At 61.8% G+C, this 184,770-nt stretch carries 169 protein-coding genes, 1 tRNA gene and 1 other RNA gene (1 of these 171 cut by a window edge); 90 read left to right on the top strand and 81 right to left on the bottom strand.

Going from position 1 to position 184,770, the window contains the following annotated elements:
- Positions 1-389 precede the first annotated feature (389 nt).
- The 6 genes from Q9Q94_RS16115 (at position 390) to recG (ending at position 6,401) form a co-directional block, all read left to right on the top strand.
- Positions 390-1,667, top strand: a complete 1,278-nt coding sequence (locus Q9Q94_RS16115) for an OmpP1/FadL family transporter (protein WP_305981143.1) — start codon at positions 390-392, stop codon at positions 1,665-1,667.
- 170 nt (positions 1,668-1,837) lie between these two features.
- On the top strand, positions 1,838-2,419 hold the full coding sequence (locus tag Q9Q94_RS16110; RefSeq protein ID WP_305981142.1) for a DUF2802 domain-containing protein: 582 nt from the start codon (positions 1,838-1,840) through the stop codon (positions 2,417-2,419).
- Positions 2,406-3,158, top strand: a complete 753-nt coding sequence (locus Q9Q94_RS16105; RefSeq protein ID WP_305981141.1) for an SPOR domain-containing protein — start codon at positions 2,406-2,408, stop codon at positions 3,156-3,158. Before Q9Q94_RS16110 ends, Q9Q94_RS16105 begins: the two co-directional genes overlap by 14 nt.
- 96 nt (positions 3,159-3,254) lie before the next feature.
- The gene (fliW, locus tag Q9Q94_RS16100) at positions 3,255-3,704 is read left to right on the top strand and encodes a flagellar assembly protein FliW (protein ID WP_305981140.1); all 450 of its coding nucleotides are present in this window, start codon (positions 3,255-3,257) and stop codon (positions 3,702-3,704) included.
- Between the two features lie 258 nt (positions 3,705-3,962).
- Positions 3,963-4,343: a Rid family detoxifying hydrolase gene (locus Q9Q94_RS16095; RefSeq protein WP_305981139.1), complete on the top strand. Its 381-nt coding sequence runs from the start codon at positions 3,963-3,965 to the stop codon at positions 4,341-4,343.
- Positions 4,344-4,349: 6 nt separating this feature from the next.
- The gene (gene recG / locus Q9Q94_RS16090) at positions 4,350-6,401 is read left to right on the top strand and encodes an ATP-dependent DNA helicase RecG (protein ID WP_305981138.1); all 2,052 of its coding nucleotides are present in this window, start codon (positions 4,350-4,352) and stop codon (positions 6,399-6,401) included.
- A gap of 8 nt (positions 6,402-6,409) precedes the next feature.
- Here recG and Q9Q94_RS16085 read toward each other — a convergent pair whose 3' ends face one another.
- Positions 6,410-8,026 carry a methyl-accepting chemotaxis protein gene (locus tag Q9Q94_RS16085; protein WP_305981137.1) on the bottom strand — a complete coding sequence of 539 codons (1,617 nt, stop codon included), beginning with the start codon at positions 8,024-8,026 and terminating at the stop codon, positions 6,410-6,412.
- Between the two features lie 116 nt (positions 8,027-8,142).
- On the opposite strand from Q9Q94_RS16085, the gene ubiA reads away from it, so the two are divergent.
- The 3 genes from ubiA to Q9Q94_RS16070 all read left to right on the top strand — a co-directional run bounded on the left by ubiA (position 8,143) and on the right by Q9Q94_RS16070 (position 11,030).
- Positions 8,143-9,009 (top strand): 4-hydroxybenzoate octaprenyltransferase, encoded by an 867-nt coding sequence (gene ubiA / locus Q9Q94_RS16080; protein WP_305981136.1) that lies wholly within the window; start codon positions 8,143-8,145, stop codon positions 9,007-9,009.
- A gap of 93 nt (positions 9,010-9,102) precedes the next feature.
- Positions 9,103-10,596: a 4-hydroxy-3-polyprenylbenzoate decarboxylase gene (ubiD, locus tag Q9Q94_RS16075; protein ID WP_305981135.1), complete on the top strand. Its 1,494-nt coding sequence runs from the start codon at positions 9,103-9,105 to the stop codon at positions 10,594-10,596.
- Positions 10,597-10,607: 11 nt separating this feature from the next.
- On the top strand, positions 10,608-11,030 hold the full coding sequence (locus Q9Q94_RS16070) for a hypothetical protein (protein WP_305981134.1): 423 nt from the start codon (positions 10,608-10,610) through the stop codon (positions 11,028-11,030).
- A gap of 120 nt (positions 11,031-11,150) precedes the next feature.
- Here the strand turns inward: Q9Q94_RS16070 and Q9Q94_RS16065 are convergent, their stop codons facing one another.
- From Q9Q94_RS16065 to Q9Q94_RS16030, 8 genes are all read right to left on the bottom strand, one after another.
- Positions 11,151-12,140, bottom strand: coding sequence for a peptide ABC transporter ATP-binding protein (locus Q9Q94_RS16065; protein WP_305981133.1), 990 nt, complete (start codon positions 12,138-12,140; stop codon positions 11,151-11,153).
- Entirely contained in the window at positions 12,137-13,102 is a 966-nt protein-coding gene (locus Q9Q94_RS16060; RefSeq protein ID WP_305981132.1) for an ABC transporter ATP-binding protein, read from the bottom strand. Before Q9Q94_RS16060 ends, Q9Q94_RS16065 begins: the two co-directional genes overlap by 4 nt.
- Positions 13,103-13,107: 5 nt before the next feature.
- Positions 13,108-14,022 (bottom strand): ABC transporter permease subunit, encoded by a 915-nt coding sequence (locus tag Q9Q94_RS16055; protein WP_305981131.1) that lies wholly within the window; start codon positions 14,020-14,022, stop codon positions 13,108-13,110.
- Between the two features lie 7 nt (positions 14,023-14,029).
- A complete protein-coding gene (locus Q9Q94_RS16050; RefSeq protein ID WP_305981130.1) occupies positions 14,030-15,040 on the bottom strand; it encodes an ABC transporter permease subunit in 1,011 nt (336 codons plus the stop codon).
- A 188-nt stretch (positions 15,041-15,228) separates the two neighbouring features.
- A complete protein-coding gene (locus tag Q9Q94_RS16045; protein ID WP_305981129.1) occupies positions 15,229-16,833 on the bottom strand; it encodes an ABC transporter substrate-binding protein in 1,605 nt (534 codons plus the stop codon).
- A 259-nt stretch (positions 16,834-17,092) separates the two neighbouring features.
- Positions 17,093-18,094: a GTP-binding protein gene (locus Q9Q94_RS16040; protein ID WP_305981128.1), complete on the bottom strand. Its 1,002-nt coding sequence runs from the start codon at positions 18,092-18,094 to the stop codon at positions 17,093-17,095.
- Positions 18,095-18,151: 57 nt separating this feature from the next.
- On the bottom strand, positions 18,152-18,346 hold the full coding sequence (locus Q9Q94_RS16035; protein ID WP_305981127.1) for a YbdD/YjiX family protein: 195 nt from the start codon (positions 18,344-18,346) through the stop codon (positions 18,152-18,154).
- Between the two features lie 116 nt (positions 18,347-18,462).
- Positions 18,463-20,526, bottom strand: a complete 2,064-nt coding sequence (locus Q9Q94_RS16030) for a carbon starvation CstA family protein (RefSeq protein WP_305981126.1) — start codon at positions 20,524-20,526, stop codon at positions 18,463-18,465.
- 274 nt (positions 20,527-20,800) lie between these two features.
- Between Q9Q94_RS16030 and Q9Q94_RS16025 the strand changes: the two genes are divergently transcribed.
- From Q9Q94_RS16025 to nhaD, 3 genes are all read left to right on the top strand, one after another.
- Positions 20,801-22,165: a cache domain-containing protein gene (locus tag Q9Q94_RS16025; RefSeq protein ID WP_305981125.1), complete on the top strand. Its 1,365-nt coding sequence runs from the start codon at positions 20,801-20,803 to the stop codon at positions 22,163-22,165.
- A gap of 16 nt (positions 22,166-22,181) precedes the next feature.
- The gene (locus Q9Q94_RS16020) at positions 22,182-22,808 is read left to right on the top strand and encodes a response regulator transcription factor (protein ID WP_305981124.1); all 627 of its coding nucleotides are present in this window, start codon (positions 22,182-22,184) and stop codon (positions 22,806-22,808) included.
- Positions 22,809-23,179: 371 nt separating this feature from the next.
- Positions 23,180-24,463 carry a sodium:proton antiporter NhaD gene (nhaD, locus tag Q9Q94_RS16015; protein WP_305981123.1) on the top strand — a complete coding sequence of 428 codons (1,284 nt, stop codon included), beginning with the start codon at positions 23,180-23,182 and terminating at the stop codon, positions 24,461-24,463.
- 322 nt (positions 24,464-24,785) lie between these two features.
- Here nhaD and Q9Q94_RS16010 read toward each other — a convergent pair whose 3' ends face one another.
- The 7 genes from Q9Q94_RS16010 to manD form a co-directional block, all read right to left on the bottom strand.
- Positions 24,786-26,735, bottom strand: a complete 1,950-nt coding sequence (locus tag Q9Q94_RS16010) for a GGDEF domain-containing protein (RefSeq protein WP_305981122.1) — start codon at positions 26,733-26,735, stop codon at positions 24,786-24,788.
- Between the two features lies 1 nt (position 26,736).
- Positions 26,737-27,531, bottom strand: coding sequence for an ABC transporter substrate-binding protein (locus Q9Q94_RS16005; protein WP_305981121.1), 795 nt, complete (start codon positions 27,529-27,531; stop codon positions 26,737-26,739).
- A 331-nt stretch (positions 27,532-27,862) separates the two neighbouring features.
- A complete protein-coding gene (locus tag Q9Q94_RS16000) occupies positions 27,863-28,555 on the bottom strand; it encodes a GntR family transcriptional regulator (protein WP_305981120.1) in 693 nt (230 codons plus the stop codon).
- Between the two features lie 132 nt (positions 28,556-28,687).
- Positions 28,688-29,983: a TRAP transporter large permease gene (locus tag Q9Q94_RS15995; protein ID WP_305981119.1), complete on the bottom strand. Its 1,296-nt coding sequence runs from the start codon at positions 29,981-29,983 to the stop codon at positions 28,688-28,690.
- A complete protein-coding gene (locus Q9Q94_RS15990; RefSeq protein ID WP_305981118.1) occupies positions 29,974-30,462 on the bottom strand; it encodes a TRAP transporter small permease in 489 nt (162 codons plus the stop codon). Before Q9Q94_RS15990 ends, Q9Q94_RS15995 begins: the two co-directional genes overlap by 10 nt.
- Positions 30,463-30,526: 64 nt before the next feature.
- Positions 30,527-31,507, bottom strand: a complete 981-nt coding sequence (locus Q9Q94_RS15985; RefSeq protein WP_305981117.1) for a TRAP transporter substrate-binding protein — start codon at positions 31,505-31,507, stop codon at positions 30,527-30,529.
- A 142-nt stretch (positions 31,508-31,649) separates the two neighbouring features.
- On the bottom strand, positions 31,650-32,855 hold the full coding sequence (gene manD / locus Q9Q94_RS15980; RefSeq protein ID WP_305981116.1) for a D-mannonate dehydratase ManD: 1,206 nt from the start codon (positions 32,853-32,855) through the stop codon (positions 31,650-31,652).
- A gap of 181 nt (positions 32,856-33,036) precedes the next feature.
- Between manD and Q9Q94_RS15975 the strand changes: the two genes are divergently transcribed.
- On the top strand, positions 33,037-34,509 hold the full coding sequence (locus Q9Q94_RS15975) for a mannitol dehydrogenase family protein (RefSeq protein WP_305981115.1): 1,473 nt from the start codon (positions 33,037-33,039) through the stop codon (positions 34,507-34,509).
- 188 nt (positions 34,510-34,697) lie between these two features.
- Here the strand turns inward: Q9Q94_RS15975 and Q9Q94_RS15970 are convergent, their stop codons facing one another.
- Together Q9Q94_RS15970 and apaG are read right to left on the bottom strand one after the other, a co-directional pair.
- Positions 34,698-36,533 (bottom strand): heparinase II/III family protein, encoded by a 1,836-nt coding sequence (locus tag Q9Q94_RS15970; protein WP_305981114.1) that lies wholly within the window; start codon positions 36,531-36,533, stop codon positions 34,698-34,700.
- A 4-nt stretch (positions 36,534-36,537) separates the two neighbouring features.
- Positions 36,538-36,924, bottom strand: coding sequence for a Co2+/Mg2+ efflux protein ApaG (apaG, locus tag Q9Q94_RS15965; protein ID WP_305981113.1), 387 nt, complete (start codon positions 36,922-36,924; stop codon positions 36,538-36,540).
- 69 nt (positions 36,925-36,993) lie between these two features.
- On the opposite strand from apaG, the gene rpe reads away from it, so the two are divergent.
- The 7 genes from rpe to Q9Q94_RS15930 all read left to right on the top strand — a co-directional run bounded on the left by rpe (position 36,994) and on the right by Q9Q94_RS15930 (position 43,743).
- Positions 36,994-37,707 carry a ribulose-phosphate 3-epimerase gene (gene rpe / locus Q9Q94_RS15960; RefSeq protein WP_305981112.1) on the top strand — a complete coding sequence of 238 codons (714 nt, stop codon included), beginning with the start codon at positions 36,994-36,996 and terminating at the stop codon, positions 37,705-37,707.
- Complete coding sequence (locus Q9Q94_RS15955) at positions 37,704-38,228, top strand: TonB family protein (protein WP_305981111.1); 525 nt, start codon at positions 37,704-37,706, stop codon at positions 38,226-38,228. Before rpe ends, Q9Q94_RS15955 begins: the two co-directional genes overlap by 4 nt.
- A gap of 193 nt (positions 38,229-38,421) precedes the next feature.
- Entirely contained in the window at positions 38,422-39,174 is a 753-nt protein-coding gene (locus Q9Q94_RS15950) for a tetratricopeptide repeat protein (RefSeq protein WP_305981110.1), read from the top strand.
- A gap of 12 nt (positions 39,175-39,186) precedes the next feature.
- Positions 39,187-39,858, top strand: a complete 672-nt coding sequence (locus tag Q9Q94_RS15945) for a phosphoglycolate phosphatase (RefSeq protein WP_305981109.1) — start codon at positions 39,187-39,189, stop codon at positions 39,856-39,858.
- A 190-nt stretch (positions 39,859-40,048) separates the two neighbouring features.
- On the top strand, positions 40,049-41,548 hold the full coding sequence (gene trpE / locus Q9Q94_RS15940; RefSeq protein WP_305981156.1) for an anthranilate synthase component I: 1,500 nt from the start codon (positions 40,049-40,051) through the stop codon (positions 41,546-41,548).
- Between the two features lie 95 nt (positions 41,549-41,643).
- Positions 41,644-42,555, top strand: a complete 912-nt coding sequence (locus Q9Q94_RS15935) for a dihydrodipicolinate synthase family protein (protein ID WP_305981108.1) — start codon at positions 41,644-41,646, stop codon at positions 42,553-42,555.
- 24 nt (positions 42,556-42,579) lie between these two features.
- Positions 42,580-43,743 carry an iron-containing alcohol dehydrogenase gene (locus tag Q9Q94_RS15930; protein WP_305981107.1) on the top strand — a complete coding sequence of 388 codons (1,164 nt, stop codon included), beginning with the start codon at positions 42,580-42,582 and terminating at the stop codon, positions 43,741-43,743.
- A 60-nt stretch (positions 43,744-43,803) separates the two neighbouring features.
- Here Q9Q94_RS15930 and Q9Q94_RS15925 read toward each other — a convergent pair whose 3' ends face one another.
- Positions 43,804-44,460 carry a hypothetical protein gene (locus Q9Q94_RS15925; protein ID WP_305981106.1) on the bottom strand — a complete coding sequence of 219 codons (657 nt, stop codon included), beginning with the start codon at positions 44,458-44,460 and terminating at the stop codon, positions 43,804-43,806.
- Positions 44,461-45,040: 580 nt separating this feature from the next.
- Between Q9Q94_RS15925 and Q9Q94_RS15920 the strand changes: the two genes are divergently transcribed.
- From Q9Q94_RS15920 to trpC, 3 genes are all read left to right on the top strand, one after another.
- Positions 45,041-45,604 carry an aminodeoxychorismate/anthranilate synthase component II gene (locus Q9Q94_RS15920; RefSeq protein WP_305981105.1) on the top strand — a complete coding sequence of 188 codons (564 nt, stop codon included), beginning with the start codon at positions 45,041-45,043 and terminating at the stop codon, positions 45,602-45,604.
- Positions 45,605-45,607: 3 nt separating this feature from the next.
- On the top strand, positions 45,608-46,633 hold the full coding sequence (gene trpD / locus Q9Q94_RS15915) for an anthranilate phosphoribosyltransferase (protein WP_305981104.1): 1,026 nt from the start codon (positions 45,608-45,610) through the stop codon (positions 46,631-46,633).
- A gap of 202 nt (positions 46,634-46,835) precedes the next feature.
- The gene (gene trpC, locus Q9Q94_RS15910) at positions 46,836-47,666 is read left to right on the top strand and encodes an indole-3-glycerol phosphate synthase TrpC (protein WP_305981103.1); all 831 of its coding nucleotides are present in this window, start codon (positions 46,836-46,838) and stop codon (positions 47,664-47,666) included.
- A 68-nt stretch (positions 47,667-47,734) separates the two neighbouring features.
- Here trpC and Q9Q94_RS15905 read toward each other — a convergent pair whose 3' ends face one another.
- Both Q9Q94_RS15905 and Q9Q94_RS15900 read right to left on the bottom strand, forming a co-directional pair.
- Positions 47,735-48,367, bottom strand: a complete 633-nt coding sequence (locus tag Q9Q94_RS15905) for a response regulator transcription factor (protein WP_305981155.1) — start codon at positions 48,365-48,367, stop codon at positions 47,735-47,737.
- The gene (locus Q9Q94_RS15900; RefSeq protein ID WP_305981102.1) at positions 48,357-50,441 is read right to left on the bottom strand and encodes a PAS domain S-box protein; all 2,085 of its coding nucleotides are present in this window, start codon (positions 50,439-50,441) and stop codon (positions 48,357-48,359) included. Before Q9Q94_RS15900 ends, Q9Q94_RS15905 begins: the two co-directional genes overlap by 11 nt.
- 575 nt (positions 50,442-51,016) lie before the next feature.
- Between Q9Q94_RS15900 and aceE the strand changes: the two genes are divergently transcribed.
- The 4 genes from aceE to Q9Q94_RS15880 all read left to right on the top strand — a co-directional run bounded on the left by aceE (position 51,017) and on the right by Q9Q94_RS15880 (position 58,639).
- A complete protein-coding gene (gene aceE, locus Q9Q94_RS15895; RefSeq protein WP_305981101.1) occupies positions 51,017-53,689 on the top strand; it encodes a pyruvate dehydrogenase (acetyl-transferring), homodimeric type in 2,673 nt (890 codons plus the stop codon).
- Between the two features lie 83 nt (positions 53,690-53,772).
- On the top strand, positions 53,773-55,428 hold the full coding sequence (aceF, locus tag Q9Q94_RS15890; protein ID WP_305981100.1) for a dihydrolipoyllysine-residue acetyltransferase: 1,656 nt from the start codon (positions 53,773-53,775) through the stop codon (positions 55,426-55,428).
- Positions 55,429-55,443: 15 nt separating this feature from the next.
- Entirely contained in the window at positions 55,444-57,222 is a 1,779-nt protein-coding gene (gene lpdA / locus Q9Q94_RS15885; RefSeq protein ID WP_305981099.1) for a dihydrolipoyl dehydrogenase, read from the top strand.
- A gap of 241 nt (positions 57,223-57,463) precedes the next feature.
- Positions 57,464-58,639, top strand: a complete 1,176-nt coding sequence (locus Q9Q94_RS15880; RefSeq protein ID WP_371929871.1) for an acetyl-CoA C-acetyltransferase — start codon at positions 57,464-57,466, stop codon at positions 58,637-58,639.
- A 53-nt stretch (positions 58,640-58,692) separates the two neighbouring features.
- Here the strand turns inward: Q9Q94_RS15880 and Q9Q94_RS15875 are convergent, their stop codons facing one another.
- On the bottom strand, positions 58,693-59,028 hold the full coding sequence (locus Q9Q94_RS15875; protein WP_371929868.1) for a YidB family protein: 336 nt from the start codon (positions 59,026-59,028) through the stop codon (positions 58,693-58,695).
- Positions 59,029-59,211: 183 nt separating this feature from the next.
- Between Q9Q94_RS15875 and rpiA the strand changes: the two genes are divergently transcribed.
- Both rpiA and phoU read left to right on the top strand, forming a co-directional pair.
- Complete coding sequence (gene rpiA, locus Q9Q94_RS15870; protein WP_305981096.1) at positions 59,212-59,874, top strand: ribose-5-phosphate isomerase RpiA; 663 nt, start codon at positions 59,212-59,214, stop codon at positions 59,872-59,874.
- Between the two features lie 63 nt (positions 59,875-59,937).
- Positions 59,938-60,645 carry a phosphate signaling complex protein PhoU gene (gene phoU, locus Q9Q94_RS15865; protein WP_305981095.1) on the top strand — a complete coding sequence of 236 codons (708 nt, stop codon included), beginning with the start codon at positions 59,938-59,940 and terminating at the stop codon, positions 60,643-60,645.
- A 160-nt stretch (positions 60,646-60,805) separates the two neighbouring features.
- Here phoU and Q9Q94_RS15860 read toward each other — a convergent pair whose 3' ends face one another.
- Positions 60,806-61,303: a dihydrofolate reductase gene (locus tag Q9Q94_RS15860; RefSeq protein WP_305981094.1), complete on the bottom strand. Its 498-nt coding sequence runs from the start codon at positions 61,301-61,303 to the stop codon at positions 60,806-60,808.
- Positions 61,303-62,097: a thymidylate synthase gene (locus Q9Q94_RS15855; protein ID WP_305981093.1), complete on the bottom strand. Its 795-nt coding sequence runs from the start codon at positions 62,095-62,097 to the stop codon at positions 61,303-61,305. The genes Q9Q94_RS15860 and Q9Q94_RS15855 overlap by 1 nt, the downstream gene beginning before the upstream one ends.
- A 141-nt stretch (positions 62,098-62,238) precedes the next feature.
- On the opposite strand from Q9Q94_RS15855, the gene Q9Q94_RS15850 reads away from it, so the two are divergent.
- The 3 genes from Q9Q94_RS15850 to tilS all read left to right on the top strand — a co-directional run bounded on the left by Q9Q94_RS15850 (position 62,239) and on the right by tilS (position 66,209).
- A complete protein-coding gene (locus Q9Q94_RS15850; protein ID WP_305981092.1) occupies positions 62,239-63,711 on the top strand; it encodes a hypothetical protein in 1,473 nt (490 codons plus the stop codon).
- A gap of 128 nt (positions 63,712-63,839) precedes the next feature.
- Positions 63,840-64,805, top strand: a complete 966-nt coding sequence (locus Q9Q94_RS15845; protein ID WP_305981091.1) for an acetyl-CoA carboxylase carboxyltransferase subunit alpha — start codon at positions 63,840-63,842, stop codon at positions 64,803-64,805.
- A gap of 99 nt (positions 64,806-64,904) precedes the next feature.
- On the top strand, positions 64,905-66,209 hold the full coding sequence (gene tilS, locus Q9Q94_RS15840; RefSeq protein WP_305981090.1) for a tRNA lysidine(34) synthetase TilS: 1,305 nt from the start codon (positions 64,905-64,907) through the stop codon (positions 66,207-66,209).
- On the opposite strand, the gene Q9Q94_RS15835 is transcribed toward tilS, so the two are convergent.
- Positions 66,199-68,169 (bottom strand): PAS domain-containing sensor histidine kinase, encoded by a 1,971-nt coding sequence (locus Q9Q94_RS15835; protein WP_305981089.1) that lies wholly within the window; start codon positions 68,167-68,169, stop codon positions 66,199-66,201. The two genes, tilS and Q9Q94_RS15835, sit on opposite strands and share 11 nt — an antisense overlap.
- Before the next feature lie 135 nt (positions 68,170-68,304).
- Here Q9Q94_RS15835 and ndk point away from each other — a divergent pair, with 135 nt between their 5' ends.
- The 16 genes from ndk to Q9Q94_RS15755 all read left to right on the top strand — a co-directional run bounded on the left by ndk (position 68,305) and on the right by Q9Q94_RS15755 (position 83,843).
- On the top strand, positions 68,305-68,730 hold the full coding sequence (gene ndk, locus Q9Q94_RS15830) for a nucleoside-diphosphate kinase (RefSeq protein WP_305981088.1): 426 nt from the start codon (positions 68,305-68,307) through the stop codon (positions 68,728-68,730).
- 48 nt (positions 68,731-68,778) lie between these two features.
- Positions 68,779-69,870 (top strand): 23S rRNA (adenine(2503)-C(2))-methyltransferase RlmN, encoded by a 1,092-nt coding sequence (gene rlmN, locus Q9Q94_RS15825; protein WP_305981087.1) that lies wholly within the window; start codon positions 68,779-68,781, stop codon positions 69,868-69,870.
- A 38-nt stretch (positions 69,871-69,908) separates the two neighbouring features.
- Complete coding sequence (gene pilW / locus Q9Q94_RS15820) at positions 69,909-70,679, top strand: type IV pilus biogenesis/stability protein PilW (protein WP_305981086.1); 771 nt, start codon at positions 69,909-69,911, stop codon at positions 70,677-70,679.
- Positions 70,676-71,692, top strand: coding sequence for a RodZ domain-containing protein (locus Q9Q94_RS15815; protein WP_305981085.1), 1,017 nt, complete (start codon positions 70,676-70,678; stop codon positions 71,690-71,692). Before pilW ends, Q9Q94_RS15815 begins: the two co-directional genes overlap by 4 nt.
- 10 nt (positions 71,693-71,702) lie before the next feature.
- A complete protein-coding gene (gene ispG, locus Q9Q94_RS15810; protein ID WP_305981084.1) occupies positions 71,703-72,947 on the top strand; it encodes a flavodoxin-dependent (E)-4-hydroxy-3-methylbut-2-enyl-diphosphate synthase in 1,245 nt (414 codons plus the stop codon).
- Between the two features lie 3 nt (positions 72,948-72,950).
- Complete coding sequence (gene hisS / locus Q9Q94_RS15805) at positions 72,951-74,237, top strand: histidine--tRNA ligase (RefSeq protein WP_305981083.1); 1,287 nt, start codon at positions 72,951-72,953, stop codon at positions 74,235-74,237.
- Positions 74,238-74,262: 25 nt separating this feature from the next.
- On the top strand, positions 74,263-74,913 hold the full coding sequence (locus Q9Q94_RS15800; protein WP_305981082.1) for a tetratricopeptide repeat protein: 651 nt from the start codon (positions 74,263-74,265) through the stop codon (positions 74,911-74,913).
- Positions 74,913-76,049 carry an outer membrane protein assembly factor BamB gene (bamB, locus tag Q9Q94_RS15795; RefSeq protein ID WP_305981081.1) on the top strand — a complete coding sequence of 379 codons (1,137 nt, stop codon included), beginning with the start codon at positions 74,913-74,915 and terminating at the stop codon, positions 76,047-76,049. Before Q9Q94_RS15800 ends, bamB begins: the two co-directional genes overlap by 1 nt.
- 18 nt (positions 76,050-76,067) lie before the next feature.
- Complete coding sequence (der, locus tag Q9Q94_RS15790; protein WP_305981080.1) at positions 76,068-77,396, top strand: ribosome biogenesis GTPase Der; 1,329 nt, start codon at positions 76,068-76,070, stop codon at positions 77,394-77,396.
- Positions 77,397-77,483: 87 nt separating this feature from the next.
- Positions 77,484-77,747, top strand: a complete 264-nt coding sequence (gene hfq / locus Q9Q94_RS15785; protein WP_305981079.1) for an RNA chaperone Hfq — start codon at positions 77,484-77,486, stop codon at positions 77,745-77,747.
- A 113-nt stretch (positions 77,748-77,860) separates the two neighbouring features.
- On the top strand, positions 77,861-79,027 hold the full coding sequence (gene hflX, locus Q9Q94_RS15780) for a GTPase HflX (protein ID WP_305981154.1): 1,167 nt from the start codon (positions 77,861-77,863) through the stop codon (positions 79,025-79,027).
- A 14-nt stretch (positions 79,028-79,041) separates the two neighbouring features.
- Positions 79,042-80,280, top strand: coding sequence for an FtsH protease activity modulator HflK (gene hflK / locus Q9Q94_RS15775; protein WP_305981078.1), 1,239 nt, complete (start codon positions 79,042-79,044; stop codon positions 80,278-80,280).
- Entirely contained in the window at positions 80,280-81,164 is an 885-nt protein-coding gene (gene hflC, locus Q9Q94_RS15770; RefSeq protein WP_305981077.1) for a protease modulator HflC, read from the top strand. The genes hflK and hflC overlap by 1 nt, the downstream gene beginning before the upstream one ends.
- A gap of 2 nt (positions 81,165-81,166) precedes the next feature.
- Positions 81,167-81,352, top strand: coding sequence for a DUF2065 domain-containing protein (locus Q9Q94_RS15765; protein WP_305981076.1), 186 nt, complete (start codon positions 81,167-81,169; stop codon positions 81,350-81,352).
- A gap of 8 nt (positions 81,353-81,360) precedes the next feature.
- Positions 81,361-82,521, top strand: a complete 1,161-nt coding sequence (locus Q9Q94_RS15760) for an ATP phosphoribosyltransferase regulatory subunit (RefSeq protein WP_305981075.1) — start codon at positions 81,361-81,363, stop codon at positions 82,519-82,521.
- An 11-nt stretch (positions 82,522-82,532) separates the two neighbouring features.
- Complete coding sequence (locus tag Q9Q94_RS15755; protein WP_371929867.1) at positions 82,533-83,843, top strand: adenylosuccinate synthase; 1,311 nt, start codon at positions 82,533-82,535, stop codon at positions 83,841-83,843.
- Between the two features lie 132 nt (positions 83,844-83,975).
- Here Q9Q94_RS15755 and Q9Q94_RS15750 read toward each other — a convergent pair.
- Positions 83,976-84,060: transfer RNA gene (locus tag Q9Q94_RS15750), tRNA-Leu, on the bottom strand.
- Positions 84,061-84,138: 78 nt separating this feature from the next.
- Between Q9Q94_RS15750 and rnr the strand changes: the two genes are divergently transcribed.
- The 3 genes from rnr to Q9Q94_RS15735 all read left to right on the top strand — a co-directional run bounded on the left by rnr (position 84,139) and on the right by Q9Q94_RS15735 (position 88,121).
- Entirely contained in the window at positions 84,139-86,889 is a 2,751-nt protein-coding gene (rnr, locus tag Q9Q94_RS15745) for a ribonuclease R (protein WP_305981074.1), read from the top strand.
- On the top strand, positions 86,882-87,619 hold the full coding sequence (gene rlmB / locus Q9Q94_RS15740) for a 23S rRNA (guanosine(2251)-2'-O)-methyltransferase RlmB (protein WP_305981073.1): 738 nt from the start codon (positions 86,882-86,884) through the stop codon (positions 87,617-87,619). Before rnr ends, rlmB begins: the two co-directional genes overlap by 8 nt.
- Before the next feature lie 151 nt (positions 87,620-87,770).
- Positions 87,771-88,121 (top strand): hypothetical protein, encoded by a 351-nt coding sequence (locus Q9Q94_RS15735; RefSeq protein ID WP_305981072.1) that lies wholly within the window; start codon positions 87,771-87,773, stop codon positions 88,119-88,121.
- 155 nt (positions 88,122-88,276) lie between these two features.
- On the opposite strand, the gene Q9Q94_RS15730 is transcribed toward Q9Q94_RS15735, so the two are convergent.
- Positions 88,277-89,479: a PLP-dependent aminotransferase family protein gene (locus Q9Q94_RS15730; protein ID WP_305981071.1), complete on the bottom strand. Its 1,203-nt coding sequence runs from the start codon at positions 89,477-89,479 to the stop codon at positions 88,277-88,279.
- A gap of 62 nt (positions 89,480-89,541) precedes the next feature.
- On the opposite strand from Q9Q94_RS15730, the gene Q9Q94_RS15725 reads away from it, so the two are divergent.
- The 5 genes from Q9Q94_RS15725 (at position 89,542) to Q9Q94_RS15700 (ending at position 92,432) form a co-directional block, all read left to right on the top strand.
- Positions 89,542-90,000 (top strand): MarR family winged helix-turn-helix transcriptional regulator, encoded by a 459-nt coding sequence (locus Q9Q94_RS15725; RefSeq protein WP_305981070.1) that lies wholly within the window; start codon positions 89,542-89,544, stop codon positions 89,998-90,000.
- A 43-nt stretch (positions 90,001-90,043) separates the two neighbouring features.
- Positions 90,044-90,676: a uracil phosphoribosyltransferase gene (gene upp, locus Q9Q94_RS15720; RefSeq protein WP_305981069.1), complete on the top strand. Its 633-nt coding sequence runs from the start codon at positions 90,044-90,046 to the stop codon at positions 90,674-90,676.
- Positions 90,677-90,692: 16 nt separating this feature from the next.
- On the top strand, positions 90,693-91,403 hold the full coding sequence (locus Q9Q94_RS18050) for an FKBP-type peptidyl-prolyl cis-trans isomerase (RefSeq protein ID WP_371929866.1): 711 nt from the start codon (positions 90,693-90,695) through the stop codon (positions 91,401-91,403).
- Positions 91,404-91,512: 109 nt separating this feature from the next.
- Positions 91,513-91,995: a Cys-tRNA(Pro) deacylase gene (ybaK, locus tag Q9Q94_RS15705; protein ID WP_305981068.1), complete on the top strand. Its 483-nt coding sequence runs from the start codon at positions 91,513-91,515 to the stop codon at positions 91,993-91,995.
- 8 nt (positions 91,996-92,003) lie between these two features.
- Complete coding sequence (locus Q9Q94_RS15700) at positions 92,004-92,432, top strand: YqaA family protein (RefSeq protein ID WP_305981067.1); 429 nt, start codon at positions 92,004-92,006, stop codon at positions 92,430-92,432.
- A 158-nt stretch (positions 92,433-92,590) separates the two neighbouring features.
- On the opposite strand, the gene Q9Q94_RS15695 is transcribed toward Q9Q94_RS15700, so the two are convergent.
- From Q9Q94_RS15695 to zwf, 7 genes are all read right to left on the bottom strand, one after another.
- Positions 92,591-92,932: a hypothetical protein gene (locus Q9Q94_RS15695; RefSeq protein ID WP_305981066.1), complete on the bottom strand. Its 342-nt coding sequence runs from the start codon at positions 92,930-92,932 to the stop codon at positions 92,591-92,593.
- Between the two features lie 37 nt (positions 92,933-92,969).
- On the bottom strand, positions 92,970-93,281 hold the full coding sequence (locus Q9Q94_RS15690; protein WP_305981065.1) for a hypothetical protein: 312 nt from the start codon (positions 93,279-93,281) through the stop codon (positions 92,970-92,972).
- 304 nt (positions 93,282-93,585) lie between these two features.
- Complete coding sequence (locus tag Q9Q94_RS15685; RefSeq protein WP_305981064.1) at positions 93,586-94,680, bottom strand: DUF748 domain-containing protein; 1,095 nt, start codon at positions 94,678-94,680, stop codon at positions 93,586-93,588.
- Positions 94,677-95,765 carry a hypothetical protein gene (locus Q9Q94_RS15680; RefSeq protein ID WP_305981063.1) on the bottom strand — a complete coding sequence of 363 codons (1,089 nt, stop codon included), beginning with the start codon at positions 95,763-95,765 and terminating at the stop codon, positions 94,677-94,679. The genes Q9Q94_RS15685 and Q9Q94_RS15680 overlap by 4 nt, the downstream gene beginning before the upstream one ends.
- Before the next feature lie 202 nt (positions 95,766-95,967).
- A complete protein-coding gene (locus Q9Q94_RS15675; protein WP_305981062.1) occupies positions 95,968-96,390 on the bottom strand; it encodes a DUF4395 family protein in 423 nt (140 codons plus the stop codon).
- A gap of 189 nt (positions 96,391-96,579) precedes the next feature.
- The gene (locus Q9Q94_RS15670; protein ID WP_305981061.1) at positions 96,580-98,025 is read right to left on the bottom strand and encodes a cellulase family glycosylhydrolase; all 1,446 of its coding nucleotides are present in this window, start codon (positions 98,023-98,025) and stop codon (positions 96,580-96,582) included.
- 383 nt (positions 98,026-98,408) lie between these two features.
- Positions 98,409-99,887 carry a glucose-6-phosphate dehydrogenase gene (gene zwf / locus Q9Q94_RS15665; protein WP_305981060.1) on the bottom strand — a complete coding sequence of 493 codons (1,479 nt, stop codon included), beginning with the start codon at positions 99,885-99,887 and terminating at the stop codon, positions 98,409-98,411.
- A gap of 250 nt (positions 99,888-100,137) precedes the next feature.
- Between zwf and Q9Q94_RS15660 the strand changes: the two genes are divergently transcribed.
- Complete coding sequence (locus tag Q9Q94_RS15660) at positions 100,138-101,082, top strand: AEC family transporter (protein WP_305981059.1); 945 nt, start codon at positions 100,138-100,140, stop codon at positions 101,080-101,082.
- Positions 101,083-101,112: 30 nt separating this feature from the next.
- Positions 101,113-101,685, top strand: coding sequence for a 3'-5' exonuclease (locus Q9Q94_RS15655; RefSeq protein WP_305981058.1), 573 nt, complete (start codon positions 101,113-101,115; stop codon positions 101,683-101,685).
- 35 nt (positions 101,686-101,720) lie between these two features.
- Here the strand turns inward: Q9Q94_RS15655 and Q9Q94_RS15650 are convergent, their stop codons facing one another.
- From Q9Q94_RS15650 to Q9Q94_RS15625, 6 genes are all read right to left on the bottom strand, one after another.
- On the bottom strand, positions 101,721-102,410 hold the full coding sequence (locus Q9Q94_RS15650; protein ID WP_305981057.1) for a DUF4197 domain-containing protein: 690 nt from the start codon (positions 102,408-102,410) through the stop codon (positions 101,721-101,723).
- A 29-nt stretch (positions 102,411-102,439) separates the two neighbouring features.
- Positions 102,440-102,943: a GNAT family N-acetyltransferase gene (locus tag Q9Q94_RS15645; RefSeq protein ID WP_305981056.1), complete on the bottom strand. Its 504-nt coding sequence runs from the start codon at positions 102,941-102,943 to the stop codon at positions 102,440-102,442.
- Between the two features lie 3 nt (positions 102,944-102,946).
- A complete protein-coding gene (gene purT, locus Q9Q94_RS15640; RefSeq protein WP_305981055.1) occupies positions 102,947-104,143 on the bottom strand; it encodes a formate-dependent phosphoribosylglycinamide formyltransferase in 1,197 nt (398 codons plus the stop codon).
- 242 nt (positions 104,144-104,385) lie between these two features.
- Positions 104,386-105,996, bottom strand: coding sequence for a DEAD/DEAH box helicase (locus Q9Q94_RS15635; protein ID WP_305981054.1), 1,611 nt, complete (start codon positions 105,994-105,996; stop codon positions 104,386-104,388).
- Between the two features lie 351 nt (positions 105,997-106,347).
- On the bottom strand, positions 106,348-107,889 hold the full coding sequence (locus Q9Q94_RS15630) for a methyl-accepting chemotaxis protein (RefSeq protein WP_305981053.1): 1,542 nt from the start codon (positions 107,887-107,889) through the stop codon (positions 106,348-106,350).
- Positions 107,890-107,917: 28 nt separating this feature from the next.
- Positions 107,918-108,811: a hypothetical protein gene (locus tag Q9Q94_RS15625; protein ID WP_305981052.1), complete on the bottom strand. Its 894-nt coding sequence runs from the start codon at positions 108,809-108,811 to the stop codon at positions 107,918-107,920.
- A gap of 245 nt (positions 108,812-109,056) precedes the next feature.
- On the opposite strand from Q9Q94_RS15625, the gene ffs reads away from it, so the two are divergent.
- Positions 109,057-109,154: signal recognition particle sRNA small type (gene ffs, locus Q9Q94_RS15620), an RNA gene on the top strand.
- Between the two features lie 56 nt (positions 109,155-109,210).
- On the opposite strand, the gene Q9Q94_RS15615 is transcribed toward ffs, so the two are convergent.
- Positions 109,211-109,411 (bottom strand): hypothetical protein, encoded by a 201-nt coding sequence (locus Q9Q94_RS15615; RefSeq protein ID WP_305981051.1) that lies wholly within the window; start codon positions 109,409-109,411, stop codon positions 109,211-109,213.
- A gap of 165 nt (positions 109,412-109,576) precedes the next feature.
- Here Q9Q94_RS15615 and dnaX point away from each other — a divergent pair, with 165 nt between their 5' ends.
- The 4 genes from dnaX to Q9Q94_RS15595 are packed head-to-tail and all read left to right on the top strand — an operon-like array spanning position 109,577 to position 112,883.
- Positions 109,577-111,271, top strand: coding sequence for a DNA polymerase III subunit gamma/tau (gene dnaX / locus Q9Q94_RS15610; protein WP_305981050.1), 1,695 nt, complete (start codon positions 109,577-109,579; stop codon positions 111,269-111,271).
- Positions 111,268-111,591: a YbaB/EbfC family nucleoid-associated protein gene (locus Q9Q94_RS15605; protein ID WP_305981049.1), complete on the top strand. Its 324-nt coding sequence runs from the start codon at positions 111,268-111,270 to the stop codon at positions 111,589-111,591. The genes dnaX and Q9Q94_RS15605 overlap by 4 nt, the downstream gene beginning before the upstream one ends.
- 16 nt (positions 111,592-111,607) lie before the next feature.
- A complete protein-coding gene (gene recR / locus Q9Q94_RS15600; RefSeq protein ID WP_305981048.1) occupies positions 111,608-112,246 on the top strand; it encodes a recombination mediator RecR in 639 nt (212 codons plus the stop codon).
- A gap of 19 nt (positions 112,247-112,265) precedes the next feature.
- Complete coding sequence (locus tag Q9Q94_RS15595; RefSeq protein WP_305981047.1) at positions 112,266-112,883, top strand: DUF2059 domain-containing protein; 618 nt, start codon at positions 112,266-112,268, stop codon at positions 112,881-112,883.
- Between the two features lie 67 nt (positions 112,884-112,950).
- On the opposite strand, the gene Q9Q94_RS15590 is transcribed toward Q9Q94_RS15595, so the two are convergent.
- From Q9Q94_RS15590 to Q9Q94_RS15580, 3 genes are all read right to left on the bottom strand, one after another.
- Positions 112,951-113,451, bottom strand: coding sequence for a MaoC/PaaZ C-terminal domain-containing protein (locus Q9Q94_RS15590; RefSeq protein WP_305981046.1), 501 nt, complete (start codon positions 113,449-113,451; stop codon positions 112,951-112,953).
- Between the two features lie 12 nt (positions 113,452-113,463).
- Positions 113,464-114,228: an enoyl-ACP reductase FabI gene (gene fabI, locus Q9Q94_RS15585; protein WP_305981045.1), complete on the bottom strand. Its 765-nt coding sequence runs from the start codon at positions 114,226-114,228 to the stop codon at positions 113,464-113,466.
- A gap of 189 nt (positions 114,229-114,417) precedes the next feature.
- The gene (locus Q9Q94_RS15580; protein ID WP_305981044.1) at positions 114,418-115,194 is read right to left on the bottom strand and encodes an HAD-IIA family hydrolase; all 777 of its coding nucleotides are present in this window, start codon (positions 115,192-115,194) and stop codon (positions 114,418-114,420) included.
- 270 nt (positions 115,195-115,464) lie between these two features.
- On the opposite strand from Q9Q94_RS15580, the gene petA reads away from it, so the two are divergent.
- From petA to Q9Q94_RS15555, 5 genes are all read left to right on the top strand, one after another.
- Entirely contained in the window at positions 115,465-116,094 is a 630-nt protein-coding gene (gene petA, locus Q9Q94_RS15575; RefSeq protein WP_371929865.1) for a ubiquinol-cytochrome c reductase iron-sulfur subunit, read from the top strand.
- Positions 116,095-116,097: 3 nt separating this feature from the next.
- A complete protein-coding gene (locus Q9Q94_RS15570; protein WP_371929864.1) occupies positions 116,098-117,588 on the top strand; it encodes a cytochrome bc complex cytochrome b subunit in 1,491 nt (496 codons plus the stop codon).
- The gene (locus Q9Q94_RS15565) at positions 117,585-118,355 is read left to right on the top strand and encodes a cytochrome c1 (RefSeq protein ID WP_305981043.1); all 771 of its coding nucleotides are present in this window, start codon (positions 117,585-117,587) and stop codon (positions 118,353-118,355) included. The genes Q9Q94_RS15570 and Q9Q94_RS15565 overlap by 4 nt, the downstream gene beginning before the upstream one ends.
- Positions 118,356-118,457: 102 nt before the next feature.
- The gene (locus Q9Q94_RS15560; RefSeq protein ID WP_305981149.1) at positions 118,458-119,057 is read left to right on the top strand and encodes a glutathione S-transferase N-terminal domain-containing protein; all 600 of its coding nucleotides are present in this window, start codon (positions 118,458-118,460) and stop codon (positions 119,055-119,057) included.
- Between the two features lie 199 nt (positions 119,058-119,256).
- Complete coding sequence (locus tag Q9Q94_RS15555) at positions 119,257-119,718, top strand: ClpXP protease specificity-enhancing factor (protein ID WP_305981042.1); 462 nt, start codon at positions 119,257-119,259, stop codon at positions 119,716-119,718.
- 29 nt (positions 119,719-119,747) lie between these two features.
- Here Q9Q94_RS15555 and Q9Q94_RS15550 read toward each other — a convergent pair whose 3' ends face one another.
- Positions 119,748-120,962 carry a glycosyltransferase gene (locus Q9Q94_RS15550; protein ID WP_305981041.1) on the bottom strand — a complete coding sequence of 405 codons (1,215 nt, stop codon included), beginning with the start codon at positions 120,960-120,962 and terminating at the stop codon, positions 119,748-119,750.
- 234 nt (positions 120,963-121,196) lie between these two features.
- Between Q9Q94_RS15550 and Q9Q94_RS15545 the strand changes: the two genes are divergently transcribed.
- On the top strand, positions 121,197-124,313 hold the full coding sequence (locus tag Q9Q94_RS15545; RefSeq protein WP_305981040.1) for an EAL domain-containing protein: 3,117 nt from the start codon (positions 121,197-121,199) through the stop codon (positions 124,311-124,313).
- Between the two features lie 137 nt (positions 124,314-124,450).
- On the opposite strand, the gene Q9Q94_RS15540 is transcribed toward Q9Q94_RS15545, so the two are convergent.
- The 15 genes from Q9Q94_RS15540 to dnaE form a co-directional block, all read right to left on the bottom strand.
- Positions 124,451-126,178 (bottom strand): beta-ketoacyl synthase N-terminal-like domain-containing protein, encoded by a 1,728-nt coding sequence (locus Q9Q94_RS15540; RefSeq protein ID WP_305981039.1) that lies wholly within the window; start codon positions 126,176-126,178, stop codon positions 124,451-124,453.
- Positions 126,179-126,772, bottom strand: a complete 594-nt coding sequence (locus Q9Q94_RS15535; protein ID WP_305981038.1) for a hypothetical protein — start codon at positions 126,770-126,772, stop codon at positions 126,179-126,181.
- A gap of 23 nt (positions 126,773-126,795) precedes the next feature.
- Positions 126,796-127,053 carry a phosphopantetheine-binding protein gene (locus Q9Q94_RS15530; protein ID WP_305981037.1) on the bottom strand — a complete coding sequence of 86 codons (258 nt, stop codon included), beginning with the start codon at positions 127,051-127,053 and terminating at the stop codon, positions 126,796-126,798.
- A gap of 30 nt (positions 127,054-127,083) precedes the next feature.
- On the bottom strand, positions 127,084-127,362 hold the full coding sequence (locus Q9Q94_RS15525) for a hypothetical protein (RefSeq protein ID WP_305981036.1): 279 nt from the start codon (positions 127,360-127,362) through the stop codon (positions 127,084-127,086).
- Entirely contained in the window at positions 127,359-128,516 is a 1,158-nt protein-coding gene (locus Q9Q94_RS15520; protein WP_305981035.1) for an ABC transporter permease, read from the bottom strand. The genes Q9Q94_RS15525 and Q9Q94_RS15520 overlap by 4 nt, the downstream gene beginning before the upstream one ends.
- A complete protein-coding gene (locus Q9Q94_RS15515) occupies positions 128,513-129,436 on the bottom strand; it encodes an ABC transporter ATP-binding protein (protein ID WP_305981034.1) in 924 nt (307 codons plus the stop codon). The genes Q9Q94_RS15520 and Q9Q94_RS15515 overlap by 4 nt, the downstream gene beginning before the upstream one ends.
- Positions 129,437-129,471: 35 nt before the next feature.
- On the bottom strand, positions 129,472-129,924 hold the full coding sequence (locus Q9Q94_RS15510) for a hypothetical protein (protein ID WP_305981033.1): 453 nt from the start codon (positions 129,922-129,924) through the stop codon (positions 129,472-129,474).
- Between the two features lie 3 nt (positions 129,925-129,927).
- Positions 129,928-130,968 carry a BtrH N-terminal domain-containing protein gene (locus Q9Q94_RS15505; RefSeq protein WP_305981032.1) on the bottom strand — a complete coding sequence of 347 codons (1,041 nt, stop codon included), beginning with the start codon at positions 130,966-130,968 and terminating at the stop codon, positions 129,928-129,930.
- On the bottom strand, positions 130,955-131,377 hold the full coding sequence (locus Q9Q94_RS15500; protein WP_305981031.1) for a hypothetical protein: 423 nt from the start codon (positions 131,375-131,377) through the stop codon (positions 130,955-130,957). The genes Q9Q94_RS15505 and Q9Q94_RS15500 overlap by 14 nt, the downstream gene beginning before the upstream one ends.
- 42 nt (positions 131,378-131,419) lie before the next feature.
- Positions 131,420-131,824 carry a hypothetical protein gene (locus tag Q9Q94_RS15495; RefSeq protein ID WP_305981030.1) on the bottom strand — a complete coding sequence of 135 codons (405 nt, stop codon included), beginning with the start codon at positions 131,822-131,824 and terminating at the stop codon, positions 131,420-131,422.
- A complete protein-coding gene (locus tag Q9Q94_RS15490; RefSeq protein WP_305981029.1) occupies positions 131,824-133,002 on the bottom strand; it encodes a beta-ketoacyl-ACP synthase III in 1,179 nt (392 codons plus the stop codon). The genes Q9Q94_RS15495 and Q9Q94_RS15490 overlap by 1 nt, the downstream gene beginning before the upstream one ends.
- Positions 132,950-133,936: a dialkylrecorsinol condensing enzyme gene (locus Q9Q94_RS15485; protein WP_305981028.1), complete on the bottom strand. Its 987-nt coding sequence runs from the start codon at positions 133,934-133,936 to the stop codon at positions 132,950-132,952. Before Q9Q94_RS15485 ends, Q9Q94_RS15490 begins: the two co-directional genes overlap by 53 nt.
- Before the next feature lie 219 nt (positions 133,937-134,155).
- Positions 134,156-134,626: a WbuC family cupin fold metalloprotein gene (locus Q9Q94_RS15480; protein ID WP_305981027.1), complete on the bottom strand. Its 471-nt coding sequence runs from the start codon at positions 134,624-134,626 to the stop codon at positions 134,156-134,158.
- The gene (locus tag Q9Q94_RS15475) at positions 134,626-135,168 is read right to left on the bottom strand and encodes a hypothetical protein (RefSeq protein ID WP_305981026.1); all 543 of its coding nucleotides are present in this window, start codon (positions 135,166-135,168) and stop codon (positions 134,626-134,628) included. Before Q9Q94_RS15475 ends, Q9Q94_RS15480 begins: the two co-directional genes overlap by 1 nt.
- A gap of 14 nt (positions 135,169-135,182) precedes the next feature.
- The gene (gene dnaE / locus Q9Q94_RS15470) at positions 135,183-138,701 is read right to left on the bottom strand and encodes a DNA polymerase III subunit alpha (RefSeq protein ID WP_305981025.1); all 3,519 of its coding nucleotides are present in this window, start codon (positions 138,699-138,701) and stop codon (positions 135,183-135,185) included.
- Positions 138,702-138,821: 120 nt separating this feature from the next.
- On the opposite strand from dnaE, the gene cheB reads away from it, so the two are divergent.
- Positions 138,822-139,871, top strand: coding sequence for a chemotaxis-specific protein-glutamate methyltransferase CheB (gene cheB / locus Q9Q94_RS15465; RefSeq protein WP_305981024.1), 1,050 nt, complete (start codon positions 138,822-138,824; stop codon positions 139,869-139,871).
- Positions 139,872-140,013: 142 nt separating this feature from the next.
- Here cheB and Q9Q94_RS15460 read toward each other — a convergent pair whose 3' ends face one another.
- The 3 genes from Q9Q94_RS15460 to Q9Q94_RS15450 are packed head-to-tail and all read right to left on the bottom strand — an operon-like array spanning position 140,014 to position 142,070.
- Complete coding sequence (locus Q9Q94_RS15460) at positions 140,014-140,631, bottom strand: transglycosylase SLT domain-containing protein (protein WP_305981023.1); 618 nt, start codon at positions 140,629-140,631, stop codon at positions 140,014-140,016.
- Positions 140,632-140,641: 10 nt separating this feature from the next.
- Positions 140,642-141,001, bottom strand: a complete 360-nt coding sequence (locus tag Q9Q94_RS15455) for an Hpt domain-containing protein (protein ID WP_305981022.1) — start codon at positions 140,999-141,001, stop codon at positions 140,642-140,644.
- 37 nt (positions 141,002-141,038) lie between these two features.
- Positions 141,039-142,070, bottom strand: coding sequence for an HD domain-containing phosphohydrolase (locus Q9Q94_RS15450; RefSeq protein ID WP_305981021.1), 1,032 nt, complete (start codon positions 142,068-142,070; stop codon positions 141,039-141,041).
- Between the two features lie 441 nt (positions 142,071-142,511).
- Between Q9Q94_RS15450 and Q9Q94_RS15445 the strand changes: the two genes are divergently transcribed.
- From Q9Q94_RS15445 to Q9Q94_RS15410, 8 genes are all read left to right on the top strand, one after another.
- The gene (locus Q9Q94_RS15445) at positions 142,512-144,416 is read left to right on the top strand and encodes an ABC transporter substrate-binding protein (RefSeq protein WP_305981020.1); all 1,905 of its coding nucleotides are present in this window, start codon (positions 142,512-142,514) and stop codon (positions 144,414-144,416) included.
- A gap of 70 nt (positions 144,417-144,486) precedes the next feature.
- Positions 144,487-145,473 (top strand): ABC transporter permease, encoded by a 987-nt coding sequence (locus Q9Q94_RS15440; RefSeq protein WP_305981019.1) that lies wholly within the window; start codon positions 144,487-144,489, stop codon positions 145,471-145,473.
- Positions 145,470-146,591, top strand: coding sequence for an ABC transporter permease (locus Q9Q94_RS15435; protein ID WP_305981018.1), 1,122 nt, complete (start codon positions 145,470-145,472; stop codon positions 146,589-146,591). Before Q9Q94_RS15440 ends, Q9Q94_RS15435 begins: the two co-directional genes overlap by 4 nt.
- Positions 146,592-146,611: 20 nt before the next feature.
- On the top strand, positions 146,612-148,363 hold the full coding sequence (locus Q9Q94_RS15430) for an ABC transporter ATP-binding protein (protein WP_305981017.1): 1,752 nt from the start codon (positions 146,612-146,614) through the stop codon (positions 148,361-148,363).
- 738 nt (positions 148,364-149,101) lie between these two features.
- Positions 149,102-149,965, top strand: a complete 864-nt coding sequence (locus tag Q9Q94_RS15425; protein WP_305981016.1) for a c-type cytochrome — start codon at positions 149,102-149,104, stop codon at positions 149,963-149,965.
- Between the two features lie 55 nt (positions 149,966-150,020).
- Positions 150,021-151,415, top strand: coding sequence for a cbb3-type cytochrome c oxidase subunit I (locus Q9Q94_RS15420; protein WP_305981015.1), 1,395 nt, complete (start codon positions 150,021-150,023; stop codon positions 151,413-151,415).
- A complete protein-coding gene (locus Q9Q94_RS15415) occupies positions 151,408-152,238 on the top strand; it encodes a CbbQ/NirQ/NorQ/GpvN family protein (protein ID WP_305981014.1) in 831 nt (276 codons plus the stop codon). Before Q9Q94_RS15420 ends, Q9Q94_RS15415 begins: the two co-directional genes overlap by 8 nt.
- A 111-nt stretch (positions 152,239-152,349) precedes the next feature.
- Positions 152,350-154,311, top strand: coding sequence for a nitric oxide reductase activation protein NorD (locus Q9Q94_RS15410; protein WP_305981013.1), 1,962 nt, complete (start codon positions 152,350-152,352; stop codon positions 154,309-154,311).
- Positions 154,312-154,575: 264 nt separating this feature from the next.
- On the opposite strand, the gene gspE is transcribed toward Q9Q94_RS15410, so the two are convergent.
- From gspE to Q9Q94_RS15345, 13 genes are all read right to left on the bottom strand, one after another.
- Entirely contained in the window at positions 154,576-156,051 is a 1,476-nt protein-coding gene (gene gspE, locus Q9Q94_RS15405; protein WP_305981012.1) for a type II secretion system ATPase GspE, read from the bottom strand.
- Complete coding sequence (gene gspD / locus Q9Q94_RS15400) at positions 156,048-158,147, bottom strand: type II secretion system secretin GspD (RefSeq protein WP_305981011.1); 2,100 nt, start codon at positions 158,145-158,147, stop codon at positions 156,048-156,050. The genes gspE and gspD overlap by 4 nt, the downstream gene beginning before the upstream one ends.
- The gene (locus tag Q9Q94_RS15395) at positions 158,144-159,010 is read right to left on the bottom strand and encodes a type II secretion system protein N (protein WP_305981010.1); all 867 of its coding nucleotides are present in this window, start codon (positions 159,008-159,010) and stop codon (positions 158,144-158,146) included. The genes gspD and Q9Q94_RS15395 overlap by 4 nt, the downstream gene beginning before the upstream one ends.
- A 56-nt stretch (positions 159,011-159,066) precedes the next feature.
- The gene (gspK, locus tag Q9Q94_RS15390; protein ID WP_305981009.1) at positions 159,067-159,966 is read right to left on the bottom strand and encodes a type II secretion system minor pseudopilin GspK; all 900 of its coding nucleotides are present in this window, start codon (positions 159,964-159,966) and stop codon (positions 159,067-159,069) included.
- Positions 159,963-160,589 (bottom strand): type II secretion system protein GspJ, encoded by a 627-nt coding sequence (locus tag Q9Q94_RS15385; protein ID WP_305981008.1) that lies wholly within the window; start codon positions 160,587-160,589, stop codon positions 159,963-159,965. Before Q9Q94_RS15385 ends, gspK begins: the two co-directional genes overlap by 4 nt.
- Complete coding sequence (gene gspI / locus Q9Q94_RS15380) at positions 160,567-161,022, bottom strand: type II secretion system minor pseudopilin GspI (RefSeq protein WP_305981007.1); 456 nt, start codon at positions 161,020-161,022, stop codon at positions 160,567-160,569. The genes Q9Q94_RS15385 and gspI overlap by 23 nt, the downstream gene beginning before the upstream one ends.
- Complete coding sequence (locus Q9Q94_RS15375) at positions 161,012-161,545, bottom strand: GspH/FimT family pseudopilin (protein WP_305981006.1); 534 nt, start codon at positions 161,543-161,545, stop codon at positions 161,012-161,014. Before Q9Q94_RS15375 ends, gspI begins: the two co-directional genes overlap by 11 nt.
- A gap of 26 nt (positions 161,546-161,571) precedes the next feature.
- Positions 161,572-161,997 (bottom strand): type II secretion system major pseudopilin GspG, encoded by a 426-nt coding sequence (gene gspG, locus Q9Q94_RS15370; RefSeq protein ID WP_305981005.1) that lies wholly within the window; start codon positions 161,995-161,997, stop codon positions 161,572-161,574.
- 8 nt (positions 161,998-162,005) lie between these two features.
- Positions 162,006-163,214 carry a type II secretion system inner membrane protein GspF gene (gene gspF, locus Q9Q94_RS15365; protein ID WP_305981004.1) on the bottom strand — a complete coding sequence of 403 codons (1,209 nt, stop codon included), beginning with the start codon at positions 163,212-163,214 and terminating at the stop codon, positions 162,006-162,008.
- Positions 163,215-163,224: 10 nt separating this feature from the next.
- Positions 163,225-163,953, bottom strand: coding sequence for a type II secretion system protein N (gene gspN, locus Q9Q94_RS15360; RefSeq protein ID WP_305981003.1), 729 nt, complete (start codon positions 163,951-163,953; stop codon positions 163,225-163,227).
- Positions 163,950-164,429 (bottom strand): type II secretion system protein GspM, encoded by a 480-nt coding sequence (gspM, locus tag Q9Q94_RS15355; protein ID WP_305981002.1) that lies wholly within the window; start codon positions 164,427-164,429, stop codon positions 163,950-163,952. The genes gspN and gspM overlap by 4 nt, the downstream gene beginning before the upstream one ends.
- Positions 164,426-165,463 (bottom strand): type II secretion system protein GspL, encoded by a 1,038-nt coding sequence (gene gspL, locus Q9Q94_RS15350; RefSeq protein ID WP_305981001.1) that lies wholly within the window; start codon positions 165,461-165,463, stop codon positions 164,426-164,428. Before gspL ends, gspM begins: the two co-directional genes overlap by 4 nt.
- Before the next feature lie 155 nt (positions 165,464-165,618).
- Complete coding sequence (locus Q9Q94_RS15345; RefSeq protein WP_305981000.1) at positions 165,619-166,980, bottom strand: polysaccharide lyase family 1 protein; 1,362 nt, start codon at positions 166,978-166,980, stop codon at positions 165,619-165,621.
- 10 nt (positions 166,981-166,990) lie between these two features.
- On the opposite strand from Q9Q94_RS15345, the gene Q9Q94_RS15340 reads away from it, so the two are divergent.
- On the top strand, positions 166,991-167,452 hold the full coding sequence (locus tag Q9Q94_RS15340) for a hypothetical protein (protein ID WP_305980999.1): 462 nt from the start codon (positions 166,991-166,993) through the stop codon (positions 167,450-167,452).
- A gap of 280 nt (positions 167,453-167,732) precedes the next feature.
- Here the strand turns inward: Q9Q94_RS15340 and fdhD are convergent, their stop codons facing one another.
- The 5 genes from fdhD to Q9Q94_RS15315 form a co-directional block, all read right to left on the bottom strand.
- Positions 167,733-168,569, bottom strand: a complete 837-nt coding sequence (fdhD, locus tag Q9Q94_RS15335; protein ID WP_305980998.1) for a formate dehydrogenase accessory sulfurtransferase FdhD — start codon at positions 168,567-168,569, stop codon at positions 167,733-167,735.
- Between the two features lie 165 nt (positions 168,570-168,734).
- A complete protein-coding gene (locus Q9Q94_RS15330; protein WP_305980997.1) occupies positions 168,735-169,232 on the bottom strand; it encodes a hypothetical protein in 498 nt (165 codons plus the stop codon).
- 2 nt (positions 169,233-169,234) lie between these two features.
- Complete coding sequence (locus tag Q9Q94_RS15325) at positions 169,235-169,546, bottom strand: hypothetical protein (protein WP_305980996.1); 312 nt, start codon at positions 169,544-169,546, stop codon at positions 169,235-169,237.
- A 310-nt stretch (positions 169,547-169,856) separates the two neighbouring features.
- On the bottom strand, positions 169,857-172,007 hold the full coding sequence (gene fdhF, locus Q9Q94_RS15320) for a formate dehydrogenase subunit alpha (RefSeq protein ID WP_305980995.1): 2,151 nt from the start codon (positions 172,005-172,007) through the stop codon (positions 169,857-169,859).
- A gap of 31 nt (positions 172,008-172,038) precedes the next feature.
- Positions 172,039-172,584 (bottom strand): 4Fe-4S dicluster domain-containing protein, encoded by a 546-nt coding sequence (locus Q9Q94_RS15315; RefSeq protein ID WP_305980994.1) that lies wholly within the window; start codon positions 172,582-172,584, stop codon positions 172,039-172,041.
- Between the two features lie 290 nt (positions 172,585-172,874).
- On the opposite strand from Q9Q94_RS15315, the gene hypA reads away from it, so the two are divergent.
- From hypA to Q9Q94_RS15260, 11 genes are all read left to right on the top strand, one after another.
- Positions 172,875-173,216: a hydrogenase maturation nickel metallochaperone HypA gene (gene hypA / locus Q9Q94_RS15310; protein WP_305980993.1), complete on the top strand. Its 342-nt coding sequence runs from the start codon at positions 172,875-172,877 to the stop codon at positions 173,214-173,216.
- Between the two features lie 92 nt (positions 173,217-173,308).
- Complete coding sequence (gene hypB / locus Q9Q94_RS15305; protein ID WP_305980992.1) at positions 173,309-174,166, top strand: hydrogenase nickel incorporation protein HypB; 858 nt, start codon at positions 173,309-173,311, stop codon at positions 174,164-174,166.
- A complete protein-coding gene (locus Q9Q94_RS15300; RefSeq protein WP_305980991.1) occupies positions 174,163-176,607 on the top strand; it encodes a carbamoyltransferase HypF in 2,445 nt (814 codons plus the stop codon). Before hypB ends, Q9Q94_RS15300 begins: the two co-directional genes overlap by 4 nt.
- A gap of 64 nt (positions 176,608-176,671) precedes the next feature.
- Positions 176,672-177,073: a hypothetical protein gene (locus Q9Q94_RS15295; protein WP_305980990.1), complete on the top strand. Its 402-nt coding sequence runs from the start codon at positions 176,672-176,674 to the stop codon at positions 177,071-177,073.
- Complete coding sequence (locus Q9Q94_RS15290; RefSeq protein ID WP_305981148.1) at positions 177,030-177,284, top strand: HypC/HybG/HupF family hydrogenase formation chaperone; 255 nt, start codon at positions 177,030-177,032, stop codon at positions 177,282-177,284. Before Q9Q94_RS15295 ends, Q9Q94_RS15290 begins: the two co-directional genes overlap by 44 nt.
- Before the next feature lie 2 nt (positions 177,285-177,286).
- On the top strand, positions 177,287-178,429 hold the full coding sequence (gene hypD, locus Q9Q94_RS15285; protein ID WP_305980989.1) for a hydrogenase formation protein HypD: 1,143 nt from the start codon (positions 177,287-177,289) through the stop codon (positions 178,427-178,429).
- Complete coding sequence (gene hypE, locus Q9Q94_RS15280; RefSeq protein WP_305980988.1) at positions 178,426-179,466, top strand: hydrogenase expression/formation protein HypE; 1,041 nt, start codon at positions 178,426-178,428, stop codon at positions 179,464-179,466. Before hypD ends, hypE begins: the two co-directional genes overlap by 4 nt.
- A gap of 473 nt (positions 179,467-179,939) precedes the next feature.
- Entirely contained in the window at positions 179,940-180,518 is a 579-nt protein-coding gene (locus Q9Q94_RS15275) for a 4Fe-4S dicluster domain-containing protein (protein ID WP_371929863.1), read from the top strand.
- Entirely contained in the window at positions 180,515-182,536 is a 2,022-nt protein-coding gene (gene hyfB / locus Q9Q94_RS15270; RefSeq protein WP_305980986.1) for a hydrogenase 4 subunit B, read from the top strand. The genes Q9Q94_RS15275 and hyfB overlap by 4 nt, the downstream gene beginning before the upstream one ends.
- Positions 182,537-182,545: 9 nt before the next feature.
- Positions 182,546-183,484, top strand: coding sequence for a respiratory chain complex I subunit 1 family protein (locus Q9Q94_RS15265; RefSeq protein WP_305980985.1), 939 nt, complete (start codon positions 182,546-182,548; stop codon positions 183,482-183,484).
- A 7-nt stretch (positions 183,485-183,491) separates the two neighbouring features.
- Positions 183,492-184,770, top strand: partial view of a hydrogenase 4 subunit D gene (locus Q9Q94_RS15260; RefSeq protein WP_305980984.1) — the 5' portion only. It continues 161 nt past the right edge of the window; only the first 1,279 of its 1,440 coding nucleotides appear in the window; it begins with the start codon at positions 183,492-183,494; its stop codon lies beyond the right edge, outside the window.

The following is a 184,770-nucleotide window of genomic DNA, read 5'->3' as shown; positions in this document are numbered from 1 at the left end:
CAGGACCGTGAAACGAAACCGCGCCGATGATAGTGTGGATTGCCCATGCGAAAGTAGGTCATCGTCAGACTATCTATGCAAACCCGCTACAGGTCTCCTGTAGCGGGTTTTTGCTTTCTAACTCGAAATGAATTCGATTGTGCAATGCGGATTGACATACCTACCCTTACGGGTAGGATCAAAACGTTTGTTTGAGTTTCACGCTTTCGCATTTCTTTGTGTCTGGCGTTGATCAATCCGGCACAACCCAAGCCTGCATGCAAGAGCGGCTGATCCGTTTTTCTGAGGGATTCCGTTGCCAGCTACCAATGCTGGAAACGGACTGTGTCTCGAGCCCAAATAACCGTGGGATACCACACTCGCTGAGTGATTCAAAAGAGGAGAGTTGTATGCAGGGAAGAGTCATCGTTCAAGCTGCTGCTTTGGCGGTAGGGCTTGGTTTTATCGGCGGAGCGAGTGCATCCGGGTTTCAATTGCTGGAGCAAAATGCCAGTGGCTTGGGTAATGCCTATGCTGGCTCCGCTGTTGTCGGAGAAAATGCCAGCGTAGTGTTTTATAACCCGGCAGCCATGACCAAACTGAATGGCGGCAATATTTCTGCAGGTTTGACTCTCATAAAGCCCAGCTACAAGTTCAAGAATGACGGAAGCAGTAATGGATCTGCTGCAACCGGAGGTGACGGTGGAGATGCTGGGGGTATTGCTGGATTGCCCAACCTCTATGCAAGCTGGCAGTTGAGCGACAAATGGTTTGCCGGGATCGGAGTAGGCAGCCCGTTTGGATTGAAAACCGAATACAACCATGACTGGGCAGGACGGTTTCAGTCGCAGACCTTCGATATCAAAACGTACAACGTAAACCCGTCCTTGGCGGTCAAGGCGACAGATTCCATTTCGCTCGGTTTTGGTGCCAATTATCAGCGCATGGAAGCGTTGTACCAGCGGAATGCCGCAACGCTTAATGGCGTGACACAGGCCGCTATCGTTACTCTGGAAGCTACAAGCGAGGCCTATGGCTGGAATGCCGGCGCGACGATCAAATTGAGCCCGAGTACCGAGTTGGGTTTTTCATATCGGTCCAAGATGTTCCACAATCTGGAAGGTACGCTGAGTTCGAACAATCAGGCCGTATCCCAGAATGCGTTCGCAAAGGCAGACATCACTCTGCCTGATACATATACCTTCAGTGTCGCCCAACAGATTAGTGAGCGTTGGGAGATGCTGGGTGATGTTTCCCGTACGAATTGGAGTACGGTTGATAAGGTGGATATTGTGCGCACCTCGGATGCCGGGGCGGGTAAACCGGCCGGCAGTGTTGCACAGCAGCTGGATGCGAATTTCCGCGACACATGGCGGATTGCTCTGGGTGGCAATTACAAGATCGACGATAACTGGAAGTGGAAATACGGTATCGCCTACGATCAGTCTCCCGTCCGTGGTGTCGAGGAGCGCCTGGTTTCATTGCCCGACAACAATCGTTACTGGCTTTCCACCGGGATTCAATGGAAATTTGATAAATCAACGCTTGTTGATGTAGGGGTCGCATACCTGTACATCCCGGAAGACAAGGTGGACGCGAATCAGAGCAGCGCCTATCGTGGTCGCGTTGCCGGCAGTTACGACGGGAGCATCATAATTCTGGGTGCGCAGATGACCCGCACATTCTGATTGTCGAGTCGAAACTGCTTGTGGAATGCCCGGTTTGCTGACCGGGCATTTTTTTATCTGTTCAAGCGACAGAAGGGGATGACCTTCCATATGAAGGTCGTCTGCAAGTATGATCATCAGGATCGAATCAACGACCTGCGACAGTTCAGGTCAAACGGCAAGGGGCAAAATTGACGCCGCATGACATCGTCTATGGCTTGGTAGGGCTTTTGCTGGCGTATATCGCGTGGTTGTTGTTGCGGTATTTCGCGACGCCGTCCCGCAGGCCTGAGAAGGCTGATCCGCTGGAGTTCTCTGACACGTCTTCCGAAACCATCCATTCCCAGATTCTGGGCGGGCTGCCGGGCAAATCATTTTCAAGCGTTTTCTATGATGGGACCCCGCCGGCAATGGCGGCAGAGGTTGATGAACGGCCCGAGCCTAAATTGATGCGCCCTGTCGAGCCGGACGCCAGTGCGTTCGGGTTTGATGCCTTGCTCGAAATGCGACAGACCCGGGTTTTGCTGGACGAATTGCGGGCAGACCATGACGCTCTTCAGGCCGAGCTGGCTGACCTCAAGGAGCAGATATCCGATCTTCGTGCTGCGGCGCAGGTTTCTCCTTTGTATGGTGAGGCAATGGCACTCGCACGACGCGGCTACGATGTACAGGCAATTGCCGAGCGATGTGATATTTCAGTGGCAGAGGCTGAGCTGGTTCGATCACTGAGTGGCGACTCGGCAGACGGGGAGACGAAACATGCTGGATCATGATGTGAAGAGTCGTGGCGGTGACGAAGCACAGGAACGCCGTAAGGTTGTGATTCGCGTAGCGGTGGCTGCCGGTTTGATCGTGACGCTGCTTGCGACGCTTCTGATTCTTGAGCAGCAGAAGGAAACGAGCGAGCCATCGGCGATGCCGGTGGTGAGCAAGCCCGATATCGGTGTGGCGGTGACCAGTTCCGCCAGCGGTCTTTCCGAAGAGGTGCAGGAGGCAATCAAGGGCGCTCCGGATACAGCGCAGGCCGAGTTGGCGTCCATGTCTGCTCCCCGCGCGGAAGATCCAGGCCCCTTGCCTGCTGCCGCACCTGTCGTGCCGGAAGGCAGCCTGGATCCTTCCGTCAAACCCATCCTTGGAGCCCCAGCCCCAGCCCCAGCCCCGATACGGCCAGCTCCGCGGACTGGCAAGCCGGTCAATGGCGATCGCTTGTTTGTTGAGGCTCCCAGAGCCGCCGCGGCTCCAGCGCCTGCAAGCGTTTCACCCGCTCCGGTAGCGACACCTGCGGCGCCATTGGCCAATGGCAACTTCGTGGTTCAACTGGGTGTGTTCAACAGTGTTTCAAATGCGGAGGATCTGCGCAGCAAGCTCAAGCAGGCTGGAATTCCCTCACAACTGGAAACCCGGGTCCAGGTAGGCCCCTTTGCCAGCAAGGAAGAGGCGGTCAAAGCTCAGGAGAAGTTACGGACACTGGGGTTGGGCAACGGGATGCTGGTCGCAGCAAAAAAGCCCTGATTTACAGGGGATTACAACTGCATCTTCGGGCTTTTTCTGGCCGGGTCTGGCGTAGATTGGCTAGTCTGTATTTCCTGTGATCGAGAGGAGAGGAAAATGAAAATCGATAGTCCGCGTTTCGGCAGTCTTGAAGTTGCCGCCAACAAGGTGATCGAGTTTCCGGCCGGGCTGCCCGGTTTTGAGAACTGCAAGCGGTTCACGCTGATTGAAGTTGCGAGCCATGTGCAAGAGGTCGCCGTGCTGCAGAGCGTCGAGATGCCGGAACTGGCCTTCTCGGTCACGACTCCGGATCTGCTCGGACTGCATTACGAATTCGCTCTCACCGAAGATGAGGAAAAGCTGCTGGGGGCCGGAAGCGCTGAGGATATGGCCGTCATGCTGATACTGCGGCATGAGGACAGGGAGGAGCTTCACCGCAGAGCGGGAGACGGGCCTGTCAGAGCCAATCTGATGGCGCCACTGGTGATCAATGGAGCAACCATGCGCGGCCTGCAGAAAGTCATTGCCAAACTCGGCTGTGACGTTACTCTGCGCTCTGCCGACTGAGCCTGCTCTTGAGTGTCTGTCTGTAAACCCGCAACTGGCCTGCGTCTTGAGCAAGGCATGCTGAAGATCCGCGCGGATTATGGATTTTCGGTGTGACGCGCTGAAGACCCAAGCTGCAGGCGCGTTTTCGGCATGCTCGGGGGGCTTTTCGTTCCGGCGCATGTGCTTCCTGCGGCCTGATCGTGCTGGTTCGCCGCGACAGCCGTCAGCCCCTGTTAGACTTCGAGCCTTGTCTGATCCTGTGTTCCGGAGTCCGCCATGTCACGCCACGTCGTAGTCACTGCCAATGCCCCGGCCGCCATCGGCCCCTATTCCCAAGCCATTCGCGCCGGCAATACGGTTTATCTTTCGGGTCAGATCGGGCTGGACCCCATCAGTGCTCAGCTTGTCGAAGGCTTCGAGGCGCAAGCCGTGCAGGTTTTTGCCAATCTCAAAGCAGTGGCGGAGGCCGCCGGTGGAACACTGGGTAACGCGGTGAAGCTCAATATTTATCTGACCGATCTGGCAAATTTCGCCCGCATCAATGAACTGATGCAGCAGAACTTCGAGGCGCCTTATCCGGCGCGTGCCACGCTGGGGGTAGCGACGCTGCCGCGCGGCGCACTGGTCGAAATCGACGCCATTCTCCAGCTCGATTGAGCAATCTTGAAGGCCGCAACACCTTCTTCCAAACCGGCAAAACAGCCTTCTGTTCTGACCGGACGCTTGCACAAGCTCGGCATCTACAATGATGCCGACATGCTGCTGCATCTGCCGATGCGTTACGAAGACGAAACACGCATCACCCCGATCGCGGCAGCTGCGCCGGGGATGCCGGCGCAGGTCGAGGCGGAGGTCGAGCATGCCGAGGTGACGTTCCGTCCACGCCGGCAACTGGTGGTGAAACTGCGCGACGGAAGTGGCAGCCTGATTCTGCGCTTTCTCAATTTCTACCCTTCGATCCAGAAAATGCTGGAGCCCGGCCGATGGGTGCGGGCTTTCGGCGAGATCCGCAGCGGATTCTGGGGCGACGAAATGATTCATCCGCGCTTGCAGGCGGTGACCCTTGGCGAGGCTCTGCCGCAATCGCTTACTCCCATCTACCCGGCAACTGCCGGGCTGGCCCAATCTGCCTTGCGCAAGCTGGTGATTCGGGCGTTCGAGCGCGCCAGTCTCGTCGATCATCTGCCCGAGGCGCTGCGGCGCAGCCTCAAGCTGGCCGGCTGGGAACGCAGCTTGCGCTATCTGCATCAGCCTCCGCCGGATGCAAGACTTGGAGCGCTGGAAGATCGCAGCCATCCTGCCTGGCGACGTATCAAATTTGACGAACTGCTGACCCAGCAGATCCAGCTGCGCCGCGCCTACATCGAGCGTCGTGCCCATGCCGCCGCGCGCCTGCCCGCACTGGGGCTGCTGACTGCCCGGCTCATCGACGCTCTGCCGTTTGCCCTGACTGGAGCCCAGCGTCGCGCGGTTGACGAGGTGGCGCGCGACCTGGCCCAGGCTTGGCCGATGCAGCGTTTGTTGCAGGGCGATGTGGGCAGCGGTAAAACCATTGTCGCCGCACTTGCCATGTTGCAGGCCGCCGAGAACGGTTTGCAGGCAGCTTTGATGGCGCCGACCGAGATCCTCGCAGAACAGCATTACCGCAAGCTCTCAGGCTGGCTTCTGCCCTTGGGAATCGAAGTGGTGTGGCTGTCCGGGTCGCAGAAAAAACGCGAGCGCACGGCCATGCTGGAGAAGATTGCCAGTGGTGAAGCCCTCTTGGTGGTGGGAACCCATGCGCTGATTGAAGATACCGTGGTGCTGGAAAAACTGGGCCTTGCCGTGGTGGATGAACAGCACCGTTTCGGCGTGCGCCAACGCCTGGCTTTGCGCGAGAAGGTCGTCGGGCGTCTGCCGCACATGCTGATGATGAGTGCCACGCCCATTCCGCGCACGCTGGCGATGAGCTACATGGCGGATCTGGATGTCAGCGTGCTGGATGAGTTGCCACCGGGGCGCACCCCCATTGTCACGAAGCTTGTCGCGGATTCACGCCGCGACGAAGTCATCGCCCGGGTTCGCGACGCCTGTGCCGAGGGGCGCCAGGCCTACTGGGTTTGCCCGCTCATCGAAGAAAGCGAAACGCTGCAATTGCAGACCGCCGTCGAGACCTTTGAAACCCTCTCGGCGGAGCTGGCGGAACTGCAGGTCGGACTGGTGCACGGCCGTCTCAAACCAGCGGAAAAGGCCGAGGTCATGGACGCTTTTGTGCGCAATGATGTGCAGGTGCTGGTTGCTACCACGGTGATCGAGGTCGGCGTGGATGTGCCGAACGCCAGCCTGATGGTGATCGAGCATGCCGAGCGTTTTGGTCTGGCTCAGTTGCACCAGCTGCGCGGGCGGGTCGGGCGCGGCGCTGCGGCCTCCAGCTGCGTGCTGGTGTATGCTCAGCCCTTGTCACAGAACGGGCGAGAGCGTCTCAAGGCCATTTACGAGACGACCGACGGATTCGAGATAGCCCGGCGTGACCTGCATTTGCGTGGGCCCGGCGAATTCATCGGTGCACGTCAGAGTGGGGTGCCCCTGCTGCGCTACGCCGATCTGGAGCAGGATGTCGATCTCATCGAGATTGCCCGGCAGGCCGCTGAAGAGTTGCAGGCGCGCCACCCTGAAGCCGCCGATGCCTTGCTGGCTCGCTGGTACGGTGGGCGCGCAGAACTGTTGAGAGCCTGAAGCCTGCCTCAATCCAGCCGGAAGCGTGCCACGGCGCTATCGAGATCCTGCGACAAGCCTTGCAGCGCACGTGCAGAAGCGGCATTGGCATTTGCGATGACAATGGCCTCCTCGCTCATTTGAGCGACGTGCTCGACACTCTTGGCAATATCCTGCGCAGCGGTGGTCTGTTCGCGGATTGCACTGGAAATGTCCGTTACCATGCTGCTCACGCGATCTGTTCCGGTCACGATCTGACGAATCGAATTGCCGGCGGCCTCCGCCAGGCGCGTGCCTTCCTCCACTTTGACTACTCCGTCCTCCATTTCATGGATGGCCGAATCCGTTTCGCTGAGCACTTCCTCGATCACCTTGGCGATCTGCTGGGTGGATTGTCCGGTCCGTTCAGCCAGCTTGCGCACTTCATCGGCCACCACTGCGAAACCGCGCCCCTGTTCGCCGGCGCGGGCGGCCTCGATGGCGGCGTTCAGCGCCAGCAGATTGGTCTGGTCGGCGATTTCGCGGATCACATCCACAATCTGGTTGATCTGCTGTGATTTCGCTCCCAGTCCTTGCAAGGTGCTGGATGCCTTGTTCACGGTACTCGCCACACTGTGCATCTGTTCGGTGGTGCCGAGGATCACCTCCACGCCGGCACGGGCTTCCTGGCCCGATTGTTCGGTCGTCTGATGGGCTTCATTGGCATTGCTTGAAAGCACGTTGATGGACACCGTGAGTTCCTCGATGGCCGCTGCAGCGGAATTCATGGCGTCGCCTTGGGTGGTGGCCTGGGTGTGGATTTCCTGCGAGCCGTGGGTCAACGCCTGGGCCTGGTCGCTCAACTCGCCGGCGCTGCGGCGCATGGTGCGTACCGAGTCGCGCAAGCCGTTCTGCATTTGCTCCAGCGCTGCGAGCAACTGGGTGATTTCGTCGTTTCCCTTCACCACGATTTTTTCGGTCAGATTGCCTTGCGACACTTCGCTGGCCACACGCACTGCTCCCTGCAGAAGGCTGACGATGGGACGCAGAATGAAGTGTGCGGCCAGTGCTGCAGCAATGATGCTCAGCAGTACGACTCCGAGGCTGACGCCCAGCGCACGGCGCGAATCTGCTTTGGCTGCTTCAAAACTGCTGGCTGCCAGTGAGTCTTCCACCCCAAACAGATCACGTACGGCGTTGCGTGAATCACGAAATGCTTCGGTGGTGAGTTTGTCGCTCGCTACCGCTTTGGCCTTGTCGAAATCGCCAGCCTTGAGCGCGTCAATCCAGGCCGTGCGTTGTTGTACGAACTTGCCCAGCGAGGCTTCGTATTTGTCGACGAACTTGCGTTCGTCCTCTGAAGTCGCGGTGAGTTTGACCTCACCCCACAGTTTTTCTACGTTCCCCAGCAACTTGCCTACCTGTGACATTTCGCTGCTGGCGGCTTCCGGTGTTGCTGCCAGGGTGGCTCGCAGCAGGCGTACCCGGACGACATTGGAATCATCCAGCATGGCCCCAAGTTTGGCCAGATTCTGGGTCTGCTGGCTGTACATGCCTTGCAGGCGGGCGTCGGCACGGCTGTTGCTCCAGTATGCGATCAGCGCTTGCATCACGATCAGGGTGACGAGCAAGCCCATCAGGGCAAGGAATTTCTGGCGGATGCTCATGACACAACCTCCACGCGGGGGACGATAGTCAAATAACGGCGTCAGCACCGCCAGGCTTGAGCCGTAATTGTGGCGACGCGCTATCATCGGGGCAGATAACCAAGGAGGACGCCGGGATGAACGGGCTGCAAAGACTCGATGCATGGGAAAAGCTGATGCGCCTGGACAAGCCGATCGGCATCCTGCTCTTGCTGTGGCCCACCCTGTGGGGGCTGTGGTTTGCCGCGTCAGGCATTCCGGGCCTGTGGGTGTTGTGGATCTTCCTGCTGGGTACCGTGCTGATGCGCTCGGCTGGCTGCGTCATCAACGACTGGGCCGATCGGGATTTCGACGGCCACGTTGCCCGTACCCGCGAGCGCCCGTTGGTGAGCGGGCTGGTGAAGCCACGTGAAGCCCTGCTGCTGGCTGCCGGATTGGCGCTGCTGGCGTTCCTGCTGATCCTGCCCTTGAACCGACTGGTGCTGTGGCTGTCGATTCCGGCGCTGCTGCTGGCGGTCAGCTATCCGTTTACCAAGCGTTTCCTGGTGATACCGCAGGCATGGCTCGGGATCGCCTTCGGTTTTGGCATTCCCATGGCGTTTGCCGCGGTGCAGGGGATGCTCCCTGCGCTGGCCTGGTGGCTGCTGCTGGGCAACGTGTTCTGGGCCGTGGCGTATGACACGGAATACGCCATGGTCGACCGCGCGGATGACCTGAAAATCGGCATCCGTACCTCGGCCATCACCTTCGGCCGCTTCGATATCGTTGCGGTGGCGATCTGCTACGCTGCCTTTCTCGCCATCATGGCCTGGGTCGGGTTGCAGACCGGGCGGGGCGGAGCCTATTTCGTCGCGCTGGGCCTGGCGGCCCTGATCGCCATTCACCATCTGTTCCTGATCCGCGAGCGGGAGCCGGCCGCCTGTTTCAAGGCCTTCCTGCACAACAACTGGCTGGGTCTGATGATCTTTGTCGGTCTGTTTGCCGATTATGGCGTGCGCTGGTGAAATGCTCGGCGTGGTGCTTTCCGGGCCACCCATGCGAACCATGATGAGCGTTTGTTCCACGCCCATTTCACGTGAATTCCTGTGACGACCCTTATGCAATACAAAGACCTGCGCGACTTCATCCATCAGCTCGAAGCCCTTGGCGAACTCAAGCGAATTCCGGTGCCGGTGGATACCCATCTGGAAATGACCGAGATTGCCGACCGCGTGCTGCGCGCCGGCGGCCCGGCGCTGCTCTTCGAGAAGCCGCATACACAGGGCGTCGCCAAGGGCATGCCCGTGCTGGCCAATCTTTTCGGCACTCCGCAGAGGGTGGCTTTGGGAATGGGCGTCAGTCCTGATTCTTCAGGCGATTGGCAAAAACCGCTGCGCGAAGTCGGCAAGCTGCTGGCCTTTCTCAAGGAGCCGGAGCCGCCCAAAGGTTTGCGCGACGCGTGGGAGAAATGGCCGGTGCTCAAGCAGGTGCTGAACATGTCGCCCAAGGAGGTGAGTCGCGCGCCGTGCCAGGAGATCGTGTGGGAAGGCGATCAAGTTGATCTCGGCAAGCTGCCCATCCAGCATTGCTGGCCGGGCGACGTGGCGCCGCTGATTACCTGGGGTCTGGTGGTGACGCGCGGGCCGCTGAAGACGCGCCAGAATCTGGGCATCTACCGCCAGCAGGTGCTGGGAAGGAATCGCGTGATCATGCGCTGGCTGGCGCACCGCGGCGGCGCACTCGATCTGCGCGAATTCCAGCAAGCCAATCCGGGCCAGCCTTTCCCGGTGAGCGTGGTGCTGGGCTGCGACCCGGCGACGATTCTGGGTGCGGTGACGCCGGTGCCAGATTCGCTTTCCGAATACCAGTTCGCGGGCCTCTTGCGCGGTGCGAAGACCGAGCTGACGAAGTGCATTGGCAACGATCTGCAGGTGCCGGCCAGTGCCGAGATCGTGCTCGAAGGCTTCATTTATCCGGATGATCTGGCAGCGGAAGGCCCGTATGGCGATCACACCGGCTACTACAACGAGGTCTCGGAATTTCCGGTGTTCACCATCGAGCGCATCACCATGCGGAAAGATCCGATCTATCACAGCACCTACACCGGCAAGCCGCCGGACGAGCCGGCGATGCTGGGTGTGGCGTTGAACGAGGTGTTCGTACCACTGTTGCAAAAGCAGTTCCCGGAGATCACCGATTTCTACCTGCCGCCGGAAGGCTGTTCGTATCGCATGGCGGTGGTGAGCATCAAGAAGGCTTACCCCGGCCATGCCAAACGGGTGATGTTTGGCATCTGGAGTTTCCTGCGCCAGTTCATGTACACCAAGTTCATCATCGTCGTGGATGAGGATGTGGACGTGCGCTCCTGGCAGGAAGTGATCTGGGCGATCACCACGCGCATGGACGCCACGCGTGACACCACGCTGGTCGACAATACGCCGATTGACTATCTGGACTTCGCCTCGCCGGTGGCCGGACTGGGCAGCAAGATGGGCCTGGACGCCACCAACAAGTGGCCGGGCGAAACCCAGCGCGAGTGGGGCCGCACGATTGAAATGGATGCTGCGGTGAAGCAGCGCGTGGATGCGCTGTGGGGCGAACTGGGGCTATGAAAGGACACGCCATGCCTGACGACAAGACCATCGACGTGATTGACGGCAATGCCTTTACGCCGGCGCAGCCCGGGCACATCCAGCTCACGCACGTCCTCTACCTGCTGCACGCCATCGGGCTGGTGATCGGCGCGTGGTCGCAGGCGGCAACCATGATCGGGGCCTTCCTGTTTGGCTGGACTTCGATCATCGCCATCATCATCAACTACGTGAAGCGCGATGCCGTGAAAGGCACTTTCCTGCAGAGCCATTTGGCCTGGCAGGCCGACACCTTCTGGCTGTGCGCCATCGCGATGCTGATCGGCATGGTGCTTTACCTGCTGCTGGTCGGCTTCCTGATCAACTGGCTGCTGTTCGGACTGGTCGGCCTGTGGGCGGTGTACCGCATCATCAAGGGCTGGCTGGCGCTGCAGGAAGGCAAGCCGGTCGCGTAAGCAGGCTGGCTGAAGAGCCGCTTCCCGCCTGTGTCTGCAGGCAATGTGCCCGAAGACGCCCTGTGCGGGCCGCTCTTCAGGCAGGCATGGTGAAGAGTGCCGCCGGATGCGGCTCTCCCGCTAGATCTCTTCTGCGCGGTGGCAGGCCGTCCAGTGGCTGTCGACCAGACGCAGCTCCGGCACATCCGTTGCACAGGCCGCGATAGCGTGCGGGCAGCGGCGGTGGAAGGCACAGCCCGGAGGCGGATCCAGCGGCGAGGGCAATTCGCCCTTGGCCATGAAACGCACCTGGCGCTGCTCCGGATCCACCCGTGGGGTGGCTGACAGCAAGGCGCGCGTGTACGGGTGGCGCGCATGGTCAAAGATCTGGCGCTTGGTGCCGTGTTCGACGACGCGACCCAGATACATCACCAGCACCTCATCGGCAATGTGCTCCACCACCGCGAGGTTGTGCGAGATGAACAGGCAGGCGACGCGGGTTTCCTGCTGCAGGTCCATCAGCAGATTGAGCACCTGCGCCTGGATCGACACGTCCAGCGCCGACACCGGTTCGTCCGCCACCACCAGTTTCGGGTTGGTCATCAGCGCGCGGGCAATGGCGATGCGCTGGCGCTGGCCGCCGGAAAACATGTGCGGATAGCGACCGTAATGCTCGGGGCGCAGGCCGACGCGGGCCATCATGGCGCGGGCCTTGTCGCCGCGCTCGGCGGCCGTCAGCGTGGTGTGGATCTTGAGAGGCTCTTCGAGGATGCTGCCCACCCGCTTGCGCGGGTTGAGGCTGGCGTACGGGTTCTGGAACACCATCTGCACCTGGGGGCGCAGCTGCTTGCGCTCAGCCACGGTGGCGGTGGCAATGTCGATGCCATCGAGGCGCAGGTGGCCGGCGGTGGGCGTTTCGATCATGGTGATCTGGCGCGCCAGGGTGGTCTTGCCGCAGCCGGACTCGCCGACCACCGCCAGCGTCTTGCCGGCATCCAGATGGAAGCTCACGCCGTCGAGCGCCCGCACCAGTGCCTTGGGCTTCATGAAGCCGGTGGACACCGGGTAGTGCTTGGCGAGGCTGTCGACCTGCAACAGGAAATGGGTGTGATTCGTGGAGTGATCGTTCATGACTTCACCAGCGGGTAAAAGCAGCGCACGGCACCAGCCGGGGTGTGTTCGAGGGCCGGATGTTCGCTCTGGCAGCGTGCGTTGGCAAACGTGCAGCGCGGCGCGAGCAGACAGCCGACGGGGCGGTCGAAGGCGCCGGGAACCACACCGGGAATGGTCTGCAGGCGTTCGCGGCCGGCGTTGTTCTCCGGCAGGGCCGACATCAGCGCAGCCGTATAAGGGTGCTGTGGCTCCTTGAAAATGGCCGGCACACTGCCGGTTTCCATGACCTGGCCGGCATACATCACCACCACGCGCTGGGCGGTCTGGGCGACCACGCCCAGATCATGCGTGATCAGCATCAGGGCCATGCCGCGCTCGCGCTGGAGGCGCAACAGCAAATCCAGCACCTGTGCCTGCACGGTCACGTCGAGTGCCGTGGTCGGTTCGTCAGCAATCAGCAGGCGCGGGTTGCAGGCGATGGCCAGCGCGATCATCACGCGCTGGCTCATGCCACCGGAGAGCTGATGCGGATAGGCCGCGAGGCGGCTTTGCGGATCGGGGATTTCCACCTGCTGAAGCAGTTCGAGGGCCCGGGCGCGCAGTGCGCGGCGGCTGCCGCCTTCATGCACGGCCAGGGTTTCGACCAGATGGTCGCCGACCGTGTAGCAGGGGTTCAGGGTGGTGCCGGGGTCCTGGAAAATCATTGCAATGTCGCGACCGAGCATGGCGCGGCGCTCACGGGCCGGCATTTTCAGCAGGTCGCGGCCATCGAATGTCAGGCTGTCGGCAAACACGCGGCCGGGCGCGTCGATCAGGCCCATCAGGGCCAGCGAGGTGACGCTTTTGCCGGAGCCGGATTCGCCGACGATACCGACGACTTCGCCGGCTTCGATGGAAAGGTCCAGACCGTCGACGGCGCGCATCGGGCGCTCGTCTGCGCCGAAATGGACCGAAAGGTTCTTGATGTCGAGAAGTGCCATGGCGTTCAGCGTTTCAGTTTCGGGTCGAGTGCATCGCGCAGGCCGTCACCCATCAGGTTGAAGGCCAGTACGGCGAGCAGGATGGCGATGCCGGGCAGGCTGACAACCCACCAGGCGCGCTGGATGAATTCCAGGGCGCCGGCGAGCATCGAGCCCCATTCCGGTGTGGGCGGCTGGGCGCCGAGGCCGAGAAAGCCGAGTGCTGCCGCATCCAGGATCGCGGTGGAAAACCCCAGAGTGGCCTGCACGATCAGCGGTGCGAGACAGTTCGGCAGGACGGTGATGAACATCAGGCGCAGGGTGCCGGCTCCGGCGATGCGCGAGGCGATCACGTAATCCTTCTGCAGTTCGGCAATCGCCGTGGCGCGGGTCAGGCGCACGAAGGCCGGCAGGCGCACGATCGCGATGGCATACATGGCGTTGGCCAGTCCCGGTCCGAGGATGGCGATCACCGCCACCGCCAGCAGCAGGCTGGGCAGTGCGAGCAGCATGTCCATCAGGCGCATGATGGCCGTATCCACCTTGCGTCCGTAGAAGGCCGCCGCCAGACCCAGAACGACGCCCAGTGACAGTGACAGGGTCACCGAGATCAGACCGATGGCCAGTGACAGGCGTGAGCCGAAGATCAGGCGCGAGAGCATGTCGCGCCCGACTGCGTCGGTGCCGAGGAGGAATTTCACGCTGCCGCCGTCTTCCCAGGCCGGCGGGGTGAGGACGGCGTCGCGGAACTGTTCGATCGGCGAATGTGGGGCAACGAAACCGGCGAACAGTGCCAGCAGCAGATAGGTGCTGACCAGCGCGAGACCGAAAACGGCGCCCTTGTTGCGGCAGAAATCGCGCCACAGCTCGGCCATCGGTGAGGGCGGCGCGAGCACGGCAAGTTCGTCCGGCGCGGAGGATGGGGTGTGAGGCGTATTCATCGTGGGCTCAGCGGGCATGACGGATGCGGGGATTGATGACGCCGTAGAGCACGTCTACGAGCAGGTTGACGACGATGACCAGGGTGGCCGAAAGCAGGATGCCGCCCTGAACCACCGGATAGTCGCGGCGGTGGATGGCTTCAACCATCCATTTGCCGATGCCGGGCCAGGAGAAGATGGTCTCGGTGAGGATCGCGCCGGCCAGCAGCGTGCCCACCTGCAGGCCGATCACCGTGATCACCGGGATCAGCGCGTTGCGCAGGGCATGCCGCACGACCACGCGCAGCGGAGAGAGACCGCGGGCGCGGGCGGCACGCACATAGTCTTCGCCCAGAACTTCGAGCATCGCCGAGCGGGTCATGCGGGCGAGGGTTGCGAGCGGGATGGTGCCCAGCGCGATGGTCGGCAGGATCAGGTGCGACACGGCTGACAGGAAGGCGCCTTCTTCACCGGAGAGGATCGAGTCGATCAGCATCAGGCCGGTGACGCGGGCCGGGTCGAACTCGATGGCGAGCCGGCCGGAAACCGGGGTCCAGCCCAGATGTACGGAGAAGAACAGAATCAGCAGCAGAGCCCACCAGAAGATCGGCATCGAATAGCCGGTGAGCGACACGCCCATCACGCCATAGTCGATCGGTGTATTGCGCTTGAGCGCGGCGATGACGCCGGCCGGAATTCCCAGGCAGACCGCAAACAGCATCGCGCACAGCGAGAGTTCGAAGGTGGCGGGGAAGCGGTCGAGGAACTCACGCAGCACCGGTTCCTGGGTGACGATGGAATTGCCCAGGTCGCCCTTGGCCGCCTTGAATACGTAGTCGATGTATTGCACCGGCAGTGGCCGGTCCAGACCGAATTCGGTCATCAATGCCGCATAGCGCGCAGGCTCCATGCCGCGTTCGCCGGACATGGCCTCTACCGGGTCGCCGGGGATCAGATGGATCAGGGCGAACACCAGCACCGTGATGCCGAGGAAGGTCGGGATCAGGACGCCGAGGCGTCGCAGGATGAAAGAAATCATGGATTGAACACTTCGTGATCAGAAACAACAGACCGCCGCCCTTGCCATGAAAAGCCTGGCGAGGACGGCGGCGGGGCGGGCAGGCTATTTCATTCCCGGAGCAAAGATGTCGCGAAGACGAGGCGCAGATCCGTGCTGGCGCACGGCAAGCCGACGTCGGCAAACACAGGTCTGGTCCGGGAATGAAATTACTTGCCGGTTACGTCCACTTTGGAAAAGTAGTGATTGGTCGGCACGGCGGCGGTCTTGTAGCCCACCACGCTCTTGCGAACCGGCTCGAAGCGCACGGAGTGGGCGATCGGCACCCACACGGCCTCTTCCTTGACGATTTCCTGAGCCTTCTCGTAGAGCTTGCTGCGCTCAGCCTTCTGTGCTGTGCTGGCGGCCTTCTTGATGATGCCGTCGTACTCCTGGTTGCACCAGCGGGCGAAGTTGCCGCCGCCAGCCACGGCATCGCAGGAGAGCAGATTGGCGAAGAAGTTGTCGGGGTCTCCGTTGTCACCGCTCCAGCCGAACATCACGGCCTGATGCTCGCCGTTCTTGGCGCGCTTGCGGTATTCGCCCCATTCGTAGGTCACCAGCTTGGCAGTCACGCCGATCTTGGCCAGATCCGCCTGCACCAGTTCGGCCATGCGTTTGCCGTCCGGGTTGTAGGGGCGCTGCACCGGCAGATACCACAGTTCCATCTCGAAACCATCCTTCAGGCCGGCCTTGGCAAGCAGCTCCTTGGCCTTGATGACGTTGTAGGGATAGTCCTTGATCTTGTCGTTGTACGACCACATGATCGGCGGGATCGGATTCTTGGCCACCTGGCCTGCGCCCTGATAGATGGTGTCGAGAATGCCCTTCTTGTCGATGGCCATGTTGACGGCCTGACGCACCAGCTTGTTGTCGAAAGGCTTCTTCTCGACGTTCAGTGCGATGTAGCCGATGTTCAGACCTTCCTTGGTCAGCAGGTTGATCGAGGTGTCCGCCTTGATCGCGGGCAGATCGGCCGGCTTCGGGTAGGCCATCAGCTGGCATTCGCCGGCTTTTACCTTGGCCAGACGCACCGAAGCGTCCGGGGTGATCGCGAAGATCACGTTGTCCAGCTTGGGACGACCTTCGTAATACTTGTCGTGAGCCTTGTAGCGGATCACGGCATCCTTCTGGTAGGACTGCAGACGGAACGGGCCGGTGCCGACCGGCTCCCGGTCCACGACTTCCGGTGTGCCGGCGGCTTTCATCTTGCTGGCGAACTCGGCCGACTGGATCGACATGAAGTCCATCGCCATGTTGGCGAGGAAGGGGGCGACCGGCGCCTTGAGCTTGAACACCACGGTGTAATCGTCAGTCTTCTCGACCTTGTCGACGATCTTCGCCATGCCCATATCCTGGAAGTAGGCGTAGTTGGTGCCGGGGCTGTTCTTGTGGAAAGGATGGTTGGCGTCTGCCATGCGGTTCCAGGTGAACAGCACGTCGTCGGCGTTGAAATCGCGCGTCGGCGTGAACTTGTCGGTGGTGTGGAACTTCACCCCCTTGCGCAGCTTGAAGGTGTAGCTCAGGCCATCCGGGGAAATCTCCCAGGCGGTGGCCAGGCCCGGCACGATGTTGGTGGTGCCGACTTCGAATTCGACCAGCCGGTTGAAGAGCTGGGCCGAGGATGCGTCGTGGGTGGTGCCGGTGGTGTAGAACATCGGATTGAAGCCCTCCGGGCTGCCCTCCGAACAATACACCAGGGTCTTGGCTGCAAAGGCCGGGGTTGCGAGCAGGCTGAGCAGCAGGCCCGAGGCAATAGCGGTGATACGCAACATGAAGTTCCTCCTGTTGGGCGCCGGCTGGATAAGCCGGCGAAAAGCACGAGTGATGGCCCGGATGGGGCTTGAACGCCGAGGGTATTCGGCAGGGCTACGGATGCGTATGGCTAGTTTATCTACAAGCCAAACCAACTGCAGCCAAAAATTCCGCGAATTGGCAAAAATTGGTCATATGGCTTTGGTGATATGCACAAAACCCGCGTGCAGCGGCCTTTTTCGGGCAGGTATCCCGCGAGTCCGCCTTGTGCCTGCCTCTTCAGGCAAGGGTCGCGGAGAAGTCCGCCAGTAGTCGCTCGCGGGGCAGGTCGCGACCGATCAGGACGATGCGGCTTTCGCGGGCCTCGTCGGCGCCCCAATCCCGCCCGTAGTCGAAGCCGGCGATGCGGTGCACTCCCTGAAAGACCAGCCGGCGCGGCTCGCCGGCGATGGACAGGATGCCTTTGTAGCGCAGCAGATCGTTGGCATGCTCCTCGATCAGACGCTCGACGAATGCCGAGATGGCGTCGATGTTCACCGAGCCTTCGCTCTCCAGTACCAGCGACTCGATGGCGTCGTCCCAGGAACGCTTGGCGGGGGTCTGGCCGAACGCATTCGTGCCCGAACCGGCCACTTTCCAGCCGCCAGCGGGCAGCCGGCGGGCCGGCAGGCCGTGTTCGTTGAGGCTGAAACCACCGGTCTGGAGCAGGCTTGGCCAGTGCGCGTCGAGCTCCTGCACGTCGATGATGCCAGCGCGGGCATTGATGGTGCGCAGGCGCTCGGGCAGGCTGCCGGCGTCAGCCAGATCGGTCTTGGTCAGGATCAGCCAGTCCGCGTAGGCCACCTGGGCGGCGGCCACGGCCTCGCGGTCAAGCTGGCCGGTGGCGTGGCACACATCGACCAGCGTGATCACCGCATCGAGCTGGAACTTGTCGCGCAGCGCTTCTTCCCAGAAGAAGGTCTGCACCACCGGGCCGGGGTCGGCCAGGCCGGTGGTTTCGATCACCAGCCGGTTGAAATGCAGCTCGCCGCGTTCGCGTCGGGCCAGCAGATCGAGCAGGGCGGCGGACAGTTCGCCGCGCACACTGCAGCAGATGCAGCCGTTCGAAAGCTCGATGATGGTCGAGGCTTGCGGGGCGATCAGTGCTGCATCAATGCCGACGGCGCCGAATTCGTTCTCGACAATAGCGATGCGCTGATCCGGATTGGCCGCCAGCAGGCGGTTGAGCAGGGTGGTTTTGCCCGCGCCGAGAAAGCCTGTGAGGAGGGTGACAGGGATCATTTGTAGTATTCCGGGGGCTGGGGGCTGAGCTTCGTCATCAGGCCCCGGCATTGTTCTTCAGCAGCATTTCCCGACCGCACCGCCAAAGCGCGCATCTTCACGGTTGCGGAAAAATTCTGCGTAGCTCATGGGCGTGCGGTCCGGGTGCTTCAGTCGGGTGTGCTGAACATAGGCGTCGTAGTCCGGCTGGCCGACCATCAGGAGGGCTGTTTCACCGAGATATTTGCCGAGTTTTGCGAGGTCATTGAACACGCTGTTTTTCCTGTCGAGGGGCTGGTTCAAGTCTTTCCGGTCTGCCGCCTGAGGCTGCGGCAGACCGGAAAAACCTGAACGGTGGCCACTTGCGCAGCCACCGTCAGGATCATGCGTTACGCAGCGCTTTCAGGCAACGCTTCGTAAGGAGACTCTTTCGAGCTCGGCTTGTTTTCAGCATAAGCCTTCATGCAGGAGCGGATGCCGAACACCAGCACCGCGATCACGACCAGCATGAACAGGCCGCACAGCGCCGCATCCAGATACTGGTTGAAGATGATTTGCTGCATTTGCCCAACGTTCTTGGCCGGGGCGAGAAGTTCGCCACGGTCGGCGGCGGCGCTGAAGCGGGCTGCCTGGGCAAGGAATCCGACCTTGAAGCTGGGGTCGAAAATCTTCTGCCAACCGGCCGTCAGCGTGCAGGCCAGCAGCCAGATCGTCGGGGCAATGGTGACCCAGGCGTAGCGCTCGCGCTTCATCTTGAACAGCACCACCGTGCACAAGGTCAGTGCAACGGCCGCCAGCATCTGGTTGGCAACGCCGAACAGCGGCCACAAGGTGTTGATGCCACCCAGCGGATCCACCACGCCCTGATACAGGATATAGCCCCAGGCGGCGACGCACAGGCCGGTACCAATCAGGTTCGGCCCCAGCTTTTCGGTGCGCTTGAAGACCGGTACGAAGGCGCCAAGCAGATCCTGCAGCATGAAGCGGCCGGCACGGGTGCCTGCATCCACTGCGGTCAGGATGAACAGCGCCTCGAACAGGATCGCGAAGTGATACCAGAAGGCCATCATTGCCTTGCCGCCGATGGCGCCGGAAATGATGTGTGCCATGCCCACGGCAAGGGTCGGAGCGCCGCCGGCGCGCGAGATGATGGTCTTCTCGCCGACGTCGGTTGCCGTTTGCAGCAACACGTCAGGGGTGATCACGAAGCCCCATTCGGAAACCTTCGCTGCAACTTCGATGGCTTCCTTGCCGATGACGGCGGCCGGGCTGTTCATGGCGAAATACACGCCCGGGTCGATCACCGATGCTGCAACCAGCGCCATGATGGCCACGAAGGATTCCATCAGCATGCCGCCATAGCCGATGAAGGCTGCGTAGCGTTCGTTGTCCAGCATCTTCGGCGTGGTGCCGGAAGAAATCAGGGCGTGGAAGCCCGACACGGCGCCGCAGGCGATGGTGATGAACAGGAACGGGAACATGTTGCCGGACCAGACCGGACCGCTGCCGTCGATGAACTTGGTGACATGCGGCATGTGCATCATCGGGGCGACGATGACAATACCGACGGCCAGGCCGAGGATCGTGCCGATCTTCAGGAAGGTCGACAGGTAGTCACGCGGGGCCAGCAGCAGCCACACCGGCAGCGAGGCGGCGATGAAGCCATAGGCGATCAGGATCCAGGTCAGCTGGGTGCCGGTGAAGGTGAACAGCGGGGCCCAGGTCGGGCTGGCGGCTACCTGGCCGCCGACCAGAATGGCGGCGATCAGCAGGATGAAACCAACGATCGAGATTTCGCCGATCTTGCCCGGGCGGATGTAGCGCATGTAGACGCCCATGAAGATCGCGATGGGAATCGTCGCGGCGACCGTGAAGGTCCCCCAGGGCGAGTCGGCCAATGCCTTCACCACGATCATTGCCAGTACGGCGAGGATGATGATCATGATCAGGAAGGCGCCGAACAGCGCGATCATGCCCGGGATGGTCCCCAGCTCTGACTTGATCAGGTCGCCCAGCGAGCGCCCGTCGCGACGCGACGAGATGAAGAGCACGATGAAGTCCTGCACCGCGCCGGCCAGCACCACACCCGCCACGATCCATAGCAGACCGGGCAGATAGCCCATCTGCGCAGCCAGTACCGGGCCGACCAGTGGCCCTGCGCCGGCGATGGCGGCAAAGTGGTGACCAAACAGCACATTCTTGTTGGTCGGCACGTAGTCCAGACCGTCGTTGTACTTCACGGCCGGGGTCATGCGTGTCGAGTCGACGCCGAGCACGGTCTTGGCGATGTACAGACCGTAGAAACGGTAGGCCACCAGATAGATGCACACGGCAGCGGACACTACCCACAGGGCGTTGATGGTTTCGCCGCGTGAAAGTGCCACATAGGACAGGCTAATCGCGCCGAGTGCTGCCAGCGCGGCCCAGCCCAGTTTGGGCAGGATGCGATTCATTGTGTCTCCTCCTGTGTCGTCGCGCCTCGTGAGCGCGAACGCAAGGGTTATGGTGTGGGCCTGGCGCATTGCTGCGTTGCTCCCTTCGTCCCGGCCGTCGGCGTTCAAACCTTTTTCCGGGATGGGCTGAGTATGGTGTGCTGCGCCAGTGCGCACATCAGGATGACTACGCAGAGCGGGTGCGTAGCTCTACGTAGCCGGGAACCCTGAATGCGGGTGATCGCCGCGCTGAAGCCCATAGCCAGCACCCCTGTGGCGGATTAGCATGGCGGCCATGAATCTGCGCCTGAAAGTCCTCCTTCTCGCCGTCGCGCCTCTGCTGCTTGCCATTGCAGCGATTGCTTCCGTGGTGCAGATAGAGACCGAAGCCCTGGCTGACGCTGAAACCCGGGCCGTGTTGCCGGTGCTCGAAAGCGCCAGGCGCACCGAGCTCAAGCACTACGTCGACCTTGCCATGGGGGCTATCGAACACTTGCACGATGCGCCCGATCAGCAGGCGGCGCGGGCACATGCGCTGAACATCCTGCAGCAGCTGGATTTCGGCGAGGATGGCTACTTCTATGTGTATGACCAGCGTGGGCGCAATCTCATGCACCCGCGCGAGCCGCAACTGGTCGGCAAGGACCTGTGGGACATGCTCGATCCGCAGGGCGTGCCGACCATCCAGCGCCTGATTGCCCAGGCCAAGGCGGGGGGCGGCTACGTCGAATTCTTCTGGAATCGTCCCTCGACACATCGTGTTGAGCGCAAGCTGGGTTACGTAGCGCTTGAGCCGAAATGGGGCTGGATGATCGGTACCGGCATCTATCTGGACGATCTGGACGACGCCCGGATGCGGATCGAAAAAGCCGCCAGCAATGCCATTTCCGCCACCATGACGATCATTGTGGTGATTGCCGGGGCGGCGGCGCTGATCGTGGCGATTTGCGGCTTTGCGCTGAATCTGTCCACCCAGCGCAGTGCCGAGGTCCGCATGCGTGCTCTGGCGCATCAGGTCGTGTTGTCGCAGGAAACCGAGCGTGCCCGCGTGGCGCGCGAACTGCATGACGGGGTCAGCCAGTTGCTGGTATCGGTGAAATTCATTTTCGAATCCGTGCAGGAACGGGTGGCCCAGCTGCGTGGCGAGGCTCCGGCCGGGCTGGCCGAGATGACCGACAAGGGCGTTACGCGGCTCAACGAAGTGCTGCGTGAAGTGCGCCGCATCTCGCACGACCTGCGCCCCACGGCACTGGACGATCTGGGCCTCAAGGCCGCCCTGGCCCAGACCCTCAATGAATTCGGCACGCGTACTGGTTTGCAGGTCTGCCTCAAGGCCGAGGACAATCCGACCTTGCCTGGCCCGGTCGCCACAGCCCTGTTCCGTGTCGTGCAGGAAGCCCTCACCAATATCGAGCGACACGCCCATGCCAGCGAAGTAACCGTCACCCTGATGAGCCGGCCGCAGGCCCTGCGCCTGAGCATCACCGACAACGGTCGCGGTTTCGACCCGGAAGCACTTGCTGCCCTGCCACGCGGCGGCCTCGGGCTGACCAGCATGCGCGAACGCATCGAGACGCTGGGCGGCATGTTCTTCATGCGGGCCGGGCCGCAGGGCACCAGCATCGAAATCGTATTGACCGCAGCCGCGCTGCGCGCATGATCAGAGGACTCTGAAAATGAATTCCGCCGTAAAACTCATGCTCGTCGACGACCATCCGCTGGTGCGTGATGGCCTGCGCGTGCGCCTTGAAACCGTCACGGGCTTCACCGTCATTGCCGAGGCCGAAGACGCGGCCAGCGCACTTGCTGCCATGCAGCGCAGCCAGCCAGATGTGGTGCTGATGGATATCGCCATGCGCGGCACCAGCGGCATCGACCTCGTGCGCCAGTTCCACGAGCAGTATCCGCAGGTGCAGGTCATCATGCTCACCATGCATGATCAGCCCCAGTATGTGGTCGAAGCCTTCCGCCACGGAGCGCGGGGCTATGTGCTCAAGGACAGTCCGGCGCAGGAAATCGTTGCTGCCGTGCATGCTGTCATGGCCGGCCGGCGCTATTACTCTGCCGGTGTTGCCGACGCGCTGGCGGCGGGCGCTACCCCGGCGCCGCTGCTCACCCAGCGTGAACAGGAAGTCCTGAAACTGATCGCCGACGGACTTTCCAGCAAGGAGATTGCCTCCCGTCTGGATCTCTCCGTGCGTACCGTCGAAACCCATCGCCTCAACATCAAGCGCAAATGCGAGCTGGAAGGCAGTTCCGCACTCATCAAGTTCGCGGTGGAGCGCAAGCTGACCGGCGCTTGAATACGCTCTGTTCTTAGACTGCCCGGAGAGCCGCATGCAGCAAGCTTCTTCAGCATGCTGCCTGAAGAAGCCCGCCGGGCGCGGGTTTGTGGGCATGCTACGTGGTGATCGGGGACGTTTGCGGCGCCTGATGCCATAGCTGGCAGCCTGCTTGGCGATCCGATCCGGCTGTGTATAATCGCCCTCGGGTGTCTGCAAAGCGCAATTCTGCCGCGGACAGGTTTTCGTGACGGTCGGGCCGCCGCACGCTGATCGAGAGCACCCGTGAACTTTCCTTGCGCCTGCACGCCGCCAGTGTCGTTCGACCTGCGCCATCCCCGCCACTTCCTGTCTCCAGCTGCCCTGAGCACGCCCTGCCTGGGGGATCTGCCATGCTGATTACGCTGGTCTTTGTTTTCGTGATTGCCTACGCGGCCATCGCGCTGGAGCATCCTCTCGGCGTCAACAAATCAGCCTCGGCCTTGCTGGGCGCCGGCCTGTTGTGGACCGTCTACGCCATGTCGGTCGGTGACCCGCATCTGCTCAGCGAACAGCTCGGCGAATCGCTGATGGGCACCGCCCAGATCGTGTTCTTCCTGATGGGTGCGATGACGATCGTCGAGCTTGTCGATGCGCACAACGGTTTTGAAGTCATTACCCGGCGGATCAAAACCACGAAACTGTCGTCCCTGATGTGGCTGGTCGGGTTCGTCACCTTCTTTCTCAGTGCGATACTCGACAACCTGACAACCACCATTGTCATGGTCTCCCTGATGCGCAAGCTGCTGGCCGACAGGGAGGACCGCATCTTCTTTGCCGGCATCATCGTCATTGCTGCCAATGCGGGCGGCGCATGGTCGCCGATCGGCGATGTCACGACCACGATGCTGTGGATCGGCGGGCAGATCACCGCGCTGGCCATCATCAAGTCGGTTTTTCTTCCCTCTTTGGTCAGCCTGATCGTGCCGCTGACCATCACCGCGTATTCCCTGCGGGGACGCGCCGTTGTGAGCCGAGAGGCGGGCGACATCGATCACGGCCTGCGCACGACCGGGTTTGAGCGCAACCTGATGTTCTTCCTGGGACTGGGGATTCTGATTGCCGTTCCGGTGTTCAAGACCGTGACGCACCTGCCGCCCTTCATGGGTGTCCTGTTCGGCCTCGGGCTTCTCTGGCTGGTGGGGGATCTGGTGCATCGCCACAAGGAAGATGCATTCAAACAGCCTCTCACGCTGGTGCACGCCCTGAGCAGGATTGACATGAGCTCGCTGGTGTTCTTCATCGGCATCCTGCTGGCGGTTGCCACGCTGGAGCACACGCACATCCTGACGGCGCTCGCCCAGTGGCTGAATCAAACCGTCGGCAGGCTGGACATCATCGTGCTGCTGATCGGCATGGTCAGCGCCATCGTGGATAACGTGCCACTGGTGGCCGCCTCAATGGGGATGTACGACCTGACGGCCTTCCCGCCCAATCATTTCCTGTGGGAGTTCCTTGCCTACTGTGCGGGAACGGGCGGCTCCATCCTGATCATCGGCTCGGCGGCGGGCGTCGCGGCGATGGGCCTCGAAAAGATCCATTTCTTCTGGTACGTCAGGAAAATCAGCGGGCTGGCCCTGGTCGGCTACCTTGCTGGCGCAGGCGTCTATCTGCTGCAGCATCAACTGCTGCACTGACAGACAGACCCTTCCACCGGGTTCGACGCAAAGCGCTTGCGCTGGGTGTCGCACAAACGGCCGGGCTCCCTCGGGCCAGGCCGTTGCTGTTCCAGCAGAGGGGGCTTCCCACTCCCTTTGTGTCGTAAGGCAAATTGCGAAAAATTCGGGGCGGCGCTGCCGCCCTTTTTTTGCGTGCGGAATTTGTCCGGGACGATGAGCCTGCAAGATCATGCCTGCCTGAAAAGCCGCTCCGCGCCTTGATCTTCAGGTGGTGATCATGAAGATGCTTGCTGCAGGTCGCGGTGCGGGCAGGCGTGCCGAAGAAGTCCGTCCGGAGCGGCTAGCCGGCGGGCTGTATTTCAGAAGCAGTATCGGGCGTGGCGAGTTGCACGCGGTTGCCGCCGGCGCTCTTGGCCGCGTACATCGCGGTGTCGGCAGCATCCCACAGGCGGGTGTTGCTGTCGCCGTGCTCGGGATAGCAGGCGATGCCGATGCTGGCGGAGATGTGCAGGGGGAGGCCGTCGAGGAGGAAGGGCTCGGCCAGGGCATGACGAATCTTGTCGGCAACGTGCCGGGCATCGTCGACATTGTTCAGGGCGGGCAGCAGGACGACGAATTCGTCGCCGCCGATGCGGCCGACGGTATCGGATTCGCGCACACAGGCCTGCATGCGCCGGGCGGCTTCCTGTAGCAGGAGATCTCCGGCGGAGTGGCTGTGCTGGTCGTTGACGCCCTTGAACTCGTCGAGGTCGATGAAGAACAGGGCGAGGTGTGCCTGATCGCGGCGGGCGAGGTTCAGCGCCTGTTGCAGGCGGTCGGCGAACAGGGCGCGGTTGGGCAGGTTGGTCAGCGGATCGTGCTGGGCCATGTGGCGAACGTGTTCTTCGATGGCTTTGCGTTCGTCGATGTCGGAGACGGTGCCGATCAGGCGCAGGGCTTTGCCATGGCGGTCGCGGCTCATTACCCGGCCGCGGGCGAGGATCCATTTCCAGCTGCCATCCTTGCAGCGCAGGCGGTATTCGCTGGCGAAGCTGCTTTGCTGGCCGTTCATGCAGGCGGCGGTGGCGGCCAGCGCGGCGGCCTGGTCGTCGGGATGGATGCGCTCGACCCATTCGCTGCGCAGGGGGCTGATGTCACTGTCGGTGTAGCCGAAAATCTCCAGGCAGCGTTTCGAGTAGAACACGGCATTGGTGAGCAGGTCGCGATCCCATACGCCGTCGCCGGCGCCTTCGAGTGCGTATTTCCAGCGTTCCTCGCTGCTGCGCAGATCGTCGGTCATGCGGTGGGCGAGCGCCAGGGCAAGCTGGCGGGCGCTGACCAGCAGGTGGGTCAGCAGGGTCAGCAGCAGACTCAGGCACAGGCCGCTGATGGCGATGATGCGGGCATCGCTGCGACCAAAGCGGGCCATGAAGCCGGGCAGGGCGTGGGCTTCGATGGTCCAGCTGTGGCCGCCGACCTCCAGATATTCATGAGTCTGCAGGTCGGTGAAGGCTGCGCTGGGGTGTGAAGCGAACAGCAGGGTTTCCGGCCGGGTGTCCACACTGTCATGGATGTGGATGGCGATGTCGGGGTCGGGCTCGCCATACAGGCTGGCCATCAGTTCGGTCAGGCGTACCGGAGCATAGATCCAGCCGATGATGCTGGCACGCCGCGCGGCGAGCGAGTCGGTCGCCGTACCTTGCCGGAACAGCGGGGCGTACATCACAAAGGAGGGACCGTCATCCGGTTTCTGGTCGAGGATCTGGTGCAACTTGCCGGTGATGCGCGGGACGCCGGCATCCCGCGCGGCATCCATGGCGGCACGGCGTGTCGGGTCGGTGTAGGGATCGAAGCCAAGGGCGATGAGGTTGCGTCCGGTGAAGGGCTCGACCTGGGTGATCGGGGCGTAAATGCTGCGTTCGTCGCCGGGGCGGATCGTGAAGTCCGGCAAGCCCTGGCTGCGCAGTTCGGCTTGCAGGCGCTCCTTGTCCTCGCGTGCGACGAGGTGGATCCGTCCGACGCCCTGAATGCCGGCGAAATCGGCACCCAGCTGCAGGGCATTTACGTAGGCGGCAAATTCGTCGCGGCGGATATCTTCGGCGCCGGCATGAAACCCCTGCACGCCGCGCAGCATCTGCTCGTAGGCGCTCAGTCGCTGCACGATGCGGGCGGTGGTGTCGCGCAGGCTGTAGTCGAACTGCGTGTGCAGATGACGTTCGGTGATCTGCTGCTCGTGTCGCCACAGCAGGGCGGTGACGCCGAGCGAGACGGTGAAGACCAGCAGGGCGGGAAGGTGCTGGCGCAAGGGCATGTCAGTTGCCGAAACGGGTCAGGGTGCGGGCCAGTTCGGGCGGGAAGTACTTCTCGAAGATGCGTTGCGTGCTGCCGTCATCGCGCATGGCGCGGATCAGCTGGCGCCACTTCTCCTGCTCCTCGGTACTGAGGGATTTTTTCGACATGATCAGGCCGTGATGAACGGAGTCGTCGCCGAATTCGAGCGTGTTGCTGATCGCGCGGATCTTGCCGTTCTCCACCGCCGGATAGTCGAAGGGCTCGATGATCATGCCCTGGATGCGGTTGGCCTGCAGCAGCTCGTAGAGCGGCTCGAGTCCGGACGAATGGCTGACGCGCCGGGCATCGTTGAGCCGGTCGACCAGGGTGTTGGCGGTCGGGCTGTAGCGGAAGCCGCGGATCACGCCCAGCTGCAGGGCGTTGTTGCGGGCGAAGTCGTCGATGTCCTTCACCCCCGCATCGCGGCGCACCAGCAGGTAATACTTGTTGGAGAAGTACCAGGCGAAGCTGGCGAATTTGTCGCGGGCTTCGTTGGTGATGCCGGACAGGCTGAAATCCAGTGCGCCGGATTCGATCAGCTGCCAGATGCGGGCGCGCTGGATCAGGGTGACCGTGATCTTGCAGCCGCTGCGGCGGATCAGTTCGTCGGCGATGTCGCGGTCGATGCCGCTGTCGGTGGCGGAGGAATACAGCAGGCCGTGCTCATGCAGGGCGAGGGTCAGCGGCCGCGAGCAGTCCGGCCCGCCGGCGGCCATGACGGAGGCGCTGGCCTGAAGCAGACCGGCAAACAGGAGGGCGTGCAGAGGGCGCGACATGAGAGCTCCTTCGGGGCAATCCGGGCGGACGTTCCAGCTCTTTACGGCTGTGTGCCGGAAAACTTGCCTGCCCGATCGGGAGCTGCAAGCTTCATGCCTGAGAAGCCTTGTGTGGCGGCTATTTGCGGGGCATCTGTCCGCAGCGCCTTGATGCGCGCGGCTGTGCCGGCATGCATGCTGAAGATGTCCGCCCGGTGCGGGTCTTCAGGCGGGCTGTTGTTGGGGCATGCCTGGCCGACGGGCTGCCCGCAGGTGTGCATGCCCGCCCCTTGTCGGGATGCGGCACTCTTCGTCTTGACTACGCATCCTGACCAGCCCGGGGAACAGGTCCTTACTCGGCCTCGAACCAGTCCGGATTGCGCTCGCGGATCGGGCCGAAGGAGAGCTGGATTTCACGCAGATGGGCGCGCATGGCGGCTTCGGTCTGGCGCGGATCGTGTGCGCGCAGGCCTTCGAGGATTGCCGCATGCTGGGCGATCAGCATCTGCAGAGGCGTGATTTCGCCCAGGCTGAGATAGCGCACCCGGTCCATGTGGGCCTTGATGTCTTCGATCAGTTCCCAGGCTTCGATGCAGTCGATGCTGCGTGCCAGGCCGGTGTGGAATTCCTCGTCCAGGCTGAGGAAGCGGGCGATGTCGCCCTTGGCCGCGGCGAGCTTTTGCTGCTCGATGTTGCTGGTCAGCGCCAGCAACTGTTCGTCGTCGATGACCTCCGCCGCTTTCGTGACCACGGCGACTTCGACCGCTTCTCGGATGAAGCGGCCGTTGAGCACGCGTTTGGGCGAGATCTTCATGACGAAGGTGCCGCGCTGTGGCAGCACCTGGATCAGGCCGGCGCCAGCCAGCTTGATGAAGGCATCGCGTACCGGCTGACGCGAAACGCCGAAGAGTTCGGAGATTTCCTTGTCGGACACGGCGGCACCCGGCAGCAGGGTGCAGTTGACGATGGACTGACGCAGGGCACGGTAGATCTGCAGATTGACGGACTCGTTCGGATTGAGCGTGAGCAGTTCTGGCGGCAGCATTGCAGGTGTCGGTCTGGTGAGGGGCAAGAAGAGATTATCCCTTGAAAGTACAGGGGCTGTGCTGTTTGGCCGGATGACGGGGTTTGCGCCACAGGTGTGCGACGCAAACCCCCAACCCCATCAGGCACTCGTTCAGTGCGCAGCCATGGCCCGGGCCAGCTGTGGCAGCCACAACGACAGGCTCGGGATGTAGGTGATGAACAGCATGGTGGCGATCAGCGAGCCGTAGAAAGGCAGGATCGAGCGCATTACCTCACCTACCGAGATCTTCGCGATGGCGCAGCCGATGAACTGGGTCGTGCCTACTGGTGGCGTGTTCAGGCCCAGCGCACAGTTGAGCAGCATGACGATGCCGAACTGGATCGGGTCCATGCCGTACTTCATGCAGATCGGCAGGAAGATCGGCGTGCACACCAGAATGGTCGGGGCCATGTCGAGGAAGGTCCCGAGTACGAAGAGCGCCAGATTGACCAGCAGGAAGATGACCCAGGGCGAACTGGACACATGCCCCATCCAGTCGCCGACCAATGCGGGGACCGAGTAGTAGGCGAGGAAGTAGCCGAAGGTGGCCGAAATCCCGATCAGGGCCAGCACCACGCCCGTGGTTTTCACTGATTTGACGCAGGCGGTCACGAACTGGTCCCAGCTCAGACTGCGATACACCAGTGCTGTCAGGATCAGGGCGTAGAGCACGGCGACCGAGGCCGACTCGGTGGCGGTGAACATGCCCGACAGGATTCCGCCGAGGATCAGCACCACCACGAAGAGCCCGGGCAGCGCGCGGCCGAATGTGCTCAGCACGGTTCCCCAGCCCGGCCACTGCCCCTTCGGATAGCCGCGCCGGACGGCGACCCAGTAGGCGGCGATCAGGTTGCTGGCGGTGAGGAGTACCGCAGGAATGATGCCGGCGAGGATCATGTCGAACACGGAGACCTTGCCGCCTGCAGCGAGGGTGAAAATGATGATGTTCAGGCTGGTCGGGGTCAGCACGCCGACCAATGCCGCGTGAGTGGTGACGTTGACCGCGTAGTCCGCGTGGTAGCCCTCGCGTTTCATGACCGGGATCAGCACCGCACCCATGGCGGATACGTCGGCACCGGCGGAGCCGGAAATGCCGCCAAACAGGGTGCACGCCACCACGTTGGCCATGCCCAGTCCGCCCCGGACGTGGCCGACCGCGGCCTTTGCGAAATCCACGATCTTGTCGGCAATGCCACCGTAGAGCATCAGCTCGCCAGCGAAGATGAAGAAAGGAATGGCCAGGAAGGAGAAGACCTGCATTCCCCCCACCATTTTCTGGAAGACGACCTCGCCGGGCAGGCCGGCAACGAAGACCGTTACCAGGGAGCACAAGCCGATCGAGAACACGACCGGAACCCCGATAAGCAGGAAGACGATGAAGGCCAGGGTCATTGCGCTCAGTGCCATGCTGGTTCCACCTCGGTATTGTTGATGATGGCGATGAAGTGCTCGATCGAGAACAGCACGATCATGGCGCCTGAAATGCAGATGGGCAGGTAGCGGACCCCGTCCGGAACTCCCAGCGTGGGCAGCAGCTCGTTCCACTGGTCAACCGCGAGGATGCTGCCGTAATAGACCATCGCGCTGCCGAAGCAGATCAGCAGCAGGTGGATCACCAGTTCCAGCTTCTGGCGTACGGCGTCGGGAGCCAGTACCAGAAACGATTCCAGGCCGATATGGCCCGAGTCACGCACGCCGACGGACATGCCCAGCATGGTGACGTAGGAGACCAGCAGCAGTGCAAACTGCTCGGCCCAGGTGGGGGTGTCGTTCAATACATAGCGACCGAACACCTGATACAGAACGCATGCGATGATCGTCACCAGTCCGGCGGCGGCGAACATCAGGCTGGCTTTCGCCAGCCGCGCGCAGAGTTTGCTGTACATCGAAATTCCTCCAGCAGCATCTTGGAACCACCCGGACGCCTGAGGCGCCCGGGCAGGCATTGGCTTACTTGATGTCCTGGACGCGCTTGACCAGTTCCTTGAGCTTCGGGGTCGTCACGAACTTGGCGTAGACCGGGCCCATGGCGTCCTGGAAGGACTTCTTGTTGACGTCGGAAACGATCTGCGCGCCGCCATCGAGAACGATCTTCAGGGACGCGGCATCACGTTCGGCCCAGTACTGACGCTGGAACGGCACGGAGTCCTTGGCGGCCTGGCGGATGATCTTGCGGTCTTCGGGAGAAAGCTTGTCCCACATCCGCTTGGAATACATCACGACTTCGGGGGCCATCGAATGCTCGGTCTTCGAGTAGTACTTCACGACCTCGAAGTGCTTCGAGCTTTCGTAGGACGGGATGTTGTTCTCGGCGGCGTCGACCAGCCCGGTCTTGAAGGCCGTATAGACTTCACCCATCGGCATCGGCGTGGCGTTTGCACCCATTGCGCCCGCCAGCGAGACCCACAGATCGGACTGCTGCACGCGCAGCTTGACCCCCTTCATGTCGGCAATGTTGCGCACCGGTTTCTTGGTGTAGATCGAGCGGGCGCCACTGTCGTAGAACGCCAGGCCGACGTAGCCATTGGGCTCGCAGGAGGCCAGGATCTCGTCGCCGATCGCGCTGTCGAGCGCCTTGTGCATGTGATCGATCGAGTTGAACAGGAACGGCAGAGTCGGGACCAGGGTTTCCTGGCAGATGTTGTTCATCGGCGAGATGTTGACCCGCACCAGATCAAGCGCGCCGACTTTCACCTGTTCCAGGGTTTCCTTCTCGGTGCCCAGCGCGCCGCTCGAGAACACCTTCATGGTGATGCGGCCGTTGGTGCGCTGGCTCAGCAGTTCGGCGAACTTCTTCATGCCGCGAACCGTCGGGTATTCGTCATCCCAGTAGTCGGCTGCACGCAGTTCGATCTTCTGCTGGGCCAGGGCGCTATGCATGCAGCCAAGGGCGAGCAGGGCGGCGGCGATGGCTTGCGTTGCTTGTCTCATGTGAATCTCCTTTGTGTGGTGAGGTGTGTTGCGCCGGCTGCGGGCCGGCGGGGCCACGGATAGAGCGGACTTGCTGTTCTGTTTTGATGGCCTCCGCATGCGGAGGGGGGGGCAGACTCTTTGTGTGCTGCGGGGTTGGCGCCTACCAGTTCCACAGCGTGCCGTCTTCCAGCCGGGCAACCGGCAGGTAGGCGGGTTCGTAGGGGAATTTCGCGGCGAGTTTTTCGTCGATTTCCACGCCCAGACCGGGGGCGTCGCCGGGATGCATGAAGCCGTCCTTGAACGACCAGGCGCACTGGAAGACCTCCATCGTTTCGGCGTGGTAACCCATGTATTCCTGCATGCCGAAGTTCGGCGCCCACAGGTCGAAATGCAGGGCCGCGCCCATGCAGACCGGTGACAGATCCGATGGTCCGTGGCTGCCGGTACGCACCTGATACATCGCGGCGAAGTCTGCAATGCGGCGCATGTGGGTGATGCCGCCGGCGTGGGTGATGGTGGTGCGGATGTAATCGATCAGCTGTTCTTCGATCAGCTGTTTGCAGTCCCAGATGCTGTTGAAGACTTCGCCGACGGCGATCGGCGTGACCGTGTGCTGGCGGATCAGGCGGAAGGCGTCCTGGTTTTCCGCCGGGGTCGGGTCTTCCAGCCAGAACAGGCGGTAGTCCTCGATTGATTTCCCCAGGCGAGCGGCCTCGATGGGCGTCAGACGATGGTGCACGTCATGCAGCAGGTGCGGTTCGAAGCCGAAGCGGTCGCGTACGGCTTCAAACAGTTTGGGGACGAAATCGAGATATTTTTCGGTGGACCAGGATTGTTCCTCCGGCCAGCCCTTGGTGGCCGGCTCGTAGGCGCCGCCCTTGGATACGCCATACACTGATTTCATGCCCGGTACGCCGCACTGGGCGCGGATCGCCTTGAAGCCCTTGTCCTGATACCGGGCGAAGGCATCCAGGGTTTCCGGAATATCGCGGCCGGTGGCGTGGCTGTAGACCATCACGTGTTCGCGTGAGGCGCCGCCCAGCAACTGGTAGACCGGCATGTTGGCCATCTTGCCGGCGATGTCCCACAGTGCCATGTCCACCGCTGCGATGGCCGACATGGTGACCGGGCCGCGGCGCCAGTAGGCGCCTTTATAGAGATATTGCCAGGTGTCTTCGATACGGCGCGGGTCGCGGCCGATCAGCAGGGGGCAGATGTGATCGCGCAAATAGGAAGCGACCGAGAGTTCTCGCCCGTTCAGGGTGGCATCCCCCAGCCCGTGCACGCCTTGGTCGGTGACGATCTTGAGAGTGACGAAGTTTCTGCCGGGGCAGGTCACGATGACTTCGGCGTGAGTAATCTTCATTGCGGCGGGCCTTTCATCCTGTGGCGGGGTGAAGCGTTCTGCATACCGGGCAAGCTGTTTGTCCGGGGCTGAACGCTCGCAAACGTGATTTTGAAATGATACTATACTAACATATTAGTATGTTCAAGCGGATTTTGAGCCGCAGGACAAATCCGATCAATCCACTGGAAAGGCCTGTCACATGAGTACTTCACTGCCGCGTCTGGGGGCTGCACAACTGCCCGCCCTGCAAGCCCATCTGCTGGGGGGCGAGCTTGGCGAGCCGGCCATCGGCATCGTTCATCTCGGCCTGGGCAACTTCCACCGTGCGCACCAGGCCATCTATACAGAGCAGGCCATGCTGGCGGCCGGTGGCGACTGGGGCATCTGCGGTGTGACGGTGCTGGATGAGCCGGCCATGCAGCAGGTGATGGCCGAGCAGGACAATCTGTACAGCGTGCTGACCAGTGACCGCGATGGCCAGCAGGTGCAAATCGTGCGTGCGATCCGCAAGGTGCTGGTCGCGCCGCGCCAGCAGGCCGAAGTGCTGGCCCAGATGCGCGACCCGCGTGTGCGCATCGTGTCGCTGACCGTTACCGAAAAAGGCTATTGCTACGATGCCAAAACCAACGGCCTGGACTTCAATCATCCGGCCATCCAGCACGATCTGGCCCATCCGGATGCGCCCCGAAGCGTGCCGGGCTATCTCGTGGCGGCCTTGCGCAGCCGCCGCGACAATCCCTTCACGGTCCTGTCCTGCGACAATCTGGCGCACAACGGCAGGATTCTGCGCAAGGTGGTTGTCCAGTATGCGGAAGCCATCGATGCCGAACTGGGCAAGTGGGTTGCGGAGTCGGTGCGCTTTCCCTGCACCATGGTTGATCGCATCGTGCCGGCGACCACCGACGAGATCCGCGATACCGTGGCGCGCATCACGGGCTGTGTCGATGCCTGGCCGGTGCCGGGTGAATCCTTCCGCCAGTGGGTGATCGAGGACGACTTCCCGTCCGGCCGTCCGGCTTGGGAGAAGGTTGGCGCCATGCTGGTCGACGATGTGATTCCGTATGAGTTGGCCAAGCTGCGCATGCTGAATGGCACTCACTCGACGATGGCCTATCTGGGCGTGCTGGGCGGCTTTGAAACGGTGGATGAAGCGATTGCCGACCCCGCCATGTTCAAACTGATCCACGCCATGATGAGCGAGGAAATCGCACCGACGCTGAGCGTGCCGGACAGCTTCGACCGTGCGGCCTATCGTGATCAGCTGCTGATGCGCTATGCCAATCCGGCGCTCAAGCACAAGACCATGCAGATCGCCTCCGATGGCAGCCTCAAGCTGCCGCCGCGCCTGCTCGGAACGATTGCGGACCGCATCGCCGCCGGCGCTTCGTACCGCCGGCTGGCCCTCGCGGTGGCGGCCTGGATGCGTTTCCTGCAGCGGCGCTCGGATGCCGGACTGAGCTACGAGATCAACGACCCCATGGCGGCCAAGCTCGGCGAACTGGCCGCGCAGGGGGCCGGCAATGACGCGGCGCTGCTGGACGCACTGCTTGGGCTGGAGGAGATTTTCCCGCCAGCGCTGGCGACGCATGCCGGTTTCCGCACGGAGCTGATGCTGGCGTTGGCCTGCCTGGGCAAGGAAGGGGCGCGCGCGACCATCGCCCATTACGCCTGAGAACCGGATCGTGCCATATCAAGGTGGCTGAAAAGCCGCATGCAGTCTTGTTCTTCAGGCTGCATGCCTGCAGATGAAGTGCTGGCGGACTTCTCCATCATGCATGACCGGAGAGGCCCGTCAGATGCGGGTCTGCAGGCAGGTTGTTGGTGCGGCTGCTCCGCCGCCGTACCGCCTTTCCGGCAGGTTCAGTCCCGCGAGAAATGCACGTTCAGGCGCCCGCTGCCATCGGCCCCGGCGCGTGTCCGGGCGACGAGCTGGCGGGTGTTCGGGTTAGCGGCGTCGAAGTCCGCACGCGGTTTTGAAATATCGATGACTTCCAGCGTGAGGGGCGTCCCGGTAAAGCGCACATGCAGGGTTTTGCCCGCTTGTCTGAGGGTGGCGGTGCTGCCGTCCAGGGTAATCGCCGCTTCGGTATTCATGGCCCAGCGGATTTCGCTGCCGGGCCGGGCGCCGCTGATCGCATCGCTGAGGCTGACGAGGCTGCCTTCGACACGGGCGGTGCGCGTGGCCTGGCTGAGCTGGCCGGGCAGGAACAGCGGGGTCAGATCGAGCTGCGCCTCCTGAGAGCCCTGCATGCGCAGCGTGGCCATGCCGGCTGCATTGTGCAGGCTGTCGTCGATGGATAGCGTGTTGTGCGCGGCATTGCCCAGGCGGAAGACCTGCCAGCGTGGTGAGGCCTGTTTCATATTCCACAGGTCGATGCCGCGGCTTTCCAGACTGTTGTAGTCCTGCATGCCCAGGTCTTTGGCCCAGCGCACGCCATCCAGATCGAGGATGAAGCTGCCGCCATCCATGTGGGCGTGGTTGTGCGCCGCTCCGCCGCCTTTGATGGCGAAGTAGAGCGCGTTCGGGTCGGTCCAGGAGGAGCGCCAGATCGCCACCGGCTGCGGGCCCTGACCCGAGAAGTGGAGCGGCACGGGCTGGGCTTTTGCGGGGCCGGGCCACCACAGGGCGATCAGCGGCGCGTAGCGCTCACTCAGGCCTTGCTTGTTGCGGATCATCTGGCGCTTGGCGTCGATCAGGGCGGGCTGCTGCAGTTCGCGCGCCAGATAGAACAGGGGCGGGGCGATGTCCTGGCCTTCGCCTGCATCGGCGAAGTTGTGCTGTTTGCCGGTGGGGCCGACGGCGTGGGCAAAGAATTCGGCGCTGCGCTTGAGCCCCGGTGCTTCCAGCAGGTTCCAGTCGGTATTCAGGCTGCTGCGCAGGGCGGCGATCAGCAGGGTTTCGTAGGTCGTGCCATAGCTCCAGTAGCCCGGGCCTTCGGGGTAAACGCCGTCCGGCTTGTACGCGTCGAGCGCGGTGAAGGCGTTTTTCTTTGCCGCTGCGAGCAGGTCGGCTGCGAGCGCTGGCTCGTCCTCTTCGACGGCGAGTGCGCCCAGCACCATGCCGCCGATGCAGACCTGGCCCCAGTTGTGGGTCATCGTGAAAGTCTTGTGGCCCTGGCGCGCCTGAGCAATCCCCTTGTCGATGATGGCGCGACGGATCGTATGGCGGTCCTCGCTGCTCAGATCGTGATACAGCCAGTCGTAGCTGAGCGCCAGGCCGGCAGTCATTTCGGCGACATCCAGATAGTGACTCGGGTTCCAGTCCGGGAAGGCGGACATCGCAAGCATCTCGCGCCGGGCGCGGTCGAGGAAGACGCGGTCGCTGGTGACACGATACGCGAAGGACCACAGCAGGCTGCGGCGGATGAATTCGCGCGACACACCGAGCAGGCGGCGGCCTTCCAGCTTGCGTTCGACGGGGTCGCGCTTCAGATCGGTGCGGGCGCGTTCCAGCAGCAGTTCGACCAGACGGTTGAGATCGGGGTCGGTCGCGCGGCGCTGTGCCAGGGTTTGCCAGTCGGGCGTGGTGGCGATCAGGCGCGGATGGTCCGGCAGGGTGGTTGAGGTGTGGATTGTCGGGGGCGCGGCCGGGGCATGGGTCTGATGGGTGCAGGCAGTCTGCAGCCAGATGCCGCAGATGAGCGCTGCGCTGGCCAGCAGTCGTGCGAATCCGCGTCGGCCCGGATGCGTGGTCATGGCGCTAGTGCAGCGTACGTGGTCCGACGAGGAAGAACTCCGGAATCGCCGCGGTGAACTCCGTACCGTCCTCGCTGACGAAACGGTAAACGCCCTGCATGCTGCCGAAAGGCGTGGCCAGCGCGCAGCCGCTGGTGTACTGAAAGCTTTCGCCCGGGGCGAGGTCGGGTTGCTCGCCGACTACGCCTTCGCCTTCGACTTCCTCCACGCCACCCGTGGCATCCGTAATGGTCCAATGCCGGCTGAGCAGTTTGGCGCGTTTGCTGCCGGTGTTGCGGATGGTGATCTGGTAGGCGAAAACATGGCGGTTTTCGTCCGGAGCGGATTGCTCGGGCACATACCGGGCGACCGGGGTGACCTCGATGCTGCAGGGTGAGAGGGTTGATTCCATCTTTTTTTGCTGGCTTCTGTTGGGGGGCGACTGGGATAATACCGCTTTGCCGACCCTTGCGAGCCTGTCATGTCCGAGCGTTCCTTCATCATTGCCCCCAGTCTGCTGTCCGCCAATTTCGCCCGTCTGGGCGACGAGGTCGAGAAGGTCATCGCCTCCGGCGCGGACTGGCTGCACTTCGATGTGATGGACAACCACTACGTGCCGAATCTCACCATCGGCCCGCTGGTCTGCGAGGCGATCCGCCCTTGCACCACCGCGCCGATTGATGTGCACCTGATGGTCGAGCCGGTCGACGCGCTGGTGCCGATGTTCGCCAGGGCCGGGGCCAACATCATCACTTTTCACCCGGAAGCCTCGCGCCACGTGGACCGCACCCTGCAGCTGATCCGCGATCAGGGCTGTCAGGCCGGCCTGGTGTTCAATCCGGCGACGCCGCTGGACTGGCTGGATCATGTGATGGACAAGATCGACCTGATCATGCTGATGTCGGTGAACCCTGGTTACGGCGGCCAGAGTTTCATCCCCTCGACTCTGCCCAAGGCCCGCCTGGCGCGCGCCCGGCTGGATGCGTACGAGCGTGAAACCGGTCGCCACATCCGCCTGGAAATCGATGGTGGCGTGAAGCCCGCCAACATCGCCGAGATCGCCGCCGCCGGGGTGGATGCCTTCGTTGCCGGCTCGGCCGTGTTCGGTGCCGGCAAGGATTCAGATCCGAACCGTTATGACTCGGTGATCGCCGCAATGCGCGCCGAATTGCAGGGAGTGAAGCAGACATCATGAAGTTTCGCAGCTGTTTGTGGGTGATGGCCGTGACCATCGCGTTGGGGGGATGTGCCCGGCTGCCCTGGCAGCAGGAGTGTGTGTGTGCCCGGACGGATGCCGCGCCAAAGCCGGCGTCGCGTGCGGCGGTGCCCGCTGTGGTGCCGCCGGCCGGCGCAGAACCGGAGCCGACGCAGGAGGGCGTGATCGCGCTGCCGCCGGCCGTGCAGCTCGTCGAGCAATGGCAGAACGTCTCCGACGCAGTGGTGGCGCGCCAGATCTCCGACAAGTTGCGGCGCAACCTCAAGCTGCCCAAGGGCAGTTTCCCGAAAACGGCCGAAGTGACGCTCGAAGCCGTGCTGGCCCCCACCGGCTACGTACTGGGGCCGCGCATTGCCCGCACCAGCGGCTACAAGGCGCTAGATCAGGCCGTGCTCGCCGCGCTCAAGCGTGCCCAGCCCCTGCCGGTGACGGCGAGCATCAAGGAGTCGGACACGTCGCAGACCTTGCGTCTGGTGTTCCGGCCGCTGGCGGCAAGATAGGGCGACTTCCCGCATCAGGGGCCGGCAGGGCCACGGGCCGGGGCGCTCCGGTAATGCCTGAAGCCCCGCGTTTGGCGGACCTCTCCAGTCGGCCTGTTGGCACCGCCGCGCGGGCGACGGCTCTTCGGGCAGTGCGGTTTTCAGGCAGGCTTGTTATGCTGCCGGCCTTGTTTTCTGAACCGGAGAATTCTCCATGCCCTTTCTCGGCATAGGCCTGCATGTGCTGGTGGCCATCTATTTCGGCATTCACGCCATCCGTCGTGGGCGTGAGCTGTACTGGCTGTTCATCCTGTTCATGTTCCCCTTGTTCGGCAGCATTGTGTATTTCTTCGTGGCTTACCTGCCGGAGCTGCGCGAGAACCGTGGCGTGCGCAAGGCGGGCCGCGCGGTGGTGCAGGCCATCGACCCGGGCCGTGAGCTGCGCGAGGCCCGCAAGGCGTATGAGCTGACGCCGATTCTCAACAATCGTCTGCGTCTGGCCGAGGCACTGCTGGCCTCTGGCGATGTGGCTGCGGCGCTGCAGCACTTCACCGAAGCGGCGCAAGGCCCGTTTGCCACCGATGTGGTCGTGCTGCGCGGGCTGGCACGGGCCCAGCTGGCGGCCAATGCGCCACAGGATGCGGCGGCGAGCCTGGAGCGGCTGTTTGCGGATCACAAGGAGGCGCGCCGTCATCCGGACGCGGCCTTGCTCTACGCCCGTGCGCTGGCCGGGACGAATGCAGCAGGGGTGCGTGAGGCGTTCGCACTGGCGCTGGAGGTAGGTACCGATGCCGAGCCGAAGTGCCGTTACGCAGACTGGCTGCGGACCCAGGGTGGCGCTGCCGACGTTCAGCAGGCGCGCGAGCTGTATGCGCAGATCATCAAGGATTCCGGCCACTGGCATCGTCATGCCAAGAGCCATAACGCCGAATGGTTGCGCCGGGCTCAGGCTGGTGTGAGCGCCTGAGAGAGTATCCACATGAGCCGTACATTTGCGCCACAGGCCATTTTCTTTGACCTCGACGGCACGCTGGTCGATTCCGTGCCCGACCTGGCCGAGGCAGCACGTCGCATGCTCGCGGAGCTGGGCGAACCGACGTGTTCCGACTCCGAGGTTGCAACCTTTGTCGGCAAAGGCATTCCGACGATGGTCGAGCGCGCGCTGACCATCGGCCGCAGCCCGGTTTCGCCCGAACGCCTGGCACAGGCCGTTGAAGTCTTCATGCGTCACTATGAGGACACCAATGGCCGGCTCACCCGCGCCTATCCGGGCGTGGTCGAAACCCTGCCCTGGCTGAAAGCCCGTGGCCTCAAGCTCGGCGTGGTGACCAACAAGGCCGAAGCCTTCATCGGTCCGTTGCTCGAAGAACTGGGCATGGGTCAGTTCTTCGACTGCCTGATCGGCGGCGACACCCTGGCGCAGAAGAAGCCCGATCCTGAGCCGTTGTGGCATGCCTGTGAACTGGTCGGGGTAAGTCGGGAGGCGGCACTGATGGTGGGTGACTCCGGTAACGATGCGCTGTGCGCCCGCCGCGCCGGCATTCCGGTGCTGCTGATGACCTATGGTTACAACGAGGGAGTGGCCGTGGACACTGAAGATTGCGACGGGTTACTATCCAGCTTCCTTCAGTTGCCTGATCTTCTGGATTGAGCAGGCACTATCCCCGGAATTTCATCATCGTGACTTGCAAGAGCCTGTTTCTCGCAGAGGAGATCCTCCCGATGTGCGTAGCCTGTGGTTGGCGGCGCAGCGGGAGTTCATGGCGCGCGCATTGATGCTGCGTCACGAGCCAGCTAGGGCTGGTTGAGTTTTCCTGAATTGCAGAAACACCGGAGTCATGATGACCGAACAAGAATTCCAGGCGCTTGCCGCGCAGGGCTACAACCGTATCCCGCTGACCGTCGAGACGTTTGCTGATCTCGATACACCGCTTTCCATCTATCTCAAACTGGCCAACGAGTCTTATACCTACCTGCTCGAATCCGTGCAGGGCGGTGAGCGTTTCGGCCGTTATTCCGTGATCGGCCTGCGCGCCAGCACGCGGATCGAGGTGCGCGGGCGCACCGTGCTGTTGTTGTCCAATGATCGCATCGTCGAGCGCCGCGACTACGGCGATCCGCTGGCCTACGTCGGCGAGTTCATGCAGCGCATCAAGGTGCCGCCATCCGCCGGTTTGCCTCGCTACTGTGGTGGTCTGGTCGGCAGTTTCGGCTACGACACCGTACGCTACATCGAACCCAAGCTGGCCCAGCATCAGCCCAAGGATGAAATCGGCACACCGGACATCGTGCTGCTGCTCTCCGAAGAGCTGGCGATTGTCGACAATCTGTCCGGCAAGCTGACGCTCGTCGTCTATGCCGAGCCGGAAGTGCCCGGCGCGTACAAGCGTGCCCAGCGGCGGCTGGCCGAGCTGGTCGAGAAGCTGCGGGCGCCGGTGGCGATTCCCGCTGACGTGCGCGTCACGCCGCAACCCGCGGTGTCGAGCTTCGGGCAGGATGCATTCAAGGCCGCCGTGCAGCGCGCCAAGGATTACATCGTCGAAGGCGACATCATGCAGGTGGTGCTGTCCCAGCGCATGAGCAAGCCTTTCGCAGCAAGTCCCATGGCGCTGTATCGCAGCCTGCGTGCGCTGAATCCGTCGCCCTACATGTTCTACTTCAATTTCGAGGACTTCCATGTCGTCGGCACCTCGCCGGAGATCCTGGTGAAACTCGAGCATGGTGACGACCGGCAAGTCGTCACGGTGCGACCGATTGCCGGCACGCGCAAGCGTGGTGCTACGCCGGAAGAGGATCTGGCACTGGAGCGTGAACTGCTCGCCGACCAGAAGGAGCGTGCCGAGCATCTGCAACTGCTCGACCTGGGGCGCAACGACGTGGGCCGTGTGGCAGCCATCGGTTCGGTCAAGGTGACCGAACAGTTCGTGGTTGAACGCTATTCTCACGTCATGCATATCGTGTCGAATGTGGAAGGCGTGCTGCCGCCCGATCAGGATCGGCGTGCGGCGGCGCTCGCCGTTCTGCGCGCGACCTTCCCGGCGGGCACCGTGTCTGGTTCTCCCAAGGTGCGGGCGATGCAGATTATTGATGAGCTGGAGCCGGTCAAGCGCGGCGTATATGCCGGCGCGGTCGGCTGTATCAGCTTTGACGGCGATGTGGACGTGGCGATAGCGATCCGTACCGCCGTGATCAAGGACGGCACGCTGCACGTGCAGGCGGGCGCAGGCATCGTGGCCGACTCGAACCCTGAAGCCGAATGGCAGGAAACCCTGTCCAAGGCGCGCGCGGTGATCCGTGCGGCGGAAATCGCCGAAGGCGGACTGGATACCCGCATCGAGTGAGTTGCGCAGGATCAGGCTTGCGGCTTCTACGTATAGCCGCAAGCCCGTGCAGTCCGTAGGCTGCCCATTTTGTTTCTTCGTCGAAGGATCTTGAAATGGCCATGCGTCCCCTGTTCCGCGGCAACATCCCACCTGTCCCCACGATCTGGACCGCTGCTGGTCAGCTTGACCGGACAGGCATGGGCAACATGCTTGATTTCGTCATCAATGGTGGTGCCGATGTGGTTTTCTGCTGCGGTAGTGCCGGCGAATTCAGCCAGATGAGCGAAGCCCAGCGCCGCGAGGTGGCCGAGTTCGCCGTCAGTCATGTTGCCGGGCGGGTCCCGGTGCTGATCGGTATCGCCTCGTGCAGTACCCAGCAAGCCATTGAATTCGGTCTGCACGCCAAGGCCATCGGGGCCAGCGGCGTGGTGGCCGTCAATCCCTACTATGCGCTGCTGTTGCCGGACAACATCATGCTGCACTACCGGCGTCTGGCGGCGGCGGTCGATCTGCCACTGATTCTCTACAATTTTCCGCTGCTCACAGGGCAGGATCTGTCGCCGGCGATGATCCGCCAGCTGGCACTGGAGTGTCCGAATATCGTTGGTGTGAAAGACACCACCGATACCGTGCGCCATATTCGTGACGTGCTTCAGGCGGTGAAGCCGGTGCGGCCGGATTTTGGCGTGTACGCAGGCTTCGATGAGTACATGCTCGACACCCTGATCATGGGGGGCGATGGCTGTTTCCCTTCGGCGATGAACTTTGCTCCGCATATTCCGGTCGGACTATGGCGTGCGTTCCAGGAGAAGGATGGCGCGAAGCTCATCGAGATGCAGCGCCAGTTGTGTCTGTGCCCGCCGATGTTCGGGCTGGAGTCGCCGTTCTATGCCATCGTGAAGGAAGCGGCAAAGATGGTGGGCGTCGATATCTCGACCCATGTGCTGCCACCTGCCGTGCCGCTCACCGAAGCCAAGCGCGATAAAGTCCGCGATACGCTGCGCCTGCTTGGCGTGGTGTCCTGAGTCAACAAGAGAGGAACCCCTTTCATGCAGAACTTCAGCTACTACAACCCGACCCGCATCCTTTTCGGTCAGGGTCAGATTGCCGCGATTGCCGGGCAGATTCCGGCGGGGGCCAAGGTGCTGGTCACCTACGGCGGCGGCAGCATCAAGAAGAATGGTGTGTACGATCAGGTCAAGGCGGCGCTGAAAGATCATCCGTGGCTGGAGTTCGGCGGCATAGAGCCGAATCCCCGTTATGAAACACTGATGCGCGCCGTGGCGCTGGTCAAAAGCGAAGGCGTGGATTTCCTGCTGGCCGTTGGTGGTGGTTCGGTGGCGGATGGCACGAAGTTCATTGCCGCAGCCGCGCGTTTCGATGGTGCCGAGCCTTGGGACATTCTGGCGAAGCATGCCGAGGTGAAGTCCGCAGTGCCGCTGGGGGTCGTGCTGACGCTGCCGGCGACCGGTTCTGAATCGAATACCTTTGCGGTGATTTCACGCGAATCCACCGGCGACAAGCTCGCCTTCGGCAGCGAGCATTGCTATCCGCAGTTTGCCGTGCTTGATCCGCAGACCACATTCAGCCTGCCTCCGCGCCAGGTCGCCAACGGCATCGTGGATGCCTTCGTGCATACCATGGAGCAGTACATGACCTATCCGGCGGAAGCGCCGCTGCAGGATCGTCTGGCAGAGAGCATCCTCAAGACCCTGATTGAAGTCGGTCCGCAGACGCTGGCCAGTCCGCAGGATTACGCGGCGCGGGCGAGCCAGGTGTGGAGCGCAACGCTGGCGTTGAATGGCCTGATCGCCTGCGGGGTGCCACAGGACTGGGCGACCCACATGATCGGTCACGAAATCACCGCCGAGTTCGGGCTGGATCACGCCCAGACCTTGGCCGTCGTGCTGCCCGGTTTGTGGCGCAATCGTCGCGTCGAGAAGCATGCCAAGCTGCTGCAGTACGCCGAGCGGATATGGGGCATTCATGACGGCTCGGAAGAAGAGCGGATCGAGAAGGCCATTGTTGCCACGGAAGCCTTCTTCGAGTCGCTGGGCGTACACACCCATCTGGGGCTCTATGGCGTGAAGGATGCCGCCCTGGCACCGCAGAAAATTGCTGCCCGTCTGGAAGCCCATGGCTTTACCAAGCTGGGGGAGCACGGCAGCGTGATGCCCGCTGTCGTCAGGGAAATCCTTGCCAGCCGGCTGTGAGCGTGATCGAACCAAAAAAAGCCCCGGCATGCCGGGGCTTTTTTATGCATCAGTGCCGGATCAGATGGCCGCGGCGGGCGCTGAAGATGCGGGAGCGGGAGCGGGGGTTGCAGGCGTAGGCGCTGGAGCAGGGCGCGGCGCCTTGAGGAGCGCATCCAACAGTGAGTCAATGCACATGCTGCACGTGAACGGCGCATCGGCAAACAGCGGATAGGCGGCAGCAAATGCACCGCGCGCATCCGCAGCGCTCAGCGGATTCGGTTTGATGGACCAGTTGGTGTGCGTGTAGGGATAGCTGACAGTGGTCTCGGTCTTTGCCGAAAAACTGCCAAGGAAAATGATGGCGCCGGGGTCAAGCGTGAAAGGTGCCGCAATGAACTTGTTGGTGACCTCGCTCTTCTTCGAGCGCTCCTTGGTGAGGGTTGCGTAGGTCAGCCAGTGCGAAATCCGGTATTTCCCGGGAGGCACCTGAATCATGACAACCTGGTCCTTGACGTCTTTTGGCCAACTTGTGTCTTCGCCAAAAGGCATGACGTATTCAAATCCATTGTCCGCATTGGTCAGGACGAAGCCGAAGCCGCCGCTGTTGGCGCGCGTGAAGCTGCCCGCCACATAGGCGTTGATTTTTTCGGGTTTGGCGCTTGCCTGCAGGGTGGGTTGCAGGGATACGCAACCGGTTAGCAGGGTGAGGCAGAGCAGCAGAAGGTGGCGAGTCATGGTCATGTTGGCCGGCACGGGAAATCACGTCGGCCAAGCATATAGAGGCCTTCGGGAGCGTGTGCAGATGGTCGCTGGCGAAGGGGAATTCCGGTGTGGAAGTGTGGCCATTTTGCGACATGCGCGGTGGCGGGCATGGCATTCTGGCGAAGACCGCCTCGAGCCCCTTTCTGGCTGCTGCCGGGCGCGATGGCAGGCTGGCGAGCCGCTCTGGATGCGCCTCTCGCGACAGGCCGTCCCGGGAGGGGCGCTGCAAGCGGGTCTTCAGGCCATGCCGGGCTGAGCCTGTTCTGACTGGAGACGTTTGTCTGGGCGGCTCAGTATCGTGCAGACGCCGCTTTCCCCATCTGCGCCGGGTTGTTAGAATGTGATCACGATGCGGCGCAAATCTATTCTTCTTCGCAAATCCTCCTTGTTTCGCTGGTGGCGCTAGCCATACAGCCCAGACCTTGCGCGTCCCCCTGCGCGCGCCCGGCCTCAAGGGGAATTCCGGATATGTGGTGTGAACCTGGCTACGCTTGCCTGCGACGCCACCATGCCCGGTTACACGACAAGATGAATTCGAGCTTTGGAGAATGACATGCTGCTGATGATCGACAACTACGACAGCTTTACCTACAACATCGTGCAATACCTCGGCGAGCTGGGGGCCGATGTGCGCGTGTTCCGCAACGATGGCATCACCATCGAGCAGATCGAGGCGATGGCCCCCGAGCGTATCGTGATTTCGCCGGGGCCGTGTTCGCCGGCTGAAGCGGGGATTTCAGTGGCAGCCATCAAGCACTTCGCGGGCAAGCTGCCCATTCTGGGGGTGTGCTTGGGGCATCAGAGCATCGGTGCGGCTTTCGGCGGCAAGATTGTGCATGCCAAGCAACTCATGCATGGTAAGACTTCGCTGATCCAGCATGCCGACATCGGTATTTTTCATGGGTTGCCGCAGCCCTTTACGGCGACGCGTTACCACTCGTTGGCGATTGAGCGCGAGAGCTGTCCCGACTGTCTGGAAATCACGGCCTGGACCGATGACGGCGAGATCATGGGCGTGCGCCACAAGACTCTGCCAATCGAAGGCGTGCAGTTTCATCCCGAGTCGATCATGACCGAGGGTGGTCATCACCTGCTGAAGAACTTTCTGGAGAACTGAGCCATGAGTCCGCAAGAAGCCGTCCAGCGCGTCATCGAACACCGCGAGATTTTCCACGACGAGATGGTTGATCTGATGCGTCAGATCATGTCCGGGCAGGTGTCGCCAGTGCTTGTCTCGGCGATCATCATTGGTCTGCGTGTCAAGAAGGAAACCATTGGCGAGATTGCTGCGGCGGCTGTCGTGATGCGCGAGCTGGCCACCAAGGTGCCGGTTGCGTCGGATCGCTCCGGACTGGTGGATACCTGTGGTACCGGTGGCGATGGCGCCCATACGTTCAACATTTCGACCTCGGCGATGTTTGTTGCCGCGGCGGCTGGAGCGCGTGTCGCCAAGCATGGCGGGCGCGCCGTGTCTTCGCAGTCGGGCTCGGCCGACGTGCTCGAGGCACTGGGGGCGAACCTGAACCTGAACCCGGAGCAGGTTGGTCAGTGCATCGACGAAATCGGTGTGGGTTTCATGTTTGCGCCCAATCATCACAGTGCGATGAAGCATGCCGCGCCCGTGCGCCGCGAGCTGGGCGTGCGCACGATCTTCAATCTGCTGGGGCCGCTGACCAACCCGGCGAATGCGGCCAATCAGGTGATGGGCGTGTTCCACCCGGATCTGGTCGGTATCCAGGTGCGTGTCCTGCAGCAACTGGGCGCACGCAATGTGCTGATCGTGCACGGCATGGAAGGGCTGGACGAGATTTCGATTTCGGCACCGACGCTGGTGGGTGAGCTGCGCGACGGCGAGGTGCGCGAATACCGCCTGACGCCGGAAGATGTTGGCCTGCCGCTGCATGCTGCGTCGGCGATCCGGGCGACGAATGTTGAAGACTCCAGGATGATCTTGCTGGGCGCCTTGAACGGCACGCTGCCGGCTGCGCGCGACATCGTGGCGTTCAATGCGGGGGCCAGCCTGTATGTGGCAGGCGTGGCGGATTCGCTGGCCAATGGTGTGGAGCGTGCGCTGGATGTGATCGCTAGCGGAGCGGCGACGCGCAAGCTTGAGGCTTTTGTTGAGCGGACCCGGGCCTGGCTGTAAAGCCGCGCCGGTACTCGCTCCGAGAGCGGGCGTCCTGTAGAAGTACGCTGGGCGCCTGTTTTCAGGGTGCCTGCCTGTAGAGATCCGCCAGAGGCGGGTCTGCAGGCAGGGGTATTCAGGTTGGGCCCGGCTGTTACCATGTGGTTTTTACGCGCCCGCAGCCCTTGTGCGGGCCAGCAAGCATTTCATTTCAGGTCCATTCATGTCCGACATCCTGCAAAAAATCCTGGCCACCAAGCGCGTGGAAATCGAAGCTGCCGAGCGCGAAATCTCGCGTGAAGCCATTGTCGAAGAAGCCCGCGATGCTGCGCCGGTGCGTGATTTTGTCGGCGCCATCCGCGCGAAAATTGCAGCGGGCGGGGCCGGGGTGATTGCAGAGGTCAAGAAGGCAAGCCCGTCCAAAGGCGTGATCCGGGCTGATTTTCATCCGGCCGAAATCGCCGCCTCATATGAAAAGGGGGGCGCGGCCTGCCTGTCGGTGCTGACGGATCGTCAGTATTTCCAGGGCTCGCCCGCGTATCTGCAGGCCGCCCGCGGCGCTTGCCAGCTGCCGGTGCTGCGCAAGGACTTCATCATCGACGCCTATCAGGTCTTTGAAGCCCGGGCGATGGGGGCGGATGCCATCCTGCTGATCGTGGCGGCGTTCCTGCCGCCGGATGGCACGGTGAATGCCAGCACTGCGCGTGCTGCCGTGAGCCACATGCTGGAGCTGGAGCAGTTGGCCCACGACCTGGGGATGGCCGTGTTGGTGGAAGTACACAGTGCTGAAGAGCTGGATCTCGCCCTGCGGTTGACGACGCCGTTGCTGGGCATCAACAACCGCAACCTGCGCACTTTTGAAGTCTCGCTGGAAGTCACCCTGTCGCAACTGGCACGGATTCCGGCCGGGCGCATTGTCGTGACCGAAAGCGGCATCTTCGGCCCGCAGGATGTTGCGACCATGCGCGCCAACGGGGTGCATGCTTTTCTGGTGGGCGAGGCGTTCATGCGTGCTGACAACCCGGGCGAGGAACTGGCGCGCCTGTTTGCCTGAACGTCCGGTGCTGGAAAGAAAAAAGGCCCGATCTGCTTGATCGGGCCTTTTGCTTTGAGCTGGATTGCTTATTCGTGCTTCGGAGCCGAAATCATCACGTGCTGCACCAGTTCTGCCAGTGAATTCACGCCCATCTTTTCCATCACGCGGGCGCGGTGCACCTCCACCGTCTTGATGCTGATGCCCAGGTCATCAGCGATCTGCTTGTTGAGGCGGCCCGCCACAATCAGTTCCAGCACTTCGCGCTCGCGCGGGGTGAGCCCCTCGATGCGGCGCTGAGCATCCGCTTCCTGCTGGCGGGCTTCATGATTTTTCAGGTCCTCAAGCAGCGCACCACGGATCAGACTGACCATCTCCTGATCGTTGAAAGGCTTTTCGATGAAATCCACTGCGCCTTTCTTGAGGGCTGAAACGGCCATCGGGACATCGCCGTGACCTGTGATGAAAATTACTGGCAAGGTCGAGTGCATGGCATTGAGCTTTTCATGCAGTTCCAGCCCGCTCATGCCAGGCATGCGGATATCCAGTACCAGGCAGCCATTCATTTTCGGGCTGTAGGCGGTCAGGAACGCCTCTGCCGACTCGAATGCCTGCGACTTCAGGCCGGTCGATTCGAGCAGCCAGATCAACGAGTCGCGCAGGGCTTCATCGTCATCGACGATGTAGACAAGCTGCTCGGACTGGCTCGGGTTATGCGTCATATTCGGGTTCAAGACTTTTCTCCTGCGGCAAGGTGAAGCTGAAGATACTCCCTCCGGCGGGGTTGGCGTCAACCCACAACCGACCTTTGTGAAATTCGATGATGGAACGGCAGATGTTCAGGCCCATGCCCATGCCATCCTGTTTGGTGGTGAAAAAAGGAGAAAACAGGTTTTCCAGGTGCTCATCGCTGATGCCACTGCCGTTGTCTGCAACGCTGACTTCAATGGCGTCTTCGGTGAGGCTGGCGGTAATGTGCACCTGACGCTGCTCAATGGGCAAGTCCTGCATTGATTCCGCGGCGTTCTTGATCAGGTTCAGCAATACCTGCTCGATCATGATGCGGTCTGCCAGAACCATCGGCAGTCCTTCCGGGATAGTGGTGAGGATGCGGGCGCCAAGGCGACGAGCCTCGATGTCGGCTATTCCGAGAGCGTCTTCGGTGATCTGGCCGATATTGACCAGTGTGCGACGTGGTTCGCTCTTGCGCACGAAATCGCGCACCCGGCGCACGATATTGCCAGCACGCGCTGCCTGGGCGCTGGCTTTTTCCATCGCGGCAAGGATGTCCTCATGCTTGTAATTGCCGCTTTTCAGGCGATTGACGCAGCCCATGCTGTAATTGGATATTGCCGAAAGGGGCTGGTTCAGTTCGTGAGCCAGCGTGGAGGCCATTTCGCCCATCGCGATCAGGCGTGAAGTTTTGGCCAGACGCGCCTCCTGTTCGCGATTGAGTTCCTCGGCGCGCTTCAGTGCTGACACATCGGTGGCAACTGCAAGGCGCACGACGCGACCGTCAACCCAGCGCAGGGCACGTTCGCGCAAGTGGAACCACTGTCCCGTCGCCGGATGTTGCAGCTCGCCATCAAACAACTCACGCGGTACATCGCGGGTGTTGAGCTTGCGCGGATCGACCGGATAATCCCCCAGCTCCGGCTGTGGCACGCCCATGTGGCTGGCATCGCCAGCGAAGCGGGTTTGCGCCTCATAGGCCCGGTTCGAGTAGAGCAGGGCGCCACTGGCCGCCTCTGCCACGTACACTGCAGCATCCAGCCCCTCCAGCACTGTCGTGATGCGGTCGTTGGCGGCCTGCAGTTCTGCGCGCGCGCGGCGTTGCTCGGTGATGTCAGTCATGGCCGTCATCCAGCCGGTTTGTATGCCGTGGGCGTCGACCAATGGCGAGACGTGCAGACGCACATCCCGCAGCTTCCCGTTGCGTCGGCGGACGCGCAGTTCCATGCCCTCGGCGGGCGCGTCACCGGCCAGGCAGGTCTGCAGCTTGCGCCAGTTCTGGTCGTGATCCTTGTCTGGCCAATAGGGGAAAGGCGGATTCTGGCCAATAAGCTCTTCTGCGCCCCAGCCAACCAGCTCGCAGAATGCGTGATTGACGTAAATGATGCGCCCTTTCAGGTCAATGGCTCGCAGGCCGGTGAGTACCGAATCCTCCATTGCCTTACGGAAGGCGAACTCTGCCCGCAGGGCATCTTCGCCGGCTTTGCGATCTGTGACGTCATGAGCCACTGCGTAGATGCGGGATTCTTCCAGAAGGGGATTGGCGCTCCAGTTCAGCCAGCGATAGCTGCCATCACCGCAGCGGCAGCGCAGTTCGATCTGGATTGGGCGTCCGCCAGCAAGCGCAGTCAGCCCCTCCCGTGCGATCGCAACATCATCCGCGTGCACGATATCCGTCAGCGACATGCCTTCAACATTCTCTGGTTTCAGTCCCAGAATGTTGATGAGAGCAGGATTGAGGCGTTGAAAATGGCCGTCCAGGCTTAGAACGCCAAAAATATTCAGAGACAGACGGAAGAACAGGTCACGCTCTTCTTCAACCTGTCCCACGCGCAGGTTCTGTTCCTTTGCCAGCAATACGCCCCAGGCGGCGACAGCAACCAGGGCAATGATGATGATCAGGGTGAAGCGTTGCGGGTCGGTGCCGTCCTTGAAAACCTCCGGAGGCAGGGCGGCAAACCACACCAGCCCGAGCACCGCCGCCAGCATCAGGATTGACAGGGCAGAGGATTGCGGCCGCTGAGGACCTGGCTGAGGATGTTCTGAGTCGTCGCTGGGTTTCATCCCGTCAAGGCTGGGCTGGATGGTCAGGGGGGGCAGATTATCGTCTGATCCATGCTGCCGTGCAGGGGCGTGGCCCCGAGATCAGGAAAGTAACCTGCGTGCAGGTGGGTGTTCAGCAATTGTCCGGTAGGGGCGATGGCCGCTGCATCGGGGCTTCCCCCTAGGCGGGGCAATGATGCGCTGCCTTCGTGGGTAAGGCTGCGGGACTTGTGGGTATCCTGCCAGAAAAGCAAGACAGGGTGCTGTAGCTTATTGTCATAATGCTGCGCCGCAACATTATGATTGCTCAAGGTTTTTTATGGGCGGCTCATGAAATTTGATGGAGGCTTGTCATTGCGTAGAGAGGGTCGTTCTTTTATATTGTGAAATCGACGGATCTTGTGGGTTTGTCCGGTTTTCAGGCGTATTCGGGCAAGTCCATATGTGCATCCGGGGGACGGCAGACGTCCCACAAGCTCGCAGAGCAGGGGGCCTTCGGGCGCTTTTTTCGCATGCGGGCAAGTCGACAAAAAAGCTAGCTCCCCCGGTTCCTCCGATTGGGGTGAGTCCATGAACCCCTGGTGAGGAGAGAAACAATGGCAGTTGTGCCCCATGTCCTTTTGCAGTCCGATGCGGATCAGCAGGAGACGCAGGAATGGTTGGAAGCGCTCGATGCAGTCGTTGCGCACGAAGGTCCGGATCGCGCCCGTTATCTGATTGAACGCCTGATCGAGGATCTGCGCGATGGCGGCGTGGTTGTTCCTTACAGCGCCAATACTCCTTATCTCAACACCATTTCCACCTCTGATCAGCCCAACTATCCGGGCGATCCCGAGTTGGAACTGCGCATTCAGGCGTATCTTCGCTGGAATGCCATCGCCATGGTGGTGCGTGCCAACAAGCACACCAATGTGGGTGGTCACATTGCCTCCTATGCTTCCAGCGCGACCCTTTACGACGTGGGCTTCAACTGGTTCTGGAAAGCGCCGACCGATACGCAGGAAGGCGATCTGATCTTCTTCCAGGGCCACTCGATTCCCGGGATCTATGCGCGCGCCTTCCTGTTGGGGCGTCTGACTGAAGAGCAACTCGACAATTTCCGCCAGGAAACCTCGGGCAAGGGGCTTTCGTCCTATCCGCACCCCTGGCTGATGCCGAACTTCTGGCAATTCCCGACCGTGTCGATGGGCCTTGGCCCGCTGCAGGCGATCTATCAGGCCCGCTTCATGCGCTACCTGAATGATCGCGGCATCTCGGATACGACCAACCGCAAGGTATGGGCCTTCATGGGCGACGGCGAGATGGATGAGGTCGAGTCGCGTGGTGCGCTCGGCCTCGCTTCGCGCGAGAAGCTCGACAACCTGATCTTCGTGATCAACTGTAACCTGCAGCGTCTGGATGGTCCGGTGCGTGGCAACGGCAAGATCGTTCAGGAGCTTGAAGCCGAGTTCCGTGGCGCTGGCTGGAATGTCGTCAAGCTGATGTGGGGCTCCAACTGGGATGCCCTGTTTGCCCGCGACACCAAGGGCCTGCTCAAGAAGCGCATGCTCGAAGTGGTCGACGGCGAATACCAGACCTACAAGTCGAAGAATGGCACCTGGGTGCGCGAGCATTTCTTCAGCACACCGGAGCTCAAAGAGCTCGTTGCGGACTGGACTGACGACGATATCTGGAAGCTCAATCGTGGCGGCCATGACATGTTCAAGGTCTTCGCAGCGTACAAGCAAGCGGTTGAAACCGTTGGCAAGCCGACCCTGATTCTGGCGCACACCGTCAAGGGCTTCGGTATGGGTGAATCGGGCGAAGCCCAGAACACCAGCCACCAGCAGAAGAAGATGACGCTGGACTCCCTGAAGGCGTTCCGCGATCGCTTCCATATTCCGGTTGCTGACGACAAGCTTGAAGAGATGCCCTTCATCAAGTTCGAGGAAGGCTCGCCGGAACTGAACTACATGCGCCAGCGCCGCATGGATCTGGGCGGCTATCTGCCCAGCCGTCGCCGCACCGCCGCCAAGCTGGATGTGCCCGCGCTGTCGGCGTTTGAAGCCCAGCTGAAGGCTTCGGGTGAAGGTCGTGAAATTTCCACGACCATGGCCATCGTGCGCATGTTCAATACCATCCTCAAGGACAAGAACATTGGCAAGAATGTGGTGCCAATCGTTGTCGATGAGTCGCGCACTTTCGGCATGGAAGGCATGTTCCGTCAGTACGGCATCTGGAATCAGGAAGGCCAGAAATACATTCCGCAGGATCATGACCAGCTCATGTTCTACAAGGAGACCAAGGACGGTCAGGTGATGCAGGATGGCATCAACGAAGCCGGCGCCATGGCTGACTGGATTGCTTCGGCCACCGCCTATTCGGCGCATGGCGTGCAGATGATTCCGTTCTACATCTTCTATTCGATGTTCGGTCTGCAGCGCACCATGGACCTGTGCTGGGCCGCCGGCGACTCGCGCGCACGTGGCTTCCTGATCGGTGGTACGGCTGGCCGTACCACGCTGAACGGTGAAGGCCTGCAGCACGAAGATGGTCATAGCCACGTGCTGGCTCATACCATCCCGAACTGTGTGAGCTATGACCCGACTTTTGCCTACGAAGTCGCGGTGATCTTCCAGGACGGCCTGCGCCGCATGTTTGCCGAGCAGGAAGACGTGTACTACTACCTGACGGTGATGAACGAGAACTACGAGCATCCGGCCATGCCGGAAGGCGCGGAGGCCGACATCATCAAGGGCCTGTACAAGTTCCGCGATGGCGCCAAGAGCAAGGGCGCGCGCGTCCAGCTGATGGGCTCCGGCACGATCTTCCGTGAAGTGATCGCCGCCGCCGACCTGCTCAAGGCCGATTGGGGTGTCGAGGCCGACATCTGGGGCGCGCCGAGCTTCAACGAGCTGGCCCGTGATGGTCAGGACGTGACTCGCTGGAACATGCTCCATCCGCTGGATGACAAGCGCGTTTCGCACGTCGAGAAGAAACTCAAGGGCAGCGTTGGCCCGCTCGTGGTTGCGACCGACTACATCCGCCTGTATGCCGAGCAGATTCGCCCCTACGTGCCGAACAAGTACGTGGTGCTGGGGACTGATGGCTTCGGTCGTTCGGACACCCGCGAAGCCCTGCGTGACCACTTCGAAGTGGATCGTCGCTGGGTGACCGTGGCTGCCCTGGCGGCACTGGCCGACGACGGCAAGATCGAGCGTGCCAAGGTGGCCGAAGCGATTGCCAAGTACGGCATTGACGTCAATAAGCCGAATCCCCTGTTTGCCTGATGAATAGGTGAAGCGCGAGGCGGGAAGGGCGAAGCAGTTTGCCCCTTCCCTCTTCGCTTTTCCTCCTTCCCGCGGAGAAAAGAATGAGTCAACTCATTGAAGTGAAAGTCCCCGATATCGGTGACTTCAAGGATGTGCCGGTTATCGAGGTGTTCGTCAAAGTCGGCGATACGGTCAAGCTGGACGACCCGTTGCTGACCCTGGAGTCGGACAAAGCCACCATGGAAGTGCCGTCCTCGGCCGCCGGCGTGGTCAAGGAAGTCAAGGTCAAGATTGGTGAGCGTGTTGGCGAAGGCGCCGTGGTGGTTGTGCTGGAAGCCGCTGGCGTCGCCGCTGCGCCAGCGCCTGCCCCGGCAGTTGCCGCGCCGGCTCCCGTTGCTGCGCCTGTCGCAGCTGCACCGGTTGCCGCGCCCGCCGCTGTGGGGCGCATCGAACTGAAGGTGCCGGACATCGGTGACTTCAAGGACGTGCCGGTTATCGAGCTCTTCATCAAGGTCGGCGACACCATCGCCGTCGATGCGCCGGTCGCGACCCTGGAGTCCGACAAGGCCACCATGGAAGTGCCGAGTTCGGCTGCCGGCGTGGTCAAGGAAGTGCTGGTCAAGGTCGGGCAGCGCGTGGCCGAAGGTGCCGTGCTGGCGATTCTGGAGGGGGCCGCCACCGCGGCTTCGCCGGCTTCGGTCGCAGCTGCAGCCCCGGCAGCCGCGCCAGTGGCCGCTGTTACGGCAACTGCCGCGCCGACGCCCGCTGCGCCTGCGTCTACGGGCGCCCTGGCTGCAGGCCCTGTGGCGACGGCCTCCGCCGCTCAGTCCCATGCCAGCCCCGGCGTGCGCCGTTTCGCACGCGAACTGGGCGTGGATATCACCAAGGTCGCCGCAACGGGTCCGAAGGGCCGCATCCTGCAGGATGACGTGCAGAACTTCGTCAAGGGCATCCTTGCGCAGGTGTCGTCCGGCGCGTTGGCGCCGGCAGGTTCCGCGCCTGCCGCAGGCTCGGGTGTGGGCGGCCTCAATCTGCTGCCTTGGCCGAAGGTCGACTTCAGCAAGTTCGGCGGCATCGAAACCCAGCCGCTGTCGCGCATCAAGAAAATTTCCGGTGCCAACCTGCACCGCAACTGGGTGGTTATTCCGCACGTCACCAACCACGATGACGCGGACATCACCGAACTGGAAGCCTTCCGCGTGCAGATGAACAAGGAGCTGGAGAAGTCCGGCGCCAAGCTCACCATGCTGGCCTTCATGATCAAGGCAGCCGTGGCGGCGCTGAAGAAATTTCCCGAATTCAATGCCTCGCTCGACGGCGACAATCTGGTGCTGAAGAAATACTTCCACATCGGTTTCGCTGCCGATACCCCGAATGGTCTGGTCGTGCCGGTCATTCGTGATGCCGACAAGAAGGGCGTGATCGAGATTGCCAAGGAAATGGGCGATCTGGCCAAGCTCGCGCGTGACGGCAAGCTCAAACCCGATCAGATGCAGGGCGGTTGTTTCTCCATCAGCTCGCTGGGTGGCATTGGCGGCGTGTACTTCACGCCGATCATCAATGCGCCGGAAGTGGCGATCATGGGCGTGTGCAAATCACAAATCCGCCCGGTGTGGGACGGTAAGCAGTTCGCGCCGCGCCTGATGCTGCCGCTGTCGCTGTCTTGGGATCACCGCGTGATCGACGGCGCCGCCGCCGCACGTTTCAATGCTTACTTCGCCGGCGTGCTGCAAGATTTCCGCCGTGTGCTGCTCTGAGGCGAGGACTGAACGATGAGCCAATTGATTGAAGTGAAAGTCCCCGATATCGGGGATTTCAAGGACATTCCCATTATCGAGCTGTTCGTCAAACCGGGTGACACCGTCAGTGCCGAAGACAGCCTTGCAACCCTGGAGTCTGACAAGGCCACGCTCGATGTGCCTTCGCCGGCCGCTGGCGTGGTGAAGTCGGTATCGGTGAAGGTCGGTGATCGCGTTTCCGAAGGCAGCGTGCTGCTGATGCTGGATGCCATCTCTGGCGGCGCAGCGGCTGAAGCGCCGAAGCCCGCTGCTGCGGCACCCGCTCCCGCGGCCGCCTCAGCTGCTCCAGTGGCGGCTGGCAGTTTTACCGGCAAGGCGGACATCGAGTGTGAAATGCTCGTGCTTGGCGCCGGTCCTGGCGGCTATTCAGCTGCTTTCCGCTCCGCTGATCTGGGCATGCAGACCGTGCTGGTCGAACGTTATGCAACGCTGGGCGGCGTGTGTCTGAATGTCGGTTGCATTCCGTCCAAAGCTTTGTTGCACGTCGCTTCGGTGCTCGAAGAAGCCTCCCATTTCTCGGATGTGGGCGTGTCCTTCGGCGAGACCAAGGTTGACCTGAATCGTCTGCGTGCGCACAAGGAAAAGGTCATCGGCAAGCTGACCGGTGGCTTGTCCGGCATGGCCAAGGCGCGCAAGGTCGAAGTCGTGCGCGGTTATGGCAATTTCATCGACGCGAACCACGTGGAAGTCAGCGTAACGGCCGGTGAAGGCCAGGACGCGACGGGCGAGAAGAAAGTCATCAAGTTCCAGAAGTGCATCATTGCCGCCGGTTCCTCGGTGGTGAAGCTGCCCTTCATTCCGGAAGATCCGCGCATCGTGGACTCCACCGGTGCGCTGGAACTGCGCTCGGTTCCGAAGCGCATGCTGGTCATCGGTGGCGGCATCATTGGTCTGGAAATGGCGACCGTTTATTCGGCCCTCGGTGCGCGCATCGACGTGGTCGAAATGGGCGATGGCCTGATGCCGGGCGCTGACCGCGATCTCGTCAAGGTGTGGGAGAAACAGAACCTGCATCGCTTCGACAAGATCATGCTCAAGACCCGCACCGTGGGCGTGACCTGCCGTCCGGATGGCGTGCTGGTCAAGTTCGACGGTGATCAGGCGCCGGCTGACGAACAGAAGTACGACATGGTGCTGGTGGCCGTGGGGCGCAGCCCGAACGGCAAGAAAATCTCGGCCGAAAAAGCTGGCGTGCTCGTTACGGACCGTGGCTTCATCCAGGTCGACAAGCAGCAGCGCACCAACGTCTCGCACATTTTCGCCATCGGTGACATCGTGGGTCAGCCCATGTTGGCACACAAGGGCGTGCACGAGGCGCATGTGGCGGCCGAAGTTGCGGCAGGGCAGAAGTCCTACTTCGACGCCTCGGTGATTCCGGGCGTGGCCTACACCGAGCCGGAAGTAGCCTGGGTGGGCGTGACCGAAATCGAAGCCAAGGCAACCGGTCGCAAGATCGGCGTCGGCAAGTTCCCGTGGGCCGCTTCGGGCCGCGCAATTGCCAACGGCTGTGACTACGGTTTCACCAAGCTGATTTTCGATGAGGAGACCCATCGCATCATCGGTGGCGGCATCGTTGGTCCGAATGCTGGCGACATGATCGGTGAAATCACCCTGGCGATTGAAATGGGTTGCGATCCGGTGGATATCGGCAAGACCATCCACCCGCACCCGACATTGGGTGAATCGATCGGCATGGCGGCAGAGGTGTTCGAAGGCGCGTGCACGGATCTGCCTCCGCAGAAAAAGAAGTAAGCCAACCAGGCTGTTTTGCTGTCTGGAAAAGGGCTGCCTGCGGGCGGCCCTTTTTTTCGTACCTCATGCCTGGTGAACACACCCTAGGGGGTAGGTTCAGAACGGGCGCAATACTGGCGCAGTAGTATTTGCGCACAGACCGCAAGAGCAGGGATGCATGGGCCTTGTGCGTGGCAGAGAGTCGCCCGGCAAAAGAATCGGCAGCGCAACCAGATGGTTTTCAACCTTTCAGGAGTTCATGATGGACAAGATTGTGATCGTGGCGGCAGTGCGTACAGCGGTCGGTAAATTTGGCGGTTCGCTGGCGAAGGTTCCTGCGGCTGAACTCGGGGCGACGGTGATTCGTGCTTTACTGGCCAGGACGGGAGTCGCTCCGGACCAGATCAGCGATGTGATTCTTGGCCAGGTATTGACTGCCGGGCTGGGTCAGAATCCTGCGCGTCAGGCGGTGATCCGTGCCGGCCTGCCGGAAACCGTGCCCGCCATGACCATCAACAAGGTGTGTGGTTCTGGCCTGAAGGCGGTGATGCTGGCGGCACAGGCGATTCAGTGTGGTGACGCGGAAATCGTCATCGCTGGTGGACAGGAGAACATGTCGGCCAGCCCGCACGTGCTGAATGGTTCGCGCGATGGCTTTCGCATGGGCGATGCCAAACTTGTCGACACCATGGTCAATGATGGTTTGTGGGATATTTATAACAACTATCACATGGGTGTGACGGCGGAAAATCTCGCCAAAAAATACGCGATATCACGCGAAGAGCAGGATGTCTTTTCGGTCGGCTCGCAGAACAAGGCCGAGGCTGCGCAGAAATCCGGTCGTTTCAAGGATGAGATCGTGCCGGTGGTGATCCCCAGCAAGAAGGGTGATACGGTTTTCGATACTGATGAGTTCATCAAGCCCGGTGCAACTCTTGAGCAGATGGCGGCGTTGCGCCCGGCGTTTGACAAAGCCGGGACCGTAACAGCAGGGAATGCTTCCGGCATCAATGATGGTGCTGCTGCCGTGATGCTGATGAGTGAGGCCAAAGCGCGAGAAATGGGGTTGCCGGTTCTGGCGACGATCAAATCCTTTGCTTCTGCTGCGGTGGACCCCGCCATCATGGGGATTGGTCCGGCGCCCGCGACGCGCCTGGCTTTGAAAAAGGCTGGCTGGACTGCCGAGGATCTGGATCTTGTAGAAGGCAATGAGGCATTTGCCTCGCAGGCGCTCGCGGTCAACAAGGAGCTGGGTTGGGACGTCAGCAAGATCAATGTCAATGGTGGTGCAATCGCCATCGGTCATCCGATCGGTGCTTCGGGATGTCGCATTCTGGTGACGCTGTTGCACGAAATGCAGAAGCGTGATGCCAGGAAGGGGCTTGCGACTCTGTGTATTGGAGGCGGGATGGGGGTTGCGCTGACGGTTGAGCGCTGATGTGGATGTAATGAAAAGCGCGAACTTTGGTTCGCGCTTTTCATGTGTCTGCCTCAGGTCTTGTTGTTCAAAAAGCTGCCCAGAACAGAACCGAGCAAATCGCCAGCGTTTGCGGTATTGCCATTGGGCGTTAGCTGATCAATCAGTTGAGGCAGCATCTGGGCAAGACCACTGGAAGCCTGTTCATCTGAAATACCGAATTGGCTGGCCAGCTGTGTCAGGGTGCCTTGGCCCAGTGCGTCGGCGAGCTGCCCGCCATTGACCGCCTGATTATGCCCGGTGCCGACCCAGGACGCAGCTTGTTCGGCGAGCCCCCCTTGTTGCAGCTTGGCGATCAGTCCATCCAGTCCTCCCTGGCTTTCGAGCAGGTTGGCTGCGATCTGCATCAAGGGGGGGCTGCTGTTTGCCTGGCTGCTGCTGCCCAGTGAATTGAGGACTTGTCCTGCGAGTTGGTCAAAAAGGCCCATTTTTAGATCTCCATTTCCTGTTTAGGCAGGAAAACCAAGCGAGAGCGCTGCAATCCGACAGGCTCCACTACAATGCACGGCATACCGACTGCGTGTACCTGAATCATGGACCAAAACTCATTGAAACAATTGGTGGCTGACGCTGCACTGAAGTACGTACCCGAAGGAGAAATTATTGGTGTCGGCACCGGATCGACCGCAAATTTCTTCATTGATGGTCTGGCTGGCATGCGCGACCGGATCAAGGGGGCGGTGGCCAGCTCCGAAGCGAGTGCCGCCCGTCTGTTGGCGCATGGCATCCCGTTGTTCGATCTGAATGACGTTGAAAGTCTGCCCGTGTATGTGGATGGCGCTGATGAAGTGGATGCCGGTTTTGCCATGATCAAAGGGGGAGGGGCCGCCCTGACCCGTGAGAAAATCGTGGCTGCCGTGGCCCGGAAATTTGTCTGTATTGCCGATGGCTCCAAGAAGGTGGCCGTACTGGGCAAGTTTCCCTTGCCCGTAGAGGTCATTCCCTTGGCGCGTGCGCAGGTGTCGCGTGCGCTGGCTGCGCTGGGGGGGCGTCCCGTCTGGCGGGAAGGCGTGTTGACGGATAACGGCAACATCATTCTGGACGTACATGATCTGGCAATTGCAGAGCCGGTACGACTGGAGGCCGAGATCAATCAGATCGTTGGCGTTGTGACCAACGGGCTGTTTGCCAGAAGGCCGGCCGATATCCTGCTTCTGGGAACGGCTGGCGGCGTGCTGACATTTGAGCGGAATTGAAATACGGTTGTCACACGACGGCGCGATGATGCCGGGTGCTGCTTGAAAGAATCGGAGATTGACATGAGTGAACATACCGTACGCCAGTACGACGTCGAGCTGGATGACATGCGTACCCGTGTTCTGCAGATGGGTGGATATGTAGAGCAGCAGGTGGTCAAGGCGATGGAAGGGTTGCTGGAGGGGGATGCAGCCTTGATCGAGCGTGTGATTGACAATGACAAACGGGTCAACGCGCTGGAGGTCGAGCTGGATGAGGCGTGTGCCCAGATCATTGCCCGGCGTCAGCCTGCAGCCAAGGATTTGCGTTCAATCATCAGCGTCTCAAAGGCGGTGAACGATCTTGAGCGCATTGGCGACGAAGCCAAGAAGATTGCCAAGGTTGCGCGGTCGTTGCATCAGAATGAGCCTGCAGGGCGCCCGCGGGTGCAGCTCAAGCACTTGGGGAGTCTGGCGGTCGACCAGTTGCGCAAGGCTCTGGATGGGTTGGCCAGGCTGGATGTTGATGCGGCGGCTGAAGTGGTGAAGGAAGATCGCGAACTCGACAGCGAGTTCAAGGCCGTGATGCGGCAATTGATCACCTACATGATGGAAGACCCGCGGACCATTTCGCGCGGGATCGACATTCTGTTTGCCGCCAAGGCGCTGGAGCGGATTGGCGACCACGCCAAGAATATCGCCGAATACACCATCTTCCTGGTGCGCGGTCGTGATGTGCGCCACATCGGAGTGAGTGAAGTGATGAAGGAAGTCGGCTACCCGGAAAGCTGAAGCGAGGCGGGGCTCGATAAAAAGGCGGCGTTTGCCGCCTTTTTCATGCCTGTCTGCAAAGGCGCGTGCATGCTTGCTCTCCAGGCGGCATGGCTGGAGGCCCGCGTGTAGCGCCGTTCTTCAGGCAGGCTGGCTGGAGAGATACGCCCTATGCGGGTCTTCAGCGCTCTCGCCGGTACTCAACCACATCAAACGGATATTGATTGGTTTCAGATGCCGCGAAATGTTCGCGGCTGGTTTCGCGGAAACGTGTCGGGTCGAAATCCGGGAAATGCGCATCACCTGCGATTTCGGCGTTGATCTCGCTGATCCACAGCACGTCGGCGCGCTTGAGCGCCTCTGTGTAGATCTGCGCACCGCCGATGATGAAGACGCGCTCGGCGCCCTTGCAAGCGGCGAGCGCAGCATCCAGTGAAGGCACCACGGCTGCCCCCTCGGCACGGTAATCCGGCTGCCGGCTGATGACCACGTGCGGTCGGCCAGGCAGTATCCCCGGGAGAGATTCCCAGGTCTTGCGGCCCATGATGATCGGGCAGCCCAGCGTGCGCCGCTTGAATTGCAGCAGATCGTCGCGCAGGCGCCAGGGCAGGGTGTTGTCGCGACCGATCACGCCATTGCGGGCCCGGGCGACAATGATCGCTACTTCCGGAGATGTCATCAAACGGCGACCTTTGCTGCGATGTGCGGGTGCGGGTCGTAGCCTTCCAGTGTGAAGTCCTCGAAGCGGAAGGCGAACAGATCCTTCACCTCCGGGTTGATCTTCAGTGTGGGCAGAGGGCGCGGTTCGCGAGTGAGCTGCAGGCGAGCCTGGTCCAGATGGTTCGAATACAGATGTGCGTCGCCGAGGGTGTGCACGAAATCGCCGGGTTCATAGCCGCAGACCTGGGCGACCATCAGGGTAAGCAATGCGTAGCTGGCGATATTGAAAGGCACGCCGAGGAAAATGTCGGCACTGCGCTGGTAGAGCTGGCAGGAAAGTCGACCGTTCGCTACATAAAACTGGAACAAGGCATGGCACGGCGGCAGAGCCATGCGGTCCACGTCGGCAGGGTTCCACGCGCTGACCAGATGGCGACGGGAATCCGGATTTTTCCTGAGCCCCTCTACCAACTGGCTGATCTGGTCTATTACCCGTCCATCCGGGGCTTCCCAGCGGCGCCATTGTTTGCCGTATACAGGCCCCAGTTCTCCATTCTCGTCAGCCCACTCATTCCAGATTGAAACGCCGTTTTCCTTGAGATAGCCAATGTTGGTGTCGCCCTGCAGGAACCACAGCAATTCATGAATGATCGATTTTTGATGCAGTTTCTTGGTCGTCAGCATGGGAAAGCCGTCCGCCAGATTGAAGCGCATCTGCCAGCCGAAAACCGAGCGGGTGCCGGTGCCGGTGCGATCGGTCTTGTCGTGTCCGTATTCGAGCACGTGCTGCATCAGGTCTAGGTATTGGCGCATGGAACACCTTCAGGTTGGAGGTGCAATTCTAGCCTTTTACCGTGGGGTTCCGGGACCTGCTTCCGTTTGTCGAAGGGTGATTGGTTTTTTTGCTGGAGTCATTAGAATTTGATATATCTAACAAAATCGCGAGGCCTGTCCGTGCGTCCCCAAGCCGCCCAGAATCATCCCCTGTCAGAGAGGCATGCGCTGGAGCGGGTTGTTGCTGACCTGTCGCGCTGTGCTCCTGATGAGGCGATTGGCGAGATCGCGCCATGGATCGACTCACTGATCGGGAATGGCGAGCTTGATTTTGTCGAGAGGTGCCGTCTGCTGTTTGCGCTTGACGAGGCCTCACAGCGCCCTGCCCGATATTGTGTGGATCTGTACCTGAAGGCCTGCGCCTCCTCGTCACTTGAGCGGCGACGCTTGTGGGGAATTGCCCACGGGTACTGGGCGATGGTGCTGGATGCCTACGGCGAACTGCTGATCGCGCAGGCGGCTGAGCGCGAAATAGCCGATAGCGGCTTTGTTGCCCAGTTGTCCGTGCGCGCGATGCGCGCGGCCTCCAGCCGGGCGAAGTGGGATGCCTTTCGCCACGGTCCGATTGACGATGCCGTCTGGGCGCGTCTGAATCTGGCCTATCGCCTGGCGGTGCGGGCGGGTGTTGCCGAATTGCCCGTGCGTCTGCGGCCCGATCGCGAGGCGACGTCGACCGTCAAGTGCGAGTATCTGCGTGCAATTGCGTTGCATAGTGTCGGGCTGGATCAGCTGGACGCAGAGCGTCTGGAGCTTGCGTCGCGACTGGTGCACTACGTGCTGCCAAGGCTTGAGCTGAGTAATGCTCCTGCTGCGACAACCCTGTACTGGATCGATGCGGCGCATTCCCTGCCACCTGCGCGTCTGGTGCAGGCACCCCGGCATGCTGCGCTGCCCCGATTCTTCGGAGGCGTCCTGGCGGCCAAGGCCTTGCAGGAGCTCCTGGAACTGGCTTCTGTCGGGAATCTCCCGGCCGGCTTCGCGTTGCTGCACGACGCCGAGGGCAGCAATCTGGTCAGCGTGCTTTCGCACATGATCCGGTTGTGGTCAAGCGAGGCGCCGGTGCGGCGTCATCGCCGTCACCGCATGCCCGGGCGCTTGCTGGTGGTGGAGGGGATGGAGCGTCTGCTGACGCGACTGGACGGAGAGAATGGTGCTCCCATGCTGCGCGACTGGGCCGTGCGTGACGCGAGCCTGCAAGGTGTCGGTGCCGATGCCCCAAACGGCGATATCGATGGCGTGGAGGTGGGCAGCCTGATCGGTATGCATTCACCAGATGGCGACCGCTGGCGCATTGGTGCCGTGCGCCGGCTGTGGCGCTCCAGCAAGGGGGAGAGCCAGATCGGCATTGAATTGCTGGGGGATACCCCCGTGAGTGTGTTGGCCGATGATGGCGTCAGTCGCATGCGTGTTGTCCTGCTTGATCCGCTCAGGCGCGGGATGCCGGTTCGCCTGATTCTGCCCTTGTCGGCCCGGTGCAGCGATCGGCCCTTGTATCTGCTGGACCAGCACAAGGCACTCAAGCTGGTGCCTTTGCCTGGGCGTGAATTTGGTCTGGATCACGAGATCCGTACCTATCTGCTGGCCGCGGCCTGAGACGCTCCGTACGCCTGCGTATTTTCTTGTGTGCTTCAAGCGCTTGATCTGCAAGGAGTATTTCGCAGGCTTCGACTGCCCGCTGATCGGGTACAATGCTCCACCATTTTTGATTCAGCCGACTTCACGTGAAGACAACTTTTCTCGACTTCGAGCAGCCGATAGCCGATCTGGAAACCAAGATTGAGGAACTCCGCTTTGTGCAGGACGACTCCGCTGTGGATATTTCCGAAGAGATCTCGCGGCTGGAGGTCAAGCGACAAGCGCTGACCAAAGACATCTACGCCAAGCTCACGCCCTGGCAGATTGCTCAGGTGGCGCGCCATCCGCAGCGTCCCTACACCTTTGATTACGTTGAACACATGTTCACGGATTTTGAAGAGTTGCATGGCGATCGTTCCTTTGCGGATGACAAGGCAATCGTTGGCGGTCTGGCCCGTTTCAATGGGCAGAGCTGCATGGTCATCGGTCACCAGAAGGGCCGCGATACCAAGGAAAAGATCCTGCGCAATTTCGGCATGCCGCGGCCTGAAGGTTATCGCAAGGCGCTGCGCATGATGAAGCTGGCCGAGAAGTTCGGTATCCCGGTGTTCACCTTTGTGGATACGCCCGGGGCGTATCCAGGCATTGACGCCGAGGAGCGCGGTCAATCCGAAGCCATCGGACACAATCTCTATGCGATGGCGGAACTGCGTGTGCCCATCATCACGACCGTGATCGGTGAGGGCGGCTCCGGCGGCGCCTTGGCGATTGCCGTGGCGGATCAGGTCCACATGCTGCAATTTTCGACCTATTCAGTGATCTCGCCGGAAGGCTGTGCTTCCATTCTGTGGAAGAGCGCCGACAAGGCCCCCGAGGCGGCCGAGATCATGGGGATCACCGCTGCACGCCTTAAATCTCTGGGGCTGATTGACAAGGTGGTCAATGAGCCCGTGGGTGGTGCGCATCGCGACTATCGCGCCATGGCCGTGTCGCTCAAGCGCGTTCTGCAGGATTCTCTGCGCCAGTTCTCGGATCTTTCGCCGCAGGAACTGACCGAAAAACGCTTTGAGCGCCTGCTCTCCTACGGCAAGTTCAAGGAAGTTGCGGCCTGACCACGCGACCGGGTGCGCTGTGAAGCAGTGCTTTGCGGGGATGTTTTCGCTCCGTAGTGGCTGACGCCTGTCTGGCCTGTGATTGCAAGGACATTGCTCATGGTGTGCCCGGATTTGCTTGGGCGGCTTCGCCCCGCGTTTCGCGACTGCGCAAACCAGCGTCTGTGTGTTGCCTATAGCGGCGGCCTTGATTCCACGGTTCTGCTCCATCTGCTGGCCCGCCTTGCGTCCGAGGCGGGCTTTTCGCTTTCTGCAGCACACGTTCATCATGGCTTGAGTGTTCATGCCGATGCGTGGGCGGCTCACTGCGAGCAAGCCTGTGTGCAACTGGGTGTGCCGCTGCAGATCTGCCGGGTTGTGGTGAGGCTGGATGGCAAGGGGCTGGAGGCTGCAGCACGCACGGCGCGCCATGCGGCGCTGGCGCAGCTGGAGGCCGACTGGATCATGCTGGCCCACCACGCCGACGATCAGGCGGAAACCCTGTTGCACCGGCTGATTCGAGGTAGTGGAGTGGCCGGTGCGGCAGCCATGCGCGAGCAGGATGCCGCGCGCCGTTTGTGGCGTCCGCTGCTGGCGGCGACGCGTGCCGAGCTGCTGGCGTGGGCGCAGACGCACGATCTGAAGTGGGTGGAAGACGACAGCAATGTTGACGAAGGGCTGACCCGCAACTTTCTCCGTCACCGCATTCTTGCGCCGCTCACCGAGCGCTTCCCCGAGGCTTCGGCCAATCTGCGACGGGCCACGCAACACTTTGCGGAGGCTGCAGATCTGCTGCAGGAACTGGCGCTGGCGGATGCGGCAGCCGTGCGTCTGGGCGAGGCGGGGGCGCGGTGTCGGCTGAAAGCCTTGTCGGCGGCGCGGGAGCGCAATCTGCTGCGTTACTGGATTGCGCAGGCGGGGGAAATGGCGCCAGGGACTGTTCGACTGGAGTCGCTCCGTCAGGCGATGGATGGCGAAAGTGCGGTGCGCTGGCTGCACGGGGCATTGGCCGTGTGTGCTTACCGCGACCGCTTGTGGCTGGAGGCTGCGGAGTGCTCACGCCCTGAAGTCGTGGAGTGGCGTGGCGAGGCTGCACTGCCCTGGGGGGATGGTTTTTTGTTCTTTACTCCGTCGTCCGGGAGAGCGGCTCTGCGCCTTGATCCTGGCGATGCCTGCCTGCAGATCAAGTTGCGACGCGGTGGAGAGCGCATGCGCCTCGAAGAAGGCCGCCCGACGCGGCTCTTCAAGCAGTTGTGTCAGGAGAATGCGATTCCGCCCTGGTGGCGCAGTCAGCTCCCGCTGCTGTGGCAAGGCGATGAGCTGATCTGGATTGGCGGTGTTGGTGCTGCTGCCGGGCGACGTGCTGCGGCGGGCGAGACAGGCTGGCAGATCGAGTGGTGTGGTCCGGACGGACTCAGGCGCTGACTTCTTCTTCGCCAACCGGCAACTGGAGGTAGAAGGTGGTGCCGCCATGGGGGCCGGGCTCAAACCACAGGCGGCCGTTGTGCTGCTCGGCGATCGAGCGGCAGATCTTCAGGCCCATGCCCATGCCTTCGGGTTTGGTTGTGAAGAAGGAGTCGAACAGGCGGCCGGCGATTTCCGGCGAAATCCCGGCGCCGTGATCATTCACGGACAGGCGCACGCCGTCGCCATGCGCTTCGCTGGTGACGCGCAACACCCGCTGACTTTCCGGGGTGTGCTTCATGGCGTCCATGCCGTTGCGCAGCAGGTTCACCATGACCTGCTCGATCATTGTCCGGTCGCCCATGATGGCCGGCAGGTCCATGCCCAGCTCGATCTGCAGGCGGACCTTGCGGCGCAGGGTTTCCGTCTCGAGCAGGCCGGTGGCTTCAAGGACCGCTGCGTTCACATCCATGCGCTCGCGGCGCGATTCGCTGCGGCGTACGAAACCATAGATTCGATGGATGATGCGTCCGGCGCGCTGCCCCTGGTGATTGATCTTGCCGAGTACGTCGGTGAATTGTTTCTCGTCGTAGCGCCCCGCCTTGAGTGCGTTCAGGCAGCCCGCGCTGTAGCTGGTGATGGCGGAGAGCGGCTGGTTCAGCTCATGGGCCAGGGTGGAGGCCATTTCGCCCATGGTGACCAGCCGTGCAGTGGCTTCCAGCTGTTCCTGCTGATCGCGGGCCAGCGCTTCGGCCCGCTTGCGCTCGGTGATGTCGAGGACGGAGCCCATCCAGCCGGCGTGACGGCCGTCGGCATCGATCAGCGGGGCCTCATAGATCAGGACGTCGAAAATCTCCCCGCTCTTGCGCTGGTAGCGCATCTCAACCGCCGGGGTGTTGGTCAGGCCGTCTCGATCAGTCCGGGCGGGTTCTGACTCACCATCTGGCCAGAATGGCATGGGCGGGCGCAAGCCGATGAGCTCATCGCTGTTCCAGCCCACCATGCGGCAAAACGCCGCATTAACGTAGGTGATGCGCCCTTGCAAGTCACGTGCGCGCAGGCCGATGAGGGTCGAATTCTCCATGGCCAGGCGGAAGGCGTGTTCGCTGCGCAATGCGGTTTCGGTGTCCTGCAGGCGCAGGACGCGATTGCGCAGCATCCACAGGCTCCAGGTAATGATCAGGGTAAAACCCACCAGCACCATGACCACGATGGCAGGCATGACGCGGGTGGTAGCCCGATAGGCATTCACACGGATGCCAAGGCCGCCCATGCGTTCAAAAGTGACGCCAAAGGCCTGGGCGTCGTTGAGGGCCCCGGCCTGGGTGGTGCTGGCAATTTCCAGTCCGCCGGCGTCAGTGAAAGAAAGGCGGTAGCGTTCGGCAAACCACCAGGGGACATGGGAGCTGATCACGCGCGGCAAGGAGAAAACCCCCACGGCGTAGCCATTGAAGTCGTTTGCGCCAAAAACGGGCATGACGACCTCGATCGCGTATGTGCCATCCGGCTGCAGGAAGGGGTGCGTGTAGGCTGGCCGGTTCAGGGTGCGAGCACGCAGCACACCGATCGGATGGTCTTCTGCCAGTTTGACCGGCGCTGCGCTGGCAGGCAGGGTGCTGAGCATCGTGCCTTCCGAATTGAGCCAGAGCAGTGCGCTCAGGCCGGAGTTGCCTTGCAGGAGGGCTCTGACCTTGTCCTGGGCTTGCTCCGAGTGCAGTTCGCCACCGCCGCCAAATTCGTTGCCGATCTGCGCCAGCTGGTTTTCCGTGCTTTCAAACTGATAGCGCAGATTCTGCTCCATCCACAGCGAATCGCTGACCAGCGCGGCGCGACGTTCATCCCGTTCCTGGCTGAGCCCGAACCACACGAAGAAGCTGACGATGGCGATCAGGGCGGTGATCGCCAGCAAAGGCAGGCGCCAGAACCAGACGCCGGTGCGTGGGAACAGGGAAATCAGTGGGTGCGGGATGCGCTCGGCCATGTTGGCAATGGTAGCGCGAGACGGGACTCAGGGGTTTTGCAATGAAGCTGCCGGGATGCTGGCGCTACTGATAAAATAAGAAGCTTTTCACAAAAACATCATTTCAACCACCCCGTTACCAAAGAGAGAAACGAAATGGCAATTGAACGAACCCTGTCCATCATCAAGCCCGATGCTGTCGCCAAGAACGTGATCGGCAAGATCTACCAGCGCTTTGAAGAGGCTGGACTGAAGATTGCTGCCGCCCGGCTGGTACAGCTGTCCGCGCAGGAGGCAGGGCAGTTTTACGCAGTGCACAAGGAGCGCCCCTTCTACAAGGATCTGGTGAGTTTCATGATTTCAGGCCCGGTCATGATCCAGGTGCTGGAGGGTGAGAACGCCATCGCGAAAAATCGCGAGCTGATGGGGGCGACAGATCCGAAGAAGGCTGCGCCGGGCAGCATCCGCGCCGATTTTGCGGATTCGATTGATGCCAATGCCGTGCATGGTTCGGATGCGCCGGAAACTGCCGCAGTGGAAGTGGCATTCTTCTTCCCCGGTATGAATGTGTATAGCCGTTAAGCTGCAATTGCCCGGTGCCTCGTGTGCCGGGCACTGATGTGAGTATTCATGCAAAACCTTCTCGATCTTGATGCCGATGCGCTGATTGCCTGGTTCGCCGAACGTGGCGAGAAGCCCTTTCGTGCGCGCCAGATCCTCCACTGGATCCATCGTTTCGGGGAAACCGATTTTGATGCCATGACCGATGTTGCCAAGAGCTTGCGCGCCAAGCTCAAGGAAACGGCCTGCATTCAGCCGCCCGTACCGGTGCGTGATAACGTGTCCACCGACGGCACGCGCAAGTGGCTGATGGATGTAGGCAATGGCAATGCCGTCGAGACGGTGTATATCCCTGAAACCAGTCGCGGCACGCTGTGCATATCCTCGCAGGCCGGTTGTGCTCTCGACTGCGCGTTCTGCTCGACAGGCAAACAGGGCTTCAACCGCAACCTCTCGGCCGCCGAGATCATCGGTCAGCTGTGGCTGGCCAACCGCTTGCTGGGCGCAACGGCTGATGGCGAGCGCATCATCAGCAATGTCGTAATGATGGGCATGGGCGAGCCTCTGGCAAATTTCGACAGCGTGGTTTCGGCCCTCAAACTGATGCTGGATGATCATGCCTATGGTTTGTCGCGCCGTCGCGTGACTGTCTCCACCTCCGGCATTGTGCCGGCCATGGATCGTCTGCGCGAAGAATGCCCGGTGGCTCTGGCCGTTTCATTGCACGCACCGAACGATGCGTTGCGCGACAAGCTGGTGCCGATCAATCAGAAATACCCGCTCAAGGACCTGCTGGCGGCCTGTCGCCGTTATCTGGAGCGGGCGCCACGTGATTTCGTGACGTTCGAATACATCATGTTGGCCGGCGTGAATGATCAGGACGAGCATTTGCGTCAGCTCATCGATATTGGTCGTCAGGTGTCGTGCAAGTTCAATCTGATTCCCTTCAATCCTTTTCCGCAGTCGGGGTTTCGGAGATCGTCAGCGCCGGTGGTCCGTCGCTTCTCGCAACTATTGAATGAAGCCGGTATCGTCACGACCACGCGCAAGACGCGCGGTGATGATGTCGATGCAGCCTGTGGCCAGCTTGCAGGCCAGGTGAAAGACAAAACGCGCAGAACCCAGAAACGTGTAGTTCCTATCAATGAGGTGCGGTCATGATGAAAAACCAGCCGGGATACATGCTGGCGCTATGCGCCGTGTTCCTGTCCGCCTGTACGCTTGATGTTGCTGCTCCGGGACCTGGTCCTGCGGTAGAGCTTGTGCGACCAAGCTCAGAGTTGCCAAGCACTTCTCCCGCACGAACCTCGGCCAAGGCGCACGTTGAACTGGGCAATATCTATCTTCGGGCTGACCGCAATGGCGTTGCTCTGGATGAGGCCCGGATTGCGATTGCAGCAGATAGCAGCTATGCCCCTGCCCATTTGTTGATGGCGATGGTTTACGCCAATCAGGAACAGTTTTCCATGGCGCGTCCCTCCTTTGAAGAGGCTGCACGTCTTGCTCCTGGAGACCCGGTCATCAATAATGCCTATGGCTGGTTCCTGTGCTCTCAGGGGCAGGAAAACATGGGGCTGCCGCGCTTGGAGCTGGCGGCGCGCAACCCCTACTATCAGACGCCGACACGAGCCTGGACCAATGCCGGGCTGTGTCTGTTGCGCAAAAAGGATGATGCTGCGGCCGAGGAGCGGTTTCTGCGGGCGATCCAGGCAGATGCAAGCAACGTAGCTGCGCTTGTTTATCTGGCGAATATTGCTTACCGGACGGATCGCCTCATGCGTGCCAAGCAGTGGATCGATAATGCCCAGCAGCAAATCCAGCGTGCCGATGTCGAGGTGCTCTGGCTGGCCACCAGGATCGAGAAAAAGCTGGGTAACAACGATGTGGTTCAGGCGTACGGCAAAAAAATGCGCAGCGAATTCCCTGGCTCGAACGAATACCAGCTTTATCTGCAAGGGAAATTCGAGTGAGTGACGTGATGCAGGACGACAATGGCAAGGCGCAGGCTCAGCCTGAGCAAGAAGTGGATTGGCTGGATCTGCGTGCGGAACGCGAGGCTCGTGGCCTGTCTCTCGGTCAGGTTTCGGCGCAACTCAAGCTGACCCCGCGCCAGATCGAAGCCATCGAGCGAGGAGATTTGTCGGCGCTGCCCGGATCGGCTTTTTCGCGAGGGTTTGTGCGCAATTACGCGCGTTTCCTGCAGCTTGACCCTGCGCCTTTCCTCGAGTTGATTGATGCGGGTGAGGGGCGAGAGCCGGTTGGCATTTCCTCTCCGATGTATTCTCCCGGTTTGGGGCGTATGCCTAGCCCCGGCAACTCGCGGCTCTCTGCGCTGCCGGCGGTTTTGGTCGTGCTGCTTTTGGCCTGCCTGCTGGGCCTGGGGTGGTCTTTTCACTGGTTTGAAGCACGCGAGGATGTTGCACTGCTGGATGGCAGCGAACAGCTCGATCCTGACGTCGAAGTGCTGGCGAATGCGACTGGCAGTGTCCCTGCTGCTGCGGTCAGCCAGGAGCCTGTATCCGGAATTTCTCTGGTTCCCGCGCCGAGTGCGTTGCTCTCTGCTCCGGTGGCACAGGCCAGTGCTGCGCCGGTTAGCCTGTCTGACATCCCCTCCGTGGCGGTTGTCGCAGGACAGAGTGCCCCGGTGACGCGTCAGGTCACCGCATCTTCGTCGCAAAGTAATGTCTCTGCATCCCGACCATCCATGTCTGCTCCTGTCACGGCTTCGCAGCCTGCGCTTGGCGGGTTACCACGGATTGTGCTGGGATTTGAAGGCGAGTCCTGGGTCGAAGTGCGGGACGCGACGGACAAGGTTGTGTTCGCGCGCTTGAATCAGGCTGGTGTGGTGCAGGAGGTGCAGGGGAGTGCGCCCTTTGTGCTGGTGATTGGTAATGCGCCAAAGGTTAAGCTGTCCTGGAAGGGGAAGCCTGTTGATCTGGCTCCTTATACCAAGGGCGATGTAGCGCGGTTGACCGTGCAGTAACAGGACGATCATGACGCAAGACGTTCCTTTGGCCCGCGCCCGGGCGCGGCATGCCACCCGCCTGGTAAAGATCGGGCAGGTTCAGGTTGGTTCCGCTGCGCCCATCGTGGTTCAGTCAATGACCAATACCGACACGGCCGATCACGTCGCGACGGCGATTCAGATCGCCCAGCTGGCACGAGCCGGGTCCGAATTGGTCCGGATCACCGTCAATAATGACGAGTCGGCCAAAGCTGTTCCGAAAATTTGTGAGCAACTTGCAAAGATGGGTGTGGACGTCCCTTTGATTGGCGACTTCCACTATAACGGTCACAAGCTGCTGATGGACAATCCCGCCTGTGCCGAGCTTCTTGCAAAATACCGCATCAATCCTGGGAATGTCGGACAGGGGGCCAAGCATGATCTGCAATTTGCGCAGATTGTCGAGCTTGCCTGCCGGTATGAAAAGCCGGTGCGGATCGGGGTTAATTGGGGCAGTCTGGATCAGTCTGTGCTGGCTCGCATGATGGATGCCAACAGTCAGCGTGCACTTCCGTGGGACGTCAGTGCAGTAATGCGAGAGGCGCTGATCGTTTCTGCCTTGGAGTCTGCGCAGATGGCGGAGGATGTTGGTCTTCGGGGAGATCGCATCATTTTGTCATGCAAGGTTTCCAGCGTACAGGACCTGATTGCAACATACCGAGAACTGGCTGTGCGTTGTGACTACCCTCTGCACCTTGGTTTGACCGAAGCGGGCATGGGCAGTAAAGGCATTGTTGCCTCGACAGCCGCGCTAGGTGTGCTTCTGCAGGAGGGGGTTGGTGACACGATTCGCGTGTCATTGACACCCGAGCCGAACGGGGCGCGCACACAGGAAGTGATTGTGGCGCAGGAAATCCTGCAGAGCATGGGCTTGCGGGCCTTTACTCCGATGGTCACGGCATGTCCTGGCTGTGGTCGTACGACCAGCAGTTTTTTCCAGGAGCTGGCGCAGAGTGTCCAGACCTACGTGCGTGAGCAGATGCCAACCTGGCGTGAACAGTACGATGGAGTTGAAAACCTTACGCTGGCGGTGATGGGGTGTGTGGTGAATGGCCCTGGCGAAAGCAAGCATGCCAATATCGGGATTTCACTACCCGGGACGGGAGAGACTCCCGCGGCACCTGTTTTTATTGATGGCGAAAAAGCCATGACTCTGCGCGGCGACAACATCGCCAACGAGTTCCGCGCCATACTCGACAGTTATGTGGCAACAAAGTACACCAAGAAAATTTGATCCATGAGCACCAAACTGCAAGGCATTCGCGGCATGAACGATTTGCTCCCTGATGAAGCGGAGCGCTGGGAGGCTTTTGAAGCCATAGTTCGGGATTGGCTCAAGAGTTACGGTTACAGGCCGATCCGAACTCCGATCCTTGAAGCCACCAAGCTTTTTTCGCGCGGTGTTGGTGAGCACACCGATATCGTTGAAAAGGAAATGTATTCCTTTGAAGATCGGCTCAATGGCGAGCAACTGACGCTGCGTCCTGAAGGGACCGCGTCCTGCGTGCGCTCAGTCATTGAACACAACCTGATTTTCCAGAATCCGCAGCGTCTTTACTACAGTGGCCCGATGTTCCGCCATGAGCGTCCTCAGAAAGGGCGCTATCGCCAGTTTCATCAAGTCGGCGTGGAGGCGCTGGGCTTCGCCGGTCCGGATATAGACGCCGAACACATCGTGATGTGTCGTCGTTTATGGGATGATCTCGGGCTGGAAGATGTTGAGCTGCAGCTCAATTCGTTAGGCGATGCAGAAGAGCGTGCTCGCCACCGCGGCGAGTTGATTGCCTATCTTCTGCGTCACGAGACCGAACTCGATGAGGATGGCAAGCGTCGCCTGCACACCAATCCGTTGCGGGTACTGGACACCAAAAATCCTGCCATGCAAGGAATTGTCGAGGCAGCCCCGAAACTCATCGACTTTCTTGGCAAAGACTCTCTGAACCACTTCGAGGCGGTTCAGTTCCTGTTGCGAGAAGCCGCAGTGCCTTATCGGATCAATCCTCGCCTGGTACGAGGGCTGGACTACTACAACCGGACCGTGTTCGAATGGACGACTTCGCGTCTGGGGGCGCAAGCAACTTTCTGTGCGGGTGGGCGATATGATGGGCTGATTGCCCAGTTGGGCGGCAAGCAGGCGCCTGCCTGTGGATTTGCCATGGGCATGGAGCGAATCATGCTGTTGTGGCTGGAGGGGCAGGACTCATCTGTTCCGTTGAGCGCGCCTGATGTTTACATGGTGCATCAGGGGGAGATGGCGCAGCCTTTTGCTTTCCGAGTCGGGGAGCTATTGCGCAGTGCAGGGTTCTCGGTGCTGTTCCACTGTGGCGGGGGCAGTTTCAAGTCGCAAATGAAGAGAGCTGATGCCTCAGGGGCTGCCTACGCGGTCATCGTCGGCGATAACGAAGCAGCGGCGGGCGAAGTTGCGTTGAAGTCCTTGCGCGAGGAGGGCGAGCAGCAGGCCGTGTCGCCCGAAGCGTTGACTGAATTACTGGTGAGTCGCCTTTATGGCGAATCTTCAACCTGATTTTTGAATGAAGGAACGAAATTAAATGGCAGCTTACGATCTGGAAGAGCAGGAGCAGCTATCGGCCATCAAGGCCTGGTGGGAAAAAAATGGCAATCGGGTGACGGGGGCCGCTCTGGCCTTGGCACTGGTTGTTGCCGGCACGACCGGGTGGCGCGCGTATCAGGCCAGACAGGCCGCTGAGTCGGGCGCCATCTATGGTGCGGTGGCTCAGGCCGATCAGTCCAAGGATGTTGCCAAGCTGCGCGTACTGACAGATGAAATCATCAGCAAACATGGCGATACGGCGGCAGCCGAACTAGCTGCGTTGCTGAGCGCCAAAGCGGAGATTGACTCTGGTGACGGCAAGGCTGCACGCAGCAGACTAGAGTGGGCTGCCAGCAAAGGGGCAGACCCTCTCTTGCGCGATCTGGCGCGTTTGCGACTGGCCAGCGTGCAACTGGATGAGAAAGATTACGCAGCGGCCCTGAAAACCTTGGAAGCCGCGCCTGCGCAGGCCTTCACTGCACGCTTTGAAGACCTGCGTGGTGACGTGTTGTTCGCCAAAGGGGAGCAGGAGGCGGCCCGGGATGCATACAAAAAAGCCGCGGATGCTATCGCACTGCAAGGCGGACAACAGTCGGCCGGGTTCCGCTCTGCTGTGCAAACCAAGCTGGAAGCCCTTGGAGGGGCCTGATGAAACTTCGCGCATTCGTTGTTCTGGTGCTGGCGTCGTCTCTTGGCGGCTGTTTTCTCTGGTCTTCCAGCAAGGGGCCGCAGCCTTCTCCGCTGCCTGTTTTCAACCCCTCTGGTGCTTTGCGGGAGCAGTGGCACAGCGGAGTTGGGTCCATCGAGGAGTCCATGCTGCGCCCTGCCTTGGCTGGCGGGAGTGTGTATGCAGCCAGCCGTAGCGGAACGCTGATGCGTTTTGATGCCACCGGGCGCGAATTGTGGCGGGTCAAGACTGCAGCGCGCTTGACTGGCGGTGTCGGGAGTGACAGTTCAGTCGTGGTGGTGGCCAGTAGTGACGGAATGCTGTTGGCTCACGATGCGGACAAAGGCGGTTTGCGCTGGAAGGTCGCGGTCGAAGGAGAAGTATTGGCGAGTCCCCTGGTTACGGGGGATCTGGTGGTCGTGCGGGTCGGCGACAACTTGCTGGCGGCCTATGGCGTAGCTGACGGCAAGCGTCGCTGGATATATCAGCGGGCTCAGTCGCCGCTGGCCTTGCGTAATTATGCGGGGCTGCTGCAGGCGGGGGATTTGCTGGTGGCAGGTTTTCCTGGCGGAAAGCTGGTGGCAGTCAGCGCAGGAGGTGGTGTTCAGCGCTGGGAGGCAACCATTGCACAACCCAAGGGCTCAAACGAACTGGAACGCATGACCGATGTTGTTGGCACACCGGTATTGCGTGGTGACGCTGTGTGCGTGGCTGCCTTTCAGGGGCGCGTTGCTTGTGTGGATCGTGATAGCGGGGTTGTGCGCTGGACTCGTGATTTCTCCTCCGCCGTCGGAGTTGATGCAGATGCCACTGCCTTGTATGTAACTGACGCAACGGATGCTGTTTATTCTCTTGATGCAAGCAATGGAGCCACTAACTGGAAGCAGGATAAATTGCTGCACCGGCGGGTGGGACGTCCAGCCATCGTGGGCAATTCGCTGGTTGTGGCGGATGCAGAGGGATATATGCATGTACTCAGTCGTCAGGACGGGCGGTTCATTTCCCGTCTGCGGGCTGATAGTTCGGGCATCAGCGCTCCTTTGCTGCAACTACCTAACAACGCGGTGGCGGTGCAGGCTCGTGATGGCAGCCTGTATGCGTTTTCCGTACCGCAATAAGCAGGGTCTGGAGTTGCAGTGAAACCTACGCTGGTTCTGGTCGGTCGACCCAATGTCGGCAAGTCCACTCTTTTTAACCGATTGACCCGCTCCCGCGATGCGTTGGTTGCGGATATGCCGGGCCTCACGCGAGACCGGCATTACGGGCACGGACGTCTCGGGTCCCGCTCCTATCTGGTGGTTGATACAGGTGGCTTCGAGCCCAATGCCAAGGATGGTGTTGTGGCTGAAATGGCACGTCAGGCTGAATCAGCGATTGCTGAAGGTGACGCCTTGCTGTTTATCGTGGACGGCCGCCTGGGCCTGACTCCGCACGACAAGCAGATCGCTGACACTTTGCGCCGCTCGGGACGCCCGGTTTACCTTGCTGTCAATAAAGGCGAGGGGATGAATCGGGATGCTTTCAGTGCCGAATTCCACGAATTGGGTTTCGGGCAGCCGTACGTGATTTCCGGTGCGCACGGAGAAGGCGTGCGAAGCTTGATCGACCTGATCCTTGAGCGCTTTCCCGAGGGCGAGGGGGCCGAGCAGGACACAGGTAGCGGGCCCAAGGTTGCGATTGTTGGCCGCCCGAATGTGGGCAAGTCCACATTGATCAATGCGCTGCTTGGCGAAGATCGTGTTATCGCTTTCGACATGCCAGGCACGACTCGCGATGCAATCGAGATCCCGTTTGAGCGCAATGGCAAGGCATATACGCTGATTGATACGGCGGGTTTGCGACGTCGTGGCAAAGTGTTTGAGACGATCGAAAAATTTTCGGTAATCAAAACCCTGCAGGCGGTAGAAGAGTCCAACGTTGCCGTGCTTGTTCTGGACGCGAGCCAGGATATTTCGGATCAGGATGCGCATATTGCAGGCTTTGTGCTTGAGGCTGGCCGGGCGCTGGTGCTGGCCGTCAATAAATGGGATGACGTGGACGAGTATCGCCGTGAGCGGGTCAAGGCCGATATCGCACGCAAACTTCATTTTCTGGGGTTTGCGCGGCATCACTACATTTCAGCTTTGCAGGCGCAAGGCATGGGGCCGCTGCTGAAGTCTGTCGACCTGGCTTATGCGGCAGCAATGGCCAAGCTGCCAACCCCAAAATTGACCCGGACACTTGTCGAGGCCATTGCCAAGCAGCAACCTCCTCGCCAGGGGATTTTCCGGCCGAAGATGCGCTACGCTCACCAAGGCGGGCAGAATCCTCCTGTGGTGGTGATCCATGGCAATGCACTTGATCACATTCCTGAGGCCTACCGACGCTATCTGGAGCGAACCTTCATGGACGTGTTCAAATTGCAGGGGACCCCGTTGCGCATTGAATTCCGGTCTGCGCGCAACCCCTATGCCGACAAGGACTAAGCCTGCTATCCTCCCAAGCTTGCCCGGCCATGCCTGACCGGACGGCTGGCGCATTACCCCATAACAATACACATGAGGGCCACAACCATGAGCAACAAAGGCCAATTGCTGCAAGACCCCTTTTTGAATGTCCTGCGCCGGGAACACATCCCTGTTTCCATCTATCTGGTTAACGGTATCAAGCTGCAGGGCCATATTGAGTCGTTTGATCAATACGTGGTGCTGCTGAAGAACACTGTGACCCAGATGGTTTATAAGCATGCTATTTCTACCGTGGTGCCTGCGCGCGCGGTGTCAATTCCGCATGAAAACGGTGCGGCCGCATTGCCTGCCGAAGTCCCCAAGGAGTAAGTTGATCGGGCCTGGTCTGTCGGGCCGGCCCGACACGTTCTTTTGTATGCTTCGTATCCATGTTGTCCGGTTCTGGCGCCAAGCCATTGCCGGGCTTTCGCTTGTCCGCGCAGATGTTTGATCGTCCCGATTCCGCCGGTAATCGTGCTGTGCTGGTACAGCTTGATTTTGGTGTTGCAGGCCTTGCTGAGTGTCTGGCGGAGCTGCAACTGCTTGCTGATTCAGCCGGAGCGGCCACTGTTGCTGTTGTGCAAGGGCGTCGTCGGGCTCCTGACGCGGCGCTGTATGCCGGATCAGGCAAGGTTGAGGAGATCGCTGCCGCAGTTGCAGCGCATGATGCGGATATTGTTATCTTCAATCATGAGTTGAGCGCTGCCCAGCAACGAAATCTTGAGCGTGTGCTGCAGCGCCGGGTGATTGACCGAACCTCCCTGATTCTTGATATTTTTGCCCTGCGGGCCCAAAGCCATGAAGGCAAGCTGCAGGTAGAGCTGGCGCAGCTGGAACATCTGGCGACCCGGCTGGTGCGCGGATGGACCCACCTGGAGCGACAGAAAGGGGGGATTGGTCTGCGCGGCCCCGGCGAGAAGCAGCTCGAGACAGATCGGCGTCTGCTTGGCAATCGGGTCAAGTTGCTCAAGGACCGGCTCAAGCAACTGGAAAAACAGCGCAAGGTTCGGCGCCGCTCTCGGGAACGTAGTGAAGTGCCGATGGTCTCATTGGTCGGTTATACCAATGCGGGGAAATCGACCTTGTTTAATGCGCTGACCAAGGCTGGCGCCTATGCTGCCGATCAATTGTTCGCGACGCTGGATACAACGTCACGACGAATCTATCTGAGCGATGCGCAACGGCATATCGTGCTTTCAGACACCGTAGGCTTTATTCGTGACCTGCCCCATTCTGTGGTTGCAGCCTTTCATGCCACGCTCGAAGAAACAGCCAATGCTGACTTGCTCCTGCATGTGGTGGATGCTTCTTCGGAAGATCGGGAGGCACAGATTGCGGTGGTGAATCGTGTTCTGCGCGAGATAGGCGCTGGCGATGTTCCGCAGGTGCAGGTGTGGAACAAGATCGACATGACCCATGGTCTGCCGGCGGTTGAGGCAGATGGCTATGGTAAAATCGGGCGTGTTTTGCTCAGTGCCCGGACAGGTGATGGGCTGGATCTGTTGCGTCGCGTACTGACAACCCAGATGTTTCCTGCTTTATCCGCAGATCAGGCCGGTGATGCCGGGCTGATCAATTCGACCGACAATCCAGACCGAGTATCCCAATGATTACCGGACTTCTCATGTCAATTAATGACCCGCGCTGGGGCAATAAAAGCCAGGGCGACGACAAGCGTGGTAGCGAGCAGGGGCCTCCCGACCTCGAAGACATCTGGCGCGATTTCAATAGCCGTCTCGGCGGCTTGTTTGGCCGGTCTGGCGGTGGTGGTGCGGGGGGGGGCGAGAATCCGCCGCCGGTGTCTTCACGCCAACTTGGCGGCGGCGTCGGTTTGATTGTTGGCGTATTGCTGTTGCTGTGGGCCGGGAGCGGGTTTTATACGGTGGATGCCAGCCAACGCGGTGTAGTACTGCGTTTTGGAAAGTTCCAGGCCATTACCAACGAAGGTTTGCAGTGGCACATTCCCTATCCGGTCGAGTCGGTTGAGCTGGTCAATGTGACGCGCGTGCGTACCGTTGAAATCGGTTTCAGAGCCTCTGATCGAACCAAGAATCTGCATGAGTCACTGATGCTGACGGATGATGAAAACATCATCAACATCCAGTTTGCCGTTCAATACACATTGAATGATCCGGCTGAATTCCTGTTCAGCAACAAGGATCCGGATGCCGCTGTCAAACAGGTTGCTGAATCAGCAATGCGCGAGATTGTCGGTAAGAGCAAAATGGATTTTGTTCTTTATCAGGGACGCGAAGCGATAGCCAAGGATGCGCAGCTGTTGATCCAGCGAATTCTGAATGATTACAAGGTCGGTGATTACAAGAGCAGTGGCATTCAGGTCAGCAAGGTGACGATGCAGAATGCTCAGCCGCCGGAGCAGGTTCAGGATGCCTTCAATGATGCAACAAAAGCTGTCCAGGACCGAGAGCGCCTGAAGAGCGAGGGGCAGGCCTATTTCAACGATGTCGTGCCCAAGGCTGAGGGTACGGCCGCACGTTTGCGTGAAGAGGCCATGGGATATTCCGGTCGCGTGGTTGCGCAGGCAGAGGGCGATGCCAGTCGCTTCAAGCAGGTATTCGCCGAATACGCCAAAGCTCCTGAGGTAACACGGAATCGCATGTATATCGACGCGATGCAGCAGGTGTATTCGAGCACGTCCAAAGTCATGGTGGATGCAAAGGGAAATGGCAACCTGCTCTACCTGCCGCTGGACAAATTGATGCAGGCAAATGCGCCTGTGCCGCCTGACGCTGCTGTTACGCCAGCCAAGCCGGCAGTCCCGGAAACGCCGCAGACGTTACCGCGGCAGGATGTTGATAGCCGTCGCGATGCTTTGCGCAACCGTGAGCGGGGAGAACGTTGATGAATTCGCGCTTGCCTGTTGTTCTGGGTTTTGTCCTGCTTGTCGTCGTCCTGCTGGCGATGTCGGTGTTCACCGTGGATCAGCGAAACTACGCGCTGGTTTTTCAGATGGGCGAAATCAAACGCTTTGAAGTGGAGCCGGGACTCAAGTTCAAGCTGCCACTGATCCAGGATGTGAAGTATTTCGATCGGCGCATCCTCACTCTGGACTCTCCCGAATCGGAGTTGTTCCAGACGGCGGAGAAGAAAAATGTCTTGGTGGATTCTTTCGTCAAATGGCGAATCAAGGATCCGGCCGTTTTTTATCGCGCTTTCGGAGTGGAAGAGATCCGGGCCCGCAGTCGTCTGGAGCAGACGGTCAATGCGGTGTTGCGCGAGGAGTTCGGTACGCGCCAGATGCATGATGTGATTTCCGGCAAGCGGCAGAGCTTGATGGCGGCCGTGAAAACCAAAGCTGCTGCGGACTCCGTGCAGTACGGTGTGGAAATCGTGGATGTCCGTGTCAAGCGCGTAGAGTTGCCAACCGATGTCAGCGATTCCGTTTATCGCCGCATGGAAGCTGAACGCAAGCGCGTGGCCAATGAGTTGCGCTCCACCGGCGGGGCCGAAGCCGAACAGATCAAGGCCGACGCAGACAAGCGGCGTGAGGTTGTGGTGGCTGAAGCCTATCGCGACGCACAGAAGATCAAGGGCGAGGGTGATGCCAAGGCTGCAGCAATCTACGCCGAGGCTTTTGGTCGCAGCCCGGAGTTCTACCGGTTCTGGCGCAGCATGGAAGCCTACAAGCAAACCTTCCGCAGCAAGAGTGATGTGCTGGTGGTGGATCCGTCCTCCGATTTCTTCAAATACATGAAGAATGGCGCTGGCAAAGAGGGCGTGAAGTAGTCATGCTGCGTTTCGTACTGGCGGCCTTCGCATTGATGCTGATGCTTGAAGGTCTGCTCCCCCTGATTGCGCCCAAGGTCTGGCGCGAGACCTTTGCGCGCATCACTCGCATGGCAGATGGCCAGATCCGGTTCTTCGGTCTGGCATCTCTCCTGCTGGGTGCTGTCCTTTTCATCCTGATCAAGTAAGACTTCCCATGGCTTTGCCACGCTGGGCTTTGCCCGAATATTTTGAAGATGTGCTGCCGCTTGAAGCGCAGCGTGTGGAAAATCTGCGCCGGAGATTGCTCGATGAGTTCCGGCTGCATGGTTATCAACTGGTCATTCCGCCGGCTGTCGAGTATCTCGATTCATTGGTGTCCGGCACCGGGCAGGACATGGCAGACACCATGTTCAAGTTTGTCGATCAGATCTCCGGCCGCACGCTTGGCTTGCGAGCGGACACCACGCCGCAGGTGACCCGTATTGATGCTCACCTGCTCAACCGGAACGGTGTGGCGCGCATGTGCTACTGCGGCCCCGTGGTGCATGTACTGCCGCGTTCCATGAGTGCCTCGCGTGAGCCTCTGCAGATCGGCGCGGAGCTGTATGGTCACGCTGGCATCGAAGCGGATGTTGAGGTTCTTCGTCTGCTTGCGCGGACCCTGCAGCTTGCTGGCGCGCGTACCAGTCGTATCGACGTGGGGCACGTTGGCTTGTTCCGCACACTGAGCTCCCTGGCCGGACTGAATGCGGTAGCCGAGAAGACCTTGTTCGGCATTCTGCAAGCCAAGGATGTGCCTGGGCTGCGTGAGTTCGTTGCCAATATTTCCGAGCCTGCGCGTTCCGGTTTGCTGGCCTTGCCAGAGCTCTATGGCGACGTCAGTGTGCTGCTGCGTGCGCGTGATGTGTTGCCCAACGTTCCCGGCGTGCATGCTGCGCTGGATGAGCTGTTGCATCTGTCGCGGCAGCTCGGCGATTTGCCGTTGAGTTTCGATCTGGCAGATCTGCGCGGCTATCACTACCACACCGGACTGATGTTCGCAGCCTACTGTGGGGCATCGCCGACTGCGGTGGCGCTGGGCGGACGCTATAACGAAGTGGGACGTGAATTCGGGCGGGCACGTCCTGCAACGGGGTTCAGTCTGGATGTGCGCGAGCTGGCGGCTTTGGGGCCCGATGTCCGAGCTGTCGGTGCGGTGCTGGCGCCGATCGATTCAGCGCCAGAACTGGCGGCGCTGGTTGCACAATTGCGGGCTGCGGGTGAGATAGTGATGCTGGAGTTGCCTGGACACGTCGGGGATTGGCGTGAAGCAGGTTGCGACCGGCGTATCGTATCGAATGACGGCGCCTGGGGCGTCGTGGCACTGGAAGACTGAGGAAGATTCAAATGGCAAAGAACGTAGTGGTCGTCGGCACGCAGTGGGGCGATGAAGGCAAAGGCAAGATCGTCGACTGGCTGACCGATCACGCACAGGGCGTGGTGCGTTTCCAGGGGGGGCACAATGCGGGCCACACGCTGGTGGTGGGCACCAAGGAGTACAAGCTGAATCTTGTGCCTTCCGGCATCGTGCGTGAAGGCGTGCAGTGTTACATCGGCAATGGAGTGGTGCTGGATACCCACCATCTGCTGTCTGAAATCGCAATTCTTGAAAAGGATGGCATCGAGGTGCGTTCGCGTCTCAAGGTCAGCCCTGGCTGTCCTCTCATTCTGGCCTGCCATTCCGCACTCGACAAAGCGCGTGAGGCCAAGAAATGTGCGGCAGACAAGATCGGCACTACCGGCAAGGGCATTGGCCCGGCCTATGCCGACAAGGTTGCCCGGCGCGCCTTGCGTGTATACGACCTGTTCTATCCGGAGCGTTTCGCCGTCAAGCTGCGCGAAGTGCTGGAGTATCACAATTTCGTGCTGACCCAGTATCTGGACGCCGAACCGGTGGATTTCCAGACGGTGTATGACCAGGCCATGAAGGATGCCGAGGCGATCCGCCCGTTGGTCTCCGATATTTCCGCCGATCTGTATGCCGCAAACAAGGCGGATCAGAACCTGCTGTTTGAGGGCGCACAAGGCTCCCTACTGGATATCGACCACGGCACGTATCCGTTCGTGACCTCGTCCAACTGCGTCGCCGGGCAGGCCGCGGCGGGCGCGGGTGTCGGCCCTGGCATGCTGCACTACGTGCTGGGCATCACCAAGGCATACTGTACGCGTGTGGGTGGCGGCCCTTTCCCGAGTGAGCTGGATATCGAAACCAAGGGTACGCCGGGTGAGCAGATGTCGACGGTGGGCCGCGAATTTGGCACCGTAACAGGTCGCAAACGTCGCTGCGGCTGGTTTGATGCGGCAGCGCTGCGTCGTTCGGCCTGCATCAACGGCTTGACGGGCTTGTGCATTACCAAGCTGGATGTGCTGGATGGCCTGGATGAGCTGAAGATCTGCACCGGCTACATGCTGCACGGCAAGAAGGTTGATCTGCTGCCGATCGGTGCCGACGACGTGGCGGCGTGCGAGCCGATCTACGAAACCGTGCCGGGCTGGAAAGAAACGACTTTTGGCGTTAAACGCTGGGAAGATCTGCCGGCGGCGGCCCGGAACTATCTGAATCGCCTGGAAGAAGTCTGCGAAGTGCCGATCGCGATCATCTCGACCGGCCCCGAGCGCGACGAGACGATTCTCAAGCAACATCCGTTTGCTGCCTGATGCAAAAAGGCCGGCGTAAGCCGGCCTTTCACCTTTTATATCCCTGTCGCAGAATCAAAAGTTGATTGAAACGAACAGCAAAAGCAGAAAAGAAAAAAGCCAAGTCAAAAGACTTGGCTTTTCCCCCGAATTTGGTGCCCAGGAGAGGACTCGAACCTCCACACCTTGCGGCACTAGTACCTGAAACTAGCGCGTCTACCAATTTCGCCACCTGGGCAATTCACGCTGCAGTTGCGACGTGAGACCGGCATTATAAGGACTAAGAACAATGAGTCAAGTACCACAACAGAAGAAAATGAAAAAACCACGCGTGTCGAAAATCCGTCGTGCCGATCCGTTCTTTGAGCGCGAAGCAGAGAAGTATGAATTCCCCCTGCCTTCGCGCGAATACATCCAGCAGATTCTGGAAGACGCAGGCTGCCCGCTGAGTGCGGAAGAGCTGGCGGGTGAGCTGGATATTCGTGCGGAAGAAGATGAACACTTTGCGCGTCGTCTCGGCGCCATGGAGCGTGCCGGTCAGCTCATGCGCAATCGGCGCGGCAGCTACATCCTGCCGGACAAGGCTGACCTCATTGCGGGACGTGTCGAAGGCCATCCAGACGGCTTCGGCTTTCTCGTGCCGGATGATGGCTCGGAAGACCTGTTCCTCGGCCCGCGTGCGATGCGTGAAGTGCTGCACGGCGACCGTGCGCTGGTGCGCGCCGTGGGCGTCGATCAGCGCGGGCGCCGCGAAGCCAAGGTCATCGAGGTGTTGGAACGGGCGAATACCAGCGTGGTTGGTCGCGTCACGGTGGAGGCCGGCGTGGCGATGGTGCTGCCGGAGAACCGGCGCATCAGTCAGGGCATCCTGCTGGCGCCGGGAGGCAAAACCAAGCCCAAGGCCGGACAGGTCGTCACGGTCGAATTGCTGCAGCAACCCACTCAGCATAGCCAGCCGATCGGCCAGATCGTCGAGACCCTGGGTAACTACGCCGACGACGGTATGGAAATCGAGATCGCGTTGCGCAAACATGATCTGCCCTTCGAGTTCTCGGACGAAGTGAAGGCTGAAGCCAAGAAGCTGCCCGATGTGGTGCGCAAGAAAGACTGGACGCCGGGGCGCGAAGACATCCGCTCGCTGCCGCTGGTGACCATCGATGGCGAGACCGCCAAGGATTTCGATGACGCGGTGTTCTGCGAGAAGCAGGGCAAGGGCTATCGCCTGATCGTGGCGATTGCTGACGTGAGTCACTACGTAACGCCTGGTAGCGCGCTGGAGGCCGAAGGTCTCGCGCGCGGCAACTCGGTGTATTTCCCGCGCCGGGTGATTCCGATGTTGCCGGAGAAGCTCTCCAACGGCTTGTGTTCGCTGAACCCGCAGGTCGAGCGCCTGTGCATGGTCTGCGACATGTCGATCAACGTATCCGGCGAGATCAAGGCCTACCGTTTCTATCCCGGCGTGATGTTCTCGCACGCGCGCCTGACCTATAACAAGGTCGCAGCGATGCTGTACGGTAACGAAGAAGGGCAGCTCGACGACACCTTGCGCGCCGAGCACGCAGCCCTGCTGCCGCATCTGGAAAACCTCGACGTGCTGTTCCGCATCCTGCTCAAGGCGCGCGCCAAGCGCGGCGCCATCGAGTTCGAGACGGTCGAGACCAAGATGGTCTTTGGCGACGACGGCAAGATCGAGCGCATCGTGCCGGAGCGCCGCAACGACGCGCACCGCCTGATCGAGGAGTGCATGCTGGCAGCCAACGTGTGCGCCTCCGAATTCCTGCAGAAGCACAAGCAGCCTTCGCTGTACCGTGTGCATGAAGGTCCGTCCGCCGACAAGCTAGGCAAACTGCGTGAATTCCTCGCCGAGTTCGGCTTGGGGCTGGGCGGCGGTGACTCGCCGCGGGCGGCCGATTTCGCCAAGGTCGTCGACAAGATCAAGGATCGGCCGGACGCCCAGCTGATCCAGACGGTGATGCTGCGCTCCATGCAGCAGGCCGTGTACAGCCCGGAGAACGTCGGTCACTTCGGTCTGGCCTACGAGGCTTACACCCACTTCACCTCACCGATCCGGCGCTACCCTGACCTGCTGGTGCACCGGGCGATCAAGGCGGTGCTCACCAAAACGCGCTATGAGCCGAGTGCCGGGCCCGTCGAGCTGCTCAAGGATACGCGCCGACGCAAGGGCGGCGCCAAGCCCAACGAGGCCCGCGAAAAGGCTGCGCGTGAAGCCAGTGTCAAGCATGCAGCGTCTGCCGCCAAGAACGGCATCTGGGAAGACATCGGGGTGCATTGCTCGCAGACCGAGCGCCGTGCCGACGAAGCGAGCCGCGACGTGGAAACCTGGCTCAAGTGTTTCTACATGCAGGACCGCGTAGGCGATCAGTACGCCGGAATCGTCACCTCGGTCGCGTCTTTTGGTATCTTCGTGACCCTTGATGATTTGTTCGTCGAAGGCTTGGTGCATATTTCCGATCTGGGCGCGGACTATTTCCACTTCGACGAGGCTCGTCATGCGCTGGTCGGTGAGCGCACAGGTCAGCAATTCCGTCTCTCGGATCGTGTGAGCGTGCAATTGGTGCGGGTAGATCTGGAGTCGCGCAAGATCGACTTCAAGCTCGTCTCCGGCGGGGCGCGGCCGACGGAACGTGTGGGCAAGACCGCACGCGACAGTCAGCGCGAACCGCGGCGTGAGACATCGCGTGCGGGGTCTCGTGAAATACCGCGTGCCGTGGTGCGTGAAACTCCACGCGAAGTCGCAAAGCCGGCATTACGCGAAAGCAAGCGCCCGGCGCCGGCCGCCAGTTTTGGCGAAGACGAGCCGGTGAGCTGGCGCGATCTGGCCGGCGTGCCGGCCAAAGGCTCGCCGCGCGAAACCGTCAAGGCGGCTTTGCTGGGTGGTTCCGGCAAGAGCGTGCCAAAGAGTGGCGCTGCGCCTGCCTCTGCAGGTAAGGTGTCTGGAAAGCCGCGCGTAGCCTCATCGGCCAGCAAGCCTGCCCGAAAAACCAATACCGGCGCCGCTCGCGGCGCTGCCTCTGGATCGAAGAAGAAAGGAAGCCCGCGTGGCTGAGACCCGTTTCATTCATGGCTTTCATGCCGTTGCTGCCAAACTCAAGCACGACCCGGACGCCATCCTCGAACTGCACGTCGCCGCCCAGCGTGGCGATGCGCGCGCCCGTGATCTGCTGAGCAAGGCCGAGGCCGCCGGCGTGCGCATCATGCCGACCGACACGGCGCGTCTGGACGGCATGGCCGGCACTTCGCGGCATCAGGGCGTGGTCGCCAAGATCGACCCGCGCCACAAGGTGCTGCACCTGTCGGACCTCCTCGAAGACCTGACCGAAAATGCGTTGTTTCTGGTGCTTGATGGCATTCAGGACCCGCACAACCTCGGCGCCTGTCTGCGGGTGGCTGATGCGGCGGGGGTGCATGCCGTGATCGCCCCCAAGGATCGCGCCGTGGGCCTGAATGCCACGGCCATGAAGGTTGCCAGTGGTGCCGCCGATACGGTGCCTTACATCGTCGTGACCAATCTGGCGCGTACCCTGCGCGAGTTGCAGGACGCCGGCGTGTGGTGTGTTGGCGCGGCCGGTGAAGCCACCAAGACGATCTACGAGATCGACCAGAAGGTGCCGACGGCCTGGGTGCTGGGGGCCGAGGGGGATGGCCTGCGCCGCCTGACGCGCGAGACCTGCGACGAGCTGGCCAAGATTCCGATGCTGGGTTCGGTGGAGAGCCTCAATGTGTCGGTGGCTTCGGGCCTCTGTCTGTTCGAGGCGCGCCGCCAGCGCGCGGGGTGACTGACGGCGCTGGCCGTGCTGGATGGCGCGCGAGTATGATCAGTGCGCTGTCTGCAGGGTTCGGGCGCGGTGATTGCGCCTCCGTACACTGCGCCCAAAGCGCCGCCGGCGCGACCGCTGCATGTATGTCACAGACGCAAGGAGATGCAACATGAGTGATGCATTGACCGCAAAGCTGAAAGACGCACCCGCCGCCTTCTACCCACGCCAGTTGATGGCGTCCTACCCGCGGATCGTGGACCGGATCGTGCAGTTGTGGGGTTCTCCGGAGATCGAGCCGTATTTCCAGGAACTGATGCTGACCGACCGGGAGGGGCGCCAAGGCTTTCCGCAGCCGGTTCTGACCGAGATCCTGAACCTGCGCACCTGGTACCGTTCACTGTTGCCACCCCAGCCCCGCACCGTGGATACCTGGACCGACATGATCGAAGAGGATGGCGACAGCCGTCAGACCCGCTCCGCGAATGATCTGGAGTTTGATCCCGGCGCAGCGCAGAAATAGTCCGGCAAGAAACCGCCAACCAGAAAAAAGCCGATCACAGGATCGGCTTTTTTCCATCCGCGGCAGGCATGCCGGAGAGCCTTGTCTGGCGGACGTTTACAGCATGCCTGCCTGAAGATTGGCGCGCGACAAGCCTCTCCGGGCAGGTTGGCTGCTCAGGCAGGCTGGGGGCGGCTCTGCAGGTCCTGTGCAGTACGGATGCACCGTGCCAGCGTGGCCAGCCCGCTTTCCATCTCCTCCGGTGTGGCGCGGCTGTAGTTCAGGCGCAGGTACTGGTGACCTTCGGCGGGCTGGGCGAAAAAGGCTTCGCCGGGCATGAAGGCCACGCCTTGCTCCAGCGCCCGGTCGAGCATGGCACGGGTGGCCTGCAGTTCACCGCGCAGCTTCAGCCAGAAGAACAGCCCGCCGCGCGGCATCTGCCAGTCGGCAATGGCGCCGAAGTGGCGCTCCAGTGCCGCTTGCATGGCGTCGCGGCGCACGCGATAGCCGGCGCGCAATCGTTCCAGATCCCGGCCGCGCGTGTCGCTGTTGAGCCAGTGCGCCACGGCGGCCTGACCGGGGCGCTGCGTGTGCAGATCGGCCGCCTGCTTCAGGCGCACCAGATGCGGCATCAGCGCCGGGTGGGCGGCGAGGAAACCCATGCGCCAGCCCGGCCACAGGATCTTTGAAAAACTGCCCAGATAGATCCACGGCGCGCGCTTGAGCAGCGAGCAGATCGGCGTCATCGGGTGATCCACATCCAGCGCCACGCTGCGGTAGGGCTCATCTTCGATCAGGATGACGTTGTAGCGGTCGAACAGTTCGGCCACGGCGACGCGGGCGGCGGCGCTGTAGCAGGCGCCGCCCGGATTCTGGAAGCAGGGAATGAGGTAGGCGGCGCGCGGACGTTTGGTTGCCAGCAGGTGTTCGAGCGCGACCAGATCGGGGCCTTCGGCGCCGAGCGGTGCGCACACGATGTCGGCCCCGAAAAGCTGGAATACCTGCAGCGCGGCGACATAGGTCGGGCCTTCGCAGAGCAGCGGCGTGCCTTCGTCGATGAGCAGCTTGGCGGCAAAATCCAGCCCCTGCTGCGAGCCGGCCAGGGCCAGCACCTGGTCGGGTGTCACCTGCAGGCCGGTCTCCCCGATCCAGTGCGCAACCGCGGTGCGGAAGGCTGGCTCGCCTTCGCTGGTGCCGTACTGGTAAAGTGCCGGCGCTGCCGTGGCTTCCAGCGGCAGTTGCGGCATCAGGTCGGCGGCGGGCAGCCCGCCCGCGAAAGAGATCATGCCGGGGCGGGCGGCGGCGGCAAGGATGTCGCGCACCAGAGAAGACTTCAGGCGTTCGGTGCGGCGGGCAAGCTGCAAATCAGGAGAGCTCATGGCGGTGTCGATTTACGTCAAATGTGTTGACCAATATGCGCGCGTGATTTATAAAAGTCAACATGCTTGACCAAAATTCCTCCTCACGCGAAGCCTCGCTCCATGCGGCGATCGAAGTCTTCTTCTACGCTTACCGGGCCTTCACTGCGCAGCCAGACGCCATCCTTGCCGAGCGCGGGCTGGCGCGCGTGCATCACCGCATCCTGTATTTCGTGGCGCGTCGTCCCGGGCAGCGGGTCAATGAACTGCTCAGCACGTTGGGGGTCAGCAAGCAGGCCCTGCATGCGCCGCTCAAGCAGCTGGTCGAACTCGGGCTGGTGGTGGTCGCGGCAGACGCCAGCGACGGGCGCGCGCGCTGCCTGTCGCTCAGTGCCGAGGGAGCGGCGCTCGAAGCGCGGCTGTCGCAGACCCAGCGCGAGCTGCTGGCGAGCATTTTTGCCGGGCAGGGCGAGGCCGCCGAGCTTGCGTGGCGGCAAGTGATGCAGGAGTTGGCAGGCAAGCCGGGCGCCGGACAGGCATAATTCGCCCATCGCAACTTCGCCCTGGCGCACAAGGAAGCACGTCATGCCCGTCATCGCAGTCAATCACCCGCTCGTGCAACACAAAATCGGTCTCATGCGTGAGGCCGACATCTCCACCAAGAAATTCCGCGAGCTGACCGCCGAACTGGCGCGCCTGCTGGCGTATGAAGCCACCGCCGATTTCGAACTGGGTCCGGTCATGATCGATTGCTGGAGCGGCCCGACCGAAATCCAGCAGATCAAGGGCAAGAAGGTTACCGTGGTGCCCATCCTGCGCGCCGGGCTGGGCATGCTGGATGGCGTGCTGGACATGATCCCCAGCGCCAAGATCAGCGTGGTCGGTCTGTCGCGTAATGAAGAGACGCTGGAACCGATCAACTATTTCGAGAAGTTCGTCGGCAATCTCGATGAACGCTGCGCCCTGATCATCGATCCGATGCTCGCCACGGCGGGCTCGATGATCGCCACTGTCGATCTGCTCAAGCGGCGCGGCTGCAAGGACATTCGTGCGCTGGTGCTGGTCGCCGCGCCCGAAGGCATTGCCGCACTGAACAAGGCTCACCCCGATGTGCGCTGCTGGACGGCCGCCATCGACAGCCATCTGAACGAGAACGGCTATATCATCCCGGGCCTCGGCGACGCCGGGGACAAGATTTTCGGCACCACGGCCAAATAAAAAGGACATTCCCGACATGAGCAATTCCACCACCACGGCCAGCGGCCTGATCTATGAAGACCTCGTCGTCGGCAACGGCGAAGCGGCGCAGGCCGGTCGTTCCGTGCAGGTGCATTACACCGGCTGGTTGACCACCGGCGAGAAATTCGATTCCAGCGTCGATCGCGACGAGCCCTTCGGCTTTCCGCTGGGCGGTGGGCACGTGATTCCCGGCTGGGACGAAGGTGTGCAGGGCATGCTGGTCGGCGGCAAGCGCAAGCTGACGATTCCCTCGCATCTGGCCTACGGCGAAGAAGGCGCGGGCGGCGTGATTCCGCCGAATGCCACGCTGGTCTTCGAGGTCGAGCTGCTCGGCATCGAGCCGGCGCTGGACATGACGATGCGCGATCCGGTCACCACCGCCTCCGGTCTGACCTACGACGACAGCATCTTCGGCACGGGCGCGCTGGCCAAGGCAGGTCAGTACGTGTCGGTGCATTACACCGGCTGGCTCACCACCGGCGAGAAATTCGACTCCAGCAAGGATCGTGGCGAGCCCTTCAGCTTCCCGCTTGGCGGCCGTCGCGTCATCGCCGGCTGGGACGAAGGCGTGCAGGGCATGAAGGTGGGCGGCACGCGCAAGCTGATCATTCCGCCCGAGCTGGGCTACGGCGCGCGCGGCGCCGGCGGCGTGATTCCGCCGAATGCGACGCTGGTATTTGAAGTGGAACTTCTCGACGTTCAGTAAGCCGCAACCCGTTCGGCCGGAGTGCGCTCGCAGAGCGCGTATCGAGGGCAAGGTCCTGGCCTCGATACGACGCTTCGCGTCACTCGGCTCGAACGGTTTGAGCAAATCCATGAAAGACAGCAAAGCCCCCGTCACCGCCGCGATCCGTGTGCTGCGCGAGCACAAGGCCGAATGGTCCGACCATCTCTACGACTACGAGGAGAAGGGCGGCACGGCGGTGAGCAGCCGCGAGCTGGGCGTTGCTGAGCATGCCGTGATCAAGACCCTGATCATGGAAGACGAGGCGAAGCGTCCGCTGATCGTGCTGATGCATGGCGACCGCGAGGTCTCGACCAAGAACCTCGCGCGTCATCTGGGCGTGAAGCAGATCCACCCGTGTGCGCCGGAAGTGGCCAATCGCCACTCCGGCTACATGGTGGGCGGCACCAGTCCCTTCGGCACCCGGCGGGCCATGCCGGTGTATGTGCAGCAGAGCATTCTCGAATTGCCGCAGATCTATATCAATGGCGGCAAGCGCGGCTACCTGATCGGCATTGCACCACAGGTGCTGGCGGACATTCTCAAGCCAGAGCTGGTTGACGCGATGGCCTGAGCGGGCGGATGGCCTATCTCTCGCTTTTCGCTGCGGCGCTGCTGGCGGCGACCCTGATTCCGGCTCAATCCGAACTGCTGCTCGCAGGCCTTCTGCTGGCGGGCAATCAGCCCGTGTGGGCGCTGATCGCGGTGGCGACGCTTGGCAATGTACTGGGCTCGGCGATCAACTGGTGGCTGGGGCGTTCGCTGCAGCGTTTTCGTGAGCGGCGCTGGTTTCCGGTCGGGCCAGCGGCGTTGGCGCGGGCGCAGCGCTGGTATCACCGCTGGGGGCGCTGGAGCCTGCTGCTGAGCTGGCTGCCGGTGATCGGCGATCCGCTGACCCTGGTGGCGGGCGTGCTGCGCGAGCCCTTCCTGTCATTCATCGCGATCGTTGGCGTGGCCAAATTTCTGCGCTACCTCGTGCTGGCGGCGCTGACCCTGCACTGGCTGGCGTGAAGAATTTGAAAAGCGAGCTGCTTGTAAAGCCGCATCTGGCGGGCGTCTTGAGTGCGCATGCCTGAAGAGTGGTGCCAGCTGGCGATGTCCGTGGATGCGTGCTGTAGAGGCTTGTCAGGCGCGGCTTTGCAGGCAGGAGTTGCTTTACTGCCTGCGCCTTAGCGCCGTGCCGGAGCCCTTGCGGGGCTGGCCTTGCGGGAGCGGTTTGCGGAGGACAGCAGGGTGCCCATCACATGCTCCCGCTGCTCGACGCCAGCGGCGTTCAGCATGTGCATGGCGGCATCCGGCAGGGTGGTGCCGGCGCGGCGATCATGCCGCACCGGAACGACCCGCCAGCCTGACAGCAGCAGCCAGTCCCACAATTCCGGGCTGCAGGTCTGGGTGACCTTGATCTTGAAGCCGTTCCGGGTGATGGTGGTTCCCGTCGGCGGCACCGGGGTGATCGGGAGCGCCCGGCGCTTGGTCCGGATGCCGAGCAGTCGCCGGAAAAAATTCTTCATCGTCGCGTCCTGGTCTGTATCGGCTTGCGTCGGATTTTCAGGCGGCCTGCCTGCTGGCTTTTGCACTCAGCGCATCGAGTACGGCAGAGCGGCTTTCGATGCTGGCGGCTTTGAGGCGGGTGATCGTGTCGGCAGGCATCTCTTGGTAGCCGCGACGATCGTTGCGCACCGATGAAACGCGCCAGCCCATCAGCAGCAGCCAGTCCCACAGTTCGCCGTCACAGGGTTGATTCGTCTTGATCCGGTAATCCCCTTTCACGATGCTGGCGCCCGGCCTGGGGGCTGACGTGATCGGGAGTGGCTGGCGCTTGGTGCGGATACCCAACAGGGTTCTCAGGGAATTGATCATGGTTTGGCCTTCGCGTGACATCTCGGTGTGCTGCCTGAGATCAACTGTGCGACGGCTGTATTTCCGGAGCCCGCATGATCAACAGGAAGTGACGTTTTTGGGCAGTCTACCTGCACAATTCGTCACTTTCGCGTGTTGTCGGCGAGTGGTCGATTCTGGGGGTGCCGACGGCGCGACGACAGATCCGGCCCGATCAAGTTTGAGCCTTGCGTCCTGAAGCCCGTTCGTGCCGAACGGGCTTCAAACAAACTCTGGCCGGATCAATCAGGGCGGGGCATGCGTCGCGGCGCGCGCGTTCAGGCGCTCACTTGCCAAACCAGCCCTTGATCGTATCGCCCAGCCCGCTGCCGGATTTGTCGCTGCTGCCGGACGCGCTGCCGATGCCGATCAGTTTCAGCACGGCCAGGCCGCCCTGCGCATAGATGGTGTCGTTGAGCGAGAAGCGCGAATCGTCCAGATTGCCCTGCAGGGTGAAGTCCATATCCACCGGGCGGCGGGTGTCGGCATCCACGCCCTTGGCACGGGCAAACGCGGCTGCGGCTTCGCGGGCCAGGCCGGAGAGTCCGCCAAGTTCGAGCTGGTGCAGGCTCATGTGGCCCGGTGCCTTGAGCTGGCGCTTGACGACTTTCGAGTGCAGATCCAGCGCCAGGGTGCCGGACTTGATCTCGCCCGCCTTGCCCTTGAAAAGATAGGGTTCGACCAGTTTGAGCGGCACGCCGGCGAGCTTCAGCTTCAGGTTCGAATCCATGTTGGCGGGCACCAGATCGCCGTCCAGCGCCAGCGTGCCTTGCCTGGCGACGCGGGCCTGCATGCTCAGGCGGGCCTTGTCGCTCATGGCCGGCAGGAGCAGATCGTCCAGGCTGAGTTCGATCTGGTCCAGCGGAATGTGCAGAGGCTTGGCCGCGACGGTGGCGTCAAAGAAATCGATGCGGCTGTTGCTGAGCCTGAAGCGGCCGATGCGGATTTTCGGGCCGCTGGCTTCGGCGGCTGGCGCTTCATCCTTTTTTGTTTTGCGCTTGCCCGGCGCATCCAGCAGGGCGGGCAGGATCTTGATGCCGTCACGGGCGCGCAGCACGGTCAGCGCGGCGTCTTCAACCGTGATCGAGCTGACGATGATCGTGTCGGAAAGCAGGCTGCGCAGATCCGGCACGACGCTGACGCGTTCGGCACGCAGTTCGTCCGCGCCCGGCCAGCCGGCCCGGCTGGCCTTGATGCGCAGACCGTCGATCTCGATGTGGGCGAGGCTGACGCGGATTTCGCGCACTTCGCCGGTCTGGCCCAGCGCGGCGGTGATCTGCTGCTTGAGGAGGTGCAGCGCGGCGAAGTAGCCGGCGACCAGCACGACCGCCAGCAGGGGCAGGCCGATCAACAGGGTGAGGCGGAGTTTGCGGGATTTCATGGGTGCTCCTTGGTCGTGGCGAGGGCATTGAGCCACTGCGCAAAGCCGGGGTCGGAAATTTCGTACTGGCCGCGTTCGCGACGGGTGATCAGCTCGTCGCGCAACAGGCGTTCGGCGGCAGACTGTACGGCGGTCGTGCTCGGTGGCGGGCTGCCCAGGGTGATGCCGATGCGCGTGCGCGTGTCTTCGGCAAACAGCGGCGCACTGGCGAGTACGGCCTGCAGCACCAGGCGGTCGAGCAGCGGCAGGGCCTTGAGGATCTTGGCGTACTGCACCTCGTCGTGGATGTCGTGCACCTTCAGGGCGACGGCCTCGGCGAGCGTGAGCTCGGCGTTCAGTACCATCGCTTCGACCACGGCGCGCAGGCGGCCCGGCACATGGCCCATGGCTTCAAACTCTTCCCACAGCCGCCACTCGTCCAGCGGCCGGCCGGTGGAGCGCCGGTAGGCCTCGGCCAGATGCACGCAGAAGCCGCGCTCCAGCGTGGGCAATTCGATGTTGGTGCCGAAGTGGAAGAAGGGCGCGCGCGCTTCCGAGAACATGCGCCGCAGGCCCTCGCGCGACGAGCCGGTGAACAGTACCTTGAGCTGGTCCTTGTTGATGTCCAGTCCGGTGCGCAGGCCACCGAGCAGCTCTTCGTTGCGCGGCAGACGGGTGAGGATCTGGGCTTCGTCGAGCAGCAGGATGGTCTTGCCGGCGCTGGCCAGCGCCTGGACGATTTCGGTCAGCGAGTGCTGGGGGCTGGCGGGCTGGCTGGCGAATTCGGCCTTAACCCCCAGCAGTTCGGCCGAGACGCGGGCGGTCAGCGGCTTGAGCCAGCTCTTCATGCGCCCGGCCGCGAATTCGGCCAGCGACAGGCGGAAGACCTCGCCGGCCTCGTCGCCATCGGTCATGAAGGAGTGGTAGAAAACCCGCCAGCCGTGCTCCTCGGCGCGCGGCGCGATGTCCTTGAGGAGGAATTCGGTCTTGCCCATGCGGCGCGGCGCGAACATGGTCAGGGCGTGCGACAGGCCACTGTCGAAGGCCATCAGCACCGAGTCCGCCAGCGCGGTGCGCGGATAGTGCCAGTAATCCTGAGCGGCCATCGCCTCGCCTTTATGGTGAATTATGTGGGTTCATCATAATTACGCCAAAGAGCAAAAGCCAGCCTGAAGCGATGAACGCGGTATGCCCGCAGCACCGCATGGGGCGGACTTCTTCAGCATGCCTGCCGGGATGGCCGCAAAAACAAAGCCTCTCCGGGCGGTATGCCGGGAGAGGCTTGCTGGGGGCGGGTCTTCAAGGGGCCTAGTTCTGTCCGCGCAGCTGATACCACAGCGTGTAGGCCCAGCATGCGGCACAGAAGGACGCGGCGGCTTCGAGGAAGGAAAACACCAGCAGCACCGACACCGGCACAACCCACATGCCGCTGCCGGCCAGATACAGACCGGTGGCGACCGTGCTGGCAATGAACAGCAGCTTGTTGGCGAACATCTTGGCCCCTGCGTTTTCCTTCTTGCCGGCAGCGCCAAGCTTCTGCAGCAGCGCTGTGTACAGACGATGTGAAGGGCAGCGCGAGTGGCCGAAGAAACCGCGCACCAGCCCTTGCACCATCAGCACGGGCACCAGATACGGAAAGCCGAGCAGCGCGGCGGCACAGATCGCGAAAGTGGTGAGGCCGTCGAGACGGGCGGCGTTGGACCAGACCGGAGGGACATCGAAGCGCAGCATTGAAAACTCCTGAAATACTGTAGGGTGTGTGCAATATATAACCATATGGCGATATAGTCAATAAGGGCTTTTCAGCCCCTGTGGCAAAGAAAACGGGCCAAGCCCCGAAGGGCTGGCCCGTCTGTGCCGCACAGGAGTGAGGCGTGTCTCTGGCAGGAGCACTTGCCCGGCTTGCCGCCGGCCCAGGCTCTAGCGGTTGGCGCAGAACCCAATCGAAGTGTCGATGGCTTTTGCTGCCAGCGTCTTGTTCCACCCGTTGCCGCTGAGGCTGACCGTGCTGCCCGTCTGCGTATAGATTGCGTTCCACATCTGATTGACGCGGCCCGGAACCGTGATGCTGGCTGCCCAGACGACCGGGGCACTGGATGTGTTCTGAAGTTTCACGCTGGCGCAGTAGCCCGAACCCCAATCATTGTTGATGGTGAAGCTCGCCACAACGCCACTGCCACCGCCGGAACTGCTTGAGGACGAACTGCTTGAGCTGCTCGAGGAACTGCTCGAAGAACTGCTTGAGGAGCTACTCGACGAGCTGCTTGAGGAACTGCTGGACGACGAGCTACTGGACGATGAACTGCTCGATGATGAGCTGCCGCCGGCTGATGCGGCGCCCTTCATGATGGCCGTGACGACTTCCGGATAGGTCCAGGTCAGCGTGCTGCGGTTGAGCAGACCGAAGGCTTCAGCGCCAGGGTTGTAGGCGTTGTTGTCCCACACGATCACCGGAATCTTCACCTTCGCGGCTGCCTTGACGTAGTACTCGGCGTGTTTGATGCGCTCGGCGTAATTGTTCTTGTTGGTCGAGCCCCATTCGCCCATTACCACGGCCACGCCTTTGGCAACGAACATGGTGTTCAGGCGGGCGAACAGCTCATCAAGGATGGCGGTGTTGGTGAAGGACGTGGTGCCGCCAGCTTCCATCGAGAAATCGAAGGGCAGATAGGCGTGTACCGATAAGGCAACCATGCTGTCGGCAGGCATTTTTACCCGGTCGAGCTGCTGGTTGTACGCGCCGGCCACATAAGAAGGCAGCATGACCAGGCGGCTGGCGTTGTTGCCACCGGTGGCGCGGATGGTGCTCAGTGCTGCGGCGTTCAGGCGGTTTACGACGGTGGATAGCTCGTCGTTGCCCCACCAGTCATCGCCCGAGCGCGGCTCGTTCATGACTTCGAAAATCACGTGATTGTCGTAAGTCTTGAAGCGCGTGGCGATCTGTTGCCAGAGCGCAGTCAGGCGGGCCTTGGCGGCGGCTTCGTTGGCGTAGGTCGGCGCTTCCCAGCCATTGTTGTGATGCACATTCACGATCACATACATGCCATTGGCCAGACCGTAATTGACGACTTCTTCCACCCGGTTCATGCGGGCGCTGGCGATGGTGTAGCCGCTGCCGGAGGTGAAATCATCCCAGCTCACCGGCACACGCAGGGTCTTGAAGCCCGCGCTTTTGACCTTGTCGATCATCGCCTTGGTGGTGACCGGGTTGCCCCAGTTGGTTTCGCCGCCGGTGGCGTCGAGCGAGTTGCCCAGATTCCAGCCCGGCATCATCTTGCTGGTGATGTCGAAGGCAGTTGCGCCCCAGGCGGATGAGGAAAGCAGGACGCTGCCTGCCAGCAGCAAGCTGCGCAAGGTGTGGTGCATGGTGGTCTCCAGAGAACTTTCTTTTTGTTGTCCCGTCAGGTCTGACAGGGCTGCCGGGATTATCCGGATGTTCTTTTTGGATTGAAAACAGTAGTGGATCAACGGCCTTGCAGGCAGTCGTCTGCGGCAGCCGGACTGCAGAATGCAGGCGGAGGGACGCTTCTGTCGGTGCCGATCTGGCCGGAGCGGATTTCCGTCGGGGGAAAAATTTGCAGCGAGGTGTGTCTGGGAAGCCGCATCCGGCGGGCTTCTTCAGGCAGGTGTGCCGGAGAGGCCCGCTGGGTGAGGGTTTTTCAACATGTGGACTGGAAAGCCTTGCTGGTGGCGGGTCTTGCGGATGCCGTCGGGAGGGCTCCGGATTCAGCCCTCCCCGCCGCAGGCGCTTACTCGGCGTCTTCCAGCCAGGTGCGGCCGTCGCGCTCGATCAGGGCGACCGAGGCGGACGGCCCCCAGGTGCCGGCGGCGTAGTGGTGTACGCGCTGGGCGTTGTGGCTCCAGGCCGCGAGGATCGGGTCGACCCAGCGCCAGGCGGCGGCCACTTCGTCGTGGCGCATGAAGAGCGTCTGGTTGCCGCGGATCACGTCCATCAGCAGGCGCTCGTAGGCGTCCGGATTTGACACGCCGAAGGTCTCGGCGAAACTCATGTCCAGCGGGATGCTGCGCAGGCGCATGCCGCCGGGGCCGGGGTCCTTGATCATGACTTCGAGCGTCATGCCTTCGTCCGGCTGCAGGCGGATCACCAGCCGGTTCTGGCTGATGCGCCCTGCGGTGTGATCGAAGATCGAGTGCGAGATCGGGCGGAAATTCACCACGATTTCCGAGGTGCGGGCGGCCAGGCGCTTGCCTGTGCGCAGGAAGAAGGGCACGCCGGCCCAGCGCCAGTTGGCGATTTCGGCGCGGATCGCGACGAAGGTTTCGGTGTCGCTTTCTTCCTGACGGATGTCTTCGAGATAGCCCGGTGTCGGTTGCCCGGCCACCGAGCCGCTGCGGTACTGGCCGCGCACGGTGGTGTGCTCGGCATTGCGGTCATTGATGTGCTTGAGCGCCTTGAGCACCTTGAGTTTTTCGTCGCGCACAGAATCGGCTTCAAAGGCATCCGGCGGTTCCATCGCGGTCAGGCACAGCAACTGCAGGATGTGGTTCTGCACCATGTCGCGTACGGCACCCGAGGTGTCGTAATAGCCGCCACGCTCGCCTACGCCGAGGTCTTCGGCCACGGTGATCTGGATGTGGTCGATATGCGTGCTGTTCCACAGCGGCTCGAACATGCGGTTGGCAAAGCGCAGCGCCATCAGGTTCTGCACCGTTTCCTTGCCCAAGTAATGGTCGATGCGGAAGACCTGACTTTCCTCGAACACGCAGGCTACGGCGGCATTCACTTCGGCGGCGCTTTCGCCGTCCTTGCCCAGCGGTTTTTCCACCACCACCCGGCTTTGCGGGGTGACCAGACCGAATTGCTTGATGCGCTGGCTGATCGGCGCGAACAGATCGGGGGTGACCGCGAAGTAGAAGGCGCGTACATGCTCGGCGCCCGTGCTCAGCAGTGAGGCCAGCTCTGCCCAGCCGGCTTCGCCGGTGACATCGACCGAACAGAAATGGATGCGGGCGAGAAAGCGCGTCACCGCCTCGGCCTCCAGGTCTGCCGGTTTGACGTGATCACCGAGGGCCTTGCGGACAAAGGCCAGGTAACCCTCATCGCCCAGCGGCTTGCGCGACACGCCGATGATGCGTCCCTCATCCGGCAACTGGCCGGCACGGTCACGCTGGAACATGGCGGGCAGCAGCTTGCGCGCGGCCAGATCGCCAGTGCCGCCGAAGACGACAAGATCAAAGGGGCTTACCTGGATGGTGCGTGAGGACATTGCAATATCTCCTGACAGGGGGCGGGGTCTGTTGGGCAGCTGTCTGAGGCTCAGTTTAGCGCCGTTTTCTGCGTTGCAGCACACGACGGTGATGCTTTAGCCAAATTCGCAAACGGCGTTGAACGATGGACAGACCGGTCGTGGTGGTCTTCTCCGGAACCTCTTGCCGGAGCGCCTCCAGGTGGATTTCCAGGTGCAGTCCGAGGGGAGCGTAGAATGGCGGCTCTCCGTTTGACCCTCTGTCAGCATCATGCATCTTTTTCTTGACCGGCTTGCTGCCGCGTCCCCGCTGTTCGTGCTGATTTTCGCCGGTTATGCCATCGTCCGCTGGGGCGGCTGGTCCAAGGTGGTGGCGGATGCGCTGACGAAGTTTGTCTTCGGCCTGGCCCTGCCGGCCTTCCTGTTCTTCACCATGAGTGACTTCTCGAAGCTGCCGCCGGTGGATGCGCGCCTGCTGATCGCCTTCTTCGGCGGGGCAATGATCGTGTTCGGTCTCGGCCGCGTGGTCGCCGCCAGCGTGTTCCGGCTCGACGGGGTGTCCGGCTCGATCTTCGCGCTGGGCAGCATCTTTTCCAACAACGTGATGCTCGGCCTGCCACTGGCCAAGGCCACACTCGGTGATGCCGCAGTGCCCAGCGTGGCGCTGGTGCTGGTGTTCAATGCGCTGATCCTGTGGACGCTCGTCACCGTGTCCATCGAATGGGCGCGGCATGGTGAGTTGTCGGCCAGAGGATTTGCCAAGACGGCGCGCAGCGTGATCACCAACCCCATCGTTGCGGCGATTGTTTCCGGTACGCTGTATGGCCTGACCGGCTGGCCAGTGCCGCATCTCGTGGCTGAGCCGCTGGCCATGGTGGGCTCGGCCGCAACGCCGATGGCGCTGGTGGTGCTGGGCATGGGCCTGGCCGAGTACAGCGTGCGCGAAGGCATCGGACAGAGTCTCGCGGTATGCCTGATGAAGCTCATCGTGCTGCCGCTGGTCGTGTGGGGGCTGGCCTGGCTGCTGGGCTTGCCGACGATGGAGACGCAGGTCGTGGTGCTCCTTTCGTCGATGGCGATGGGCGTGAATGTCTATCTCATGTCGCGCCAGTTTGAAGCCTTCGAGGGGCCGACGGCCGCTGCAATGGTGCTCTCCACCGTGCTCGCGGCGGTGACCACGCCGGTGGTGCTGACGCTGATCGTGGCGGTGGGTTGATTGGCACAAAACAATGCGCAAGGTGTGTTCATGAACAAAAAGATGCTTGTAGTCGATATCGAGAGCATTCGCGCGGATGAGCGTCATGAGGCTGCTTCGTCACCGGAAATCATCGAAATCGGTGCTGCCTGGATCACGCTGGAAGGGCAGATTCTCGCCACCTTCCGCTCCTTCGTGCGGCCGCTTGAGCAGCCACGCCTGAGCGCCGCCACCCTTCGCGAAACCGGCATCAGCCAGGCCGAAGTGGATGCGGCGCCACTCTTTCCGACGGTTTCTGCCCAGCTGGGGGTTTTTGTAAACCGGCATGCTGCGTCCGCATCGCACTGGGTCACCTGGGGGATGACCGGGCCGCGCCGCTTGGCGCAGGAGTGTTTGCGTCACAAGGTTGGCACGCCGCTCGGGTTGCCGCATCTGAATGCCAAGCAAAGATTCGCCAGGTCGCAGCAGCTGGCGCAGGAAGTCGGCCTGCGCCAAGCCTGCGCACTCGCCCGACTTGGCGAAGTGCCCGGCGCCCATCACCGTGCGCTCAATGATGCGGTGGCGATATCGTGGTTGCTGCCCTGGGTGTTCGGGGCGCGGCAACTGGCGGCGGCGAAGAGCTAGTTATCCAGTTCGCTCTCTGCTGGCGATCTGTTAGCTCAATTTCCCAGCGCCCCGAAAATCTTTTTCGCCAGTGAGCCGGCCGCCTGTGCCGGGTTCTGGCGGATCTCGCGTTCCTGTTCGGCAATCATCAGATAGAGACCATCCAGCGCGCGCTTGGTCACGTATTGCTCCACGCTGGCATCCTCCGCCTTGAGCAGGCCGAAGCCGGCAGCCTTGCCGGCGATCTGGTTGTATTGCTGGGCAACGGCCAGGCGGCCGGTGACCTTGCTGACAATCGGCAGGAAGCGCGTGGAGAGTTGCGCGCTGGTTTTTTCACGGAAATATTGCGTGGCGGCATCTTCGCCGCCGGTCAGCACGTTCTTCACGTCCTGCACGCTCATCTGTTTCACCGCGGCGACCAGCAGCGCGCGGGCTTCCGGCACGGCCTGTTCGGCGGCGCGGTTCATGTTGGTCTTGAGTTCATCGATGGCCTTGCCCTGGCCCATCATGCGCAGCGCGGATTCGGCTTGCTGCAGCCTGCCCGGCAGCTCGATGCGCACCTTGGGGTTGCCGAGGAAGCCGTCCTCCTTGCCAAGCATCTTCACGGCCTGCTCGGCGCCTTGCGAAAGTGCTTCGCGCATGCCTCCCGCGGCATCCTTGTCGGAGAACGAGTCCAGCAGCCCTGCCTGGGCAAGGGTGGCTGAAAAGGCAAGCAGGGCGCTGCAGAGAAGGCGGGGGAGTGTCATGCTGTGCTCCTTTCGGGGGCGAAGGGTGATCAGCCGCAGAGGGCAAAGGCCGGGTGAAAGCTTACGCTGCCCTGCGGACAGGGATCGGTGACCGTATGGGCCATGAAGTATTCGGCGGGGACCTGATCGAGGAACAGGCCCGCACGCGGGCGGAAACCGAAGCGCGCATAGTACGCCGGGTCGCCGAGCACCACACAGCCCTGGGCGCCGAGCGTATCGAGCTGACCCAGCCCGGCGGCGATCAGTTTCTTGCCGACGCCCTGGCGCTGGTGTGACGGGCTGACGGCCAGCGGGGCGAGGCCGAACCAGCCGCAGTCACGGCCATTGATCTGCACGGCAGAAAACGCGATGTGGCCGATGATTTCGCCAGCCTGTTCGGCGACCAGCGAGGCACTCAAGGCGCCAGCTGTGCGCAGCGCGTCGACGAGCTGATGCTCGGTCTGATTGCTGTGTGTCTGGCCGGCGAAGGCCCTTTCGATGATCCGGCGGATGGCGTCGACATCCTCCGCGCGTTCCGGCCGGATCCGCAGCATGGCTCAGGCCTCGCAGGGCTTGACCTTGTTGGCGCAGGCGGTGGCGCGCGCCCGCGCGGTTTCCACGTCATCGGCGCTGGCGACCGCCACGCCCATCCGGCGGCGTTCGAAGGATTCCGGTTTGCCGAACAGGCGCAGGTCGGATTCGGGGACCTGCAGGGCCTCGTCGATGTCTTCGAAGACGATGCCGCTGGCGTTCATGTTGCCGTAAATCACCGCACTCGCGGCCGGACGGCGCAGACCGGTGTCGACCGGCAGACCGAGGATGGCGCGGGCGTGCAGGTCGAATTCCGAGAAGCGTTGCGAGGCGATCGTCACGAGTCCTGTGTCATGCGGGCGCGGGCTGACTTCGGAGAACCAGACCTGCTCGCCTTTGACGAACAGCTCCACGCCGAACAGGCCGCGGCCACCGAGCGCAGTAGTGACCTTGTCGGCGATTTCGCGCGAGCGGGCGAGGGCTAGCGGCGCCATGGCTTGCGGCTGCCAGCTCTCCACATAGTCGCCGCGCACCTGCACGTGGCCGACTGGCGCACAGAAGCTGGTAACGATCTCGCCTGCCGTGTTGTTGGCGCGTACGGTGAGGAGCGTGATTTCATAGTCGAAGTCGATGAAGCCTTCGACGATGATGCGGTTCTGTTTCACGCGGCCGCCGGTGGCCGCGTAGTTCCACGCGGCGCTGATGTCCGCTTCGCTGCGGATGACTGACTGGCCCTTGCCGGAGGACGACATCACCGGTTTGATCACGCAGGGATAGCCGATCTGGCCGATGGCGGTGCGCAATTCCTCCTCGCTGTCGGCAAAGGCATAGGGTGAAGTCGGCAGCCCCAGCTCTTCAGCTGCCAGGCGGCGGATGCCTTCACGGTGCATGGTCAGCTGGGTGGCGCGCGCGGTGGGTACCACGATGGCCAGACCATCGGCTTCGATGCGCGCCAGCTCGTCGGTGGCGATGGCTTCGATCTCCGGCACGATGAAGTGCGGGCGCTCCAGTTCCACCAGAGCACGCAGGGCTTGCGCATCCGTCATGTCGATGCTGTGCCAGCGATGTGCCACTTGATGCCCTGGTGCGTGCGGGTAGCGGTCCACCGCAATCACCTCGCAGCCGAAGCGCTGCAAGGCGATGATCACTTCCTTGCCGAGTTCGCCTGAGCCCAGCAGCATGACGCGGGTGGCGGAGGGGGAGAGCGGGGTTCCGATGTGCATGGCGGCGGGCAGGGGAAGGAAAGGGCGCCATTTTACCGCCGCAGCGCTCTGGACGCTCTGATCTGCCGCAGAGGGCAGGTGGCCGGAGAGCCGCGTGTGGTGGCTCTGTGCAGGCAAGGGGGCTTGAGAGCAAGGCAGGAAGCGGCACTTCGGGAGGGTATGGGTGAGGCTGTTTCTACGCGGCTGAAACGCAGCAAGGGCCTCCGGAGAGGCCCTTGCTGGTACGGCGGAGCGGCTGGCGATCAGAAATCGTAGCGGTTACGGCTGGACGTGCTGCGGCCTTCGCTGCTGCGACGCTCGTCCTGACGCGGCGCTGCGTCACGCGAGAAGGTGCGCGGCTGGCTGTCGCGGTCGGCAAAGCTGCGCGGGCGGTCGCCCATCTTGCGCTCGGCATTCGAGCGCGGACGATCGCTGAAACTGCGGGGGCGATCCTCGAATGAACGCGGACGCTCGTTGAAGCTCGGGCGGTCGTCAAAACGCGGACGTTCCTCGGCGCTGCGCGGGGCGGCGCCTTCCGTGCGTGGACGGTCGCTGAAGCTGCGCGGGCGATCTTCAAAAGAACGCGGGCGATCACCCTGCGGACGATCACCGAAGGAACGGGGGCGATCGCCAAAGCTGCGCGGCTTGTCACCGAAAGAACGCGGGCGGTCGCCACCACCACGGTTTGGCCGGTCACCGAAGCCGCCACGGCTGTTGGAACGCTGTTCGGGTTTGAAGCGCGGCTCCAGCCCTTCGATCACCGAGGCCGGAATCTGCTGGGTGGTGAAACGCTCGATGGCGCGCACCTTGAAGCGCTCGGCCGGCACCGCGAGGGTGATGGCCACGCCACTGCGGCCGGCGCGACCGGTACGGCCGATGCGGTGCACATAATCTTCCGGCTTCATCGGCATGCCGTAGTTGATCACGTGGCTGATCGCTGGCACGTCGATGCCGCGTGCGGCCACGTCGGTGGCGATCAGTACCTTGATGTCGCCGCGGCGCAGGCCGGTGAGGGTGCGGTTGCGCTTGGCCTGCGGCATGTCTCCATGCAGGGAGGCTGCGGCAAAGCCTTTGTCTGCCAGGGTTTCAGTCAGCCAGTCGGCGTCGCGCTTGGTGGCGGTGAATACGATGGCCTGCGTCATGTCCGGCTGGGCCAGCAGGTGGTCAAGAATGCGGTTCTTGTGACCGGCATCGTCGGCCCAGTGCACGCGCTGTTCGATGTCGGCATGCTTGTCGGTGGAGTTGGCCAGTTCGATGCGCTGCGGCTTGTTGAGCATGCTGGCGGCAAGGCGACCGACTTCACCGCCGAAGGTGGCGGAGAACATCACGGTCTGGCGGCCAGCGGGCAGGGCGGCGACGATCTGTTCGATGTCTTCCATGAAGCCCATGTCGAGCATGCGGTCAGCTTCGTCGAGGACCAGCATTTCCATGCGCGAGAAATCGATGCGGCCGCTCTTGATGTAATCAAGCAGGCGACCCGGGGTGGCGACCAGCACATCCACCGGCTGGCGCAGCAGCTTGAGCTGGGCCGGGTAGGGCATGCCGCCGACGACGGTGACGACCGACAGGCGCTGCAGCGAGCGGCCGTAGGTGACGCCAGCCTTGGCGACCTGCTGGGCGAGTTCGCGGGTGGGGCACAGCACCATGATGCGCGGGCCGATGCTCTTGGCGGCCGGGGCCTTGGTCAGGCGCTCCAGTGCGGGCAGCATGAAGGCGGCAGTCTTGCCGCTGCCGGTGGCGGCAGAGACCATCATGTCGGCGCCAGTCAGCGCGACGGGAATGGCTTCAGCCTGAACGGAAGTGGGAGTGGTGTAGCCGGCGCGGGTTACTGCGGCGACGAGAGCCTCGTTGAGGCCAAGTGAAGCAAACGACATTTCAATCCAATCGAAAAAGCGCAAAGCGTCTGCCTCCGCATGGCGGGGCAGGAAGTTGGCGCAAAACGGCGCAGCCAATCAGTGCTGCGCAAACAACATCGGCGCCAACCGGTACGACAAACGCGCTGGATTTTCCGAAGAATGCGGAAATGCGTGAGAAGGGGGGTCAGGGACGATGAAACGGGGTACTGCGGGGTAAAAACCTTTTGCAGCGCACAAACAACGCTGCAAGGGCGCGCACTCTACAGCATCAAGGCTTTGATTGCACGTGGTTTTTGTAAAAATTGATTTGCCGGGGGGGGGGCAATAAAGAAACAGGCCGCCTGCTGGCGGCCTGATGGAAACGAAGTTTCAGACGGTGAAGCGGCGTACCGTGGCATCCAGTCTTGAGGCGATCTCTGACAGACGCACGGAAAGCCGGTTGGTGGTCTCCGCCACTTCCTGATTCTCTTCGCTGCTGTGGGCGATGCGTTCGATATGGCGGGCGATGTCCTGGCTGGCACTGCTCTGCTCGGAAACCGAGGACGAAATCGAAGAAATATGGCCGACAGTTTCGGTCGACTGTTCTTCGATAGTTTGCAGGGCTTCCGCTACGTCGCTGGTGCTCCTGACTCCGGCCTCTACCTTGCGATTGGCGTCGTTGATCCCGACCACCGCATCTGACGTGTCGCGCTGCACGGCTTCGATCTTGGTGTTGATTTCCTGGGTGGCCACGGTGGTCCGTTCGGCCAGTTTGCGTACTTCGTCTGCAACCACGGCGAAGCCGCGCCCCTGCTCGCCGGCGCGGGCCGCTTCGATGGCGGCATTTAGGGCTAGCAGGTTGGTTTGATCGGCGATTTCCTTGATCACATTGACGATGCTGCCGATTTCGTCGGAGCGCTTGGCCAGCACACTGACAGTTTCGCTGACCTGGGTGATGGTCTGGGCAATCTGGCGGATCTCGCCAGCGGCCTGGCGGGCCGTCTGGGCGCCGCCACTGGCGGTGCTGGCGGCGCTGCGGGTTTCGCTTTCGACGTTATGGGTGTTCTCGGCGATGTGACTGACGCTGACGGACATTTCCTCAATAGCGGCGGCGGTGGATTGCACGGCTTCGGATTGATGGCGGGAGGTGGCGCTGACCTTGTCTGCCGCAGCTGTCAGCTCGCGGGAGGCCGAGATCTGCTCGGCCACGCTCTCGCCGACTTCGCGGATCACGCCCTGGATACGCCCGACAAAAACGTTGAACCAGTGGGCGACCTCGGAAAATTCGTTGCTGGATGAGGTGTCCAGGCGATGGGTCAGATTGGCCTCGCCCTCGGCGATGTTCCGAAGCGCATCTCGAATGCCATGCAGCGGGGCAATCACGATCAGGCGCAGTGCCAGAGACAGCGTAACGATCAGGGCGATGTCGAGGATCACGATCTCCAGCAGGACCGAGCCGAGGGTTCCGCGCAATGCCGTATCAACACCCGCACGCGAATACTGCAGGGTGATGTTGCCGATGGTCTGGGATTTGTCTCCCTCCTTGTAGATCACCTCGGCATCCTTGCTGAGCATGTCGCCAGTGGCCGCAGGCGTCTCTTTCAGTTCGTCCGGCTTGCCTTCCTTGTCGCGACCGATGATCAGCGTCCAGTTCTTGGGCGTTTTCAGACTCACGCTCTGGATGAATTCGGCATCCAGTTCTGCCTTGAGGGTTGCCGCCATGACGGGTTGGTCGAAATTCCACAGCGGCATCGACAGGTTTGTCTGGATCCGGGCAACTGCATTGCTGGCATCCTCTTCCAGGGCGCTCTCCAGCGAGTGTTTGGTGGAGAGATAGCTGATGCTGCCGGAGATGGCCAGCAGGGTGGTGATGATCACCACGAACAGGAGGATCAGTCGAGTGCTGATGCTGTTGAGATTGAGTTTTGGCATGTCGGTTCTCCGTCAGGGGCGGATCTGATCAGGGCTTGGAGGATGGCTTGGTGGTCGGCGCATCGACCGAGAACCACAGACTCTTGTCATCCAGCGGGGTGTCCGGTGAGAGCAGTTTGTTGTCTACGCGGAAAATCTTGCGCTCACGCAGCTGGGTGGATTCGATGGCCGGGCCAAAGAAGTCGTTGAACGCCTTGTCGAAGCTGCCGTCCTTGATCATCAGGCGTAGCCCCCTTTCTATGCGGGCCGCGAGTGCCGGGCCATCCCCTTTCCGGCTGACCATGAAAATGCGTGGATACGGGTAGAACACGGCCAGACTGGGTTCGATGACCAGATCATCCAGCCCCTGTTTCTTTGCGTCCTCCAGATTGCCTGTTGCTTCCCAGGTTGCGCGCGCGAACATGTCGAAACGGTCTTCGTTGAGCATGCGCAGCAGGCCGGCGGCGTAATAGCCTTTGGTAACCTTGAATCCCGCGCCTTCCAGAATCTTGGTGTCCGGCCAGCGCGAGCCTTGCCCGACGCGCAACAGCTTGAGCTCATCCACGCTCTGGATCGCGGCGAATTTCGGCAGATCCTGCTTGCGCACAAGCATGATGCGATAGCCCAGCAAGCCCTTGTCGAGTGGGATGCGGATAGGCAGAAGCCGCTTTTCTTCCTCGATGTTGGAGCCGCGCGTCATGATGGAAATCGTTCCGGTGTTGTCGGCGATTTCGTCGATCATGCGGGCGGTAGGCAGAGCGGTGTCGGTTGGCTTGATGGAATAAGCGCCTTCACTCTTGGTGTGCTCCAGCGCGTCTTGCAGCAGCGCAATGAAGTTTTTGGGCTCGTTCTTGTTGTAGATGACCGTCACGTCGGCGGCGTGGGTCTGCAGGCTCACTGCCAGGAGGACGGCTGCCAGCAGCAGGGGCAATCGTTTGATCATGTCCAGACCTCGTCTCTGTTTTTGGAATTGCGCTCGTCTGAAGCGGGCGCTTGATGTCTGGTGTTATCGACGGGCTGGCGAGGAACTTGAACAGACCTGCCCGCTCGGCCCGGGCAGGCGTACAGAAGCATGTTGGAACGGGAGGGGCTCCGGCCCCTTGATTCGCTGTGGGCCTGCACCTGATTCGTAGCGAGCACTTCGACGCAACGGCGAACTGAGCGGCAAACTGGGTTACAATGCCGCGCGGCGGGTCTCCCCGCATTGCAGCGTGGGAATCTGGTCAGGTCCGGAAGGAAGCAGCCATAACCACTCACTGTAAGTGCCGGGGGTCAGGCTCGCCGCCTCGAATATAAAACGGGCTGTGTCTGGCGACACAGCCCGTTTTGCTTGGTGGGCCTCTCAGGCTTCGATCAGGCGTGCCGGTGGCGTGGACTTGGGGAATTCCATGCGTTGATAGTGTTCATCGGGCGTAGCACCGGCAGGAGCTTCGGGGCTGATCAGCTGATTGAGCAGCAGCATGCCGCCTATCGCAATGATCAGTGCGCCAAGCAGGCGCAGGATCTTGTGAGGCTCTTTCTTGCTGGGGGAGGGGGTTTTCATGATCGCCTGCCTTGTCTGAAGGTCTGACTGCAGTCTGGCCGGCCCCCGGAATGGCGTCCAATTGATTGCCTGAACAGGCATGATAGGCCGTGCCAATCATGCCGTTTGCCGGCCGCGCAGAAATACCCGCGGGAGGTGGGCGCCCTGCTGCTAAAATTGCCGCCCATGAGCTATCAGGTCCTTGCCCGCAAGTGGCGCCCCAAGAGTTTCGAGACCCTCGTCGGCCAGGAGCACGTGGTGCGTGCGCTGACGCACGCCTTGACCACCGGGCGCCTGCACCACGCCTATCTGTTCACCGGCACGCGCGGCGTGGGCAAGACCACCATCTCGCGCATCCTCGCCAAGAGCCTGAACTGCGAGACCGGCATCACCGCCACGCCTTGCGGCGTGTGCGCAGCCTGTACCGAGATCGATAGCGGGCGCTTCGTCGATTACGTCGAGATGGACGCGGCCTCCAATCGCGGCGTTGATGACATGGCTTCGCTGCTGGAAAAAGCGGCCTACGCGCCGTCGCGCGGGCGCTACAAGGTCTACATGATCGACGAAGTGCACATGCTCACCGGGCACGCCTTCAACGCGATGCTGAAGACGCTCGAAGAGCCGCCCGAGCACATGAAATTCATCCTCGCGACGACTGACCCGCAGAAGATTCCGGTCACGGTGCTGTCGCGCTGCCTGCAGTTCAACCTCAAGCAGATGCCGCAGACGCACATCGTCGAGCATCTGTCGAACATCCTCGGCCAGGAAGGCGTGAGCTTCGAGCCGGGCGCGCTGCGTCACATTGCCAAGGGCGCGAACGGCTCGATGCGCGATGCGCTGTCGCTGCTTGATCAGGCCATCGCGCATGGCGCGGGCAAGGTTGAGGAAGAGGGCGTGCGTGACATGCTCGGCACGGTTGGCGAGGATCATCTTTTCGAGCTGCTCGATGCACTGCAGGCGCAAGACATCGGTGCGCTGATCGCCGTGGCGGATGCCATGGAAGCGCGCAGTCTCTCCTTTGAATCCGCCTTGCAGGAATTTGCGACGCTGCTGCATCGGGTAGCCCTGATGCAGTTCGCCCCGCAGGCGATTGCCGACAATTTCGAGCGCGAGCGCCTGGCGCCGTATGCTGCCGCCTTTGGCGCGGAATTCCTGCAGCTGGCTTACCAGATTGCCATTCATGGCCGCGATGAGCTGGCCCTGGCGCCGGACGAATACACCGGCTTCACCATGAATCTGCTGCGCCTGCATGCCTTCCGGCCGGAGGCGCCGGGCGCCGGGGTGGCCACAACTTCGCCGCGAGTGCCTGTGGCGGCGCCTGCCGCTGTGGTGCGACCTGCTGCGACAGCCGCTCCCGCTGTGGTTCTTCAGACCCCCCCTGTGGAGAAGCCCGCTGCGCCTGTTTCATCCGCCTGTGTGCCTGAAGATCCGCCCCCGGCGCGGGTCTTGAATGAGCCTTCGGTCGCGGTGCCCGCCGCAGCGCTGGCGGCAGACATGGACTGGCATGCGATGATCGTGGCCGCGGGGCTGGGCGGCATGACGCGTGAGCTGGCCCAGAACTGCGAATTGCTGGATCTGCAGGGCAATGTGCTCAAGCTGCGCCTGCCGCCTTCGCACAAGCATCTGGTGATGATGGCGTCGAATGTCAGCAAGCTGCAGGACGCGCTGTCCGCGCATTTCGATCAGCCGGTGCGCGTGAATATCGATATCGGCGAGGTCGCCAGCCAGACCCCCGCCCAGCGCAATGAAGAAGTGCGCCAGAATCGTCATGCCGAGGCGGTTGCCTCGCTTGAATCAGACCCCTTTGTGCAGGAGCTCATCGAGCGTTGCGATGCGACGCTGGTGGAGTCCTCAGTAAAACCTTTAGGAGACTCGCAATGATGAAAGGCGGCCTTGCTGGCCTGATGAAACAGGCCCAGCAGATGCAGGACAACATGAAAAAGGCACAGGACGCACTGGCCCTCGTGGACGTGGAAGGCACGGCGGGTGCCGGTGCGGTGAAGGTGACGATGAGCTGTGCGCACAAGGTCAAGCGCGTGGCCATCAACGAAGCCGTCATGGACGACAAGGACATGCTCGAGGACCTGATTGTCACCGCCCTGAATGATGCCATGGTCAAGGCCGAAGCCACGAGCTCGGAGAAAATGGCGGGATTCACCTCCGGCATGGGTCTGCCGCCCGGCATGAAGTTGCCGTTCTGATGAATGCAGGGAGTGAATGGTGGAGCCGGAGTGCCGGCCCCATCTCCCTCACTCCCCACTCCCCAACGTGTCCCTCATCGATCAGCTTACCGAAGCCCTGCGGGTGCTGCCCGGCGTTGGCCCGAAATCGGCCCAGCGCATGGTTTACCACCTGCTGCAGCGCAATCGCGAGGGCGCTGCACGCCTGTCGGCGGCGCTGGCCACTGCGCTTGCCGACGTGAAGCATTGCGCGCGCTGCAATACATTCACCGAGGCCGAAGTGTGCGAACGCTGCCTCAATCCGCAGCGCGATCCTTCGCAGCTATGCGTGGTGGAAATGCCCTCGGATCTGATGGTGATGGAATCGACGCAGGCCTATCGCGGCCTGTATTACGTGCTGATGGGGCGAATCTCGCCGCTGGATGGGGTTGGTCCGCGCGAACTGAAGCTCGACAAGCTGATCGCTCGTGCCACTGATGGCACGGTGGAAGAGGTGATCCTTGCCACCAATTTCACCAACGAGGGCGAGGCGACGGCCCACTATGTCAGCGAAATGCTGCGCGCGCGCGGCCTCAAGGTCAGCCGTATCGCGCGCGGCGTGCCGGTGGGCGGCGAGCTCGAACATACCGATCTGGGAACCGTTGCGCAGGCCTTCGTTGAGCGGCGCGGCTGGTGATTTTCTTCGGGAACGAAGAATGAAACGTTTGGTGGCGACTTTCCTGATGGGGTGTTCTCTGGCGGCATGGGCCGATGAGGCGGCGCATCGCAAGCTGGCCGAGGAACTGATGGGGCTGACCCAGACCGAAACCAGCGTGCGCAACTGGCGCAAGCGTCTTGAGGGCCAGGCACAGGAGGTGATCGACGAGGCCATGCAGGGGCGCCGCCCCGAGCAGCTCAGCGAAGCCCAGCGTCAGGCTGTACGGCGTTTCACCGAGCGTGGCGGGCAGGCGCTGGAGGGGGGGCTGGCCTGGTCAAAGCTCAAGGATCCGCTGGCGCGGCTGTACATGGAAACCTTCACCGAGAGCGAAACCCGGGAACTCGTGGCGTTCTACAGGACGCCGACCGGGCAGAAGATGCTCAGCGGTTTGCCTGCTCTTGCAGAAGGCGTCACTCGTGTCGTGCGCGGCCAGGTGGATGGCATGCGTCCGCAGTTGCAAGGCATTTCGCAGGATTTTCACACTGAGTTTGCACGTGCCGTCAGCGAACCGGCGACGGACAAGCCGTTCGACAAGCGGCCGGAGAAAGCGCTTGCCAAGCTGCCGTCTGCAGCAAAGCCTGTTTGCGTGAATGCCAGGACTGGCCGCAGCTGTTGACGCAAGGCGGAGGATTGGCTTGAAAACGGGGCGCTGTGGCGCCCCGTTTGCGTCATGGCTGCGTAGCTCAGGGTTTGATGGCGAAGGCGCTGTTGTCCAGCGATACCGGCGGGACGGGCATTTTCGGACGGCGGATTTTTTCGCTCGGCGCGATGACTTCGGCCTCGCCTTTCACGACGGCCTTGCCATCCTGATTGGTACACACGCAGTCGAAGATGACGCGTTTCTTGTCGTCGAACTTTTCGCGCGCAGTGACCGTGACGGTGAGCCGGTCGCCGGGCTTGACCGGGCGCGTGAAGCGCAGGGTCTGGCCCATGTAGATGGTGCCGGGGCCGGGCAGATGCACGCCGAGCACGGTGGACACCAGTGCTCCGCTGAAGATGCCGTGGGCGATCACGCCGCCGAACATGGAGGCCTTGGCGTATTCGTGGTCGAGGTGGGCGGGGTTGATGTCGCCCGAGAGCGCGGCGAAGAGCTGGATGTCCGCCTCACTGATCGTGCGCGTGAGGCTGGCAGACTCGCCGATCCGGATTTCGTCGTAGGTGCGGTTTTCGATGAAGTCGGTCATGGCGTCGCGTCCTCAATCAATGATGTTGTAACCACCGTCCACGTGGATCGTTCCGCCCGTCAGCGAACGGGCGCCGTCGCTGACAAGATAGGCGCACAGGGCTCCGACGTCGTCGATATCCACCAGCTTGTGCAGGGGCGCGCGCTCGGCGGCCGATTGCATCAGGTTGTCGAAATTCTTGATGCCCGAGGCGGCACGGGTGGCCAGCGGCCCCGGTGAGATGGCGTGTACGCGGATGCCCTTGGGGCCGAGTTCGGAGGCGACATAGCGGGTGGCCGACTGCAGTGCGGCTTTCACCGGGCCCATCATGCCGTAGTTGGCAACGACTTCATCGGCGCCGTGATAGCTCATGGTGAGCAGGCAGCCGCCTTGCATCATCAGTGGTTCGGCGAGCTTGGCCATGCGCATGAAGGAGTGGCAGGAGATGTCCATGGCCCGGGAGAAGCCTTCGCGTGAGCAATCTGTGACGCGACCGTGCAGATCTTCCTTGGGGGCAAAGGCAATCGAGTGGACGAGAAAGTCCAGTCGCCCCCATTGCTTCTGGATGGCCTCGAAGACGGCTTCGAGTTCGCCGGGCTTTTCCACATCCAGCGGCAGAATCAACTGCGCCCCCAGTTGTTCGGCCAGCGGCCGCACGTAACTTTCCGATTTCGGGTTCAGATAGGTGATGGCCAGATCTGCGCCACCCTGGCGGAAAGCCTTGGCGCAGCCGTAGGCGATGCTGTGATCGTTGGCGACGCCGACGATGAGACCGAGTTTCCCTCTGAGACTGAACATGGCCAACCCTCCTGAAATTGTGCGGACGCAAAAAGTCTAGGCTGATTCGTCAGCCGGCGCATCAGGCACCTTCGGGCGGAAGATTGTTTTTGGCTTTGATCTGTATGGTGTTTTGGTCATGCGACCCGCTCAAAGGAGATGCTTCTCCTTTGGCGGATGCGCTGCAGCATTGCTTGAGACGTGGCGGGCTCAGAGCGCGGCGAGATCGATGTCGCCAACCGTGTTGAAGACGTAATCCGGTTTGTAGGGAAACTCGGTCATCAGTTGCGGGGTGGTGACGCCGGAGAGCACCAGAATGGTGCCCATGCCTGCTTCCATGCCGCCAACGATATCGGTGTCCATGCGGTCACCGATCATGACGCACTCTTCCGGGTGCGCGCCGAGCTTGCGCGCGGCCAGCATCATCATCAGCGAGTTGGGCTTGCCGACGATATAGGGTTTTTTGCCGGTAGCGGCCGAAATGGCGGCGAGCAGCGTGCCTGCAGCGGGCTCCAGACCGCCTTCGACCGGATCGATCATGTCGGGGTTGGTGCCGATGAATTTGGCGCCCTGATCAATGAAGCGCACGGCTTTCTTGAGCTGTTCGTAACTCAATGACGAGCATTTTGCGACGACCACGTAGTCCGGGTTGGATTCCGAAATCGAGAATCCGACGTTGTAGAGCTCGTTGATCAGGCCACCACCCCCCATTACGTAGGCCGTGGCGTGCTGTTTCTGGTTCTGGTTCTTGAGAAACATCGCCGTGGCCATGGCTGCGGTGATGAAGTTGGCTTCGGTCAGGCCTTCGATGCCCAGACTGGCAAGTTTGAGCTTCAGGTCCAGCGGGGTCTGTTCAGCGTTGTTGGTGAGAAACAGGAACGGGGTCTGCGTATCCAGCAAACGCTGCACGAAGTCCTTGGCGCCGGGCACGAGCTGCTTGCCGCGGTAGATGACGCCGTCCATGTCGGAAATGATGCTCTTGGCCATGTTGAGTGTTCCTGAGGGCAGTGGGGATGACAATGCATGAAGTATGCCGCAGAAAGATGAAGGTGGTCCTGCAGGGCATCAAAACACGGCTTGAACCTCAGGAAACGAGCTTTCGGACGCGCCTCTGGAGGATGCCATAAGGGTTTCTTTGTGTCGGAGAGTGGCTTCAGTACTGGTTTTGCGTGTTTTGGGAGGGGCGTGGACTTTAATCCATGCTGCCGAATTGGCTATAATCGCCCAGCTTTGAATCACAATCACTCGGGGTTTGCAATGAGCGATAACAAACAAGATGCATCCGGCGGAGAGTCCTGCTGCGCTTGCAGCCTGGATTCACGTCGCACCATGCTGGCCGCCACGGTCGGTGCGGGAGCGGTCGTGGGCCTGGGTGTAGCAACGCCCTTTGTTGCCAGTTTCATGCCGTCCGAACGCGCCAAGGCCGCCGGCGCCCCGGTGGAAGTGGATCTCTCGAAGATCAAGGCCGGAGAAATGATCACGGTCGAATGGCAGGGCAAGCCGGTGTGGATCCTGCGCCGAACCCCTGAAATGATTGCGGCGCTGTCGAAGAATGATGCCGCGCTGGCGGATCCGGCTTCCGAACGCGCGGTGCAGCCCGAGTACGTGAAAGGTGTGGCGCGAGCGATCAAGGACGAGTTCTTCGTCTGCCTTGGGGTCTGTACCCATCTGGGCTGTTCGCCGAATCCCAAGTTTGCCGTGGGGAGCGAAAGCGGCATGGGCGACGCCTGGAACGGCGGTTTTCTGTGTCCGTGCCATGGCTCCCAGTTCGATCTGGCCGGGCGGGTCTTCAAGAGCATGCCGGCGCCGACGAATCTGGTGATTCCGCCGCACGCCTATCTGAGTGATACCCGCCTGCTCATCGGCAAAGATTCTGCGGAGGCCTGAACGATGACATGCTGCAAGATCGTGACTGACAAGGCGCAACAATTGCTGGGCTGGGTGGATGAACGTTTTCCGCTGACCACGCTGTACCGTGAGCACCTGGCCGAGTATTACGCACCGAAGAATTTCAACTTCTGGTACTTCTTCGGCTCGCTGGCGCTGCTGGTGCTGGTGATCCAGATCGTCACCGGCATCTTTCTGGTAATGCACTACAAGCCGGATGCCTCGCTGAATGCCGCCGGTGTGCCGGTGGCCTTTGCCAGTGTGGAATACATCATGCGCGACGTGGCGGGCGGCAAGTTCATCCGCTACATGCACTCCACGGGGGCCTCGATGTTCTTCATCGTGGTGTACCTGCACATGTTCCGTGGCCTGCTCTACGGTTCCTACCGCAAACCGCGCGAGCTGATCTGGCTGTTCGGCATGGCAATCTTCCTGTGCCTGATGGCCGAAGCCTTCTTCGGCTATCTGCTGCCTTGGGGCCAGATGTCGTTCTGGGGCGCGCAGGTGATCGTCAATCTGTTCGAGGCGATCCCGGTGATCGGGCCGGATCTGTCGATCTTCATCCGCGGTGATTTCGTCGTGTCGGATGCGACGCTGAACCGCTTCTTTGCCTTCCACGTGATCGCGATTCCTCTGGTGCTGCTGGGCCTGGTGGCGGCGCACCTGATTGCGCTGCATGAAGTCGGCTCGAACAATCCGGATGGCGTCGAGATCAAGAAGTACAAGGACGCGAATGGCATTCCGCTGGATGGCATTCCTTTCCACCCGTACTACACCGTGAAGGACATCTTCGGCGTATCGATCTTCCTGATCGTCTTTGCCATCATCGTGTTCTTCGCACCTGAAGGCGGTGGTTACTTCCTGGAGTTCAACAACTTCTTCCCGGCAGATTCGCTGAAGACCCCCGCGCACATTGCACCGGTCTGGTACTTCACGCCCTTCTATTCGATGCTGCGCGCCACGACCTCGGACTTCCTGCCAGTGCTGTGGGCTTTCGTGGCACTGATTGCCGGACTGACCTTCCGTGGTACGGGCTGCGTGTGGATCAAGCGTGCCTGCCTGTTGCTGGTGGCGGGTCTGTACTGGGGCTTCTTCGGTCTGACGGTATTCGGCTTCACGCCGCCACCGATTGATCCGGTGGTGCTGGGCGTGCACCTCGGGCGCGGTCTGGACGCCAAATTCTGGGGCGTGGCAATGATGGGCGGCTCGGTGATGCTCTTCGGCCTGCTGCCCTGGCTGGATCAGAGCCCGGTCAAGTCAATCCGCTACAAGGGGCCGCTGTTCAAGACCATCCTGACCCTGTTCGTGATCAGTTTCGTGCTGCTGGGTTTCCTCGGCACCAAGGCTCCGGGCTATGCCTTCTTCGGTCTGATCCCGGGCGGCCCGGTGGCGGCGATCTGCACCATCCTGTATCTGGCCTTCTTTGGCCTGATGCCCTGGTATTCGCGCATCGACAAGACCAAACCCGAACCGGAAAGGGTGACCTCGAAATGAGTCTGCTCAATAAATTGCTTGCTGCCGCCGCACTGGCGGTGACGATGGCCGGTGTCCCCATGGTGGCCCAGGCAGCCGGCGGGCCGGCGCTCGACAAGGCGCCGGTGCGTTTTGACGATGCTTCCCTGCAGCAGGGCGCCAAGCTCTTCGTCAATTACTGCCTGAGCTGTCACGGTGCGAGCTCGGTGCGTTACAACACCTTGACCCAGATCGGTCTTTCCGAACAGCAGATCAAGGATAATCTGATGTTCGCTGCCGACAAGCCGGGCGAGCAGATGATGGTGGCGCTGCGTCGCGACGATGCGCGCAAGTGGTTCGGTGTTGCGCCGCCGGATCTGTCCGTGATTGCCCGCGCGCGTGCTTCCGAACAAGGCAGTGGCGCCGACTGGTTGTATACCTATCTGCGCCAGTTCTACCGTGACGATTCGCGTCCGACCGGCTGGAACAACGTGCTGTTTCCTGGCGTAGGCATGCCGCATGCCCTGTGGGGTCTGCAGGGCGAGCAGGAAGCGCATTTCGTCACCAAGGATGATGGCCATGGCAACAAGGTCACCCATCTGGAAAGCCTGGAGATCGTGAAGCCGGGCACGCTGACGAAAGAAGAGTATGACGAGCAGGTCGCCAATCTGGTTTCCTTCATCACCTGGATGGGTGAGCCGGGCCAGGAAACCCGCCGCAGCATGGGCTGGCTGGTGCTTGCTGTTCTGAGTGTGTTTGCCGTCGTTTCCTGGCTGCTCAAGCGGGCATACTGGAAAGACGTGCATTGATCGGGTGTGAACCAAATGATGGTGTTGGCTGGTCGCGACAGCGACGCGCAGCAGGCGCGTCGGGTGGTTCGTGACACTGAATATTCCTGGAGTAATTCCGCAATGATGAACTTGTATTCCGGTACAACGGATCCCTTTAGCCACCGCTGCCGGATCGTGCTGTACGAAAAAGGCATGGATTTCCAGGTCGTTGACGTAGACCTCTTCAACAAGCCTGAGGACATTGCCGTCATCAATCCCTACAACCGCGTGCCGGTGATGGTGGATCGTGATCTGGTCCTGTACGAATCGAACATCATCAATGAGTACATCGATGAGCGCTTCCCGCATCCGCAGCTGATGCCGCCGGATCCGATCATGCGTGCCAAGGCCCGTCAGATCCTGCACACGCTGGAAAACGAACTGTTCTCGCACATCGAAGCGCTGGAAAAGAACCAGAAGGCTGCGGCCGACAAGGCTCGTGGCCATGTCCGCGACCAGCTGTTGCAACTCGTGCCGCTGTTTGCCAAGCAGAAGTACATGCTCGGCGACGAGTTCTCCATGCTCGACGTGGCGATTGCCCCGCTGCTGTGGCGCCTTGAGCATTACAACATCGAGCTGCCGAAGACGGCTGCGCCGCTGATGAAGTACGCCGAGCGGATCTTTACCCGCCAAGGCTTCATCGATGCGCTGACCCCCTCCGAACGCGCCATGCGTCGGTAAACACCCATCGGCCTGCTGTGCGGGCCGATTTTGAGACTGCGATGCTCGCCGTATTCATATACGGCTGCGCTTCTCCTCTCAAACTCGGCTCCGCTCGCTACGGCAGCTGGGCATTTCCCGAGCAGGAGATCACTTCTCTGAACTCGTGAGATCATGTTCGGGCGCATTTCGCGCCCGAATTGTTTTCAAGGTCTGCACCATGAGCACCCCTCAGCCTTCCTCTACCAAGCCCTATCTGGTCCGTGCCATTCATGAATGGTGTGTGGACAACAGTTTCACGCCCTACATCGTGGTGCAGGTGAACGAGCGCACGCGCGTGCCGGTGCAGCATGTGCGCGACGGTCAGATCGTGCTGAACATCGCGCCCTACGCGACAGGTGGCTTGCAGATTTCAGCTGATGAAGTGACCTGCCAGGCGCGCTTTGGTGGTGTGGCACAGAGCCTGTATGTGCCGATGAGCCAGATTCTCGCCATCTATGCGCGTGAGAATGGTCAGGGCATGGCTTTCGAGCTGGGTGCTATCGCAGGTTCCGGCATGGAACTGGGTGGTGTGCTTGCGGCAGAAGACCTGGTGGAGGTGTCCGGCGAGGCCGTCGAGCCTTCTCCAGAACCTGAGCCTCCCGCTCCGCCAAAGGGCGGCCATCTGCGCCGCATCAAGTAAGCGCGCGGCTTCGCACGGGGCTGTCCCGGTCAGCCGCTCTGGGTGGAGCTTTCCGGCATGCCTGCCTGAAGATCCTTGCTGGAGGCGGCTCTTCGGACAATCAAATCCTGATACAGCGCGCCCAGCCGAAGGGCCATTTCTCGCGCCGACCAGGTTCGCGCGGTGGCTGCAGCGGCATTCCCCAGTGCTTTCAGCGCAACACGATCTGCCAGCAGCGCAACGGACTTGGCCGCAAAGTCCGCCACATCATCCTGCGCAATCACTGTACCCGCCGCGCCTTCGAGGATCTCGCGGGTACCCATGACCGACAGTGCCAGCACCGGGCAGCCGAGAGCCATGGCTTCGAGCAGGACCAGCCCCTGGGTTTCGGTGCGCGAGGCAAACACGAACAGGTCTGCCGCACGGTAGCAATCCGCCAGCGCATTGCGCCGGTCCAGATAGCCGAGAAAACGGACGTGATCGTTCAGCCCTAGAGCCGCGGCCTGACTGCGCAAGCCAGCCAGGGCCGGGCCTTCACCGGTGACCAGCAGGAGCACGTCAGGCAGTGTCTGGCGCACCCGGTCGACGACCTCCAGCAGGAAACCGATGTTTTTTTCGAAGGCCACGCGGCCGACAAACAGCAGTAGAGGGCGCTCCGGAGCGATGCCGTGCAGCTGGCGGAAGGCCGCTCCGTCGCCACCGCTGAAGCGTTCCTCGCGCAGGCCGGTGGGCAGGATGTGCAGCGGCCGGGTGACGCCGTAATCGCGTAGCTCGGCAGCCATCGCCTGCGAGGGCACCACCACGGCATCGAGCTGGTTGCACTGGCCGCGCGAGAAGCGTCGGGCTGCAGCGCGCATCAGGCTGCGTGGCAGGAAGGGAATGTAGTGATACAGATACTCTTCGAAGAAGGTGTGATAGGTGGTGACGACCGGCACGTCCAGCGCGCGGGCGATTTCCAGCCCGGCATAGTGCGCGGCAAACGGCGTCTGGATATGAACCAGATCGAAATCCGGCTCAGGCTGTTGCTGCAGCCAGTGGCGAATCTCGCGGCGACGCATCAGGCGGTCTTCCGGGTCCATCGGCAGGAAGCGTGCGGGGATGCGCACGACGCCCGGCTCTGGCGGCTCGGCATCCTGCGGGTAGGCCGGGGCGATGAGCGTGGTGTGGATATCCAGCGCCTGCAGTTCGCTGCGGAAGGTTTCGATGGAGGTGGACACACCGTTGATACGCGGGAAGTACACATCCGAAATCATCAGGATTTTCATGGAAGTCGCAGCGGCTGATCGTGTTGCGAATGTACGACCCGCATGTGACGCCGGTGTTTCATCCGGATGTCGTTCCGCCGCAACACTATTTGACCTTTTCAGGCCCCGGAAATGTGAGCTAATTCCTTGTTTGGCAAATGTATTGCCGCCGCGTGTGGGGTAGCGCTGCTTGCCGGTGTATCGTTCGCAATCTGTCATGAAATACGCAATACGGCGTCGTCAGAACGCCGGTTCATGACTCAAGCCGGGCAAGATCCGGCGGTGATCGGGGGAGCAAGCTTGGGGCTGGATTCGATTCGTACGCAATGCCTGTTGCGCGGCGTGAGCCGTGCCGTCTGCGCCTGTCTGCCTGTAGCCAGCGCCAGTGCGGCGCAGAGCAGTGCAGACATGGGCTTCGATGCAACCCGGGTCGTGGGAGCGGCCATCCTGTTGTTGCTGGCGGCCGTCCTGCTGTATCGCCGGCAGCTGCACGAGCTGTCGGCGCGAACCCGCAGGCTGCAGCAATCCGAGGAACGTTTCCGCGTCATCGTCGAAGGCACCAGCGTGGTGGCCTGGGAATACGACGCCGGCTCAAACGCCTTCACCTATGTTTCCGCGCCGGGCGAGAGCCTGCTCGGTTTTGCGCTGACGGACTGGCAGCAGTCCGGTTTCTGGCAGTCCCGGTTGCATCCGGATGATCGCGAACTCGCCCTGTCTTTCCTGCGCGGCCTGATGATCAGTGGCGGCGAGCGGGAGTGTGAATACCGTCTGGTCCACGCCGACGGGCATGAAATTCATGTGCGCGATCTGCGCGGCCCGATCGAAGTCGGACACGTCATCGGCATGCGCGGCATTTTCGTGGATATCACGGCCCACAAGGCCTCCGAAGCCGCGCTGGAAGACAGCGAGGCCCGCTTTCGGGGCACCTTCGAGCAAGCGGCCGTGGGCGTGTGCCTGTGCGCCGTGTCCGGCCGCTACATGCGCGTCAATCAACGCTATTGCGAGATTACCGGCTTCAGCGAAGCCGAGCTGTTGCTGCGGGATTTTCGCGAGATCACCCACCCGGACGATATCGAGCCGAATGATCGCCTGCTCGATGCACTGATTCTTGATACTGCCGAGACCTTTGCCATCGAAAAACGCATGGTCCGGCGCGGTGGCGACATGGTGTGGGTCAATCTCACCATGTCGCTGGTGCGCTCGCGGCGCGGCAGCGGCCAGTTCATGGAAGTGATCGAGGACATCACCGCACGCAAGCAGGCCGAGCGCGAACTGCGCGACAACGAAGGACGCATGCGTACCATCCTGTCGGCCATGCGCGAGGGCGTGATCATGCGTGACGCCACGGGCCGCGTCATCATTGCCAATGCCGCCGCACACCGCCTTTACGGTCTGGGGCTCGACGAACATTTTCCCCCGTTGCAGGAGCCCGAAGGCTACAGCTTCGTGCGCGAGGACGGCAGCGCCTGTCCGATTTCCGAACTGCCCGGCGCGCGTGCCATGCACTTTGGCCGTCCGGCGTCCGCCGTGCTGGGTATCGACCGGCGCGACGGCACGCGCGGCTGGATGCTGGCCAAGGCCGAGCCCCTGCAGCGCGATGAGCACACCGGCCTGCATCCGGTGGTGCTGACGCTTAATGACGTGACCGCCCAGCGCCGGGCTGAGGAAGAGTTGCGTCTGGCTGCCACGGTGTTCGATCACAGTGTCGAAGCCATCATGATCACCGATGCACAGCGGCGCATCCTCTCGGTCAACAAGGCCTTCACCGACCTCACCGGTTTTGCTGCCAGTTCGGTGGTCGGCCAGACGCCTGCGCTGCTCTCTGCCTCGCGCCATGGTCTGGCGTACTACGACAGCATCTGGAAGGAGGCCACCGAGCAGGGGGCCTGGCAAGGCGAGATCTGGCAGCGCCGGCGCGATGGCTCGGAATTCCCGGAGTGGCTCTCGATTGGTGCCGTGCGTGACCGTGGCAATGCCATCACCCACTACGTCGCGGTGTTTTCCGACATTACCGAGCGCAAGGCGAATGAGGCGCGCATCGCCTTCCTGGCCCACCATGACCCGCTCACCGCATTGCCCAACCGCACCCTGTTCCAGGACCGCCTCGAACAGGCACTGGGCCGTGCCGAGCGCAGCGGCAGCATGCTGGCCCTGCTGTTCCTCGACCTGGACCGCTTCAAGACCATCAACGATTCACTCGGGCATCTGGTTGGCGATCGTCTCCTCCAGTCGGTTGCCGAGCGCCTGCAGCACTGTGTGCGCGATACGGACACGATCTGCCGGCAGGGGGGGGACGAGTTCATCATCGTGCTGCCCGAGATCCAGGATACTGAAGCCCCCGCGCGCATTGCCGAAAAGATCCTGCGGCGGCTGGCCGAGCCGTTTGAAGTCGACAGCCATGTGCTGGGCACCTCCTTCTCCATTGGCATTGCGGTGTATCCCGACGATGGCACCGACGCCGACACCCTGATGAAGAACGCCGACACGGCGATGTATCACGCCAAGGAAAACGGGCGGAACACCTACCGTTTCTTTACCGAGACCATGAACGCCAATGCGCTGGATCGTCTGCAGGTCGAGAATCACCTGCGTCGCGCGCTTGAGCATAACGAACTCAGCCTGCACTTCCAGCCGCAGGTCAATCTCCACACCGGCGCCATCGTTGGCGGCGAAGCACTGCTGCGCTGGCAGTCCGATGCGCTGGGTTTCGTGCCGCCCGGGCGTTTCATCCCGATTGCCGAAGAGTCCGGCCTGATCGTGCCGATCGGTCGCTGGGTGCTGCGCGAGGCCTGCCGGCTGGCCATGAGCTGGTACGAAAACGGGATCCGCAATGTCACCGTGGCCGTCAACATCTCTGCGTTGCAGTTCCGGCGCGACGACATCGTGGCTTGCGTTCGTGACGTGCTCGCCGAAACCGGCTTGCCGCCCGAATATCTGGAGCTCGAGCTCACCGAGTCCCTGCTCATGGAACACGTCGAAGACGTGCTCGACACCGTGCAGCGACTCAAGACGCTGGGTGTGCGCCTGTCCATCGACGACTTCGGCACCGGCTATTCCTCGCTCTCCTACCTCAAGCGTTTTGCGGTGGATCGCCTGAAGATCGATCAGGGCTTCGTGCGCGACATGGTTGAAGACCCGGATGACGCCGCCATCGTGCGCGCCATCATCCAGCTCGGCCGCAGCCTCAAGCTGGAAGTCATCGCCGAGGGCGCCGAATCGCGCCATCAGGTCGACTTCCTGATGCGCGAAGGCTGTCGCGAATCGCAGGGCTATTTCTTCTGCCCGCCGGTGGCCAACGACGTGTTCATGGACATGCTGGCGCGCGGGCAGGCCTCTGCCGGGCAGGAAAAGCTGCCGTTCACGGTCAACTGAACGCAGTCCTGCCCCTGCCTGTAGAGCCGCATGTAGATTGAGTCTTCAGCCAGGCAGTCCGCACGGCCGCGCGGAGCGGTCTTGTCCGGCATGGCAGGCTGAAGATGGCCGCCGGATGCGGCTCTTCAGGCTGTTGATCAGATCAGCCTGAATCCTGAACAGGCTGGATCGCCGAGCGCGTCGAGGCTGGTGGGCAGCGGCGCGTAATCACCGTCAGCCACCGGCAGCAGACGTAGCCACTGGCTGCTCCCCTCGCCGTCTTCCGCCACCCAGCCCAGCAGCACGCCGCCCGGGCCGGCGCGGGAGCAGGCCAGGCGCAGGGCGGCGAGCGGATCACGTGTTGTCAGGCAGCGCGCATCGCCCCGCCAGTTCAGCGCCTTGGCCAGATGCGCCAGCGCCTGATTCGGCTGGCTCTGCAGAAAGCCGAGCGGCATCGGTTGCCCGTCCCGTGCTTCGACGAGTGCGGCGCGCAGCGCCTGATCCGGGCCGAGCAGGCTAGCCAGCGAAAGCAGGGTGCCCGCCGGCAGCGTCGTTTCGCCCGCATCGGCGAGGCATTCCAGCGCACCGTAGAGCACCAGTTCCGCCCAGCGCCCGATGCGGCGCGGCTTTGCGCCGAGGCGCGCGGCCAGTCGCTCGCGCCAGTCCGGCGGTGGCGGGCTGGCAAAGTAACGGCCGGTGATGCGTAGCCCGGATGAAGCGCAACGCAATCCGGGGTGAGCGGGTGAGCGCTCCCCGGGCTGATCGTTCCCACGCTCCCGCGTGGGAATGCTGTCCCCTGACCCGGACTCCCGTTGGCCGCCTGCATCTGGGCGATGCGTGCAATCCTCAAGAATGAGCGTGGCATGCCCGCCACCGAAGCCGAGGATCGTGCTCATCAGGGTGCGCGTGGGCGCTGCCGCGCTGGTCTGCGTCAGGCCGAACTCCGCATCTGCCGCCGCGCGCGGCGTTGGCCACACGCCGGTTTCGAGACTGGCCGTCAGCAGCGCCAGCTCAGCGGCGACGGAGGCGCCCAAGGTGTGCCCCATCTCCGCTTTCAGGCTCACCAGCGGCGGCAGCTCGGCGAAGACGCTGCGCAAACCGGCGATCTCCGTTGCGTCATTGCCGGGGCTGCCGGCGGCCTGCAGCTTGATCAGATCAATGTCGCCGGCATGCAGCCCGGCGCTGGCCAGTGCCTGTGTGCACATCTGCGCCACCGCCGCGGGCGTCGCGCCGGCCGCATCGCTGCCATCCACCACGTTCGCGCCGCCGGCGATGCGCCAGCGCGCGGGCGTCGTGCCCAGCCACAGCGCCGCCACCGCTTCGCCCAGCACCAGCCCGGCGCGGTCGGCCGCCAGCGGGCGTGGGCGTTGCGTGTCGAGCAGCCCCATCGCCCCGAAACCCGCGCTGGTAAAGCGATTGGCGAGCTCCAGCCCCAGCACCAAGGCGTGGCGCGCCTCTCCAGCCTGCAGCGTTGCGCAGGCCGCCAGCACCGCGTTGCTGGCTGAGGTACAGGCGGTCGAGATCCAGATGACTGGACCCTGCCAGTCCAGCCAGCCCGCCACGCGTTCGGCCGCCTGCTGGCAATCGTGATCGGCCGGTGCGCCATCCTCCAGCGCCCCGACGTCCAGCGAGCAGGAGGCGAGAAACAAGGGGGCCGTGCGATCCACTGCGCCACATTCGGCCACAGCTTGCCGCACCAGCCGGCGCGCGCGGGCGTACCAGTCGGACTCGGTGGCGTCGATGGTGAAATACGGCCAGACGATGCCGGGGCCGACCTCCAACTGTGCCGGCGCGACGCCGCCCGCTTTCAGGCAGGCCAGCGCGGCGGGGAGATCAGGGCCGAGGGCCGAGACGAGGCCGCGGCCGTGGAGGAAAACCGCTTGCATTTAGGCGGTCAATTCGAATTCGATGGATTCGCCCACCCGAATCCGATCTCTGAAGAAGTCGTGCATCGGACTGTTCTGCTCAAGTTCGTCAAGTGAGCAGCTGTGCACTGAGACCTTTGCGCAGTCTGGTGACCAAGAGTCCCACAGAACGCTGAAATCGAAGCTGAAATCGCCCGGCCTGGTGCTGGTGATCACACGTTTTCCGGCGGATGATTCAACGCGAAAAGAGAAGCCAGACCTGCGTTTCGGGGTATTCCGCAGATCGTCGAAGATTTTTGACGTAGATTTTGCTTCTGCAGGGGGAGCCGGCTCATCCTCGGCAAAAAACTCATCAATGGTTTTTCCCGCGCGAATCGTTGGCTCATCGGTCAGCATGGTGACTTTGATTACTTGACCTGCCTGTACGGTTTGGTTTCCAATCCATATGAGATGGGTGGATTCGCCGCCATCTGGATAGGCTCCTCCGCTCATGTCAAGGTCAGCCAGAGCGTCGGCAATGACTGTGCCGCCAACCCTGACGTTCAATACGTTCAGCCCATCGGTTGAAACTGTCGCGAGGGTGATTCCGTCAATTGAGAGGCTCAGTGCTGGCATAGGTATCGCTCGCGGATGGTAGATCAGCTTTTGCGTTCAGCCAGATACTCCGCCAGCGTCGCCAGCGAAGCCATCGCGCGGCGCGTGTCCTTGCTGTCGGCGATGCGGATGCCGAACTTCTTGTGGATCGCCACCGAGATCTGCAGGGCGTCGAGCGAATCCAGCCCGAGGCGGGACTCCGGGCCGAAGAGGCTCTCGTCGGGCGACAGGCCGCCGGCCGGTTCGTCCTTGTCGCAGGCTTCCAGAATCAGGGTCTTGAGGGCTTCGGTGAAGTCAGTCATTGGGCGCTTTGAGCTATTAAGGCGAGATGCTCAGACAAGAACAAGCTCTGTAGGCAAAAGACAGAAATTGGCGCTCTGATTCGCTGTTTCCGAGTCCAGCCAGACAAAGCCAGAACGATCAAACTCGATGATGTTTCGCTGTGCGTTGATAAGCGCATGGAGGCGCTGCCGATCTTCGGTAGGCAAGTCATGGGCGCACGATTCGACGGACAAAATCCTGATGGATGAGCCGGTGTGCAGTCGCTTCCCTCTGGCATCAAACGGAGCCAAGGGAAATTCAAGCTGGGCTGGGGGGATGACGGCGCTCATTTCATCCTCCGCCGGAACAGCAGCGTCGCCGCCAGCCACATCAGCGCGGCGAAGGCTGCGAGCTTGCCGGCGCTGGGCAGCACGGAGAGCGTGTCGCCCGAGCGCAGCAGCACCTGCAGCAGGCCTTCGAGCGCCCAGTTCATCGGCGACCAGTGCGCGGCGGCCTGCATCGCGGCGGGCATTACGAAGGTGGGTACCATGATGCCGCCGATGGCGGCCATCAGCAGATTGCAGGTGGCGCCGAGCGCGGAGGCTTGGGCGTGCGAGCGAACCAGACAGGCAATTGCCAGCGCGAAACCGATGGCGGCAAAGCTGATCATGACGAGCATGAGCAGCAGCGCTACCCAGTCGATGCCCGCGAGCTGCAGTGCCTCGCCACCCAGCAGCGGCATCAACCACACACCGACGGCGAGCATCAGCGCGGCCTGCACGGCATTTACGCCGAGATAGGGCAGGGCCTTGGCGAGAATCTGGATGCGGCGCGGCACGCCGATGGCCTGCAGGCGGGCCAGGGTGCCGTCGCGCGCTTCCTGCACGAACAGGCTGGCAATCGCGGTGACCACGAAGAACATGCCGAAGACCAGCCAGGCCGGCACGTTCTGCTGCACGGCGGTGGGGCGCACGCGGGTGGCGACGCGCTCGGCGGAGACCAGATTGCGGATCGCGTTCGCCCCCTGGCCGACCATGCCCATGAAGCGTTCCTGGATGGCGTTGGCGCGCAGCTCGCCCACCGCAGCGGCGAGCTCGGCCTCGGTGCCGCGGAACAGCGCGTGCTCCAGGCCCGGGTCGGCGAGCATCCGCACCTTAACGCCCGGCGGCGTGGCGGGCGAGGCGATGGCCTCCGAGAAACCGGGCTCGATCGTCAGCACGTAGCGCACCTGCCCGGAGAGCAAGGCGGGGCGCCACTCTTCAGGCACCTGTCGGGGCGTGCCGTGATCCGCCTGCCATTGTGCGGCGAGCGTCTGCGCCTGTGCGCCGCCGTCCCGGTCGAGCAGCGCGTAGGGCAGAGTGCGGGTCTGCGGGCTGTAGTAGTCCTTGAGCGCCAGCGACATGATGATGATGAAGGCCACCGGCATCAGGAACAGCGCGACCAGTCCGTGCGGGTCGCGGATCAGGGCGAGGAGTTCCTTGCGGATCAGGGCGGCCAGCATCATTCGTCCCTCAAGGTGCGGTGGGTCAGCGCCATGAACAGCCGCTCCAGATCGTGGCTGCCGTAGCGCGCCATGTGCAGGGTGGCACCGGCCGTGGCGATCGCCTGCAGCACGCTGGCAGGGCTGCTGTCGGGGTTCAGGCTGAGGAGGATTTCACCCTCGTGTCCCGCCTGCGCCTGGCCGAAATGGCCGAGCAGCCCGAGCGCCGCATCGACGGGCCAGTCGATCCGAAGTGCCATCTGTGCGCCACCCTCGGCGAGCAGTTCGGGCAGGGCGGCGGCGCGCAGTACGCGGCCGTTGTCGAGGATCGCCACGTCATCCGCGATGGCTTCGATTTCCTCGATGTAATGCGAGGTGTACAGCACCGTGGTGCCAGCCTGAGCCAGTGCCCGTACGGCATCAAGCAGGAAGGCGCGCGATTGCGGATCGACGCCGACCGTGGGCTCGTCGAGGAGGATCAGTTCCGGCTCGGGCAGTAGCGCAATGGCGAGATTCAGGCGGCGCTTGAGGCCGCCGGAGAGATGCTCGGCGCGCGTTTTTGCGAAGCGTTCGAGCTGGGTGAAGGCGATGCAGGCGGCGATGCGCTCGCGCAACTTGTCGCCGCTTAGCCGGCAGGCGGCGGCAAAGCAGGCCAGATTTTCGGCCACCGTGAGCATCGGGTAGAAGGCGTATTCCTGCGGCGCCAGGGTGATGCGTGTGGGGCGCTCGGCGCGGGCAGTCGCGAGCGGCCGACCATCCAGCAGGATGCTGCCGTGCTGAACCGCCAGCAGGCCGGCCAGATGCGAAATCAGGGTGGTCTTGCCCGCACCGTTCGGCCCCAGCAGGCCGAGCACGCGGCCACGCTGCACCGTCAGCGATACCTCGCGCAGCGCGGCTTGTGGCGCGTTTGGGTACTGGAAAGACAGGCTGGCGATTGTGAGCATCGATTAAATATGCTCTAAAAAAGCTGAATTCTTGATCATGGTGTCTTTGAATCCATGGCGTATTCGCAGTAACCGACTTGGGGTTTGCAGAAAAAAATCCAGAATGAGTGATCTTCTGTGCTATTGAATGAAAGAACGTCAAAGCCTTTGGAGCGCATCAGATCAACGAGATCGACAAAGCGTGCGGGAGGCGAAAACAGCCCGGTACGCTCAGAGAATGTTGGGTAATCGGAGGTGCTGAAAGAAAATGAGCCCTCGGATGTATTCAAGTCAAGGTTGTTGGATGTCCTGATGTTGACGGTTGAAGCGGGCAGAATGCTCGGCAGCCATCCGCGCGCAATTACGTCACCTTCCGTGGCTGCCTTCAAGTCTCGGTAATGGGTTGTGACAACGTCGCTTGGGAACATCCAGAGCAACACTACGACGCAGGTCACCGCTGTAAGAGCCAGTGCCAAAGCAAGCAGCATGTATTTTCGATTGATGCGCATGCCTTACTCTGCCGCACGACCCAAATCGCGGAAGAAAGCGGCCTCGCTGTCCGCCTGCTGATGCAGCAGGGCGGCGATGGCAGGTGGGTCGAGCTTGTCGCGGCCTTTGACCATGCGCGCCGCAGCTAGCGCGAAATCGCGCCAGGCGTCGCCGATGCTCATCAGGCGTTCGGAGAATTCACCGAGCACCGGCAGGCTGGCGATCTCGGCGGCTTCCTGCAGGAAGGCCGCGTAGATGAAACGGAAGCCTGCGCCGCCGGTGCCGATTTCTTCCTGCATGCGCACCACATGGCCGATGAAGGGGCTGCTCTGTTCGTGGGCCGGATCAAGACGGCCGATGCGTTTTGCCAGAGTATGGATGCCACGCGTGCCAATCAGCGGGATGGGGGCGGCCATGTTGCGGATGGTCTTGCGGATGGCCGGGCGGATGGCTTCCGGTGTGATTGTGCTGCGTGCCGTCTGCACCGGGTAGTAGAGCAGGCCTTTGGGAGCGAGCACGCCTTTGGCGAAGCGTGCGCGTTTGAAATCCGCCACTGCACAGCGTTGGGGCTCTTCGGCCACCGGGTCGCCAATCAGGTAGTCATCTCCGTCTTTGCCGAACACGACGAGGTTGTGCGCGTTGAAGTGAAAACGCATTTCCTCCGGGAAGTAGGGCAGCCAGAAGACCGAGGTCTGTGCGCCGACGGGCGTGCCTTGCGCGAGCAACTCGTCTAGGCGGCGCTCGCCGGCTTCTGCGTTGCGGAAGGTCTCGAAGCGGAAGCGGCTACCGAAAGCCTTGGCAGTGCCCTTGATGATCGACTTGGGCGGCGAGCGGTAGGCTATCAGCGGCAGGCCGTTGCTGATGCGCACGAAAGGCAGGTAGGCGAACGACAGGCCCGACGCGATGCCGAAGGCCAGCGGTTCGGACACCGCAGCGCCCTGGTGACGCAGCAGGTTCGCAATGGTGCCGCTCTCGCAGTGGGCGGCGTGCTGGTGTTGGTAGGAGTGGATGCCCGGGTTCGAGATCAAACGTTCCCGTTTACCGGCGCTTTCAAGCTGCTTCATTTAAGGCCATTTCGAAAACAGAGTGAGTTTCATCTGTGGGCGTGCCGAGAGAGGATAGGGCCTGATTTACGATCATCCAATCGTCAATATCTTTGCCTAACGCATATTTTTGGAACGCATTGTAAATGGTCAGGTACGCGTACATGGGCTCGTCTGCCAGATGCCAATCTTCATCACCGGATGCGCACGTTGGCTCAAGGAAACGTGCAGAGATGCTCGTTGGGTCTGTTTTCTCGACAATGCAGACAAGAGCTTCAGCTGGAAGTAATTCCTCCACATCTTGGAGCGTTCCAGTGACTGTCTCTTGGTAAGACAAAGGAACCAATCCCGAAGCAATGGCTTTTTCCCATTGTTTCAAAGCTATGCTTGCCAAACATAGATGAACACGTTTCTTTTGTTCAGCAGACATGCTCAAAAAAGTTTGAACTGACGGATGCATGTGGTACTTGCCCTAGGTGTGTTCAGGCAGGCAGCGGATTTGTTCGGCAGGCAAGCCCAGTGCCTCGGCATACCTCGCCAGGATTTTCGGCGACAGGCGCGCAAACACTGCCGGGCGCAGGTGGCGGTGGATGCGCCACTGCCACAGGCCGGTCACTTGCGCGAGCATCTCGACATCCATGCGGCGGGCGTACATCCAGTATTCGAGTGCCGCGCTCTGGCCGGCTTCAGCACGCTGGCGGGCGGCTTCGGCCTGGGCGTGGAAGACGTCGACAGCCTGCACCGTGACGATCTCTTCGACTTCCCAGCCTTTCGACGCGACCAGCACCATCTTGCCGCTGGCATCGCGGGCGTAGACGGCCTTGCGGTGGCCTCCCAGCGTACGGTTCTCTTCCTGCGGGACCTGATCGATATCCATCAGACCGCCTGCAGCAGCACGAAGCCGCTGGAGAAACGACCGCTCTCGGGGATGTACATCAGGATGCGCTGGCCGCGCTCGATGCGTCCGGAGCGGAACAGCTCGTCGAGCATGATGTAGGGCGAGGCGGAGCCGGTATTGCCGCAACGGGTGAGATTGGTGAACCAGCGTTCGCGCGGGATATCCACGCCAGCCGCGCGCAGGCCGGCGGCAACCGGTTCGGCGAAATACATCGAGGAAAAGTGCGGCAGGAACCAGTCAATGTCCTCCGCCTTGAGCTGGCGTTTGGCCGCGATCAGCGCGAGTGGCTCGGTGAGTGTGGCGCGGATGACGTGTTCATTGAGCTGTTTCACATCTTGCTTCACGGCGAACATCGAGCGTTCGCCCCATTCCGCGTAGCTGCTGTTGCGCCAGCTGCTGAGCGAGCCGTCCGGGTTCTTGTCCGCCCCCATGTACATGCAGGCGGAGAGTTCGTGGGCAGCGGACGACAGGTCGATCCATTCGATGCGCAAGCTGAGCGGGCCGCGCGGGGCTGATTCCAGCAGCATGGCGCCGGCTCCGTCGGAGAGCATCCAGCGCAGGAAGTCCTTCTCGAAGGCGAGGTGGGGCTCCTGTTCCAGCGCCGCGATCTGGTGCTCGGCTTCGGGCTGGTAGAACTCGCCGCGCAGGCCGGAGGAGGCCAGCTCCGAAGCGCAGGCCACCGCGCGCCGGGCTTCGCCGCTCTTCACGGCCAGGAAGGCATGCTTGAGGGCGGCCGCGCCGGATACGCAGATGCCGGCCAGGGATACGACTTCCAGGCGTGGCCAACCGAGCTCGCCATGCACCATGACGGCATGGTTGGGCATCAGCTGGTCGGGCATCGAGGTGCCCACCGCAAGGCTGTCGACCGGGCCGATGTCTGCGCCCAGCGCGCGGATCGCTTCAGCACTGAGCCGGGCGTTGCTCATGGCATTCTTGCCGGTGCTGCGGTCGATGGCGTAATGCCGGCTCTGGATGCCGTTGCTGCGCAGGACCATGCGGCGCGCTTTGGAGGGCTTGCCGCCGACCATGCCGAGCACGGATTCCATCTCGTCGTTGTTGACGGGCTCAAATGGCAGAAAGGCTGCGGTGCGGGTGATGAAAACTTCAGAAGTCATATTGGTGAAGACGTTCGGTGCCGGAGCCGGAGGGTTGCTCATGGACTTCCTTGAGCGCGGCGAGACGCCGGGTCAGGAAGGGGCGGAGCAGGGCCTGCAGGATCAGGCTCAGTGGCACAACGGTGAGGATCAGGGTAATCAGGAAGAGCACATAGAGCAGCAGCAGCGGGCGGCGCTGCCAGGCGCCCGGGCCGCCGGCGGCGCGCAGGAGCTTGCCCCACAGGTAGAAACTGCGCGTGGCGGCACGCTCGCTGACCAGCAGACGCGGGTTGGCTTCCACTGCAGCCAGCCCGCAGAGCAGGGGCTGGCGGAGCTTTTCACGGTCATCCAGCAGTGCATCGCGCAGTGCGCGGCCGAAGCGGATGCTGCGTGCGGTGTCCTGCGCCGACACGCCGGCGACCGGCAGGCCGGGAATGGGCTTGCGCTTGCCGGTGAGCAGCCAGGCCGGAGCGGTGAACAGGGTGGCCATGGTGGGGGCGCGGTCAGTCAGCGCCACGTTGTCGATCAGTTCTGCGCCGACATCGGCGAGAAGCTTCTTCATCTTCTCCAGCGCCAGCATCCACATGTTGCGGCAGGCAATCACGCTGACGACCGGCTTGCCGTGCAGCAGTTTTGCGGCAACTGGATGCTTGAGAAAGGCGGTGACGGGCTGACTTGGAGCCAGAAACCAGACTTGCCAGGGCAGGATGACGAGATCGAACTCCTCGTCGCCGGTCAGGCTCAGAGGCGCCAGAGCCGGAGGCTCCAGATGGGCGGACTCCGGGAAGGCATCGAAGAAGCGTGCAATCGACCAGGGAAACGGAAAGGCCGGCTGGGGCCTCAGGGTTTCCACGTGCACCGCGATGCGTGGATCGGCGCGCAAGGGGTCGAGCAGGCGTTCGATGATGGCCGCGAGCTGCCCGGTCTGCGAATAAGCGATGACCAGCACGCGTTTCTGGCGACTGTCAGGAGTCGCCGCGGGAACAGGGTGGGTCACGTTGTTGTCGCTCGGGCCGGTGGCTTGGGAAGTCGGGAATCTTAGCAGGATATGGGCATGCCGCCCATGCTGCAGGCCCGCCGTCAGGGGGCTTGCGCGGTTTTTGCGGACGCGCTGGCGGCTTTTGCGGGATGCTCTGCCGAGGGGCTCGGGACGGGCGTCTCCAGCATGCCTGCCTGAGGATCAAGGCTGGATGCGGCTGTGCGGGCAGGTGGCAGGTCAGGCGCTGAAAAGTTTGTGCAGTGTGGCGTGATAGCCCGCGGCAGCTGGAGCCCCCTCCGCCGGCGCCCAGACGGCACGTTCTGCCGCTTCAAGCGGCTGGTAAGGGCCTGCCTTGGTTTCAAAAAACACGGTATCCGTTGTCAGGGCGACGACGCTGTGCCAGCGGCCGGGGGCGAGGTGAAAGCCCGTGCAGGCACTGGCGGGCGCCAGCGTGTGCGTGTCGAGGATGGTTCCGTGCTCGTCGAACAGGATCAGGCCCAGCCGGCCCCGCAGCATGAGCAGGGTTTCAGCCTTGTCTGGCGCAAGATGGCAATGCGGCATGACATACGAGCCGGGTTCGATGGCGTTGAAGAAACGCTGCACGGCATCGGCAGGGCTGGTGTGCAGGTTGTGGTTCTGGCGCAGGCGCGGGTTGGCGCGCGCAGCGGCACTCAGCTGATCGAGCAGGTGCTCGTCAAACAGGAGCATCAGTAATTGAGGGTGGCGCCAAAGTTGATGTAGGGGTTCAGGCGCAGGCCGTTGCCACCGGCGTCGCCACTCAGGCCTTGCGGGTGCGTGACCGGGCAGGCCGGGCCGATGCTGCTGCAGCCACGATTGCCGGAAACGCTGGCACCCATTTCAGCCGACAGCTTCCAGCCGCTGTTGCGGATGGGCTCGCCGCGCCAGCCAAAACCGAGGAAAGTGGTGGGCTCCGTGCTGCTGCGCGCGGTGTACTGGGTGCTCATTTCTGCGGCACTCCAAGACAGGCCCAGCGAGGTGCGCAGACCGTAGCCGAAGACGGGCCAGTCCGCACGTAGGGTGTTGCGGGTGAGGGCGCTGCTGCTCGACTGGATGCTGGCCGGTGTGGTCTCTGCGCTGAAGCGCAGGCGCAGGCCGTTATCGGATTCGCGCAGGGTGAATCCTTCGGCATTGCCCTGCAGGCGCAGGCCGCTGGGCTGGGCATAGGCGGGCGTGACTGCCACCAGGCAAGCCAGGGAAATACTCAACAAGGCGGTAGCTGACGTTTTCATGATCAAGGCTCCGGCTATTGGTAAACGATTTCTACACTCTCTGATGATAGCCATTCTCGCAAATTTTCCAGCAGCGGATCATCCAGTCTTACCCTCCATCCGTCTCCCAGTGGCAAATCTGCCACGGCATTGCCGTTGCTGTAGCGCACCCGGATCGGACAGCAGCCTTCCTCGCGCGTGCCGCGGTAGCGGCCCAGTAATTCGAGCAGGCGGTTGACCGCGGCCTTGCCGCCGCCGGCTGCAGCGACCTCGCCGTTGATGCGCAGATTGAGCAGGCGCGCATAGCGGCCACGGGCTTCGCCCAAGGTCAGCAGGCGCTCGGCGATGATCCGTAGCGCACCTTCTCCTGCGAAATCGTCGGCGCTGACCTTGCCTTCGACGATCAGCACCTCATCCTGCATGATCTTGCCCTTGCTGGCCTCCAGCACTTCGGCATAGACCGTGACGTCACGCGCGCAACTGCCGTCGTCGAGCGTGATGAAGGCTACCTTGCCGCGATTGCCCATCTTGATGCGTTGTGCCGAGACCACGCCGGCGAGCATTTGCGGTTCGCGCTTGGGCTCAAGTCGCGAGAGCGGGCTGCGCACGAAACGCCGTACCTCGGCAGCCGAGCTGTTGAAGGGGTGGCCAGAGAGAAAGAAGCCGATGGCGGTTTTCTCTTCGGTCAGGCGTTTCTTTTCGTTCCACACCGGAGCGTCGATGTATTCGGGGGCGATTTCCGAGGGGCCGTCGCCCATGTCGAAGAGGCCCCCTTGTCCTGCGCTGGCTGCCGCCTGTTCGGCAGCCTCCATGGCCGTGCTGACAGTGGCCAGCAGCTTGGCGCGGTGGGGTTTGCCGTCCGGCGCCAGCGGGGCGATGGTGTCCAGCGCACCGGCGCGCACCAGTGCTTCCACCACGCGGCGGTTGGCGGCGCGGCGGTCGATGCGGGCGCAGAAATCGAAAATGTCCTTGAACGGCCCGCCGGCTTCGCGGGCCGCGAGAATGCCTTTCACGGCGGGTTCGCCGCAGCCTTTCACCGCACCGAGGCCGTAGCGGATGGTCTTCGCATCGGTGGGCTCGAAACGGTAATTCGAGTGGTTTACGTCTGGCGGCAGGACCACGATCTTGTTGGCGATCGTGTCTTCATAAAAGATCTTGACCGTGTCCGTGTTGTCCAGATCAGAGGACATGGTCGCGGCCATGAAGGCCGAGCAGTGGTAGGCCTTGAGCCAGGCCGTGTGGTAGGTCACCACGGCGTAGGCGGCGGTGTGCGACTTGTTGAAGCCGTACTCCGCGAACTTGGTCATCAGATCGAAGAGGTGTTCGGCCAGCGCCGGGTCGTAGCCCTTTTTCGCCGCGCCCTCGGCAATCGTGGCGCGGTGCTTGTCCATCTCCTCCTTCTTCTTCTTGCCCATCGCCCGGCGCAGCATGTCGGCGCCGCCCAGCGTGTAGCCGCCGATGATCTGCGAGATCTGCATCACCTGTTCCTGATACACGATCACGCCGTAGGTCGGCTCCAGACAGGCTTTCAGATCCGGGTGGAAATAGTCAATTTCCTGCTTGCCCTGTTTGCGCAAGATGAAGTCGTCCACCATCCCGGAGCCCAGCGGGCCTGGTCGGTAGAGCGCGAGCACGGCGATGATGTCTTCGAAACGGTCGGGACCGAGCTTCTTGAGAAGCTTCTTCATCCCGTCCGATTCCACCTGGAAGATTGCCGTGGTGTTGGCGTCTTTCAGGATCTGGTAGGCGGCAGGGTCGGTGAAGCCCAGACTCATCAGGTCCGGGCGCGAGCCGGTGAGCTTTTCGACGTATTTGAGCGCCAGCTCGATAATCGTCAAGTTGCGCAGGCCGAGGAAGTCGAACTTCACCAGGCCGATCTGTTCGACGTCGTCCTTGTCGAACTGGGACACGGTTACGGCATCGTCGCCGTCGGCCAGATAGATCGGGCAGAAATCGGTGATCTTGCCCGGCGCGATCAGCACGCCGCCGGCGTGCATGCCGACGCCGCGGGTCATGCCTTCCAGCGGCAGGGCCAGTTCCCAGAGCTCGGAAACGGACTCGCCGTCGCCGGATTCGCTCATCATTTCATTGATGCCGGGCTCGGCTTCGCGGGCCGCTTCCAGACCCAGCGGCTTGTTCTGCTCGATCGGGATCAGCTTGGAGAGCCGGTCGCACAGGCCGTAGGGCAGGTCCAGCACGCGGCCGACGTCGCGCACCACAGCCTTCGAGGCCATGGTGCCGAAGGTGGCGATCTGCGAGACGGCGTCATGGCCGTAGCGCTCGCGCACATAGTCGATTACGCGGTAGCGGTTTTCCTGGCAGAAGTCGATGTCGAAGTCAGGCATCGACACCCGCTCGGGGTTCAGGAAACGCTCGAAGAGCAGGGCGTAGGCGGTTGGGTCCAGATCGGTGATCTTCAGCGAGTAGGCGACCAGCGAACCGGCGCCGGAACCCCGACCCGGGCCGATGGGTACGCCGTTGTTCTTGCCCCACTGGATGAAGTCCGCCACGATCAGGAAGTAGCCAGGGAAGCCCATCTGCACGATGGTGTCGGTCTCGAATTTGAGGCGCTCGTAATAACGCGGGCGTTCGCGTTCGCGCTCTTCCTCATTCGGATAGAGCGATTCGAGACGCTCTTCCAGTCCTTTTTTGGCTTCGTGGATCAGGAAATCGTCCAGCGTCATGCCGTCTGGCGTCGGGAATTGCGGCAGATAGTTCTTGCCCAGCACGACGGACAGGGAGCAGCGCCGGGCGATCTCAACCGCATTTTCCAGGGCTTCCGGGATGTCCTTGAAGAGCTCGACCATCTCGGCCTGGGTCTTGAAATACTGCTCTTCGGTAAACGGTTTGGGCCGGCGCGTGTCCGCCAGCACGTAGCCTTGGGCAATACATACGCGCGCCTCGTGGGCCTTGAAATCTTCGCGCTTGAGGAACTGCACCGGGTGGGTGGCCACCACCGGCAGGCCGGTTTCGTCAGCCAGATGCAGGACTTGCTGCACATGGGCATCGGTACCGGGATGGCCGGCGCGCTGTATCTCCATATAGAAGCTGTCGGGAAAGCGCTGTGCCCAGTCCTGCGCCAGCGCTTGTGCCGCAGCCTGATTGCCGGAGGCCAGGGCCGCCGCGATGTCCCCGTGCATGGCGCCGGACAGGCAGATCAGGCCCGACACCGAGGCCGCGTCCAGCCAGTCGCGGCGGAGTTCGGCGCGACCACGGTACTTGTTTTCCAGATAGGCGCGCGAGAGCAGTTCGCAGAGCTGGCGGTAGCCCTCGCGGTGCTTGACCAGCAACAGGACGCGAAAGGGTTTGTCGCGTTCGGTTTCGTTGGTGATCCAGGCGTCTACACCGATCACCGGTTTGATCCCGGCGCCCCGGCAGCCTTTGTAATGCTTGACCATACCGAACAGGTTGGCCAGATCCGAGATGCCCAGAGCGGGTTGTCCGTCTGCGGCGGCGGCGGCGACCACGTCGTCGATGCGCGTGATGCCGTCCTCGATCGAGAATTCGGTGTGCAGGCGCAGGTGAACGAAGGCGGGGGTGCTGGGGCTGATCATCCTGCGATTTTACCCTGAGCCCGGGGTGGCGCCGGCATCGTTTGATGACTGCCATGTTCAGGCTCAAGTTTGTGACGTTTTGAGCCGCAACAAAGAAGATGAGCGCCTGTTTCTGACCCCATGACTGCCATCAAACTTCTGATTGTCGATGATTCGCCGCTGGCTGCGCGCCACTTGGCCAGCCTGTTTGCGCGCGATGCCGCGTTTGTTCTGCTGGGGATTGCCCGCAACGGGGTCGAAGGCGTTGCCATGGCGGCAAGCCTGAAGCCTGATGTGGTGTGCATGGATATCACCATGCCCGATATCGATGGTTTCGAGGCGACCCGGCGGATCATGGCGGCTTCGCCGGTGCCGATCGTGATCGTCAGTTCGACGTATGAGCCGCGGCTGGTGTCGATGGCGTTTCGCGCACTGGAGACCGGGGCGCTGGCCATTCTGGAGAAACCGCCGGCAGGCAATACACCGGATAGCCGGCAGCGACAGGATGATTTGCTGGCGACTTTCCGGGCCATGGCGGCGCGGCGTGCCGTGCGCGGCATATCGCGCGCCCTGACCCCCGCGCCCGCCGGGCCGGCGGTGTCGGCGGCCAAATCGAGCGGGCGGCGCCCGGAATTGCTGCTGATCGGCGCCTCCACGGGGGGACCGCAGGTGATCCAGACCGTACTCAAGGGCTTGCCGGCCAGCTTCCCGCTGCCGATCCTGATCGTGCAGCACATGTCGCCGGGGTTTTCCGCAGGGTTTGCCCAATGGCTGAGCCAGACTACGCCCTTTGATGTACGTCTGGCGGTCGAGGGCGAATCGCCGCGGCCCGGCTGTGCCTATGTGGCGCCGGAGAAACTGCATATGGAGTGGCGAACGGACCGCTGCCTGCATCTGCTGCAGGGCGATCTGGAGCATGGGGTGAAGCCGGCGGTGTCGCGCCTGTTCCGCTCCGCACTGGCGGCCGATGCTTCGGTGGTGGCCGTGCTGCTCAGTGGCATGGGCAAGGACGGTGCGGCCGAGCTCAAGGCTTTGCGGGATGCCGGGATGCTGACCATTGCACAGGATCAGGCGAGTTCGGTGGTGCATGGCATGCCCGGCACCGCCATCCGCTTGGGGGGCGCCAGCATGGTGCTGGCCGATACGGCGATTGCTCCGGCGCTGCTGCGCGCACTGGGTTTGCCGGGGTGAGTGCTTGGAGTGCGGGTGGCTGTCGACCCGCATGGGACGGGCTTTCCGGAGATGCCTGCGTCAAGAGCCAGGCTGGGCGGCATTCTTCCGGAGGCCTGCCTGAAGAGGCTAGTCCGGAGCGGCTCTCCGATGCACTGCCGGGTCAGATGCGAGGGGTGTTCTGGCGCCGGAATATCGCCATCTGTTCCAGTACGGCCGGTACGTAGCGCTGGGTTTCTTCGTAAGGAGGAATGCGGTTGCCGTGGCGGATGACGGCATTTTCCCCCGCGTTGAAGGCGGCGAGGGCCAGATGTACGTCTTCGCGGAACAGGGTCAGCAGCTCCCGCAGGTAGCGTGCCCCGCCATTCAGATTCTGGCGTACGTCATAGGCATTGGTGACACCATAACGTTTGGCGGTGCCCGGCATCAGCTGGGTCAGGCCCATTGCGCCTTTGGGTGAGCGGGCACGCGGGTTGGCACGGCTTTCAATGGAGACCAGCGCCTTGAGGAGCAGGGGGTCCAGCGAGTGCGTGCGGGCCGCGGCCTCGACTTCGGGCAGCAGCGCAGCCGGGAACTTGTAAAGAAAATTGCCGCCCAGCGGCAGGAAGATGGCTTTGGGGCCGCGCGCATCGCGCCACAGAAGGCGGGCGCGGCGATCCGAAGGGATGTCCGTGTAATTGGGAATGCCCTTTTCATCCACGAAGCCGTAGACGTCGGCACGGGCCTGGAATACGGCAAGCAACAGCAGGCCGGCGAAGGTGAGGCGGAGGGCAGGATGCATCGGGAACGGGTCAGGACACCTCCTGGCGCAAGGCGTCTTCCACCTCGATCAGCGCCTGGCACAACGTGTCTGTCAGGATAGCGAAGCTGGCAGTCTCGCCGTTTTTGGCGGCGTCCTCAAGATGCACGGCCGCCAGAACGGCCGCTTCGGAGCCAAAGTTGCCCACCGCACTCTTGGCGCAGTGCGCCGTGGCATGCAGTGCGACACTGTCGCCAGCCCGCAGGGCGGCCAGCAGGCGCTGGCGGATATCCGGTCCGTCAGTCAGAAAAACGGTGGCAATTTCGCGCAGCAATCCTTCATCGCCACCGATCTGTTCCAGAATCCATTGGCGGTTGAAGATGCTGCTGTCTGATGGGAGAGAAAGACTCATGGCGGGTGCTCCTTGATTGGCCCGGAGAGTTGGTTGATCAATCCTGATAGCGACTGTGAATATCGAGAACCTCTTCCCAGTGCTCAAGGAAAAGGTCCACACAGACCGGATCGAAATGTGTGCCCCGTCCCGCCCGCAGATATTCACAGGCTTGCTCCAGCGTCCACGCCTGTTTGTAAGGACGGTCAGAGGTGAGGGCGTCAAATACGTCGGCAACCGCCACGATGCGTCCCATCAGCGGGATGTCTTCCCCCGATTTGCCGGCGGGATAGCCCGAACCATCATATTTTTCGTGGTGGCTCAGGGCTATTTCAGCGGCAATCTGCAGCATCGGGGAGCTGGAATTGCACAGGATTTCATAACCAATGACGGCATGCTGACGCATGATCGCCATTTCCTCCGGAGTCAGCCGCCCGGGTTTTAGCAGGATGTGGTCTGGCGTGCCGAGTTTCCCCACGTCGTGCATCGGCGCGGCCGATAGCAAAAGGCTGACGGTTTCCTCCGGCAGGCCCAGGTGACGGGCAATGGTGGCTGAGTAATGGGCCATGCGCAGGATGTGGGCGCCGGTTTCCGGATCACGGAATTCGGCAGCACGCGCCAGGCGCATGATGGTTTCGCGCTCACGCTGATAGATTTCTTCGGTGGCCTGCCGGACGGCGATCGCCAGTTCGTCGGCGCGATGCGTTGAGGCGGCCATTGCCGCCCGCAATGCCAGCATGTTGCGGACCCGCGGAATGAATTCGTGCTTGTCGATGGGCTTGGTCAGAAAGTCTGTAGCGCCCGCCTCAAGTGCGGCGTAACGCACTTCCTTGTCGGCCGCCGCCGTGACCATCAGGATCGGGCGTTCCCGCAGCGCAGGCGTGGCGCGGCAACGGCGGATGAATTCCAGACCATCCAGACGCGGCATCATGTAATCAACGATGATGAGATCCGGTTCGTTGTCCAGACACCAGGCCAGACCGAGCTCCGGGTCCGAAAACACGGAGCAGTCGTGCGCCTCCAGGCGTTTGACCAGGCTTTGCATGATCAGCAGGTTGACCGGCGTGTCTTCAATGAGGGCAATGATCATGGTGACAGTAGGGGCTGAATGAGCCGGCAGAGGCCTTGAAGCTGTTACGGCTTTTCTCTCATCCGCCTTGAGCTTGAACGCCCTGTCCGGCATTGCTGCGCTGCGGTGGCGGGATTTTTTTGTTCAGATACAATGCGTTCAGGGTTAACCCTAGGGAAAGTCGTGGCGGACTTGATTTGGCACAAATGCCAGCCGCCATGGCCCCGCTAAGGTTGCGCCGTAGCAGGTCGTCGTGCAAGGCGAAAAAATGTCAGGTCCGGGTGTTTCTGCAAGAAGCATTCAGCAGCAGTTTGCGGTTTCCTGACGTTTTTTTTTCGCCCATACGCATAAGGCCGCTTGATGGTAGGATTAGTTGGGGTTTGTGCTTATACTTGACGCGCGCAGTGGCCCGGTACTGCACAGACTTTCACCAAACCCGGTATTTCAAACTAGGAGGACGTGATGAGGTTGATTCCCTCTCGATTGGCGGTAGCCGTTGCTGCGGTTGCCGTTGTAGCCGTTCCTTCGCTCGCATTGGCCTATAACCAGGCCCCCATGCTGGCGAACAACAAGGCCTTGCCGCCTGTAGATCAGCGCTTGCCCGCAAAGCCGCAAGTGATCAAGCCGCTGGACCGTGTCGGTCAGTACGGCGGCACCCTGCGTACCGCCATGCGTTCCAACAACGACCACAACGCCATCCTGCGTGTGATTGGCAACCAGTCGCTGGTGCGCTGGGGTGTGGATGGCTTCAACAAGATTGAGCCGAATCTGGCTGAGAGCTGGACCATCAGCCCTGATGCAACCAGCTACACGTTCAAGCTGCGTCAAGGTGCGAAGTGGTCTGACGGTACGCCTTTCACCGCTGACGACATCCTGTTCTCCATGAACGATGTGCTGGCCAACAAAGGTTTCCTGTCCGCCGTGCCGGCCGATTTCCAGCCTGGCGGTACGCCGGTTGTGGTGACCAAGACCGACGACTACACCGTCGTGTTCAAGTTTGCCAAGCCGTATCTGCCGTTCCTGGAAAAACTGGCGACCCCGGTTGACCAGTATCCGACCCTGTTCCAGAAGAAGTACTGCAGCCAGTTCCATCCGAAGTACAACGCGAATGTGGCTGATCTGATCAAGCAGAACAATGCCAAGGACTGGGGCCAGCTGTTCCGCAACTTCTGTGGCGACATTGAAATCCCGGCTCGCTGGGGTAACCCGAGCAAGCCTGTGATGGATCCGTGGGTCATCAAGGAGCCGTACACCGGTTCTGCCACCAAGGTTGTGCTGGAGCGTAACCCGTACTTCTGGCAGGTCGATACTGCCGGCAACCAGCTGCCTTACATTGACCGCGTTCAGTTCCAGCTGATTTCCGAAGTGGAAACCATCCTGCTGGCCGCCATCAATGGTCAGCTTGATTATCAGCAGCGCCATATCTCGGGCATCACGAACCGTCCGGTTCTGTCCGAAAACATGGCTCGTGGCGGGTACAAACTGCTGCCTTCTGCCGGTATCAATGCCAACCAGGCTGGTCTGTGGCTGAACCATTCGACTTCGAATGCCAAGCTGCAGAAGCTGATCCGCAACAAGGATTTCCGTATCGCCTTGTCGCACGCGATTGATCGTCGTGAAATCAACGACATCGTGTATCTGGGTCAGTCCCAACCGTGGCAGTCCGGTCCGCACAAGGCTTCGAAGTTCTACAACGAGAAGCTGGCAACCCAGTATCTGGCCCTGGATATCAAGAAGGCCAATGAGATGCTGGACAAACTCGGCCTGAAGATGGGTTCGGACGGTTTCCGTCAGTACCCGGAAGGTGGCCGTGTTTCGCTGGGCATGATCGTCATGATCTCCAATGCCGCCTTGATGGAAACCTCGGAGCTGCTGCGCAAGCACTTCTCCAAGATCGGCGTGGAACTGGTGATCAACTCCTCCGAACGTTCCCTGTTCTATGACCGTGCCAACACCAACCAGTACGACATCTCCCTGGATGTGTTCTCTGGTGGTCTGGATCCGACGATGAACCCGCGTCCTTGGCTGGCTATTCACGCCACCGAGTCGCGTATGAGCCTGCCTTGGGTCAAGTACTACCTGACCGATGGCAAGCAAGGTGAGAAGCCTTCGCCCAGCATGCTCAAGCGTCTGGATCTGTTCGACAAGTGGCAAGTCGCCAAGACTGAAGCTGAAGCCGATGGCCTGTTCAAGCAGATCCTCGAAGAAGCTGCCAATGAGTTCGAAGTGATCGGTACCGTGATGCCTGCGCCTAACACCGGCGTGATCAACAAGCGGATCGTCAACACTCCGGCAATCATGCCTGACGGCTGGACCTGGCCGACCCCGGGACCGTCGCTGGTGCAACAGTGGTCTTTTGTAAAGTAAGCCTGTAATACCCCCTGCCCGGAGGCGAAAGTCTCCGGGCCCCGTCGAGGTTACGTTAGAGAGTCAAGCCGTGCTTAACTACATATTCAAACGCATGCTCTCGGCGATTCCATTCATGTTCATGGTATCGCTGACGGTATTCATCCTGATCCAGTTGCCTCCTGGCGACTTCGTTGATAGCTATGCTGCGGCGGCAGCCAGTTCCGGCGAGACCATCAGTCCTGAAAAAATGGCTGACTTGCGTCATCAGTTCGGTCTTGATCGGCACATCCTCATCCAGTATTTCTACTGGATCGGCGGGATCGTGACCGGGAATTTCGGTTATTCCTTTGAATGGCAATCTCCGGTGAAGGATCTGGTTGGTGAGCGTATTGGCCTGACCCTGATCCTGTCCGTTGCAGCCATGCTGTTTACATGGGCCCTGGCCCTGCCGATCGGCGTGTATTCAGCCGTCAAGCGCTATTCAATCGGTGATTATTTCTTCACCTTCGTTGGTTTTATCGGCCTGGCAGTGCCTAACTTCCTGCTTGCGCTGGTGATGATGTTCATCGCATCCAAGTATTACAACCAGGATGTAACCGGCCTTTTCTCGCCCGAGTTTCAGTCGGCTGACTGGTCTCTGGCTCGTGTCTATGACCTGATGCACCACTTGTGGATCCCGATGATCATCATGGGTGCGGCCTCGTCTGCCGGCCTGATCCGGATTCTGCGTGCCAACCTGATTGACCAGTTGTACATGCCTTACGTGGTGACGGCCCGCTCCAAAGGTCTCTCCGAAGTCAAGTTGCTGATCAAGTATCCGGTGCGCATTGCACTCAACCCCTTTGTCAGTTCGATCGGCTGGATCCTGCCTAACCTGGTTTCGGGTGCGGTGATCATCTCCATCGTGCTGAACCTGCCGACCGTGGGCCCGATGCTGTATCAGTCCCTGATGTCGCAGGATATCTACCTGTCTGGCACGATCCTGCTGGTAGTGTGTTTGTTGACGGTTGTCGGCACTTTGCTGTCCGACATCCTCCTGGTTATTCTCGATCCGCGGATTAGGTTGGAACAATGAGCGAAGAAAACAAACAAGAGACTGCGCAGGTCAATATGGCCAACCTGCGCGGCGGCATCGAGTATGCCTCGCAATGGCAGCTGATGTGGGCGCGCTTCCGCAAACACCGCGTGGCCTATGCCAGCATGGTGCTGGTGGCGTTGCTCTACGTGGTGGCAATTTTTGCGGAGTTCCTGTCTCCGTTCAGCCCGGAAGATCCTTCCAGCCGGACGGTGTATCAGCCGCCGCAAGTGCTTCACTTCGACGGATTCAAGCCCTACGTGAACAAGTTCACGTTGACGCGTGATCCGGTCACCCTGGCACCGACCTACGTAAAGACCGACGAAAAAACCTATCTGGAATTTTTCGCAAAGGGTTACGAGTACAAGATGCTGGGCATCTGGGAAACCAATCTCCATCTGTTCGGACCGAAAGAACAGGGTGAGAAGATGTTCCTGTTCGGCTCCGACAAGCTGGGTCGTGACATGCTCTCCCGAGTCATCTTCGGTGCGCGTTTCACACTGTCCATGGGTCTGATCGGGGTGATCCTGTCTACCGTGCTGGGTATCGCACTGGGTGGTGTTTCGGGTTATTACGGTGGCAAGATCGACTGGGCGATCCAGCGTCTCGTGGAGTTCATCCTGTCGTTGCCGACGATCCCGATCTGGCTGGCCCTGGCGTCTGCCCTGCCGCGTAACTGGCCGCCGCATCTGGTGTATATCTCGGTGACGGTGATCATCTCGCTGATTGGCTGGACCCACCTGGCGCGTGTGATTCGCGGCAAGTTCCTGGCCATGCGCGGTGAAGTGTTCGTGATCGCCGCCAAGCTGGATGGCTGTTCGGAAGCACGAGTGATTTTCCGTCACATGCTGCCCTCGATGGCGTCGCACGTGATTGCTGCCGTGACACTGGCCATCCCGTCCATGATTCTGGCCGAAACCACGCTGTCTTTCCTGGGGCTGGGTCTGCAGCCGCCGGCAATCAGCTGGGGTGTTCTGCTCAAGGATGCGCAGAAGATCAGCGTCATTTCCAATGCTCCGTGGCTGTTCCTGCCTGGTGTGATGGTGGTGATCTCCGTGCTCGCGATGAACTTCTTCGGTGATGGTCTGCGTGATGCAGCCGACCCGTACTCGCACTAATTCCAGGAATGGTTGATACCGTGAATACTTCAATCCAAACTCCGTCGAGCGACATCATCCTCGACGTCCGTAACCTGAAGACCTACTTCGGCACGGGCGACAAGGCTGTCAAGGCGGTCGATGACATCAGTTTCAAGATGATGCGCGGCAAGACGCTGTGTATCGTGGGTGAATCCGGTTCGGGCAAGTCTGTAACGGCCCGTTCCATCCTGCAGATCGTTGATCCTCCCGGCAAGATCATGGGCGGTGACGTGCTGTACTACGGCAAGGATCCGAAAGGTCAGAATCTGGCTCAGCTGCATGAGCGCAGCAAGGAAATCCGCTCCATCCGGGGTCATGAAATCTCCATGATCTTCCAGGAGCCGATGACCTCGCTGTCGCCGATCCACACGATCGGCAACCAGATCATGGAAACCATCCTGCTGCACCAGAACGTGGACAAGGCCGAAGCTCGTGCCCGCGCCATTGAACTGCTGCGCCGTGTGGAAATCCCGAACCCGGGCGTGGCTATCGACAAGTACACCTTCGAGTACTCGGGTGGCATGCGTCAGCGCGCCATGATCGCCATGTCGCTGGCTTGCAACCCCAAGATCCTGATCGCCGATGAGCCGACCACCGCTCTGGATGTGACCACACAGGCTGAAATCCTGGCGCTGATCAAGGAGCTGCAGACCTCCTACGGCATGGCTGTGCTGTTCATCACGCACGATATGGGCGTGGTGGCTGAAATCGCTGACGAAATCGGCGTGATGCAGAACGGCAAGATGCTGGAGTTCGGTTCCGCTGAACAGATCTTCTACGAAGCCAAGAACCCCTACACCCTGCAGCTGATCGATTCCGTGCGCAAGCTGGAAACTTCGGCGCGTGCAGCGCGTGGTTCCCGCGCAACGGACAAGAAGCTGATGGAAATCCGTGGCGTGTCGAAGATCTATCCGGCACGTTCGACTTTCATGGGCAAGGCCAACCCCCCGTTCAAGGCTCTGGATAACGTCTCGCTGGACGTGTTTGAAGGCGAGAACCTGGGTATCGTGGGTGAGTCCGGTTCGGGCAAGACCACGCTGGGTAACTGCGTGATCCGTGTGCTGAGCTGTTCCGGCGGTGAAGTGCTGTTCCGCATGGCCGATGGCCGCATCACCGACCTGGCAAAGGCCAAGACCGGTGAGCTGCGTCAGGTCCACCGCGAAATCCGCATGGTGTTCCAGGATCCGTTTGCATCGCTGAATCCGCGGATGACCATCGGTCAGATCGTCGGTGAGCCGCTGCTGGTGGCCGGCACCCACACGGGTGAGGCCCTGCGCAAGCGCACCGAGGAACTGCTGGAAACGGTGGGTATTCCGGGCGCGGCAATGGAGCGTTATCCGCACGCCTTCTCGGGTGGTCAGCGTCAGCGTATCGGTATTGCCCGTGCGCTGGCATTGAACCCGCGTCTGATCATCGCCGACGAAGCAACTTCGGCGCTGGACGTGACCCTGCGTTCGCAAGTGCTGGATCTGCTGCTCGACCTGCAGGACAAGCTGAGCCTCAGCTTCATCCTCGTGTCGCACGACATCGGCGTGATCCGTTACTTCTGCGACCGCGTGGCGGTGATGTACAAGGGGCAAGTGGTGGAGCATGGCCCGGCCATGAAGATCTGCTCAGCTCCGGACCATCCTTACACCAAGGCGCTCATCTCTGCCGTGCCGGGTACCCACCCGCGCGACAAGCGTATCGTTAATCGTCACCGCTACGATGCTGAAGCACAGGCTTCCGGCATCAAGCTGGGCGGCAACTGATCACCTTGTCTGCACTAACGCGTGTGCCGGTGCCGTGCAATACACTGCGGCCGGCACATGAGTGAGTACAGAAGGGTTGTGTAAGGCCATGAATCGGCCACAGAGGAATCTGTGGCCGATTTTCTTTTGCCGGCACAACAGAAGCCGGAAGTAGTCTGCCATCGTTCGTGCCATATTCGCCGCCTTGGCATCCTCGTCATGCCGGGTTGGGGTTTTCGCTTTGAACAGCGGTGTTCGCGAGAGCGGATGTCAGTCACTCCTCAATCCTCATCCCAGACACAGCATCGTGGCCCTGCAGCAGGGCTAACTGCGCCGAATTCCGGCAAGGTTTGCGTGCAGGGAGCAATGCAAGCCAATGTAGCGTCTCAACTTATTTGAGGCCTTTTTATCTACGGGAGCGATCACTGCCTCAGTATCCAGGCAGATGGCTGCATTGTTCTGATCACCCTACTTGCATGTCGGATTCATAACTCCCGTTGTCTTGCGTAACAAAGCGTCTGTATTGTGCGCTGCAACTTTCAATCCCCTGTTTTAGGACCTAGTGTTTCTTGAACTCATCAAGCAGCGCTGAAAGACAGACTGTTTGTTAACGAAGGAGCGAAGATGCAAGCTTCAACTACCCATGCAGTTTTGAAGATACTGAGTTACGTGATTCTCGCCCTGATGATGAGCACGATCCTTTACGCGGCCTATATTTCTGCCGTTTACTGGACAGGCATTAGCGTATAGAGAGCCCTCATGAATAAACGACAAACACGTCTCTTCGCCGGGGCTGCGACAGCTGTATCTGCGCTGGTTTTCCTTGTCCTCACAATCGATAGTCACAGGCAGTTCGGGAAACTGACCAATGCCGATAACATCACCCCTGCAGTCTCTCGCGGCAAAGACATCTGGCACGCTAAAAACTGCATCAATTGCCATACCCTGTTTGGCGAGGGGGCGTATTACGCCCCTGACCTGACCAAGATCACGCAGCTCAGGGGCAACACCTACCTCGAAGCCTTTCTGCGCGATCCGTCGAAGTTCTACGATGAAGCCAAGTATCGTCGAGTGATGCCTGCGCAGAATCTGAGCGACACTGAAATATTGGATCTCATCGCATTCCTGGACTGGGTCAGCAAGGTGGATAACCAGGGATGGCCACCGCGGCCTATTCTGGTTGCAGGCGCCACGATCCCCGGCACTGACAGGACGGTAGCCCAGCAGCAGTCGGTGGCGGCGACATCTAACACACAGGCGGCCACGGCGGGCTCCGTTTCTACTGCGGACGATCCTGTCGCGCTAGGTCAGGCCTTGTTCAACAGTGTCAGCCCTTCCTGCAATGCATGTCATTCGATCGCTCCCGGTGTGAATATGGTTGGGCCCTCATTGGCTGGGGTGAGTGCTCGCGCCCAGCAGATCATTTCTTCTCATGCCTACAAGGGACAGGCGAAGGACGTTGCCGGCTACATCCGCGAATCAATTCATGATCCGAGCGCCTATGTCGTCACGGGAGCGAGCTATTCAGCCAACGGCATCTCATTTATGCCGAACACGTATGGGCAGAGTTTGAAACCTGAGCAACTTGACTACCTCGCTGCCTACCTTGGCAGTTTGAAATAGGCTAGCGGCCGGACGGTTAATCCCGTCGGGCCAGCATCGAAACAGGGAGTGATCCATGCGTTACAAATCGCAGTCCGTTGCATACTGGTATTTTGCCGCCGCCATGGTGCTTTTCGGACTTCAGCTGGTCTTTGGGCTGCTGTCGGCCACCAAGTATCTGGGCCCGGATCCGCTCATCAATCTGCTGCCTTTCGATGTCACGAAGGTCATCCACACCAATCTTCTGATCGTATGGGTGCTGACCGGTTTCATGGGCGCTACATACTGGCTCGTGCCTGAAGAGTCACGGACAGAAATTCACAGCGTCAAGCTGGCGTACATCCAGCTCGGGTTGTGGCTGCTTATGGGGGTGACGGCCGTCATCGGTTACCTCTTCGGCTATGGTGCAGGCAACAAGCTGCTTGAGCAGCCCATACCCCACAAGATAACCATTGTCGTCGTGATGTTGATGTTCCTCTACAACGTCGGCATGACGATCAAGAAGTCAGGTCGTTTCACCACGACAGAAGGCGTTCTGCTACTTGGTCTGGGTAGCGCTGCTCTGCTTTACCTGCCTGCGCTTCTGCACTATTCCAACTACACCGTATCCATCTACTACCGGTGGTGGACCATCCACCTTTGGGTGGAAGGCGTGTGGGAGATGATTCAAGGTGGCTTCCTGGCCTACCTCCTGATTCGTCTCACCGGAGCGGACCGTGAGGTGATGGAAAAATGGCTGTACGTGATCGTTGGTCTTGTTTTCATCGCGGGGATTCTTGGAACCGCGCATCACTATTACTGGGTGGGGGTGCCGGCGTATTGGCTTCCCATTGGTGGAATCTTCAGTGCGCTTGAACCCGTTGCCCTGGTCGGCATGGCGATCTACGCTTATTCCGCACTGCGACGCTCCGGGCTTGCTCACCCCAACAAGCTGGCTTTGCACTGGACATTGGGCAGCGCCGTATTCACCCTCTTTGGTGCCGGTCTGCTCGGTTTTGCCCACACTTTTCCCAGCGTGAACAAATGGACACATGGCACGCTGATTACAGCCATGCACGGCCATGCCGCGTTCTACGGTGCTTATGCCATGATTGTCCTGGCGATGATCGTTTATGCGCTGCCTTCCATCACGGGGCGCAAGGAAGGCGGCAGCGCTGCAGGCTACTGGTCTTTCTGGCTGCAATTGGGGGGCATGTTCGGCATGACTCTGTCTTTTGCTACGGCAGGTATCGGTCAGGTATATCTCGAACGTATCCTTGGCCTGGGTTATCTGGATACGCAGTTGAAGATCCAGGTCCACTTCCTCATGCTGATAGCGACAGCTTCGATTTTTACCGTTGGAGTCGTGCTCTTCATCTACGATTTCTTCAGGCACGCGCCACGCTTTCATCTGGAACCTGAAGACGACGATCTGAAAGACCGCCCGACAGGAAATCTGCGTGCTGAAACGGATCCGGTGAAGTATGGGTAGCCGCGAATTACTTGAGCAAGGTGGCGTCGACAGGCTACGCAGTGACCAGACGCCTCCCTTTTACCTGGCTCACGCGGAAGAAGTCAGTGTCTTCGAACAATGCCATGCCCACAAACTGGCGGTCATGCTCAAAGGCCCCACCGGCTGCGGCAAAACGCGCTTCGTCGAGTACATGGCGTGGCGACTGAGGCGGCCGCTCATCACCGTCTCCTGCCACGATGATCTGAGTGCGAGCGACCTCATCGGGCGCTTTCTGGTCGAACACGACCGCACTGTCTGGAAGGACGGTCCGTTGACACGCGCAGTGCGTAGCGGCGCCATCTGCTACCTGGATGAAATCGTGGAGGCTCGTCAGGACACGGTGGTGGTACTCCATCCCCTGAGTGACCATCGCAGGCTGCTGCCCATCGACAAGACCGGTGAAGAAATCAAGGCGGCGGAGGGGTTCCAGCTGGTGGTCTCGTACAACCCGGGGTACCAGCGCATGCTCAAGGACCTCAAGCCGAGCACCCGGCAGCGGTTTGTTGCGCTCGATCTTGGTTTTCCGGACGAAGCTGCGGAAGCCAGAATCATTGCCCATGAAACCGGGATCGATATGGGAATGGCTCGCGGCCTTGTCAGCCTGGGGCGCAGGATCAGGGCACTCGAAAACAGCGGTCTTGCCGAAGTACCGGGAACGCGTCTCCTTGTGGCTGTGGGACGCCTTGCCGTTTCCGGCATTCCGATCCATCTGGCATGCGAGGTGGCCCTGGTTTCGCCTTTGTCCGATGATGAATCTCTCGTCGCTGCGATGCGGGATCTGGTCAGGCTGAGTTTTGCCTGAGCGCAGCACTGCACACGCCTTACGTCCACGTCTCCGGAGTCTCTAGCCATCGCCGAAGCAGAGGATGTCATCACTGATGCCGCACGCCATCTGACGATCTATTCGCAGACCATGTGGCGTAAACATCGCGCGGCCAGAGAGACTCCGCTGGTGTCGCTGGCCGACTTGCGCCGTCAGAACGAGCTGCTTGTCCATGCAGTCTTCGGTCGCAGCTTTTCCATAAAGCGGGCACAGCCACCCGCGCCGCCCACATTCTTCAAGCGCATGCTGCAGCGTGCTCGGAGCATTCCCCGGGGCGGCCTTCCCGCAACCGATGGAGTGGCAATTTTCCTCCCGGCGGACGCTGGAACCACGGATGTTGCGCTTGGAGCGGCGCGCTATCGTGTGGCCTGTCTCCGGCAAGCGATGCGCCTGGTTCGTGGCAGTGCTGCATGCCATCCGGACTTGTCCTCGCCGCTGACGTCCGGGATTTATCTTCTGCTGGAGGCGAATTCGGCTGACCATTGCCTCGTCACGATGTTGCCTGGTCTGGCAGACGAGCTTGCGGCAATGCGCAGCGAGAGCCTGCAATTCCGATCCTCGCTCACTCCGCGTGATTCTGCTGCGCGTTTGCTGGAGGACTTTGCCTGTACCCTGCTTGCTTCGCCTGTCGGCGGATCTGCCAGGCAGGGGATCTGCACAACGCCAGCGGATTCATTGCAAGAGTCTTGTCGTCTCGGTGAGGCATGGATGAGGAACATTGGCTCGTCGTCGCGGACGGCAGTGCACCTGCTCAAGGACTGGTGGACCGGCGAATTGCTGCAACCCGAGCCCGGCGCCAGAACGCTGCAGTCGAATGTTCCGGAGGCACCTGATGCTCAGGCCGCTAATCGTCCATCACGGAGCGCGCAGCTTGCCAGACGACCACGGGTCCGGGATGCCGGGGAAGCGCAAGACGAGAAGCCCGGCGCGTTCATGGTGCAGACCTCACAGCCACATGAGCACGCTGAAGATCCTTATGGGATGAACCGCCCGATGGACCGCGATGATGAGACGCCGCTCAACGATTTCGGCGAGTCGCTGAGCGAACTGTCTGAAGCTCAGCTGGTGCGGACAATGCAGACGACCAAAGACTGTTTCATTTCGGACGAGCTTCCCTCTGCGCTGCGTCCGGAAATGGCGCCAGACAGGCCACGGCCGGTCCCGGAGGTTCTGGAATATCCGGAGTGGGACTATCGTCTTGGCGCCTATCGCCCGTCTGGCGCGATCGTGCATAGCGCAACAGCGCTTCCTGGCCCGGATGAGTGGGTGCGCAAAACGCTTTCTGCGCACAGTGCTGCGCTGATGGCCATTCGCCGGCGGTTTGAAATGCTCCGCGCAGAACCCGTCAGGCTTCGCCGCCAGCTTGATGGAGACGAGATCGATGTCGAAGCCTGTCTCGATCGATTCGCGGATTTGCGCAGCGGCCACGCCCCGGAGTACGGGCTTTACGAGAACAGGCGACGGCAGGACCGGGATATTGCCGTCTCCCTGCTTATCGATGTCAGCGGTTCTACGGATGCATGGGTCAGCGGCAGGCACAGGGTGATCGATGTTGCGCGCGAGGCGCTGCTTCTTGTCAGCATCGCTCTGGAGCGGACCGACGTGCGCTATGCGGTACAGGCGTTTTCAGGCGAGTCGCGACAGGGCGTTGTCGTGCGCGAGATCAAGCGTTTCGATGAGCTTCACGGCCCCGCCATCGCACAACGGATCGCCGGGCTGGAGCCCGAACACTCGACCCGTGCCGGCACGGCGTTGCGGCATGCGACTGCAGGCCTGATGAAGCAGGCGTCCGCACATCGATTGTTGCTGCTGCTCTCGGATGGCCGGCCAAATGACGTGGATGAATACGAAGGCCGATACGGGCTGGAGGATACCCGTCAGGCGGTTGTTGAAGCGACGATGCAGGGCGTCTCTGTCTTCTGCCTCACCATCGACCAGTCACATCGGGATTATCTTCCGCGGATTTTTGGCAGGGACTACGCCATGATCCGCGAGCCCGCGCGCCTGCCTGCGGTATTGCTTGACTGGATGAAGGCGCTGATCAGTCGATGATGAGGCGGGGTGGAGCGTTGTGGTGGCTCCCGAAAATCGCACGGCACGGGTATCGAGGATCAACCGCCGGTGCACGAGCACGCCCTGCGGTCTTTGCACAGCCGCATCTGGCGGCCATCTTCAAGGCATGCTGATGCAAAGCCAGAATTGGCGCTGCTTGGCGAAGGCATATGCTGCAGATCAAGGCGCGGAGCGGCTCTTCAGGCAGGCATGAAAAAGCCCGGGCGCCATGGGCGCCCGGGCTGGCGTGCTGCCCGGGGCTGCTCAGCCTTCGGTTTCGCGGGTGACGCGCAGGATTTCATCGAGCGAGGTGATGCCGGTACGAACGCGGTCAAAGCCGTCATCGCGCAGGCTGAGCATGCCTCGTTCGGCTGCATGGGACCGCAGCACCTGCTCATTGGCGCCGTCGTGGATCAGGCTGCGCGTCGACTCGTCGAAGACCATCAGCTCATACACGCCTGAACGTCCCTTGTAGCCGGTCTGCGCGCACGCCGGGCAACTGCCGGCGCGATACAGCGTGTGATTCGCCGGGATGCCCAGCAAAGCCTGTTCGGCGGCGTCCGGCTGGTAGGCTACCCGGCAGGCCGGGCACAATCGGCGGACCAGGCGCTGAGCCAGCACACCGATGCTTGATGAGGCGAGCAGGAAAGGCTCCACGCCCATGTCGATCAGGCGTGTCATCGCGCTGGGCGCGTCGTTGGTGTGCAGCGTTGCCAGCACGAGGTGACCGGTCAGCGAGGCCTGCACGGCGATCTGGGCGGTTTCCAGGTCGCGGATTTCGCCGATCAGGATCACGTCCGGATCCTGCCGCAGGATCGCGCGCAAGGCCCGTGCGAAGCTCATCTCGATACGCGAGTTGATCTGGGTCTGGCCCACTCCGTCGAGTTCATATTCGACCGGATCTTCCACCGTCATGATGTTCAGCTCGCGGGCATCCATCTGGGCCAGTGCAGCGTACAGCGTGGTGGTCTTGCCCGAGCCGGTGGGGCCGGTTACCAGCAGGATGCCGTGCGGCTGGGTGAGCAGGCCCTGCATGCGCGTGAGCGTGGCCGCCGGCATGCCGAGGCTGTCCAGATCCAGCCGGTTGGCGGATTTGTCGAGCAGACGCAGCACGACGCGCTCGCCGTGCGCGGTGGGCAGCGTCGATACCCGCACGTCGACCGGGCGACCGGCCAGACGCAGGGTGATGCGACCGTCCTGCGGCAGGCGTTTCTCGGCGATATCCAGTCCGGCCATGATCTTGATGCGTGACACGATGGCTGCGTGCAGTCCGCGTTGTGGTTCGATCACGTCGCGCAGCCCGCCGTCGATGCGAAAGCGCACCGTGGCACGGCTTTCGAACAGCTCGAAGTGGATGTCCGAGGCGCCTTCGCGCAGCGATTCGGTCAGCAGGGCATTGATCAGGCGGATCACCGGCGCGTTTTCTTCCGCCTCCAGCAGATCCTGGGTTTCGGGCATTTCCTCGAGCAGGCTGGAGAGATCAACCGAGTCGGCGATGTCTTCCACCATGCGCGAGGCGCGTGTGCCGCCCTGATTGAACGCCTGGGCGAGACGCTCCTGGAAGACGGCAGGCTCAAGCACTTCCAGCTTCAGCGGGCCGTCGAAGTTGCGCCGCAGCTCGGCCAGCATGCCGGCGTCACCTCCCTGGCGGAAGCACACCTGCATCACGCCATCCTCAATGCCCTGATCGAACAGTCCGTATTCGCGGGCGTGGGCAAAACTGAGCAGACGATCACTCATGGCTTGACCGGGGCTGCGGCAGGTGCAGCGGATGGGCTCGCCTCGGCAGCAGCGGGCGGTGAGGACAGCGGTGGCAGCTGGGTGGTCGGCATGTCCGGCAGCATGAAGCTGTGGGGCAGGGTGAATTCGCCCTGACGTGCGCGCAGATACTCATAGCGTTCATTGGCCATGGTGGCGCTGGCCTTGCCATCGCGCAGGATGGTCGGACGCAGGAAGACCATCAGATTGACCTTCTCATGCGTCCGGCTCTGATAGCGGAACAGATGGCCGATCAGCGGGATGTAGCTGAGTACCGGAACCCGGTTGTCGCTGGTGGTCTGGCGGTCCTCGATCAGGCCGCCCAGCACGATGATCTGGCCGTCGTCGACCAGCACCTTGGTCTCGATGGTGCGCACCTTGGTGGCGATGCCCGTGCCGCTGGTGGCGACCGTGGTGTCGATGCTGGAAACCTCCTGCGCGACGTTCAGGGTGATTGCACCGGCTTCGGAAATCTGCGGTTTGATCTTCAGCTTGATGCCGATGTCCTTGCGCTCGACCGTGGTGAACGGGTTGGAGTTGCTGCTGGAGAGCTGGGTGCCGGTGATGATCGGGATGTTCTGGCCGACCACGATGCGGGCCTCTTCGTTGTCCAGGGTCTGCAGATTCGGTGTGGACAGCACGTTACCGTCGCCGGACTTCTCGATGGCGGAGGCCAGGGCGCCCAGTGAGGCCGTGCCATTGGTGGGGTCGCCATTGAACAGGCCGACGTTGAAACCTTCGGGTACCGCTGTGGCGGTATCACTGAGCAAGCCGCTGGCAATCGTTGCAATGCTGTTGGACCCGCCGGACAGTGACGAAATCACGCCACCGGCGAATTTGCTGCCGCCGCCAGCCACGGCCCACTGGAAGCCGAACTCGCCCGCCTTGGTCACATTCACTTCGGCAATCATGGCTTCGACATAAACCTGGGCGCGGCGCACGTCGAGTTTCTCGACGATGGCGCGGATGTCGTTGTAAATGTGATCCGGCGCCGTGATGATCAGCGAGTTGGTCACCGAGTCGGCCTGGATCATGACCGATGCACCGTCAATCTTGACGTTGGTGGCGGTATTGCCGGTGCTGGTGGAGCTTTGCGTGGAGGCCGAAGCGGCCGTCAGGGAGGCTTGATTGCTGCTGCCGCTGGCCGTGCTGGTGCTGGCGGAAGGACTGGAGCTGCCGCCACCGCTGTCCTGCCCGGTCAGGATGCCACGCAGGGTGGCCGCCAGGCGCGCGGCCTCGGCATTGCGCAGGTAAACCACGTGCATCGAACTGCCGGCAGCGCCTTCGCGGTCAAGCATTTCCACGATGCGCTTGATCTGGTTCAGGTGTGTGGCCGACTCGCTGCGCACCAGAAGCTGGCTGTTGCGCGTATCGGTCACCACCAGCACGCGCTTGACGCCATCCGGCACCGGAACGGGAGCCGAGACGCCTTGCACCACCACCTCCGGCATCAGGCGGGCAATTGTCTGGGCCACATCCAGCACCGATGCGCTCTTGATCGGGAAGGCCTGAACATCGCTGTTCGGCGCCTGATCAATGTGCTCGATCATGCGGTTGATGCGCGACAGGTTTTCCGCGTAATCGCTGATCACCAGCACGTTGCCGGCCTGATAGGCGGCAATCACGCTGTTGGCGCCCAGCATCGGACGCAGCACCTGGGCCAGCTGGGTCGCTGACTCGAAGCGCAGCGGATAGACCTGGGTGACGAACTTGTCGCCCGTACCAATCGCGCCCTTGCCCAGTACAAGCGGGCTGGCGTGTTGTTTGGCATCGCCTTCAGCCAGCACTTTGACCACGGTGCCGTTGTCGATCAGGGTGATGCCTTGCTGGCGCAGCGCGCTCTGCACGATGGGCAGCACCAGATTGCGTTCGACCGGCTGGCTGGACACGATGTTGACCGTGCCCTTGAGCTTGGGGTCGATCACGAAGCTCTTGCCGGTGATGATGGTCACCGCCTTGAGCGTGGCCTCAAGATCCGAGTTGACGAAATTCAGTGTCACCCGTTCATCGGCCGCCTGGGCGGAGGATACGAGGGCGAAGCACAACAGGCAGGCAGCAGTGAGGGCTTTGACTTTCATGGCTGGATCTTGAAGTTGAGTTGTTGCGGCTTGCCATCCCGCAGGATGGTCAGGGTGACCTCAGGCGACTGGCTGAAATGGTGGTAAATCAGGGAAATATCGGCGAGCTGCTTCAGATCCCGCCCGTTGACGCGCTGGATGATGTCGCCATCGCGCAAGTTCAATACCTTGGCCAGCGGTTGCGCCTGAGCGGAGGTGACGCGGATGCCGCCACTGGCGAAATTGGCCAGTCCCTTGTCCCAGTCGCCGAGGTTGCCGCCCTGGGCAATGCCGGCCATCTGTCCGCGCGAAATGCCGGTACTTACGACGGTTTCGGGGGCCGATGCGGCCGCGGCAAGGGTCGGTTTGGCTGCCGGTGCGGGCAGCCCCGGCGATGCAATGAGATTGGCCGGTGCCGCCGGGAACGCCAGTTCGCTGCGGGCCCCGGCCTGCTCGAAGATGACCTTGTCGGGCAGCACTTCAAGCAGACGCAGGCCCGGGCGAACCTCCGTGCCGACGGCATGGGCGGAAGGGGCGTTTTCCACGCCGCTGAGCAGCGCCACACCATGCTTGCCGGCGACCACGGCAATCAGTTGCAGACCCGCCGTCGAACTGGCCGGTTTGTCGGCTTCCGCGCTGGCAAACCAGCGTGTCAGCGCTGTGCGGGCCGCGCTGTTGTCGGTGGCCGGCGGGGCAGGCAGCGCCAGTGCAGGATGGGCAGATTGCCAGCCGAGAATCTGTGCCAGCAGGCCGGCCAGTTGCCAGCACAGCAGCAGTGCACAAAGACCGATCAGACCACGCAGGACCGAATTTGCATTCGGCCGCCAGGCCGTGAGCTCATGAGGCCGGCGCCAGGGGAAAGAGGAAGGGAGGCTGAGTCGCATGGTGACGGGAATTTAAGGCTTTCCGGGCAAGTATTGCATTGATTTCGGGTCGGGTTTCATGAATCGGCAAAGCTGCTACGCCGTGACCACAGCACTTCCGGCATGTTCGTGCCATCGCGCCTGAGCTGGGCTTCATAGCCCAGATGAACCTGATTGAACCAGGCATCTATCTCGACGATGAAATAGCGGCTTTGCAGGGTGATGGCATCTTCCTTTAGCGTTGCCCGCAAACCGGCAGGCAGCGCTTCCCTGAATTCATCCATGTTCATGAACGGCTTGCTGGCACGCCGTGCAATCACGGCACTGGCATCTCCCGAAGAGAGCCCGGCAATGCTCGCCTGGAGGGCTTCGGCATCGGCAAAATTGGCATTGACCGGCGTCGTTTCCGGCAGGATGACCGCGTGCTGAAGAAGTGCGGCCTGGCTGCTGTCCGATTGCAGACCCGCGCGTTCCAGCAACTCCGCCAGTTCCGGCGTGCTGCCGGGTTCCTGCTTGCGCAGATCCTGAAAGGCCTGCAGCAGCTTGGCAATATCACCGGTCGATACGCCCAGCGCGCGGCTGGCACGCAGCAGCCCCGGATCATCTTCCTTGAGCGTGGCGTCACTGGCGGGGAGCAGGTTGGCAAGATTGAAACGCCCCTGCAATTCGCGCAGGCGTCCGGCGATGTGACCTTCTTCCACGGCGATCGGCGGAATCGGGATGGTCCACGGCTCCAGCAGATGGTCGACCTTGGTGTTGCGCGCATCGTCGCGCAGGGTCAGGCGGGTCATGTCGATGGCCGCGAAGGCAATCATCGTCGCCGTGGTGAAACCGTTGCGGTTTTCCAGCTGACGCATCCACAGCTGCTGGCGCGAGGTGAACAGCAGGCTCATGGCGGCGACCATGGCCACCACCAGCAGGGCCACGATCAAGGCCATGCCGGTCTGGTGAAGGGAGGCGCGGGCGGGATGCTTCATGGCAGGTAGTACGTCCGCTCGAATTCGCCGCGTCCGGCCAGGGTCAGGCGCAGGCGCATGCCGCGCGGCCGCGTGGCGTCGGCCGGATCCTTGACCGGCCAGCGGGCCTGCCACTGATTGCCGCGATCCAGAACGGCGAGCTCGCAGCGTTCGACCTGCTCCAGCAGCACATGACGGGGGCTGGCATCGGTATTGATCAGGGCCGCTGCAGCCTGGGCCGTCTCGGCGATGACTTCCAGCGTCAGCTGGCCGTCCTTGAGCGCGTAGCGCAGATGTACCGGCTCCTTGTCGGCTCCGAAACGCAGCACATCCAGCTGGCATTGCTCGCCGGTTTCCGTGTTGCTGGCCTGCAATGCCGAGCGTGGCTTGCCGTCGCTGCCCTTCCAGCTGCGCGGGGCGAGCTGGGTGACATCCAGACTGATGCGCTCGAACACCAGCTCAAGCTCGCGCCACATGCGCATTTCCTGATCCAGATGTGCCTTGGTCGTGGCCATGCTGTCCAGACCGCGCCAGGCCAGCGCAGTGACGACGGCGAACACCGCCAGGGCGACCAGCACCTCGAGCAGGGTGAAGCCGCGGGGCGCGCCCGGGGCTGCCCGTTCAGTTCGCCACGCGCGCAACATAACTCACCTGGCGTGCCAGCACGTCGTCGGGTTTCTCGGCGGAAAAGACCTTGATCTCGATCCGGCGGAAACTGAGGTTGGGGGTGGGGCCGGTTTCCTGGCGCCAGACGAATTCAAACCGGCCCTGCTGCGCCTTGCCATCCAGTGCGCCCATTTCCGGGAAGCTGCGGGTTGCCATCAGCTGGTTGGTCACATTGCTGGCCACCCAGCCGGCCAGTGTGCGTTGCTGCAGTTCATAACCTTTGTCGGCACCGAAACTGCCGGCGCGGATCGCCGCCCCCAGCGCGATGGCGATGATGGCCAGGGCAATCAGCACTTCAAGCAGCGTAAAGCCCCATCCTGAAGAGCCGCGTGCCGCCTTGCTCTGCAGCATGCCTTGCCGGAGAGCAAGGCTGCACGCGGCTGTGCGGGCAGAGTGCTTGTCAGCGTGCATCGGCATCCTCCGGCAGATTTTCGATGGCAATGCGGCCCAGCGCATCCGTCTTGATCAGCACCCGGGCCTTGCCCCCCTGCAGCAGCAGCGAGAATGGTTCGGACAGGCCTTCTGCCGAGAACACCAGGCGCTCGCCCAGCGGGCGCGGTTTGTTGTTGACCAGTTGCTGCAGGATCTGCACATCACTCTGCAGTTTGCGGGCGACAAGCTGGGTTTCGTCCGTCAGGGCCAGCCATTTGCGTTGCTTATCATCGCTACGCCAGAACTGGTAACCCACTCCGTCGCTGGAGAAGGCCACCGGCTTGCCGCTGTAGATGGCGTCGTCACGAGCCGCCTCCAGCGCCAGGCTCAAGCGTTCGGCATTGGCGCGGGTCGCGCGCAAACCCGAATCGTCCAGCCGCACCACCGCCAGCCCGATCACCACCAGCACCACGGTCATCACCGCCAGCAGTTCAAGCAGCGTGAAGCCCGCATTCAGATGCGTGCGGGCATACCGGTAAGCCGGAGGCGTTGCGCAGGGCATGAGTATCCAGAGACGCGTCTGATGGCTCAGGGCATCCAGTTGCCGACATCGGCGTCGAAGCCTTCACCGCCGGACTGGCTGTCGGCGCCATAGCTCATCACGTCCATATCGCCGTGCAGGCCGGGGATCAGGTACAGGTAATCGTTGCCCCACGGGTCTTTGGGCAGACGCTCCAGATAGCCGCCACTCTTCCAGTTCGGAGCCAGTTCGCCGGGTTTGGTGATCAGCGCCTGCAGGCCTTGTGCCTGGGTGGGGTAGCGGCCGTTGTCGAGCTTGTAGAGTTTGAGGGCCGACACGATCGAGCCGATGTCCTGCTTGGCCGCAACGACGCGGGCTTCATTCGGACGATCCATGATCTTGGGCACGATCAGCGCGCCCAGAATGGCCAGAATCGACACCACCACCAGAATTTCGATCAGGGTGAAACCTTTGTTGCGAGCTTGAGTTTTCATGTCAGTCCTTACTTGATCAGCTGATTCATTTCGAATACCGGCAGCAGGATGGCCAGCACGATGAACAACACCACGGCGCCCATGATCAGCACCACGGCAGGCCCGAGCAGGGCCGAAAAGGTTTCGACGCGGCGCGACAGCCCGGCGGATTGCTCGGCGGCCGCGCGTTCGAGCATCGCATCGAGCCGGCCGGTGGCTTCGCCGCTGGCGACCAGGTGCACGAGGATTGGCGGGAAGGCGTGTGCCGCAGCCAGGGCGCGGGCCAGCGAGACCCCTTCACGCACCTGACGCGCAGCCTGCTCGGCGCCCGCCTTGAGAGGCAGATTGCTCATCACCCCGCTGGCGGCCGACATGGCCGTCAGCACCGGTACGCCGCTGCCGGCGAGGATTGCCAGGGTGCTGGCAAAGCGCACCGTCTCGGCGCTGCGCTCCAGCCGTCCGAACCAGGGCAGACGCAGGCGTTTGGCATGCACCTTGAAACGGAAATCCTCCTGCTTCATCGCCCGCAGGAAAATGACGAGACCGATGATCAGCAGCAGGAAGATCCAGCCGCCCCAGGCCCCGAGGAACTGGCTGGTGCCCAGCAGGATGCGCGTGGGCAAGGGCAGGATCTGCTTGGCGCCCTGGAAGACCTGCACCATTTGCGGCACCACCCAGGTGAGCATGCCGATGATGACCGCGACCGACACCAGAATCACACAGGCCGGGTAGATGAATGCCATTGCCAGGCGGGATTTCAGCTCTTCACGGCGCTCCAGATAATCGGCCAGCCGAAGCAGCACGCCGGGCAGCTTGCCGGACTCTTCCCCGGCGCGCACCAGCGCCCGGTAGAACGGCGGAAAGACGCGCTCAAAGCGGGCCAGCGCCGCCGACAGCGACAGGCCGGTGGCAATATCCTGGCGGATCAGGGTGAGCAGGGTTTTCTCGCGCTTGTTCTCGGATTGCTCACCGAGCACCGTCAGCGCCTCGTCGATGGCCAGGCCGGCATCCAGCAGACCGGCCAGCTGGCGGGTCAGGGTGGCCAGACTGGCGCCACCCAGACGCAAGGTGCGGCCGGTATTGGCCCGCTCTTCCTTGATGTCGACGACGATCAGCCCCTGCTCGCGCAGCAGCATGCGGGCGTGACGAGCTGAATCTGCCTCGATGCGTCCATGCTCGACACGGCTCTTCTCGCCTTTGTCGCTGCTGCTCAGCACCTGATACGTGAAGCCTGCCATGTCGTGATCCTCAGGGCCGCTTGATGTTCAGGACGTACTGATTCTGCTCGCGGGGCAGGGTTGCCAGAATCGAGGCCAGCCCCGGCAGATCGCCCTGCGGCTTGAGGCGCAGGTTCAGATCCACTGCCTGGCTGGCCAGCGCGAAGCTGCCACCGCCGGTGATCTGCAAGGGGCCGCCTTGCGGACTGATCTGCAGCTTGCCGGCGCCTGCTGCATCGGCATCGACCGAGATCTGATAACTGCCCAGCAGGCTTGCTTCGGCAGCCATTGCAGAAGACACGCGATCCAGCCGGATATTCAGCTGGATCGCTTCGTGACGGGCCAGACGCGCGGTTTCGAGTTGCACCACGCCGCCCAGGCGTACGCCTGCGATGGTCGGATTGAAGCGGGTCAGCGGCTCCAGCGGCAGGCTCAGCCTGACCTGCTCCAGCGCCTGCTGGCGCAGGCTGATGAGTGCGCGAACGCTGCCCGGCTGGCCGGCGTGCTCACCCTTGAGCTGCCAGACCAGCTGACCACGCAGCAAGGCGGCGGGCTGGAAATCCCAGACCAGCTTTTCCTGCGCCACGATGCCGTCGATGCCCAGCGCGCTGGCCGAGCCGTGCCAGACGCTGCCGGCCACGTTGGCCAGTACGATGCTGGCCGGCAGGGCGCGTGCGACCAGCATGGCGGGCAGGCGCACCACAAAGCAGATCAGGAAGATCAGGGCCAGCGTCAGGCCCCACCAGACGCGCTTCTTCATTGGTTACGCTCCAGAACAGCGGTGGCGCCGGCGCCACCGGCGGATTCGGTGCTGCGGATCTGCAGACTTTGCACGCGCGCCCCGGCCGCCAGCCGGATGGCATTCAGGCTGCTGATGAGGGTCTTGGCGTCCTGCTCGGGCAGGCGCATTTCGACCTTGTCGGTGCTCAAGGCCCGCAGTTCGGCCTGCAGGCCGCGATCAGCAAGGATCTTGAACAGTTCGCTGCGCAGATCACCGCTGCGCGCCGTGCGAGGCGTGGCCTGACCACCGCCGGCGATTTCATAGCTGCTCAGCAGCAGTTCAGGCAGCTTGCGCTGCAGGCTGGCGATGCGCTGCTGCAGGCTGCTGACCGCCAGGATGTAGGCCGCGCAGATCAGGACGACTGCGCCGGCCCCCAGCATCAGGCGTTCGCGCAGGTTGCGGGCCGCCCAGAAGCGCTCGATCTGCGCTTGCGTGGCAATCAGTCTGGTCTTCATGGCTGCGTGCTCCCGGCCGGGCGTTGCAGGGTGAGCTGTTCGAGCCCTTTGTCCGTGGTCTGGGTTTCGAAACTGATGTCTTTCTCCTGCAGCGCCGGTTTGAGAACGCCCGCATCGGTCGTGCTCAGGGTGATCTTCAGCCCGTTGGCGTCGGCTTCAAGCCGTTGCGGATGGATGGTGATGCCGAGCTCGGCCGCAAGCTGGCTCAGCTGATCCAGCGCATCGCCGCCCTTGGCCTGTTTGCCATGCAGCTGACGCCATTGCAGGATCGGGTCAACAATCGGCATGCCGGGGTGGGCCGCAGCGAAATTCTGGCGGATGCTTTCGCGCAAGGCGCTTTCCTGCGATGCCAGCTGGCGCCAGGTGAACGTCAAGCTCAGCAGATAAGCGCCGGCGACGGCTAGTAGCAGGAAACCCGCCACCTTGAGCAGGGGGCGCGACAGCCCGGCGGCCGCGCGCCGGGAGGGCAGGCCTTGCAGCAGATCCAGTGGCAGCGCGCAGGGCGCCGCCAGCAGGTCTTCGAGCCGGTTCAGTACCTCGCCGCAGACCGGCTCCAGCAGGGCTTCTTCAGGCAGGATGCCGCAAGAGCCATTACTGGCGCGGTACACAAAGCCATCGTCTGTCTCAGCAAAGCTGCATGCGGGCAGCAGGGCCTGCTCGCCCAGAACCCGCGCCGGGAGCCGGTCTACAGCCTGACATGCAGCCAGCACGGCCAGCAACCAGCTGCGTGAAATCAGCCCCACGGTCAGTTTCAAACCCTGGCGTTCACCACGCACGATATGGCTGTCGGCGATGTCGCCGAGCACCCGGTCTTCAAGCTGCTGGCGGATCACCGCAGCCTCATGCTTGCCGGCCATGGGCGGCAGATCCAGGGTGTGCAAGGCCAGCAGGCGGGCCGGAATCACCAGCTCCAGCCCGGCGGCGTCGGGCAGCTGCGCCAGAGGCGAACAACCTCGCTCAAGGGGCCGTCCGGCAGGGTCCAGCGTTACCCATTCCACAGGGCTGGCAGACAGCCCGACGGCGGGCACCCGCACCCGCAAGATCCTGATTGGAGAAGTCATCCGCGCCGGCATTCTGCGAAAAAGGGCAAGTATAGGGGAGAAGCCATGTCAGGCTCAGTCATGTCATGCAAAAGCAGAAAAAGCCCACGCCATGACGTGGGCTTTTTGCCAATGGTCGTGATGCCGGATTACAGCTTGCCGGCCCCCGCACCCGCCGGCACCGTCGTGCTCAGGCTGGTGGTGGCTTCCAGCGAGCTGGAGTAGTTGTAGAAGGACGACGGAGTAGCCACGGCGCCGCTCGTGGCCGAGGTGAACCACGGCGTGCTGGTCCAGGTGACGTTGGTCGTCGAGACGGCGCTCAGATCGACGGTACTGCCATTGAGGATGTTGCCTGTACCGTAGGCGTAGGCCGAACAGTAGTTGCTGCTCATGCCGCTCAGTGCCGCACAGCTTGTGACCTTGCTGCTGGACGACGAACCACTGTAGATCGAACCGGCACCTGGAGAGCCACTGCTCAGGTTGAACACGTTGTTCTCCATGTACAGCTTGCCACCCTGGCCGGTGACCATGCCGGCCGACCAGTAGTAGTCAACCGAGGAGTCCAGCGTGTTGTCGAAGTAATTGTTGAAGATGTGCACCATGCCGTAGCGCACACGCGGCTGGCGCTGCTTGATGTTCTGCCAGTAGTTGTGATGGAAGGTGATCTTCAACGCGGACGGGTTTTCTGCGGCCAGATCCGCCGTGTCCGTGCCACCGATCAGGTTGGTTTTGTCGTGGTCGTGGAAGTGGTTCCAGGACGCGGTCACGTAGTTCGCGGTCTTGGTGATGTCCAGTGCGCCGTCATGGTGCTGGATCTTCATTTCCGCAGCGTTATACGGCGAGGCAAAGGGCGAGGGATAGAGCTTGTCGTGGCGGCTGCCGTCGCTGAAGGTGTTATGGTCGATCCACACGTGCGTGGCGTACATCACCGAGACCAGATCATAGGCCGAGTTCCAGCGGCCACCCGAGTCGGTGGGATCCCACTGCGGGAAGAAATCGAACGCGTCTTCAAACGTGACGTTGCGGATCACTACGTTATCGACCACCGTGCTGCTGGAGGCGCCGATCACCAGCGAGCCGTTGATGATCTTGGCCGTGCTGCCGAGGCCGATGATCGAAGTGTTCGACGGAATCGCGACATAGACGACCTTCTTCTGGTTGGCGGCCGAGCACGCGCGTGCCACTTCGTACGGATCGCCGCTCTTGTCGATCGCTTTCGTTCCCCAGCTGCCGTTGGGGTCGTACTGGGTCTTGTAGGCGTTGAAGCTGTAGAGGACGGTGGTGGTGGTGGACGCGTTGTTATAGCTGAACGTCGTTCCGATCGGGCAGATGTAATCCGTCTCGGTCAGCTCCGTGCCGGCCTTGTTGGCGTTCAGGCTGATCGTGCCCGAGACGTAGATGATCTTGGCGCTGGAGTCGAGCGTGCCGCTGGCGATGCTGCCATCCGCATTGATCGATACGCTGGAGCTGCCGCCATACAGGGCCTGGATCAGTTCGGTGCGGTTGGCCACCGTGTAGACCTTGGTAGCGCCGTTGCCGCCCGTGGTGCCCGTGCCGTATGTGGCCCAGCCGGTCGCGCCCAGCGAGGAAATACTGCCGCCGGAGGAGCTGCTTGATGAAGAGGAGCTTGACGAGGACGAACTGCTGGAGGACGAACCGCCCGACGATGAGCTCGACGAAGAAGAGCTTGAGGAGCTGCTTGAGGACGAAGAACTGCTCGAAGATGAGCTGGACGAGGAAGAACTGCTGGAAGTCGTACTGCTTGAGCTGCCACCCCCGCCGCCGCCCCCACCGCCACACGCTGTCAGTACCCCTGCTGCCACCAGCAGTGCTACCACGTACCGCTTCTGCGAACCCGCCATTTTGCTGCTCCTTCCGGACTTCTACGTCTTTGGTTATATATGTGCGCCCCGCCTAGCCTTTGTAGGTTTTGGGGAGTGGCCGGACTATAGCCGCTTTGGGATGGAATTTGTTGACCGGTAACATGGTTTGTTGTTACCGGAAACAAATTATTGCGAGCGACGAATGGCCGCCGCACGCAGAAATGGTGAGAAATGGGGGGCTGAGAGATAACGCCTGGCGCTGGAGAAGTACGGCTTGAACAGGCCGTAGTGCACAGCAGACTCGTCCGTCAGCTTGCTGACCCGGGCGGCGTCCTGAGTCTTTTGAGATGCCTGCGGCCATACCTGCTTTCGCCGGGATGGCCGCAATAGGAGGCGAGTGGTGTCAGCCTGACCGGCATCGGTCAGGCAGGAGCTGGGGATTACCGCGCCAGGCTGGGCGGCGCGGATTCGGCCGGGTATTCCACAAACCCCTTGTCGCGGCAGAAACTCAGCAGGCGGATGCCCGCATCGTGGGCCAGGCGGATCGCCAGCGCCGTGGGCGCCGAGATGGTGGCGAGCGTGGCAATGTTGCGGCGCGCCACCTTGCGCACCAGCTCATAACTCGCCCGGCTGGTCAGGAAAACAAAACCGTCTGTGTGGTCGATGCGGCGCAGGGCCAGCCAGCCAAGCAGTTTGTCCAGCGCATTGTGGCGGCCCACGTCTTCGAAAACCCGTTGGATTTCGCCCGCCGGCGAACACCAGGCCGCGGCATGGGCGCAGCCGGTGGCCTGCGTCAGCGGCTGGTGGGCGGGCAGCTCCGCGAGAATGCGCCGGATCGCCGCATGGTCGACGGTGAAGTTTGCCGGACTGACGCGTTCGGGCGTGAGATCCAGCAGGCTCAGGCTCTCGGTGCCGCATACGCCGCAGCCGGTGCGCCCGGTCAGTGAGCGGCGGTGATCCTTGAGCGCGAGAAAGGCCGGCTCGGCAATCGTCATGGCGATCTCGATGCCATCCGTGTGCTGCAGGATCTCCAGATCGCGAATCTCGCCGGGAGCCGCAAGGATGCCTTCCGACAGCGCGAAGCCGGTGGCGAACTCCTCCAGATCGGCGGGGCTCGCCATCATCACAGCATGCGAGATGCCGTTGAACACCAGCGCCACCGGCACTTCCTCGGCCACTAGGTCCTGCACGCGCTCATCGCGCCCGTCGCGATGGCGTTGCACCGGCAGGCTGAGGGTGAGTGGGTGCTCGGTGTGGGTGGGGCAGGTATCAGTCATGGCAATGAATCTCTGGTTTCGACCCGTTGCGGACGGTCGGAATAGTGAGAAGCGGACGTTCAGGCGTAGGGAGAAGTGCGAGCTTCGCCACCTGATTGACGCCTGTGGTGGAGTTTTACTCCACCCTACTACTGCGCCGTACGAGGTTTGTGGTCATTTCAAAGCTCACTCCAAGTGCTCCCACTCAGAATATATATTCAATATTGGTTTGTACGGTGAGGTTAGAGGATTGAAATACTCCTTAAGGTCTTCATTTTCGACAAGCTTGCGAATTTCGTTTTTATAAGTTTTCTTGAATCGTACTTTGTCAACTTTTTCGTCGATATATTTCGAGCAGGCAGCGTCGTAATAATTGATGAGTGTCTGTGTTGCTGCGTTGAAATTCTTCCGGTAAAGGTCAAGTGTTTCAGATTCTTCTTTAGTAATTTTATTGAGTCGTTCCTTTGAGATAAAAGGAACCATTATTATAGATATTTCATTTATTTTTGATTTGGCATTCTCTATAGACTGACTTATTTCCAGTTCAACCATGCCGTGCTGAAGTTTTAAGTTCTCTTGTGCAATCTGATTTGCCTTTTTGCTAGATAATTTTGCAAAAAATGCAGCCCCAAGAGAGACTAGCAGGCTTGCTGAGGCTATTGCGTCGCTAGTGCTGATTTCCATTGTTACCCTCGTTTCTTCATCGCGCTGATAACATCGAGTATGTCGCTGTTATCGGATGCCGTAGTGCTTTTTCTAATTGAGTCATAGGTGGCAGACTCGCTGATGTCCTCTAGGCTAGGTTTTCTCCGGATTAGACTTTCTAGTTCATCTAGAATTTGTATCTTGGTGTTGCGATCTATCGGCTTTTGGGAGGCTGTAAAAACCAAATTATTAAGATCTGAATAAATTCTCTCGAGCTCAGCCTTTGGTTTTAATGCTTTTGCCAGCCTTTCGAAATATTGTTTAGCTATTTCTTTTACACCCATTGATGCCACGACGACACTCCTTTATTGGTGGTTATATAACGTTTGAGCTTACCGCGTACGGCGTACTCTGAATAATCTGGCGCGACTCGTAGGGCGTCAATGAGTGAAACGAATTGCGCCGTATGAATGACCGCCGGGTGCCACCGAGTCCGGCGCAATTCGCTTCGCAAATTGTTCCCTGCGGCACCCTACGAATGCCCGCTGTCGGCGCTTACCATGAATTCCTGCTTTTGGATGATTGTACGCAATTGGCATCACCCGAGATACAAAAACGCCGGCCCAAGAGCCGGCGTTTTTCATGGTTGCATCAGCGTGGGCCTCAGGCCTGCGCCGCCTTGCGCATGTCGGCCTTCATCTTGCCGTATTCGTTCTGCACATGGGTTTCGGCCCATTTCTGATCGGCGATGGCTTCGACCTTCACGGCGCTGAACTTGTATTCCGGCGTCTTGGAAACGGGGTCCAGATGATCCACGGTCAGCTCGTTGCAGGCGCCGATCCACCACTGGTAGGTCATGTAGACCGCCCCCTTGTTAACGCGGTCGTTCAAGTTGGCGCGGGTGATGACCTTGCCGCGGCGCGAGGAGACCCACACCAGCGCCTGATCCTTGACGCCGTAGGTCTTGGCGTCTTCCGGGTGGATCTGTACGAAGCCGGGTTCGTCCGCCAGGGTCTGCAGCGCGGAGCAGTTGCCGGTCATGGAGCGGCAGGAGTAGTGGCCGACTTCACGCACGGTGCACAGGCCCAGCGGGTAGTCCGCGTCGACCTTCTCCAGCGGCGCACGCCATTCGGCGGCGAAGAGCTGGGCCTTGCCCGACGGGGTGTCGAACTTGTTGCCTTCGTATAGCCAGGGCGTGCCGGGGTGGTCTTCGGTCGGGCAGGGCCATTGCACGTAGCCGAGATCGGCCATCTTGTCCCAGGTCGCGCCGGTGTAGAGATCGCACAGGCCGCGCAGCTCGTCCCAGATTTCCTGCGCGTTGTTGTACTGCATCGGATAGCCCATGGCGCGGGCCATCATGGAGTGGATTTCCCAGTCGTCCTTCACGTCGAAGTCGGCGGGCGGGTCGATGGCCTTGTAGCAGCGCTGGAAGCCGCGGTCGGCGCTCGAAAACACGTTTTCGTGCTCGCCCCAGGAGGTGGCCGGGAAGATCACGTCGGCGATCATCGCGGTCTTGGTCATGAAGATGTCCTGCACGATGATGAGTTCGAGCTTTTCGAACTCACGGCGCACCATGCCCAGATCCGGCTCGGTCTGCAGGGGGTCTTCACCGAAGATGTAGTTGGCCTTGAGCTTGCCTTCGGCAATCTTGTGCGGCACGTCGGTGAGGCCGTAGCCCTTCTCGGCGGGAATGCTCGGCACGCCCCAGGCCTTGGCGAATTTCTCGCGCGCAGCGGCGTCGGTGACGTAGTAATAACCGGGCAGGGTGTTGGGCAGTGCGCCCATGTCGCAGGCGCCCTGCACGTTGTTCTGGCCGCGCACCGGGCCGACGCCCACGTTCGGGCGAGCCAGGTTGCCGGTGATGGTGGCGAGGCTGGAGAGGCCCTTGACCACATCCACCGCCTGACCCCACTGGGTGACGCCCATGCCCCACAGGATGGTGGCAGACGGTGCTGCGGCGTACATGCGGATAGCGTCGCGCACGAGTTGCGGGTCCAGACCGGTGATCTCGGCGGTGTATTCCGGGGTGTACTTGGCGACCATGGCCTTGTACTCCTCGAAGCCTTCGGCGTACCGGGCGACGAAATCCTGCTTGTAGAGATTCTCGCTTATCAGCACGTTGGCGAAGGCGTTCACCAGGGCCATGTTCGAGCCGTTCTTGAGCGGCAGGAACAGGTCGGCCAGACGCGCGGTCTCTATGTAGCGCGGGTCACAGACGATGATCTTTGCGCCTTTTTCTTTCGCCTTGATCAGGCGGCGCGCAACGATGGGGTGCGAGTCGGCGGCGTTGTAGCCGAAGACGAGGATGCACTTGGTGTCTTCAATCTCGACGATGGAGTTGCTCATCGCGCCGTTGCCCAGCGTTTGCATCAGGCCGGCCACCGAGGGGCCGTGGCAGACGCGGGCGCAGCAGTCGATGTTGTTGGTGCCGATCACGGCGCGGGCGAATTTCTGCGCCACATAGTTCGATTCGTTGCCGGTGCCGCGCGAGGAGCCGGTGAGCATGATCGAATCGGGGCCGTACTTTTCCTTGATGGCCTTCAGGCGCGAGGAGGCGAATTCGATGGCCTCGTCCCAGCTCACGGCTTCCAGTTCGCCACCCTTCTGGCGGCGGATCATCGGGCGCTTCAGGCGCGGGGTGAGGAGCTTGGTGTCGTTGAGGAAGTCCCAGCCGTAGTAGCCCTTCAGGCACAGCTCGCCCTGATTGGTGACGCCATTGGCGGCTTCGGCGCCGACGACCTTGTTGTCCTTGACCAGCAGGTTGATCTTGCAGCCCGAGCCACAGTACGGGCACACCGTGATGACTTTTTTCATTTCACTGAGTCCTTGTTCCGGAAGTTTCGATTCAGAGCGTGACGCTGGCGGCAAGATTCTGCACGGCCTGTTCCTGGCGACGGCGCAGGGTTGCGGCCATCGTTTCCTGATCAATCAGGTGGAGCGCTTTGGTCGGGCAGGCGGGGATGCAGGCCGGGCCTTCGGCACGGCCGACACACAGATCGCACTTGCGGGCTTCGGCACGTGGGCGCAGCGAAGTCAGGAAGCTGCCGGGCTGGGCCTGGGCCGGAACGCTGACCACAGTCATTGCGCCGTAGGGGCAGGCGACTACACAGGTCTTGCAACCGATGCAGCGCGACTGGTCGATCTGCACGCTGTCGCCCGTCTGGGAGATGGCGTTGTTCGGGCAGGCCCGGGCGCACGGGGCGTCGTCACAATGGCGGCACAGGATCGGGGCAGTGACCGAGCCACTGCGCACGACGGTCAGGCGGGGTGAAAAAGTCTGTGGTGACAGTGCTTGCGCACCGGAACCAACGGGGTGTGCGACTGCGCAGGCAATCTCGCAGGTGCGGCAACCTATGCATTTGCTGGCTTCAGCAATAACAAACCGGTTCATCAATTGTCTCCTACCATTTGTTTGGTGGACGGTACGGGTGGGTGGCAAGCCTGCCCCCTTCCTCTGCAAGTCATGATCTTTCGCACAAGTTGCGTCGTGGTTCTAGACGAGGATCAAGGTTTTCGCAGACAGTCCCCTTTTTTCCGATAGCGTCTGTCTGCTTGTGGCAAAGCCGGCAAATCGGTGCGAGCGGGGCTGTGCGCAGTCTGGCTTTGTTGATGTGGGTCGTATCCGGCACGGTCCCGGCCGTGCCACCCTTGATTTGATCTGGAAATTGCCTGGAAGCGTTCATGCACGAATTGACCCTGGCCGAGCGTGCGCTCGGCATTGTCGAAAAGACGGCCCGCGAGGCCGGCGCGCAGCGGGTGACCCGCATCCGCCTGTCAATTGGTGCACTGGCCCATGTCGATCCGGACACCATGCAGTATTGTTGCGAGGTGGTCAGCCGCGATTCGCTGGCCGAGGGCGCGCAGATCGAGGTGACGCGCGCACCGGGGCTGGCCTGGTGCAGCACCTGCCAGGCCGAGGTGGCGCTGGCGCAAGTCGGCGAGCCGTGCCCGGCTTGTGGTGGCTATCAGCTGAAGATTACCGATGGCGACCAGATGCAGGTGGTCGACATCTCTATTGAATGAGAGACGCTGACAAAATGAAGTGAAACGGCTCTGGCAGGGCGGTGCAACAAGGCCAGAATCATTTTGTCAGTGCCTCGGGACGGAGCAGAACAATGTGTGTGACCTGTGGTTGTGGCGGCGGCGACGCCAGCATTGACGGACATGACCTGCGCTACGCGCCGCGCCAGCGCAAGGACGCGGCCGCACCCAAGGCTGGCACCTTTCGCCCGATGGGCGGCCACAGCCATGCACCGCTGGACGCCAACCATGCGCCGGAGATGACGGCCGAGCGCGTGCTGCGCATCGAGCAGGACATCCTTTCCGGCAACGATGCGCAGGCTGCAGCCAATCGTGCGCAATTCGCCGCGCGCGGTCTCTTCGTGCTGAATTTCGTGTCCAGCCCCGGCTCGGGCAAGACCACCCTGCTGGTCGATACCATCCAGCGCTGGGCGGCACGCACGCCGCTGGCGGTGATCGAGGGTGACCAACAAACTGCCAACGATGCCGAGCGCATCCGCGCCACCGGCGCGCCCGCCGTGCAGATCAACACCGGCAAAGGCTGCCATCTGGACGCGCACATGGTGGCGCAGGCCGCCGAGCAACTGGCTACGCAAGCGCAGATGCCGCAGAACGGCCTGCTGCTGATCGAGAACGTCGGTAACCTCGTTTGCCCGGCGGCCTTCGATCTGGGCGAAGCGCACAAGGTGGTGATCCTTTCGGTGACCGAAGGCGAGGACAAGCCGCTGAAGTATCCGGACATGTTCCGTGCCGCCGATCTGCTGCTGATCAGCAAGATTGATCTCTTGCCGCACCTTGATTTCGATGTGGCGGCCGCGATCCGCTACGCGCGCCAGGTGCGCCCCGATCTGCCGGTGATCCAGCTCTCCTCGAAAACCGGCGCGGGCTGTGCTGCCTGGCAGGCGTGGCTGGAGAGTGGCGTCCAGCGGGCTTCTTCAGGCATGTTGCCTTGAGAGCAAGGCTGCGCCTGCGTCTCCGGGGCATCGTACAGGGGGTCGGTTTCCGGCCCTTTGTGCATCGGCTGGCACATGCGCTCGGATTGGTCGGCTGGGTGCGCAACGACGCGGGTGGCGTGACCCTGGAAGTGCAGGGCGACGAAAGCCTGCTGAGCAGTTTCTGTGCCCGTCTGCGCAGCGAAGCCCCCGCAGCCGCACGCATCGATGCCATCGAGCAGGAAAGCATCGCGCTGGAGCCGGACGCAGCAGGCTTCGAGATTTTCGCCAGCGCGGCGGGAGGTGCCAGCCGCGCGGTAATCGGCCCGGATCTGTGCGTGTGCCCGGCCTGTCTGGCTGAACTCTTCGATCCGACGAATCGCCGCTACCGCTACGCCTTCACCAACTGCACCGACTGCGGCCCGCGCTACACCATCGCGGCGCGTCTGCCTTACGACCGCGCCCACACCAGCATGGCCGGCTTTACGCAATGCCCGGCTTGTCTCGCCGAATACGCAGACCCGCTCAATCGCCGCTTCCACGCCGAGCCGAATGCCTGCCCGGTGTGCGGGCCGCAGCTGAGGCTTCTCGACGCGAGTGGGCAAGCAATTGCCGGCGACCCGATTGCCGAAACGCTGGTCCGCCTCCGGCGCGGCGAAATCGTCGCCCTGAAAGGCCTGGGCGGTTTCCATCTGGCTTGCGATGCGCGCAACGCGGCTGCGGTGGCCGAGCTGCGCCGACGCAAGGATCGCGAGGAAAAGCCACTGGCGATCATGGTGGCGAATCTCGCTTCGCTCGCCGGGCTGGTCGAAGTCAGCCTTGCCGAAGCGGCGGAGCTTGAAAGCCGCGCGCGGCCCATCGTGCTGCTGCAGAAGCTGCCGGGCACGGATGCGGCTTTGCCCGATGTGGCGCCGGATCTCGCCTGGCTGGGCGTGATGCTGCCCTACACGCCGCTCCACTACCTGCTGTACAACGAGGCTGCTGGCCGTTCTTCAGGCATCGCCTGGCTGAATGCAGCGCAGCCGCTGGCCCTGGTGATGACCAGCGCCAACCCGCACGGCGAGCCGCTGGTGGCCAACAACGAAGAGGCGCTACGCACACTGGCCGACATCGCCGATGCTTTCCTCTGGCATGATCGCGACATCCTGATCCGGACTGACGACAGTGTGCTGCGCTGCACGCCGGACGGTGGCAAGCAGTTCATCCGGCGTGCGCGTGGCTTTACGCCGACGGCAACTCCGCTGGTGTGCTGCGAACAAACCTTAACCCCCCCGGCCCCCCTTGACAGGGGGGAGCTCGCACAGGGGACGACTCGATTGCCCTCCCTTGTTAAGGGGAGGGGTAGGGAGGGGTTGGGCTTGTCGCGCTCCAAAGACGTCCTCGCCCTCGGTGGCTTCTACAAGAACACCTTGTGCTTCACGCGTGGTAACGAAGCCTTCCTCTCACAGCACATCGGCGATCTGGACCGCGTCGCCAATTGCCGTGCGCTCGAAGCAGCGGTCGAGCATCTGCAAGGCTTGTTGAATGTGCAGCCACAAGCGGTCGCGCACGATCTGCATCCGGATTTCTTCAGCACCCAGCTCGCCTTGCGCCTTGCCGAGCGTTGGCAAGTACCGGCGATTGGTGTGCAGCATCATCACGCCCACATCGCGGCGGTGCTCGCCGAGCATTGCATCGACGAGCCGGTGCTGGGCCTTGCGCTCGATGGCGTGGGCATGGGCACGGATGGCGCAGCCTGGGGGGGCGAGTTGCTGCGCGTCGAGGGTGCCAGCTTTGAGCGCTTCGGCCATCTGCGCCCGATCGGCCTGCCCGGTGGTGACCGTGCTGCGCGTGAGCCCTGGCGCATCGGCGCGGCAGCGCTGGCTTTGCTGGGGCGGCACGACGAAATCGCCACGCGCTTCGCGGCCGAGCCGGGGGCGGCGCTGGTGGCGCAAATGCTGGCGCGGGGTGTGGCGCAGACCACCAGCCTCGGTCGCTGGTTCGATGCCGCTGCGGGCTTGCTGGGCGTGCAGGCCCGCATGAGTTTTGAAGGGCAGGCAGCGATGCGGCTGGAAGGGTTAGCGGAGCGCTACATCAACTCGCATCACCCACAGCCGTTCATGCCGAGTGCGCCGCAGGCGTGTATCGAGGCACGGGCTAGTGGCCTTGTTCTGGATCTCGCCCCGCTTCTTCAGGCGCTGCTGGATGAACCCGATGCCGGGCGCGGTGCGGCGCTGTTTCACGCCGGCTTGATCCAGGCAGTGGTCGATTGGGTGACGCAGGCGGCAGAATCCAGCGGAATCCGGGTGGTGGCTTGTGCGGGCGGCTGCTTCCTGAATGCGATACTGGCGCAAGGCCTGCGGCGCGAGTTCACGCAGCGGGGTTTGCGCATGCTGGAGGCGCATGCCGCGCCACCCGGCGACGGTGGGCTGGCGCTGGGGCAGGCGTGGGTGGCTCAGCGGCGCTTGCTGGTGCCTGCGTAGATGGATGGCTGTAGAGCAAGGCTGGGCGCGGCTCTCCAGGCAGTGTTCACGAAAATGGAATTCGATGGCGAAGAAGAAAAAATTTCGATCCGGCACTACGAGACGCGTACGTCGCCCGATGACTTTTGTCCGGGATGCGCTTCCGTATCTTGTCGGGGGATTGCTGTTTCTGGCCTTGCTGGTGCTGTGGCTGGGCGATATCGACGAAGATGGCTGGACCGCGTCGCTGAATTGCTGGCATGGCTGGCGCCAGCGGTGTACGGTACAGGATCATATTGACTCCGCCGGAGCGCTGATATTCATGCTTGGTGGTGGGGTCTGGAGCCTGGTGATGGGCCTCTGGCGAACGGTTGAGAGCTTGGGTGGCAAGGCTGCAGATACGCCGGCGCCGACGGGGAAAACGATTTCGAGTGAGGTGGATGATGTGTCTGGCGATTCCGGCGCGGGTCATCGAGATCTTCGGTGACGAGCGCGCGCGCATCGAACTCTCGGGCGTGCAGAAAGAAATTTCCCTGTCGCTGGTTGAAGGCGTGCAGGTCGGCGATTACGTGATCGTTCACGTCGGCTTTGCCATTGGCAAGCTCGACCCCGAGGAGGCCGCGCAGACGCTGGTGACCTTCGCGGCGATGAAGGCCACGCATGGCGATGAGTTGCCACTCACCCCGCCGCTGGCTTGAACATGAAATACATCGACGAATTCCGCGACGGCGAAGTCGCCCGCAGCTTGGCTGTCCAGATCGCTGCCGAAGTCCAACCGGGGCGCAGTTACCGCCTGATGGAGTTCTGCGGCGGGCATACCCATGCGATCTCGCGTTACGGCCTGCTCGATCTCTTGCCGCCTGCCGTGCAGATGATCCATGGCCCCGGCTGCCCGGTGTGCGTGCTGCCGATCGGGCGCATCGACAGCGCCATCGACTTGGCCCGCGAGCGCGGCGTGATCCTGTGCACCTACGCCGATACGCTGCGCGTGCCGGCCTCTGGCGGTGTGTCGCTGCTGCGTGCCAAGGCGGCCGGGGCAGATGTGCGCATGGTGTATTCCTGCGACGACGCGCTGCGCATCGCCGGCGAAAATCCGGCGCGCGAGGTGGTGTTCTTCGCCATCGGTTTCGAGACCACCACGCCGATGACGGCCGCGATCCTCAAGCAGGCCGCCGCGCTTGAGCTGAAGAATTTTTCCGTGTTCTGTAATCACGTGCTGACCCCGGCGGCGATGGTGCACATCATGGAGTCCGAGGGCGACCCGGCGCACGTGGCGCTGGATGGCTTCGTCGGCCCGGCACATGTCAGCACGGTGATCGGCTCGGCTCCCTACGAGGGTTTCGCTGCGCGTTACCAGAAACCAGTGGTCATCTCCGGCTTCGAGCCGCTGGACGTGATGCAGTCGATCCTGATGCTGGTGCGCCAGATCAACGCAGGCCGCGCAGTGGTCGAGAACCAGTTCACTCGCGCCGTGACGCGCGAGGGCAACCGCAAGGCGCAGGCGCTGGTGGCCGAGGTCTTCGAGCTGCGCGAGATGTTCGACTGGCGCGGGCTCGGCGAAGTGCCGGCCAGCGCCCTGCAGATCAAACCTGCCTTCGCCAGGTTCGACGCCGAGCAGCGCTACGCCATCGCCTACCGCCAGGTGCCGGACCCCAAGGCCTGCGAGTGCGCGGCCATCCTGCGCGGCCACAAGCACCCGCGCGACTGCAAGGTTTTCGGCACCGCCTGCACGCCGGATCATCCGATTGGCGCTTGCATGGTGTCCTCGGAAGGCGCGTGTGCGGCGCATTACACGTATGGGCGCTTCAAAGCAGTGTCGGTCGTCAACGAGGTGAAGGCATGAGCTATTCAAGACCCCTCGATTTCAAGAACGGTCGCGTCGACCTGAGCCACGGCAGCGGTGGCCGCGCCATGGCTCAGTTGATCCGCGAGCTCTTCGTCAAACACTTTGATAACGACTATCTGCGTGCGCAGAACGATGGCGCCTGCTTCCCTCTGCCCGCCAATGCCGGGCGCATGGTGATGGCGACGGACAGCCACGTGGTTTCGCCGCTGTTCTTTCCGGGCGGCGACATAGGCTGCCTGTCGGTGCATGGTACGGTGAATGACGTGGCGATGGCGGGCGGCCAGCCTTTGTATCTGTCGGCGGGCTTCGTTCTTGAGGAGGGCTTTGCGCTCGCCGACTTGCAGCGCATCGTGATCTCGATGGCGGCGGCGGCTCGGGGCGCGGGCGTGCCCATCGTGACCGGCGACACCAAGGTGGTGGAGCAGGGCAAGGGCGACGGGGTGTTCATCACCACGACCGGCGTCGGCATCGTGCCGCCGGGCATCGAGCTTGCGCCGCAACGCATCCGCCCCGGCGACAAGCTGCTGGTGTCGGGCTATCTGGGCGACCACGGCGTGGCGATCATGTCGCTGCGCGAGAACCTGAGTTTCGAAACGGCGATTGAATCCGACACAGCTGCGCTGCATGGTCTGGCGGCGGCGATGCTGGCGGCGGTGCCGGGCATCCGCACCCTGCGTGACCCCACGCGTGGCGGCCTGGCGGCGGTGCTCAATGAATTCGCCGAGGCTGCGGGCTGCGGCATGCTGATTCACGAGAAGGCGATCCCGGTGCGCGGCGCGGTGGCGGCCGCCTGCGAGCTGCTCGGGCTGGACCCGCTCTATGTGGCCAATGAAGGCAAGCTGGTGGCGGTGTGTCCGCCGGAGGATGCTGAGCGCTTACTGGCGGTGATGTGCGCACATCCTCAGGGGCGCGATGCGGCGATCATCGGCGAGGCGATTGTGGATACCAACGGCTTCGTGCAGATGGAGACGGTGTTCGGCGGGCGACGCATGGTGGATTGGTTGAGTGGTGAGCAGTTGCCCAGAATCTGCTGAACGGATCAAGCAAGGACACAAAAGAGGAAGCCATGGGCTTCCTTTTTTGTTTGGGCGCGAGCTGTGTTTACTCACTTGTCGAGATCAAAGCAAGGCGTTGCGAGAGACGGTTTAGTACTTGTTGCGAGAAACATTACTTATCCGCGAATTTTTTTAATTAATGGGAAAGAGTTGACGGCTGCCAAATGTTTGCCTTGCGTGACACGTTGTAATGCACGGCAATTTGTGCAGGCGTGGTAGCAGAACAAAACAAAACGACGGTGTTGCGCGAGGCGTGCATCGGCGACCAATGCTTCAGGTAGCAAGGGCCACGGAATGGCCTGTGGCGAGACAGAGGGAAACCGGCTTCAGGGTGCCCGATCTGCCTCCTGCGGAATTTCCGCCGGCTCGGATCCATCACACAAGGAGGATGGCTGGTTATGAACCGCTTCGTGATCGCGGAACCTGCACGTTGCATCGGCTGCAACACGTGCATGGCCGCCTGTTCCGTGGTGCACAAGGCAGCGGGCTTGCAAGGGCAGTCCCGTCTGACCGTGGTGCGCCATGGCGACCGGACGGCGCCCGTGCTGTGCCGCCAGTGTGAGGATGCGCCGTGCGCGCGGGTCTGTCCTGTCAATGCCATCACGCATGCTGATGACGCGATCGTGCTGAATGAGACCCTGTGCATCGGCTGCAAGCTGTGTGCGATTGCCTGTCCGTTTGGAGCGATCACGCCGGCCGGCACTCCGGTGACCGGGGTGGTGTCGGTGGGGCATGACTATGTGTCACCGAGCATGCTCACCGTGACGGAGCCGGGGGCTGCGGATACGGACAGTGCGGCGACGCTTCATCCGATTCTGGTTTCGACCACGGGGGTGCGCAGCGTGGCGGTCAAGTGTGATCTCTGTGGTTTCCGCGCCGAAGGTCCGGAGTGTGTGCGTGTCTGTCCGACCCGCGCGCTGTTCTCCGTAAATGATCCAGCGCTTGGTCAGAGTGGCGACGTCAAGCGCCAGCAGGCTGCGGCAGCGCTGGAGTCTCCCCGGACGTTCATTGTCACGCAGGAGCAGAAATGAATATCACACCACTTGGGTTCCTGCTGATATCACTGACGCTCTATCTGGCCGGGGCGATGGCCTCTCTGCTGCTGCCCAGACGCGAGCAACTGGCCATTCAGGCTTCCGGCGTGGCCGGGGTGCTGGGCGGCGCAGCCGGGCTCCTGGCTGCGTGGCCAACCTTGCTGGGTGGCGCAACGCAGCTTTTCTCTGCTGACGGACCTTTCCCTTTTGCGCATTTTGTCGTGCGGCTCGATCCTCTGGCCGCCCTGATGGTGTTCGTGATCTCGCTGCTGGTGCTGGTCTGCTCGCTCTACTCGCTGGCCTATGTGCGTGAATACGCCGGCCGTGGCGCCTGGGCGATGGGGATTTTCACGAATATCTTCGTCGCCTCCATGGTGGCACTGGTGGTGATCGACAATGCGTTCTATTTCCTGATCTTCTTCGAGATGATGTCGCTGGCCTCGTATTTCCTGGTGATCTTCGATCAGGATGAAGAGGCGGTGAGCGCAGGCTTCCTGTACTTCCTGATCGCACATGCCGGTTCGGTGCTGATCATGGCGGCATTCTTCATTCTCTACGCCCGCAGCGGCAGTCTGGATTTTGAAAGCTTCCGCGCGCTGCATCTGACAGGGCCATGGGCTTCTGCCGTGTTCCTGCTGGCCTTCTTCGGTTTCGGCGCCAAGGCCGGCATGGTGCCGCTGCATAGCTGGTTGCCACGCGCACACCCGGCAGCGCCTTCACATGCTTCGGCGCTGATGTCCGGCGTGATGGTGAAGATTGGCGTGTTCGGAATCATCAAGGTTGGCATCGATCTTCTCGGCGCTACATCAAGCTGGTGGGGCATGCTGGTCCTGGCGATTGGCGCTGTATCGGCTGTGCTGGGCGTGCTTTACGCGCTGGCGGAAAAAGATCTCAAGCGCTTGCTGGCGTATTCGACCGTCGAGAACGTGGGCATCATCCTGATGGGGGTGGGCGCGGGCATGATCGGCATCGCCAGTCACACCCCGCTGCTGGCTGCGGTGGGCTTGCTGGCCGGCTTTTACCATCTGCTCAATCATGCAGTTTTCAAGGGTTTGCTCTTTCTTGGTGCCGGCTCGATCCTGTATCGCACGCATACCAAGGACATGGATCTGCTGGGTGGCCTGGCAACGCGGATGCCCTGGACGGCCGGCGCGTTCCTTGTCGGAGCGATGGCAATCTGTGCGCTGCCGCCGCTGAACGGGTTTGTCAGTGAGTGGTTTACCTATCAGGCCTTGTTCTCGATGGGTTCCGCAAGCGATCTGGCTGTGCGCCTGGCAGGGCCGGTCGGCATGGTAATGCTGGCGATCACGGGGGCGCTGGCCGCCGCCTGTTTCGTCAAAGCCTATGGGCTGAGTTTCTCCGGCCTGCCGCGCAGTGCTCATGCTGATCATGCACAGGAAGCTCCGCTGCCCATGGTGCTTGCCATGCTGCTGCTGGCGCTGGCAATTGTTGCTTTTGGGGTTGGGGCTCCGTTGGTGACCCCTGTCATGGCCGGGGTTGCAGCTTCGCTGGTGCAGGGGGCGGTGCCTGCGGTAGCTCAGGGGGGCTCGGTGTTCCCCGGCAGTGCCGTGCAGGCGGTCCTGTCGACACCCTTGCTGGCGCTGTTGTTGCTGGCTGTGCCTGTCGTGCCCTTGCTGCTGGTGGCCGGGCTGAAAGGGGTGCGTCTGGCGCGGCGTCATGCGGGTGATGCTTGGGCTTGCGGCTATGCGCAGGAACAGGCGATGACAGCGTCTTCGCGCGGTTTCGTGGCTCAGCCGCTGGAGGCCATGTTTGCTCCGCTGTATCGCTTGCGCGAGTTGCTTGATCTGGTGGGGCCGTCGAAGCGGGGACTGCAATGGTCGATCGATGCGACGGCGCGTCTTGAGCCGGTGTGGGATGCGAAAGTCGTCAGCCGTGTGGTTGATCTGGTCCAGTGGCTGGGAGGCAAGGTGCAGTGGCTGCAGAGCGGCGATTTCCGCATTTATTGCCTCTACGTGGTTTTCACGCTGGTCGTCCTTCTTCTGGTCGTGGTCTAGGAGCCTGCCATGCCAAGTTTAGATATGTTGTTCCTGGCCATTCTGCAAGCCCTGGTGCTGCTTGCCGTCGCGCCGCTGATGACGGGTGTTTCACGGATGATTCGTGCCCGCATGCATTCCCGTCGTGGCCCTGGCGTGCTGCAGGATTATCGGGATGTCATCAAGCTGCTGAAGCGTCAGGATGTGGCGCCTGGGTCAGCCGGAGTGGTTTTCCAGCTTGCGCCCTATGTGATTCTCAGCGCGATGCTGATGCTGGCGATGGCCTTGCCGGTGTTTACGCGACAGTCTCCCGTGGGCGCGGTGGCCGATCTGATTACCTTCGCGTATGTCTTTGCGCTGGCGCGTTTCTTCTTTGCACTTTCCGGTATCGACTCCGGCAGTTCGTTTGCCGGCATCGGCGCGAGTCGCGAACTGACCCTGGGGGTGCTGGTTGAACCCACCATGATTCTTTCTCTGGTGGTGGTGGCTCTGGTTGAGGGGAGCACCAATCTTGGCAGCATCAGCGCCTCGATTACCGGCGGCTATCTTCAGGCGCCGATGGCGATTCTGCTGGCCATGGCCGCGTTTGCATTCACTGTTTTCATCGAGATGGGCAAGCTGCCTTTCGATATGGCCGAGGCCGAGCAGGAGCTGCAGGAGGGGCCTCTGACCGAATACTCCGGCTCTTCGCTGGCCGTACTGAAACTGGGTCTGGGCCTCAAGAAAGTTGTGCTGGCGCAGTTCCTGATTGGCGTATTCCTGCCTTTCGGCAACATCGAAGTGCTGACCGGTATGACCGCTCTCGTCGCCGCAGTGGTGTTGCCACTGAAGCTGCTGGCAATTTTTGTGATGGCGGGCATCATCGAGAACAGCATGGCACGCGGGCGTTTCATGCTGACTTCGCACGTCACCTGGATCGGCTTCGGCTTTGCCGTGCTGGCGTTCGTTTTCTATCTCACGGGGCTCTGACAAGATCATGGAGAACATTGCGCTCGCGATCATTCTGTTGCCCTTTGCCGGAGCTGCCGTGACGGCACTGTGTCCGCAGCGGGTGGCCAAGTGGGTCGCTTTGCTGTTTGGTGCCCTTGCTTCCGGCTGTGTCATCAAGCTGGCGGTGGATTTCAATCATGTCGGCAAGCTGGCGGCTTCGTTCGATTTGCTGTCAGTCGGCAATACCCTGCTGATGGGGCTGACCGTCGATCGCATCAGTGTGCTGGTGGCGGTGGCGGTGGTGGTGCTGGGGTTTCTGGTGCTCATGTACTCAACGGCTTATCTGAGTGCAGGGAACCGGGAGCATCCGCATGAAGGTCGGCCACGCTATTACGCATTCCTGTTGCTGTTCATTGGTGCCATGGCCGGACTGGTCCTGTCCTCGACACTGGTCGGGCAGCTGGTGTTCTTTGAAATCACCGGTGCGTGTTCCTGGGGGCTGATCGGCTATTACGAAAAGCCCAAAGCCCTGAAGTCGGCACTCAAGGCCTTGCTGATTACCCACGTGGCATCGATCGGGCTGTACTTCGCGGCGGCCTGGTTGTTCATGGAAACCGGGACGTTCGCGCTGACTTCGCTGGCGACGCTGGGGGATGCTGCCAAGATTGCCGTGTTCCTGGGGATTCTGGTGGCGGCGTGGGGCAAGTCCGCGCAATTGCCGCTGCATGCCTGGCTGCCGGACGCGATGGAGGCACCGACGCCGATCAGTGCCTATCTGCATGCGGCTTCGATGGTTAAGGTCGGTGTTTACATCTTTGCTCGCGCCATCTATTCGGCAGGCTCCGTGCCTGAAGTGATTGGCTGGATCGGTGCAATCATGGCCGTGGTCACGATGATCTACGGTTTCCTGATGTATCTGCCGCAGAAGGATATGAAGCGCCTGCTGGCCTATTCGACCATGACGCAGCTGTCGCTGATTTTCCTGGCACTGTCCCTGTCGATTTTTGGCTCCCAGCTGGCATTCAACGGGGGCATCGCGCATATTTTCAACCACGCCTTTGCCAAGAGCCTGTTCTTTCTCGTAGCCGGTGCACTCAGCTACTCCTGCGGTACCCGCATGCTGCCTTCGCTGCGGGGCTTGCTGAGGGGCACGCCGCTGCTGGGGGTGTGTTTCTGTGTGGCCGCCCTGTCGATTACCGGGGTGCCGCCTTTCAACGGTTTCTTCAGCAAGTTCCCGATCTTCACTGCGGGGTTCCAGTTGTCCGGTGAGCACCTGCTGCTTCTGCCGCTGGTGGTGCTGGCCCTGCTGGAGTCGGTTGCCAGCT

This window comes from Uliginosibacterium sp. 31-16 (assembly GCF_030730865.1).
In the GTDB taxonomy this organism is placed as follows: domain Bacteria; phylum Pseudomonadota; class Gammaproteobacteria; order Burkholderiales; family Rhodocyclaceae; genus Uliginosibacterium.
This window is presented reverse-complemented; position numbering and strand designations above follow the sequence as displayed.

What these genes read in the sequence shown, in the direction of transcription:
- petA (WP_371929865.1), top strand. Translation starts at nt 115,465, where the DNA reads ATGAGCGATAACAAACAAGATGCATCCGGCGGAGAGTCCTGCTGCGCT.
- dnaX (WP_305981050.1), top strand. Translation starts at nt 109,577, where the DNA reads ATGAGCTATCAGGTCCTTGCCCGCAAGTGGCGCCCCAAGAGTTTCGAG.
- Q9Q94_RS15670 (WP_305981061.1), bottom strand. Translation starts at nt 98,025, where the DNA reads ATGCACCACACCTTGCGCAGCTTGCTGCTGGCAGGCAGCGTCCTGCTT.
- ndk (WP_305981088.1), top strand. Translation starts at nt 68,305, where the DNA reads ATGGCAATTGAACGAACCCTGTCCATCATCAAGCCCGATGCTGTCGCC.
- hyfB (WP_305980986.1), top strand. Translation starts at nt 180,515, where the DNA reads ATGAATATCACACCACTTGGGTTCCTGCTGATATCACTGACGCTCTAT.
- Q9Q94_RS15985 (WP_305981117.1), bottom strand. Translation starts at nt 31,507, where the DNA reads ATGAGACAAGCAACGCAAGCCATCGCCGCCGCCCTGCTCGCCCTTGGC.
- Q9Q94_RS16115 (WP_305981143.1), top strand. Translation starts at nt 390, where the DNA reads ATGCAGGGAAGAGTCATCGTTCAAGCTGCTGCTTTGGCGGTAGGGCTT.
- lpdA (WP_305981099.1), top strand. Translation starts at nt 55,444, where the DNA reads ATGAGCCAATTGATTGAAGTGAAAGTCCCCGATATCGGGGATTTCAAG.
- Q9Q94_RS15500 (WP_305981031.1), bottom strand. Translation starts at nt 131,377, where the DNA reads ATGTCTGCTGAACAAAAGAAACGTGTTCATCTATGTTTGGCAAGCATA.
- Q9Q94_RS15475 (WP_305981026.1), bottom strand. Translation starts at nt 135,168, where the DNA reads ATGAAAACGTCAGCTACCGCCTTGTTGAGTATTTCCCTGGCTTGCCTG.
- Q9Q94_RS16045 (WP_305981129.1), bottom strand. Translation starts at nt 16,833, where the DNA reads ATGTTGCGTATCACCGCTATTGCCTCGGGCCTGCTGCTCAGCCTGCTC.
- tilS (WP_305981090.1), top strand. Translation starts at nt 64,905, where the DNA reads ATGGTGTGCCCGGATTTGCTTGGGCGGCTTCGCCCCGCGTTTCGCGAC.
- Q9Q94_RS15395 (WP_305981010.1), bottom strand. Translation starts at nt 159,010, where the DNA reads ATGCGACTCAGCCTCCCTTCCTCTTTCCCCTGGCGCCGGCCTCATGAG.
- Q9Q94_RS15435 (WP_305981018.1), top strand. Translation starts at nt 145,470, where the DNA reads ATGAGCGAAGAAAACAAACAAGAGACTGCGCAGGTCAATATGGCCAAC.
- Q9Q94_RS15490 (WP_305981029.1), bottom strand. Translation starts at nt 133,002, where the DNA reads ATGAGCAACCCTCCGGCTCCGGCACCGAACGTCTTCACCAATATGACT.
- Q9Q94_RS15835 (WP_305981089.1), bottom strand. Translation starts at nt 68,169, where the DNA reads ATGGCCGAGCGCATCCCGCACCCACTGATTTCCCTGTTCCCACGCACC.
- Q9Q94_RS16070 (WP_305981134.1), top strand. Translation starts at nt 10,608, where the DNA reads ATGCCTGACGACAAGACCATCGACGTGATTGACGGCAATGCCTTTACG.
- Q9Q94_RS15560 (WP_305981149.1), top strand. Translation starts at nt 118,458, where the DNA reads ATGATGAACTTGTATTCCGGTACAACGGATCCCTTTAGCCACCGCTGC.
- gspE (WP_305981012.1), bottom strand. Translation starts at nt 156,051, where the DNA reads ATGAGTGATCGTCTGCTCAGTTTTGCCCACGCCCGCGAATACGGACTG.
- Q9Q94_RS15725 (WP_305981070.1), top strand. Translation starts at nt 89,542, where the DNA reads ATGCTTGACCAAAATTCCTCCTCACGCGAAGCCTCGCTCCATGCGGCG.
- Q9Q94_RS15635 (WP_305981054.1), bottom strand. Translation starts at nt 105,996, where the DNA reads ATGTCGTTTGCTTCACTTGGCCTCAACGAGGCTCTCGTCGCCGCAGTA.
- Q9Q94_RS15990 (WP_305981118.1), bottom strand. Translation starts at nt 30,462, where the DNA reads ATGTACAGCAAACTCTGCGCGCGGCTGGCGAAAGCCAGCCTGATGTTC.
- Q9Q94_RS16060 (WP_305981132.1), bottom strand. Translation starts at nt 13,102, where the DNA reads ATGGCACTTCTCGACATCAAGAACCTTTCGGTCCATTTCGGCGCAGAC.
- hypE (WP_305980988.1), top strand. Translation starts at nt 178,426, where the DNA reads ATGAGCTATTCAAGACCCCTCGATTTCAAGAACGGTCGCGTCGACCTG.
- Q9Q94_RS16055 (WP_305981131.1), bottom strand. Translation starts at nt 14,022, where the DNA reads ATGAATACGCCTCACACCCCATCCTCCGCGCCGGACGAACTTGCCGTG.
- hflK (WP_305981078.1), top strand. Translation starts at nt 79,042, where the DNA reads ATGTCAATTAATGACCCGCGCTGGGGCAATAAAAGCCAGGGCGACGAC.
- hisS (WP_305981083.1), top strand. Translation starts at nt 72,951, where the DNA reads ATGAGCACCAAACTGCAAGGCATTCGCGGCATGAACGATTTGCTCCCT.
- Q9Q94_RS15540 (WP_305981039.1), bottom strand. Translation starts at nt 126,178, where the DNA reads ATGCAAGCGGTTTTCCTCCACGGCCGCGGCCTCGTCTCGGCCCTCGGC.
- Q9Q94_RS15675 (WP_305981062.1), bottom strand. Translation starts at nt 96,390, where the DNA reads ATGCTGCGCTTCGATGTCCCTCCGGTCTGGTCCAACGCCGCCCGTCTC.
- Q9Q94_RS15510 (WP_305981033.1), bottom strand. Translation starts at nt 129,924, where the DNA reads ATGCGCATCAATCGAAAATACATGCTGCTTGCTTTGGCACTGGCTCTT.
- recR (WP_305981048.1), top strand. Translation starts at nt 111,608, where the DNA reads ATGGTGGAGCCGGAGTGCCGGCCCCATCTCCCTCACTCCCCACTCCCC.
- Q9Q94_RS15595 (WP_305981047.1), top strand. Translation starts at nt 112,266, where the DNA reads ATGAAACGTTTGGTGGCGACTTTCCTGATGGGGTGTTCTCTGGCGGCA.
- Q9Q94_RS15765 (WP_305981076.1), top strand. Translation starts at nt 81,167, where the DNA reads ATGCTGCGTTTCGTACTGGCGGCCTTCGCATTGATGCTGATGCTTGAA.
- Q9Q94_RS15515 (WP_305981034.1), bottom strand. Translation starts at nt 129,436, where the DNA reads ATGCTCACAATCGCCAGCCTGTCTTTCCAGTACCCAAACGCGCCACAA.
- manD (WP_305981116.1), bottom strand. Translation starts at nt 32,855, where the DNA reads ATGAAGATTACTCACGCCGAAGTCATCGTGACCTGCCCCGGCAGAAAC.
- hflC (WP_305981077.1), top strand. Translation starts at nt 80,280, where the DNA reads ATGAATTCGCGCTTGCCTGTTGTTCTGGGTTTTGTCCTGCTTGTCGTC.
- Q9Q94_RS15415 (WP_305981014.1), top strand. Translation starts at nt 151,408, where the DNA reads ATGGGTAGCCGCGAATTACTTGAGCAAGGTGGCGTCGACAGGCTACGC.
- Q9Q94_RS15680 (WP_305981063.1), bottom strand. Translation starts at nt 95,765, where the DNA reads ATGGCCGCTCAGGATTACTGGCACTATCCGCGCACCGCGCTGGCGGAC.
- ispG (WP_305981084.1), top strand. Translation starts at nt 71,703, where the DNA reads ATGACGCAAGACGTTCCTTTGGCCCGCGCCCGGGCGCGGCATGCCACC.
- Q9Q94_RS15855 (WP_305981093.1), bottom strand. Translation starts at nt 62,097, where the DNA reads ATGCGCCAATACCTAGACCTGATGCAGCACGTGCTCGAATACGGACAC.
- apaG (WP_305981113.1), bottom strand. Translation starts at nt 36,924, where the DNA reads ATGGAATCAACCCTCTCACCCTGCAGCATCGAGGTCACCCCGGTCGCC.
- Q9Q94_RS16025 (WP_305981125.1), top strand. Translation starts at nt 20,801, where the DNA reads ATGAATCTGCGCCTGAAAGTCCTCCTTCTCGCCGTCGCGCCTCTGCTG.
- Q9Q94_RS16010 (WP_305981122.1), bottom strand. Translation starts at nt 26,735, where the DNA reads ATGCCCTTGCGCCAGCACCTTCCCGCCCTGCTGGTCTTCACCGTCTCG.
- Q9Q94_RS15905 (WP_305981155.1), bottom strand. Translation starts at nt 48,367, where the DNA reads ATGACGCATAACCCGAGCCAGTCCGAGCAGCTTGTCTACATCGTCGAT.
- trpD (WP_305981104.1), top strand. Translation starts at nt 45,608, where the DNA reads ATGAGTCCGCAAGAAGCCGTCCAGCGCGTCATCGAACACCGCGAGATT.
- gspG (WP_305981005.1), bottom strand. Translation starts at nt 161,997, where the DNA reads ATGAAAACTCAAGCTCGCAACAAAGGTTTCACCCTGATCGAAATTCTG.
- Q9Q94_RS15950 (WP_305981110.1), top strand. Translation starts at nt 38,422, where the DNA reads ATGCCCTTTCTCGGCATAGGCCTGCATGTGCTGGTGGCCATCTATTTC.
- gspN (WP_305981003.1), bottom strand. Translation starts at nt 163,953, where the DNA reads ATGAAGAAGCGCGTCTGGTGGGGCCTGACGCTGGCCCTGATCTTCCTG.
- bamB (WP_305981081.1), top strand. Translation starts at nt 74,913, where the DNA reads ATGAAACTTCGCGCATTCGTTGTTCTGGTGCTGGCGTCGTCTCTTGGC.
- Q9Q94_RS15945 (WP_305981109.1), top strand. Translation starts at nt 39,187, where the DNA reads ATGAGCCGTACATTTGCGCCACAGGCCATTTTCTTTGACCTCGACGGC.
- gspK (WP_305981009.1), bottom strand. Translation starts at nt 159,966, where the DNA reads ATGAAGCATCCCGCCCGCGCCTCCCTTCACCAGACCGGCATGGCCTTG.
- Q9Q94_RS15505 (WP_305981032.1), bottom strand. Translation starts at nt 130,968, where the DNA reads ATGAAGCAGCTTGAAAGCGCCGGTAAACGGGAACGTTTGATCTCGAAC.
- Q9Q94_RS15685 (WP_305981064.1), bottom strand. Translation starts at nt 94,680, where the DNA reads ATGAAATCCCGCAAACTCCGCCTCACCCTGTTGATCGGCCTGCCCCTG.
- Q9Q94_RS15495 (WP_305981030.1), bottom strand. Translation starts at nt 131,824, where the DNA reads ATGGATATCGATCAGGTCCCGCAGGAAGAGAACCGTACGCTGGGAGGC.
- Q9Q94_RS15375 (WP_305981006.1), bottom strand. Translation starts at nt 161,545, where the DNA reads ATGCCCTGCGCAACGCCTCCGGCTTACCGGTATGCCCGCACGCATCTG.
- Q9Q94_RS15630 (WP_305981053.1), bottom strand. Translation starts at nt 107,889, where the DNA reads ATGCCAAAACTCAATCTCAACAGCATCAGCACTCGACTGATCCTCCTG.
- Q9Q94_RS15605 (WP_305981049.1), top strand. Translation starts at nt 111,268, where the DNA reads ATGATGAAAGGCGGCCTTGCTGGCCTGATGAAACAGGCCCAGCAGATG.
- gspD (WP_305981011.1), bottom strand. Translation starts at nt 158,147, where the DNA reads ATGAAAGTCAAAGCCCTCACTGCTGCCTGCCTGTTGTGCTTCGCCCTC.
- Q9Q94_RS15650 (WP_305981057.1), bottom strand. Translation starts at nt 102,410, where the DNA reads ATGACACTCCCCCGCCTTCTCTGCAGCGCCCTGCTTGCCTTTTCAGCC.
- Q9Q94_RS15700 (WP_305981067.1), top strand. Translation starts at nt 92,004, where the DNA reads ATGGCCTATCTCTCGCTTTTCGCTGCGGCGCTGCTGGCGGCGACCCTG.
- Q9Q94_RS15935 (WP_305981108.1), top strand. Translation starts at nt 41,644, where the DNA reads ATGGCCATGCGTCCCCTGTTCCGCGGCAACATCCCACCTGTCCCCACG.
- Q9Q94_RS15555 (WP_305981042.1), top strand. Translation starts at nt 119,257, where the DNA reads ATGAGCACCCCTCAGCCTTCCTCTACCAAGCCCTATCTGGTCCGTGCC.
- Q9Q94_RS15920 (WP_305981105.1), top strand. Translation starts at nt 45,041, where the DNA reads ATGCTGCTGATGATCGACAACTACGACAGCTTTACCTACAACATCGTG.
- Q9Q94_RS15290 (WP_305981148.1), top strand. Translation starts at nt 177,030, where the DNA reads ATGTGTCTGGCGATTCCGGCGCGGGTCATCGAGATCTTCGGTGACGAG.
- aceE (WP_305981101.1), top strand. Translation starts at nt 51,017, where the DNA reads ATGGCAGTTGTGCCCCATGTCCTTTTGCAGTCCGATGCGGATCAGCAG.
- Q9Q94_RS16000 (WP_305981120.1), bottom strand. Translation starts at nt 28,555, where the DNA reads ATGCTGCCGCCAGAACTGCTCACGCTCAATCCGAACGAGTCCGTCAAT.
- Q9Q94_RS15450 (WP_305981021.1), bottom strand. Translation starts at nt 142,070, where the DNA reads ATGATCATTGCCCTCATTGAAGACACGCCGGTCAACCTGCTGATCATG.
- aceF (WP_305981100.1), top strand. Translation starts at nt 53,773, where the DNA reads ATGAGTCAACTCATTGAAGTGAAAGTCCCCGATATCGGTGACTTCAAG.
- Q9Q94_RS15525 (WP_305981036.1), bottom strand. Translation starts at nt 127,362, where the DNA reads ATGAGCGCCGTCATCCCCCCAGCCCAGCTTGAATTTCCCTTGGCTCCG.
- Q9Q94_RS15735 (WP_305981072.1), top strand. Translation starts at nt 87,771, where the DNA reads ATGAGTGATGCATTGACCGCAAAGCTGAAAGACGCACCCGCCGCCTTC.
- gspF (WP_305981004.1), bottom strand. Translation starts at nt 163,214, where the DNA reads ATGGCAGGCTTCACGTATCAGGTGCTGAGCAGCAGCGACAAAGGCGAG.
- Q9Q94_RS15295 (WP_305980990.1), top strand. Translation starts at nt 176,672, where the DNA reads ATGGCGAAGAAGAAAAAATTTCGATCCGGCACTACGAGACGCGTACGT.
- Q9Q94_RS16005 (WP_305981121.1), bottom strand. Translation starts at nt 27,531, where the DNA reads ATGTCGCGCCCTCTGCACGCCCTCCTGTTTGCCGGTCTGCTTCAGGCC.
- Q9Q94_RS15690 (WP_305981065.1), bottom strand. Translation starts at nt 93,281, where the DNA reads ATGATCAATTCCCTGAGAACCCTGTTGGGTATCCGCACCAAGCGCCAG.
- Q9Q94_RS15730 (WP_305981071.1), bottom strand. Translation starts at nt 89,479, where the DNA reads ATGAGCTCTCCTGATTTGCAGCTTGCCCGCCGCACCGAACGCCTGAAG.
- rlmN (WP_305981087.1), top strand. Translation starts at nt 68,779, where the DNA reads ATGCAAAACCTTCTCGATCTTGATGCCGATGCGCTGATTGCCTGGTTC.
- Q9Q94_RS15655 (WP_305981058.1), top strand. Translation starts at nt 101,113, where the DNA reads ATGAACAAAAAGATGCTTGTAGTCGATATCGAGAGCATTCGCGCGGAT.
- trpC (WP_305981103.1), top strand. Translation starts at nt 46,836, where the DNA reads ATGTCCGACATCCTGCAAAAAATCCTGGCCACCAAGCGCGTGGAAATC.
- Q9Q94_RS16040 (WP_305981128.1), bottom strand. Translation starts at nt 18,094, where the DNA reads ATGATCCCTGTCACCCTCCTCACAGGCTTTCTCGGCGCGGGCAAAACC.
- trpE (WP_305981156.1), top strand. Translation starts at nt 40,049, where the DNA reads ATGACCGAACAAGAATTCCAGGCGCTTGCCGCGCAGGGCTACAACCGT.
- Q9Q94_RS15695 (WP_305981066.1), bottom strand. Translation starts at nt 92,932, where the DNA reads ATGAAGAATTTTTTCCGGCGACTGCTCGGCATCCGGACCAAGCGCCGG.
- fdhD (WP_305980998.1), bottom strand. Translation starts at nt 168,569, where the DNA reads ATGACTGATACCTGCCCCACCCACACCGAGCACCCACTCACCCTCAGC.
- Q9Q94_RS15460 (WP_305981023.1), bottom strand. Translation starts at nt 140,631, where the DNA reads ATGCATCCTGCCCTCCGCCTCACCTTCGCCGGCCTGCTGTTGCTTGCC.
- Q9Q94_RS15445 (WP_305981020.1), top strand. Translation starts at nt 142,512, where the DNA reads ATGAGGTTGATTCCCTCTCGATTGGCGGTAGCCGTTGCTGCGGTTGCC.
- Q9Q94_RS16050 (WP_305981130.1), bottom strand. Translation starts at nt 15,040, where the DNA reads ATGATTTCTTTCATCCTGCGACGCCTCGGCGTCCTGATCCCGACCTTC.
- dnaE (WP_305981025.1), bottom strand. Translation starts at nt 138,701, where the DNA reads ATGATCAGCCCCAGCACCCCCGCCTTCGTTCACCTGCGCCTGCACACC.
- ybaK (WP_305981068.1), top strand. Translation starts at nt 91,513, where the DNA reads ATGAAAGACAGCAAAGCCCCCGTCACCGCCGCGATCCGTGTGCTGCGC.
- Q9Q94_RS15535 (WP_305981038.1), bottom strand. Translation starts at nt 126,772, where the DNA reads ATGCCAGCACTGAGCCTCTCAATTGACGGAATCACCCTCGCGACAGTT.
- hfq (WP_305981079.1), top strand. Translation starts at nt 77,484, where the DNA reads ATGAGCAACAAAGGCCAATTGCTGCAAGACCCCTTTTTGAATGTCCTG.
- Q9Q94_RS15615 (WP_305981051.1), bottom strand. Translation starts at nt 109,411, where the DNA reads ATGAAAACCCCCTCCCCCAGCAAGAAAGAGCCTCACAAGATCCTGCGC.
- hypD (WP_305980989.1), top strand. Translation starts at nt 177,287, where the DNA reads ATGAAATACATCGACGAATTCCGCGACGGCGAAGTCGCCCGCAGCTTG.
- cheB (WP_305981024.1), top strand. Translation starts at nt 138,822, where the DNA reads ATGACTGCCATCAAACTTCTGATTGTCGATGATTCGCCGCTGGCTGCG.
- Q9Q94_RS15900 (WP_305981102.1), bottom strand. Translation starts at nt 50,441, where the DNA reads ATGAAACCCAGCGACGACTCAGAACATCCTCAGCCAGGTCCTCAGCGG.
- Q9Q94_RS15275 (WP_371929863.1), top strand. Translation starts at nt 179,940, where the DNA reads ATGGCCGCCTGTTCCGTGGTGCACAAGGCAGCGGGCTTGCAAGGGCAG.
- purT (WP_305981055.1), bottom strand. Translation starts at nt 104,143, where the DNA reads ATGCACATCGGAACCCCGCTCTCCCCCTCCGCCACCCGCGTCATGCTG.
- Q9Q94_RS15265 (WP_305980985.1), top strand. Translation starts at nt 182,546, where the DNA reads ATGCCAAGTTTAGATATGTTGTTCCTGGCCATTCTGCAAGCCCTGGTG.
- Q9Q94_RS15800 (WP_305981082.1), top strand. Translation starts at nt 74,263, where the DNA reads ATGGCAGCTTACGATCTGGAAGAGCAGGAGCAGCTATCGGCCATCAAG.
- Q9Q94_RS15570 (WP_371929864.1), top strand. Translation starts at nt 116,098, where the DNA reads ATGACATGCTGCAAGATCGTGACTGACAAGGCGCAACAATTGCTGGGC.
- nhaD (WP_305981123.1), top strand. Translation starts at nt 23,180, where the DNA reads ATGCTGATTACGCTGGTCTTTGTTTTCGTGATTGCCTACGCGGCCATC.
- Q9Q94_RS15545 (WP_305981040.1), top strand. Translation starts at nt 121,197, where the DNA reads ATGACTCAAGCCGGGCAAGATCCGGCGGTGATCGGGGGAGCAAGCTTG.
- hflX (WP_305981154.1), top strand. Translation starts at nt 77,861, where the DNA reads ATGTTTGATCGTCCCGATTCCGCCGGTAATCGTGCTGTGCTGGTACAG.
- phoU (WP_305981095.1), top strand. Translation starts at nt 59,938, where the DNA reads ATGAGTGAACATACCGTACGCCAGTACGACGTCGAGCTGGATGACATG.
- Q9Q94_RS15975 (WP_305981115.1), top strand. Translation starts at nt 33,037, where the DNA reads ATGAGTACTTCACTGCCGCGTCTGGGGGCTGCACAACTGCCCGCCCTG.
- Q9Q94_RS15625 (WP_305981052.1), bottom strand. Translation starts at nt 108,811, where the DNA reads ATGATCAAACGATTGCCCCTGCTGCTGGCAGCCGTCCTCCTGGCAGTG.
- rnr (WP_305981074.1), top strand. Translation starts at nt 84,139, where the DNA reads ATGAAAAAACCACGCGTGTCGAAAATCCGTCGTGCCGATCCGTTCTTT.
- Q9Q94_RS15995 (WP_305981119.1), bottom strand. Translation starts at nt 29,983, where the DNA reads ATGGCACTGAGCGCAATGACCCTGGCCTTCATCGTCTTCCTGCTTATC.
- fliW (WP_305981140.1), top strand. Translation starts at nt 3,255, where the DNA reads ATGAAAATCGATAGTCCGCGTTTCGGCAGTCTTGAAGTTGCCGCCAAC.
- hypB (WP_305980992.1), top strand. Translation starts at nt 173,309, where the DNA reads ATGTGTGTGACCTGTGGTTGTGGCGGCGGCGACGCCAGCATTGACGGA.
- Q9Q94_RS15760 (WP_305981075.1), top strand. Translation starts at nt 81,361, where the DNA reads ATGGCTTTGCCACGCTGGGCTTTGCCCGAATATTTTGAAGATGTGCTG.
- Q9Q94_RS15755 (WP_371929867.1), top strand. Translation starts at nt 82,533, where the DNA reads ATGGCAAAGAACGTAGTGGTCGTCGGCACGCAGTGGGGCGATGAAGGC.
- Q9Q94_RS15480 (WP_305981027.1), bottom strand. Translation starts at nt 134,626, where the DNA reads ATGCTCCTGTTTGACGAGCACCTGCTCGATCAGCTGAGTGCCGCTGCG.
- Q9Q94_RS15860 (WP_305981094.1), bottom strand. Translation starts at nt 61,303, where the DNA reads ATGACATCTCCGGAAGTAGCGATCATTGTCGCCCGGGCCCGCAATGGC.
- ubiA (WP_305981136.1), top strand. Translation starts at nt 8,143, where the DNA reads ATGAACGGGCTGCAAAGACTCGATGCATGGGAAAAGCTGATGCGCCTG.
- Q9Q94_RS15530 (WP_305981037.1), bottom strand. Translation starts at nt 127,053, where the DNA reads ATGACTGACTTCACCGAAGCCCTCAAGACCCTGATTCTGGAAGCCTGC.
- fdhF (WP_305980995.1), bottom strand. Translation starts at nt 172,007, where the DNA reads ATGAAAAAAGTCATCACGGTGTGCCCGTACTGTGGCTCGGGCTGCAAG.
- Q9Q94_RS18050 (WP_371929866.1), top strand. Translation starts at nt 90,693, where the DNA reads ATGAGCAATTCCACCACCACGGCCAGCGGCCTGATCTATGAAGACCTC.
- Q9Q94_RS16105 (WP_305981141.1), top strand. Translation starts at nt 2,406, where the DNA reads ATGCTGGATCATGATGTGAAGAGTCGTGGCGGTGACGAAGCACAGGAA.
- Q9Q94_RS15970 (WP_305981114.1), bottom strand. Translation starts at nt 36,533, where the DNA reads ATGACCACGCATCCGGGCCGACGCGGATTCGCACGACTGCTGGCCAGC.
- Q9Q94_RS15315 (WP_305980994.1), bottom strand. Translation starts at nt 172,584, where the DNA reads ATGAACCGGTTTGTTATTGCTGAAGCCAGCAAATGCATAGGTTGCCGC.
- Q9Q94_RS16095 (WP_305981139.1), top strand. Translation starts at nt 3,963, where the DNA reads ATGTCACGCCACGTCGTAGTCACTGCCAATGCCCCGGCCGCCATCGGC.
- Q9Q94_RS15550 (WP_305981041.1), bottom strand. Translation starts at nt 120,962, where the DNA reads ATGAAAATCCTGATGATTTCGGATGTGTACTTCCCGCGTATCAACGGT.
- Q9Q94_RS15385 (WP_305981008.1), bottom strand. Translation starts at nt 160,589, where the DNA reads ATGTTGCGCGCGTGGCGAACTGAACGGGCAGCCCCGGGCGCGCCCCGC.
- ubiD (WP_305981135.1), top strand. Translation starts at nt 9,103, where the DNA reads ATGCAATACAAAGACCTGCGCGACTTCATCCATCAGCTCGAAGCCCTT.
- Q9Q94_RS16020 (WP_305981124.1), top strand. Translation starts at nt 22,182, where the DNA reads ATGAATTCCGCCGTAAAACTCATGCTCGTCGACGACCATCCGCTGGTG.
- fabI (WP_305981045.1), bottom strand. Translation starts at nt 114,228, where the DNA reads ATGTTCAGTCTCAGAGGGAAACTCGGTCTCATCGTCGGCGTCGCCAAC.
- Q9Q94_RS16085 (WP_305981137.1), bottom strand. Translation starts at nt 8,026, where the DNA reads ATGAGCATCCGCCAGAAATTCCTTGCCCTGATGGGCTTGCTCGTCACC.
- Q9Q94_RS15410 (WP_305981013.1), top strand. Translation starts at nt 152,350, where the DNA reads ATGTGGCGTAAACATCGCGCGGCCAGAGAGACTCCGCTGGTGTCGCTG.
- rpiA (WP_305981096.1), top strand. Translation starts at nt 59,212, where the DNA reads ATGGACCAAAACTCATTGAAACAATTGGTGGCTGACGCTGCACTGAAG.
- Q9Q94_RS15425 (WP_305981016.1), top strand. Translation starts at nt 149,102, where the DNA reads ATGAATAAACGACAAACACGTCTCTTCGCCGGGGCTGCGACAGCTGTA.
- hypA (WP_305980993.1), top strand. Translation starts at nt 172,875, where the DNA reads ATGCACGAATTGACCCTGGCCGAGCGTGCGCTCGGCATTGTCGAAAAG.
- Q9Q94_RS15880 (WP_371929871.1), top strand. Translation starts at nt 57,464, where the DNA reads ATGGACAAGATTGTGATCGTGGCGGCAGTGCGTACAGCGGTCGGTAAA.
- Q9Q94_RS16065 (WP_305981133.1), bottom strand. Translation starts at nt 12,140, where the DNA reads ATGAACGATCACTCCACGAATCACACCCATTTCCTGTTGCAGGTCGAC.
- Q9Q94_RS15930 (WP_305981107.1), top strand. Translation starts at nt 42,580, where the DNA reads ATGCAGAACTTCAGCTACTACAACCCGACCCGCATCCTTTTCGGTCAG.
- Q9Q94_RS15520 (WP_305981035.1), bottom strand. Translation starts at nt 128,516, where the DNA reads ATGATGCTGGCCGCCCTGATCCGCAAGGAACTCCTCGCCCTGATCCGC.
- Q9Q94_RS16030 (WP_305981126.1), bottom strand. Translation starts at nt 20,526, where the DNA reads ATGAATCGCATCCTGCCCAAACTGGGCTGGGCCGCGCTGGCAGCACTC.
- Q9Q94_RS15925 (WP_305981106.1), bottom strand. Translation starts at nt 44,460, where the DNA reads ATGACTCGCCACCTTCTGCTGCTCTGCCTCACCCTGCTAACCGGTTGC.
- Q9Q94_RS15455 (WP_305981022.1), bottom strand. Translation starts at nt 141,001, where the DNA reads ATGAGTCTTTCTCTCCCATCAGACAGCAGCATCTTCAACCGCCAATGG.
- Q9Q94_RS15955 (WP_305981111.1), top strand. Translation starts at nt 37,704, where the DNA reads ATGAAGTTTCGCAGCTGTTTGTGGGTGATGGCCGTGACCATCGCGTTG.
- Q9Q94_RS15660 (WP_305981059.1), top strand. Translation starts at nt 100,138, where the DNA reads ATGCATCTTTTTCTTGACCGGCTTGCTGCCGCGTCCCCGCTGTTCGTG.
- Q9Q94_RS15580 (WP_305981044.1), bottom strand. Translation starts at nt 115,194, where the DNA reads ATGGCCAAGAGCATCATTTCCGACATGGACGGCGTCATCTACCGCGGC.
- Q9Q94_RS15420 (WP_305981015.1), top strand. Translation starts at nt 150,021, where the DNA reads ATGCGTTACAAATCGCAGTCCGTTGCATACTGGTATTTTGCCGCCGCC.
- Q9Q94_RS15330 (WP_305980997.1), bottom strand. Translation starts at nt 169,232, where the DNA reads ATGGAAATCAGCACTAGCGACGCAATAGCCTCAGCAAGCCTGCTAGTC.
- Q9Q94_RS15565 (WP_305981043.1), top strand. Translation starts at nt 117,585, where the DNA reads ATGAGTCTGCTCAATAAATTGCTTGCTGCCGCCGCACTGGCGGTGACG.
- rpe (WP_305981112.1), top strand. Translation starts at nt 36,994, where the DNA reads ATGTCCGAGCGTTCCTTCATCATTGCCCCCAGTCTGCTGTCCGCCAAT.
- zwf (WP_305981060.1), bottom strand. Translation starts at nt 99,887, where the DNA reads ATGTCCTCACGCACCATCCAGGTAAGCCCCTTTGATCTTGTCGTCTTC.
- Q9Q94_RS15590 (WP_305981046.1), bottom strand. Translation starts at nt 113,451, where the DNA reads ATGACCGACTTCATCGAAAACCGCACCTACGACGAAATCCGGATCGGC.
- gspI (WP_305981007.1), bottom strand. Translation starts at nt 161,022, where the DNA reads ATGCACGCTGACAAGCACTCTGCCCGCACAGCCGCGTGCAGCCTTGCT.
- gspM (WP_305981002.1), bottom strand. Translation starts at nt 164,429, where the DNA reads ATGAAGACCAGACTGATTGCCACGCAAGCGCAGATCGAGCGCTTCTGG.
- upp (WP_305981069.1), top strand. Translation starts at nt 90,044, where the DNA reads ATGCCCGTCATCGCAGTCAATCACCCGCTCGTGCAACACAAAATCGGT.
- Q9Q94_RS15645 (WP_305981056.1), bottom strand. Translation starts at nt 102,943, where the DNA reads ATGCTGCGGATCCGGCCGGAACGCGCGGAGGATGTCGACGCCATCCGC.